This is a genomic window from Novosphingobium sp. BF6 (assembly GCF_058273105.1).
Genome location: NZ_CM177775.1, coordinates 2,794,314 through 3,022,158 on the forward strand (window position 1 = coordinate 2,794,314; position 227,845 = coordinate 3,022,158).

204 protein-coding genes and 2 tRNA genes (2 of these 206 only partly in view) are annotated in these 227,845 nt (G+C 65.8%); 78 read left to right on the plus strand and 128 right to left on the minus strand.

Features of this window, described 5'->3' with window-relative positions; translation table 11 throughout:
• Positions 1–1,444, plus strand: partial view of an alpha/beta hydrolase family protein gene (locus AC4D6D_RS13650; RefSeq protein WP_491325721.1) — the 3' portion only. It extends 506 nt beyond the left edge of the window; the window shows 1,444 of its 1,950 coding nt (coding positions 507–1,950); its start codon lies off the left edge, out of view; it ends in the stop codon at positions 1,442–1,444.
• Between the two features lie 48 nt (positions 1,445–1,492).
• Here the strand turns inward: AC4D6D_RS13650 and dapA are convergent, their stop codons facing one another.
• On the minus strand, positions 1,493–2,374 hold the full coding sequence (dapA, locus tag AC4D6D_RS13655) for a 4-hydroxy-tetrahydrodipicolinate synthase (protein WP_491325722.1): 882 nt from the start codon (positions 2,372–2,374) through the stop codon (positions 1,493–1,495).
• A gap of 80 nt (positions 2,375–2,454) precedes the next feature.
• Here dapA and AC4D6D_RS13660 point away from each other — a divergent pair, with 80 nt between their 5' ends.
• Positions 2,455–4,431 (plus strand): lytic transglycosylase domain-containing protein, encoded by a 1,977-nt coding sequence (locus tag AC4D6D_RS13660; RefSeq protein WP_491325723.1) that lies wholly within the window; start codon positions 2,455–2,457, stop codon positions 4,429–4,431.
• A gap of 194 nt (positions 4,432–4,625) precedes the next feature.
• Here AC4D6D_RS13660 and AC4D6D_RS13665 read toward each other — a convergent pair whose 3' ends face one another.
• Positions 4,626–5,999 (minus strand): glycoside hydrolase family 27 protein, encoded by a 1,374-nt coding sequence (locus AC4D6D_RS13665; RefSeq protein ID WP_491325724.1) that lies wholly within the window; start codon positions 5,997–5,999, stop codon positions 4,626–4,628.
• 122 nt (positions 6,000–6,121) lie between these two features.
• Between AC4D6D_RS13665 and greB the strand changes: the two genes are divergently transcribed.
• Both greB and AC4D6D_RS13675 read left to right on the plus strand, forming a co-directional pair.
• Entirely contained in the window at positions 6,122–6,607 is a 486-nt protein-coding gene (greB, locus tag AC4D6D_RS13670; protein WP_491325725.1) for a transcription elongation factor GreB, read from the plus strand.
• Positions 6,604–7,113: a hypothetical protein gene (locus tag AC4D6D_RS13675; RefSeq protein ID WP_491325726.1), complete on the plus strand. Its 510-nt coding sequence runs from the start codon at positions 6,604–6,606 to the stop codon at positions 7,111–7,113. The genes greB and AC4D6D_RS13675 overlap by 4 nt, the downstream gene beginning before the upstream one ends.
• Positions 7,114–7,326: 213 nt before the next feature.
• On the opposite strand, the gene AC4D6D_RS13680 is transcribed toward AC4D6D_RS13675, so the two are convergent.
• Positions 7,327–7,995 carry an outer membrane protein gene (locus tag AC4D6D_RS13680; protein WP_491325727.1) on the minus strand — a complete coding sequence of 223 codons (669 nt, stop codon included), beginning with the start codon at positions 7,993–7,995 and terminating at the stop codon, positions 7,327–7,329.
• A gap of 267 nt (positions 7,996–8,262) precedes the next feature.
• Between AC4D6D_RS13680 and rlmN the strand changes: the two genes are divergently transcribed.
• A complete protein-coding gene (gene rlmN / locus AC4D6D_RS13685) occupies positions 8,263–9,600 on the plus strand; it encodes a 23S rRNA (adenine(2503)-C(2))-methyltransferase RlmN (RefSeq protein ID WP_491325728.1) in 1,338 nt (445 codons plus the stop codon).
• A 147-nt stretch (positions 9,601–9,747) separates the two neighbouring features.
• Entirely contained in the window at positions 9,748–10,674 is a 927-nt protein-coding gene (locus AC4D6D_RS13690) for a formylglycine-generating enzyme family protein (RefSeq protein ID WP_491327251.1), read from the plus strand.
• Between the two features lie 64 nt (positions 10,675–10,738).
• On the opposite strand, the gene AC4D6D_RS13695 is transcribed toward AC4D6D_RS13690, so the two are convergent.
• The 4 genes from AC4D6D_RS13695 to AC4D6D_RS13710 form a co-directional block, all read right to left on the minus strand.
• Positions 10,739–11,479 carry a response regulator transcription factor gene (locus AC4D6D_RS13695; RefSeq protein ID WP_186829987.1) on the minus strand — a complete coding sequence of 247 codons (741 nt, stop codon included), beginning with the start codon at positions 11,477–11,479 and terminating at the stop codon, positions 10,739–10,741.
• A 973-nt stretch (positions 11,480–12,452) separates the two neighbouring features.
• Positions 12,453–13,136, minus strand: a complete 684-nt coding sequence (locus tag AC4D6D_RS13700; protein ID WP_491325729.1) for a PIG-L deacetylase family protein — start codon at positions 13,134–13,136, stop codon at positions 12,453–12,455.
• Positions 13,137–13,139: 3 nt separating this feature from the next.
• Positions 13,140–14,045, minus strand: a complete 906-nt coding sequence (locus AC4D6D_RS13705) for a methionyl-tRNA formyltransferase (RefSeq protein ID WP_491325730.1) — start codon at positions 14,043–14,045, stop codon at positions 13,140–13,142.
• Positions 14,046–14,061: 16 nt separating this feature from the next.
• Positions 14,062–15,297, minus strand: a complete 1,236-nt coding sequence (locus AC4D6D_RS13710; protein WP_491325731.1) for a glycosyltransferase family 4 protein — start codon at positions 15,295–15,297, stop codon at positions 14,062–14,064.
• 484 nt (positions 15,298–15,781) lie between these two features.
• On the opposite strand from AC4D6D_RS13710, the gene AC4D6D_RS13715 reads away from it, so the two are divergent.
• From AC4D6D_RS13715 to AC4D6D_RS13725, 3 genes are read left to right on the plus strand one after another with little or no spacing between them, the layout of a single operon-like run.
• The gene (locus AC4D6D_RS13715) at positions 15,782–17,881 is read left to right on the plus strand and encodes a polysaccharide biosynthesis protein (protein WP_491325732.1); all 2,100 of its coding nucleotides are present in this window, start codon (positions 15,782–15,784) and stop codon (positions 17,879–17,881) included.
• Between the two features lie 13 nt (positions 17,882–17,894).
• Positions 17,895–19,148: a DegT/DnrJ/EryC1/StrS family aminotransferase gene (locus AC4D6D_RS13720; protein WP_491325733.1), complete on the plus strand. Its 1,254-nt coding sequence runs from the start codon at positions 17,895–17,897 to the stop codon at positions 19,146–19,148.
• Positions 19,145–19,993 carry a sulfotransferase family protein gene (locus tag AC4D6D_RS13725; RefSeq protein WP_491325734.1) on the plus strand — a complete coding sequence of 283 codons (849 nt, stop codon included), beginning with the start codon at positions 19,145–19,147 and terminating at the stop codon, positions 19,991–19,993. Before AC4D6D_RS13720 ends, AC4D6D_RS13725 begins: the two co-directional genes overlap by 4 nt.
• A gap of 6 nt (positions 19,994–19,999) precedes the next feature.
• Here AC4D6D_RS13725 and AC4D6D_RS13730 read toward each other — a convergent pair whose 3' ends face one another.
• From AC4D6D_RS13730 to AC4D6D_RS13740, 3 genes are all read right to left on the minus strand, one after another.
• Complete coding sequence (locus AC4D6D_RS13730; protein WP_491327252.1) at positions 20,000–21,370, minus strand: aromatic ring-hydroxylating oxygenase subunit alpha; 1,371 nt, start codon at positions 21,368–21,370, stop codon at positions 20,000–20,002.
• A 191-nt stretch (positions 21,371–21,561) separates the two neighbouring features.
• Positions 21,562–24,030, minus strand: a complete 2,469-nt coding sequence (locus AC4D6D_RS13735) for a PhoX family protein (RefSeq protein ID WP_491325735.1) — start codon at positions 24,028–24,030, stop codon at positions 21,562–21,564.
• Positions 24,031–24,173: 143 nt separating this feature from the next.
• Positions 24,174–24,926 carry a Crp/Fnr family transcriptional regulator gene (locus AC4D6D_RS13740; RefSeq protein ID WP_491325736.1) on the minus strand — a complete coding sequence of 251 codons (753 nt, stop codon included), beginning with the start codon at positions 24,924–24,926 and terminating at the stop codon, positions 24,174–24,176.
• 324 nt (positions 24,927–25,250) lie between these two features.
• Here AC4D6D_RS13740 and AC4D6D_RS13745 point away from each other — a divergent pair, with 324 nt between their 5' ends.
• Positions 25,251–27,812 (plus strand): HWE histidine kinase domain-containing protein, encoded by a 2,562-nt coding sequence (locus tag AC4D6D_RS13745; RefSeq protein ID WP_491325737.1) that lies wholly within the window; start codon positions 25,251–25,253, stop codon positions 27,810–27,812.
• A 67-nt stretch (positions 27,813–27,879) separates the two neighbouring features.
• On the opposite strand, the gene AC4D6D_RS13750 is transcribed toward AC4D6D_RS13745, so the two are convergent.
• Positions 27,880–28,908 (minus strand): DNA topoisomerase IB, encoded by a 1,029-nt coding sequence (locus AC4D6D_RS13750; protein WP_491327253.1) that lies wholly within the window; start codon positions 28,906–28,908, stop codon positions 27,880–27,882.
• Between the two features lie 135 nt (positions 28,909–29,043).
• On the opposite strand from AC4D6D_RS13750, the gene AC4D6D_RS13755 reads away from it, so the two are divergent.
• The gene (locus tag AC4D6D_RS13755; protein ID WP_491325738.1) at positions 29,044–29,526 is read left to right on the plus strand and encodes a hemerythrin domain-containing protein; all 483 of its coding nucleotides are present in this window, start codon (positions 29,044–29,046) and stop codon (positions 29,524–29,526) included.
• A gap of 72 nt (positions 29,527–29,598) precedes the next feature.
• Entirely contained in the window at positions 29,599–30,063 is a 465-nt protein-coding gene (locus AC4D6D_RS13760; RefSeq protein ID WP_147218901.1) for a pyridoxamine 5'-phosphate oxidase family protein, read from the plus strand.
• Between the two features lie 131 nt (positions 30,064–30,194).
• Here AC4D6D_RS13760 and AC4D6D_RS13765 read toward each other — a convergent pair whose 3' ends face one another.
• Positions 30,195–30,620 (minus strand): response regulator, encoded by a 426-nt coding sequence (locus tag AC4D6D_RS13765; RefSeq protein WP_147218899.1) that lies wholly within the window; start codon positions 30,618–30,620, stop codon positions 30,195–30,197.
• Between the two features lie 61 nt (positions 30,621–30,681).
• Positions 30,682–31,329: a sigma-70 family RNA polymerase sigma factor gene (locus AC4D6D_RS13770; RefSeq protein WP_147219038.1), complete on the minus strand. Its 648-nt coding sequence runs from the start codon at positions 31,327–31,329 to the stop codon at positions 30,682–30,684.
• Between the two features lie 584 nt (positions 31,330–31,913).
• On the opposite strand from AC4D6D_RS13770, the gene AC4D6D_RS13775 reads away from it, so the two are divergent.
• The gene (locus AC4D6D_RS13775; protein ID WP_147218897.1) at positions 31,914–32,708 is read left to right on the plus strand and encodes a response regulator; all 795 of its coding nucleotides are present in this window, start codon (positions 31,914–31,916) and stop codon (positions 32,706–32,708) included.
• A gap of 200 nt (positions 32,709–32,908) precedes the next feature.
• Here AC4D6D_RS13775 and AC4D6D_RS13780 read toward each other — a convergent pair whose 3' ends face one another.
• Positions 32,909–33,277, minus strand: a complete 369-nt coding sequence (locus AC4D6D_RS13780) for a PilZ domain-containing protein (protein ID WP_147218896.1) — start codon at positions 33,275–33,277, stop codon at positions 32,909–32,911.
• Between the two features lie 61 nt (positions 33,278–33,338).
• A complete protein-coding gene (locus tag AC4D6D_RS13785) occupies positions 33,339–35,000 on the minus strand; it encodes a CHASE domain-containing protein (protein ID WP_147218894.1) in 1,662 nt (553 codons plus the stop codon).
• Between the two features lie 283 nt (positions 35,001–35,283).
• Between AC4D6D_RS13785 and AC4D6D_RS13790 the strand changes: the two genes are divergently transcribed.
• Both AC4D6D_RS13790 and AC4D6D_RS13795 read left to right on the plus strand, forming a co-directional pair.
• Entirely contained in the window at positions 35,284–35,496 is a 213-nt protein-coding gene (locus AC4D6D_RS13790; protein WP_147218892.1) for a NepR family anti-sigma factor, read from the plus strand.
• Positions 35,489–36,091 carry a sigma-70 family RNA polymerase sigma factor gene (locus tag AC4D6D_RS13795; protein WP_491325739.1) on the plus strand — a complete coding sequence of 201 codons (603 nt, stop codon included), beginning with the start codon at positions 35,489–35,491 and terminating at the stop codon, positions 36,089–36,091. The genes AC4D6D_RS13790 and AC4D6D_RS13795 overlap by 8 nt, the downstream gene beginning before the upstream one ends.
• Positions 36,092–36,158: 67 nt before the next feature.
• Here the strand turns inward: AC4D6D_RS13795 and AC4D6D_RS13800 are convergent, their stop codons facing one another.
• The 4 genes from AC4D6D_RS13800 to AC4D6D_RS13815 all read right to left on the minus strand — a co-directional run bounded on the left by AC4D6D_RS13800 (position 36,159) and on the right by AC4D6D_RS13815 (position 38,684).
• The gene (locus AC4D6D_RS13800; RefSeq protein WP_147218890.1) at positions 36,159–37,025 is read right to left on the minus strand and encodes an NAD(P)-dependent oxidoreductase; all 867 of its coding nucleotides are present in this window, start codon (positions 37,023–37,025) and stop codon (positions 36,159–36,161) included.
• A gap of 110 nt (positions 37,026–37,135) precedes the next feature.
• Positions 37,136–37,738: a superoxide dismutase gene (locus tag AC4D6D_RS13805; RefSeq protein WP_491325740.1), complete on the minus strand. Its 603-nt coding sequence runs from the start codon at positions 37,736–37,738 to the stop codon at positions 37,136–37,138.
• A gap of 292 nt (positions 37,739–38,030) precedes the next feature.
• Positions 38,031–38,318, minus strand: a complete 288-nt coding sequence (locus AC4D6D_RS13810; RefSeq protein ID WP_147218886.1) for a hypothetical protein — start codon at positions 38,316–38,318, stop codon at positions 38,031–38,033.
• Positions 38,319–38,414: 96 nt separating this feature from the next.
• Positions 38,415–38,684, minus strand: a complete 270-nt coding sequence (locus tag AC4D6D_RS13815; protein ID WP_147218884.1) for a GlsB/YeaQ/YmgE family stress response membrane protein — start codon at positions 38,682–38,684, stop codon at positions 38,415–38,417.
• A gap of 190 nt (positions 38,685–38,874) precedes the next feature.
• On the opposite strand from AC4D6D_RS13815, the gene AC4D6D_RS13820 reads away from it, so the two are divergent.
• Positions 38,875–39,606: an energy transducer TonB gene (locus AC4D6D_RS13820; RefSeq protein ID WP_491327254.1), complete on the plus strand. Its 732-nt coding sequence runs from the start codon at positions 38,875–38,877 to the stop codon at positions 39,604–39,606.
• Positions 39,607–39,677: 71 nt separating this feature from the next.
• Positions 39,678–40,994, plus strand: a complete 1,317-nt coding sequence (gene fahA / locus AC4D6D_RS13825; protein WP_491325741.1) for a fumarylacetoacetase — start codon at positions 39,678–39,680, stop codon at positions 40,992–40,994.
• Between the two features lie 340 nt (positions 40,995–41,334).
• Here fahA and AC4D6D_RS13830 read toward each other — a convergent pair whose 3' ends face one another.
• From AC4D6D_RS13830 to AC4D6D_RS13980, 31 genes are all read right to left on the minus strand, one after another.
• Entirely contained in the window at positions 41,335–42,258 is a 924-nt protein-coding gene (locus AC4D6D_RS13830; protein WP_491325742.1) for an NAD-dependent epimerase/dehydratase family protein, read from the minus strand.
• Positions 42,255–43,385 carry a glutamate 5-kinase gene (gene proB, locus AC4D6D_RS13835; protein ID WP_491325743.1) on the minus strand — a complete coding sequence of 377 codons (1,131 nt, stop codon included), beginning with the start codon at positions 43,383–43,385 and terminating at the stop codon, positions 42,255–42,257. Before proB ends, AC4D6D_RS13830 begins: the two co-directional genes overlap by 4 nt.
• 62 nt (positions 43,386–43,447) lie before the next feature.
• Positions 43,448–44,389 carry a DMT family transporter gene (locus tag AC4D6D_RS13840; protein WP_491325744.1) on the minus strand — a complete coding sequence of 314 codons (942 nt, stop codon included), beginning with the start codon at positions 44,387–44,389 and terminating at the stop codon, positions 43,448–43,450.
• Positions 44,390–44,441: 52 nt separating this feature from the next.
• The gene (locus AC4D6D_RS13845; protein WP_491325745.1) at positions 44,442–45,329 is read right to left on the minus strand and encodes an alpha/beta hydrolase; all 888 of its coding nucleotides are present in this window, start codon (positions 45,327–45,329) and stop codon (positions 44,442–44,444) included.
• A gap of 112 nt (positions 45,330–45,441) precedes the next feature.
• Positions 45,442–46,497, minus strand: coding sequence for a GTPase ObgE (obgE, locus tag AC4D6D_RS13850; RefSeq protein ID WP_147218872.1), 1,056 nt, complete (start codon positions 46,495–46,497; stop codon positions 45,442–45,444).
• A 212-nt stretch (positions 46,498–46,709) separates the two neighbouring features.
• Positions 46,710–46,785 (minus strand) — tRNA-Ala (locus AC4D6D_RS13855).
• Between the two features lie 147 nt (positions 46,786–46,932).
• Positions 46,933–47,673, minus strand: coding sequence for a hypothetical protein (locus AC4D6D_RS13860; protein WP_147218870.1), 741 nt, complete (start codon positions 47,671–47,673; stop codon positions 46,933–46,935).
• 141 nt (positions 47,674–47,814) lie between these two features.
• Entirely contained in the window at positions 47,815–48,555 is a 741-nt protein-coding gene (locus tag AC4D6D_RS13865; RefSeq protein WP_147218868.1) for a Bax inhibitor-1/YccA family protein, read from the minus strand.
• 142 nt (positions 48,556–48,697) lie between these two features.
• The gene (locus AC4D6D_RS13870; protein WP_491325746.1) at positions 48,698–49,507 is read right to left on the minus strand and encodes a pyrroline-5-carboxylate reductase family protein; all 810 of its coding nucleotides are present in this window, start codon (positions 49,505–49,507) and stop codon (positions 48,698–48,700) included.
• A 96-nt stretch (positions 49,508–49,603) separates the two neighbouring features.
• Positions 49,604–50,110 (minus strand): type III secretion system chaperone family protein, encoded by a 507-nt coding sequence (locus AC4D6D_RS13875; RefSeq protein WP_491325747.1) that lies wholly within the window; start codon positions 50,108–50,110, stop codon positions 49,604–49,606.
• Between the two features lie 165 nt (positions 50,111–50,275).
• Positions 50,276–52,372, minus strand: coding sequence for an SPOR domain-containing protein (locus AC4D6D_RS13880; protein ID WP_491325748.1), 2,097 nt, complete (start codon positions 52,370–52,372; stop codon positions 50,276–50,278).
• A 139-nt stretch (positions 52,373–52,511) separates the two neighbouring features.
• Complete coding sequence (gene ftsZ, locus AC4D6D_RS13885) at positions 52,512–54,044, minus strand: cell division protein FtsZ (RefSeq protein ID WP_491325749.1); 1,533 nt, start codon at positions 54,042–54,044, stop codon at positions 52,512–52,514.
• Positions 54,045–54,213: 169 nt separating this feature from the next.
• Positions 54,214–55,494 (minus strand): cell division protein FtsA, encoded by a 1,281-nt coding sequence (ftsA, locus tag AC4D6D_RS13890; protein ID WP_147218860.1) that lies wholly within the window; start codon positions 55,492–55,494, stop codon positions 54,214–54,216.
• Positions 55,494–56,471 carry a cell division protein FtsQ/DivIB gene (locus AC4D6D_RS13895; RefSeq protein WP_147218858.1) on the minus strand — a complete coding sequence of 326 codons (978 nt, stop codon included), beginning with the start codon at positions 56,469–56,471 and terminating at the stop codon, positions 55,494–55,496. The genes ftsA and AC4D6D_RS13895 overlap by 1 nt, the downstream gene beginning before the upstream one ends.
• Positions 56,468–57,424: a D-alanine--D-alanine ligase gene (locus AC4D6D_RS13900; protein ID WP_491325750.1), complete on the minus strand. Its 957-nt coding sequence runs from the start codon at positions 57,422–57,424 to the stop codon at positions 56,468–56,470. Before AC4D6D_RS13900 ends, AC4D6D_RS13895 begins: the two co-directional genes overlap by 4 nt.
• A 9-nt stretch (positions 57,425–57,433) precedes the next feature.
• The gene (gene murB, locus AC4D6D_RS13905; protein ID WP_491325751.1) at positions 57,434–58,345 is read right to left on the minus strand and encodes a UDP-N-acetylmuramate dehydrogenase; all 912 of its coding nucleotides are present in this window, start codon (positions 58,343–58,345) and stop codon (positions 57,434–57,436) included.
• 112 nt (positions 58,346–58,457) lie between these two features.
• The gene (murC, locus tag AC4D6D_RS13910; protein ID WP_491325752.1) at positions 58,458–59,879 is read right to left on the minus strand and encodes a UDP-N-acetylmuramate--L-alanine ligase; all 1,422 of its coding nucleotides are present in this window, start codon (positions 59,877–59,879) and stop codon (positions 58,458–58,460) included.
• Entirely contained in the window at positions 59,876–61,087 is a 1,212-nt protein-coding gene (gene murG / locus AC4D6D_RS13915) for an undecaprenyldiphospho-muramoylpentapeptide beta-N-acetylglucosaminyltransferase (RefSeq protein ID WP_491325753.1), read from the minus strand. Before murG ends, murC begins: the two co-directional genes overlap by 4 nt.
• Positions 61,084–62,313 (minus strand): FtsW/RodA/SpoVE family cell cycle protein, encoded by a 1,230-nt coding sequence (locus AC4D6D_RS13920; RefSeq protein ID WP_491325754.1) that lies wholly within the window; start codon positions 62,311–62,313, stop codon positions 61,084–61,086. The genes murG and AC4D6D_RS13920 overlap by 4 nt, the downstream gene beginning before the upstream one ends.
• Positions 62,313–63,674: a UDP-N-acetylmuramoyl-L-alanine--D-glutamate ligase gene (murD, locus tag AC4D6D_RS13925; RefSeq protein WP_491325755.1), complete on the minus strand. Its 1,362-nt coding sequence runs from the start codon at positions 63,672–63,674 to the stop codon at positions 62,313–62,315. Before murD ends, AC4D6D_RS13920 begins: the two co-directional genes overlap by 1 nt.
• A 13-nt stretch (positions 63,675–63,687) precedes the next feature.
• A complete protein-coding gene (gene mraY / locus AC4D6D_RS13930; RefSeq protein ID WP_491325756.1) occupies positions 63,688–64,758 on the minus strand; it encodes a phospho-N-acetylmuramoyl-pentapeptide-transferase in 1,071 nt (356 codons plus the stop codon).
• Between the two features lie 16 nt (positions 64,759–64,774).
• On the minus strand, positions 64,775–66,289 hold the full coding sequence (locus tag AC4D6D_RS13935; RefSeq protein WP_491325757.1) for a UDP-N-acetylmuramoyl-tripeptide--D-alanyl-D-alanine ligase: 1,515 nt from the start codon (positions 66,287–66,289) through the stop codon (positions 64,775–64,777).
• Positions 66,290–66,293: 4 nt separating this feature from the next.
• Positions 66,294–67,781, minus strand: coding sequence for a UDP-N-acetylmuramoyl-L-alanyl-D-glutamate--2,6-diaminopimelate ligase (locus AC4D6D_RS13940; RefSeq protein ID WP_491325758.1), 1,488 nt, complete (start codon positions 67,779–67,781; stop codon positions 66,294–66,296).
• Between the two features lie 10 nt (positions 67,782–67,791).
• The gene (locus AC4D6D_RS13945) at positions 67,792–69,567 is read right to left on the minus strand and encodes a peptidoglycan D,D-transpeptidase FtsI family protein (protein WP_491325759.1); all 1,776 of its coding nucleotides are present in this window, start codon (positions 69,565–69,567) and stop codon (positions 67,792–67,794) included.
• Positions 69,564–70,112 (minus strand): hypothetical protein, encoded by a 549-nt coding sequence (locus tag AC4D6D_RS13950; RefSeq protein ID WP_147218834.1) that lies wholly within the window; start codon positions 70,110–70,112, stop codon positions 69,564–69,566. The genes AC4D6D_RS13945 and AC4D6D_RS13950 overlap by 4 nt, the downstream gene beginning before the upstream one ends.
• A complete protein-coding gene (gene rsmH, locus AC4D6D_RS13955) occupies positions 70,109–71,134 on the minus strand; it encodes a 16S rRNA (cytosine(1402)-N(4))-methyltransferase RsmH (protein WP_491325760.1) in 1,026 nt (341 codons plus the stop codon). Before rsmH ends, AC4D6D_RS13950 begins: the two co-directional genes overlap by 4 nt.
• Entirely contained in the window at positions 71,131–71,628 is a 498-nt protein-coding gene (locus tag AC4D6D_RS13960; protein WP_147218828.1) for a division/cell wall cluster transcriptional repressor MraZ, read from the minus strand. Before AC4D6D_RS13960 ends, rsmH begins: the two co-directional genes overlap by 4 nt.
• Positions 71,629–71,946: 318 nt before the next feature.
• Entirely contained in the window at positions 71,947–72,810 is an 864-nt protein-coding gene (locus tag AC4D6D_RS13965; RefSeq protein WP_491325761.1) for a motility-associated ABC transporter substrate-binding family protein, read from the minus strand.
• The gene (locus tag AC4D6D_RS13970) at positions 72,779–73,132 is read right to left on the minus strand and encodes a hypothetical protein (RefSeq protein WP_491325762.1); all 354 of its coding nucleotides are present in this window, start codon (positions 73,130–73,132) and stop codon (positions 72,779–72,781) included. Before AC4D6D_RS13970 ends, AC4D6D_RS13965 begins: the two co-directional genes overlap by 32 nt.
• A gap of 16 nt (positions 73,133–73,148) precedes the next feature.
• Complete coding sequence (locus tag AC4D6D_RS13975; RefSeq protein WP_147218824.1) at positions 73,149–74,159, minus strand: cysteine synthase A; 1,011 nt, start codon at positions 74,157–74,159, stop codon at positions 73,149–73,151.
• A gap of 150 nt (positions 74,160–74,309) precedes the next feature.
• The gene (locus AC4D6D_RS13980; protein WP_147218822.1) at positions 74,310–74,627 is read right to left on the minus strand and encodes a 2Fe-2S iron-sulfur cluster-binding protein; all 318 of its coding nucleotides are present in this window, start codon (positions 74,625–74,627) and stop codon (positions 74,310–74,312) included.
• Positions 74,628–74,733: 106 nt separating this feature from the next.
• On the opposite strand from AC4D6D_RS13980, the gene AC4D6D_RS13985 reads away from it, so the two are divergent.
• Positions 74,734–75,351: a DNA-3-methyladenine glycosylase family protein gene (locus AC4D6D_RS13985; RefSeq protein ID WP_491325763.1), complete on the plus strand. Its 618-nt coding sequence runs from the start codon at positions 74,734–74,736 to the stop codon at positions 75,349–75,351.
• A gap of 12 nt (positions 75,352–75,363) precedes the next feature.
• On the opposite strand, the gene AC4D6D_RS13990 is transcribed toward AC4D6D_RS13985, so the two are convergent.
• Entirely contained in the window at positions 75,364–75,657 is a 294-nt protein-coding gene (locus AC4D6D_RS13990; protein ID WP_147218818.1) for a 4a-hydroxytetrahydrobiopterin dehydratase, read from the minus strand.
• A 65-nt stretch (positions 75,658–75,722) separates the two neighbouring features.
• On the opposite strand from AC4D6D_RS13990, the gene ccmA reads away from it, so the two are divergent.
• From ccmA to AC4D6D_RS14010, 4 genes are all read left to right on the plus strand, one after another.
• Positions 75,723–76,304, plus strand: a complete 582-nt coding sequence (ccmA, locus tag AC4D6D_RS13995; protein ID WP_491325764.1) for a heme ABC exporter ATP-binding protein CcmA — start codon at positions 75,723–75,725, stop codon at positions 76,302–76,304.
• Complete coding sequence (locus tag AC4D6D_RS14000) at positions 76,301–76,960, plus strand: heme exporter protein CcmB (RefSeq protein WP_491325765.1); 660 nt, start codon at positions 76,301–76,303, stop codon at positions 76,958–76,960. The genes ccmA and AC4D6D_RS14000 overlap by 4 nt, the downstream gene beginning before the upstream one ends.
• 105 nt (positions 76,961–77,065) lie before the next feature.
• Positions 77,066–77,689, plus strand: coding sequence for a carboxymuconolactone decarboxylase family protein (locus AC4D6D_RS14005; protein ID WP_147218812.1), 624 nt, complete (start codon positions 77,066–77,068; stop codon positions 77,687–77,689).
• Positions 77,690–78,108: 419 nt separating this feature from the next.
• Positions 78,109–78,555 (plus strand): hypothetical protein, encoded by a 447-nt coding sequence (locus AC4D6D_RS14010; RefSeq protein WP_491325766.1) that lies wholly within the window; start codon positions 78,109–78,111, stop codon positions 78,553–78,555.
• 198 nt (positions 78,556–78,753) lie between these two features.
• Here AC4D6D_RS14010 and AC4D6D_RS14015 read toward each other — a convergent pair whose 3' ends face one another.
• Positions 78,754–79,914 carry an isovaleryl-CoA dehydrogenase gene (locus AC4D6D_RS14015; protein ID WP_491325767.1) on the minus strand — a complete coding sequence of 387 codons (1,161 nt, stop codon included), beginning with the start codon at positions 79,912–79,914 and terminating at the stop codon, positions 78,754–78,756.
• 121 nt (positions 79,915–80,035) lie between these two features.
• Between AC4D6D_RS14015 and AC4D6D_RS14020 the strand changes: the two genes are divergently transcribed.
• From AC4D6D_RS14020 to AC4D6D_RS14030, 3 genes are all read left to right on the plus strand, one after another.
• A complete protein-coding gene (locus AC4D6D_RS14020) occupies positions 80,036–80,917 on the plus strand; it encodes a LysR family transcriptional regulator (RefSeq protein WP_491325768.1) in 882 nt (293 codons plus the stop codon).
• A 333-nt stretch (positions 80,918–81,250) separates the two neighbouring features.
• Positions 81,251–82,171 carry a LysR family transcriptional regulator gene (locus AC4D6D_RS14025; protein ID WP_491325769.1) on the plus strand — a complete coding sequence of 307 codons (921 nt, stop codon included), beginning with the start codon at positions 81,251–81,253 and terminating at the stop codon, positions 82,169–82,171.
• 115 nt (positions 82,172–82,286) lie between these two features.
• Complete coding sequence (locus AC4D6D_RS14030; protein WP_491325770.1) at positions 82,287–82,820, plus strand: phosphoribosyltransferase; 534 nt, start codon at positions 82,287–82,289, stop codon at positions 82,818–82,820.
• Positions 82,821–82,997: 177 nt separating this feature from the next.
• Here the strand turns inward: AC4D6D_RS14030 and AC4D6D_RS14035 are convergent, their stop codons facing one another.
• The 7 genes from AC4D6D_RS14035 to AC4D6D_RS14065 all read right to left on the minus strand — a co-directional run bounded on the left by AC4D6D_RS14035 (position 82,998) and on the right by AC4D6D_RS14065 (position 91,925).
• Positions 82,998–83,456 carry a DUF4269 domain-containing protein gene (locus AC4D6D_RS14035; protein WP_491325771.1) on the minus strand — a complete coding sequence of 153 codons (459 nt, stop codon included), beginning with the start codon at positions 83,454–83,456 and terminating at the stop codon, positions 82,998–83,000.
• Between the two features lie 65 nt (positions 83,457–83,521).
• The gene (locus AC4D6D_RS14040; RefSeq protein ID WP_491325772.1) at positions 83,522–84,538 is read right to left on the minus strand and encodes an adenosine deaminase; all 1,017 of its coding nucleotides are present in this window, start codon (positions 84,536–84,538) and stop codon (positions 83,522–83,524) included.
• A complete protein-coding gene (gene guaD, locus AC4D6D_RS14045; RefSeq protein WP_491325773.1) occupies positions 84,535–85,821 on the minus strand; it encodes a guanine deaminase in 1,287 nt (428 codons plus the stop codon). Before guaD ends, AC4D6D_RS14040 begins: the two co-directional genes overlap by 4 nt.
• 13 nt (positions 85,822–85,834) lie before the next feature.
• Positions 85,835–87,184 (minus strand): NCS2 family permease, encoded by a 1,350-nt coding sequence (locus AC4D6D_RS14050; RefSeq protein ID WP_491325774.1) that lies wholly within the window; start codon positions 87,182–87,184, stop codon positions 85,835–85,837.
• Positions 87,185–87,304: 120 nt separating this feature from the next.
• Positions 87,305–88,564 carry a spinster family MFS transporter gene (locus AC4D6D_RS14055; RefSeq protein WP_491325775.1) on the minus strand — a complete coding sequence of 420 codons (1,260 nt, stop codon included), beginning with the start codon at positions 88,562–88,564 and terminating at the stop codon, positions 87,305–87,307.
• 28 nt (positions 88,565–88,592) lie between these two features.
• Positions 88,593–89,474: an alpha/beta fold hydrolase gene (locus tag AC4D6D_RS14060; RefSeq protein ID WP_491325776.1), complete on the minus strand. Its 882-nt coding sequence runs from the start codon at positions 89,472–89,474 to the stop codon at positions 88,593–88,595.
• Between the two features lie 78 nt (positions 89,475–89,552).
• Positions 89,553–91,925, minus strand: a complete 2,373-nt coding sequence (locus tag AC4D6D_RS14065) for a TonB-dependent receptor (RefSeq protein ID WP_491325777.1) — start codon at positions 91,923–91,925, stop codon at positions 89,553–89,555.
• 113 nt (positions 91,926–92,038) lie between these two features.
• On the opposite strand from AC4D6D_RS14065, the gene AC4D6D_RS14070 reads away from it, so the two are divergent.
• From AC4D6D_RS14070 to AC4D6D_RS14090, 5 genes are all read left to right on the plus strand, one after another.
• On the plus strand, positions 92,039–92,695 hold the full coding sequence (locus AC4D6D_RS14070; RefSeq protein WP_491325778.1) for a TetR/AcrR family transcriptional regulator: 657 nt from the start codon (positions 92,039–92,041) through the stop codon (positions 92,693–92,695).
• A 283-nt stretch (positions 92,696–92,978) separates the two neighbouring features.
• Positions 92,979–93,608, plus strand: a complete 630-nt coding sequence (locus tag AC4D6D_RS14075) for a L,D-transpeptidase family protein (RefSeq protein ID WP_491325779.1) — start codon at positions 92,979–92,981, stop codon at positions 93,606–93,608.
• Between the two features lie 40 nt (positions 93,609–93,648).
• Complete coding sequence (locus AC4D6D_RS14080) at positions 93,649–94,089, plus strand: group II truncated hemoglobin (protein ID WP_491325780.1); 441 nt, start codon at positions 93,649–93,651, stop codon at positions 94,087–94,089.
• 89 nt (positions 94,090–94,178) lie between these two features.
• A complete protein-coding gene (gene ligK / locus AC4D6D_RS14085) occupies positions 94,179–94,853 on the plus strand; it encodes a 4-carboxy-4-hydroxy-2-oxoadipate aldolase/oxaloacetate decarboxylase (RefSeq protein WP_491325781.1) in 675 nt (224 codons plus the stop codon).
• Positions 94,846–95,721, plus strand: coding sequence for an amidohydrolase family protein (locus tag AC4D6D_RS14090; protein WP_491325782.1), 876 nt, complete (start codon positions 94,846–94,848; stop codon positions 95,719–95,721). The genes ligK and AC4D6D_RS14090 overlap by 8 nt, the downstream gene beginning before the upstream one ends.
• A gap of 200 nt (positions 95,722–95,921) precedes the next feature.
• Here the strand turns inward: AC4D6D_RS14090 and fghA are convergent, their stop codons facing one another.
• Complete coding sequence (gene fghA, locus AC4D6D_RS14095; protein ID WP_491325783.1) at positions 95,922–96,752, minus strand: S-formylglutathione hydrolase; 831 nt, start codon at positions 96,750–96,752, stop codon at positions 95,922–95,924.
• The gene (locus AC4D6D_RS14100) at positions 96,752–97,864 is read right to left on the minus strand and encodes an S-(hydroxymethyl)glutathione dehydrogenase/class III alcohol dehydrogenase (protein WP_491325784.1); all 1,113 of its coding nucleotides are present in this window, start codon (positions 97,862–97,864) and stop codon (positions 96,752–96,754) included. Before AC4D6D_RS14100 ends, fghA begins: the two co-directional genes overlap by 1 nt.
• 87 nt (positions 97,865–97,951) lie before the next feature.
• On the opposite strand from AC4D6D_RS14100, the gene AC4D6D_RS14105 reads away from it, so the two are divergent.
• Entirely contained in the window at positions 97,952–98,848 is an 897-nt protein-coding gene (locus AC4D6D_RS14105; RefSeq protein ID WP_491325785.1) for a LysR substrate-binding domain-containing protein, read from the plus strand.
• Position 98,849: 1 nt separating this feature from the next.
• On the opposite strand, the gene mdoH is transcribed toward AC4D6D_RS14105, so the two are convergent.
• From mdoH to pobA, 5 genes are all read right to left on the minus strand, one after another.
• Complete coding sequence (mdoH, locus tag AC4D6D_RS14110; protein WP_491325786.1) at positions 98,850–100,670, minus strand: glucans biosynthesis glucosyltransferase MdoH; 1,821 nt, start codon at positions 100,668–100,670, stop codon at positions 98,850–98,852.
• Positions 100,667–102,232, minus strand: coding sequence for an OpgD/OpgG family glucan biosynthesis protein (locus AC4D6D_RS14115; RefSeq protein ID WP_491325787.1), 1,566 nt, complete (start codon positions 102,230–102,232; stop codon positions 100,667–100,669). The genes mdoH and AC4D6D_RS14115 overlap by 4 nt, the downstream gene beginning before the upstream one ends.
• Positions 102,233–102,328: 96 nt before the next feature.
• Complete coding sequence (locus AC4D6D_RS14120) at positions 102,329–103,504, minus strand: efflux RND transporter periplasmic adaptor subunit (RefSeq protein WP_491325788.1); 1,176 nt, start codon at positions 103,502–103,504, stop codon at positions 102,329–102,331.
• Positions 103,497–104,681, minus strand: coding sequence for a TolC family protein (locus AC4D6D_RS14125; protein WP_491325789.1), 1,185 nt, complete (start codon positions 104,679–104,681; stop codon positions 103,497–103,499). The genes AC4D6D_RS14120 and AC4D6D_RS14125 overlap by 8 nt, the downstream gene beginning before the upstream one ends.
• 420 nt (positions 104,682–105,101) lie before the next feature.
• Positions 105,102–106,271 (minus strand): 4-hydroxybenzoate 3-monooxygenase, encoded by a 1,170-nt coding sequence (gene pobA / locus AC4D6D_RS14130; RefSeq protein ID WP_147218769.1) that lies wholly within the window; start codon positions 106,269–106,271, stop codon positions 105,102–105,104.
• Positions 106,272–106,423: 152 nt separating this feature from the next.
• On the opposite strand from pobA, the gene AC4D6D_RS14135 reads away from it, so the two are divergent.
• Positions 106,424–107,350 carry a helix-turn-helix domain-containing protein gene (locus AC4D6D_RS14135; protein ID WP_491325790.1) on the plus strand — a complete coding sequence of 309 codons (927 nt, stop codon included), beginning with the start codon at positions 106,424–106,426 and terminating at the stop codon, positions 107,348–107,350.
• 83 nt (positions 107,351–107,433) lie between these two features.
• On the opposite strand, the gene rhaI is transcribed toward AC4D6D_RS14135, so the two are convergent.
• Positions 107,434–108,726 carry an L-rhamnose catabolism isomerase gene (gene rhaI / locus AC4D6D_RS14140; RefSeq protein WP_491325791.1) on the minus strand — a complete coding sequence of 431 codons (1,293 nt, stop codon included), beginning with the start codon at positions 108,724–108,726 and terminating at the stop codon, positions 107,434–107,436.
• Between the two features lie 64 nt (positions 108,727–108,790).
• On the minus strand, positions 108,791–110,902 hold the full coding sequence (locus AC4D6D_RS14145; RefSeq protein WP_491325792.1) for a bifunctional rhamnulose-1-phosphate aldolase/short-chain dehydrogenase: 2,112 nt from the start codon (positions 110,900–110,902) through the stop codon (positions 108,791–108,793).
• 113 nt (positions 110,903–111,015) lie between these two features.
• Between AC4D6D_RS14145 and AC4D6D_RS14150 the strand changes: the two genes are divergently transcribed.
• From AC4D6D_RS14150 to AC4D6D_RS14165, 4 genes are read left to right on the plus strand one after another with little or no spacing between them, the layout of a single operon-like run.
• Complete coding sequence (locus AC4D6D_RS14150) at positions 111,016–112,431, plus strand: FGGY-family carbohydrate kinase (protein ID WP_491325793.1); 1,416 nt, start codon at positions 111,016–111,018, stop codon at positions 112,429–112,431.
• Positions 112,431–113,579 (plus strand): FMN-dependent L-lactate dehydrogenase LldD, encoded by a 1,149-nt coding sequence (lldD, locus tag AC4D6D_RS14155; protein WP_491325794.1) that lies wholly within the window; start codon positions 112,431–112,433, stop codon positions 113,577–113,579. The genes AC4D6D_RS14150 and lldD overlap by 1 nt, the downstream gene beginning before the upstream one ends.
• Positions 113,580–113,581: 2 nt before the next feature.
• A complete protein-coding gene (locus AC4D6D_RS14160) occupies positions 113,582–114,886 on the plus strand; it encodes an MFS transporter (protein ID WP_491325795.1) in 1,305 nt (434 codons plus the stop codon).
• Positions 114,859–115,635 carry a DeoR/GlpR family DNA-binding transcription regulator gene (locus tag AC4D6D_RS14165; RefSeq protein ID WP_491325796.1) on the plus strand — a complete coding sequence of 259 codons (777 nt, stop codon included), beginning with the start codon at positions 114,859–114,861 and terminating at the stop codon, positions 115,633–115,635. The genes AC4D6D_RS14160 and AC4D6D_RS14165 overlap by 28 nt, the downstream gene beginning before the upstream one ends.
• A gap of 72 nt (positions 115,636–115,707) precedes the next feature.
• Here the strand turns inward: AC4D6D_RS14165 and AC4D6D_RS14170 are convergent, their stop codons facing one another.
• From AC4D6D_RS14170 to cyoA, 7 genes are all read right to left on the minus strand, one after another.
• On the minus strand, positions 115,708–116,259 hold the full coding sequence (locus tag AC4D6D_RS14170) for a response regulator transcription factor (protein ID WP_147218757.1): 552 nt from the start codon (positions 116,257–116,259) through the stop codon (positions 115,708–115,710).
• Entirely contained in the window at positions 116,256–117,599 is a 1,344-nt protein-coding gene (locus AC4D6D_RS14175) for an ATP-binding protein (RefSeq protein ID WP_491325797.1), read from the minus strand. The genes AC4D6D_RS14170 and AC4D6D_RS14175 overlap by 4 nt, the downstream gene beginning before the upstream one ends.
• Positions 117,587–118,327: an SURF1 family protein gene (locus AC4D6D_RS14180; RefSeq protein ID WP_491325798.1), complete on the minus strand. Its 741-nt coding sequence runs from the start codon at positions 118,325–118,327 to the stop codon at positions 117,587–117,589. The genes AC4D6D_RS14175 and AC4D6D_RS14180 overlap by 13 nt, the downstream gene beginning before the upstream one ends.
• A 37-nt stretch (positions 118,328–118,364) precedes the next feature.
• Positions 118,365–118,742, minus strand: a complete 378-nt coding sequence (cyoD, locus tag AC4D6D_RS14185; protein WP_147218753.1) for a cytochrome o ubiquinol oxidase subunit IV — start codon at positions 118,740–118,742, stop codon at positions 118,365–118,367.
• A complete protein-coding gene (gene cyoC, locus AC4D6D_RS14190; protein ID WP_491327255.1) occupies positions 118,742–119,281 on the minus strand; it encodes a cytochrome o ubiquinol oxidase subunit III in 540 nt (179 codons plus the stop codon). The genes cyoD and cyoC overlap by 1 nt, the downstream gene beginning before the upstream one ends.
• Positions 119,282–119,386: 105 nt before the next feature.
• A complete protein-coding gene (cyoB, locus tag AC4D6D_RS14195; RefSeq protein ID WP_147218749.1) occupies positions 119,387–121,393 on the minus strand; it encodes a cytochrome o ubiquinol oxidase subunit I in 2,007 nt (668 codons plus the stop codon).
• Between the two features lie 7 nt (positions 121,394–121,400).
• A complete protein-coding gene (gene cyoA / locus AC4D6D_RS14200) occupies positions 121,401–122,678 on the minus strand; it encodes a ubiquinol oxidase subunit II (protein ID WP_147218747.1) in 1,278 nt (425 codons plus the stop codon).
• A 195-nt stretch (positions 122,679–122,873) separates the two neighbouring features.
• Between cyoA and AC4D6D_RS14205 the strand changes: the two genes are divergently transcribed.
• Both AC4D6D_RS14205 and AC4D6D_RS14210 read left to right on the plus strand, forming a co-directional pair.
• On the plus strand, positions 122,874–124,208 hold the full coding sequence (locus tag AC4D6D_RS14205; protein ID WP_147218745.1) for an MFS transporter: 1,335 nt from the start codon (positions 122,874–122,876) through the stop codon (positions 124,206–124,208).
• Positions 124,209–124,448: 240 nt separating this feature from the next.
• Positions 124,449–126,890, plus strand: a complete 2,442-nt coding sequence (locus AC4D6D_RS14210) for a TonB-dependent receptor (RefSeq protein ID WP_491325799.1) — start codon at positions 124,449–124,451, stop codon at positions 126,888–126,890.
• A 73-nt stretch (positions 126,891–126,963) separates the two neighbouring features.
• On the opposite strand, the gene AC4D6D_RS14215 is transcribed toward AC4D6D_RS14210, so the two are convergent.
• From AC4D6D_RS14215 to AC4D6D_RS14245, 7 genes are all read right to left on the minus strand, one after another.
• Positions 126,964–128,382, minus strand: coding sequence for an efflux transporter outer membrane subunit (locus AC4D6D_RS14215; protein ID WP_491325800.1), 1,419 nt, complete (start codon positions 128,380–128,382; stop codon positions 126,964–126,966).
• Positions 128,383–128,390: 8 nt separating this feature from the next.
• A complete protein-coding gene (locus AC4D6D_RS14220; protein WP_491325801.1) occupies positions 128,391–131,576 on the minus strand; it encodes an efflux RND transporter permease subunit in 3,186 nt (1,061 codons plus the stop codon).
• A 65-nt stretch (positions 131,577–131,641) separates the two neighbouring features.
• Positions 131,642–132,919, minus strand: coding sequence for an efflux RND transporter periplasmic adaptor subunit (locus AC4D6D_RS14225; RefSeq protein ID WP_491325802.1), 1,278 nt, complete (start codon positions 132,917–132,919; stop codon positions 131,642–131,644).
• A complete protein-coding gene (locus AC4D6D_RS14230) occupies positions 132,916–133,317 on the minus strand; it encodes a hypothetical protein (RefSeq protein WP_491325803.1) in 402 nt (133 codons plus the stop codon). Before AC4D6D_RS14230 ends, AC4D6D_RS14225 begins: the two co-directional genes overlap by 4 nt.
• Positions 133,318–133,905: 588 nt before the next feature.
• Complete coding sequence (locus AC4D6D_RS14235) at positions 133,906–134,517, minus strand: TetR/AcrR family transcriptional regulator (RefSeq protein WP_147218735.1); 612 nt, start codon at positions 134,515–134,517, stop codon at positions 133,906–133,908.
• A 93-nt stretch (positions 134,518–134,610) separates the two neighbouring features.
• Positions 134,611–135,423 (minus strand): ferredoxin--NADP reductase, encoded by an 813-nt coding sequence (locus AC4D6D_RS14240; RefSeq protein WP_334182125.1) that lies wholly within the window; start codon positions 135,421–135,423, stop codon positions 134,611–134,613.
• A 434-nt stretch (positions 135,424–135,857) separates the two neighbouring features.
• Complete coding sequence (locus AC4D6D_RS14245) at positions 135,858–136,316, minus strand: MarR family winged helix-turn-helix transcriptional regulator (protein ID WP_491325804.1); 459 nt, start codon at positions 136,314–136,316, stop codon at positions 135,858–135,860.
• Between the two features lie 112 nt (positions 136,317–136,428).
• Here AC4D6D_RS14245 and AC4D6D_RS14250 point away from each other — a divergent pair, with 112 nt between their 5' ends.
• The 7 genes from AC4D6D_RS14250 (at position 136,429) to AC4D6D_RS14280 (ending at position 143,343) form a co-directional block, all read left to right on the plus strand.
• Positions 136,429–136,857, plus strand: coding sequence for an organic hydroperoxide resistance protein (locus AC4D6D_RS14250; protein WP_491325805.1), 429 nt, complete (start codon positions 136,429–136,431; stop codon positions 136,855–136,857).
• Between the two features lie 170 nt (positions 136,858–137,027).
• Positions 137,028–137,201: a hypothetical protein gene (locus tag AC4D6D_RS14255; RefSeq protein ID WP_491325806.1), complete on the plus strand. Its 174-nt coding sequence runs from the start codon at positions 137,028–137,030 to the stop codon at positions 137,199–137,201.
• A gap of 87 nt (positions 137,202–137,288) precedes the next feature.
• Positions 137,289–137,825 (plus strand): RNA polymerase sigma factor, encoded by a 537-nt coding sequence (locus AC4D6D_RS14260; RefSeq protein ID WP_491325807.1) that lies wholly within the window; start codon positions 137,289–137,291, stop codon positions 137,823–137,825.
• A gap of 54 nt (positions 137,826–137,879) precedes the next feature.
• Entirely contained in the window at positions 137,880–138,821 is a 942-nt protein-coding gene (locus AC4D6D_RS14265) for a FecR family protein (RefSeq protein ID WP_491325808.1), read from the plus strand.
• A 41-nt stretch (positions 138,822–138,862) separates the two neighbouring features.
• Positions 138,863–141,259 carry a TonB-dependent receptor gene (locus tag AC4D6D_RS14270; protein ID WP_491325809.1) on the plus strand — a complete coding sequence of 799 codons (2,397 nt, stop codon included), beginning with the start codon at positions 138,863–138,865 and terminating at the stop codon, positions 141,257–141,259.
• Between the two features lie 355 nt (positions 141,260–141,614).
• Entirely contained in the window at positions 141,615–142,106 is a 492-nt protein-coding gene (locus tag AC4D6D_RS14275; RefSeq protein ID WP_186829983.1) for a polysaccharide biosynthesis/export family protein, read from the plus strand.
• 4 nt (positions 142,107–142,110) lie between these two features.
• Positions 142,111–143,343, plus strand: coding sequence for an outer membrane beta-barrel protein (locus AC4D6D_RS14280; protein WP_491325810.1), 1,233 nt, complete (start codon positions 142,111–142,113; stop codon positions 143,341–143,343).
• Positions 143,344–143,401: 58 nt separating this feature from the next.
• Here AC4D6D_RS14280 and AC4D6D_RS14285 read toward each other — a convergent pair whose 3' ends face one another.
• Together AC4D6D_RS14285 and AC4D6D_RS14290 are read right to left on the minus strand one after the other, a co-directional pair.
• A complete protein-coding gene (locus AC4D6D_RS14285; RefSeq protein WP_491325811.1) occupies positions 143,402–144,619 on the minus strand; it encodes a glycosyltransferase family 4 protein in 1,218 nt (405 codons plus the stop codon).
• Positions 144,616–146,001: a pectate lyase family protein gene (locus AC4D6D_RS14290; protein WP_491325812.1), complete on the minus strand. Its 1,386-nt coding sequence runs from the start codon at positions 145,999–146,001 to the stop codon at positions 144,616–144,618. Before AC4D6D_RS14290 ends, AC4D6D_RS14285 begins: the two co-directional genes overlap by 4 nt.
• 266 nt (positions 146,002–146,267) lie before the next feature.
• On the opposite strand from AC4D6D_RS14290, the gene AC4D6D_RS14295 reads away from it, so the two are divergent.
• From AC4D6D_RS14295 to AC4D6D_RS14315, 5 genes are all read left to right on the plus strand, one after another.
• Positions 146,268–147,629, plus strand: coding sequence for an O-antigen ligase family protein (locus AC4D6D_RS14295; RefSeq protein WP_491325813.1), 1,362 nt, complete (start codon positions 146,268–146,270; stop codon positions 147,627–147,629).
• Complete coding sequence (locus tag AC4D6D_RS14300; RefSeq protein ID WP_491325814.1) at positions 147,626–149,047, plus strand: lipopolysaccharide biosynthesis protein; 1,422 nt, start codon at positions 147,626–147,628, stop codon at positions 149,045–149,047. Before AC4D6D_RS14295 ends, AC4D6D_RS14300 begins: the two co-directional genes overlap by 4 nt.
• A complete protein-coding gene (locus AC4D6D_RS14305; RefSeq protein ID WP_491325815.1) occupies positions 149,044–150,225 on the plus strand; it encodes a glycosyltransferase in 1,182 nt (393 codons plus the stop codon). Before AC4D6D_RS14300 ends, AC4D6D_RS14305 begins: the two co-directional genes overlap by 4 nt.
• Before the next feature lie 183 nt (positions 150,226–150,408).
• On the plus strand, positions 150,409–152,748 hold the full coding sequence (locus AC4D6D_RS14310) for a GumC family protein (protein WP_491325816.1): 2,340 nt from the start codon (positions 150,409–150,411) through the stop codon (positions 152,746–152,748).
• 14 nt (positions 152,749–152,762) lie between these two features.
• Positions 152,763–153,332, plus strand: a complete 570-nt coding sequence (locus AC4D6D_RS14315; RefSeq protein WP_491325817.1) for a sugar transferase — start codon at positions 152,763–152,765, stop codon at positions 153,330–153,332.
• Positions 153,333–153,568: 236 nt separating this feature from the next.
• Here AC4D6D_RS14315 and AC4D6D_RS14320 read toward each other — a convergent pair whose 3' ends face one another.
• From AC4D6D_RS14320 to AC4D6D_RS14330, 3 genes are all read right to left on the minus strand, one after another.
• Positions 153,569–154,234: an HAD family hydrolase gene (locus AC4D6D_RS14320; RefSeq protein ID WP_491325818.1), complete on the minus strand. Its 666-nt coding sequence runs from the start codon at positions 154,232–154,234 to the stop codon at positions 153,569–153,571.
• Positions 154,227–155,186, minus strand: coding sequence for an ATP-grasp domain-containing protein (locus AC4D6D_RS14325; RefSeq protein WP_491325819.1), 960 nt, complete (start codon positions 155,184–155,186; stop codon positions 154,227–154,229). Before AC4D6D_RS14325 ends, AC4D6D_RS14320 begins: the two co-directional genes overlap by 8 nt.
• A gap of 136 nt (positions 155,187–155,322) precedes the next feature.
• Entirely contained in the window at positions 155,323–156,459 is a 1,137-nt protein-coding gene (locus tag AC4D6D_RS14330) for a glycosyltransferase family 4 protein (RefSeq protein ID WP_491325820.1), read from the minus strand.
• Positions 156,460–156,706: 247 nt separating this feature from the next.
• Here AC4D6D_RS14330 and AC4D6D_RS14335 point away from each other — a divergent pair, with 247 nt between their 5' ends.
• The 7 genes from AC4D6D_RS14335 (at position 156,707) to AC4D6D_RS14365 (ending at position 165,126) form a co-directional block, all read left to right on the plus strand.
• Positions 156,707–158,437, plus strand: a complete 1,731-nt coding sequence (locus AC4D6D_RS14335; RefSeq protein WP_491325821.1) for a glycosyltransferase family 39 protein — start codon at positions 156,707–156,709, stop codon at positions 158,435–158,437.
• A gap of 260 nt (positions 158,438–158,697) precedes the next feature.
• Positions 158,698–159,534 (plus strand): glucose-1-phosphate cytidylyltransferase, encoded by an 837-nt coding sequence (gene rfbF, locus AC4D6D_RS14340; protein ID WP_491325822.1) that lies wholly within the window; start codon positions 158,698–158,700, stop codon positions 159,532–159,534.
• Positions 159,527–160,663 (plus strand): CDP-glucose 4,6-dehydratase, encoded by a 1,137-nt coding sequence (gene rfbG, locus AC4D6D_RS14345; RefSeq protein ID WP_491325823.1) that lies wholly within the window; start codon positions 159,527–159,529, stop codon positions 160,661–160,663. Before rfbF ends, rfbG begins: the two co-directional genes overlap by 8 nt.
• Positions 160,654–161,874, plus strand: coding sequence for a DegT/DnrJ/EryC1/StrS family aminotransferase (locus AC4D6D_RS14350; RefSeq protein WP_491325824.1), 1,221 nt, complete (start codon positions 160,654–160,656; stop codon positions 161,872–161,874). The genes rfbG and AC4D6D_RS14350 overlap by 10 nt, the downstream gene beginning before the upstream one ends.
• Positions 161,867–163,126 (plus strand): methyltransferase domain-containing protein, encoded by a 1,260-nt coding sequence (locus AC4D6D_RS14355; protein ID WP_491325825.1) that lies wholly within the window; start codon positions 161,867–161,869, stop codon positions 163,124–163,126. The genes AC4D6D_RS14350 and AC4D6D_RS14355 overlap by 8 nt, the downstream gene beginning before the upstream one ends.
• Before the next feature lie 58 nt (positions 163,127–163,184).
• Positions 163,185–164,141 (plus strand): NAD-dependent epimerase/dehydratase family protein, encoded by a 957-nt coding sequence (locus AC4D6D_RS14360; RefSeq protein ID WP_491325826.1) that lies wholly within the window; start codon positions 163,185–163,187, stop codon positions 164,139–164,141.
• 4 nt (positions 164,142–164,145) lie between these two features.
• Positions 164,146–165,126, plus strand: coding sequence for a glycosyltransferase family 2 protein (locus AC4D6D_RS14365; protein ID WP_491325827.1), 981 nt, complete (start codon positions 164,146–164,148; stop codon positions 165,124–165,126).
• On the opposite strand, the gene AC4D6D_RS14370 is transcribed toward AC4D6D_RS14365, so the two are convergent.
• Positions 165,080–165,517 carry a GtrA family protein gene (locus AC4D6D_RS14370; RefSeq protein ID WP_491325828.1) on the minus strand — a complete coding sequence of 146 codons (438 nt, stop codon included), beginning with the start codon at positions 165,515–165,517 and terminating at the stop codon, positions 165,080–165,082. The genes AC4D6D_RS14365 and AC4D6D_RS14370 overlap by 47 nt on opposite strands.
• A gap of 502 nt (positions 165,518–166,019) precedes the next feature.
• On the opposite strand from AC4D6D_RS14370, the gene AC4D6D_RS14375 reads away from it, so the two are divergent.
• Positions 166,020–166,655, plus strand: a complete 636-nt coding sequence (locus AC4D6D_RS14375; protein WP_491325829.1) for a phage tail protein — start codon at positions 166,020–166,022, stop codon at positions 166,653–166,655.
• Between the two features lie 66 nt (positions 166,656–166,721).
• Here the strand turns inward: AC4D6D_RS14375 and AC4D6D_RS14380 are convergent, their stop codons facing one another.
• Entirely contained in the window at positions 166,722–167,012 is a 291-nt protein-coding gene (locus AC4D6D_RS14380; RefSeq protein ID WP_491325830.1) for a DUF6916 family protein, read from the minus strand.
• Between the two features lie 70 nt (positions 167,013–167,082).
• On the opposite strand from AC4D6D_RS14380, the gene AC4D6D_RS14385 reads away from it, so the two are divergent.
• Positions 167,083–167,718 (plus strand): GNAT family N-acetyltransferase, encoded by a 636-nt coding sequence (locus tag AC4D6D_RS14385; protein WP_491325831.1) that lies wholly within the window; start codon positions 167,083–167,085, stop codon positions 167,716–167,718.
• 106 nt (positions 167,719–167,824) lie between these two features.
• Here AC4D6D_RS14385 and AC4D6D_RS14390 read toward each other — a convergent pair whose 3' ends face one another.
• The 3 genes from AC4D6D_RS14390 to AC4D6D_RS14400 all read right to left on the minus strand — a co-directional run bounded on the left by AC4D6D_RS14390 (position 167,825) and on the right by AC4D6D_RS14400 (position 172,981).
• A complete protein-coding gene (locus AC4D6D_RS14390) occupies positions 167,825–170,947 on the minus strand; it encodes a TonB-dependent receptor plug domain-containing protein (protein WP_491325832.1) in 3,123 nt (1,040 codons plus the stop codon).
• Between the two features lie 683 nt (positions 170,948–171,630).
• Entirely contained in the window at positions 171,631–172,344 is a 714-nt protein-coding gene (locus tag AC4D6D_RS14395; protein ID WP_491325833.1) for a hypothetical protein, read from the minus strand.
• Positions 172,345–172,435: 91 nt separating this feature from the next.
• On the minus strand, positions 172,436–172,981 hold the full coding sequence (locus AC4D6D_RS14400; protein ID WP_491325834.1) for a recombinase family protein: 546 nt from the start codon (positions 172,979–172,981) through the stop codon (positions 172,436–172,438).
• Positions 172,982–173,158: 177 nt separating this feature from the next.
• Between AC4D6D_RS14400 and AC4D6D_RS14405 the strand changes: the two genes are divergently transcribed.
• A complete protein-coding gene (locus tag AC4D6D_RS14405) occupies positions 173,159–173,914 on the plus strand; it encodes a hypothetical protein (RefSeq protein WP_491325835.1) in 756 nt (251 codons plus the stop codon).
• A gap of 220 nt (positions 173,915–174,134) precedes the next feature.
• Here AC4D6D_RS14405 and AC4D6D_RS14410 read toward each other — a convergent pair whose 3' ends face one another.
• Entirely contained in the window at positions 174,135–176,402 is a 2,268-nt protein-coding gene (locus tag AC4D6D_RS14410) for a DNA-directed RNA polymerase (protein ID WP_491325836.1), read from the minus strand.
• Positions 176,403–176,807: 405 nt separating this feature from the next.
• Between AC4D6D_RS14410 and AC4D6D_RS14415 the strand changes: the two genes are divergently transcribed.
• Genes AC4D6D_RS14415 through AC4D6D_RS14430 form a run of 4 tightly spaced genes read left to right on the plus strand, consistent with a single transcriptional unit; the run spans position 176,808 to position 183,719 of the window.
• Positions 176,808–178,367: a type I restriction-modification system subunit M gene (locus tag AC4D6D_RS14415; RefSeq protein ID WP_491325837.1), complete on the plus strand. Its 1,560-nt coding sequence runs from the start codon at positions 176,808–176,810 to the stop codon at positions 178,365–178,367.
• Positions 178,364–179,563, plus strand: coding sequence for a restriction endonuclease subunit S (locus AC4D6D_RS14420; RefSeq protein WP_491325838.1), 1,200 nt, complete (start codon positions 178,364–178,366; stop codon positions 179,561–179,563). The genes AC4D6D_RS14415 and AC4D6D_RS14420 overlap by 4 nt, the downstream gene beginning before the upstream one ends.
• Positions 179,560–180,573, plus strand: coding sequence for a DUF4268 domain-containing protein (locus AC4D6D_RS14425; RefSeq protein WP_491325839.1), 1,014 nt, complete (start codon positions 179,560–179,562; stop codon positions 180,571–180,573). Before AC4D6D_RS14420 ends, AC4D6D_RS14425 begins: the two co-directional genes overlap by 4 nt.
• Positions 180,573–183,719 (plus strand): type I restriction endonuclease subunit R, encoded by a 3,147-nt coding sequence (locus AC4D6D_RS14430; RefSeq protein WP_491325840.1) that lies wholly within the window; start codon positions 180,573–180,575, stop codon positions 183,717–183,719. Before AC4D6D_RS14425 ends, AC4D6D_RS14430 begins: the two co-directional genes overlap by 1 nt.
• Before the next feature lie 16 nt (positions 183,720–183,735).
• Here AC4D6D_RS14430 and AC4D6D_RS14435 read toward each other — a convergent pair whose 3' ends face one another.
• Together AC4D6D_RS14435 and AC4D6D_RS14440 are read right to left on the minus strand one after the other, a co-directional pair.
• Positions 183,736–185,340, minus strand: coding sequence for a site-specific integrase (locus AC4D6D_RS14435; RefSeq protein ID WP_491325841.1), 1,605 nt, complete (start codon positions 185,338–185,340; stop codon positions 183,736–183,738).
• An 85-nt stretch (positions 185,341–185,425) separates the two neighbouring features.
• A tRNA-Ser gene (locus AC4D6D_RS14440) sits at positions 185,426–185,515 on the minus strand.
• 18 nt (positions 185,516–185,533) lie between these two features.
• Here AC4D6D_RS14440 and hspQ point away from each other — a divergent pair.
• Positions 185,534–186,049 carry a heat shock protein HspQ gene (gene hspQ, locus AC4D6D_RS14445; protein ID WP_491325842.1) on the plus strand — a complete coding sequence of 172 codons (516 nt, stop codon included), beginning with the start codon at positions 185,534–185,536 and terminating at the stop codon, positions 186,047–186,049.
• A gap of 79 nt (positions 186,050–186,128) precedes the next feature.
• Here the strand turns inward: hspQ and AC4D6D_RS14450 are convergent, their stop codons facing one another.
• The gene (locus AC4D6D_RS14450; protein ID WP_491325843.1) at positions 186,129–187,034 is read right to left on the minus strand and encodes an ABC transporter permease; all 906 of its coding nucleotides are present in this window, start codon (positions 187,032–187,034) and stop codon (positions 186,129–186,131) included.
• A gap of 95 nt (positions 187,035–187,129) precedes the next feature.
• On the opposite strand from AC4D6D_RS14450, the gene AC4D6D_RS14455 reads away from it, so the two are divergent.
• The 3 genes from AC4D6D_RS14455 (at position 187,130) to AC4D6D_RS14465 (ending at position 189,290) form a co-directional block, all read left to right on the plus strand.
• The gene (locus AC4D6D_RS14455; protein ID WP_491325844.1) at positions 187,130–187,825 is read left to right on the plus strand and encodes a GcrA family cell cycle regulator; all 696 of its coding nucleotides are present in this window, start codon (positions 187,130–187,132) and stop codon (positions 187,823–187,825) included.
• A gap of 85 nt (positions 187,826–187,910) precedes the next feature.
• Positions 187,911–188,582 (plus strand): peptidylprolyl isomerase, encoded by a 672-nt coding sequence (locus AC4D6D_RS14460; RefSeq protein ID WP_491325845.1) that lies wholly within the window; start codon positions 187,911–187,913, stop codon positions 188,580–188,582.
• A 510-nt stretch (positions 188,583–189,092) separates the two neighbouring features.
• The gene (locus tag AC4D6D_RS14465) at positions 189,093–189,290 is read left to right on the plus strand and encodes a hypothetical protein (protein WP_491325846.1); all 198 of its coding nucleotides are present in this window, start codon (positions 189,093–189,095) and stop codon (positions 189,288–189,290) included.
• Positions 189,291–189,384: 94 nt separating this feature from the next.
• Here the strand turns inward: AC4D6D_RS14465 and AC4D6D_RS14470 are convergent, their stop codons facing one another.
• From AC4D6D_RS14470 to fliG, 8 genes are all read right to left on the minus strand, one after another.
• Complete coding sequence (locus AC4D6D_RS14470) at positions 189,385–190,059, minus strand: flagellar hook capping FlgD N-terminal domain-containing protein (RefSeq protein WP_147219619.1); 675 nt, start codon at positions 190,057–190,059, stop codon at positions 189,385–189,387.
• A 12-nt stretch (positions 190,060–190,071) separates the two neighbouring features.
• The gene (locus tag AC4D6D_RS14475; RefSeq protein ID WP_491325847.1) at positions 190,072–191,508 is read right to left on the minus strand and encodes a flagellar hook-length control protein FliK; all 1,437 of its coding nucleotides are present in this window, start codon (positions 191,506–191,508) and stop codon (positions 190,072–190,074) included.
• Between the two features lie 83 nt (positions 191,509–191,591).
• Entirely contained in the window at positions 191,592–193,691 is a 2,100-nt protein-coding gene (gene flhA, locus AC4D6D_RS14480; protein ID WP_147219617.1) for a flagellar biosynthesis protein FlhA, read from the minus strand.
• 35 nt (positions 193,692–193,726) lie between these two features.
• The gene (locus AC4D6D_RS14485; protein WP_491325848.1) at positions 193,727–194,188 is read right to left on the minus strand and encodes a helix-turn-helix domain-containing protein; all 462 of its coding nucleotides are present in this window, start codon (positions 194,186–194,188) and stop codon (positions 193,727–193,729) included.
• Positions 194,185–194,544 (minus strand): flagellar motor switch protein FliN, encoded by a 360-nt coding sequence (fliN, locus tag AC4D6D_RS14490; protein ID WP_147219615.1) that lies wholly within the window; start codon positions 194,542–194,544, stop codon positions 194,185–194,187. The genes AC4D6D_RS14485 and fliN overlap by 4 nt, the downstream gene beginning before the upstream one ends.
• A gap of 11 nt (positions 194,545–194,555) precedes the next feature.
• The gene (gene fliF, locus AC4D6D_RS14495) at positions 194,556–196,166 is read right to left on the minus strand and encodes a flagellar basal-body MS-ring/collar protein FliF (protein WP_491325849.1); all 1,611 of its coding nucleotides are present in this window, start codon (positions 196,164–196,166) and stop codon (positions 194,556–194,558) included.
• Positions 196,167–196,262: 96 nt separating this feature from the next.
• Positions 196,263–196,937 (minus strand): FliH/SctL family protein, encoded by a 675-nt coding sequence (locus AC4D6D_RS14500; RefSeq protein ID WP_491325850.1) that lies wholly within the window; start codon positions 196,935–196,937, stop codon positions 196,263–196,265.
• 232 nt (positions 196,938–197,169) lie between these two features.
• Positions 197,170–198,198: a flagellar motor switch protein FliG gene (gene fliG, locus AC4D6D_RS14505; protein WP_491327256.1), complete on the minus strand. Its 1,029-nt coding sequence runs from the start codon at positions 198,196–198,198 to the stop codon at positions 197,170–197,172.
• Positions 198,199–198,345: 147 nt separating this feature from the next.
• Here fliG and AC4D6D_RS14510 point away from each other — a divergent pair, with 147 nt between their 5' ends.
• The 4 genes from AC4D6D_RS14510 to AC4D6D_RS14525 all read left to right on the plus strand — a co-directional run bounded on the left by AC4D6D_RS14510 (position 198,346) and on the right by AC4D6D_RS14525 (position 204,665).
• Positions 198,346–201,012 carry an NHL repeat-containing protein gene (locus AC4D6D_RS14510; RefSeq protein ID WP_491325851.1) on the plus strand — a complete coding sequence of 889 codons (2,667 nt, stop codon included), beginning with the start codon at positions 198,346–198,348 and terminating at the stop codon, positions 201,010–201,012.
• A gap of 11 nt (positions 201,013–201,023) precedes the next feature.
• Positions 201,024–201,449 (plus strand): flagellar biosynthesis protein FlgB, encoded by a 426-nt coding sequence (locus AC4D6D_RS14515; RefSeq protein WP_491325852.1) that lies wholly within the window; start codon positions 201,024–201,026, stop codon positions 201,447–201,449.
• 721 nt (positions 201,450–202,170) lie between these two features.
• Positions 202,171–203,217 carry an XRE family transcriptional regulator gene (locus tag AC4D6D_RS14520; protein ID WP_491325853.1) on the plus strand — a complete coding sequence of 349 codons (1,047 nt, stop codon included), beginning with the start codon at positions 202,171–202,173 and terminating at the stop codon, positions 203,215–203,217.
• Between the two features lie 161 nt (positions 203,218–203,378).
• The gene (locus tag AC4D6D_RS14525; RefSeq protein ID WP_491325854.1) at positions 203,379–204,665 is read left to right on the plus strand and encodes a putative bifunctional diguanylate cyclase/phosphodiesterase; all 1,287 of its coding nucleotides are present in this window, start codon (positions 203,379–203,381) and stop codon (positions 204,663–204,665) included.
• Positions 204,666–204,855: 190 nt separating this feature from the next.
• Here AC4D6D_RS14525 and AC4D6D_RS14530 read toward each other — a convergent pair whose 3' ends face one another.
• The 8 genes from AC4D6D_RS14530 to flgC all read right to left on the minus strand — a co-directional run bounded on the left by AC4D6D_RS14530 (position 204,856) and on the right by flgC (position 209,696).
• Complete coding sequence (locus AC4D6D_RS14530) at positions 204,856–205,278, minus strand: flagellar biosynthesis protein FlgN (RefSeq protein WP_147219610.1); 423 nt, start codon at positions 205,276–205,278, stop codon at positions 204,856–204,858.
• Positions 205,268–205,567, minus strand: coding sequence for a rod-binding protein (locus AC4D6D_RS14535; RefSeq protein WP_491325855.1), 300 nt, complete (start codon positions 205,565–205,567; stop codon positions 205,268–205,270). Before AC4D6D_RS14535 ends, AC4D6D_RS14530 begins: the two co-directional genes overlap by 11 nt.
• 2 nt (positions 205,568–205,569) lie before the next feature.
• Positions 205,570–206,682 (minus strand): flagellar basal body P-ring protein FlgI, encoded by a 1,113-nt coding sequence (locus AC4D6D_RS14540; protein WP_147219608.1) that lies wholly within the window; start codon positions 206,680–206,682, stop codon positions 205,570–205,572.
• Positions 206,683–206,764: 82 nt separating this feature from the next.
• Positions 206,765–207,835 (minus strand): flagellar biosynthesis protein FlhB, encoded by a 1,071-nt coding sequence (gene flhB / locus AC4D6D_RS14545; RefSeq protein ID WP_491325856.1) that lies wholly within the window; start codon positions 207,833–207,835, stop codon positions 206,765–206,767.
• A gap of 4 nt (positions 207,836–207,839) precedes the next feature.
• Entirely contained in the window at positions 207,840–208,625 is a 786-nt protein-coding gene (fliR, locus tag AC4D6D_RS14550; protein WP_147219606.1) for a flagellar biosynthetic protein FliR, read from the minus strand.
• Between the two features lie 4 nt (positions 208,626–208,629).
• Positions 208,630–208,893, minus strand: coding sequence for a flagellar biosynthetic protein FliQ (locus AC4D6D_RS14555; RefSeq protein ID WP_147219605.1), 264 nt, complete (start codon positions 208,891–208,893; stop codon positions 208,630–208,632).
• Between the two features lie 36 nt (positions 208,894–208,929).
• Positions 208,930–209,277 (minus strand): flagellar hook-basal body complex protein FliE, encoded by a 348-nt coding sequence (gene fliE, locus AC4D6D_RS14560; protein WP_147219604.1) that lies wholly within the window; start codon positions 209,275–209,277, stop codon positions 208,930–208,932.
• 11 nt (positions 209,278–209,288) lie between these two features.
• Positions 209,289–209,696 (minus strand): flagellar basal body rod protein FlgC, encoded by a 408-nt coding sequence (gene flgC / locus AC4D6D_RS14565; RefSeq protein WP_147219603.1) that lies wholly within the window; start codon positions 209,694–209,696, stop codon positions 209,289–209,291.
• 116 nt (positions 209,697–209,812) lie between these two features.
• Between flgC and AC4D6D_RS14570 the strand changes: the two genes are divergently transcribed.
• From AC4D6D_RS14570 to fliP, 3 genes are read left to right on the plus strand one after another with little or no spacing between them, the layout of a single operon-like run.
• Entirely contained in the window at positions 209,813–210,046 is a 234-nt protein-coding gene (locus AC4D6D_RS14570) for a FliM/FliN family flagellar motor switch protein (protein WP_132268634.1), read from the plus strand.
• Positions 210,047–210,050: 4 nt separating this feature from the next.
• On the plus strand, positions 210,051–210,380 hold the full coding sequence (locus AC4D6D_RS14575; RefSeq protein WP_491325857.1) for a flagellar biosynthetic protein FliO: 330 nt from the start codon (positions 210,051–210,053) through the stop codon (positions 210,378–210,380).
• Complete coding sequence (gene fliP / locus AC4D6D_RS14580; RefSeq protein WP_491325858.1) at positions 210,373–211,134, plus strand: flagellar type III secretion system pore protein FliP; 762 nt, start codon at positions 210,373–210,375, stop codon at positions 211,132–211,134. The genes AC4D6D_RS14575 and fliP overlap by 8 nt, the downstream gene beginning before the upstream one ends.
• Before the next feature lie 69 nt (positions 211,135–211,203).
• Here fliP and AC4D6D_RS14585 read toward each other — a convergent pair whose 3' ends face one another.
• From AC4D6D_RS14585 to motA, 13 genes are all read right to left on the minus strand, one after another.
• Positions 211,204–211,833 carry a PilZ domain-containing protein gene (locus AC4D6D_RS14585; protein ID WP_491325859.1) on the minus strand — a complete coding sequence of 210 codons (630 nt, stop codon included), beginning with the start codon at positions 211,831–211,833 and terminating at the stop codon, positions 211,204–211,206.
• Positions 211,834–211,901: 68 nt separating this feature from the next.
• Entirely contained in the window at positions 211,902–212,339 is a 438-nt protein-coding gene (locus AC4D6D_RS14590; protein WP_491325860.1) for a hypothetical protein, read from the minus strand.
• Positions 212,340–212,366: 27 nt separating this feature from the next.
• Positions 212,367–213,233, minus strand: a complete 867-nt coding sequence (locus tag AC4D6D_RS14595) for a flagellar motor protein MotB (protein WP_147219599.1) — start codon at positions 213,231–213,233, stop codon at positions 212,367–212,369.
• Between the two features lie 10 nt (positions 213,234–213,243).
• Positions 213,244–213,543 (minus strand): hypothetical protein, encoded by a 300-nt coding sequence (locus AC4D6D_RS14600; protein WP_147219598.1) that lies wholly within the window; start codon positions 213,541–213,543, stop codon positions 213,244–213,246.
• A gap of 47 nt (positions 213,544–213,590) precedes the next feature.
• Positions 213,591–214,121, minus strand: a complete 531-nt coding sequence (locus tag AC4D6D_RS14605) for a chemotaxis protein CheD (protein WP_147219597.1) — start codon at positions 214,119–214,121, stop codon at positions 213,591–213,593.
• A gap of 4 nt (positions 214,122–214,125) precedes the next feature.
• Positions 214,126–214,515 (minus strand): response regulator, encoded by a 390-nt coding sequence (locus AC4D6D_RS14610; protein WP_186830014.1) that lies wholly within the window; start codon positions 214,513–214,515, stop codon positions 214,126–214,128.
• Between the two features lie 12 nt (positions 214,516–214,527).
• Positions 214,528–215,559: a protein-glutamate methylesterase/protein-glutamine glutaminase gene (locus AC4D6D_RS14615; protein WP_491325861.1), complete on the minus strand. Its 1,032-nt coding sequence runs from the start codon at positions 215,557–215,559 to the stop codon at positions 214,528–214,530.
• Positions 215,556–216,440: a CheR family methyltransferase gene (locus tag AC4D6D_RS14620; RefSeq protein ID WP_491325862.1), complete on the minus strand. Its 885-nt coding sequence runs from the start codon at positions 216,438–216,440 to the stop codon at positions 215,556–215,558. The genes AC4D6D_RS14615 and AC4D6D_RS14620 overlap by 4 nt, the downstream gene beginning before the upstream one ends.
• A complete protein-coding gene (locus AC4D6D_RS14625; RefSeq protein WP_147219593.1) occupies positions 216,440–216,928 on the minus strand; it encodes a chemotaxis protein CheW in 489 nt (162 codons plus the stop codon). The genes AC4D6D_RS14620 and AC4D6D_RS14625 overlap by 1 nt, the downstream gene beginning before the upstream one ends.
• Positions 216,925–219,138, minus strand: coding sequence for a chemotaxis protein CheA (locus tag AC4D6D_RS14630; protein WP_491325863.1), 2,214 nt, complete (start codon positions 219,136–219,138; stop codon positions 216,925–216,927). The genes AC4D6D_RS14625 and AC4D6D_RS14630 overlap by 4 nt, the downstream gene beginning before the upstream one ends.
• Positions 219,135–219,500, minus strand: a complete 366-nt coding sequence (locus AC4D6D_RS14635) for a response regulator (RefSeq protein WP_147219591.1) — start codon at positions 219,498–219,500, stop codon at positions 219,135–219,137. Before AC4D6D_RS14635 ends, AC4D6D_RS14630 begins: the two co-directional genes overlap by 4 nt.
• Positions 219,497–219,847 carry an STAS domain-containing protein gene (locus AC4D6D_RS14640; protein ID WP_491325864.1) on the minus strand — a complete coding sequence of 117 codons (351 nt, stop codon included), beginning with the start codon at positions 219,845–219,847 and terminating at the stop codon, positions 219,497–219,499. Before AC4D6D_RS14640 ends, AC4D6D_RS14635 begins: the two co-directional genes overlap by 4 nt.
• Complete coding sequence (motA, locus tag AC4D6D_RS14645; protein ID WP_147219590.1) at positions 219,831–220,715, minus strand: flagellar motor stator protein MotA; 885 nt, start codon at positions 220,713–220,715, stop codon at positions 219,831–219,833. The genes AC4D6D_RS14640 and motA overlap by 17 nt, the downstream gene beginning before the upstream one ends.
• Before the next feature lie 202 nt (positions 220,716–220,917).
• On the opposite strand from motA, the gene flaF reads away from it, so the two are divergent.
• The 3 genes from flaF (at position 220,918) to AC4D6D_RS14660 (ending at position 224,791) form a co-directional block, all read left to right on the plus strand.
• Positions 220,918–221,280 (plus strand): flagellar biosynthesis regulator FlaF, encoded by a 363-nt coding sequence (gene flaF, locus AC4D6D_RS14650; protein ID WP_147219589.1) that lies wholly within the window; start codon positions 220,918–220,920, stop codon positions 221,278–221,280.
• Positions 221,281–221,627: 347 nt separating this feature from the next.
• Positions 221,628–224,174, plus strand: a complete 2,547-nt coding sequence (locus AC4D6D_RS14655; RefSeq protein ID WP_491325865.1) for a PAS domain S-box protein — start codon at positions 221,628–221,630, stop codon at positions 224,172–224,174.
• On the plus strand, positions 224,171–224,791 hold the full coding sequence (locus AC4D6D_RS14660) for a response regulator transcription factor (RefSeq protein WP_147219587.1): 621 nt from the start codon (positions 224,171–224,173) through the stop codon (positions 224,789–224,791). Before AC4D6D_RS14655 ends, AC4D6D_RS14660 begins: the two co-directional genes overlap by 4 nt.
• Positions 224,792–224,830: 39 nt before the next feature.
• Here the strand turns inward: AC4D6D_RS14660 and AC4D6D_RS14665 are convergent, their stop codons facing one another.
• From AC4D6D_RS14665 to AC4D6D_RS14675, 3 genes are all read right to left on the minus strand, one after another.
• Complete coding sequence (locus AC4D6D_RS14665) at positions 224,831–226,261, minus strand: alginate export family protein (RefSeq protein ID WP_491325866.1); 1,431 nt, start codon at positions 226,259–226,261, stop codon at positions 224,831–224,833.
• A 169-nt stretch (positions 226,262–226,430) separates the two neighbouring features.
• Entirely contained in the window at positions 226,431–227,309 is an 879-nt protein-coding gene (locus tag AC4D6D_RS14670; RefSeq protein ID WP_491325867.1) for a sigma-70 family RNA polymerase sigma factor, read from the minus strand.
• Between the two features lie 173 nt (positions 227,310–227,482).
• Positions 227,483–227,845, minus strand: partial view of a peptidoglycan-binding protein gene (locus tag AC4D6D_RS14675; protein ID WP_491325868.1) — the end only. Its footprint extends 693 nt past the window's final position; only the last 363 of its 1,056 coding nucleotides appear in the window; its start codon lies beyond the right edge, outside the window; it ends in the stop codon at positions 227,483–227,485.

Below are 227,845 nucleotides of genomic sequence, written 5' to 3' on the forward strand. Positions count from 1 at the left end.
AGGCAGCCAGCCCCGCTGGCGCCATGGCCGCTCCACGCTCTATGCGGTGGACCTCAAGACCAACCGCGCCCGCGTCCTCGCCCAGCCCCCTTCGGAAGACCATTACCGGGACTGGCTGATCGACCGCAGCGGCAACGTTGCGGTCATCCTCGACATCTCGGAGACGAGCGGCACCTGGAAGATCAATGTCCCGCGCGGGGCGGAACTTGCGCGCGGGGTCGATCCGACCGGCAATGTCAGCCTGATCGCGTTCGGCAAGGGCGGCGCCACCGCAGTCTACGCGATCGAGGATGAGGACGGCGCCTCGCGCTGGTTCGAAGTGCCGCTGGCCGGCGGGGAAGCCAAGGAAATCCTCTACGATACCGGCATCGAACGTCTCTTCGTCGACCGCAGCAGCGGCGACATGATCGGCTATCGCACGCAGGGCGAAACGCCGCAGACGGTCATGGACGACCCTGCCCATCAAAGCGCCATCACCCGCATCTTCAAGGCCTTTTCCGGCCGCGAGGCGCATCTGATCGACTGGACGCCGGACTTTACGAAGGTGGTGGTGCGCACCACCGGCAACAAGGACAGCGGCACCTGGTATCTCGTAGACGTGCGCGCCAAGCGGGCCGATCCGATCGGCTACGAGCGCGCCGATATTCCGCCGGAGCAGGTCGGCGCGATCTCGGTCGTCGGCTACAAGGCGCAGGACGGCCTCGACATGGACGGCATCCTGACGCTGCCGCCCGGCCGCGAGGCGAAGAACCTGCCGGTGATCCTGCTGCCTCACGGCGGCCCCGCCGCGCATGACAAGGCGGAGTTCGACTGGTGGGCGCAGGCCTTCGCCTCGCGCGGCTATGCGGTGTTCCAGCCGAACTTCCGCGGTTCGACCGGACGCACCGATGCCTTCCGCCATGCCGGGGACGGCCAATGGGGCCGCAAGATGCAAACCGACATTTCGGACGGTCTCGCCGAACTGGCCAGACAGGGCATCGTCGACCCGAAGCGCGCCTGCATCGTCGGCGCGAGCTATGGCGGCTATGCGGCGTTGGCGGGCGTCACCCTGCAACAGGGGCTCTACCGCTGCGCGGTCTCGGTGGCGGGCGTGGCCGATCTCAAGCTGATGTATTCCACCGACATCCGCGAAAGCGGCGATTCTAAGATGCTTACCAAGTCGCTGCGCGAGCAGCTTGGCGATCCCAAGCTCTACGACGACGTGTCACCGCGCCGCTTCGCCGCGCGCGCCGATGCGCCGGTGCTGCTGATCCACGGCAAGGACGATACCGTCGTCGGCTACAAGCAGAGCCAGGTCATGGCCGATGCCCTGAAGGACGCCCGCAAGCCCTACGAATTCGTCACTCTGGCAGGGGAGGACCACTGGCTCTCGCGCGAGGAAACCCGCAAGCGGATGCTGTCGGAGGCCGTGCGCTTCGTTCAGAAGAACAATCCGGCGGATTAAAAAAGAACGTCGTCCCGGATCGGGTCCGGGACGACGGCATATTCAAGCTCAGACCAGTCCGGCGTGGACCAGCGCTTCGTCCACGGCGGTGCGGGCCTTGTCGCTGCACGGGACCAGCGGCAGGCGCAGTTCGTTCTCGATCCAGTCGTGGACTTGCGCCAGCGCGTACTTGCACGGCCCCGGCGAGCTGTCCTCGAACATCGCGTAGTGCAGCGGATAGAGCAGGTCGTTGAGGCGGCGCGCTTCCTCCAGGTCGTTGGCGGCGCAGGCCGCCTGGAACTCGGCGCAGAGCTTCGGCGCGACGTTCGCCGTCACCGAGATGCAGCCGACGCCGCCCGCCGCGTTGAACGGCAGCGCCAGCTCGTCGTCGCCGCAGAGCTGCACGAAGTCCTTGCCGATGCCCATGCGGTGGTCGGTCACGCGGCTGAGATCGCCGCTGGCATCCTTGATGGCGATGAAGCGATCGGGGAAGCGACGCGCCAGCTCGCAGACGGTTTCCGGCAGCAGGTCGGTGACGGTGCGGCCGGGCACGTTGTAGAGCACGATCGGCAGGTCGTTGTTTTCCGCCAGATAGGTAAAGTGGGCGAGCAGCCCTTCCTGGCTCGGGCGGTTGTAGTAAGGCGCCACCAGCAGCGCCGCCGAGGCGCCGCACTTCTTGGAGAAGTTCATGTGCAGCAGCGCATTCATCGTATCGTTGCTGCCGCAGCCGGCGATCACCGGCACGCGTCCGGCCGCCTGCTCGACGCAGAGTTCGATGACGCGGTGGTGTTCGGCGTTCGAAAGCGTCGAATTTTCGCCGGTCGTGCCGCAGGGAACGAGCGCCGAGGAGCCCGATTCGATCTGCCAGTCCACGAGTCGCCGAAAGGCCTGTTCATCGAACGCTCCGTCGCGAAACGGTGTAACAAGCGCTGGAATGGAACCCGAGAACATGGACTTTACCTCACCGGATGTTCAATGATCGAGCCCGACGGACCCGATGTTCAGCGCCTGATAAGGAGCCTTTTCCCAAAATGTCCAGCATGCAGCGTGTCGCCCCCCTCGTCTTGCTTGCTTCGACCGCCGCATTCGGCATCGCTTTCGGGACCCCCGCAGCCGCACAGGACGGCCGCGAATGGGACCTCGCGAAGGCGCGTTCCATGCAGTCGCACGACATGGCCGTCCACCAGTCGATCGACCGCTGGCGCCAGCTCGTGGCGTCGGACGGGTTCGATTTCGGAAGCTATTCCAGCTTCCTGCTGACGTATCCCGGCTATCCGCAGGCCGACAAGATTCGCGGCTCCGCCGAACGCGCGCTGGTGAGCCAGTCGCCCGACGCCAATTCCGTGGTCGCGTTCTTCACCCGCTATCCGCCGCTCTCGAACCAGGCCGCGGGACGCTATGCCACGGCGCTAAGCACCTTGCGCCGTCCCGATGCCCAGCAGCGCGCGCTCGCCGCCTGGCGCGGCGGCACCCTGGCGCCGAGCGATGAGGCAGCCATCCTCGCGACCTGGCGCGGCGCCCTCACGACAGCCGACCACGATACCCGCATGGACCGCCTGCTCTGGCAGGGCGAGACCTCGCAGGCCGAGCGGCAGATCTCCTTCGTCTCCGCCGAACGCCGCGCGCTGTTCATGGAGCGGCTGACGATGCTGCAAGGCTCGCCTCCCGGCACCCTGGGCCTGACCTTGACGCCTCAGATGAACGCCGATGCGGGCTATATCTACGCCCGCGCCGTCCAGGCCCGCAAGACCGGCAACCTGCCCGCCGAAATCGCCCTGCTCGCGAATCGCCCCACCCTGACGACCCCGGTGCCCGAGCCGGAAAAGTGGGTGCGCGAACTGCTCACCGCCGCCAAGGGCGCGGGCGCGGATTCGGCAGTGCGGATCGCGGGCGGCATCGACGACGCCTTCGCCCCCGGCACCGACATCAGCCAGCTCTCGTTCCGCCTGCGCGACGACTACACCACGCTGGTCTGGCTGGGCGGCACCAAGGCGCTCTGGCAACTGGGCGACGCCCGCCGCGCCGCGCCGCTGTTCTACCGCTACGGCGCCGCCGCGCAGACGCCGGGCACGCGCTCCAAGGGCTTCTACTGGGCAGGCCGCGCGCTCGCCAAGGCCGGGGACACCGCAGGCGCCAACCGCTACTTCCAGATGGCCGCCGCCTATCCGCACTACTTCTACGGCCAGCTCGCGCTCGAACGGCTGGGTCGCCCGCTGCCCGACCTCGACACCCGCCCGCGCGCCGTGCCCACCCAGGCCGAACGCAGCGCCTTCTTCGCCAGGCCGCTGACCAATGCCGTGCGCGACGTCGCCCGCGACGGCGACTGGCGCACCACCGTCCAGTTCTTCCGCGAGATCTCCGACCAGGCCCAGAGCGAGAGCGACCACGTTCTCGTCGCCGAACTCGCCCGCGACATCGGCCGCCGCGACCTCGCTGTGATCCTCGGCCAGAGCGCCCACGGCGACGGCTACCAGGACTTCGGCCAGATCGCCTACCCGCTGATCCCGGTGCCGCCGGGCGCCGACTTCGCCATGGTCCACGCCCTCACCCGGCAGGAAAGCCAGTTCGCCCAGAACGCGCTCAGCCACGCCGGGGCGCGCGGCCTGATGCAGCTCATGCCCGCCACCGCGCGCGAACAGGCAGGCAAGCTCGGCCTCGCCTACGACCAGAACCAGCTGGTCAGCGACGCCACCTACAACATCCGCCTCGGCGACGCCTACTTCACCCGCATGCGCAACTACTTCGGCGGCTCGCTGCCGCTGGCAGTGGGCGCCTATAACGCAGGCGCAGGCAATGTGAACAAGTGGCTCGCGGCCAACGGCGATCCGCGCACCGGAGCGGTCGACTGGATCGACTGGCTGGAGCAGATCCCGATCTACGAGACCAAGAACTACATCCAGCGCGTGCTGGAGAACGCCGTGGTCTATGAGTCGATGTATCCGACCCAGTCGGGCTATCGCGGAAATACGCCGCTTACGCAGTTGATCGGGAAGCGGGCGCCGGGGTGAAGGTTTAAGGGAAGAAGCAGGGGTTAACACCCCTGCACCCCAATACCGTCCAAGTCACGCGGACCAACAGCCTCGTGCGCCCATGGTCTCGTCGGGAGACTTATTGGCTGCGCCGCAAGGAGCGCTCTACGGTTAGGTCGCGCGCGACGCTGACATTTTGAGGGTCTGGGGGATCATCCCCCAGGACTTCTTCCTTATTGCCCCTTAACCCTGAACAACCCCGCTCCATGCGAAGCAAGCCGCGCCGAAACGCGCCCTTCGACCTGGCCAAGGTCCTTGCCCTCCCACAGATCGCGCACCGTTGCCTTGCCACCGAGACCAAGCAGCGAGAGCGCCACACTTACCTCGCGCGGCTGGTCGGACAGGTTGAACAGCGCCACGTAGCGATCCGCGCTGCCCTCCGCGCGCGCGGTCCAAACCTTGGTGCCGTCGTCGAGGAACAGCGGAGCGTTGTCGGTGCTCGACTGGTTCACCGCCAGCACCTCGCGGTTGGTCAACAGCGCTAGTGTCGGTGCGTCGAGGTGGCGCAGGTCGCCGCCCATGATCAGCGGCGAGCGGGCGATCGACCAGAGCGTCATCAGCGTGCGCTGTTCGTCGGGGGTGAAGCGGGTGTCGCGGTCGCCTAGGGCGAGGCGGCCGAGGGGGAGCATGTCGGCGTCGGGCCAGGAGCCGGGGCCGCGGAACGGCGTCCAGTTTTCGAGGCGAGTGAACTGGGCGTGGAGCTGCGCCCATTCGTCCCAGAAGTCGTCGGAGATGCGCCACATCTGCGCGTGCTGGCGGACGTGGGCGCCGCGCAGGACGGGGGTTTCGCCGGGGGAGAGGCTGAGCACGATGGGGCGCCCGCAGCGGGCGATGGCCTTGGCGGCGGCCTCGATCTCCGGCGCGTGGGCGTCGTAGGGGCGGCTCATGTCGTCCATCTTGACGAAATCGACGCCCCACGAGGCGTAGAGTTTGAACACGCTGTCGTAGTATTCCTGGGCGCCGGGCTTGCTCATGTCGACGCCGTACATGTCGGGGTTCCATGAGCACACGCTGGAGATATCGGCGATGTCCTGCGCGCGCAGCTTGGTGCCGAGCACGGGGAGGTTGAGCTTCACCGCGTGGCGCGGGATGCCGCGCATGACGTGGATGCCGAACTTCATGCCCATGGCGTGGACTTTGGCGGAAAGCGGCGCGAAGCCCTTGCCGCCTTTGGACGAGGGGAAGCGGTTCGGGGCGGGGATCACCCGGCCATGGGCGTCGAGCGCCGGGACCGGGTTGGCGTTGTAGGTGTAGCTGCTCGCCTCCGGCTCGTACCACTGGATATCGACGGTGAAGACGTCGTAGCCGAAGGGCAGCAGTTTCTCGCGCATGATCGCGGCGGTTTCGAGGGCCTGTGCTTCGGTGATGGTTCCGGCGAAGCTGTTCCAGCTGTTCCAGCCCATTGGCGGGCGCGGCGCGAGCGCGGCACCGGGCGCGGGTTCGAGGGTCGTCGAAGGAGCAGTGGCCCCCGCACCGGCCTTGGCGGCAAGCCCGGCCAGCGGCGCGGAAGCGGCGGCGAGCAGCGCGGTGCGGCGTGAAAATTCCATGATCTGTCCTTGCTCCCAATTCTTGGACCGTTCTTTTGTCGGACTAATAGGGCCTGCGCAAGGTGGTGGAGGAGGCATCGTGGGACTTGGCCGCACCGGCAATGCTTTATAAGGATCAGGCCATGAAACCCGCCGGTCCTCCGATCTCGCCTTCAGGCATGGCCGCCCTGCGCGCCCGCTACGACCACTTGCTCGGCAAGGAACGCCCGGAGATCGTCGAGATCGTGTCCTGGGCGGCAGGGAACGGCGACCGCTCGGAGAACGGCGACTATCTCTACGGCCGCAAGCGCATGCGCGAGATCGACCGCGAACTGGGCTACCTCGCCCGCCGGATGAAAGCGCTGCGGGTGGTGAACCCGGCGGACCAGACCGAGCGCGGCAAAGTCTTCTTCGGCGCCACGGTGACGATCGCCGACGAGGACGACGTCCACAAGACCCTGACCATCGTCGGCGACGACGAGCAGGACGCGGCGAAAGGCCTGATCGGCTGGAGCGCCCCCCTCGCCCGCGCCCTGCGCGGCGCCGCCGTGGGCGACCTTAAGATGGTCCGCCTGCCCTCGGGCGAGAAGGAATGGGAAGTCATGGAGATCGAGTACCCGGTCCGGTGACTTTCCGCTTCCCTGCACTTGCTCTGACGATTGCGGGCTGCCTCATCGCGCTGCCCATCGCACCCGCGCTCGCCCGCGAGAGCCTTGGCATCTACGCAGGCTGGGGCGCGTTTCGCGATCCGGTGATCCCGCGCTGCTATGCCATCGCCATGGCCGAGCCGAACGCGGCGGCGCGCGAGTACCAGCCTTTCGCGGCGGTCGGCACCTGGCCCCGGCGCGGGGCGCGTGGGCAAGTGCATTTCCGGCTCTCGCGGCGGCTGGCTCAGGGTGCGCAAGTCACTCTGTCGCTGGGCGGGCAGCGCTTCGTTCTCGCGGCGGGCGAAGGCGATGCCTGGGGGCGGGACGAGAAGGACAATGCCGCCATCGTCGCCGCCATGCGCTCGGCGCCGCGCATGACCGTTACCGCGCGGGACCGGCAGGGGCGGCGCTTCGTCAATGCCTGGGCGCTCTCGGGCGCCGCTTCGGCGATGGATGCCGCGCTGATCGGCTGCGCCAAGCTGCAATAGCGCGCGGTTGGGATGTCCGCTTGCCCCTCTCCACCCGCTCAGGCTGAGCTTGTCGAAGCCCCCGGCGGCGGGGCGCTGTGGCTCCCATCCTTCGACAGGCTCAGGATGAGCGGAGTGGGTGAGGAGAGGTTTGGGGACAGGTAAGCCGCCCCCGCCTGCCCACGAAAAAGGGCGGGAACTTTCGTCCCCGCCCTCTTCCTCATCGTCGCTCGCTCAGAAGCGCACGCCGGCGCCGACCATGACCTGGTGACGGTCGGTGTCGAGATTGAAGCGGGTGCCGTCCGGAACGTCGCCGGTGTAGTCGATCTCGCCCTTGCTGTAGTTCGAGTAGCGGTATTCGAGCTTCACGAAGGCGTTGTTCGTCACCGCCTGCTCCACGCCCGCGCCGATGCGCCAGCCGTCGGCATCGATGTCGCGGTTGGTCTCGACCGTGCCGAAAGTGCTGCGCACGTCGAACTTGGCATTGGTGTAGCCGCCCTTTGCATAGACCATCGTGGTCGGCGTGACGACATAACCGAGGCGGGCGCCGACGTAGAGGTCGCGGTTGGTCTTGACGTTGCCGATGCCGAAGCCTTCGAAATCGCCGTCGTTGAACTTGGTCTTGGCGGTGGACCAGGTCACTTCGGCCTCGGGACCGAAGACCAGGTTGCCCGAGCGGAAGTCGTAGCCCGCGCCAACACCGTAGGCGAAGCCGTCGATCGATTGGTCGTTGTCGACATTGACGTCGTCATCGACGCTGCTGCCGGCCTTGGTCACGTCGTAACCGGCAAGCGCCTCGACGTGGAAGCCCGAGAAAGGCTGCGCGGGGCCGGTGTCCTGCGCCATGACGGGGACCGAGGCGAGTGCCGAACCGGCGGCGAGGCAGACGAGAATGTTCTTCATGTGATGCTCCATTCCTTGTTCTTTTCGGCGGGCATCCGTTTCGGCGACCGGCCCGTCCGGACTGGTCAAATGTTCGTCATAGGGGGCCGGTTTCCTGAACCTAACACAACGAAAATGCTGATGTTTTTCGGCCACACTTGATCGACGGAGCGCCTTCCGCGAGCGTCCGGCGGCGGGAACTCCAGAGGCTATTGCGGGGTTCGCGTGGGCTCGTCTGCGCGCGCATCTTCCGTTTTCGCCCCGGATGCACTATATGGCCGCCCAATCATGACAGACGCGACCCAGACCCTTCCCGGCGCCAACGGCGCTGCCCCGATGCCGATCCCGGGCCATATCGACCCCGTGCCGGTGCCCCGCCCGAACCTCGTGGACGGCGTGACCCCGCGCGAGGACGGCCGCCTGGACCTGATCGGCCTGCCCAAGAAGCGGATCGCGGAACTGTTCGAAGGCGCCGGTCTCGACGCCAAGGCCGCCAAGCTGCGCGCCAAGCAGGTCTACCACTGGCTCTACCACCGCGGCGTCACCGAGTTCGAGGCGATGACCGATATCGCCAAGACCATGCGCCCCTGGCTCGCCGAGCGCTTCGTGATCGGTCGTCCGGAAATCGTCGAGGCCCAGCATTCCAGCGACGGCACCCGCAAGTGGCTGCTGCGCACGGCGGACGCGCACGACTTCGAGATGGTGTTCATCCCCGACGCCGACCGCGGCACACTCTGCGTCTCCTCGCAAGTCGGCTGCACGCTCAACTGCCGCTTCTGCCACACCGGCACCATGCGCCTCGTGCGCAACCTGACGGTGGGCGAGATCGTCGGCCAGGTCATGCTGGCGCGCGATACGCTGGGCGAATGGCCCAAGGGCCGCATGGACTTCGCCTTCGCGGATGGCGTGGATGGTGCGGAAATCAGGGGGGCGGATGCCGCCGACGACGAGGAGGAAGGCAGCTACACCTCCGACGGCCGCCTGCTCACCAACATCGTGATGATGGGCATGGGCGAGCCGCTCTACAATTTCGACAATGTGCGCGATGCGCTCAAGCTGGTGATGGACGGTGACGGCCTTGCCCTGTCGAAGCGCCGCATCACCCTCTCGACCTCGGGCGTGATCCCGCAGATGGCCCGCTGCGGCGAGGAAATCGGCGTGAACCTGGCGGTCTCGCTCCACGCGGTGACCAAGGAAGTCCGCGACGAGATCGTGCCGGTCAACAAGAAGTACGGCATCGAGGACCTGCTCCAGGCCTGCGCCGACTATCCGGGCGCCTCGAACGCGCGCCGCATCACTTTCGAGTATGTGATGCTCAAGGACAAGAACGACAGCGACGCCGACGCGCACGAACTCGTCCGCCTGCTGAAGAAGTACAACCTTCCGGCCAAGGTCAACCTGATCCCGTTCAACCCCTGGCCCGGCGCGCAGTACGAATGCTCGACGCCGGAGCGGATCAGGACATTCTCGGACATCGTGTTCAAGGGCGGTATCTCCGCCCCGGTGCGCACCCCGCGCGGGCGCGACATCGATGCGGCCTGCGGCCAGCTCAAGACCGCCGCCGAGAAGAAAAGCCGCGCCGAACTGGAGCGTCTCTACGCCGAGAAGGAAAAGGAACTCGGGTAAGGTTCAGGCCGATCCCTCCGCTTTGAAATTACGCATTTGGCGCGGGATCGAAGCGACCCTAGAGAGGGCGGAGATCGACTGAGAGGACCTGGAATGACCGAAACCCTGCCCCCGACTTCGGCCGAAGGCAGCGAACGCCTGCGCGGCATGATCCGCGTGCCGGGCGGCACTTTTTCGATGGGATCGGAAAACTTCTACCCGGAGGAAGCGCCGCTGCGCAAAGTCGCCGTGGACGCTTTCTGGATCGACGAGGCTCCGGTCACCAACCGCGACTTCGCCCGCTTCGTCGCAGCGACCGGCTATACGACCGTGGCCGAGATCGCGCCCGATCCCAAGGACTATCCCGGCATGCCGCCCGAGATGGCGCAGGCCGGATCGCTGGTGTTCCGCAAGACCGCGACCCCGGTGGATACCACCAATCCCGCCAATTGGTGGAACTTCGAATTCGGTGCGGACTGGCGCCATCCGCTGGGTGCAGACAGCGATGTCGAGGCGCTCGATCTCTGGGATCATCCCGTGGTCCACGTCGCCTACGCCGATGCCGAGGCCTATGCGCGGTGGGCAGGCAAGGACCTCCCCACCGAAGCCGAGTTCGAATTCGCGGCCAAAGGCGGCCTCGATGACGCGGATTACGCATGGGGCGACGAACTCGCGCCCGAAGGCCGGATGATGGCGAACTACTGGCAGGGGCTGTTCCCCTTCGCCAACCAGTGCCTCGACGGCTGGGAACGCACTTCGCCGGTGCGCAGCTTCCCGGCCAACGGCTACGGCCTGTACGATATGATCGGCAATACCTGGGAATGGACGCGGGACTGGTGGTCCGAGCGGCCCGAGGCGCCGAAGAAGTCCGGCGGCTCCTGCTGCGCGATCAGCAATCCCAAGGGCGCGAAGCTGAAGGAAAGTTTCGACCCGGCCCAGCCGCTGGTGAAGATCGGCCGCAAGGTCATCAAGGGCGGTTCGCATCTCTGCGCGGCGAACTATTGCCAGCGCTATCGCCCCGCCGCGCGCCATCCCGAGATGATCGACACGGCAACCACGCATATCGGCTTCCGCTGCGTCGTTCGGGAAAAGTAGAACCCTGTTCCAGTGGCCGGCCGAGACTTCGGCCGGCCCCCTGTTCTTTGCCCCGCGGCCCGCCTTAGCGGGCGATAGCCAGCGCCACCGGCGCGCGGACGGTTTCCTCGACCGGCACGTAGTCGCCGGTTTCGCGGAAATCGCCGCCATGGGTGATGAGTCCCTGGTTGACCGCCCAGATCGCCGCCTGGGTGCGGTTCTGCACCATCAGCTTGCGCAGGATCGCCTTGACGTGGACCTTCACGGTCGCCTCGCTGATGTCGAGGCGATAGGCGATAACCTTGTTGGGATAGCCCATGACCAGGCAGCGCAGCGTGTCGATCTCGCGTTCGGAAAGCAGCTCGCTGAGCTGGACCTGCACTTCGGCCTTGCCCTCGGCGATGATCTGCTTCTGCGGCAGGTGCTGGAGCAGCGCGCTCGGCAATACCTTTTCACCTTGGTTAACCAATCGCAGCGACTCGATCAGCGGTTCGGAGCCGATTTCCTTCAGCAGGAAGGCATGGGCGCCGAGCTGGAAGGCCTCCACCATCTGGCCGAAGTCGAATTCGTCGGTCAGCAGCACCGCCCGCATCTGCGGATGGCGTTCCTTCATGGCGGGAAGGCATTCGAGCAGGTCGCCGCAGGTTCCCATGTCGAAAACCGTGAGGCCCACCGGCGGCATGTTACTGTCGCTGAGCACCGCGTCACAGTCCTTGAAGAACCGGGTGCACTTGAATTCGCACTTGTCGAGGATCTTGCAGATCCCCTCCCTTACGAGGGAGTTGAAACCGACAATGCTCACGGACACTTCATCAAAAGTCGACATCGTCTTTCTCTCCTGAATAACGGAAATACGGACGACCCATTGTCTTTTTTTCATTTTTTTGGGGCAGATACCGTCAAGCGGATGCGCAGGACGGATCGGCCAAGGATTTCACCTAAGGAAATCCCATATCAGAAAATCAACGACAATCGCCGGATGACCGTGCCAGAAATGGCGAGCCCCCTTTGTATGCCCCCTATTTCCACCCACTCCTTAGGTAGATCATCTTAGAACATATCCTCGTCTTCAAGTCGAGGGGGCGCCGTGGTGCAATTGAGACCCCTAACAGTCATTACGATATTTCCAAATTCCTCCTTTGATCAGTGGGATAACCACGCTTTCCAAAATTTCATTCTGGGCTTGCGGGAGTCGAACGTATAATTCTGGTACACTCTACCCCAAAAGAGGTAGGTAATGGATTAAGTTCTATTTTTTCAATCGGTTAACTTACAAGAGTTAGCTACCCCCTTGTGAAGCGCCGCCTGTCAAGGTGAATCGGCTTCAACTTTTCCCACCCATCGGCACCGTCCGATTCCCTGCCAAGCCAGCATTTCCGCGGCGCGACTCGCCGTTTCCTTGCAATCGACTGCGCCGCCCGCGACAAGCGGCGTGGCGTATGGAAATTCGCGCCTTCATTGCAGCAGATCGGAGCAGGTACGCAGCGGGCATCGGAATTCGATCGCGGGGTTATGCGGCACTGCGGTATGGGGCATACGCTCCGAACATCTCTGCTTATTCGGTAAACTAACCTGACTTCCGTTTGCGGCTTTCCATTCCCGTTTTACAGCGCAGCGGAGGACCGCCTGTGCGATCGCGCATGAGGCGCCCGCGACGGCTCAGGAAAAGTATTCATCTACTATACAGGGGAATACCCTCCGAATAATCCGGAGTTGTGCTTGCCAGACGCGGGAGAACAACCGTCCGTTATTTTGGCGAGATCGCGCTTTGGGCGGAAAATCGCTGCGCCGGGCAGACTTCAGCGCTCGATGGCGCGGACCAGCACGAAGCCCTCGGCGGCTTCGGCAAAGACCGTCGATCCGCGTAGACGGGCCAGCGCCTCGATGGTGATGAGCGATCGCTCGTCGGGAAAGTCGCGGAGCTGGCTTTCGAACATTGCGAAGGCATCCAGCTTGCGTTGCAGCGTGGCGGCGATGTCGATGTGGACGTTGGGCACGAAAGGCGGGGTCAGCGGCGCCGCGTACCAGTTGGTCTCGGACAGCGTCTCGTAGGCGAGCACCCGCGTCGGCACCGTGCGGTCGCGCGGGCGGGCCGCGACCATCGCGGCGAGGAACGCCAGCTGATGGTCCTGATGGATGTCCCCCAGGAACGGCACGAAGAGCGTGTCCGGCTGCACCGCGCGCACCACCCGGCCGAGCGCGGCATTGAGTTCGGCGGCAGGCACGATGTCGAGCGAGGCGGCCGGAAAATCCAGCATGTGCACTTCGCCGACGCCGATATGTTCGTGCGCCCGGCGCATCTCCGCCTGGACCTTTGCCACGCCCTCTTCCGAGAAGGCCGGAGGCCGTCCGCTGGTGACGACCACGACCTGCACGTCCATCCCCGCCGCCGCCATGCGCGCCATCGTGCCGCCGCAGCCGAGGATCTCGTCATCGGGATGCGGCGCGACGACCAGCACCTTTCCATAGTGATCGAGAGGCACCGGTTATCCTTTCAGCACGGCATGGAGGGCCGGAGGCTTGCCCTCGGCAAGCTCCCAGTCGGTCAGTTCGAGAAGGCCATCGCCGGTCTGCACGGTCAGGAGGCCGTCGCGGCTGGCCATGACCTGACCCGGAATGGCGTGGTGCCGCTCGCCGCCGCCGACCGGGCGGGTCGCCCAGACCGTCAGCTTGCGCCCGGAAACATGGGTGAAGGCGCCCGGATAGGGCCGCCCCACCGCGCGGACGAGGCGGTCGATGGCGACTGCCGGATCGCGCCAGTCGATCAGCCCGTCGGCGGGGGTGCGCCTGGTCGCCCAGGTGGCATAGCGCTCGTCCTGCACCTCGCGCGGCTGCTCGCCTGCCGCCAGCCGGGGCAGCGCCGTGCGCAGCATCGCGCGCAGGGCGTCCATGTGCTTGTCATAGAGGCTTTGGGCGGTCTCGTCGCGAGCCAAGTGGAAGTAATGCTGGTCGAGGATGTCGCCGTCGTCGGTGCCTTCCGCGATCCAGAACAGGCTGGAGGCGGAGATCGGCTCGTCCAGCAGGATCGTCCAGGGAATCGCCGCCCGCCCGCGCAGGCGCGGCAGCGGTGCCGGATGATAGCCGATCGCGCCTTTCGCAGCGATCGACAGGAACTCCGGCCCGACGATCTGCGACCAGCCGACCACGAAGACATAGTCCGGCCGCTCGGCGCGGACCTGTTCGAGAACCTCGGGATCGTTGGTGCGCGCGATCGGGAACAGCCGCGCCCCGGCCTGCTCGGCAAACGGCGCCATGTCCACGAGGTCGGAATGGCGCCCGTGGAGTTCGGGCGGCAGGGTTCCGACCATGGTCAGGTCCCAGTCCGCCGCAGCGGCGAGTTCTTCCACGAGGACCTGGGTACTTCCCACGGCCCCGATCACGACAGCCCGCATTTGCCCCCTCCCGATCTCAGCCCGCCACCGCCCGCGAAGGCCCGGCGCTGTGCACGGGGGCGGTTTCGGGCGGAAGGTCGTCACTGGGCGAAGGCTGCGTGCGGATCGTCGCCGGTTCGTTCCAGGGTTCGCGCAGGAGGTCCATCTCGTCGAGCAACTGGTGGTTCACCTTGCGCACGTCGTAGATCTTCTCGGCAAGGTCGCGCGAACGGGCGGCCATGCTCGTCACCAGCGACGGCGCCTCGATGAAGCGCTGCATCGCCGCCTTGAGCGCACCCACGTCGCGCGGCGCCACCAGGAAGCCGTTCTCCCCCTCGATCACCGGTTCGCGGCAGCCGGGCATGTCGGTGGTGATGATCGGACGCCCGGTCGCCATGGCTTCGAGGATCGTGCGCGGCAGGCCCTCGCGGTAGTAGGAGGGCAGCACGAAGACCGAGCTGCTGGCCAGATAGGGCCGCACGTCGCTGGTGCCGGGAATGAACTGGACCGGGAACTGGCGCGCCAGCCGGGCGCATTCCACTTCGTCGATCCCGGTGGGATTGGCCCGCTCGTAATGGCCGAGCACGCAGAACTCGACTTCCGGATGATCGAGCTTGAGCTGCCGCGCCGCCTCGACGAATTCGTAGATGCCCTTGTCGCGCATCAGGCGGCCGACCAAGAGGAAGCGCAGGCGTCCGCGCGGCAATGGTTCCAGGCGGAAGCGGTCGAGATCGACGCCCGAGCCGGGCACCTGGATCACGTTCTGGCGCGGGGAAACGATGCCGAGGTCGATCATGTCCTGCCGGTCGTCGGCATTGAATACGAAGACCCCGCGCGCCCGGCGCACCGACTCGCGATAGAGCCGCGTTACTGCCCAGCGCAGGCCCTTGCGTGCCTTGCTGTCCTCGCTAAAGACATAGCCGAGGCCCGACATCAGCGCGAAGAAGCGCGGCACGCAGAGCATCCGCGCGGCAATCCCGCCGTAGATTATCGGCTTCTGCGTATAGGCCAGCACGAGGTCCGGCTTTTCCGCCATCATCAGCTTCACATAAGCGGAGAGCAGCGCTGCGTCCTTCAGCGGATTGGTGCCGGTGCGCGCCATCGGCACGATCCGGAAGGCAACGCCCCAGGCGGACAGGTCCTGCTCCACGGCGGCATTCCGGTCGGGCGCCACGGCGACGACCTCGTGCCCGTTCGCTTTCAGCTCCCGCAGCAGCGCGCCCCGGAAATTGGTGAGCGAATAGGCCAGGCTGGAAAGGACGAGTATTTTCATGCGTGATCGAGCCCCAGGCTGACGGCCAGACTTACGGCCTGACTTGCGGATGGTGTGCCGTGAGGCAGCCACCACGCCCCCGCGTAAGTGCCCCCATCCCTTCGCCCTGAATGATGGCCCTCGGACCGCCGACCGCAAGCCGACTAATCGGCTGATAGCCCTTCGAGATGACCTGCGGCGATTAAGGGCGGGATAGCCGCCGCCCGGCCCGCTCCCTTTGGATCAGGTCCCTGTCCGACAGTCGAAATCGCGCCCCCTTCGCAAGGGGAGCGGCAATTACGGCTGATGGCTTCATGCACAAGTGCGTGCCCCGGAAATGGTCAATAGATCATGAATCCATGAGGCCGGGTGCGGCCCCGTGCTTGCTTTCCGGCCCTGACGACCAAGTCCCGCAAGGGCAGGTCCGAAAAACCGGAAGGAAAGAAAGCATGGCGGCGAAGCGCGATCCGGGACCTGACCAGACAAAGCCGAGAAGGTCGACGCAATGAGCCATGCCGCTACGCCAAGCAGTGCCGCGACGGTTGCCGCAGGGTCCGGAAGCCGCTTCCTGCGGGTGCGCAAGCTGGGTTCGGCGGGCGGACGGACGCGCAGCGGCTCCGCGCAGTTCAGCCTGCGCCGCACCTTCCGCAACACCGTGCTGATGACGATCGACTTCGTGGTGCTTTCGCTGACGCTGGCGCTGGCGTTCGAACTGATCGGCAAGACCGGCTTTCCCAAGTCGGACGGCCATCTCGGCGCGATCCTGTCCTTTGCGCTCGTTGTGATCGGGGTGTTCTACACAGCCGGGATCTATCGCCGATCCTGGCGCTTCTTCAGCTTTTCCCATGCGATCCAGCTGGCGATGCTGACGGTTCCGGCCTTCGCGCTCGCCTGGGTGGCGATCATGATCGTGCCGGGCGTCCGGGCCGAGCGCGGCCAGCTGGTGGACATCGCCCTGGCCCAGTGGCTCTTCGCGATGACCGCGCTGTTCTTCGTGCGCGGCGCCCGCCGCGCGCTCCGCGAGAAGCTGACCCATACCGCCAAGGTCCTGCCCGCCCATATCGACAGCAAGAACCTGCGCGGCGCGCTGCTGGTCGGCTCGCCGGACTGGGTGCTCTCGATCGTCGAGATGCTGAGGCGCGAGACCACGCCCAGCTTCTTCGTCACCGGCATCCTGCTGCCCGCCGACAACGATACCCTGCAACAGATCGCCAGCGTGCCGGTGCTCGGCAGCCACGACGACCTTGCCCATGCGGTCGAGACGCTGGAACTGCAAGGCCGCCGCCCCTCGCTGGTGATCGCCTGCGACGACGGCACCGACCTGTCCAACCGCGAGATGGCGCGGCTGACCTCGCGCGCGCGCAATCTCGGCCTCGAACTCTCGCGCATCCGCGATGGCTGGAGCCATATCCTCCAGCGCAACCACGGCGCCTCGCCCGACGAGCTTTCGGTGAAGGACCTGCTCGGCCGCAGCGAATTCACGCTGGAAGGCGAGCAGATCACCAGCCAGATCACCGGCAAGTGCGTGCTCGTCACCGGCGCGGGCGGCACGATCGGCGGCGAACTGTGCTGGCAGCTCGCCAGCTTCCGCCCCTCGCGGCTGGTGCTGGTCGAACACAGCGAATACCACCTCTACGCCATCGAGATGAAGCTGCGCGAGCAGTATCCCGATCTCGACGTCCAGCCCGAGCTTTGCAACATCCGCGAGCGCGACGACGTGCGCCGGGTCTTCGAGAAGCACCGTCCGGTGATCGTCTACCACGCCGCCGCGCTCAAGCATGTGCCGATCGTCGAGGCCAACCCTTGCGCCGGGGTCCATACCAATATCCTCGGCACCCGGATCGTTGCCGACGCGGTCTGCGAGTTCTCGGCCAAGGCCATGGTCCAGGTCTCCACCGACAAGGCGGTGAACCCGGTGGGCATGATGGGCGCGACCAAGCGCGTGGGCGAACTCTACAGCCAGGCGCTCGACATGTGCGGGGTGGACGATCCCGAGGCCCCCCGCTTCATGACCGTGCGCTTCGGCAACGTGCTGGGATCGAGCGGTTCGATCGTCCCGCTGTTCCACCGCCAGCTTCGCGAAGGCCGCGCGCTGACGGTGACGCACCCCGACATCGAACGCTTCTTCATGACCGTGCGCGAGGCGGTGCAGCTGATCCTCCAGAGCAGTTCGGCGGCGCTCAGCCAGAATTCCCAGCGCGGCACGATCTTCGTGCTCGACATGGGCAAGGCGGTGCGGATCGTCGACCTCGCCTACCGGATGATCCGGCTCTACGGCCTCCAGCCGGAGATCGACGTGCCGGTCGAATTCGTCGGCCTGCGCCCCGGCGAGAAGCTCTACGAGGAGCTGTTCGACATCTGCGAGGAGCAGCTGCCCTCCGGCATCAAGGGCATCTTCGAGGCCCAGTCCAAGCCGATCCCCCTGCCCTTCATCTCGCGCAGCATCGACCGGCTCGCCCGCGCGGTGGACCTTGGCGACCATGTCGAGGCGCGGCGGATCACCCATACCCTAGTCAAGGTGCCGAGCGGCAGCGCCGGTTTCGAAGTGGTCGAGAACTCCGGCCTGCACCGTCCGCAGGGCACCGGCGAACCCGTTAAGGCCTGAGGAGAAACCATCCGTGAATCTGGCAAGCCTCCCCGGAATCGAGGATTCGTCCCCGGCGCCGGAAACCTTCCGCAGCGAACCCGCTCCCCGCGCCGTGCGCTCGCTCTGGCCCCGGCACGAGCCGGACGAGATCGAGGCGGTCGCCCATGTCCTGCGTTCGGGCAAGGTCAATGCCCTCGTCCACGGTGAGCAGAACCGCGCCTTCGCGGCGGACTTCGCGCGCTTCGTCGGCATGCCCGAGGGACTCTGTCTCGCCAACGGCACGCTGACGCTGGAAGTGGCGCTGCGCGCGCTCGGGGTCGGGCCGGGGCATGAAGTGATCGTTCCCGCCCGCAGCTTCTTCGCCACGGCCAGCTGCGTGCTGGCGGTCGGCGCGCTGCCGGTCTTCGCCGATGTCGATCCGGTCAGCCAGAACATCGATCCCGCATCGGTCGCACGCATGGTGACGCCCGCCACCCGCGCGGTGATCTGCGTCCACCTCGGCGGCTGGCCCTGCGACATGGACGCGCTCGGCCGGATCTGCGACGACCACGGTCTCCACCTGATCGAGGACTGCGCGCAGGCCCACGGCGCTACCTGGCGCGGGCGGCAGGTCGGCTCGTTCGGGGCGGCCTCATCCTTCTCGTTCTGCACCGACAAGATCCTGTCCACCGGCGGCGAAGGCGGGTTGCTGCTCTTGCGCGACCACGAGGCCTGGCTGCGGGGCTGGTCGTTCAAGGACCACGGCAAGAGCTACCGCAAAGTCACCGACGGCGCCGGTACACCGGGCGCGTTCCGCTACATCCACGACACCCCCGGTTCGAACTACCGCATGACCGAGATGCAGGCCGCGCTCGGGCGCTGCCAGCTCGGCAAGCTGCCCCGCTGGCTGGAGGCACGCCGCCGCAATGCCGAGACGCTGCGTGAAGCCCTCGTCGGGGTGCCCGGCCTCCTGCTGCCCGAACCACCCGCCGAAATCGGCCATGCCTGGTACAAGTTCACCTTGCGCCTCGAAGGCCCCGCGGACCGGGTTGAGGAACGCCGCCGCACCGTGCTGGCGGGCCTGATCGCGCGCGGCATTCCGGCGGGCAGCGGCTCCTGCCCGGACATGAGCCGCGAGCATGCCCTGTCCGGCCTGCCGATCCGCCGCGACGGCATGCTGGCCCATGCCGTCGATCTCGGCCGCAGGACACTGCTGTTCCCGGTCGATCATACGCTGGACGAACAGGACATGCTGCGCATGGCCGCAGCCCTGAAAGAGACGATGATGGAGACGAGTGCGCTATGATGGCTCCCGACTGGCAACCCCGCTTCATCGTCATCGGCGCGGTCAAGGCCGCCACGACCTGGATTCAGGCGCGGCTTCAGGACAATCCGGCGATCTACATGCCCGATCCGGAGCCGCACTACTTCAGCTCGGAATTCGATCGCGGCGAGGACTGGTATCGCGGCTTCTTCGCGAACCGTCCGGACGGCGTGCAACTGATCGGGGAGAAGTCGGCGGACTATCTCGCCCACCCCCTCGCCGCCCAGCGCATTGCCCGCGTCCTGCCGCAGACCCGCCTCGTGCTGCAACTGCGCAACCCGGTGGAGCGCGCCTATTCCGACTACAAGATGCTCTACCGGCGCGGCACCGTGAAAGGGCCGCCCGAGGAATATCTGCGCTCGCTCGACAGTGCCTATCCGCGCTTCCTTCAGGATGGCCTCTACGCGCGCCATCTCGCCCGCTGGTACGACCTGTTCCCGCGCGAGCAGATCCTGATCTACCTCTACGAGGACGTTGCCGTGCAGCCGCAGCGGATCGTCGAGACGGTGTCGCGGCATATCGGCGTCGCGCCGGTGTTCCGCGCGGAAAATGCCGCCACCGCGGAAAACAGCAGCCGCTCCGCCATCCTGCCGCTGCCGCTGCGCAAGGCGCTGGCGCCACTCAAGGACACGGTACGCCCGCTGCGCGGTACCGCGATGTTCGAGAACGTCCGCTCGCTGCTCGCCCGCGAGATCGCTTATCCGCCGCTCGCGCCGGGCCTGCGCGAGCAGATCCAGGATTTCTACGCGCGCGACGTGGAAACGCTGGAGGCGATCTGCGGTCTCGACCTTGCCCGCTGGAAGAACTCGGCACGAACGGCGGCGTGAGTCCGCTCACTCCACCTCCAGCCGGGTCGGCGCGCCCATGCCGTCCATGAAATTCGCCAGGTTGCGGTGGAGGTTGATGACCTTCTGCTCCTGATGCGGATTGGGCAGCGGGCCGCGGAAGCCGCTGGACTTCATGCCCTTCTGCACGAACTGCATGTTCGAGAAGTCCTGCGCCAGCACCGAGCCCCAGTGCTCGCCGATGGGATCGGCATAGACCCACTCGGTCTGCGGCGCCGCCCCCTCGGGGAAGCGTTCGAGGGCGTAGCTTTCGAAGATGCACTTGTCCGGATCGTTGCCATAGGGCCGCACGCGGTAGCAGAGCGCGAAAGTCTCGCCGTGGAGGATGTTCTGGTTGGGGAACAGGCCCCAGGCGAGGCCGCCCTCCTTCTTGATCTCCGGCGGGACCTCCGGCCAGACCACCCCGCGCGCGGCATCGTCGGCTTTCGCGGACTTGAGCCAGTGAGCGATGATCTCGCCCGGCGTGGCGGTTTCGGGCAGTTCGTCCACCAGACGGCTGGCGGCGTTGACCAGCGTTTCGGTGGAGGCGGAGTAGTTCACCGTCTCGTAGTTCTCGCGGATCAGTTCGTAGGTGGAAACGCGGGCGTCGTCTCCCTTGCCGGCGCGGGTGGTGCCGGCGCTTTCGCTCATCTGGAACTTGCTCTCGCGGGTGTCGTAGCTGGAAACCGAGTGCAACCCGTACTGCTTGGACAGCGCATAGTAATCGCCATAGGCCAGGAGCTGTGTGTGGGTGCCGGCGACGTGATAGGGTTCGAGGAAGGCCTCGATCGCGGTCTTCCAGTTGCAATCGTAGATCGCCCACTGGCGCCACTTGTAGTGCATCCCGGCAAGATCGAAGTGCCCGAGGATTTCCCCCGCGCGGCCCATCCATTCCTTCAGCGGCACCGCATCGGGGTCCATCGAGATGTAGATGTAGCCGCCCCAGGTATCGACCTGCACCTCCGACAGGCAGGTCATCTCCGGCGTGAGCTTGCCCTTCCAGTCCTGCGGGTCGAGGATGTAGGTGTTGTTTCCGTCGAGGTCGAACGTCCAGCCGTGGAAGCCGCAGATGAAGCTCTTGCGGTGGTTGCCGCGCACGTCGTGCACTTTGCCCGGCAGCATGTCCGGCACCGAGACGAGCTGGCGGCCGCGATGCGGGCAGACGTTGTGGAAGGCTTTCAGCGCGCCGTCGTCCTTGCGCAGGACGATGACCGATTCGTCGGCGACGTCGTACGTCATCCAGTCGCCCGGATCGGGCAGGTCGCTTTCGCGCTCCACCATCTGCCAGACCTTGGGCCAGAGCAGCTTCTTTTCCGCCGCAAGGTAGTCCTTCGAGAGGAAGGCGGTGGTGGGGTAGGTGGCGAGGCGTTCCTCGTCCATGTGCTGCGCGGTCAAGCTTGCCTTGGTGCCCGTCTCTTTCACGTGGCCTCTCCTGTTATCAACAGGTCTGTTCATTAAGCCATCGTGGGGACCAGTTCCACCGCAGAACCGGGCCACCGCAACGCCCCTGCGATACAAATGGAAAAGGGCGCACCCGCAGGCGCGCCCTTCCCTTTCATCCGGTCTTGCGATCAGAGCGCGATGACACCCCCGTCATCCTTGGTGATCGCGATGACCGCCGAACGCGGGCGCACGGTCGCGGCGGGCGTGCCGGTCTGGCTGTCGGGCCAGTGGCTTGACGGGGCCGTCGGAGTACCGTCCTCGCCGGGATGCTGGATGCCGACGAAGAGCGTGCGACCGTCCGGGGTCGAGTCGATGCCGGTGATCTCGCACTGGACCGGGCCGACCAGGAAGCGCCGCAGGTTGGCCGCCGTCGCCGGAGCCCCGACCACGGTCGCCTGGGTGGCGGTGGCGCCGTTCAAGTCGGTGTTGGTGATCGTCTTCGCGCCGCCGTCGCCGACACGGCCGGGGATCGCCGCCAGCAGCATGCAGTTGGTACGATCGGTCAGGGCACTGTCGTCGGTCTCGATCCAGAGCACCGGATTGAACTGCCCCGCCGGATTGGTGGCGCGCGAGAAGTAGCAACCGTCCGGGCTGGAGAAGTCGTTGTCGGCGGTCAGGCCCGAGATGTTGACGTTCGCCCCGGCATCGGCGGCATCGGCGCCGAACAGGTAGATGTCCCACTTGAAGGTCGTGGCGGCGGTGGTGTCGCCGTCCTCGCGCAGGCGGACGATGTGGCCGTTCGGGTTGCCGTACTGCGCGGTTTTCGCAGCGCCCTTGGGGTCGTTGTAGTGGCGCGGGTTGGCGGCATCGGTGCCGGTGAGCGGACGCCCGGCGGCATTGTTGTTGGTGAGCGTGAGATAGATCTCGCCGGTCACCGGGTTGCCTGCCGTCCATTCCGGACGATCCATCGGCGTCGCGCCCAGGGCGTCTGCGGCCAGGCGGGTGTTGACGAGAATGTCGGCCTGGTCGGCGAAGACATATTCGGGCGTCGAGCCGCTTGCCGGACGGTTCGGCACCGAGCCGAACACCAGCGGCAGCCACTGGCCGCTGCCGTCGGCATTGAACTTCGCCACATAGAGCGTGCCGGTGTCGAGGTACTTGTCGCCCATGGCGAGGCGGCTGGTCGAAGCCGCGTCGGCGGCGGCATAAGTTGCCGAGGACACGAACTTGTAGAGATATTCGCGGCGCGAGTCGTCGCCCATGTAAACGCCCAGCTTCTGGCCGTTCACGGCGCGCACGAAGGCGCCCTCATGGCCCATGCGGCCCAGCGCGGTCCGCTTGCGCGGGGCCGAGGCGCGATCGTAGGGATCGATCTCGACCACCCAGCCGTACTGGTTCGGCTCGTTGCGATAGTCGTCCGCCGCCGTGGCGCCGGTGATCGTCGCGTTCCACTTGGTGTAGATCGAGTCGGTGGAATCCGCGAAGGACCAGGCGAAGTTGCCGGTACGGCTGGTCACGCCGAAACGCGCCAGCGCGGTCATCTCGCGGACGCTGCGCTTGGCATCGTCCGCAGTGTCGCGGCGGAAGTAACCGGCCCAGTTTTCCTCGCAGGTGAGGTTGGTGGCCCAGGGGGTCATGCCGTTGGCGCAGTTGTTGATCGTGCCGCGACCGGCGGTGCCGTTCGTCGAATAGGCGGTGACGAGCAGCGCCGAACCGGCGGCGGGGCCGTGGAAGGTCATCGGCGTGTTCGGGGTGATGCGGCGGTTGAGATTGCCGGTGGGAACGTAGGACCACTTGCGGTTGCCCGCATCGACATATTCCGACACCGAAACGCCGTGCGCCTCGATCTCCTTGATCGCCTCGGCCGCCGGACGCGGGCCGGTGGAGACGTTGGTCGGCCCATTCCGGTGGAGGTACTGGACGTTCAGGTTCTCGTGGTTCTGCACCATGAGGCCGCGCGTGGAGCTGTTGTCGTCACGGCCGCCCGCCGCCGAAAGGCCGAAGAAGTGCAGGCCGTCGCCGTGGTCGCCGATGCGCTGGGCGAAGTTCGTGTCCGAACCGTCGTTGGCATAGGCCGAAACCCCGGTGGCGAGAGGATCGCCGAGGCGGGTCATCACCGTCACCGAATAGCCGGTCGGCACCTTCACCACGTCCGCCAGGCTATGGGCGACGGCGGTGAAGCCCAGCACGCCCGGCGAGACGCGTATCGTCGTGGTGCCGGTGCGTGCCTTGCCGAGGCTGTCGGTGGCGGTGAACGTGAAGACCAGATCGGTCGCTGCGGCAACCGCAGGCGCGATGAACGTCACCTTCGAGCCGGAGCCGATCAGTTCGACGGTCGTGCCGGAGGTCTGCGCCCAACCGGTCCGGTAGCCGCCGTAGCCGTTCTCCGGGCTGCCGGTCAGCGTGACGACGCGGCCCGCGCTGGTCGCCGCATTGGCACCGGCGCTGACGGACACGCCTTCCTGATCGTCGTCGTCGCCGCAGGCTGCCAGCAGGGCCGTGCCCATGAAGGCCATGGTCGTGGCACCGGCGCCCCGGAACAGGGCCTTACGGCGCGAATAGCGCTCCGCTGCCATGCTTTCCAGCGAGCGTTCGGTGGTGGGATTGGTATCGACATCGCCATCGGTATAGCCGTTGGCGGGAAGCCCTTCAGTCATGGTGTGCCCCTGTTCTTTCGACATTCGCAGGGGCGTTGCTAAAAGCGCTTCATGGCAACTGAGCGCAATTTCCGCGTCAGTTCGATGGCGGTTTCACGACAGCCATGTCGCGAAAGATTCAGGAAGCGGCGGACACTCGCGGATCACGCCTCGGGATAGACCCCGGCCAGCACCTTTTCGAAATGCGCGGCGACATGATCGTTGCATGAACAGGCCCTGGCCTTGAGGCTCTCGCGATCCACCACGGCGATGCCGCCGCGCCGGGTGCGCACCAGTCCGTCGCGCTTGAAGCGCTGGAGCACGCGGCTGGCATAGCTGCGGCCGATGCCCATCATCGAGGCCAGTTGCTCCTGCGTCATCGTCACGTCATTGCGCCCGATCCGGTCGACCGCCGCGATCAGCCACTTGGCCGCGCGCTCTTCGATCGTGTGGACGGCGTTGCAGGCGATCGACTGGAACACCTGGGCCATCATGCAGTCGGCATAGCGCGAAAACAGCCCGGCGATCGTCGGCACCCCCTCCTTCACCTCATCCAGCTGGCGGGTGGGAATGCGCCAGAACAGGCCGCCGTGCAGCACATTGGCGCGGGCATAGGCGGGCAGGCTGCCCTGGCTGACCACGCCGCCCAACGCGCCCTCGCGCCCGACCAGGATCGTCTCCACCGAAATGCCGCTGTCGAGCTCGACGAAGAACGAGCAGATCGACGCACCGCGCGGCAGGTAGCAGTAGTCCACCTGGTCGCCCGGATGATAGATCACCTCGCCGGAACGCAATTGCACTTCGCTCAGATGGGGTTCGAGCAGGGCGAAGTCGCCCGGACGCAACACCGCGAGCAGATCGCTTTGCTCCTGGCTGGTCTGTGACGCCATCTTCACCGGCTCCCTGAAATTCCGCACCGAATTCTCCCGCGCCGGACCGGCGCCATTCTCCCACGCCGAAACGGCGCCGCAACGCCAACAATGCGGCAGACCGCTTGCGGTTCCCGTCGTCAGCGTACAGAAGTGAACAGACGCAAGGGCGCGAGGTTGCTAAAGCGTTCCTCAGGAACATTTCTCTGGCGCCGGAGTTGTGGTCCCTTGAGCGGGGGGCTTGCGCGTTACGGCGAGCGCGTCCAACCGCCTGTAGTTATTCCCAATTCTAGGCGAAACGAGCGATGCGGACCGAGGACCTGACTGCCCTGAAAGCCAACCCGGCCATGCTTCGGACGGAAAGCGCCCTGCGTGGCTGACGGCGTGCACCAGGTAGACCTCAGCACCTGCGATCTCGAGCCGATCCACATCATCGGCCGCATCCAGAGCTTCGGCTGGCTGCTCTCGTTTTCCAGCGACTGGATCATCAACCACGTCTCGCTCAATTGCGAGGAACTGTTCGGCGCCCCCGCACGCGACATGGTGGGCCTGCCTGCCATGCAGTTCCTCTCGCCCGACGCCATGCACGACGTGCGCACCCGCCTGCAGGTGCTGGGCGGCGCCAGCACGGTGGAGCGCGTGTTCGAAGTGGACCTGCGCGGCGACGGGCGCCTGTTCGACATGGCGATCCACGTCTCCGGCCGCTCCTACGTGCTGGAGATCGAACCGCACGAAGGCGGGCGTCGCCGCGATTTCGTCAGCTACGTGCGTCCGATGATCGACCGGCTGCGCCAGTCCACCTCGATCGAGCAGCTCTGCGCCAGCGCCGCCCGCCACTTGCGCGGGCTGACCGGGTTCGACCGGGTCATGGTCTACCGCTTCGAAGGCGACGGCGCCGGGGAAGTCGTGGCCGAGAGCCTCAACGGCATGGTGGACAGCTTCAAGGGGCTGCACTTCCCCGCCTCCGACATTCCCGCCCAGGCGCGGCGGCTCTACACCCGCAACATGCTGCGCATCATCAGCGACGTGAACGACCCGACGGTGCCGATCCATCCGGTCACCGATCCCAACGGCGATCCGCTGGACCTGTCTATGTCGGGCCTGCGCGCGGTTTCGCCGATCCACGTCGAATACTTGCGCAACATGGGCGTGAAGGCGTCGATGTCGGTCTCGATCATGCGGCGCGGCAAGCTCTGGGGGCTGATGGCCTGCCACCACTATTCGCCGCTGACGCTCTCCTATTCCGTGCGCACCGCCAGCGAGCTGTTCGGCGAGTTCTTCGCCTATCTGCTGGAGCAGAAGGAAACCGACTTCGCGCTGGAGCAGCGCTCGGCCTCGATGCGTCTTCACGACGAGATGATGTCGCGCGTTGCCGCCGGAGGTTCGCTGCTGGAGGCCTTCGAGGACTTCTCGGAATCGATCGGGCGCGTCATTCCCTTCGACGGGATCATCGGCTGGGTCGACGGGCGCTTCGTCAGCCACGGATCGACGCCCAGCGAGGCACAGTTCTCCGAGCTGGCCCGTTTCCTCAACACTGCGGGCGCCAGCACCGTCTGGTCCACCGACACGATCAATGCGGTCTACGCCCCGGCCGCCGAATGGGCGGATCGCGCCGCGGGCCTGCTGGCCCTGCCGGTCAGCCGCAGCCCGCGCGACTATATCGTGCTGTTCCGCCGCGAACAGCTGCGCGAGGTGAACTGGGCGGGCAATCCGGAAAAGGCCATCGAACTCGGCCCCAACGGCCCGCGCCTGACCCCGCGCAAGAGCTTCGAGATCTGGAAGGAAGAGCGGCGCGGCCAGTCCCGCCCCTGGACCGAGGAAGAGACGCTCGCCGCCGATGCCTTGCGCGTCACCCTGCTCGAAGTCGTCCTGCGCCTGGCCGATGCCGCCCATGTCGAGCGCGAGCAGGCGACGCGCCAGCAGGACATGCTGATCGCGGAACTCAACCACCGCGTGCGCAATATCCTCAACCTGATCCGCGGCCTCGTCACCCAGAGCAAGGAAGGCGCCAGCACGATCGACGAATTCGCCGAGATCGTCGGCAGCCGCATCCATGCCCTCGCCCGCGCTCACGACCAGGTGACGCAGAAGGACTGGACGCCGTCCTCGCTCTACGATCTGATCCGCACCGAGACCGCCGCCTATGTCAGCGACAGTGCCGAGCGGGTGGTGATCGACGGCCCCGACGCGCTCGTCGCCCCCAGCGCCTTCACCACGCTGGCGCTGGTGTTCCACGAGCTGATGACCAATTCCTGCAAGTACGGCGCGCTCTCGGATGCGCGCGGAACGGTGACGATCACGCTCAATCGCGGGGATGACGGCTCGCTGGAGATCGACTGGCGCGAGTCGGACGGTCCTCCGGTGACGACCCCGACCCGGCGCGGCTTCGGCTCGACCATCATCGAGCGCACGATCCCCCACGAACTCGGCGGCTCGGCCTCGGTGATCTATCCCGCGGAAGGCATGAAGGCGCTGTTCCTGATCCCGGCCGACCATATCGCCAGTTTCGAGACGCCCAGCCCCTCCGAAGACCGCCCCGCGCCCCCGGTGCCGGAAGCGGCGGATCTGGCCGGAACGCTCCAGGACGGGATCGCGCTGATCGTCGAGGACAACGTCATCATCGCCATGGAGGCCGAAGACGTGCTGCGCGGCCTCGGCTTCAACGACTGCCGGATCGAAGGCGCGGTCGCTTCCGCCATGACCCTCGTCGACAGCGGCGGGGTGTCCTTCGCGATGCTCGACGTCAATCTCGGCAAGGATACCAGCGAACCGGTGGCACAGGCCCTGCTGGCGCGCGGCGTGCCGTTCATCTTCGCCAGCGGCTATGGCGAACGCTCGCTGATGTCCGGCGCGTTCAAGGGCGTACCGGTCGTGACCAAGCCTTACGGCGAACGCGAGGTGCGCGCGGCGATCGGGCGGCTCAAGCGGGGTTGAGCGAAGCACGATGACAAATGGAAACGGCTCCTTGCGCGCCAACCAATAGCCCGTCGCCCCCGCCCTTTCACCCCCAACTCGCCGCAGGCGGCGCGGCTTCCAGAAAGGCGATCAGTCCCCGCTCCTCACCCGCCAGCCAACGGGTGCGGCGCGGCAGGCTTTCCGGCAGATCGGGCACCGGCTCGGTCCCTCGCACGAAGGCGATCAGCGCCGGGTGAACGTAAGACTTGCGCGCGATCGCCGGCGTATTGCCGAGATGCTCGGCGACATCCTCCAGCATCGCCTTCAGCGTCACCTCCGGCTCCCGCCATATCCGCGCAAAAGCCAGGGCGCTCGCGGCAAAAGTACGGAAATCCTTGGCCGAGAAATCCTCGCCCATCGTTTCGTGCAGGTAATCGTTCACCTCCTGCGAGCCGACCGGGCAGGCGCAGCCTTCCTCATCGAGATACTGGAACAGGTGCTGGCCCGGCAGGTCCTGCATCTTGCGCACGCAGGCGACGAGCGCGCGGTCGCTCGACAGGACCTCGCGCAGCTTGCCGTGCTTGGCGCGGAAACGCAGCTTCAGGGTGCGGCCCCTGAGCGTCGCATGACGTCCGCGCAGGGTGGTGGCGCCGAAGCTGCGGTTCTGCTGGGCATAACGCTCGTTGCCGATGCGCATCGCCGCGCTGTCCAGCAGGGCGACGACCGAGGCCACCGCCCGCTCGCGGCACAGGCGCGACAGCGCGAGATCCTCGGCCACGCGCTGTCGCAGGCCCGGCAGGGCATGGCCGAAGGCGGCGCAGCGGTCGAACTTGCGGGCATCGCGGTCGGCACGCCAGTCGGGGTGATAGCGGTACTGCTTGCGCCCGCGCGCATCGAAGCCGGTGGCGAGCAGGTGCGCCTCGGGATCGGGCGAGAACCAGCAGTCGACATAGGCAGGCGGCAGGGCGATGCGATTTAGCCGGTCGATCTCCTCGCGGTCCTTGATGCGGTCGCCGTCCGGATCGAAGTAGGCCCATTTCACGGGCGTCACTTTGCCTGGGCGTGCCTCGCCGCGCCGGATCGCCTTGCGGGTGATCCCCGGTTCGTTTGCTTCGGTGAAGGTGAGGCGCGGCATCATGGCTCCAAAACATCTGTCCGATGGAAACGCACGATCCGGCGCGAAGTTGTGGCGGGCGGGCGATCGAATGGAACCGGCACGCCGCAGCAGCCGTTGCTTCTGCATAGAACAGCCCCAGACAGGAGCGACACCATGGCAGATGCCCGTATCTTCAAGGACCTCAAGGCCGACCACGACCGCCACCGCGACATGCTTGCCCGGTTGGGCGAGACGCAGGGCGACAGTCCCGAACGCCGCGAACTGTTCGAGGCGCTGCGCCGCGAACTCCAGGCCCATGCGGCGGCGGAGGAAGAGGCGCTCTATGCGACGATGCTTGCCGATCCGGACCTGCGCGACGAGGCGCGTCATTCGGTCTCCGAACACAAGGAGATCGACGACTTCCTCGGCGAACTGCTCGACATCGACATGGGTTCGGGCGCCTGGCTGATGAAATTCAAGGACATGCGCCACCGCTACCTCCACCACATCGACGAGGAGGAAGAGGAAATGTTCCCTACCGCCGCGAAGTCGCTTTCGGCCGAGGCCGAGCGCGAGATCGCCAGGATTTTCGAGAAGCGCAAGCCGAAGGAACTGGCATTGGCGGCCGAGCAGAAGCCCGGCGACGAACGGGACTAACCGCTGATCGCATCCGGGAACATCCGCATGTCCGGCGGCGTTGCTTGGTTAACGATCAGGAGGAGACCTGCCATGGAAAGCCACGTACGCGATAGGTTCTGGAAGGCTTTCGCCGCCAGCCCGTTCATGATGATCAAGCTCGATGCCGCTCATGGCCATGCAGAGCCGATGACGGCCCTGCTCGACCGCGACGCGCACCATGCCGTGTGGTTCTTCTGCAAGCGGGACAACCGTATCGGCGGCGGCGGCCGGGCGATGGGCCAGGTCATGACCAAGGGTCACGACGTTTTCGCCTGCATCGCCGGAACGCTGGTGGAGGAAACCGACCTCGCCCTGCGCGAGAAGCACTGGAGCAACGCCGTCGAGGCGTGGTTCCCCAAGGGCAAGGCCGATCCCGCCATCGTCATGCTGCGCTTCGAGATCGACGATGCCGAAGTCTGGACTTCGGACGTCGGCATCACCGGCCTGTTCAAGCTGGCGACCGGTGGCACGATCGATCCGTCAAAAGCTGGCGAGCACGAACTGGGCGCGGTCTGAATCCCTCGTCGACCGCGCGAACCGTGCTCCCGGGAGGGGCGCGAAGGCCAGCCCCTTCGCGCCCCTTTTGAGTCGCGAACGAAAGCCGGAAAAGCAGAGGCAACCCCGATAATAGCTTTGAGAGAAAAAGGTCAGGCGCGGGAGACTGCTACCGGTTCCAGCTCAGCCGGGCGCGCGCTGTCCGGGCAACCCGCCAGCACATAGGCGATGGCCGAGAGAATCGCCTGGCGTGAGAACGGCTTCTGGACGATCCCCACGGCCGTCGCCGCGGGGCTGTCGATCTGTCCGGGATTGGCGGTGACGTAGATGACCCTCGCCCCGAACCGCCCCGCTAGATCGCGGGCAACGGCAGGGCCGGTCAATCCGTCCCGCAAGTTGAGATCGACGAGCGCGACATCCGGCGCTTCCCCCAAGGCGGCAACGGAAGCCGCATCGGGGAAAGTGCCGAGTACGGCGTGTCCGCCGTCGGAAAGAATGTCTTCGAGTTGCAGCGCCACCAGGAATTCGTCCTCGACGATGAGGACCTTGGCCGCACCACGAGAGGAATTTGCCGTCATCGCACCCAGACACACCCGTTCCTGTCATGCGCCACGCCTCAGGCAGGGGCGCGCCGTTACATCACGCCGCGACGGCATCGTCCTGCTCGTCGGTGACATTGGCGATCTTGACCAGTTCCGCGAAGAAGGCATCGATGGCGTCGCCGGTCAGCACGAAGTTGTGGCGGAAATCGGGAAGCTGGCCGGATTCGATGACCTTGGACAGCATCGCGCGGGCGCGGCAGATGCGGCTCTTTACCGTGCCCAGGGCAATGCCGCAGATCCGGGCGATCTCCTCGTAGGACAGGTTCCCCGCCGCCACCAGGATCAGCGCCTCGCGGTAGGTTTCGGGAATGGCGGTCAGCGCGCGGAGCACGTCGGCCAGCTCGATGGCGCTCTCCTGGCTCGCTTCGGCGCGCAGGATGCGCTCGGCGGCCAGTTCGTCGTACTCGCCGTGGAAGCGGGCGCGACGGGCCTCGCTGTAGAAGTGGTTGCGCAGGATCGTGAAAGTCCAGGCCTTGAAGTTGGTCCCGGCGGCATAGCGGCCGCGCGCGGCCCAGGCGCGGAGCATCGCTTCCTGCGCAAGGTCATCGGCACGGTCGCGGCAGCCGCAAAGTCCGCGCGCGAAGGCGCGAAGGTGCGGCGCCACATCGGCGAGCGCGCGCTTGAAATCCCGGTCGCTGAGAGTTGCCATTTCCCCGCCTGCTGCCTGGGCCGCACCCTGCTGCATTCCGGTTGCTGCGATGGCACCGGCGCTGGTTTCGGTTGCTGCGGTCATTGCGTTCCCTCCTTGGCTGATCCCGTTCCAGGACCCGTCGAATTGGCAAACGCGACTAATGCACACAAAGTTCCCCAAACCGCTCCGGCGCAGTGCCTTACCTGAAAATGTTCCAAACGGTTTACCGCAGTTTTCAGCGATTCCGTGCGTTCAATACAAGACAGAACGAGGCCTGCGCGCGATCATCCGGCGCATGAGCACTGTGCGGGTCAAAAAAGCGGAGAAACTTTTTTCCGTTCATCGCGGGAACAACCCCCGTCCGTAAACTTTGAGGCCTCCGTCCACTCTGCGGTGAACGGAGGCCTCCGGGATCGGGTCACCACCGGTTTGCGGGGGGTGGGGGAGCCAGTGGTGACATGGAGCAAACGTGGGCCTCCCGCGTTGGTTCCCGGAACAACCGGCGGCTGGCGAAAAATTTTGAGGTTGCCCTGCCCTTCCTGCGGCGTCAGAAATCGATGACCGGTCGGATGGGGGCGCGGGCCACCGATGCGATGAAAACACGGGAAGCCAGACTTCCCACGATCCAAGGAATTTCGATGTCCGTCTCCGACCAGATCGCCATCCAACTGCCCTACCTTCGCCGGTACGCGCGCGCGCTCACCGGCTCCCAGCAGTCCGGCGACACGTACGTGCGCGCCACGCTGGAAGCCGCCTTGGCCGACAAGGTGCTGCGCGACGATATCGCCCGCAGCCGCGCCGCCCTCTATGCCGCCTTCACCCGCATCTGGGCGACCGGCCATATCGAGGAACCGGGCCTGAACAACGAAGGTGGCCGCCACGAACAGGCGGCGCAGACCCGGCTCGCCACGATCGCCCCGACGCACCGCCAGGCACTGCTGCTGACCACCGTGGAGGAATTCTCGCGCGAGGATACCGCCCGCATTCTCGCCGTCTCGCCCGAGGACGTCGATGCCCTGGTGACGCAGGCCGTGCTCGAAATCGAAGGCGAGAGCACGACCGACGTGCTCATCATCGAGGACGAACCGCTGATCTCGATGCAGCTCGAAGGGCTCGTCAGCGACCTCGGCCACCGCGTCGTCGGCACGGCCGCCACCCACGCCCAGGCGCTCGACATCTTCGAACGCTCCCCCGCGGGGCTTGTCCTCGCCGACATCCAGCTGGCCGACGGCAGCTCGGGCATCGAAGCAGTGGAAGACCTGCTCAAGTTCGGCGACGTGCCCGTGATCTTCATCACCGCCTACCCCGAACGCCTGCTCACCGGCGAACGGCCCGAGCCGACCTATCTCGTCACCAAGCCGTTCCAGGAAGCCACCGTGCGGGCGGCGATCAGTCAGGCGTTGTTCTTCGGGTCAAGCAAGCCGCTCGGGTGAAGAGGAAGAAGTAGATTCCGGGGGATGATCCCCCGGACCCTCAGAATGTCTACCTCGCGCACGACCTATCCGGCGCGCGCTCCTTGCAGCCATTAAGTCTCCCGACGCAGCCATGGGTGCGCAACGGATAGGCGAGGTGTGACCTAGACGGTATTGAGGTGCAGGGGGTGTTGACCCCCTGCTTCACCTTCTTCTACCCTTCAATGCCGACGCCCAAACCGCCGCTCCCCGGCATCGATAGGCGGCAGCAGACGACCGAAGTGGTCGCGCGGCATTTCCTCTGACGGCGGCGGTTGGAAGCCCAGATAGCGCACCACGGCATCGTGGACCGGGGCGAGGAAGCGCACACCCGCGCAGCCCGCGGCCTGCCAGACCACTTCCCCCCTCGCCCGCTGTTCGCGGCAGAGTTCCAGTTCGATCTGTGCGCCGATGGCCGGGGCATCCCCGGCGAATTCGACCATGCAGCCTCCGGCCGACAGGTCGTAGAGGAAGACCGGGCCGTTAAGTCCCGCCTCCCGGCATTCGATCTTCTTGTCGACGATGCGCCGATCCCAGCCTCGTGTTTCCACTTACCCACCCCTCCCGGATGAACAATTGTTCATCCTTAAAGGCGAATCACCTAAGTTTTCGTTATCGGCGTTCGGTTCGCAGCGCGAATTCGCGACTGGCGCGTACCGGAACCTTGAGGCGGCATTCGACGCCTTCCGGCTTGAACCGGAGATCGACTTCGGACTTCAGCTCGTGCGCCACGATCTTCTCGATCAGGTCGCGGCCGAAGCCCCGCTTGGTGGGTTCGCGCACCGGCGGGCCGCCTTCCTCGCGCCAGTCGAGCTCGGCAAGGTCGGGACGGACCAGCGTCCAGTTGACGTGGATGCATCCGCCGCTGGCGCTCAGCGCGCCGTATTTCGCGGCATTGGTGGCCAGTTCGTGGATCGCGAGGCCCAGTGACATGGCATCGTTGGGCGCCAGCCGGATCTCCGGACCGGAGAGTTCCACGTGGCTCTCGTTGCCCTCCATGTAGGGCGCCAGTTCCGAGCGCACGACATCGCCGAGAATCGCGTGGGTCCAGTCCGACTGGGACAACAGGTCGTGGGTGGCGGAAAGCGCGCGGATGCGGGCGGTGAGGCTCTCGGTGAAATCGTCGATATCGGTGGCGCGGCGGCGGGTGAGCGCGGCGATCGACAGCACGTTGGCCAGGGTGTTCTTGACGCGGTGGTTCAGCTCGCGAGTGAGCGAGTTGCGGATCGCCGACTGGCTCTGGAGCCATTCCAGCACCATGCGGTCCTCGGCGGCGCGGCGGGTGATGAGCCGTCCGATCGCCATGACCATCAGCGAGGCGAGCGCGCCGAAGAACAGGGTGATGCGCGAGGCGGTAGAGAGCACCCCGCTCTTGCGGTCGCTGATGACGACGACCCAGGTATGGCTGCCGAGGTCGATTCGCCGCTCCATCTGCGGCCCGGCGGAGCCTTCGGCGCGGCGCTCGGCCAGAAGCCGGTCCGGCTCCACCGAACCGTCGTAGACCGCGACGTCGATATTGTTGTTGCGATAGAGTTCGCTGGCCGATTCCAGGAAGGTCTCTGCGCGGAACGGGCTGAACACGAAGCCCTTCACCTGCCCGCCCGAACGCGGCGCGATCACCGGCATGTAGATCAGGAAGCCCGGCGTCTGCTGCTTGTTGCCCACGTCCTGCACGAGATGGACCTTGCCCGAGGCGACCGGCTTGCCGACCTTCATCGCCCGCTCCATCGCGGCACGGCGGACATCTTCCGACAGCATGTCGTAGCCGATCGCCGCCCGGTTGGTGCCGTCGTCGGGTTCGAGGTAGACGATCGGCGCCAGATAGCGCCGGGAATAGTCGGGGCGCGGATAGATCAGGAAATCGGGGCGCTCGGTGCCCTGGATCGACAGTTCCAGACTGGTCACACGGTCGACCTGCACCAGCGGCGCCCAGCCCATGCCGAGCGAGCCGTAGAGATCACCCTTGCCCTGAAGATCCTCGGCAAAGGAGCGGAACTGTGCGGCGCTCACCTGCTCCTGCGTGGCGAAGAGCGCGGCGCCGGCGCGCAGCAACGCGATGTTCTCGGTTGCGCGGCGCTGCAATGCCGAAGAGATTTCCGTGAGATTGCGGTCCAGTTCGACCTGACGGGTCTGCCGGTCCGCCCGCTCGATCGCCATGACCGAGACGGCAGTGGTGATGGACGCGATGATGAACAGCAGGAATGGCCAGCCGCGCGGATACTTGTGGAACCACGCCTGCTTCTGCACCCTGTCGAGCAGAGCCTGGTCAATCACCGGAAATCCACGCCATTTCAGCCGAACCGCATCTTTTCTCAGGAGCATCGCCATGCTCCGAACCCTTCGCGAGGCAGATTGCGAGGCAGGCCGGGACAAGACTTTGTAGCTGAGGGAACCAAGACCGACCTCAATTGTTCCAACGAAAACGACGTTCGGTTGCCTAGCCGGCGATAGGACAGTGGATCGGTCTGCCTTCGACGGCGCTGCAACGCGGTTGCAGCATGACTCTTGACCCGCTCCCGGCCAGCAAGCAAGTGTCCAGGTTGCGATGGAGTCTAAGTTGAATCAATCCAAAGGACATGGCGGGGAACGCCTGAGCGCCCAGGGAGGGGGCGATTCGGCGAATCCAGGCCTGCCGCCCGAAGTGCGCAGGGACGGCGAACCGGGTTGGGCCGGGGGATTGAGGAAGCTCTACAACTCCGTGGTGGACGAACCGCTTCCGGACAGCTTCAGGGATCTTCTCAAGAAGCTGGACGGGGCGGACGATGCCTGACGCCAAGGCTTCCGCCCCCGGCACGGACCGGCCCTCCGCAGCCGACCGGCGCCCCGACCCCAGAATCCCGCGCCCCGAGGACGAATCGTTCCGCCGCGAATTGCTGACGGTGCTTCCCCATTTGCGAGCTTTCGCCCGCGGGCTTTCGGGCCGACCGGATTTCGCCGACGATCTCGTGCAGGAAGCCGCGATCAAGGCCTGGACCGCGCGGGACCGCTACACGGCGGGCACCAACATGCGCGCCTGGACTTTCGCGATTCTGCGCAATCATTACTTGTCCGAACTGCGCAAGAGCAGGCGCCAGACCGACCTCGACGAAGGGGCGGTGGAACGCATGCTGGTGATGGAGGCGGATCAGGAAGGCCCCCTGCACCTCGGCGACATGGAAACGGCCCTGCAGAAGCTGGCGCCCGAGCGGCGCGAGGCCGTTCTGCTCGTCGGCGCCTCGGGCTTCAGCTACGAGGAAGCGGCGGATATCGCCGGTTGTCCGATCGGGACGATGAAAAGCAGGGTCGCCCGCGCCCGCGCCGACCTGGCGCGCATGCTCAACGGCGAGGCGGAATTGCTGGAAGTGAGCGAACACCGTCCGGGCTGAGTGCCGGGGTTTCGTTTGGCCGCAAGAACAAGCGGGGCTTCGCCAAGGCGGAGGCCCCGCTTCCCACTCAGCCCCGCGCCGTGTCGATGGTATATTCCGCCATCACACCCCAATCGCGGTCGGCATGGCCTGCGGCGATCGCCTCGCCCATGCGGGCGTGGACTGCATCAAGCATCGGCAGGCTGCCTTGCGTGCCCGTCGCGGTCTCCGCCGCCAGTTCGCGCGCGAGGCGCAGGTCCTTGAGACCGAGCACGGCCTTGAAGCCCGGCTCGTACGTGCGTTCGGCAATGATGCCCGAATAGTTCTGATAGACGCGGCTGCCGAACAGGGTGCCCAGCATCAGCTCGAAGAACTTCTCGCGCGGGAGGCCCTTGCCCTCGGTCAGCACGACCGCCTCGGCCATGCCCTCGATAGCCATGGTGATCATCATGTTGCAGGCGATCTTGGCGGCATTGGCGACGGTAGCGTCCTCGCCCATGTCCCAGACCTTGCCGGCGATCGCGGCGAAGACCGGCTCCAGCCGCGCCGCATGTTCGGCCGGACCGCCGAGAATCACGTTGAGCTGGCCCGCCGCCGCCACGTCCGGACGACCCAGCACCGGGGTCGAGAGATAGCCTACGCCGGCGGCTTCGTGGCGCTCCACCAGTTCGCGGGCGAAGGCGACCGAGATCGTCGAGCAGACGAGATGAACCACGCCCTCCGGCGCCCCATCGAGCACGCCGCTGTCCAGCAGGACTTCGCGGATCGCGCCGTCTTCAGAAAGCATCGTCAACACCGCGTCGCCGGCGAAGGCCTCGGCGGGGGTGGCGACCATCTCGACGCCTTCCACCGCGCCGCCCGAGCGGTTCCATGCCCGTACCCGATGCCCCGCCGCCGCGAGATTGCGCGCCATGGCGCTGCCCATCGCGCCGAGACCGATGAAGCCGATATCCATAGTGAATGTCCTGAAAAAGAAGATGCCGGAAATGCCGAGGGCCGGATCGCGCCTTGCAGCGCGACCCGGCCCGTTCAGCGGGTCATGTCAGCCTTGCGGCGACTGAAGGATCAGGCCGGGTAGGTCCAGGCCGTGCCGCGCGCGAAGTTCTCCGAGGCGAAGTCCCAGTTGATGAGGTTTTCGAGAACCGTCTTCACATAGACCGGGCGCTTGTTCTGCTGGTCGATGTAGTAGGCGTGCTCCCAGACGTCGATGGTGATGAGCGGGTTGACGTCGGTGGTGATCGGGGTGCCCGCGTCGTGGGTCGAGATGACCTTGAGCTTGCCACCGTCGACGACGAGCCATGCCCAGCCCGAAGCGAAGTGGTTGACGGCTTCGGCCGAGAGCGCTTCGAGCAGCGCGTCGAGCGAACCGAAGTCGGCTTCGATCGCGGCCAGCAGCTCAGCGCTCGGCGCGGTCTTGGCCGGGTTCAGCGAGTGCCAGTAGAAACCGTGGTTCCAGGTCTGCGCGGCATTGTTGAACAGCGGACCCGAAGCGAGCTTGGTGATTTCCTCGACCGACTTGTCGGCATTGTCGCTGCCTTCGATGGCGGCGTTCAGCTTGTCGACGTAGGTCTTGTGGTGGGCACCGTGGTGGATTTCCAGGGTCTTGGACGAGATGTGCGGTTCGAGCGCGTCCAGCGCGTAGGGCAGCGGCATCAGCGAAATGGTCATGGCTGTCTTCCTGTTTCAGGTTATCGAAGGTTTGGACCACGCACCCCGCGGGAAGACGGGGGGCGCATCGAACTGGGGCATCTTGTTTCCGGGGCTATGTCTGCCCTCTTGCCCGACAATTCAAGCATCTATTGGCGGGATTTTGATTGTAAATGCGATAGCGCGGCTTGCCGGTCCCATCGGCCGGTGCGGTGAGCGGCCTCGTTGCCCCGAAGCCTGTCCACAACGCAAGAAGGATGGCGGAGACCGCCATCCTTCCGGGTTTCGCTGCAAGGGGATTGCAGGCGAACGATCAGTTCTGCTTCTTGATCTCGTCCGCCTTGTTTTCCAGGGCGTCCGACTTGGCCTTGCCCGCCGCCTCGACGGCATCGGCCTTCTCGTCCACGGCCTCGGAAGCCGCGCCGGTCATCATGTCCGCCTGGTCGCGCATGGCATCGGCAGCGGCATCGGACGATTGCTCGACGGCGTCCGCCTGCTTCTCGGTGGCGTCGTCGGCCTTGTTGTTGCAGGCCGCAAGGCCCAGCGAACCGGCGGCGACGACAGCGATCATGGCAAGACGCGAAGTGTTCATGGCTTTCATGTCAGGCTTCCTTATCCCTGTTTAAAAGGGCGCGTTCGGGTGTGGAGGACGCGCCAGCCTCCTTGGCGACCCCGACCGGAGCCGCGAGCCGTCCTTTTACCGGATCGAACCGCGACGGAACAGGTTGACGATCGCCAGCAGCACCACCGCGCCCAGGAACGAGGCGAACAGCGACATGATGTCGAAAGCGCCGCTGGTGATGGGTGCACCGCCGATCAGCGGGGTGATGAGCAGGCCCGCGATCAGTGCACCGACCACGCCGACAACCACGTTCAGGAAAATACCCTGCTGCGCATCGGTCCGCATCACGATCGAAGCGAGCCAGCCGATGACGCCGCCGACGAGGAGAATGAGAAGTAGAGTCATTGCCGTTTCTCCGCAAAATGTGTCGTTGGCAGAGTAACGACGTTGCGAACTCAAGGTTCCGCCGTGCGGCTAACCATTTATCGCAGTTTGCCGTAGCCGCCCGCCTTCGAACCGGCCGGGAGCCTTCGTGGTCTCCACTTGTTTTTTCCGAAGAGGGCCGGATACGGTACAGGAGAACACAGTCTTGCAAGTGCCCCGACGAGACCGTCTGCTGTCCGCCCTCGCTTCGGCGTTAATCGTCGGCGGCGGCTTGGTCGGGCTGGCATTGGGGCTGCGCGTGAACCTTCCGTTCCTTCCCGCCCGCGCGGTGCTGACCGCCGTCACGGCAGCGCCGGACCGGCCACCGCCCACTCCTCCCCAGCGGCCTCCTCCGGAAAAATCCGCATCTGCGCCCAAGGACCGTGCCGCGCCGGAAGGCCGCAAGGCCGAGGCCTCCCCCATCGTCGCGCCGCTGCCGCGCATTGTCCTTCCGGTCGCGCCCCCGATCCTCGCCGTGCCGCGCCCCGGCGAGGGCGCGCAATCGGCGCAAGGCGCAGGCGCGGCAGGGACCGGCAGCGGCGCGGGCGGCGACGGCGAGGGAAACGGCGGCGGAGGTTTGGGAGGCGACGGCGGTCGCAACGCCGGTGTCGCCACCTACCCGCGCCAGACCGCCGGACGCATCCGCTTCTCCGACCTTCCGGCAGACTTGCGCAAGACCCGCCGCGGCGCGCAGATCACCGTGCGCTACCGCATCGGCGTGGACGGCCGGGTCAGCGGCTGCACCGTCATCACCTCCAGCGGCAGGCCGGACGTAGACGGCGGGACCTGTCGGGCCATCACCGAACGCTTCCGTTTCCGCCCCGCCCGCGATGCGCGCGGCGATCCCGTGCCTTTCCTCATGACCGAAACGCAAGGCTGGGACGATGTGCAAGAGGAGCCGTGACGCCGCCATTTCAAGCGGCTAGAGATGCGCTCCAGACATAACGCCAAGCACGAATGGAAGAGGAGAACCCCATGGCCCTGATCGACGAAACCCATGACGCCGCGCTGCGATCCTGGGTGGAAAGTGCGAATGGCCACGGCGATTTCCCGATCCAGAACCTGCCGCTCGGCGTGTTCTCCCGCCCCGGCGAAACCGCGCGCGGCGGCGTGGCCATCGGGGACCATATCCTCGACCTCGCCGCGCTTGCCGCATCCGGGCTGCTCGAAGGCGATGCGCTGGATGCCGCCCGCGCCGGTTCGGGTGAGACCCTGAACCCGCTGCTTGCCCTCGGTTCCGGTCCGCGCCGCGCCCTGCGCCGCCGCCTCTCCGCGCTGCTGGCCGAAGGCGCCGCCGAGCGCGCGCAATTCGAAACGCTGCTCGTGCCGATGGCCGAGGCGACGCTCCACCTGCCCGCGCGGATCGCGGATTACACCGACTTCTACGTCGGCATCCACCACGCCACCAATATCGGCAAGCTGTTCCGCCCCGACAATCCGCTGCTGCCCAACTACAAGCACGTCCCCATCGGCTACCACGGCCGCGCCTCCACCGTGCGCCCGAGCGGCGCCCCGGTGATCCGCCCGAACGGCCAGACCAAGGCCCCCGATGCGGAAAACCCCTCGTTCGGCCCGATCCGACGGCTCGACTACGAACTCGAACTCGGCGTGTGGATGGCGCAGGGCAACGAAATCGGCCAGCCGATCCCCATCGACAAGGCCCTCGATCACGTCGCGGGCGTGACCCTCCTCAATGACTGGTCGGCGCGAGACGTGCAGGCCTGGGAGTATCAGCCGCTCGGGCCGTTCCTCGCCAAGAACTTCCTAACCACCGTCTCGCCCTGGATCGTGACGATGGAAGCACTCGCCCCGTTCCGCATCGCGCAGGCGCCGCGCCCCGCAGGCGATCCCCGCCCCCTGCCCTACCTCTGGGACGAGACCGACCAGTGCGAAGGCGCGCTTTCGCTCGACCTTGAAGTCAGCCTCAGCACCGAGAAGATGCGCGGCGAACGCCTGGCCGCCCAGCGCCTCAGCCATGGCCCGGCCGGCAACATGTACTGGACCATCGCCCAGATGGTGACGCACCACGCCTCCAACGGCTGCGAGATGAACCCCGGCGACCTGCTCGGCACCGGCACGATCTCAGGTCCCGAGGACGGCTCGCAAGGCAGCCTGATGGAGATCACCCGTTCCGGCCGCGAAAAGGTGACGCTGCCGACCGGCGAGACGCGCACGTTCCTTGAGGACGGCGACGAACTCACGCTGTCGGGCCGGTTCGTGGCGGAGGGCGCGGTCTCGATCGGGTTCGGGCCTTGTGCGGGGATCGTGCAGGAGGCGATTGCGCTGAAGTAAAGCCCCGTCAGCCTTCTCCGCAAACCACCTTTCCATCAAACACCTCGTCGCCCCCGCGAAGGCGGGGGTCCCGCTTGTTCTGGCTGGGCGCGAGGAAGGAAAAAGAAGCGGGGTCCCCGCCTTCGCGGGGGCGACGAGGTGGTTTAGCCACTAGAGAAGTGGTTTCGCCATTAGCAGCGTGATCGGGTGATGACGTTGAGATCGCGTGTGATCGTGCCGATGGCGCTCGGTTGGCGCCGGAAGACATCGAAACACCTCGCAAGGAGCGCACTAGGCATAGCCGCGCGCAACGATGACATTCCGAGGGTCCGGGGGATCATCCCCCGGGTCTCTTACTTCTTCAAAGCCACCCGCTGGCCCGATACCACTCTGCAGTCGCCCGCAGCCCATCGCGCGTATCGATGCGCGGTTCCCAGATCGAGGCGGGCACTGCCGCCTCCGCACCGACCACCCAGTCCGGATGGCTGAGATACCCGGCGCGGTCGGCGGTCATCTTCGCACCGTCGCCGCGCAGGAACCGGTCCACTTTCGCCGCCTTGTCCAGCGCCCCCGGCGAGAGGGTGAACACCCGCACCCGGCGGCCGACGGCGGTGCCGATAGCGCGCGCCATCTCGGCATTGTCCCAGCCGAGCGGCTTTCCGTCGTCGGGTTCGAAGAGCTTGCCGGTCACATCCTCGCCGCCCGGAATCAGCGCCACCAGCAGGCGCGCGAGGTCCTCTACGTGGATCATCGAGGCCGCACCCTTCGGCACCGGCACCAGGCCCCAGCGCGCGGCACGGAACAGTTCGAACATCTCCCGGTCGCGCGGGCCGTAGATCGCGGGCGGGCGCACGATGGTCCAGTCGAGCGGGCTGGCGCGCAGGAGTTTCTCGGCCTTGGCCTTGGAGGCGCCGTAAGCCGACAGCCCCGGCTCACGCGCGGAAAGCGAGGAGACGAAGACGAGGCGGCGGATGCCCTTGGCCACCGCCGTTTCGATCACGTTGAGGGTTCCGGCGACATTGCCCGCCTCGTACCCGGCAGCGTCGGGCGCGCTGACGACGCCCGCGACGTGCAGGATCGCCTCGGCCCCGCGCGTCAGTTCGGAAAGCGAGGCGGTGTCGCGCAGTTCGCCGCGGACCCAGGTGACGTTCTCGCGCGGCTCCTGCTCGCGGCGGGTGAGCGCGCGGACGTTGTATCCGGCGGCGACGGCTTCATCGAGCAGCGACTGGCCGACGAAGCCGGTGGCTCCAGTCAGCGCGATGGTGGGGTAATCGAATTCCATCATTTCAGAACAAGCTGATCGCGATGCACCACGGATGAACGGGGCGAATATCCGAGCACTTCAGCCTGCTCGCTGGAGTGCAGGCCCCGGATCGCGGCGCACTCGCCCGCGTGATATTCGGAAAGGCCGTGGGCGACGACGCGCGCTTCGGCATCGACGATGGCGACGGGATCGCCGCGCTCGAAATGGCCTTCCACCCCGGTCACGCCCTTGGCGAGCAGGCTCGATCCGCGCGTCAGGGCAGCGGCGGCCCCGGCGTCGACATGGATGCTGCCCTTGAGCCGCAGCCGTCCGCCGAGCCAGGCCTTGCGCGCACCCGCGCGGCGGCGCGGCAGGAACAGGGTGCCGATGCCGTCGCCGATGATTCGCGCCACCGGGCGCTCGTGCTGGCCGTTGCCGATGACGAGGCAGATGCCTGCCAGCTCGGCGATCTCGGCCGCCTGCAGTTTCGAGACCATGCCGCCCGAACCCATGCCGGAGTTCGATTCGGTGCTGGCCATGGCGTGGACTTCCGGGGTGACGCCCTCGACCACCGGGATCATCCGGGCGCCCGGCTCCTTCGGGTGGCGATCGTAGAGGCCGTCGATATCGGAAAGCAGCAGCACGGCGCTCGCCTGCGCGGCCTGGGCGACGCGGGCGGCGAGGCGGTCGTTGTCGCCGAAGCGGATTTCCTGCGTCGCGACCGAATCGTTCTCGTTGATGACCGGCACCGCGCCCGCATCGAGCAGGCGGGTCAACGTGGCGGTGACGTTGAGGTAGCGGCGGCGATCCTCGAGGTCGTCGAGCGTCAGCAGCATCTGCGCGGCGGTGAGCCCGTGGCTGCCGAGCAGTTCGGCCCAGAGCCCGGACAGCGCGATCTGGCCGACGGCAGCAGCGGCCTGCGCATCGGCCAGCGAGCCGCGCCCGCCCTTCTCCAGTCCCAGCGTCGCCGCGCCCAGCGCGATGGCGCCCGAGGAGACGACGATCACGTCCTGCCCGCGCGCGCGCGCTTCGGCGATCTCGGCGACCAGCGCGGTCAGCCAGGCGCGCCGCACGCCTTCCTTGCCGACGAGCAGCGCCGAGCCGACCTTGATGACGAGGCGGGGTGCGAGGACTCTGTCGGAGAGATCGGAAAGGCGCGATACAGGCATGGAAGCCGAGCCTCTAGGACAGTTGCCGATTCGGGGAAAGCATTCGCTTGCGAAAGCGTACCCTAGTCGGCCGAAGCGATGCCCCGCGCCTGCCGGGCGCGAAACATCTCGTGGCCGCTGACCAGCAGGATGCCCGCTATCACCATGATCGCGCCGCCGATGAAGGCCGGTTCGAGCCGCTCGCCCAGCAGCACCACGCCGAAGACCAGGCCGAACAGCGGCGTCATGAACGAGAGTACGCCGAGCCGAGAGGCAAGATAGGCCCGCAGCATGCCGAACCAGATCAGCAGGCTGATCAACGAGACGAAGACGACCTGGAACGTCATGCTCAGCCCCAGCAGCGGCGTTGCCGTCACCCAGGTCTGCCCGGTGGCGAGTGCGAGCGGGCCCAGCAGCACGAAGGCGCCGAGCAACTGGTAGAGCGTCGTTACGCTGCTCGGCGCCTGCGAAAGGCGGGAAAAGCGCAAGGTCAGCGTCGTCGCGCCCCAGGCCGCACCCGCGCCGACGCCCATGAGATCACCGATCCACGCCGTGCTGCGCGTGGGTCCGGTTCCCGCGCCGCCGAGGAACGAAACCGCCACCCCGCCGAACGCAGTGACGATGCCCAGCCATTGCAGCGGACTCAGGCGTTCTTCGGGGAGGTCGAAATGGAGGCCCAGCGCGGTGAAGATCGGCGCCGTATAAAGGAATATCCCCATGTGCGATGCATTGGTGAAGCGCAGCCCCTCGCCGATGAACAGGTTTTCGAGCGCGAAGAGCGCGCCGATCACCACACCCGGTTTCCAGGTGCCGCCGCGCAGCGCGTGGCTCTCGCCCCGCGCGAAAACCAGTACGGCGATGAACAGCGCCGCGATTCCGGAACGCAGGCATATCTGGAGGACCGGCGCCATGTCCGCGGCAACGGCCTTGATCGCGGTCTGCTGCATGCCCCAGATCGCGCAAAGCCCGAGCATGAGCAGAGCGGCCTTGCCGTCGACCGGTTTGCGGGGAGCGATAGTGTTCATGCGCCGCCCCATAGCTTCGCCGGCGTGGACGCGGCAGTAGTTTTTTGCGCGCCTATTTCTGTGGCGGCGCGGCGCCCTCGATCATGAACCACGGCGTGCCCTCGCCTTCGTAGGGCGGGGCCGGATAGAGCCAGCGCAGCGCGTCTTCCGCCGCGTGGTGATAGACGGTGGCGTGAGAGGCGCTCTTGCTGAAATCGTCGTAGCGCAAGCTGACGCGCTCGGGCGGCTGGACGGCGAGGAAGGTCCGGAGACGGTCGATCCCGTCCTGCATGGTGCCGCCCTCGTCGCCCACGGCAAGGTAGAGCCGCGCCTTGGTCATGTCCTTCACGTGGGCGGTGCGGGCCAGATCGGCGAGCGGGCGGCGGTCGTCCCACCAGAGGCTGGGACTGATCGCGATATAGTCGCCGAACAGCGTCGGCTCCTTGAGCAGGGTATCGACGACGAACAGCCCGGCCAGCGATTCGCCCATGATCGCGCGGCGATCTCCGGTGCGGAAGCGCGCTTCGACGAAAGGCACGACTTCCTGCCGCAGGAAACGGCGGAACTTGTCGGCACCGCCGCTCTCGGGGAAGGCGGAAAGATAGCGCGGATCGCTGGGCCGGGCGGTCAGTTCGGCGCGGCGGTTCTTCGTCTGCACGCCGACCACGATCATCGGGCCGTAAGTCCAGCTGAGCGAGGCGAGATTGCCGAGACCGGCAATATGAACGAAGTCCTGGTGCAGCCCGCCGTCCAGCAGGTAGACGACCGGGTAGCGATCAGTCGATTTCTCGTAGCCGGTCGGCAGCCAGACGTTCAATTCGCGGGTGTCGTCCAGAACGGCGGAATGCAGCTGGTAGCTGGTGCCGAGCGTGATGGGCTTGCTGGAAACCTCCTGCGGCGTCTCCTGCGCGAAAGCGGCGGTTGGCGACAGGAGCAGCGCGGCGGCAAGAAGCGTCTTCATGAGCGTCATCGCCATGGTCTAGCGAGGACCACCGGGCCTGCCAACATGGCTTTGAAACGCAACCGAAATAAAGGCGAGCGGCGGCTTGCGCCGCCCGCGCTTACGTATCAGCTCAGATCGGCGACCAGGGTTTGTCGTCGGCTTCCTCGCGCTCGCCTTCGGGACGCTCGGTCACGGTGGCGGCGGGGAGATAGTCGATCACCGCGTCGAGCAGTTTCGACATGCCCTTGCCGGTCGCGCCCGAGATCGGGAACACTTCGTCGGCACCGGCCTTGAGCAGTTCCTTCGCGTAGTCCGCCGCCAGGGCATCGTCCACGAGGTCGATCTTGTTGAGCGCGACGAGACGCGGCTTGTCCTCAAGCCCCTCGCCATAGGCCTCCAGCTCTTCCTCGACGATCTGCATCGCCTCGACCGGGTCGGTGCTGGAGATGTCGATGAGATGGACGAGCACGCGGCAGCGCTCGATATGGCCGAGGAAGCGGTCGCCGATGCCCGCGCCGTCGGCGGCGCCCGCGATCAGGCCGGGAATGTCGGCCAGCACGAATTCGCGGTTCTTGTGGGTGACGACGCCGAGCTGCGGGCGCAGCGTGGTGAAGGCGTAGTCGCCGACTTTGGCCTTGGTGTTCGACAGCTTGTTGATGAAGGTGGACTTGCCCGCGTTCGGCATGCCGACGAGGCCGACGTCGGCCAGCAGCTTGAGGCGCAGCCAGACCCACAGTTCCTGCGGCGAGATGCCCGGCTGGTGCTGGCGCGGCGCGCGGTTGGTGCTGGTCTTGTAGCTGGCATTGCCGCGTCCGCCCATGCCGCCTTCGAGCAGTACGACCTGCTGGCCCGCCTCGGTGAGGTCGGCCAGGACGGTCTCGCGGTCCTCGTCGTCGATGATCTGGGTGCCGACGGGAACCTTGATGACAAGATCCTTGCCCGCCGCGCCGTTGCGGTTCTTACCCATGCCGTGGCCGCCACGCGGGGCCTTGAAGTGCTGGGTGTAGCGGAAGTCGATCAGGGTGTTGAGACCGGCCACGGCCTCGAACACCACGTCACCGCCCTTGCCGCCGTTTCCGCCGTCGGGACCGCCGTACTCGACGTACTTCTCGCGCCGGAAGGAAACCGCCCCCGGACCGCCGCCGCCCGAACGGATGTAGATCTTGGCCTGGTCGAGAAAATGCATGAGTCTGGTTCCGGCAATCCTGAGAGCTGAAATGGGCTGGCGATGGCATCGCCGGGGCGGCACCGGCTCTCTTCCAGTGCCTTGCGCTGCGAACGCTCTCCGGTGCCTCTCGGCATGGACAAGGCCCGCATCGCAGATAAACAAAAAACCCGGCCATGTCTCGGGCCGGGTGATGCCCGGCGCGAGGCCGGACACGCATCAATCCTGAATACTGGTGGAGCCGAGGGGGATCGAACCCCTGACCTCGTCATTGCGAACGACGCGCTCTCCCATCTGAGCTACGGCCCCGTTCCAGTATTTTCGCAAGGCGCAAGGCGCTCTGCGAGGCGCTCCCTTAGCGAAGTGCTCTTCCCCATGAAAGAGCAAAAATGAAGCGCCCGAAAATTCGCAGGCATCGCGGAAACGCTCAAACCGAGCCTTCCCGCGAGCGACTGCTTAGCGCGAAGAGGCCTGCTGGCTGAGGCCCGGAGCAACGGCCACCGGAGTCGTCGTCGCCGGAGCGCCAGCCGTGGCACCGGCGCCGTAGCGGGATTCCCAGGCCGCGAGGTCGGCGCGGTACTGGTCGTAGCTGTTGAAGAACTCCTTGAACGGAGCCTCCGCCTTGGCAAGGCCGGTCACGGCGAAACCGTCGAGCTGGCCGGCAGGCACGGCCTGGAGATCGACCGAGAGGCCCATCGCCGCGTTGCAGAGCGCCGGAACCACCGGCGGCAGCGCGAAGAAGTTGTAGACCTGGGTCTGGTAGGATTCACGCTCGCGCACGGACTTGGCGCCGTAGCGGGTCTTGAATTCCTTATCCAAAGCCTTGTTCGCCGCCGTGAGCGACTTCAGGTGCTTCTTCAGGAAGTCCTTGTAGCCGGCCAGGATCGGCTCGTACTGCGGGCCGACGCAATTCAGCGCCGCCACATTGTAGGCCGACCGCAGGTTCCAGACCATCTGGGCATTGGAAACGCCGGTGTTGACCGTGCGGCGCGAACCGTCGACCGCCAGCGCAGGAACCACCATGTTGGGCGAGGCGCCGAGCGGCGGCATCGGCCGCGGCGGAATCACCACGACGGGCGGCGGCGGCGGCGGTGCCACTGCGACTTCCTTGGGACCACAGCCCGAGAGCAGTGCGACGAGCGAGCCCGTCATCAGCGAGAGACCGCGCAGCAGGCCTCTATTCTTCAGGTTTACCACCCCGGAAACTCCAGTGCTCAGGCCGATTTCAGCCCAGTTCTTACAATGGCCGGGATTCTATCGCGACTCGACTCCAATGAAAATGCCCGGTGCGACGAATCGCACCGGGCATATCCTGTTTCCCGATCAAAAAACCGTGGATTAACGGCGATCGCCCAGGAAGCTCAGCAGGAACTGGAACATGTTGATGAAGTCCAGGTAGAGGCTGAGCGCACCCATCACCACGGCCTTGCCGAGGAATTCGGTGCCGCGAAGCTGGAAGTACTGGTTCTTGAGCATCTGCGTGTCGTAGGCGGTAAGGCCCGCGAAGATCAGCACGCCGAGCACCGAGATCGCCAGCTGAAGCACCGTCGAACCGACGAAGATGTTGACGACCATCGCCACCAGGATGCCGACCAGGCCCATGATGAGGAACGTGCCGAAGCCAGACAGGTCCTTCTTCGTGGTGTAGCCGTAGAGGCTGAGGCCCGCGAAGGCGGCAGCGGTCGCGAAGAACGTCGTCGCGATCGACGTCGCGGTGAAGACCAGGAAGATCGCCGAGAGCGACAGGCCCATGACCACGCAGAAGCCCCAGTAGAGCATCTGGACGGTCGAGGTCTTCATCCGGTTCAGGCCGAAGTTCATCGCCAGCACGAAGCCGAGCGGCGCCAGCATGATCACCCAACGCAGCGGGGTGCTGAGCACCTGCACCGCCATGCCGGAATTCGCGAAGAGCACCGCCACGATGCCCGACAGCAGCACGCCCGAGGCCATGTAGTTGTAGATGGACAGCATGTAGCTGCGCAGACCCGCGTCATACGTGGCCCGGCCGGCTTCGCGTCCGTCAAGGCTCGGAGACGCACCGAAGCCCGTGCGGGGCTGGGGGTCGTTCCAATTCGCCATTTCAAACTCCTTTGGCGGGCACCAGCGAAATGCGGTGCCCGGACAGGAGGAATATCGTCTCGCAAGCCCGCGATTTCAAGAAAAACCGGAAGTTCGGCTTTGTGTCAAAATGTAAAAATGCCGAAAAACGCAGCGACCTGCTTCAGGCCTTGCGCGCTGCGGCCGCCATTTCGGCATTGCGATCACGCGAGGCGGCCATCGTCGCGGCGATCAGGCGGGCGAGCGCTTCGCCCGCATCGAGTACGTTCATGCCCGCGCGGGTCGAGCCGCCGGGGCTGGCGACCTTGTCGGCCAGTTCGCCCGGCGAGAACGGCGAGGCCGAGGCCAGCTGCGCCGCGCCTTCCACCATCGCCACGGCAAGGCGCTGCGACTGCCCTTCTTCCAGACCAAGCGCGACCCCGCCCGCTGCCAGCGCATCGATGAAGCGGTAGACGAACGCCGGGCCGCAGCCCGCAAGCGCAGTCACGGAATCGAACAGGTCCTCGCGCGCCAGCCACTCGGGCGTGCCGAGATGCGCCATCATCGCCGTGACCGCCGCGCGGCCGGTCTCGTCGAGCCCCCGCGCATCGAGCGCGATCGGCGACTTGCCGATGGCAGCGGCGAGATTGGGCATGATCCGCACGATGGCCCCAGCTTCGGGGAAGCGCGCGGCCAGGCTGTCGAACTCGACGCCTGCAAGGATCGAGAACAGCGCCGTGCCCGGGCCGACCAACGGGGCGATGGCGGGCGCCGCCTCGTCCAGACCCTGCGGCTTGATGCCAAGCATGACGGCATCGAAGCGCCCTTCCCGCGGCAGTTCACGCAGCAGGGTGACGCCTTCCGGCACGCTTTCGCGGCGGGGATCGACGACGGTGAATGCCGAAGGCGACATGCCGCCCTTCAGCCAGCCTTCGAGCATGGCACCGGCCATGTTGCCGCAACCGACCAGAAGGATGTTTCCAAAGCGGTTCATGTCATTCCCCTTGCGCGAATTCGTATGCAATCACGCGCTTAGGCGAGCGCCCGAAGGCTGCCAAGACCCAATGGGACCGGCCGTGAGGGGACCAGTTCAGGCCTCTCCGGCAGCGTCGATCATGGCGGCGGCCAGCGCTTCGGTCGGGGTCTTGTCGCCCCAGAGGATGAACTGGAACACCGGGTAGAAGCGGTCGCATTCCTCGATCGCGGCCTCGACCACGGTCTGCGCCTGGCCGGGGCCGAGCAGGCCGTCCTCGCCGAGCATCAGCCCATGGCGATAGAGCACCACGCCGCTGCTGGACCAGGTGTCGAAATGACCGACCCAGATCTGCTCGTTGATGAGCGCCAGCGCCTCGAACATCGCCTGCCGCTTGCTGTCGGCGATGCGAATGTCGGGCAGGCAGAGCAGTTGCAGGACCCGGTCCTCCACCCGCCAGATCGCCTGGATCTGGTAGGTCGCCCAGGCGCCCTTCACTTCGGCCGAGATTTCGTCCTCGCCCGCATATTCGAAGGCCCAGTCGCGCGCTTCGAACAGCGACGCCAGCATCTCGATCGGAGCGGATTCGTCCTCTCGGCCAATGTCGTCCTGTACCGTTCTCATGATTTCCGACATTTGCCCTCCGCGACGCGACGGGGCCATGGATGCTTTGCCAAGGGGGGCAAGCACAATCCGGGACACGCGATCGCCTGCGCAAAACTCCACTAGCCTGTTAACAGGATGTGGATAAGGCCGGACGACGGGCAGTCGGGGCGAACCGAGCGTGCCTTACTTTGCGGAAAGCGCGTCCACGACTTGCCCGGCGGGGCTGGTCCACGGCAGGGCATCGGAAAAGCCCTGCTTGCGGGCGTCGGCCATGAAGCCGCTCGCCGCCTTCTGCGTCGCGAAGGGACCGATCAGGATGCGGTTGGTCCGCCCCATCTCGCTGACGTAAGGCTCACGCCCCTTGAACAGGGCCGGAGCCTGCTTGTTGTAACGGCGCCAGTCGAAGGCGATCGCGGCCTTGTCGCGCCCGACGCCGATCTGCACCCAGATTCGGCTGGGGTGCGAGGGGGGCGCGGGCTTCTTGGCCTTGGCTGTCTTTGCCGCCTCTGCCTTGGCGGCTTCCGCCTTGGCCTTGGCGATTTCCGCCCTGGTCTTGGGAGCGGCCTTTCCGGTGGGCTTGCCCTCGTCGTCGGCCTCTACCTTGGCGCCAACCTTGGCCTTGGGGTCCGGCTTCGCCTTGGGATCGACCTTGGCGGGAGCCTTCTCGACCACCTTGGGCGCTTCCGGTTCCGGCTTGGGCGGCACGATCTTCGGCGGCGCGGGACGGGCCGGTTCGATCTGGCGAATATCGACCGCGCCGGAGGCAGGCGCGCTCTGCATCGTCGGCTTGCCGATATCGGCGAAGATCTGCGCCAGCGAGAGCTGCTGCGCGCCCGGCTCGGGCGGCGTTTCGACGGGCGCGGTCGGCTCCGGGACCGGCCTGGGCGCTGGTGTCGATGCCTGCGGAGCGGGCATCGCCGGAGTGCCTTGAGCCGGAACGGAACGGGCCAGATCGAAGCCCGGCGCTGCGCCATTGCTTATCGGCGACGCGGCAGCGGTGTGAACTGGAGCCGCACCGACGGCCCTCGGATCGAAGCCCGGCGGCAGCGACGAAGCGGCGGCAGGCGGAGTGGTCGCAGGCTTGGCCGCGACAGGCGCCGAAGTCGAGGCTGAAACCGGAGTCGAAACGGGAGAGGTGCCGGGAGTGGCGCTCGCGAGCGGCGGAAGTTCGCCGGTCGCGCCGTCGCGCTCGATCGTCGGCTTGGGTTCCGGCGGAGCGACGCGGGCCGGTTCCGGCGTCTTGACCGCGCTCGGCGTGGAACGTGTCGTGCGCGTACCGCCAAGCCGATAGGGATCGGCCACCGCAATCGAGGCGCCACCGAGCTTCGGACCTGCCTTGCTTCCGCTGCCGGTCCGCGTGGTGCGCGAAGGCCGATCGGGCGCCTTGCCGCCGCCCAGTGCTTCGCCGCGCGGGACGAGATTGGCGTCGGCACTCGCCACCTGCACCGGCTTGTAGGCGGCGATGCGGGCATCGTCGTGGCCGATTTCGGAGGCGCGCGGGAACTTGCCGAGATTCGCCGCCGCAGCCTGCTGTGCGCGGGTCAGACGCGGCATGTAGCGCAAGTAGGGGGCGATGTTCTGGGCGAGCTGCGGCGGCAGGATCGTGTTGGAGACCTCGACCGCCTGCTTGGTGTCGCCCGCGATCGCCAGCGCGAAGGCGCGCGTGCGCCAGCCCGGTTTGTCCTGCTTGCGCAGCAGCGGCATGATCGTTGTCTCGGAAGCCTGGGCATCCCCGGCAATCGCCTGGCTGATCGACAGACGCATGCGCACGTCCTCGTCGCTCGCACCGCCGAGCGCCATCGCATAGTAGCGCTGCGCCGTCGCATTATCCCCGACGAGGTCGTAGGCGAGGCCGCGATCGGCAGCCAGACTGGTGGGGCTGGCCCCGGCCCGCTCGGCCTCGGCGAAGAGCGGCAGCGCCGCCACCGGATCGCCGCTCTGCGCCAGCGAGGCCGCAAGACCAGCCTTCACGCGGGCATTTCCGGCGGAAATCTCGTCGGCGCGGCGGTAGAAGCCGATCGCGGCATCGAAATCGCCGAGCCTGCGCGCCGCATCACCGGCATCGATCAAGGCGGAAACGTCGCGCGGGTCGCGGCCGAGACGGGCCAGCGCCGCATTCAGCTTCGTCTGGTCCGCGCTGGGCAGCGCCTGAACCACGGGCGCGGCTGAGGCCGGTGTCGCCACGAAAGCGACCGCGAAACCTGCGGCAGGAACGGCGAGCGCAACATGGGCAGCTGCCGAAGCCAGCCACTTGCTCGAAACCCTCTGACGTAGCCGCACGAACCGAAAAACCTCTTCAAACAGACAAAGGCCCGAGTGGATCGGGCCTTTGCTGGAAATCGACCGGGCGCGCCTATGGCGCGACGATCCTGAACCTTGCGAAAACGGGCGGCAGTGCGCGCATCACCGCCCGCCTCACTTACTGATTGTTCTGTCGCCCCAGGAAGCGCGGGATGCTGATCGAGGCACCGTCGTCCTCGTCACCGGCAGGCTCTGCCGGAGCAGGCTTCGGACGCGAGAGGCTGGTCATGCGTTCGAACAGCGTGGAGCCACCGCCGACCGGACGAGCCGGAGCGGGGGCAGGCTGGCTGGGCGCAGGCGCGCGCACCGGCGCTTCCGGCTCGGCGTGCTGGTTGCCGTTCAGCAGCAGTTCGTCCTGCGGGCGTGCTGCCGATTGCTGGGGCGCACCCAGATCGAGGGGCTGGCTGCTGCGCAGACCGGCGTAGGCAACCGGCGCTTCCGGCTCGACTTCTTCGCTGGCGCCGAGTTCGAGTTCGAACGGCTGCTCGGCCGCCTCGGGAGCGGGGGTCGAGAGTTCGAACGGCTCGGAGGCCGAAGCGGAAGGCGTCTGCGGGATCGCCACGGCCGGAGCCGGGGTGACGAGCGGTGCAGGCGCGCTGGGCACCGGGCGCGAAACCATCGGGCGGACCGGGCCGCGCGAGGCGCTGAGGTTCAGCGGACGCGCCGCGATCTCGGCCATTTCGGTGGTCTGTTCGATGCCGGTGGCGACCACCGAGACGCGGATCTTGCCCTGAAGGTCGGGGTTGAACGCCGAACCCCAGATGATGTTCGCATCGGGATCGACCAGTTCGCGGATGTGGTTTGCGGCTTCGTCGACTTCGAGCAGCTTCATGTCGTCGCCGCCGATGATCGAGATGATGACGCCCTTGGCGCCCTGCATCGACACGCCGTCGAGCAGCGGGTTCGCTATGGCGCGTTCGGCCGCTTCCAGTGCGCGGTTCGGGCCTTCGCCCTCGCCCGTGCCCATCATCGCCTTGCCCATCTCGCCCATGACCGAGCGGACGTCCGCGAAGTCGAGGTTGATGAGGCCCGGCATGATCATCAGGTCGGTGATCGAGCGCACGCCCTGCTGGAGCACTTCGTCGGCGAGCGAGAAGGCTTCCTTGAAGGTGGTGTCCGCCTTGGCGACCAGGAACAGGTTCTGGTTCGGGATGACGATCAGCGTATCGACGTGCTTCTGCAGCTCCTCGATACCGGCGTCGGCCGAGCGCATGCGGCGCGTGCCTTCGAACATGAACGGCTTGGAGACCACGCCGACCGTCAGCACGCCCTTGGCGCGCGCGGCCTGGGCGATGATCGGCGCGGCGCCGGTGCCGGTGCCGCCGCCCATGCCGGCGGCGATGAAGACCATGTGGACGCCTTCGAGCAGACGCTCGATGTCCTCGATGGTTTCCTCGGCGGCGGCGCGGCCCACTTCCGGACGCGCACCGGCGCCGAGGCCCTGCGTGATTTCCGGACCGAGTTGGATGCGCGTTTCCGCGATCGAATTGTTGAGCGCCTGCGCGTCGGTATTGGCGACGACGAAGTCCACGCCCTCTATCTGGGCCTGGATCATGTTGGCGATGGCGTTGCCGCCCGCACCGCCTACGCCGATGACGACAATCCGCGGACGAAGTTCTTCGATCGCCGGCGGTCCGATGTTGATGCTCATTTCGTTCTCCTGGCAGGCACGTGCGCGAAGAAAATTATCTTGACTAGCCTGATTGCACGCCTGCCTCCATCAAGGCAAAGCGCGCGAGCTTGTTGTCCACAGGCGAAACCGCCAATTCCAGCCAATCCTGCCGCCCCTGTCGCAGGGATTGCACGACTGGCCAAAGTGCTCAAAAGTATTCCCTCAAGGCTCTATAGACGCGATTGACGACCCCGAGGCCGCTGTAACGTACTGTACCCTGACGGTTCTTGCCGAACGTGCGGATGTCGATGGGGTCGGCGGCGGCATAGAGGACAAGTCCCGCCAGCGTCGAGAAGCCCGGTTTCACGTGGGCTTCGGCCAGACCGGAGAGGTGCGGCACCCGGCCGATGCGCACCGGCTTGCCGAGCGCGGCCTGGGCATAATCCGCCAGTCCCACCAGTTCCGCGCCGCCGCCGGTGAAGACCACCTGCTTGCCGCGCTGGGCATTGAAGCGCATCAGCTTGAGCGCCTTGTTGATCTCTTCCATCAGGATGCCGAGCTGGCCGGTGATGACGCCGATCAGTTCGGCGCGGGGAATGCGGTTCTTGTCGTCGGCATGCCGTGCGATCGGGCCGGTGCCCTCTTCGCCCGGCGCGTTGACCGGGATCATCTCGCGGTGGTCGTGCGGGCTGGCGATGGCCGAGCCGTTCACGCACTTGAGTCGCTCGGCCTGGAAGCGGCGGATACCGAAGGCCGAAGCGACCGCATCGGTAATGTCCGCCGAACCCATCGGGATCGAGATCATGTCGATCAGCAGCCCATGCGAATAGACCGCCACGTTGGTGACTTCCGCGCCGAATTCGACGAGCGCCACGCCCAGATCGCGCTCCTCGGGCGAGAGACAGGCCTGCCCCGCCGCAATCGGCGAGCCGACCACCGCCTCGACTTCGAGGTGCGCGCATTGCACCGCCTCGGTCAGGTTGCGGATCGGGGCGCCGTCAGCCAGCACGATATGGATATCGACGCCGAGCCGCTCGGCATGGAGGCCGGTGGGATTGCCGACACCGTGGGCGCCGTCGAGGCGATATTGCGCGGGCTGGGCATGAAGCACCATGCGACCGTCCGGCTGGATCACCTCGCGCGCCGAGATCAGCAGCTGGTCGATGTCCTCCTGCTCGATGCGGCGACCGCCGATCTCGGCATCGAACTGGTCGATGCGGCTGGCCAGCCCTGCCCCCGAGCAGCCGATCCAGACTTTGGTGACGCTGGTGTCGGCCATCTTCTCGGCGCGGTCGATGGCGTCGCGCACGGCGTAGGTCGCCGCGGCCATGTCGGTGACGTAGCCGCGCTTGATGCCCTGGCTGGCGCGGTGGCCGGAGCCGAGCACGATCATGTCGCCCATCTCCGACATGCCCGCGACGATCGCGGAAATGCGGAAGGAGCCGATGTTGACCGCGCCGAATACGCGAGTGATGCGAGGCGGCGCCATTACTGTTCCTCCGCCGCCACGGCGGTCGTGGGCGCCGTGGCCCCGCTCGCTTCTGCACCCGTATGCGGCACTGCCCCCGCCTTCATCGCCAATTCCTGTCCTTCGCCGTCGGGCACTCGCAAATAGATGCGGTCCTTCGCGCGCATGTCGATCGCCGTCACTTTGCCGCCGATCAGCCGATTGGTGCCGTCTAGCCTTGCGAAAGTGACGAGCGCGCTCGCCGATTCGGTGTCGCCTTCCGGCAGGGCCAGCACTTGCCCGGTCTGAAACGTCAGATTCCAGCGGCGGTTGCCGATCCATTCGGCTTCCTGCACTTTCGGCTGGAGCGCCGGCGCGGCTTCCAGCAAGTGCCCGAGCTGCGTCACCTGCTGGCCCGCGCCGGGGCCGGAGACGATCAGCTTGCCCTTGGCGTCCTTGCGGGCGATCGCTTCCAGTTCCTGCCCGGTCTCGTCGATCAGCACGAAGCGGTCGGCCTTGCGCAGCACCGCATGCGGGGCGCGCTCGACGATGTCGATCACCAACGTGTCCGGAAGCTGGCGCGAGACGCGCGCGTCCTTGACCCACGACAGCCCCATCAATTCGCCGCGCAGCCCGTCGAGATCGACCTGGGTCATCGCCCGGTCGCGCTCGGCCAGCGCCTTTTCGTAGACTTTCAGCTCGTTGAGGTTCTTCACCCCGCGCACTTCCACGCGCTTCACCTCGAACCCGGCATCGGCAGCCACTTGCGCGAACTGCTTGCCTGCCAGCATCGGCACGCCCGCCGCATTGGCGACGACCCAGATGAGCAGCCCCGCACCGCCGAGAATGGCGACGAGGAAGATCTTGTGAAGCTGCTCCTCGGTGAAGGGCAGCCAGCTCATCACCGTGTCGACGGCCGTGCCGCTCGTCGCCTTGGCCTGGCGCACCTTGGCCTTGGTGTTCCGGGCCGCTGCGGCCTTTCGCGCTGTCTTCGGCTTGCGCCGGATCGTCTGGCTCATTTGCCCCCCTTGGCGACCTTTCCGGCATCCGCCAGCGCTTCAGCGATGATCGCCTCCACGAGATCGGGGTATTCCATACCGCAGGCGCGCGCCTGTTCGGGGACGAGGCTGAGCGGGGTCATGCCCGGCTGGGTGTTGACCTCCAGCAGGAACAGGCCCTCGATGCCCTGCGTGTCGTCCCAGCGGAAGTCCGCGCGGCTGGTGCCCTTGCAGCCGAGCAACTGGTGCGAGCGCAGCGCGAGATCCTTGCAGGCCGCCGTGATCTCGTCGGGGATTTCCGCCGGGCAGACGTGCTCGGTCATGCCGTCGGTGTACTTGGCGTCGAAGTCGTAGAAGCCGGACTTGGGCTTGAGTTCGGTGACGAGCAGGGCCCGGTCACCGATCACGGCGGTGGTCAGTTCGCGGCCGCGAATGAAGGGTTCGGCGAGCAGGCGGTCGAATTCCTGCCACGGCCCCTTGGCGTCCGGCGCGATCGGATTGCCGTAGTTGCCTTCCTGAGTGACGATGGCCACGCCGACCGAAGACCCTTCGTTGACGGGCTTCAACACATAGGGACGCGGCAGCGGATCGCGCTCGTGGATCGTGGCGCTCTCGACGATGCGGCCGCCCGGCATGGGAATGCCGTGGGGCACGAGCGCCTGCTTGGTCAGTTCCTTGTCGATGGCGATCACCGAGGTGGCGAGGCCCGAGTGGGTATAGGTGAGGCCCATCAGGTCCATCATGCCCTGCACCGTGCCGTCCTCGCCCGGCGCGCCGTGAAGCGCGTTGAACACCACGTCAGGCTTCGCCTCCGACAGGCGCAGCGCGACATCCCGGTCCATATCGATGCGGGTGACCTTGTGGCCCTTGGACTCGAGCGCCTTGGCCACGCCCTCGCCGCTCATCAGCGAGACCGGCCGTTCGTTCGACCAACCGCCCATCAGGACCGCGACGTGGAGTTTGGAGAGGGTCACTGGATCAACTCACTTCTTCTCGGCTTCGGCAAACATGCCTACGCGCTGGATTTCCCATTCGAGCGTGACGCCCGACTTTTCCTTGACCCGGCGGCGGACTTCTTCGCCCAGGGCCTCGATATCGCTGCTGGTGGCGTCGGCGACGTTGAGCAGGAAGTTGGTGTGCTTCTCGCTCACTTGCGCGCCACCGAGGGTCAGGCCGCGACAACCGGCTTCGTCCACGAGCTGCCAGGCCTTGTGGCCTTCGGGGTTCTTGAAGGTCGAGCCGCCGGTCTTGCTGCGCAGCGGCTGGCTGGCCTCGCGGCTGGCGGAAATGCGGTCCATCTCGGCCTGGATCGCTTCCGGTTCCCCGGTGCGGCCTTTGAAGCGCGCGGCGACGACCACGGCGCCTTCGGGCAGCTGCGAGTGGCGATAGGTATAGCCGAGATCGGCGTTGCCCAATGTCACCAGCGAGCCGTCGCGCAGGACCACGTCGCAGTCGATCAGGATGTCCTTGACCTCGCCGCCATAGGCGCCGCCGTTCATCCGCACGAAACCGCCGACGGTGCCGGGGATCGAGCGCAGGAATTCAACCCCGGCAATGCCATTGTCGCGCGCGGTGGAGGAGACGAGAATGCCGCTGGCTCCGCCGCCGCATTCCAGCGTGACCTCATCGACGCGGGAGACTTTGGCGAAAGCCTTGCCAAGGCGGATCACCACGCCGGGAACGCCTCCGTCGCGCACGATCATGTTCGAGCCGAGGCCCAGTGCCATGACCGGCACCGAGGGATCGAGATCGCGCAGGAAGCCTTGCAGGTCGGCCAGATCCTTCGGTTCGAACAGCCACTCGGCCGTCCCGCCCGACTTGAACCAGACGAGCGGCGCCAGCGGCGCGTCGGCATTCAGCTTGCCCTGCACGTCCGGGAGGTGAGGTTGCGCCACGTCCATCATCCTTCGACAGGCTCAGGATGAGCGGGGCTGGTAGGCGCAAAGCAATAGAAACCCGCTCGTGCTGAGCTTGTCGAAGCACATTGGCGAGGCGTGACGATGCCGCTCATCTTGCCCTCTTTGAACGGATCGCATCGGCAAGGCCCGCCGCCCACTTGGTGATATCGCCCGCGCCGAGACAGACGACCATGTCGCCCGGCTGGATCGAGGTCGCCAGCACATCGGCCAGCGCGTCCGGCCCGGCGACAACTTGCGCCGAGCGGTGGCCGCGCGCCTTCATGCCCGAGACCATGTGCTCGGAATCGACGCCTTCGATAGGCTGCTCGCCCGCCGCGTAGACCGGCGCGGCATAGACCACGTCGGCGTCGTTGAAGGCGCCTTCGAAGTCTTCCATGTGGTCGCGCAGGCGGGTGAAGCGATGCGGCTGGACCACGGCGATGACCCGGTTGCGCACGCCCTCACGCGCAGCGGCGAGCACGGCGCGGATTTCTACCGGATGGTGGCCGTAATCATCGATAACGGTCACGATACCGCCCTCGACTTCGACTTCGCCGACTTTGGTGAACCGGCGCTTCACGCCGCCGAACTTCGAGAAGCCGTTCTGGATGCAGTCGTCCGAGCAGCCCATCTCCACCGCGACACCGACGGCGGCGAGTGCGTTCTGGACGTTGTGACGGCCCGGCATCGGCAATTCGATGCCCTCGATCCGGCGGAACGAGCCGTCGCGCTGGCGCAGGGCCACGTCGAAACGGTTGCCGCCGGGAATCGGCGTGACGTTCTCGCCGCGAATGTCGGCCTGGGCGGAGAAGCCGTACGTCACCACGCGGCGGTCGCGCACCTTGGGGATGATCGCCTGCACTTCCGGGTGGTCGATGCAGAGCATCGCCGCGCCGTAGAAAGGCACGTTCTCGATGAATTCGACGAAGGAGTCCTTCACCTTGTCGAAAGAGCCGTAGTGGTCGAGGTGCTCGGGATCGATATTGGTGACGACGGCGATGGTACCATCGAGACGCAGGAACGAACCGTCGCTCTCGTCAGCTTCCACCACCATCCAGTCCGACGCACCGAGACGCGCATTCGAGCCGTAGGAGTTGATGATGCCGCCGTTGATGACGGTGGGATCGACCCCGCCCGCATCGAGCAGTGCCGCGACCATCGAGGTCGTGGTGGTCTTGCCGTGGGTGCCGGCCACGGCCACGGTGTTCTTGAGCCGCATCAGCTCGGCCAGCATCTCGGCGCGGCGAACCACGGGGATGCGGTTTTCCAGCGCGTAGACGACTTCGGGATTGTCGCGCTTCACGGCGGTCGAGGTGACGACCACGGCCACGCCTTCGACGTTCTCCGCCGACTGGCCGATCATGACCTTGATCCCGCGCCCGCGCAGGCCTTCGACCACATAGCCCTCGGCAATGTCGGAGCCTTGCACCGAATAGCCGAGGTTGTGCATCACTTCGGCAATGCCGGACATGCCGATGCCGCCGATGCCGACGAAGTGGATCGTGCCGATGTCGGTGCCGACGCCCCTCACTGAGCCGACTCCTTCGCCAGCTTGCTTTTCGCGAGGGCCTCACCGCTCTTGGCGGGCATGGCTTTCTCCATGCGGATCACGTCCATGATTGGCGCCGCGCCGAAGCTCTCGACGAGGTCGGCCAGATCGCTGGCGGCATTGGGATAACCGCAGTTCCACGAGGCGTGGGCGGCATTGGCAAGGGTTTCGGGATGCTGGGCCATGGCCTGTATCTGTTTCGCGAGCGTGGTCGCGGTGAAGTTTTCCTGACGGATCGCACGGGCGCCGCCTGCCGCGACGATCTCGCGGGTATTGGCGGCCTGGTGGTCGTCGGTGGCGATCGGCAGTGGGATCAGGATCGCGGGACGGCCGACGGCGGTGAGTTCCGCGATCGTCGAGGCGCCCGAGCGGCCGATGAACAAGTGCGCACCGGCAAGCCGCTCCGCCATGTCCTCGAAATAAGTCGCAAGTTCGGCGGGAATGCCGTGCCCGGCATAGCGGGCGCGGACAGCCTCGATATCCTCCGCGCGGCACTGCTGGATCACCTGTAGCCGCGAGCGCAGCGCCGGGGGCAGCATGGCGAGGCCATCCGGCACGATTTCCGACAGCACGCGCGCGCCCTGGCTGCCGCCGGTCACGAGGATGCGCAGCAGGCTGTCCTCGGCGAATTCGGGGAACGGCGCCTCGCGCAGGGCGAGGACTTCGTCGCGCACCGGATTGCCGACGAGCGTGACCTTGTCCGCCAACTTCGGGTCGAGCCGGTCCACTTGCGCGAAAGCCGTGGCGATGGCGTTGACCTTGCCCGCGAAGTAGCGGTTCACCCGGCCGAGCACCGAGTTCTGCTCATGCAGGATCGTCGGGATCTTCGCGGAATTGGCCGCCAGCATCGTCGGCAGCGCGGGATAGCCGCCGAAACCGATCACGGCGGTCGGCTGGAAGCTCTCGAACAGGCGCAGCGCCATGGCGCGGCCCGACAGGATGCCCTTGAGGCCCTTGAGCCAGTTCAGCGGGTTCTTCCCCGCGATGCGGCCCTGCGGCAGGATGTGGGCGGGCAGATAGTCGGGCTTGCCGGGAATCGCCGCGCCGCGCTCGTCGGTAATAAGCGCGACGTGATGGCCGCGCCGGTCCAGCTCGGCGGCGAGCGCGAAAGCGGGAATGAGGTGTCCGCCCGTCCCGCCCGCGGCGAGGACGTAATGGCGGCTTACCGAGCCTTTTACGGCCGAACTCATGAAGAAAAGTCTCCAACGGCGCGGAGCGAGAACTTCTCGCGCTTGATGAACGGGTTGCGGCGCGTGATCGCCAGCAGCAGGCCCACGGTCATGCACATGGCGACCGTGGAGGAACCGCCGTAGCTGATCAGCGGCAGGGTCATGCCCTTCGAGGGGAAGAGCTGGAGGTTGACCAGGATGTTGATGAAGGCCTGTCCGCCGAACTGCGAGGCGATGCCGGAGGCCGCGAGCACGGTGAAGAGGTCCTCCTCCTCGGTCAGGCGCAGCATCACCCGCGTCAGCAGCGCGAGGTAGATCATGACGATGATGACGCAGGCGATCAGCCCGAATTCCTCGCCGATGACCGAAAAGATGTAGTCGGTATGCGCCTCTGGCAGCGCCATCTTGCGCGCGCCCATCCAGAAGCCCTGCCCGAACCATCCGCCGTTGAGCAGGGTGCGCTGGGCAAGGTCCACCTGGTCGAAGGCGTTGCCGCCCGACAGGAACGAGTCGATGCGGTTCCGGCCGTTGTCATAGGTGAAATACATCAGGACGATGCCCGCGACGCCGAGCCCTGCGAACAGGCCGATGCGCTTCAGGGGAATGCCCGCAAGGAGGATCATCACGAAGAAAGTGCCGGAAAACAGCATCGTCGAGCCGAAGTCCGGCTGGGCCATCAGCAGCGCGCCGAGCAGGCCCATGAGACAGAAGCAGATCGCCACCACCGGAATATGCGGATCGCGCGCACGCCACGAGAGAATCCAGGCGAGCAGGATCGGGAAGCCCGAGCCGAGGAACTGCGAAGGCTGGATAGAGAAACCGAGCTTGAGCCAGCGCCGCGCACCGTTCACTTCGGAGCCGACCACCGGCACCAGCACCAGTCCCACCAGCATGACCGCCGCGATCAGGATGCCGACCCGGCGGGCGCTGTCCTTCGACAGGCTGGAAGCCCAGAACATCGCGCAGAGGCCGACGAACTGCCACCGCAGGTGCAGCCAGAAGAAGTGCAGCTGCGAGAGCTTCTCGTGCGCGGTCGACAGGCGCCGGGCGCTCGCCGGGGAACCGGCGGCAACGGCCACGGCGCCGATCCCCATGAGGATCAGGACGATGGCCAGCACGGTGCGGTCGATCTCCTGCCACCAGATCGCCAGCTGGCCGCGACGGTTGCGGTTGTAGCGGACATTGGCGGGAGACGCTCCGGTGCCGGACCCAGTGCCGGGCGCGTTGCCGGGCGCAATGGTGGCCATCAGTGCTTCATCCCTTCGGCATCCGTGCCCTGCGATTCCAGCAGCGCCTCGACGATCTGGCGGAAGGCCAGCCCGCGCGCCTCGTAGTCGCGGAACTGGTCGAAGCTGGCACAGGCGGGCGAAAGCATGATGACGTCGCCGGGGACGGCGCGGGTCATCGCCTCGCGGATGGCCTCGGCCATCATCTCGCTGCGGTGCACCTCGGTATAAGGCGCAAGGATCTCGGCGAAGCGCGCACCCGCATCGCCGATCGTATAGGCAGCGGCGACATTGCCGAAGAACGGCACGCATTCGTCGAGATTGTCGCCCTTGGGCAGGCCGCCGAGAATCCAGTGGATGCGCGGTGCCGGTGCGGGCGGATAGGCCGCCAGCGCGGGCGCGGTGGAGGCCGGGTTAGTCGCCTTGCTGTCGTTGATGTAGAGCACGCCGCCCGCCTCGGCCACGCGCTCCATGCGGTGGGGCAGGCCGCTGAACGTGCGCAGCGCCGGTTGCCATTGCTCGGCGGAAATCCCCAGCGCCTCGACGATGGCGACGGCCACGGCAGCGTTCTGGAGATTGTGCGGGCCTTGCAGCGAAGGCCAGTCCGGCTGGAGTGCGGCGAGATCGTGCCCGTCCACCCGGCGCACCGCACCCGGCGCGCGGCGCGCTTCCTCCGCCTCGGCGATGTCCAAAGTCTCGCGGTCGCCGGTGCCGAACACCGCCGGGCGGCCGGCAGCCTGCATTGCGAAAAGGCGCGCCTTGGAGGCGGCATAGGCCTCGAACCCGTCGTAGCGGTCGAGGTGGTCGGGGGTGATGTTGAGCAGCGCCGCCACGTCGCAGTCGAGACTGCGGGTGAGGTCGATCTGGTAGCTCGACAGTTCGAGCACATAGACGCCGCCTTCCGGCAGCGGATCCTCGCCCAGCACTGGCACGCCGATATTGCCACCGACGCGGGTGGGCACGCCTGCGCTTTCGAGCAGGTGGTGGACCAGCGAAGTCGTCGTCGACTTGCCGTTGGTGCCGGTTATGCCGACCACGCGGTGCGGGGGCAGGCTCTCACGGGCGAGCGCGAAGAGTTCGATATCGCCGATCACCGGCACGCCCTGACGGCGCGCGGCTTCGGCGATCGGGTGCGTGTTGAGCGGAACGCCGGGCGAGACGACGAGTCCGTCGTAACCGGTCAGGTCCGCCGTGACGGGATCGGCCAGCTCGACGCTTTCCTCATGGCTGCGGGCGCCGAGCGCCTGGCGTGGCTCCTCGCGCGCGTCCCAGGCCATGACATGGGCACCGCTGGCGAGCAGCGTCTCGACCGCGGTGAGGCCGGAGCGCGCAAGTCCGAGAACCGCGTAGCGCTTTGCGGCAAAGGCGGAGGAGACGATCACGGCCGAGCGCCCCTTATCGCAGCTTGAGGGTGGAGAGGCCGAGGACGGCGAGAACGATCGAGATGATCCAGAAGCGGATCACGACGGTCGATTCCTTCCAGCCCTTCTGCTCGAAGTGGTGATGGATCGGGGCCATCCGGAACACGCGGCGGCCGGTGCGCTTGAACCAGAACACCTGAATGATGACCGAGGCCGCTTCCAGCACGAAGAGGCCGCCGACGATGGCCAGCACGATCTCGTGATGCGCGGCCACGGCGATGGCGCCAAGCGCGCCGCCGAGCGCGAGACTGCCGGTGTCGCCCATGAACACGGCGGCGGGCGGCGCGTTGAACCACAGGAAGGCGAGGCAGGCACCGATGATCCCGGCGCAGAACACGGCGAGTTCACCCGCGCGCGGAACGTGCGGAATGCCGAGGTAGCTGGCGTAGTCGACGCGGCCTGCAAGGTAACAGATGATTGCGAACGTGCCCGCCGCGATGATGACCGGCATCGTCGCGAGGCCGTCCAGCCCGTCGGTCAGGTTCACCGCATTGCCCGCGCCCACGATCACCACGGCGGCGAAGACGTAGTAGAACGGACCCAGCGGAATATAGCGGCCCGAGAGGAACGGTACGTAGAGGTTGGTGTTGAGCTGGCTGACGATGATGTAGGAGGCGATCCCCGCCACCACGAATTCCAGCGCGAGGCGCAGCTTGCTTGAAAGCCCGGCGGTGCTGCGCTTGGCGACCTTGTCGTAGTCGTCGAGGAAACCGATGATCCCGAAGCCCACCGTCACGGCCACGCAGGCCCAGACGAAGGGATTGGTCACGTCCATGAACAGGATCATCGAACTGACCAGCGCGGTCAGGATCATCAGGCCGCCCATCGTCGGCGTGCCTCGCTTGGCGAGGTGGCTCTGCGGGCCGTCCTCGCGGATCGGCTGGCCCTTGCCCTGGCGCACGCGCAGCATGTTGATGAAGCGCGGCCCGATCAGCAGGCCGAGGCCGAGCGCGGTCATCAGCGCCGCGCCCGAACGGAACGACTGATAGCGGAAGAGGTTGGACAGTCCCTCGTAGTGGAACCATTCTGCGATAAGATACAGCATCTTGCGGGGTTTCCCCCTACCCTTCCTGTTTGTCGAGCGCGTTCACCAGGGAAGCCAGGCCCACCGAATTCGAACCCTTGACCAGGATGACGTCATCCTTTTCAAGGCCGAATTCCCGCAGTGCATCGACAGCTTCCCGCACAGTCAGGCAATGCGCGAAGGGCACGGCCTTGCCAAGCGGAAGACCGGCGGATTTCCCCAGTTCCCCTGAATTTCGGCCCGCTTCAAGCACCTGCGCGAGCGGCGCCATCTCCTCGCCGACCAGCACGGCGTAATCGACGCCCGCTTCGCCGATCGGACCGGCCAGTCCGGCGTGGTAATCGGGGCCGTGGCTGCCGAGTTCCTTCATCGCTCCGAGCACCGCGATCCGGCGGTGCGCGGGGGTGCGGCCCAGTTGCTCCAGCGTCGCGCGCATCGAGGCGGGATTGGCGTTGTAGCTCTCGTCAATCAGCAGCGCCTTGCCGTCGCCGGAGACGTCGATCTGGAGCCGCGCGCCCCGGCCCGGCAGCCCGCCCATTTCGGCGAGCGCCACGCCTGCGGCGCCGAGGTCGCCCTTGACCCCGCGCACTACGGCCATGACCGCGAGCGAATTGATGACATGGTGCTCGCCCGGCGCGGCGACGGTGTAGCAGACCCGGCGGTCGCCCATGTCGATCGTCACCAGCGAACCGCCGCCGATCGCCGGAACCGCGTCGAGCAGACGGACATCGGCATCGCGCGCCTTGCCGAACGAGACGACTTCGGCCCCGGAGGCCAGTGCGGCTTCCTTCAGCCGGTTGAAATAGGGGCTGTCGGCCGGAATCACGGCCACGCCGCCCTTTTCCAGCCCTTCGAAGATTTCCGCCTTGGCGTCGGCGATGGCCTCCATCGAACCCAGCATCTCGATGTGGGCAGGCGCGATCGTGGTGATGACGGCCACGTTCGGGCGCACCTGCCGGGTCAGCGCGGCGATCTCGCCCGCATGGTTCATGCCCATCTCGAAAATGCCGAAACGGGCGCGCGCGGGCATCCGCGCGAGGCTGAGCGGCACGCCGACATGGTTGTTGTAGCTCTTGACCGAGCGATGCGCGTCACCCCGGCTCGCGCGGTCGAGCGCGTCGAAGATCGCTTCCTTCACGCCGGTCTTGCCGACCGAGCCGGTCACGCCGATGATCGGCCCGCGCGACCGCTCGCGCGCGGCGGCACCGAGCAGTTCCAGCGCTTCGGTGGTGTTCTCGACCAGGATATGCGGGCCATCGACCGGACGGTCGACCACGACCGCCGCCGCGCCCTTGGCGAAAGCGCCCTCGACGAAGCGGTGGCCGTCCATCGCCTCGCCCTTGAGCGCGAAGAACAGGTCGCCGCCCTGCACGTCGCGGCTGTCGATCTCGACGCCGGAGACGGTGAATTCGCCGCTGGCCTCGCCCTTCATCACCCGCGCGAGCGTGGCGGAATCCCAGAGCGCGGGCCAGAGCGCGGAAGACCACGGGGCAAGCGGGTTCGCCTCAGCCGTATCGGTGGGCCATTCGAGGATCCGGGCTACAGCATTCATCGCACTACCTTCCCTGCGGACCGGACATTTCCCTGGCCACGGTGACGTCGTCGAATGGCAGGACGCGCACTGCGTCGCCGCTGCCGATGATCTGCCCCTGTTCATGCCCCTTTCCGGCGATGAGGACGATGTCCCCACGTCCGGCTTCCGCGATGGCGGCACCGATCGCTTCGCGCCGGTCGCCGATTTCCTTCGCGCCTTCACCCATCCCGGCAAGCACCATGGCGCGAATCGCCGCCGGGTCCTCGCCGCGCGGGTTGTCGTCGGTGACGATCGCCACGTCCGCGCCTTCGCTCGCCACCCGGCCCATTTCCGGCCGCTTGCCCTGGTCGCGGTCGCCGCCCGCGCCGAACACCACGATCAAGCGCCCTTCCACATGCGGGCGGAGCGCCGCGATCGCCGCTTCCAGCGCATCGGGCGTATGCGCATAGTCGACATAGACCGGCGCGCCTACCGAAGAAATTGCCGCGCGCTCCAGTCGCCCGCGCACCGTGACGAGCCGTTTCAGCGCATCGAAGGTCCGATGCGCGTCACCGCCGCTGGCCAGTACCAGCCCTGCCGCGACCAGCGAATTGGCCGCCTGATAGGCGCCGATCAGCGGAAGCTCGAGCACGTAGGCTTTGCCCTCGTGCTCGAGCTCCAGCTTCTGGCCGAGTCCGCCCGGCTTGCGACCCGAGAGGCGGATGCCGGTGCCCTTGGCACCTACGGTGAAAGTCTTCAGCCCGCGCTGTTCGGCATGGGCAATGGCCTTGTCGGACCACGGATCGTCGGCCCAGATCACGGCGGTGCCGCCGTCGACGACCACTTCGTCGAACAGGCGCATCTTCGCCGCGAAATAGTCGTCCATGTCGGCGTGGTAGTCGAGATGGTCGCGCGAGAGGTTGGTGAAGGCGCCCGCCGCGACGCGCGGCCCCTCGATGCGGAACTGCGAAAGACCGTGGCTCGACGCCTCGTAGGCGACATGGGTCACGCCCTCGCGGGCAAGGCCGGTGAGATTGGCGAGGAAGGTCACGATATCCGGCGTGGTGAGGCCGGTGGAAACGGTCTCGTCGCTGGTGGTCACGCCCAGAGTGCCGATCGAGGCAGCGCGCTGGCCCGCCATGCGCCAGATCTGGCGAGTCAGCTCGACGGTCGAAGTCTTGCCGTTCGTGCCGGTAACGGCCACCAGCGTCTCGGGCACCGGCTGGAAGAACGGCGCGGCAAGGCGCGCGAAGAGACGGCGCGGCTCGGCATCGGCGAAGTGGACCGCGCCTTCGACTTTGGCGTCCGGATGGGCGACGATGGCGACGGCACCAGCCTCAATGGCAGCGGCGATATAGTCCTCGCCGTTGAACTTGGCGCCGCGAAACGCGCCGAACACGGTGCCGGGCGCGACCTTGCGATGATCGATGGCAAAGCCGGTCACGTTGATATCCGCGCTGCCCGCGAGGGGGGCATCTGCGCTATCCGCGAAAGGAACATCGGCAGCGGCGCAGAGGGCAGTCAATTTCATTCTTCCAGGCTCACTCTTCAGCGGTTCCGGCCGGGATCAGCGGCTTGAGGTCGGAAATGTCGATATCGCGGGTCTCGTCGGGCATCACGCCGAGCAGCGGGCCGATGCGCGGGACCACGCGCTGGATCACCGGCGCCGAGTTCCACGCGGCGGTGCGCTGGAACGAGGTCGCCTCGGTGCCCTGCGGCTCGTCCATCATGGCGATGACGACATAGCGCGGGCGGTCCATCGGGAAGGCGGCGGCGAAAGTCGCCACCAGCGAGTGCTTGCGATAACCGCCGACGCCCGGCTTTTCGGCCGAGCCGGTCTTGCCGCCGACGCGGAAGCCCGGTGCATCGGCCTTGCGGCCGGTGCCGTAGGACACGATCATGCGCAGCAGCTGGCGCATGCGGGCGCTGGTCGCGGCGGTGAAGACACGGCGTCCGGCGGGGACCTCGGACGGCTCCAGCTTCTTCAGCGTCGCCGGGCGCCAGATGCCGCCGTTGACGAGCGAGGCATAGGCGGAAGCGAGGTGCAGCGGCGTCACCGCGATACCGTGACCATAGGCGACCGTCATCGTGCGCAGGCGCGGCCATTCGCCGCGCGGCCAGAGCGGGAAACCGCGCGCGGGCAGTTCGACATAGGGCCGCTGGTTCATCGCCAGCGATTCCATGGTCTTCTTGAGCCGCTCGCCGCCGAGTTCGTCGGCGATATGCGCGGTGACGGTGTTCGACGAATGGATCAGCGTTTCAAGCACGTTCAGCGAGGAGCCGTAGTTGTGCAGGTCGTGGATCGTGAACTTGCCGACATGGAGCGGGGTGGCGGGCCAACGGCGGCGGAGGTCGGTGATCGTCCCCGCATCGAGCGCGGCGGCGACGGTGATCGGCTTGAAGGTCGAGCCGAGTTCGTAGACCTGGTTGGTCACGCGGTTGAAGCCGCGCGGCACGTCGCCCGCCTTGGCCTGCTCCTCGGTGATCACGAGGTCACTGGGCTGGACGTGGTTGGGATCGAACGAGGGCAGCGAGGCCAGCGCGAGGATTTCGCCGGTATCGACGTCGAGGATGACGCCCGCCGCGCCCTTGGCCTTGCTCAGCGCCATGCCCTTGCCGAGTTCGTCCTCCAGCGCGCTCTGCACGCGGAAGTCGATCGAGAGCGTCGCGGGCTGCGCGCGGCCTTCGGGGCTGGTGAGCGGCTTGTCGAAGGCCTGCTCCATGCCGACCTGGCCCTTGCCGAAGGTATCGACATAGCCGAGCACCGAGGCCGCCATCGAACCCTGCGGATAGAAGCGCGTGGCTTCCTGCGGATATTCCAGCGCCGGTTCGCCCAGCGCGTGGACCTTGTTGGCGTCTTCGGGAAGGATCGACTTGCGCAGATAGCCGGGCTTGTCCGAGGAAAGCTTGGCGATCAGTTCGGCGCGGTCGAGATCGGGGAAGATGCGGATCAGGCCGTCGGCGACTTCGGCGGGCGTGTGGATCAGCGAAGAGCCTTCGCTCATCGCCTTGGGGTTGAACCACAGCGAATAGGTGCGGAACTCGCGGGCCAGCGGCACGCCGTTGCGATCGACGATCTCGCCGCGCTGGGGCACCAGCAGGTCCGACAGGTCGCCGCCGCGCACCGAAGGGCCGGTCACGCCGAGGTAGACGATGCGGAAGAACGCCAGCATCCCGATGAGCGTGAACACCCCCAGAATCCACAAGGTGCGCATCTTCGCCGTCAGCAGCGACTGCTGCCTGACGTTGAAAAGCTTGCGCCTGCCGGTCGAGACCGTGGTGGGGACCGCTCCGATCGGGAAGGCCGGAGCGTTCACTGCTGGGCGGCCTCCGCCACTTCGATCCGCGCCAGGCGGCTGCCGAGCGCCGCCGCGTCGCGGGCCATCTGGTCGCGCTCGGGATCGCGGTTCTTGCCGCCCGCGCCCTTGGCTTCAGGCTGCGCGGGAGCGGCAGCGCCGCTTACCGGCGAGACCATCGCGAGAAGCCCGCCGTTGTCGGCCGCGCCGTCCTCGCCGGTCTTGTCGGCATTGGCATAGCGGATCGGTGCCGGGGCGCCCGGCCCCACCGGCATGCCCAGCGCGGCAAGCTGGCGCTCGCCTTCGATATACTGGCCCGCAGTCGGCGCCTTGTAGCCGAACTCGACATCGTTGAGTTCCTTCAGCGCCTGCTGGTTCGAGCGGGTCTGGAATTCGGTTTCCAGGAAGTTGATGTCCTGCTGCACCCAGACGATCCGTTTCTCGGTATCGTGGACCTGGCTCTTCACCGCATTGACGCGCAAGGTGAGGCCGATCGTCAGCGCCCCGCAGACCAGCAGCACGGAAATCCATCCAATCGAATGGACGCGATCGCGAGTGAGGTTCATGGGGCACTCCTGGGGTCTTTACGGCCATCGTGGGCCGCTGTTCTTGGGGGGGCTTGCGTTCGCACGGCGGCGCGCAGGGTTGCGGATCGGGAGCGGGGATTGGCGGTGAGTTCCGCCTCCCCCGGCCGCACGGCCTTGGCCACCTGTTCGAACGTCGCCTGCGGACCCGAACCCACTTGCGGCAAGTGCCGCGAAGTGCTCTGGGCCTGCCCGGCGGCGTCGCGCAGGAAGCGCTTCACCTTGCGGTCCTCGAGACTATGGAAGGTCACCACCGCCAGCCGCCCCCCGGCGCGCAGCAGGATTTCGGCCCCTTCCATCCCGGCATCGAGTTCGTCCAGCTCTCCGTTCACATGGATACGGATCGCCTGGAAGCTGCGCGTCGCCGGATCCTTTGGCGCGGCAGCCCCCTTGTAATTGGGATTGTAACCCACGGCCTTGCGGACCACGCGGGCAAGTTCGCCGGTGGTCTCGATCGGACGCGCGGCGACGATCGCGCGGGCCACCCGGCGCGACTGGCGCTCCTCGCCATAGAGGTAGAGCACGTCGGCGATCTGGGCCTCGTCGGCCTCGTTCACGAAGTCGGCGGCGGACATGCCCGCCTGGCTCATGCGCATGTCGAGCGGGCCGTCGGCGCCGAAAGCGAAGCCGCGCTCCGCCTGGTCGAGTTGCATCGAGGAAACGCCGATATCCATGACGACGCCGTCGACCTCCGCGACACCGACTTCCTCCAGCCCCGCGACCATTTCCGAGAAACGGCGGGCGTGCAGCACGAGGCGCGGCGGAACCGTGTCCAGTTCCGGCCACTTGCCGCGATTCGCCTCGATCGCGGCGATGGCGTCGGGATCGCGGTCGAAGGCGTGCACGGTCGCGCCCGCATCGAGCAGGCGGCGGGTATAGCCGCCCGCGCCCAGCGTACCGTCGACGATGACGTCGCCGCCCTGGGGGTTCAGGGCGGCGACGACCTCCTCAAGGAGCACCGGAACGTGGGGAACGCCCTCGGGTATGGTGCGAGAGGCGCTCATTTCTTCGACGCTTTCTGAAGTTCCTTGGCCGCAAGACTGCGACAGGCGGTCTGCGCCGCTCTCCAGTCCTGGTCCATTTCGTTGAGGTTTTCCGGGCTCCACACCGTGAAGAAGCGGCCATTGCCGCGGAAGTAGAGCTGGTCGGTGACATTGGCGAGCGCGGCGAGGTCCTCGGGCAGGACGAAACGACCGCTGCCGTCGAACGGCACTTCGTAGGAGGCGTAGATGTCGCTCGCGCGCTTTTCCGCGTCGAAGTCCTTGCCCGCGCGGATCGCCATGTCCTGCTGTTCGCGGATTTCCTGCTCGAAGTCCTGGATGCGCGAGAGACCGAAGCCGACAAGGCAGGGCCAACGGTCATGGGTGGTCAGGCAGAGCAGGTCCTTGCCGCTCGATTCGCGCACGGTGCCGCGAAATGCATTGGGCAGCACGAAACGGTTCTTGTCGCGTAGCAGCGAGAAGCCCTGTCCGTTGTAGATGAATGGCTGCCCAGCCATGATATCCCTGTTTCGCCCCTAAGCTCGCCTCTCGGGCATGAGAGAACCCCGCCCCGCCGCGCAGCCGCGCGATGAGGTCCGCACCCCGCGAAGAGGGCACGACGAGACTCAGCCATTCCGATTGACATTGCTTTTATAACGGGAATTTTGGGGATTAAAGGGAAATGTGGGGATCGGCGGGAATAAATCGGCGGATTTCTTCGGATTTTCGACACGGGTCGTCCCGCAGGCGAGTGGGTTAATCGCCACTCAACTACAAAAACTTCTGATTTTTAACGGGTTTTCCCGTATTCGAAGCCCATCTCTGTACTTCCCCGCTCAATCCCCGTTTTCGGCCCAGCCTATCAGTGCCGAGAAGACTTTTCGCCGCTGATCAAGCGAAGCGGGATCGTCCGATTCATCGAGCACGGCAGCATCGGAAATCGCGAAAATCTGCCCTTTTTCAACGGCGCAACGGGCAAGAATCCCCTCCGCCTCCAGCCGACAGCGGCCAGGTCCATCCCCGCTCGTCCCCATGATCCCGGATTTTCCCGGATCGGCGCCGCGATCCCCATCCGTCCCGTGCTTCCCCGAAAATCCCGGTGACGATGCGCTCTCCCCGGAATTCCCCAGAAGGCGAAAGCGTCCGGCAAGGTTCACCGGAAGCGGGCCGAACGCGGTCTCGACCAGGTGTTCACCGGCGGGCTGGGCCTCGTCGAACTCCAGCCGCAAACCCCAGCGGGCGAGGATCGGCGAGAGCAGCACGGTGTCCTGCGGCCTGCGCGGATCGCCCAGGGCATAGCGGGTCGGCGCGGTCAGCAAGGGGTCGGCAAAGAGCAGGACCCTGCCCCCTTCCCGCACCCAGCGGTCCAGCGCGACGTTCTCCTGCAGCGAAAGCGGACGCGGCTGGGCAAGTACCAGTAAAGCATCACGGGGAAGCCGATCCGTCACGGTGTCGAGCGGATGCAGCGTACCGGCGGAAGACAGGACGGCCAGCGCCCAGTGACGGGGCCGTTCCTTTTCGAGCAGTTCGCGGATGTCGCCGCTCTCGCCCCAGACGATCGGCAGGCTGGTGTAGAGGCCGATTTCGCGGCCGGGCAACGGAGAAGGCTGCGAATCACCGCAACCGGCGAGCGCCAGAACGCTCGCCAGCAGCAGAGCGGCGCGCGGCTTACTGAACGGCAGCGCCGCTCGCTTCGGCATCAGTGGCCATCGTCGGCGCCGGAATCGGGCTGGGATCGGATGCGGGCACCACGCCGATATCCGCGAGCGGATCGCTGGCGGCTTTCTTCGGCTTTGCGTCCACCGCGACGACCTGCTGGATAGGATCGGCAGTATCGATCAACCGCGTACGATCGTTGATGATGTTCGCAAGGCCGACGATCAGGAGCATGGCGCAGAGGCCGAACAGCCCTACCTGCAACCTGTGCACGGCCTGAGACCGCAGCTCACGACCCGTCGGCGGCACGAAGTGCTGCGGAGCGGTGATCTGCTCGACCATTTTAGGCGGAATGTGTCCTGCCATCGACAGACCGTTTACCTCAGGATTGCAGCCAGGGGAAGACGGGCAGGTTCTTCGACTTCAACCATTCCGGATTGTACAGCGACGAGAGGTAGCGGAAACCGGTGTCGCACAGGATCGTCGCCACGCGCGCGTCGCTCTTGCCTTCGGCCACGAGCTTGCGGCCCAGCGCGACCGCACCTGCGACATTGATGCCCGAGGACAGGCCGAGGCAAAGCCCTTCTTCCGACAGCAGACGGCGCACCCACTCGAGGCCTTCCTCGTCCGAGATGCGGAACTGGGTATCGATCGGCGCGCCTTCGAGATTGGCGGTGATGCGGCCCTGCCCGATGCCCTCGGCGACCGAATTGCCCTCGGCCTTGAGTTCGCCGTGCGCATAATAGTTGTAGAGCGCGGCGCCGTGCGGATCGGTGAGCGCGATGGTCACGTTCTCGTCGAAGGCCTTGAGACCGAGGCCGATGCCCGCGATCGTGCCGCCGGTGCCCGCCGCGCAAGTGAAGCCGTCGATGCGGCCTTCCATCTGCTGCCAGATTTCCGGCGCGGTGCTTTCGATATGGGCCTTGCGATTGGCGATATTGTCGAACTGGTTGGCCCAGATCGCGCCCGGCGTCTCTTCGGCGAGGCGGCGCGACGTATGGACGAAGTGGCCCGGATTCGAGAACGGCGCGGCGGGAACCAGCACCAGTTCGGCGCCGAGCGCGCGCAGGGTGTCCATCTTCTCGCGCGACTGGGTCTCGGGCATGACGATGATGGTCTTGTAGCCCAGCGCATTGGCGACGAGCGCAATGCCGATGCCGGTATTGCCGGCCGTGCCCTCGACGATGGTGCCACCGGGCTGGAGCAGGCCTTTCGCCTCGGCATCGCGCACGATCCACAGGGCGGCACGGTCCTTTACCGAGGCGCCGGGATTGGCGAATTCGCACTTGCCCCAGATCTCGCAGCCCGCGGCCTCGCTCGGTCCCTTGAGCAGGACGAGCGGAGTGTTTCCGATGAGGTCGAGAGTGGCGCGCTGGGGAATGGGTGCAGTCATGGCCGCACAGGTAGGAAGTCCGGCGGAAAGGCGCAAATGATTTGCAGAGTTTTTTGAACGAGCCATTCGCCTGGCACGAATGGCTCGCTGCACCGGCCCCCGCAAAACGACCCAATGGCCGTTCGTGGGAGCCGTCAGGTCATCGAAAAATCAATCTTCAGCGGCGATCGTGACCTTGCAGCCTTCGAGCGCGGCCGTCACCGGCACCTGGCACGACAGGCGCGAGAATTCGTTGCGATGGTCGGAACTGTCGAGCAGATCGTTCTCGTCCTCGCTCATGGCCGGAAGCTTGTCGACGAAGGCCGGGTCGATGTGTACGTGGCAGGTGGCGCAGGAGCAGCAACCGCCGCAAAGGGCCAGAAGCTCGTCGAAACCGCCGTCGCGGATCGTTTCCATCAGGGTGCGGCCTTCGACGGCCTCTACAGTGGATTCTTCGCCCGATTGATTGATGACGATGATCTGCGGCATTCTCGTCGATCCCCTTGGTGATGGTGCATGCAGGACAACATGCTTGTCATGGCTTTTGACGGCGGCTGCTAATGGCTGGCACCTCCTTTTGCAAGGTAATCGACGTATGGGCTTGAGCGCTGACGCACTGAAACTGGGCCTCGACGCCATTGCCGCGAAGGAACCGGCGATCGCCCGGGCACTGGATGCCGCAGGCTATCCCGAACCCCGCATCCGGCCGACCGGCTATGCCACGCTGCTGCGCACGATCGTCGGCCAGCAGGTCTCGGTGGCGGCGGCCTCCGCCGTGTGGGCGCGGCTGGAAAACCTGCTCGGTCCGGGGATCGCACCCGAAGCCCTGCTGGCGGCGGATTTCGACGCCCTGCGCGCCTGCGGGCTGTCGCGCCAGAAACAGGGCTATGCCCGCAGCCTCTGCGAACTGGTGTCCGCCGGAACACTGGACCTGGAAAACCTCCCCGAAGACGACGAGGAGGCGATCGCCCAGCTCGTGCGGATCAAGGGAATCGGCCGGTGGTCGGCAGAGGTCTACCTGCTGTTCGCGGAAGGCCGGACGGACATCTGGCCCGCCGGAGATCTCGCGGTTCAGGCCGGGCTGCACAGGATTCTCGGACTGGAAGCACGGCCCGATGAGAAGGAAGCACGGGTTCTGGCAGAACGCTGGCGCCCGCACCGCGGCGCGGCGGCGATCTTCACCTGGCATTGCTACAACAACCCCGCGCTCTGACAGCGCGGGAAGTCAGGGCGCGACGGCGTCGATGAACCGGGCCATGTCCACGTCGCGGCGGCTGAGGCCGCCCGCGTCGTGGGTGGTCAGCGTGATCTCCACCCGGTTGTAGACGTTGAACCACTCGGGATGGTGATCGACCTTGTCGGCCTGGATCGCCACGCGGGTCATGAACCCGAAAGCCGCGTTGAAATCCGCAAATTTCAGCTTGCGCACCAGGGCGAGGCCGTCCTCGCGGAGGTCCCAGCCGGGCAGCACGGCAAGCGCTTCCTCGCGCTCGGCATCGGTAAGGCGGGCTATCGACATGGCGTAACTCCGTGAAGCGGCAGCCAACTTGGCACCTGCGCGGCTTTCCACTATCGCGTCACCTCATGCAAGGGGCCTCCATCGCCATCGACGATCTCGCCTGTCGGCGCGGCGACAGGCTGCTGTTTCGCGGCGTCTCGCTGCGGTTGGCGGCGGGACAGGCGCTGCAGATCACCGGCAGCAACGGGATCGGCAAATCAAGCCTGCTGCGGATCGTCGCCGGACTGGCCCCCCCCTTCGCCGGAACCGTGGCGAGCGAAGGCGCGATCGGCCTCGTCGACGAACGCCCGGCGCTCGATCCGGCGCTGACGCTGGGCAGCGCGCTGGCGTTCTGGCGGCAGATCGACGGGGGAGACGACGAACGCCATCTCGCCCGGCTCGGCCTCGAAAGCCTGCTCGACGTTCCGGTGCGCTATCTCTCGACCGGTCAGAAGAAACGCGCGGCCCTCGCCCGTCTGCTCGGTCAGAGGGCGGAAATCTGGCTGCTCGACGAACCGCTCAACGGCCTCGACGCCCATGCCGTCACCCTGACCGAAACGCTCGCCGCCGAGCACTGCGCAAGCGGCGGCATCGCCCTGATCGCCTCGCACCAGCCTTTCACGCTGCCCGACATGCAGACACTCCCACTCGCGGACTACGCGGCATGACCGGACGATTCCGCCCCCTGCTCAAGCGCGACCTTGCGCGACTGCTGCTTGGCGGGCGGGGCGGCGGTGCGCTGCTGCCGATCCTGTTCTTCCTCTGCGTCGCGATGCTCTACCCCTTCGCGGTCGGCCCCGACGCGCCGCTGCTCGCAAAGACAGGCGGCGGGGTGATCTGGGTGGCCGCGCTGCTCGCCGCGATCCTGCCGCTCGACCGGCTCGTCGAACCCGATATCGACCTCGGCCTGTTCGACCAGTGGGCCTTGCGCGGCATTTCCGAGGAGCTGGTGATCGCGGTGCGGGTGCTTGCCCACTGGCTGAGCTTCGGGCCGCCGCTGATGCTGGCGGCCTTGCCCGCCGCCGCCCTGCTCGGGCTGGACGGCGACAGCCTGCTCACCGTCGAGATCGGCCTCCTGGCGGGTACCCCCGGCCTCGCCGCGCTCGGCGTGACGGTGGCGGCGCTGACGGCGGGGCTGCGCGGCGGCGCGGCGCTGGGCGGGCTGCTCGTCATCCCGATGGCGGTTCCGGTGCTGATCTTCGGCGCCGGCAGCCTCGGCACCGGCGGCGAGAGCGGCCTCGCCCTGACCGCCGCCGCCAGCCTCGTCCTGCTTGCCATTGCGCCTTTCGCGGGCGGCGCGGCCGTGCGCGCAGCGAGAGGCTGAGCGGGAAGCGGTTTATCGCCGAGGCGGTTGGCCCCACCTCGCCGAGCCGCCCATAGTGCCCCAAATCGCAAAGCCGAACGACTATCGGGACGAGGGGTAATGACGATGCGCGAGGTAATCACAGGCCCGGTGCAGTTCGACGCCGCCGCGCGAGAGGCCCAGACGATCGCGGGCGGCCCGCGCTATGCGCCGCTGCGACTCGATGAAGTGAGTCCCGAAGGCCAGGAACAGGTCGATGCGATTCGCGCCGCCTTTCAGATTCCCGAAAGCCGCCCCTTCCCGGACGTCAGCCTCATCACCCTGCGCCATCCCGGCATGTTCAAGGGGCAGATGGTGCTCGGCATCGAACTCGCCGCCAAAGGCGCGATTCCCGGCCGCGACCGCGAGCTGATGATTCTGCGCCTCGCCCTGCTGGCCCGTGCGCCGTTCGAGTGGTGCGAACATGTCGATATCGGCAAGGCCTTCGGCATTACCGGCGAGGAGATCGAACGGGTGATCGCCGGTTCCACCGCGCCCGGCTGGAGCGAGCACGAATCGGCGATGCTGCGCGCCGTCGAGGAACTCGTGGCCGACCACTGCATGAGCGATTCGACCTGGGCTACGCTCGCCGAAAGCTGGAACGAGAAACAGATGCTCGAAGTGCCGATGCTGGTCGGAGCCTATCTGATGACGGCGATGCAGCAGAATTCCCTGAAAATTCAGCCCAAAGGCGGGTTCGACTACCGCTGATCCCGGCTCCGCGCGAGTCGTCAGATGGAAAAGCTTTCGATTCGTCGATTCGAATCGGCCTGATCCGCATCCGATTCGGATGGCCGCCATTCCATGGCCGGCGGTCTTTTCGCGGGAAAAATATCGCCCGTTTTTCTGCACGGTTCACCGGCTCATCGACCCAGGAGGGCTGTGGGTAAACCCGGCACAACACCGGTATATCGCCGGGAAAACCTCTGGATTTTCTGGGAAAAAGTGGGCCGGGGCGCTCTCTCGCACATAGCGTGAGATCGCCCCGGCCCAGTCGACAGGAAGGGCAGGACGGCGCCCCATGACAAGCGCCGGCCCTTGGTCCTTGGTGCAGGCTTGACGGGCAAGACAAGCTGCGTAGACATAGCTAATGATAATCATTCTCAAGTGCAAGCCCATGGAGAACAGGCATGTATCAATATGTCGATCGCCCGCTTAATTCGCTCGACGAGGGATGCCGTTTCCTGGTCTGGTCCATGCGGGCCTGGGTCACGACCCTGGCCCGGCGCCAATGCCCGGCACAGGCCTTGGCCCCCGCTTTCGCCAAGTGGCGGATGATCGGCGGACTCCAGCCCTTCCACCGCGCCATGCTGCTGTTCAACCGCGACGCGCTGGAGACTTTCGCCTTCTGCCCGCTGGCCTGCAGCCACGTTTCCGAGCACGAGGCGGTGATTCTCGAACTCATCACCTCCCTGCGCGACCGCGGCCCGCAACAGACTCGCGACACGCTGGAGATGGTCATCTCCGAAGACAGCGTCGGCGATATGCTGGAGACGCTCTCCAAGCTCGGCGCGGCGATGGCGATCGCGGGGATCTTTCCCGGAGAGCCGGTGGCGGCGAAGAATCTTCGGCATTGAAGGGTAAGGGAAGAAGCAGGGGTTAACACCCCTGCACCCCAATACCGTCTAGGTCACGCCCAGCCTATCCGTCTTGCGCCCATGGCGGCGTCGGGAGACTTAATGGCTGCGCCGCAGGGAGCGCGCAACGGCTAGGTAGCGCGCAAGGTCGACATTCCGAGGGTCCGGGGGATCATCCCCCGGGAATCTTCCTTTTCCTTAAACCCCAATCAACTCCCGCCCGATCAACATCCGCCGGATTTCATTGGTCCCCGCCCCGATATCGAGCAGCTTCGCATCGCGCAGATAGCGCTCGACCGGCCAGTCCTTGGTATAGCCCGCGCCGCCGAGCGCCTGCACCGCCTCGCCCGAGACGCGGAAGGCGTTCTCGCTGGCCAGCAGGATCGCGCCTGCTGCGTCGAAGCGCGTGGTCCGCCCGGCGTCGCAGGCGCGCGCGACCGCGTAGACGTAGGCCCGCGCCGATTGCAGCGCGACGTACATGTCCGCCACTTTCGCCTGCATGAGCTGGAACGTGCCGATGGCCGTGCCAAACTGACGGCGCTCGCGGACATAGGGGATCACGGTGTCGAGGCAGGCCTGCATGATGCCGATCTGAAGCCCAGCGAGCACCACGCGTTCGTAGTCGAGGCCGCTCATCAGCACTTTCACGCCGCCGCCTAGCGGGCCCATCACGTTCTCTTCCGGCACGAAGCAATCGTCGAACACCAGCTCACAGGTAGGAGAGCCGCGCATGCCCATCTTGTCGATCTTCTGGCCGATCGAGAAGCCGGGCATGTCCTTCTCGATCAGGAAGGCGGTGATGCCTTTCGATCCGGCTTCGGCATCGGTCTTGGCATAGACCACGAGCACTTCGGCGTAAGTGCCGTTGGTAATCCAGAACTTGGTGCCGTTGAGCCGGAAGCCCCCTTCCACGGCATCCGCGCGCAGCTTCATGCTGACAACGTCGGATCCTGCGCCGACTTCGGACATGGCGAGACTGCCGACGTGCTCGCCGGAGATCAGCTTCGGCAGATACTTCGCCTTTTGTGCGTCATTGCCCCAGCGGCGGATCTGGTTGACGCAGAGGTTGGAGTGCGCGCCGTAGGAAAGGCCTACCGAGGCCGAGGCACGGCTGACTTCTTCCACCGCGATCACATGCTCCAGATAGCCGAGGCCGGTGCCGCCCCACTCTTCCTCGACGGTCAGGCCATGCAGGCCGAGTTCGCCCATGGCGGGCCAGAGTTCGCGCGGGAACCAGTCCTCGGCGTCGACCTTGGCGGCAAGCGGGGCGATCTGTTCGTCGGCAAAGCGGGCGACGCTCTCGCGGATCATCTCGGCGCTTTCGCCCAGCGCGAAATCGAAGTCGGGGGTGGCTTTCATCTCATCTTCCCAATCTTTTTCCGGCCCACCGCAGCGGTGCCTGTTATCCGCGAGCGAAACTATCGGAAGGGTGTGACGCAAACAAATTGAAACTTACATGGTCTTTGAATAGATTTTCCCAATGATAAAGCGCGCGCATATCCGGCATTTCCTGGCGGTCGCCGATTCCGGCAGCTTCAAGCAGGCGGCGGCGCGGCTCCATGTGACCCAGCCGACGGTCTCGATGAGCATAGCGGAACTGGAAAAGCTGGTCGGCGCGCCGCTCTTCGTGCGAGACCGGCGCCATGTGCGCCTGACCGAGCCGGGAGGAGCCTTCCTGCCGATCGCCCGCGATCTCGAAGCCGGCTTCCGCCGCGCCGACCAGTTCGGGCGCCCGGTGCAGGAGCAGTGGCCGGGTCTCCGGCTGGGGGTGATCCCCACGATTTCGGGGCCGATGCTGGAATGCGTGGCCCGCGAACTTTCGCGCGATTTCGGGATCGAGCTGGTCGAAGGCGACGACCGGGACCTGCGCGGCCAGCTCGCCAGCGGCAAGATTCAGCTTGCGCTGACTTTGCTGGGAGAGAGCGATGAAAGCGCCGATCCCCTGCTGCAGGAACCTTACGTCCTCGTCATGCCCGCCACGCACCGCTTTGCCGGAATGCGGGAAGTCTCGCCGCAGGACCTCGCCGGAGACATCATGATCGCGCGGCGGTCCTGCGAAGTGCTGCAAAGGACCAGCCGGTTCTTCACCGACGCCGGGGTGCGCCCACGCTTTGCGCTGCGCAGCGAAAACGAAGACCGCTGCATGCGGATGGTCGCCGCGGGACTGGGCGTAACGGTAGCGCCGCGTTCTCTGGCGCCTGCGGGAACGGCAGTGGCCGAAATCGCCGGTTATGGATTGAAACGCAGGCTGGGTCTGGTGCGGGCTGCGGACTTCCCCGCAGGATTAGAGGAACGACTGACGGCGACGCTGGAGATCGTCACCGCCAGCCTTCCCTCCCTAGGCCCTGAACCTCAAGATTGAATTCAGCGGAGCGCCCTCTGTCGTGGCGATGCCGCAATCTTTTTTGTATGAAACCTGCCCTGAACCTTGCCCCAAATGCACCCTTGCATGCGCAAAGCCTGCAAGCGGGGGCGCCACTGCAAACGAGGTCCCTTTTTACACCCGTCGCAGAAATGCGCCCCCAGCCGCTATGCGGGCCTGTCGTCAGCTTCCTCGTTGGGAGAGAGAGTCACCGTCGATGCCGCCCGCACGTTTCGGCGTTGCCCAATGCGTAAAGTCCTGACACGATACGCGCAAACGCAATGAATTCGACGAAGCGTTGCAAAAATTAGAGCAGGTCAGAAACACCACCCCATGCCGGTCTTCTCACGCTTCCTGCGATATTTCCTTGCGGTGGGCCGGCTCGGCTCGATCCGCCGGGCGGCAGATGAACTCAACGTCTCAGCTTCCGCGATCGACCGGCAGATCCTCAATGCCGAGGCCGAACTCGGCCTGCCCCTGTTCGAGCGCCTGCCGACCGGGCTGCGCCTCACCGCCGCAGGGGAGATGATGATGGCCTCCGGCGTGCAATGGCAGCAGGATCTCGCCGGGCTGCGGGCAAGGGTGGAGGATTTGCGCGGCCTCAAGCGCGGCCATGTCGATATCGCGGTGATCGACTCCCTGGCGCGTGGGCACGTCCCGGCCACGATCCACGCGATCCAGCAGCGCTATCCGGGAATCACCATGGGGGTGCGGGTGATGGGCAACGACGCCGTGCGCCGCGCCGTGATCGACGGCAAGGTCGATTTCGGCATCCTGTTCGAGCCGCAGTCCTACCGCGAACTGACGGTCCGCGCCTTTACCGAAGTGGTGCTGGGCTTCGTCACCCCGCCCGATCACCGGCTGGCGAAGCTGCCCGCCGCGCGCTTCTCGACCTGCGCCGACGAGCCGATGATCGTGCCGACGCCCCCCCTCGCCGTCCACCAGCAGATCGCCGTGCTCGAAGCGGCCACCGGCATCGCCCTCGACCGCCGGGCAAGCTCGGACAATATCGAGACGATCACCGCCCTAGTCCTGCAAGGCGCAGGCATCGGCGTGCTGACCTCGCTCGACGTGCGGACCGAAGTGCAACGCGGCCTGCTGGCCTTCACCCGCATCTCCGATTCGCTGCTACGCCCCATGACGCTGGCACTCTGCACCGCCACGGCCCGAACACCCTCCTACGCCGCCGCCATGGTGCTGGGCGAATTCGAGACCGGCTTCCCCCAGCTCGGCCATTCCATTTCAGCGACTTAACCCCGCCCCGCGCCGAAACGCATCCGCTCCGGCGCTTCGCGCAATTGCGGATTTCGGGCAAAACCGATAAGCGGAGGCGCTTCCTCCCCACATTCCCGTTCAGGACGTGCCCGCTATGAGTGAAGCTTCCGAGCCGCAGCTCCATTTTCTCGAATACTACGAAGATTTCCTCGCCAAAGTCCGCCAGCTCTCGCGGCAGGTGCAGAAGAACGACTGGCAACCCGATTTCATCATCGGCCTGGGCCGCGGCGGATTGGTTCCGGCGGTCTATATCTCGCACCAGCTCTCACTGCCGATGCTGTCGATCGACCACTCCGCCAAGATCCCCGGCTTCGCCGACGAACTGCTGGCGAAAGTCGCCGCAATGAGCGCGGAAGGCACGCGCATGCTGTTCGTGGACGACATCAACGACACCGGCGGCACCATCGAATATATCCGCAGCCAACTGACCCAAGGCGGCGGCAACCACGACAACCTGCGCTTCGCAGTGGTCATCAACAACAAGAGCTCGAAAGTCGAAGTCGACATCTGGGCGGACGTGATCGACCGGGCCGACGACAAGCGCTGGTTCGTGTTCCCGTGGGAGTCGGTCGGCACGCGCGAGAGCATCGTCGAAGAGGCGCTTTCGGTGCCGGAGCGGTTGGCCTGAAGGTTTAAGGGAATAAGCAGGGGAGCATAGCCCCCCTGCACCCCCATTACTGTCCAGGTCACGCGGACCAACGCCGCCCTGCGCCCATGGCTGCGTCGGGAGACTTACTGGCTGCGCCGCAGGGAGCGCGCGACGGATAGGTGGCGCGCGACGTGGACATTCCGAGGGTCTGGGGGATCATCCCCCAGGACTTCCTCTGTTCTTCAAAATCCCCTTCAACTCGTCATCATCTCGACCCGCGAGCGCCAGCATCGCCTCGTAAGGATCACCCTCCAGCCTAAGCACCTCTGCGAAAGCAGGCTCCGTCTTCGCCCCTGCCCGCCGTGCCGCCATTACCGCCTCGCGCAGGCCCGCACCGCCCAGCCGCAGCAGGCGCGCTTCGACGGCGAAGTGTCGCCAGCCGTGTTGCTCCTCCACCGGCAGAGCCTGTCCGAAGACCTCGAACGGCACGCCCGCCACCGAAAACGCCGCGATCACCGGGCGATCCGCTTTCTGCCACTGCCACATCGCGAAATGCTCGAAGTCGCGGCAGGTCTCCCACAAGGCCTCGGCGAACACCTCGGCATCGGGGGCATGGCAGAGCACGTCGATATCGCTGCCCGAAACGGCGAGGCCGAGCGGGAAAGTTCCCGCCACATGCGGGTCGAAGCGGGCGAGCCGCGTCAGGATGCCGCTCGCCGCCAGTACCGCCTGCCAGTCGGTCAGCGGTGGGCCTCAAGGTAGGCGTCGAGACGGCCGAGGTGCTCCGCTACCGCTTCGGCGGGCAGGAACGAGCCGGTGAAGCTGTTGCGTGCGAGGGTGGCGAGGGCATCGCGGTCCAGCCCGCGCGCGGCTGCGATGGCGCGGTAGTTGTCGGCCACGTAGCCGCCGAAGTAGGCCGGATCGTCGGAGTTGACGGTGGCTTTCAACCCATGGGCGAGCATAGCGTCGATCGGGTGGTCGGCGAGGTCGTCCACCACGCAGAGCTTGTGGTTGGAGAGCGGGCAGACCGTGAGGGTCATTTCCTCGCGCACCAACCGCTCGATCAGGGCCGGGTCTTCGAGGGCGCGGTTGCCGTGGTCGATGCGGTGGACGCCGAGCAGGTCGAGCGCCTGGTGGACATATTCGGGCGGGCCTTCCTCGCCGGCGTGGGCAGTGATGCGCAGGCCCTTTTCGCGCGCGGCGGCGAAGACGCGGGCGAACTTTTCGGGCGGGTGGCCGACCTCGGAGGAGTCCAGCCCGACGGCCTCGATCCGGTCGAGCCAGGGTTCGGCTTCGGTAAGGGTGGCGAAGGCGGCTTCTTCGGAGAGGTGGCGCAGGAAGGAGAGGATCAGACTGCTCGACATGCCATGTGTGGTGCGGGCGGCGTCCATGGCGGAGAGCAGGCCCTCGATCACTTCGGAGAACGGCACGCCGCGGTCGGTGTGGGTCTGGGGATCGAACATGAGTTCTGCGTGAACCACCCCGTCCGCCGCGGCGCGCGCGAAGTAGGCCATGGCGAGGTCGTGGAAGTCCTGCCGGGTCAGCAGCACGTTGGCGCCGGCGTAGTAGATGTCGAGGAAGTCCTGGAGGTTCGAGAAATCATAGGCCGCGCGCACCTCTTCCACCGTGGCGAAAGGGATCGAGACGCCATTGCGCTCCGCCAGCGCGAACATCAGTTCGGGTTCGAGGCTGCCTTCGATGTGGAGGTGAAGCTCGGCTTTGGGCAGGCCGGCAATGAAGGTGTCGAGGTCGGTCATGTCGTGTTCCTGTTCCAGGCGCATTTGCCCAGCAGATAAGTGCGCATCACGGCGCGGTCGTCGCCCAGCACCTGCAACGCGAAGAGGCGCTGCGCAAGGTCGGTGTCGCGGGTGCGGCGCGCAAGCAGCGGCGTGGCGGCGGTATCGAGTACCACGAAATCGGCCTCCTGCCCCGGTTCGAGGCGGCCTACCCGGTCACCCATGTGGAGGAGGTCGGCACTGCCTGCGGTCGCCAGCCAGAGCGCGCGGAAGGGATCGAGGGCAAGTTCCTTCAGCTGCGCGGCCTGGTAGGCGAGGCCTTGGGTGTGCAGCAGCGAGAACGTCGTCCCGGCCCCGACATCGGTGCCGAGACCGAGGCGCAAGGCGTGGCGCTGGGCCTGCGCGAAATCGAAGCAGCCGGAGCCGAGGAAGAAGTTGGAACTCGGGCAGACCGCGATCCCGGCGCCGGTTTGGTGCAGGCGCTGGCAGGTGCGGTCGGACAGATGGATGCCGTGCGCGAAGACCGAGCGGGGGGTGACGAGGCCGAAGCGGTCGTAGACGTCGAGATAGTCCGCCGCCTCGGGGAAACGCTCTGCCACGGCGGCGCATTCGCGGCGGTTTTCGGCGAGGTGGGTGTGCATCAGCACGTCCGGATGCTCGGCCAGCAGCGCCCCGGCATCCGCCAGTTGCGCATCCGACGAGGCGAGCGCGAAACGCGGCGTCACCGCATAGCCGAGCCTGCCGCGACCGCGCCAGCGGCGGATCAGCGCCTCGCTTGCGGCGCGGCCCGAGGCCGGGGTGTCGTTCAGCCCTTCCGGGCCCAGGTCCATCAGCACTTTGCCGGAGATCACGCGCATGTCCCGCGAGAGCGCCGCTTCGAACAGGGCGTCCACCGATTGTTCGTGGACGGTCGGGAAGACGAGCGCGCTGGTGGTGCCGTTCCGCAGCAGTTCGTCGAGGAAGAAGGCGGCGACGGTATCGGCGTGGGCCTTGTCGGCGAAGGCTTTTTCGGCGGGGAAGATGTGCCGCTCCAGCCAGTCGAGCAATTGTTCGCCGTGAGCGGCGATGCGGTCGGTCTGGGGGTAGTGGACATGGGCATCGACGAAGCCGGGCACGACGAGGCCGGGCAGCACTTCCACCGGCACCTGCGGAAATCGTCCGGAGAGTTCGGCATAGGCCCCGCGCGCGATGACCACGCCGTCCTCGACCACAAGCAGCCCGTCCGGTTCGTGGCGAACGGCGCCGGGATCGTCCGTGGGATCGCGGGAAACGGAGAGCAATTCGGCGCGGAAGGCGTGGATCATGCGGGCCTGTCCCTCAACCGCCCGACAACCAGACGAAGCGCGCGACGAAGATCAGCGCGAGGACCAGCAGAAACCAGTCCTTCCGCTCGATCGTGCCGCGCACCAGCTTGAGCAGGGCATGGGCGGTGATGCCGAAAGCGAGGCCGTTGGCGATCGAGAAAGTGAAGGGGATCATCGCCACCGTCAGGAAGGCGGGGATCGCCGCCAGCGGGTCTTCCCACTGCACTTCGGTCAGCGGCAGCAGCATGAGGCCGCCGACGACGATCAGCGCCGGGGCCGTCGCCGCCAGCGGAATGATCTGGGCATAGGGCGCGACGAACAGGGTCGCGAGGAACAGCAGGCCGGTCACTACCGCGGTCAGGCCGGTGCGCCCGCCCGCCTGCACGCCCGCCGCGCTTTCGACATAGCTCGTCACCGTGCTGGTGCCCGCCATCGAGCCGACGATGGTGGCGGCAGCGTCGGTCACGAGAATGCGGTTGAGGCGCGGAATTTTCCCGTCACGGTCGATCAGCCCGGCCCGCTTGGTGACGGCGACGAGCGTACCGATATTGTCGAACAGGTCGACGAACAGGAACACGAAGAGAATCTCGAACAGGCCGAGACCGTGGCTGCCGGACAGCCCGAACACGCCTGCAAGGTCCAGCTTGAAGGCGGTGCCGGTCAGGGCCTCCAGCGAATAGGGCTCGGGATGGACCGAGACGAGACCGCAGAGCCAGCCCAGCGCAGTCGTGGCGAGGATGCCGATCAGCATCGCCCCGCGCACGTTCCACACGGAAAGCGCGCCGATCAGCACCAGCCCGAACAGCGCCAGCGCGGCGCCGGGGGCCTTCAAGTTGCCCAGCGCGACGAAAGTGGCAGGGTCGGCCACGACGATGCCCGCGCTCTTGAGACCCACGAAACCGATGAACAGGCCGATCCCGCCCGCCACCGCCGCGAAGAGATATTGCGGGATCGAGGAGACGATCAGCTGGCGCACGCCGGTAACGGTCAGCGCCAGGAAGGCCAGCCCCGAAAGGAACACGCAGCCCAGCGCCACCGGCCAGGGCACGCCCATCTGCTGGACGACGGTGAAGCTGAAATAGGCGTTCAGTCCCATGCCCGGCGCCAGCGCCAGCGGCGTATTGGCGACGAGGCCCATGAGGATCGAGGCAAAGGCCGCCGCGAAGCAGGTCGCCGCCGCCACCGAGGCCACCGGCATGCCCGCCGCGCCGAGGATCGCCGGGTTTACCAGCACGATATAGGCCATCGTCAGGAACGTCGTCGCGCCCGCGAGGACTTCGGTACGGACATCGGTGCCGCGCGCGCTCAGCGCGAAACGGCGTTCCAGCAGGCCTGTCGGCGGGATCTCGGTCTGGCTCGGCATTGCGTCCTGGAGGCCCCCGGAAGTGTCTGATGGTTCAAACACCTCCTATCGGCAATTGCCGGGGGCGGCGCAATGTCTCCCTGATACGCCCCCGTTCGTCATGAGGATTCGGCGCGATGACTAGGTACGCTCCGCAACCCATTCGCGGCGCAGAGCCGGACCGGCGAGGCTCATCAGGAGCGCCGCCAGCAGGTAGAGGACCAGTCCGAACAGCATGGAGTAGCGCAGCGATTCCGCTCCGTAGACCGGCGTCAGCCCCTTCGACAGCGCGCCGAGCGCATAGATGCCGCCGCCGAGGCCGATCAGGTTGTTGATGAGCAGGAACAGCGCCGAGGCCGTCGCCCGCGCGGGCGGTTCGACGAGGTGCTGGACCGCGCTCGTCACCGGCCCCAGCCAGACATAGGCCAGCGCTTGCGGCACCAGGAACAGCAGGAAGGCGAGCGGCACGCTGGAGGTCCAGATTCCGCCCGCGAAGAGCGGCACGGCGACGACATAGGCCATGGCCGGAACCCGGCCATACCAGGCGCGGTCGGCCTTGCCGAGGCGGTCGGCGAGCAGTCCGCCCATCAGCACGCCCACGGTCCCGCCGATCAGCAGGACCGCGCCGATGAACCACGACGTCTCGACCAGATCGAGCTTGAAGCTGCGCTGGAGCAGGCTCGGCAGCCAGAAGGCGAGGCCATAGCCCAGCATCGAACTGGAGGCGGCGCCGAAGCTCAGCAGCCAGAACGCGCGCTTGCGGGCGAGCAGCGCCGCGACTTCGCCGAAGCGGATCGTGGGTGCTGCCGTTACCGGGCGCGGCTTGTCCTTCACCACCAGCTTGAACAGCGGCGCGATCAGCAGTCCGGCGAGGCCCACGGCGACGAAGGCCGCGCGCCAGTCCACCCGCGCCGCGACATAGCCGCCCGCCAGCACGCCCGCCGCCGAGCCGAGCGGAATACCCAGCGAATAGACCGAAAGCGCGAAAGCCCGCCGCTCGCTGGGGAAATGGTCGCCGATCACCGCATAGGACGGGGCGACGCCGCCCGCCTCCCCCACGCCGACGCCGAGCCGCGCGAGGAAGATGTGCCAGAACCCGGTCGCCGCGCCGCAAAGCGCGGTGAACAGGCTCCAGACCACCAGCGAACCGGTGATGACCCAGGAGCGGCTGGTGCGGTCGGCCAGCCAAGCCAGCGGTACGCCGAGCGTCGAATAGAGCATCGCGAAGGCCAGTCCGCCCAGCATGCCCATCTGCGCATCGTCGAGGCTCAGTTCCTGCTGGATCGGCGCGGCCAGGATCGCGAGAATCTGGCGGTCCACGAAGTTGAAGATATAGACCAGCAGCAGCATCGCCAGCACCAGCCGGGGCGATCTCGATCCGGCCACTTTTTCGTCACGCATTCTGTTCGCCCCGTTGCGTCGTTCCGGATCAGGTCCGAGATAACGACATATGCTCTTTCAGGAAGGCGGAAATCGCCGCCACGGCGGGCAATTCGTCGAGGATCGGCGCATGGCCCACGCGGGGAACCTCCACGGCCGAGAAGAACCCGGCGTGGCGCCCCGCCATTTCCCGCACCGTCTCGGCGGAGAGGAGGTCGGACAGCGCCCCGCGCACGACCAGCACCGGCGCCGCGTCCAGGAGGTCCCACAAGGGCCAGAGATCGAGCGGCACCGTCTGCGGCGCATCGCCAGAAATGCTCTTCGCGATCGCCGGATCGTAGGCGAAGGAAAGGGTCCCGTCCGCGTTTTCCCGGCAGGTGCGCCGCGCGAAGGCCAGCCAGTCCGCTTCGCCGAAATCCGGAAAGGCCGCCGCGTTGACCGCCCGACACCGCGCCGCCGCCTCCCGCCACGAGGCCATGACCGCGCCCGGCCCGACATAGCCCTGGATACGCGCCAGACCGGCGGGATCGAGCACCGGGCCGATGTCGTTGAACACGAAGCCGCTGGCGAGGTCCGGCCGGAGCGCGTTCATCACCATGGCCATCAACCCGCCCATCGAGGTGCCGATCAGGCAGGCCCGGGCAATGCCGAGGCCGTCCAGCAGCACCAGCATGTCCTGCGCATAGACGTCAGGCCGATACTGCGCCGGGTCCGGGTCCCATTCTGACAGCCCCCGCCCGCGCTGGTCCGGCACGATCAACCGGTAGCGGCCCGCCAGATGCGCCGCGAGCGGCTCGAAATCTGCGGAATTGCGGGTGAGGCCGTGCATCATCAGCAGGACCGGCGCCCCAGCCTCTCCTGCCGGATATTCGCGCGCGGCGAGATCGAGCCTCCCGCAGGCGCTGCGGTAGCGATGGAGGCGATATTTCATGGCGAGCATTGTCCTTTCGGCCCGCAAGAGACCGGATGACGGGCCTCACCTTCCCCGGATGAGACCCGTCCGGCGTGATCAGAATTCCAGCGTCCCGGTGACGAAGACCTGGCGCGGATTGCCGTAGAACGCGGTCAGCGTGCCCTCGCGGCCGAGCGTCGGGATCAGGCCGCCACCGGCATTGCGCAGGATCGCTCCCGTCACCGGGTCGGCGCCGATGAAGGTATAGCCCGAAGTCTTGTATTCCTTGTCGAGGATGTTCTTGCCGTGGACGCCGAGACTCCAGCGCCCGCCCGGCGCGGTGTAGACGAGGCTGGCATCGAGCAGGGCATAGCCCTTCTGGTCGATATAGGGGTTCGGGACCTCGAACTGGTAGGTCTTGCCGCGGTAGGAGACCGTGGTGTTGAACGAGACGTCGCCCTCGCCGACCGGAGCGGTATAGGCCAGGGTCGCGCTGCCGTTCCACTTCGGGGTGTTCTGGACCTTGCGGAAATCGGCTACGTCCACCGGGCCCTGGCCCGGGACCTGGGTTATATATTCCTTGTAGCGCGCATTGATGTAGCCGAGCGAGCCGGAGAGGTTCAGGCGGTCTCCCGCAGCCGCGAGGTTCTGCGCAAGGCGGGCATTGGCCTCGAACTCGATGCCGTCGATCTTCACTTTGCCGGCATTGGTGATGACGCCGCAGAAGGTCGGCAGGCCGTTCACCGTGCAGCCCGCCGATCCGGGGATCTGCACGTCCTTGTAGTCCATGTGGAACGCGGCCAGCGCCACGTAGAGACCGCCGCCGAACAGGTTGCCCTTGTAGCCGACTTCGTAGCTGTCCACCGATTCCGGCTTGAAGCTCAGATAGTCGCTGACTTCGGCATCGGTCGGACGGCCGGGAGTCGCCGCCGGGGCGTTCACGCCGACGCCGCGCGGGTCGAAGCCGCCGCCCTTGAAGCCTTGCGAGAAGCTGGCGTAGAGATTGTGGTCCGGCGTCGGCTTGAAGCTGAGCGAGGCGCGCGGGGTGAACTTCTTGAACACCGCCTTGCCGGAGAAGTCCGTGCTCGGCGCCCCGAACGGCACGCCGAGGCCGCCGAAGACCGGGGACCCGCCGCCGAGATAGTTCTGGCGCAGGATCTCGGCCTTGCGCTCGTCCCAGGTATAGCGCCCGCCGACCGCAAGGCTGAGCTGGTCGGTAAAGTCGAAGGTGAAGTCGCCGAAGACCGCCCAGGTGCTGGTATCGACATCGGCCTGGGTATAGGCGGTAAGGCCATTGACGGTGGTGAAGAGGCGCACGTCGAAGGCGGTGTCCGCCTTGGCGCCGAGATAATAAGCGCCGATCATGCCCTGGAACCAGCTGCTATTGTCGTAGAGCAGCTGGAATTCCTGGCTGACCTGCTCGTTATTGTAGAATGCCGGAACGTCGACATCGACGGCGGGCAGCGCATCGAAGTCGATCGGCGAGGCGCTCTTGTCCTTGCGCCAGGCGCTGATCGAGCGGAACGTCAGGGCGTCGCTGAGTTCGGCGCTGGCATTGATCGCAAAGCCGTAGGCCTTCACGTCCTGTCGGGGATCGTCGAGGCCGCCCTGGCTGTCGAACACGTCGTCCAGCACCGGCGTGCCCGAGACCATGCCGGGGATCAGCCGGTGACCGCCGCGCGAATTCGACTTGTCCCGCGTATAGTCGCCGGAGATGCGGATCAGCACCGGCTGGCCCTTGCCGCCGATCTCCACGGTGCCGCGCCCGGCCCAGATATCCTTGTTGTAGTTGTCTTCGCCGGTCGTCAGGTTCTTGCCGAAGCCCCCGCGCGACAGCCGCGCTACCGAGCCGCCGACGCGCACGAGATCGCTGATCGGGGTCGAGACCGTCAGCACGCCGTCGGCCTGATCGTAAGTCCCGTAAGTGCCGCGCAGCTTGAGCGAGAAGTGGTCGGGCAATTCGCGCGTCACGTACTTCACCGCACCGCCGATGGTATTGCGGCCGTAAAGAGTGCCCTGCGGCCCGCGCAGCACTTCGATGCGCTCGACGTCGTAGATATCCAGCACGGCGGCCTGCGGGCGGTTGAGGTAGACATCGTCGAGATAGATGCCCACGCCCTGCTCGAAGCCCGAGACCGGGTCCTGTTGGCCGATGCCGCGAATGAAGGCGGAGAGCGTGGAGTTCGTCCCGCGCGAGACTTCCAGCGTCACGTTGGGGGTGGACTGGGCGATATCGGTGATGTCGAGCGCGCCGGACTTGGCGAGCTGCTCGCCGCTGAAGCTGGTAACGGCGATCGGCACGTCGACCAGTCGCTCCTCGCGGCGGCGGGCGGTGACGACGATCTCGCCGGTGCTCACGTCATTCGTGGCGGCTGGCTGATCGGCCTCCTGGGCCAGAGCCGGTGCGGTAAAGCCAAGGCTCATGGCCAGCGCGAGGCAGCTTGCCCCCCTGCCGCCGGTCCTCATGCTGCGAAAACGCCCCTTCTGCATCGCTGAAACTCCCATCACACTCTACTGGTGTTGCCCTCTCGATATCGAAACATGAACCACCTTTCAATATTGAAGGTTTGCCATGACAGCGATCCGGGTCTAGCTGTGACTTTGTGACCACAGATGAAGCGCCTCAGGATCGGGAAGACTCGCGGGAGCCCGCGATTTCGGCCAAAGTTCCGCGCACGGAACGCGGACGGCGCACCTTGCGCAAGCTGCTGGATGCCGCCGCCGTCGAATTCGGCGAGAACGGCTTTCACGAAGCCTCGATAACCGGGATCACCCGGCGCGCCGGCACCGCCCTCGGCAGTTTCTATACCTACTTCGATTCCAAGGACGAAATCTTCCGCGCGCTGGTGGACGACCTCTCCGGCAAAGTGAAACAGGCCGCGCGGGAAGCGCTGCGCGAGCCGCTGCCCGCGCTCGAAACCGAGCAGGCCGCCCTAACCGCCTTCCTGCGCTTCGCCCGCGAGCACAAGGAAATCTACCGCATCATCGACGAGAGCGAATTCGTCGATCCCGCCGCCTTTCGCATCCACTACGAATCGACCGCCCGCCGCATCCGCGAGCGCCTCGCCGAGGGCACTCGCAAGGGCGAGCTGCGCGAGGGTTTGGGCGAGGCCCATGCCTGGGCGATTATGGGCATGAACGTGTTCCTCGGCCTGCGCTATGCGGTCTGGTCGAATGAGGGCACGCCGGAGGGCCTGGCCGAGCTGGCGAATTCGATCCTGCGCGAGGGCATCGCCGCGCGGGATGGGGATGAGGATTAAAAGCCGCACCAACGACAAACTATACGTCGTCCCCGCGAAGGCGGGGACCCCGCTGCCTTTTTTCGGGCCTCTCGCCATGCTGCAAGATAAGCGGGATCCCCGCCTTCGCGGGGATGACGAAGTGTTTTGACTGAACGGTCAGGCGCGCCTCCCCACTCCACATTAACTTTTGCCACCGGCCAGTCCCCCTGCGGGACAGCGCTGGCGACGGACTGGCAATTCCATCAACCTTGCGCGATGATAGGCTGGTGAAATCCGCCGAACCGACAGGACACTTCTTCCCGTGACCCCCCGCCTCCTGCTCGCCTCCGGTGTGCTCGCGATTGCCGTGATCGTCGGCGTCTTCGCGCTGTCCTCCTCGAAACCCGCCGCGCCGGTCCCGCACCGGGTCGCCGCAGCAGCCCCCGTCAAGGCCACCCCCAAGCCTTCTGTGCCACCCAAGGACGAACCTTTCGTCATCAAGCGCATCCTGCCGATCGAGGGCGCGATCAAGTACGGTGACTGGCACTGGGACGACGCAAACGTCCCCGCCGGGCCGATCGTGATGACCGTCGATCTCGACGCGCGGGTGATCTCGGTATTCCGGGGCGGCTACGAGATCGGCACGAGCGCGGTGCTGCTCGGCACCGGGGACACCCCCACCCCGCTCGGCGTCTTCCCGATCACCGAGAAGGACAAGGACCACGTCTCCAACATCTACACCGGCGCGCCGATGCCCTACATGCAGCGCCTGACCAACGACGGCATCACCCTGCACGGCTCGGACGTCGCATTGGGCTATGCCAGCCACGGCTGCGTGGGCATGCCGGTGGACTTCGCCGCCAAGCTGTTCGGTACGACGAAGATCGGCGACAAGGTCTATATCACGCGCGGCAAGCAGGTGGGCCTGGGCGACGATCTCGCAGGCGGCTGACGGGGCTTGAACACCGATCGGACTTGAACCGGGGGCCGCTATGCCCGAAGACGCCGCCACGATGACCGAGACCAGCCTATACGACCGCATCGGCGGCGCCGCGACCATCGACGCCCTCGTCGATAGCTTCTACGCGCGCATGGACCAGTTGGACGAAGCCCGCACGATCCGCGCCATGCACCCGCAAGACCTCGCCCCGCTGGGACAGGTGCTGAAGGACTACCTCTCCGAATGGCTCGGCGGCCCGGCGCTGTTTTCGCCGGTGCGCGGCCATCCGCGCATGCGCCAGCGCCATATGCGGGTGCCGATCGACTCCGCCGCGCGCGACGCCTGGCTGCTCTGCATGCGCGGCGCCCTCGCTGAAACGGTGGCCGACGAAGCGGCCCGCGCCGCCATCGACGAGTCGATGGCCCGCCTCGCCGACTGGATGCGCAATGTCCCCGACAAGGCCCCCGCCGAGACCACGATTAGCCAGAACTAATACCCTTTCAGGCCAATCCCCTTCGCCTTTCCTGCGGTGTCGGGCCTAGAATGACAGCCTGAAATTCCGATAATGCAGGAGAGCACGTGATGAGTGGTATCGTCGTCCAGAACATCGAGCGGGCCGACCCCGCGGTGATCGACGGCCTCGCCAAGTGCGGCGTCGCAACCGTCCATGAAGCCCAGGGCCGCACCGGCCTTCTCGCCAGCTACATGACCCCGATCTATCGCGGTGCCCGCATCGCCGGCTCGGCCGTGACCATCAGCGCGCCTCCGGGCGACAACTGGATGGTCCATGTCGCCATCGAGCAGCTCAAGGAAGGCGATATCCTCCTCCTCGCCCCGACCAGCCCCTGTGAGGACGGCTATTTCGGCGACCTGCTCGCCACCAGCGCCATCGCCCGCGGCTGCCGCGGCCTGATCATCGACGCCGGTGTGCGCGACGTGCGCGACCTCACCGAGATGGAATTCCCGGTCTGGTCCAAGGCGGTCTACGCACAGGGCACCGTCAAGAACACGCTCGGCTCGGTCAACGTGCCGGTCGTCTGCGCCAATGCCGCCGTGACCCCCGGCGACGTGATCGTGGCCGACGATGACGGCGTGGTCGTGGTCCCCCGCGAAAAGGCCGCCGAAGTGCTCGCCGCCGCGCAGGCCCGCGAAGCCAACGAAGGCGAAAAGCGCGAGAAGCTGGCCGCCGGCGTGCTCGGCCTCGACATGTACAAGATGCGCGAGCGCCTTGAAAAGGAAGGCCTCAAGTATGTCTGAGCGGATCACCTCGTGGCACGCGGCCCCGAGCAAGCCGCTCTACACGCCGCCCGCTGGCGCCGTTGACGCGCATTGCCACGTCTTCGGCCCGATGGCCGAGTTCCCGTTCAGCGCCAAGGCCAAGTACCTCCCCGAGGACGCCGGGCCGGACAAGCTCTTCGCCCTGCGCGATCACCTCGGCTTCGCCCGCAACGTCATCGTGCAGGCAAGCTGCCACGGCACCGACAACGCCGCGACGCTCGACGCCATTGCCAAGTCCGAAGGAAAGGCGCGCGGCGTGGCCGTGGTCGATCCGGCAATCTCGGACGAGCACCTCGCGAAGCTGCATGAAGGCGGCATTCGCGGTATCCGCTTCAACTTCCTCAAGCGCCTCGTCGACGATGCACCGAAGGACAAGTTCCTCGAAGTCGCCGGCCGCCTGCCCGAAGGCTGGCACGTCGTGATCTACTTTGAGGCCGACATCCTCGAGGAAATGCGTGCCTTCATCGCCGCGATCCCCGTGCCGGTCGTGATCGACCACATGGGCCGCCCGGACGTGACCCAGGGGCCGGACGGCATGGACATGACGGCGTTCCGCTCCCTGCTCGATTCGCGCGAGGATATCTGGTTCAAGGCCACCTGCCCCGACCGTCTCGACCCGACGAATGACCCGTGGGACAAGTTCGCCGAAGCGGTCGCGCCGCTGGTGGCGGACTACCCGGACCGCGTGATCTGGGGCACCGACTGGCCGCACCCGAACATGCAGGACAACATTCCGGACGACGGCCACCTCGTGGACATGATCCCTCGTATCGCGCCCACGGCGGAGCTTCAGCAGAAGCTGCTGGTGACCAATCCGATGCGGCTTTACTGGCCGGAAGAGCTTTAAAGGTTAAAGGGAAAAGCAGGGGAGCATAGCCCCCCTGCACCCCCAATACCGTATAGGTCACGCGGACCAGCACCGTTCCGCGCTCATGGCAGCGCCGGGAGACTTATTGGCTGCGCCGCAAGGAGCGCACTACGGATAAGGTCGCGCGCAACGCAGACATTCCGAGGGTCCGGGGGATCATCCCCCGGGTCTTCCTCTTGTTACTTCAACCGCTCCGCATGCCAGCCGACATGCTCGGCCATGAACGTCGAGATGAAGTAGTACGAGTGATCGTACCCCTCCTGCATCCGGATCGTCGCAGGCTGTCCGGCCTTGGCGCAAGCCTCTTCCAGCAGATGCGTCTTGAGCTGCCCTTCGAGGAAGCCGTCGGCCGTGCCCTGATCGACCAGCAGGTCCGGCAGACGCGCGCCGTCCTCGATCAGCGCGCAGGCGTCGTATTCGCGCCATGCCGCACGGTCCGCGCCGATATAGCCCGTCAGTGCCTTCTCGCCCCAGGGGCAGTTCAGCGGCGAGACGATCGGCGCAAAGGCGCTGACCGAGCGGAACCGACTAGGATCGCGCAGCGCGATCGTCAGCGCGCCGTGGCCGCCCATCGAATGGCCGGTGATGCCCTGCCGCGCCATGTCGGCGGGGAAGTGCTCGCCGATCACGGCGGGAAGCTCGGTCTCGATGTAGGAGCGCATGCGGAAGTTGGCGCTCCACGGCGCCTCCGTCGCATCGACGTAGAAGCCCGCGCCCTTGCCGAAGTCGTAGCCTTCGTCGTCCGACACATCGTCGCCGCGCGGAGATGTATCCGGCGCGACGAAGATCACGCCATGCTCTGCGCAGGCGCGGCGGAACTCACCCTTTTCGGTGACGTTGGCATGGGTGCAGGTGAGGCCCGAGAGATACCACAGCACCGGCAGCTTCGTGCCCGGCGCATGATCCGGCACGAAGACCGAAAAGGTCATCGGCGTGCCGGTCTCGGCGGAGGCGTGGGTGTAGACACCCTGCACCCCGCCGAAAGCCCGGTTGGTAGAGACCGTCTCCATCAGTAGACGACGACCGAACGGATCGACTTGCCTTCGTGCATCAGATCGAAGGCGGTGTTGATCTCTTCGAGGCCCATGACGTGGGTGATCATCGGGTCGATCTCGATCTTGCCGGTCATGTACATGTCGACGATCTTGGGCACATCGGTACGGCCCTTGGCGCCGCCGAACGCGGTGCCGCGCCAGTTACGGCCGGTGACGAGCTGGAACGGGCGCGTCTCGATGGTCTTGCCCGCTTCGGCCACGCCGATCACGATCGAGGTGCCCCAGCCGCGATGGCAGGCTTCCAGCGCGGTGCGCATCACTTCGGTATTGCCGGTTGCGTCGAAGGTATAGTCCGCGCCGCCATCGGTCATCAGCACAATCTTGGCGACCACGTCCTCGCGGCTCATGCCCTTGGTGTTGAGGAAGTCGGTCATGCCGAAGCGGCGGCCCCATTCCTCGCGGTCCGGGTTGATGTCCACGCCGATGATCTTGTTGGCGCCGGCAAGGCGAGCACCCTGGATCACGTTGAGGCCGATGCCGCCAAGGCCGAAGACCACGACGTTGTCGCCCACCTGCACCTTGGCGGTGTTGATGACCGCGCCGACGCCGGTGGTGACACCGCAACCGATGTAGCAAGAGGACTGGAACGGCGCGTCTTCACGGATCTTGGCGACCGCGATCTCGGGCAGCACGGTGAAGTTCGAGAAGGTCGAGCAGCCCATGTAGTGGTAGATCGGCTGGCTCTTGTAGGAAAAGCGCGTGGTGCCGTCCGGCATCAGGCCCCGCCCTTGCGTGGCGCGGATCGCGGTGCAGAGGTTGGTCTTGCCCGAGAGGCACGACTTACACTGGCGGCATTCCGGGGTGTAGAGCGGGATCACGTGGTCGCCCGGCACCACCGAGGTGACGCCCGCGCCCACTTCGCGCACGATGCCCGCGCCTTCGTGGCCGAGCACGGAGGGGAAGATGCCTTCGCTGTCGAGACCGTCCAGCGTGTAGGCATCGGTGTGGCAGATGCCGGTGGCCATGATCTCGACAAGGACTTCGCCCGCCTTGGGGCCTTCAAGATCGAGTTCGACGATTTCGAGCGGCTTCTTCGCCTCGAAGGCAACGGCGGCGCGGGTCTTCATGGGGTATGCTCCTTGAACTGCTGGCGCGCTTTGTAGGACCGGCGAGTTCTGTGATAAAGCGACGTTTCTGAAAAGTATTATCACCATATGGGGAAAATCATGCTCGGCCAGTGGGACGGGATCGAGGAATTCGTGATGGTCGCTCGACACGGCAGCTTCACCTTGGCGGCGGAGGCCTATGGCGCCAGCGTCACGCATATGAGCCGAGCGCTGGCGCGGCTGGAAACGCGGCTGCAGGTCCAGCTGATGCTGCGCACGACGCGCACCCTGCGGCTGACGGAAACGGGCCAGATCTTCCTCGAAACCTGCCGCCGCCTGATCGAGGAGCGGGACGAGGCGATCGCCGCCATCACCTCGCAAGGCGAGCCGCGCGGGCATCTGCGCGTCACCTGTTCCTATGCGCTGGGCGAGAAGTTCGTGGCGCCGCTGGTGCGCGAACTGTCGCAGGCCTATCCGGCGATCTCGGTGACGCTGGACCTCGACAATGCACTCGTGGACCTCATCGCGGCGGGGTACGATCTGGCCATCCGCACCGGGCATCTCGACGATTCCCGACTGGTGGCGACGCGCGTGGCAAGCCGGGCGCTGGTGACGCTGGCCTCGCCCGCCTACCTCGATGCGCATGGACGGCCGCAGGACCTCGGGGACCTCAGGCATCACGAATGCCTCGTCGGTTCGGCGGCGCAGTGGCATTTCACCGGCGGCAAGACCTTCCGTCCGCAAGGCCGCTGGCGTTGCAACAGCGGCAATGCCCTGCTGGAAGCGGCGCTGGCGGGCATGGGGCTATGCCAGTTGCCCGCCTTCTACCTAGGCGATCACGTCGCGGCGGGGCGGCTGGAGCCGGTCTTGGCGGAACTGGCGCCGGAGGAGGAGCCGATCTGGGCAGTCTATCCGCAGCGGCGGCATCTCTCGCCCAAAGTCGGGGCGCTGGTGGCGCATTTGCGCGCCAACCTGCCCGCGCGGCTGGCGGAGGCGAGTGCCTAAATCAACCGATCACCAGCGGCGGCGTACCGCCCTCTTCCACATCGTCGTTGGCATGCTCGACCGGGTCGTCGATCGTCGGCGCAGGCACGCGGAAGTAGCCGTGTCGCTCGGCCCGCTCGCCGATCTGCTGGCTCGACGTCAGGCTGATCAGCCAGGGCGAGGCAAGCAGGCCCAGGGTCAGCGGCGAGAGCCACAGCGCCGTCACCGGATCGATGAACACCGTCGCCGCGAAGAGCAGGCCGAGCGCGATGTGCTCCTTGAGGTCGGGCAGCACCTCGCGCACCGAAATGCGGCGGGCGTCGCGGTCCTGGGTGTTCCAGTGCACAGGAATACCCAGCGCCAGGCCGACCAGCGCCTTGACCTGCATGACCATCGTCACCGGCGCCAACAGGATCGCCAGCGGTACTTCCAGCGCGACCGTGCGCAGCACGCCGCTGAAGCCCCCGAAGCTGCGACGCCGCGTCCTGTCGGCGAGGACCCAGATCGTGCCCATCGCTTTCGGCCCGAACAGCAGCAGCACGGTGAGCCAGAGCACGCTCGGCGGCGTCACCACGCCCAGAATCTGCCCGCCCTTGCTGGCGGCGGCCTGCGCGATCGAGGTGATGAGCAGCAGGAGCCAGCCCGGCGAGGTCAGATAGGCGGAGGCACCGATCAGCAGGTGCAGGCGGCTCGCCCAGTGCAGGCCCGAGGCGTCGAGCAGGCGCAGATGCTGGAGATTACCCTGCATCCAGCGCCGGTCGCGGATCGCGTGATCGACGATGGTGGGCGGGAATTCCTCGTAGCTGCCGTCGATCATCACCATGTGGACGGCCCAGCCGCGGCGGCGCAGCAGCGCGGATTCGAGCATGTCATGGCTGAGGATATGCCCGCCGAAAGGCGGTTTTCCGGGCAGTTCCGGCAGACCGCAGGCCTCGGCGAAGGCGCGGGTGCGGACGATGGCGTTATGGCCCCAGAAGTTCGATTCCGCGCCCGACCACCAGAGCAGCCCCGCCGAGGCGATCGGCCCGTAGGCCTCGCTGGCGAAGCGCATCCAGCGCTGGAACACCGTCTTGGCATTGATGATCATCGGCACGGTCTGGAGCAGGCCGATCGAGGGCCGCTCCTCCATGATCGCCGCCATGCCGACGATGGCGTCGCCACTCATTAGCGAGTCGGCGTCGAGGATCAGCATGTTCTCGTAAGCGCCGCCGAAGCGCTGGACCCATTCGGCGATATTGCCGGGCTTGCGCGCGATGTTCTTCTCGCGGCGGCGGTAATAGACGTTGATCGGCGCCTCGGCGGCGATCTCGCGCCAGGCGGCTTCCTCGCGCTTGCCGTGGAAGGCGTTGGAATCGCTGAGCACGAAGAAGTCGATCCACTCCGCCGCGCCGGAGGCCGCAATGGAATTGGTCATCGCCCGCACCCGGCCGAAGGTCGCCTCGACGCTCTCGTTGTAGACCGGCATGAGCACTGCGGTCCGGTGCCGCAGCGAGGAGGCCGGACTGGGAATCGCGGTGAAGCCGGGGTGCTTGCCGCTGATGAGCTGGAGGAAGCCGATCGTCGAAGTGACGAAGCCGAACGAAATCCAGCAGAACAGCGGCACGAAGAACAGCAGCAGGATCACATCGATCACGCCGAGACCGTCGCGCGACAGGGCAAAGCGCACCTCGCTCGACGCGGCAAGGCCGATCGTGGCAGTCAGCGCGATCAGCAGCAGGCGCTTCACCAGCATGCCGTGCGGGCTGGTGGCGACGGCGATCGTGCCCGGCGCGATACCGTCGAGGTCCTGGATCGGCATCGCCAGCGGCGCTTCCGCCGGAAGCGGGTTGAGGGCGCGGTTCATGGCTGAATTCCCTGGATCACCGTCTCGCTGAGCGCTTGGTCGCCCTCCGATTTACTGGCCCGCTTCATATATAACCTGAATTCGGGCGAAGGCACAGCCGAGGGCAACACGTCCAGCGTTACCCGCCAGCGGCCTTCCTGCCCGGCCACCGGATAGGCGGCGGAATGGAGCAGCGCGTTTGGCGGCAAGTTGGTCGCCGCAGTCACCCCGCTATCTCGTGTAAGGCCCTTCAGCGCCGGCCCTTCGAAATCGAACACGAACTTTCGCGCTTCCTGCGAAGTCGGCGTGTCGCCCGGTCGCCCGGCCCGGCCCTGCCAGCTGTCCACGCAGCGCGCCGCCGTACCGGCGCTGGGGTCCTGTGAAGCCCAGGTGAGGCGATAGGAAAACTCGCGGCTCTGCCCGGCCTTGGCGGGCTGGTCCGACACCCAGAAGGCGGCGATATTGTCCTGCGTCTCGGCATCGGTCGGCATGCGGTAGAGCATGACCGTGCCCGTGCCCCAGTCCCCCTGCGGCTCGACCCAGAGCGAAGGGCGGCGGTCGTAGAAGGCGCCGTCGTCCTGATAGTGGTCGAAAGTCTGGTCGCGCTGGAGCAGCCCGAAGGCCTTCACATGATCCGCGCGCAAGGCATTGGTGCGGTTCACGGGCGGGTTGGAAAGCGGCATCCAGATGCGCTCGCCGCTGCCCGGCCACAGGGCGAGACCGTCGGAATCGTGGATTTCCGGGCGCCAGTCGGTGCGCCTGGCGGGATCCGACTGGTCGTACCAGAACATGCTGGTGATCGGCGCGGCGCCGAGGCGCTCGATGTCGCGGCGGAAGAACAGCGCCGCGCGCACGTCCTGCGTCACGCCCGCTGCACCCTTACGGCAGTCGAAGGCATAGGCGCCGGTCAGGCTCGGCCCGTCCAGCAGCGCGTGGATGCGGACATGGTCGCCGCCGAGGTTCTCGATCCAGAACTCGGTGAAAGCGGGGAACTCCTCCGCCTTGGGCAGCGCGGTGTCGACGGCGATGCCGCGCGCAGAAAGGCCGTACTGGTCGCGTGAGCCGGAAGCGCGGAAATAGGAAGCGCCGAGATAGGCCATCCAGTCCGAATGCTGGTCGGCGGTCATGACCCGGAACCCCGCCGGATCGCCCTGCTTGCCGCCCACGAAGAGACCCCGCGCATCGACAAGCTCGCGCGCCGCGCCGTTCTCCACGAGGTGGAGCTTCACGGCATGGGGCGACGTGCCGCGCGTCGTCGGGAATAGGCGGACATTGCCGCCGAGCGCCTGCGCCTGCCCGTACGTCAGCCTGCCCGCCGCATCGAAATCGGCGGCGGCATGGGGCGAAATTGTCGGTTCGGCCCAGGGACGCCCGGCAAGCGCGCGCGCCTGCTGGACCAGCGTATCCCAGGAAAACGGCGTGGGCGCAGAGAATTTCGGCTGCACGGCGGCCTCGGCCATGCGCGGAAAAGCGGCAAGCCCGGCCATCAGGGCCAGAAGGCCCGAAAATTCGCGCCGGGCGAGCGCTCGCTGCGAGACGGGAAGATCGGCTTCGACAGCCGTATCCGGGCTCTCGCCCCTCATGTTCGTTCGGTTCATGCGGTCAATACGCATAGACGAAACCAAAGTTTCGTTGCGCCTGAAGGGTCCTTCTATTGTCGGGCGCGATCACCGCCCCTGTTACCGGGCAGGCGGATTGCGCCAGCCGATGATCACTTCGTCACCGGGCTTGAGGTCGTTGGCGAAGACTTCCGTGCGTTTGCCGTCGCCTGCGCCCGTCGAAACATAGACGCGGCGCGGCTCTCCGTCCGGCGAAACGAGATAAATGCGCGCCCGGCTGCGGTCGGCCGAGTTCTCCGGATCAAACGTGAGCGCGGAATCCGGCACCAGCATCACGCCCTTGCGCGCGGGCAAGGCGATCTCGACCGTGGCGGCCATGCCCGGACGGACCGTTTCCGCCGGATTTTCCAGCGCGAAAGCGGCGCGGCGCGATCCCGGCGCATCGGCGCGGTCCAGGAGCACACGGGCCAGCTTGGCCTGCTGCACGGCATCCGGCATGGCATCCAGCCTTACGCGGGCCACGGTGCCGGTGCCGATCTCGGCGTCGCCCGCCTTGGCCAGCGGAATCTCGATCTCCAGCGTTTCGTCGCTGGCGGCCAGCGTGAACAGCCGCATCCCGGCGCGCACGCGCTGTCCGGTGCTGATGTTGCGATCCACCACGAAGCCCGCGAAAGGCGCGCGCACGACGGCGGCAGCCAGCTTCTCGCTATCGGCCTTGAGACCGCTCTGCGCCGCCGCCAGCCGCGCCTGCGCCGCCGCGACCTCACGCGTCGCCCGATCGACGGCGCTGCGGGCGCTTTCCAATTCGTTGACCGCCGGGACTCGGTGCCCGGAACGCCGCCAGACATCCTCGAACCGGCCCAGCTTAGCCGCCGCCTCATCCCGCGACGCCCGCGCCGCGGCAAGCTCCGATTCCGCCGCCGAAACCAGCGAACGGTCTGCAGAAAGCGTGCTGCGCAGCGGCTCGGCATCGATGGTGGCGAGTATCTGCCCTTCCTCCACGCGCCCACCCGCCGGAACACCTTCCGCGGTGACGGTGCCGTCCAGCGTCGCCGTCAGCCCGACTTCGCCGCTGCCGTGGATCGTCCCCTGCTCCGATATCAGCGGCACCACATCGCCGCGCTCGACCAGAGCGGTGTAGTAAGGCGAATCCGTCCCGCTCAGGAACCGCACCAGCAACATCACCGAGGCGACCGCGGCCAGCGCCAGCAGCAGCCAGCTGAGCAAGTGCCCCCGGCCCCGTCGTTTTCCGAACCCCAGGAATGTATCGAGTGCCCCCGATTCGGCGTCAGTCACAGGTCGCTGCCCCCATCGGCGGATCGAGATCGGCGGCCGACCAACCGGCGCCTTCCTGCTTGTGCAGGCGAACGGTCATCGCCGCACGGTCGGCCTTCATGCCGACGCGCGCTTCCTCGGCCGCCAGCGCCGCCGCTTCGGCGACATAGAGCGTCGCGAAATCGCCGAAGCCCGCCCGATAGGCCGCGCGCGCGTCGGTCACGGCGCGCTTCGCCTGGGCGGCGGTATCCGCCAGCGCGGCCTCGCGCTTGTCGAACGCGGCAAGCGCCTCGCGGGTCGAGGCGACTTCGGCGCGCGCGCCTTCATCCGCCTTCGCCAGCTTCTGCAAGGCATCGCGCAGCGCCTGCGGCGGCGTCGGGTCTTCGGGTGCGGCCAGAGCGGCATCGAGCTGCGCCTGCGTCACTTTATCATGCGCGAGGCTGGATTCGAGACGGCTACGCAGCGCCAGAAGATCGGCGCGGTGCAATTGCGCAGGCCCATCGACGGCAAAAACGGGAATGTCCGCCTTCTCGCCCAGCGCAGTGAGCAGATCGGTGTCGCTCATCCCCGTCAGCGCCGAAAGTGCAGCCCGCGCGGCATCGTAACGCGCGCGGGTGGCGGCGACATCCGCATCGACCACGCCCGCCATGCTATTGCCAAGCCCTCCGTCGATCGCAGTGACGAGACCGGCCTGACGGCGGAACTCGGCAATCACCGCATTGTCGCGGAACTGGTCGAGCCGCTGGGTCCGCAGCCCCAAAATCTGCTGAAGACGGCGCACCTGCACATAGGCCAGCGCCACTTCGGCCGCCCGGTCGGCGCGCGCCTGCGCATAGGCATAGGCCCAGGCCATGCGCGCAGCATCGCGCTCCGGCGCCTCGTCCTTGCCGACCAGCGCGCGGACTTTGCCCGACAGACGTCGCGACGCCGCCGCGTCCGTCTCCTCCTGCTCGTGCAGACGGGCGGCGCGGCAGGCGAGATCGTTGTCCGCGGCAAGTCCGCGCTCGATGAGATTGGCCAGCAACGGATCGCCCGCCGCCTTCCACCAGTCGCCGTCCTGCGGCGCGGCTACCGGCGGGGCGATTGTCAGGCTGGCATGGGTTTCAGGCGCCTTGGTCGTGGCACACCCGGCCAACGCGCAGGCAAGCGCCAGCGCCAGGGGACCGCTTGCGCGGCGGATGACAACAAGATTTCGCACATCGGCTGCGATAGCAGCAAAGCGCGCAGAGGCAATCGTGCTGCGCATGCGAAGACCCCAAGTTCTTGCCGGGGTGACGAAAAACGTACCCACGGCCGCCTGCTGGCCACCGGCCGCTTCCCGATCCATGTTCCGTCATCCCCTCGCTGCATTCCGGTCGAACGGTGCCGAAACGCATGGGAGCGCCGAGGGTGTCGAAAAGAAAAAGAAAAAGCAGGGGATCATAGACCCCCTGCACCCCCGATACTGTCTAGGTCACGCGGACCAACGCCGTTGCGCGCCCATAACTGCGTCGGGAGACCTATTGGTTGGCTGCGCCGCAAGGAGCGCGCACCGGATAGGTCGCGCGCGACGCTGACATTCCGAGGGGCTGGGGGATCTCCTGAGCTTGTCGAAGGGCCCCAGGACTTCCTCTTGTTCTTAAACCGGCAACCCCACGTAATTCTCGGCAATAACCCGCCGCGCATGTTCGCTCGACGCAATGTAATCGAGTTCCGCCAGCTGCATCCGGCGCTCGAACGGGCCGTCTTCGGGGAAGCGGTGCATCAGCTTGGTCAGCGACCAACTGAAGCGCTCCGCCGCCCAGACCCGGCGCAGGGCCTTGGTCGAATAGGCCGGAATCGCGTCGTTGTCGGCGTTCTTGAAGAAGGCGGTCAGCGCTTCATGGGCGTAGTAGACGTCGCTCGCGGCGAGGTTCAGGCCCTTGGCGCCGGTCGGCGGAACGATGTGCGCGGCGTCGCCGCAGAGCAGCAGGCTGCCGTGGCGCATCGGTTCGAACACGAAGGAGCGCAGCGGGGCAATCGACTTCTCGATGGACGGGCCGCGCGTGATATGGGCGGCGGCGTCGGGGCCGAGGCGGATCGAGAGTTCGTCCCAGATGCGCTCGTCGCTCCAGTCTTCCAGCTTTTCGGTCAGCGGCACGTCGATGTAGTAGCGGCTACGGGTGTGGCTGCGCTGCGAGGCGAGCGCGAAGCCGCGTTCGTGGTGAGCGTAGATCAGTTCGTGGTTGCAGGGGGGCACGTCGGCGAGGATGCCGAGCCAGCCGAAGGGATAGACGCGCTCGAAGGTCTGGCCGACGCTGGCCGGGACCGCTGCACGCGAGGGGCCGTGGAAGCCGTCGCAGCCGACGATGAAGCGCGCGTCGATGCGGTGCTCGGCGCCGTCTTTCGTATAGGTGACGAAGGGCGCGTCGCTTTCGATGTCGTGGAGGGCGACATCCGCCGCTTGATAGATCACTTCGAGGCCGCGTTCCGCGCTCGCTTCCATCAGGTCGCGGGTGAGTTCGGTCTGGCCGTAGACCATGACCTGCTTGCCGGTCAGCGCCTTGATGTCGATACGGATCAGGCGCTCGCCGTCGGCGAGGTTAAAGCCGTCGTGTGGCAGGCCCTCTGCCTTCATGCGCGCGTCGAGGCCGAGGCGCTCCATCAGGGCGACGGTGCCCTGCTCCAGCACGCCCGCACGGATGCGGGAAAGGACGTATTCGCCGGTCTGACGCTCGACGACGACGCAATCGATGCCCTCGGCGCGGAGCATGTGCCCGAGAAGAAGACCGGCCGGACCGGCACCGATGATGGCTACTTGCGTGCGCATTTTCGCATTCTCCCAATTCCAAACCTGCGGGCTCGCTCTTCGACCTTATGGCCGACTTGCCGGGGAGCCTCGCTTCGCCCTTGGGATTGACACCGCGCGCGGTCTGGCGGAATGCACCGGACGGCCATTCTTCCGGTACTTTCGAGACACGCATGACACTTGCCCGGCCCGTCCCTTCCTATGTCCTCTATGGCGAGGATATTCCGGACAGCTCTCCGGAATTCGGCCATATAGAGACAATCGCCGCACGAAGTTCCTTGCATGACTGGGAAATCGCCCCGCATCGCCATGTTCGCGGCGTGCAGGTCATGCTGGTATCGAAGGGACAGGTAACACTCACCATCGACGATACGACCGAGACACTGGAGGCGCCCTGCCACATCGTGATTCCGGCGGGCAGCATCCACGGCTTCCGCTTCCGGCCGGAGACGCTGGGCTACGTGCTGATGCTCAGCAGCGGTTTCGCGGAGCGACGCAGCAGGTTGACTGAGCGCCGCCGCGGGCTGGGCGACCCCCTGCTCCACGCCGCCACCCATGGCCGCTTCGCGCCGACGCCGGTGGACATACTCAAGCGGATCGAATTCCTCTGCGCGGAGATGCTCGCCATTCCGCAGGACTGGCGGCGTCCGAACGCGCTGTTCCTGTCCATGGCGGAAGCACTGCTGCGCTCGCTGTTGCCCGAGGAGGAGGCTGCGGACGACGGCAGCGGCGACCAGCGCATCTCGCACCTCCGCCATCTTGTCGAACTGCACTTTCGCGACCAGTTGCCGGTGAACTGGTACGCCGAGCGGCTGGGCATGACAACGCGCACGCTGACCCGCCTGTGCCGCGCGAAGCTGGACTGCTCACCGCAGGAACTGCTCCACGCGCGGCTCGCGCTGGAGGCACAGCGACTGCTGTGCTTCGCCAATGCCAGCGTGGTGCAGGTCTCGAACGAACTCGGGTTTTCCGATCCCTCGTACTTCTCGCGGTTCTACCTGCGGATGACAGGCCATCGGCCGCATCTGGACAAGTCCACCCATGCGCACACGGCAGAAGTTTCCGATAACCCGCCCTTCCCGCCACGGGGAGGGCTGTAGCGGCAGAGGCCCGTGCCTGCTTCTGCGCGAGTGCCGGGAGGGCACTTGCCCTTCCCGGCGGTATTTTCAGGTATTGGGAAGCCTCAGACGATCCCGGCTCCGAGGCCCACGGCCTTGCGTTCCTGCGCCTTGCGGTCGCGCCAGCGGCTTTCGCGATAGACGCCCAGCACGTCCGCCGCGCCGCCCGCCTCGACGCGCGCCTTGGCCAGGATCGGCGTGACATCGACATTGTAGGCCCGGCGCAGCGCCTGGAAGGCCATCATCGTGTCGTTGGCTTCCTGCGAAAGATGCAGCGCCTCGCGGTCGACCAACAGGGCCTTGGCATAGCACGAACCGATCGCTTCGGCGGAGGACAGCATGGATTCGATCGGATCGGTCACGTTGTGCGACTGGTCGATCATGTAGCTGGGCTTGAACCCGTCACGCGGGGCCAGTTCCGCCTCGACCAGTTCGTTGAACACCAGGAACAGCTGGTGCGGGTTGATCGAGCCCGAATCGAGATCGTCGTCGCCGTACTTGCTGTCGTTGAAGTGGAAGCCGCCCAGCTTGCCGAAGCGGTGGAGGCGGGCGACGATCTGCTCGATGTTCACGTTCGGCGCGTGATGACCGAGATCGACGAGGCACTTGGCCTTGGGGCCGAGTTCCTGCGCGGCGAGGATCGAGGAACCCCAGTCGCTGATCACGGTGGAGTAGAACGCCGGTTCGAACATCTTGTGTTCCAGCAGCATCCGCCAGTCGTCGGGCAGCGCGGCATAGACCTGTGCAGCGGCATCCAGATAGCGGTCGAGGCTGCGGCCAAGGTCCTGCTGGCCGGGGAAGTTGGTGCCGTCCCCCACCCAGACGGTCAGGTCGGTGGAGCCGAGCTGCTGGCCAATCTCGATGCATTCGATGTTGTGCTCCACCGCCTGCTGGCGCGTGGCTTCGATGGTCGAAGAGAGCGAACCAGTGGAGTAAGAGTGGGCCTGATCCTTCTGGTCCTGGAAGGTGTTGGAGTTCACCGCATCGAAGCCGAGGCCAAGGCTGGCCGCTTCCTCGCGCAGCGCCTTGTAATCGCTCACCTTGTCCCACGGGAAATGCGGCGAGACGCGCGGGGTCAGGCGCGAAAGCTGGTTGATGACGGCGCAGTCTTCCAGCTTTTCATGGATGTTGGTCGGCTCGCCCGCGATCGGGAACTTGGCGAAGCGGGTGCCGCCGCGCCCCGCGCCCCACGAAGGCACGGCGACCGAGAAGGCCGCGACCTTGTCCTTGATCGCATCGATGGCGATGCCCGAACGCTCCAGCTTGCGGCCGAGCGAGGCGTATTCGTCCTCCAGCGCGTCCGCCGCGCGGGCGTTGGCTTCGGCGATCAGCTCGTCGGAAATCGGCAGTCTGCTCATTCTTCTATCCTCTTGCCCGTTCGGGGGACGCGCCGGTTCGCGCGTTCCCCGATAACATCCCTTATCAGCGCGTGAATGCCTGTGCGTTGCCCGCATCGACATTAATCATGTTGCCGGTGGATTTCGCCGACTGGTCGCCCGCGAGGAAATAGACCGCCTCGGCAATGTCCGAAGGTAGCACGTCGCGCTTCAGCATCGAGCGCTGGCGGTAGTGCTCTTCCAATTCCTTGCCGGTGTCGATGCCGTGGGCGCCCGCGCGTTCCTTGCGCCAGTCGCCGTCCCAGATCTTACTGCCCTTGATGACCGCATCGGGGTTGACGACGTTGACGCGGATACCGTGGGGCGCGCCTTCCAGCGCCAGACAGCGCGCAAGGTGGTTCGCCGCTGCCTTGGCCGAAGCATAGGCCGAGGCATTGGTGGCTGCGGCCACGCCGTTCTTCGAGCCGATGAAGACGACCGAAGTGCCGCCCTGCTCCTTCATGCCCTTCAACAGCGGCCACGCAGCGCGGCTGGTGAGGAAGTAGCCCTGCGCCAGCACGTCGTAATTGCGGCTCCACAGTTCGATCGTGGTCTCCTCGATCGGTGCCGAGGAGGCGATACCTGCATTGGCGACCAGAATATCGAGCCCGCCGAATTCGCGCGCGGCCACGGCGAAAGCTTCGGAGACTTGCGCTTCGTCGGTCACGTCGCAGACGGCGGCGCGGACCACGTCCTTGCCGAACTGCTTGGCGAACCCGGCGCGCACTTCTTCCACGGCATTGGCGTCACGATCCGCGAGCAACACGCAGGCGCCGTCCGCCATCAGGCGCGCGGCAGTGGCGGCACCGATGCCGCCCGCACCACCGGTGACGAGCGCCACGCGGCCGACGAGCGGCTTGGGTGCGGGCATGCGCTGGAGCTTGGCTTCCTCAAGCAGCCAGTATTCGATGTCGAACGCTTCCTGCTCGTCGAGCGCGATGTAGTCGCCGATGGCTTCGGCGCCGCGCATCACGTTGATGGCGTTGCCGTAGAATTCCCCGGCGAGACGGGCGGTGGTCTTGTCGGTGGCGAAGGTCATGCGGCCCACGCCCGGCACCAGCACGACCACCGGGTTGGCGTCGCGCATCGCAGGCGAGTTCGGACGCTTGCAGCGCTCGTAATAGGCTGCATACATGTCGCGATAATCGGCAATCTTCTGAGCCAGATAGTCCTGGTCCTGAAGACGCGAAGGGTCGAGGGTCAGGGGAGCGATCTTGGTGCGCAGGAAGTGATCGGGGCACGAAGTGCCGAGACCGGCGAGACGTTCGAACTCCACCGAGTTCACGAATTCCAGCGCCTCGGCGTCGTCCGAGAAGTGACCGACCTTGCGGCGCGCGCCAGTCATCAGCCCGCGCAGGCGCGGCATCAGGTCGGCGGCGATGGCGGCGCGGTCCTCGGAAGTGCCGTAAGCGGCGCCGCCGAACGCCGGCTTTTCACCCAGCTTTGCGTTGAGGTACTTCGCGGCATCGGCGATCAGCTCGACGGTGTGCTCGTAGCAGGACTTGGCGCTGTCGGCCCAGCAGATGATGCCGTGCCCTGCGAGCATGACGCCCTCGACGCCCGGATTGGCCGCGACGTAATCGCGAAGCTGGACGCCGAGCGTGTAGCCGGGACGCTTCCAGCCGAGCCAGCCGATCTTGCCGCCCCAGATTTCCTGCGTCGCCGCTTCGCCGCCCGAACTGGCCGCGAGCGCGATGATCGCGTCCGGATGGACGTGATCGACATGCGCGAAAGGCAGCAGCGAGTGCAGCGGCGTATCGATCGAGGCAGCCCGCGCGTTCAGGTTGAACGTGCAGTGCGGCAGGTAACCGACCATCTTGTCGTCGTCTTCCGGCCCGGCATAGTGCGCTTCGAGGCCGAGCAGCTTTTCCTGATAGAGCGTGGCGAAACCGTCGAGCTTCATCGAGCCGATGTCGCCGCCCGAACCCTTCACCCAGAGCACTTCCACTTCACCGCCGGTCAGCGGGTCCACTTCCGTCAGCTTGGCCGAAGTATTGCCGCCGCCGAAGTTGGTGACAGTCAGGTCCGATCCCAGCAGGTTCGAACGGTAGAGCAGCAGTTGTTCCGGGGAGAGCGTCGCGGCCAGCGAATCGTCCCAGCGACTGGAGGGAACGGCAAAAGGCAGCGCAGCCGTGCGGGAAGCGGTCATGGTATCCATAGTCATCCTCTACCAATTCGTGCTTGCATGAGCAATCTGTTTCGCTACAAAACGATCACGTTCGATCATCAAAGTCAATCATAATTGGTCAGAACGGTCAGATTGGAAGAGGCATGACGGGAACGGGTACTTTCATCGTCGTCGATATCGGCAAGACCCTCAGCAAGGTGACGCTGTGGACGCGCGGCGGGCGCATGATCGACCGTCAGGTGCGGCCTAACGCTGCCTGTGAGCGGGACGGCCTGCGGGTTCTCGATGTCGAGGGAATCGGCCAATGGCTGCGCGCCACCCTGCGCGGCTGGTCGGGCCATCCGGTGGAAGCGATCATCCCCGTGGCCCACGGCGCGGGCTTTGCCGCGCTGGACGAAACGGGCCTGCTGTTCCCGCCGCTCGACTACGAACAGGCCGTTCCCGAAGAGGTCATGGCGGACTATCGCCGCGAACGGGACGCCTTCCTGCTCACCGGCTCGCCCGCCCTGCCCGACGGCCTCAATCTCGGCACGCAGGTCTATTGGATGGCCCGCCTTCATCCCGAGAAGATGGCCCGCGCCACGCTGGTGCCCTGGGCGCAGTACTGGGCCTGGTTTCTCTCCGGCCAGGTCGCCAGCGAAGTGACCAGCCTCGGCTGCCATACCGACCTCTGGTGCCCCGCCGACGCCCGCTTCTCGCCGATGGCCGAGCGATTCGGCTGGGCCGAGCGATTCGCTCCCGTCGTCAGCGCCAGCGATGTCGTCGGCGCCCTGCGCGCCGAGATCGCCACCGAGACCGGCCTTCCCGCGACGGCGCGCGTGCTGGCAGGCCTGCACGATTCCAACGCGGCCCTCCTCGCCGCGCGCGGCTTTACGGAGATCGCCCGCAAGGAGGCAACGATTCTCTCCACCGGCACCTGGTTCATCGCCATGCGCCTTGCTGCAGAGACGTTCTCGATCGCCTCCCTGCCCGAGGCCCGCGACACGCTGGTCAATGTCGATGCTTATGGTTGGCCGGTGCCTTCCGCGCGCTTCATGGGCGGTCGCGAGATCGAATCGATCATCCAGATCGATACCCGCCGTGTCGACATCCGTCCCGACCAGCCGAAGCTGATGGAGGCCGTGCCCGGCCTGCTCGCGCGCGGCACGATGATGATGCCCACTCTGGCGCCGGGCTTCGGCCCTTTCCCCGAGGGCAAGGCGGACTGGATCGACAAGCCCGAGGAATGGGCGGGAACCTGGTATGCCCGGCGCGCCGCGATCTGCCTCTATGCGGCGATGGTGGCCGACACCTCGCTCGATCTGATCGGATCGAAGGAACGCCTGCTGATCGAGGGCCGCTTCGCCGACGCCGAAGTCTTCGTCCGCGCCCTCGCCGCGCTGCGGCCCGAAACCGAAGTCTACGTGGCGAACGCGCATAACGACGTCTCGTTCGGCGCGCTGCGGCTCATCAACCCGCTGCTTCAGGCGCAAGGCGGTCTGCGCCGGGTAGAGCCGCTCGAAGGCGATATCATGGCCTACCGCGAGAAATGGCGCGCGCACATGCGGGAGCTTGCCTGATGATAACCGCCTCGATCCCCGACTTCCGCGAAGCCGCCCGCCGCCGCCTGCCGCGCTTCCTGTTCGAGTATATCGACGGTGGCTCCTATGCCGAGGCGACGCTGCGGCGCAACGTCTCCGACCTTGCCGAACTCGCCCTGCGCCAGCGGGTGCTGCGCGACGTTTCGCAGCTCGACCTTTCGACCGAATTGTTCGGCCAGAAACTCGCCCTGCCCGTCGCCCTCGCCCCGATCGGCCTGGCCGGACTCAATGCCCGGCGCGGCGAGTGCCAGGCCGTGCGCGCGGCGGACAAGGCGGGGATTCCCTTCACGCTCTCCACCGTGGGCGCCTGCACCATCGGCGAAGTGGCCAAGGCGGCAGCCGCGCCGTTCTGGTTCCAGCTCTACATGATCCGCGACCGTGCGTTCATGAAGGACCTCTTGGCCAAGGCAGTCGAGGCGGGCTGTTCCACCCTCGTCTTCACCGTGGACATGCCGGTGCCCGGCAGCCGCTACCGCGACTATCACACCGGCCTTGCCGGAACCGGCGGGCTGAAGGGCGCGGCTTGGCGCGCGGCGCAGGCGATGATGCGCCCGGCATGGGCCTGGGACGTGGGCCTCAACGGACGGCCCCACACACTCGGCAATGTCGCCCCGGTGCTTCAGGGCCGCACCGGCATCGAGGACTTCTTCGCCTGGATGCGCAATAATTTCGACCCCTCGATCAACTGGCGCGATCTCGATTTCATCCGCTCGGAATGGCAGGGGCCGCTGGTCATCAAGGGTATCCTCGATCCCGAGGACGCCAGGGAAGCCGCCGAACTCGGCGCGGACGGGCTAGTCGTCTCCAACCACGGCGGCCGCCAGCTTGACGGCGTGCTTTCCAGCGCCCGTGCCCTGCCGCCCATCGCAGACGCCGTGGGAGACCGGATGACCGTGCTGGCCGACGGCGGCATCCGCTCCGGACTCGACGTGGTGCGCATGCTGGCGCTGGGAGCCAAGGGCGTGCTGTTCGGCCGCGCCTGGGCCTGGGCGCTCGGCGCCGCGGGCGAGGCGGGCGTGACCAAGATGCTCAAATTGATCGAGGCCGAGATGCGCGTCGCTATGGCGCTCACCGGCACCACGAAAATCGCAGAGATCGACAGAACGATCCTGGCGGGAGGGACATGACAATGACGCAAGTTCAAGGAGGGGAGGACAACTGGCGGAACACGATTCTGGCCGGCCTCGCCAATTACATCGACGCCGGCTCGATCGTCGCCGGTTCCGCCGCGCTGGCGCTGTGGCAGGAGAGCTATCACCTTTCCAACGACTTCGTCGGCCTGATCGCCGCCTTCGGCCCCAATGCCATCGGCGCGGGCGTGGGCGCACTGATCGGCGGCTGGCTCTGCGACAAGCTGGGCCGCAAGAAGATCTACCAGTGGGACATGCTGATCTACGCAGCAGGCATGGCGATGCTGGTCTTCGCGGTGGCGCCGTGGATGATCGTGGTCGGCTTCCTGATCGTCGGCCTCGCCGTGGGCGCGGACATTCCCGCAAGCTGGTCGCTGATCGCCGAGCAGGCGCCTGACAATAAACGCGGCAAGCATTCCGGCGTGGCGCAGGCGCTCTGGTATCTCGGCCCGGTCGTGGTGCTGCTGATGAGCCTCGCACTCACTTCGCTCGGCGTGCTCGGCGCGCGGATCGTCTTCGCGCACCTCGTGGTGATCGCGCTCGGCCTTACCCTGCTGCGCTCGAAGATGAAGGAATCGGAGCGCTGGGTGGAAGCCCAGAAATCCGAGGTAAAGCGCCCGCCGGTCTCCAGCCTGTTCAAGGGCAAGTACCTCGCCTCGATCCTCGGACTCGTGGGCATGTACGGGTTCTGGAACCTCTGGGCGGGCACCAACGGCTTCTTCTTCCCCTATATCCTGCGCACGATGGGCGCGGCGACACAGGCGCAGAGCGTCGCCATCCAGGCGGTCTCGTTCTTCGTCGCCATGATCTCGGTGACGTTCATCTTCATGCGCCTGTCGGACAAGGTGAACCAGCGCACGCTGTTCATCGTCTCGGCTGTGATCCAGGTCGCGGGCATGATGCTGCTGGCGGTGTTCCCGCTGACGATTCCGGTCGCCCTGCTCTACGTCTTCCTGCTCCAGTTCGGCGGCGGCTTCGGCGCGCAGAGCTTCTTCCAGCTCTGGAGTTCGGAGATGTTCCCGACGATGCTGCGCTCCACCGCGCAGGGCGTGTGCTTTGCCGTGGTGCGCATCTCGCTCGGCGTGTTCAGCTTCTTCGTGCCCATGCTCAACGCCACGGGCTTTACGAACCTGGCCTGGATTCTTACCGGGTTCCTTGTCATCAGCGGGATCATCGGCGCACTCTGGGCGCCGCGCAACGAGGGCAAGTCGCTCGAACAGCTCGAAGCGGAACAGGCCGGCTCGGGCAATAGCTCTCAGAAGGAAGCACAAGTCGCATGCACGCCGAGGAACGCGAACGCCTGATACTGGAGGCCGTCGCCGATACGGGCTTCGTGAGCTACCGCGCTCTCGAAGCCCGGCTCGACGCCTCGCCCGCCACGATCCGGCGCGACCTGACGCGGCTGGAGGAATCCGGCCGCATCCAGCGCGTCCACGGCGGCGCCAAGCTGCCCGAGGACGAGAAGCCCGACAGGCCGCAGGGCCTCGCAGGCACGCCCTTCGAGCAGTCGATCACCCAGAACCTGCCCGCCAAGCAGGCCATCGGCCGCGCCGCCGCCAAGCTCTGCCGGCCGAGCGAGGGGATCATGATCGACGGCGGCACCACTACGCTCCAGATGTGCCCCTATCTCGACGGGCTGGACATGCAGGTGCTGACCAACTCGCTGCACATCGTCCACGCCCTGCTTCCGCAGACGGGAACGCGGGTGCTGCTGCCCTCGGGCACGGTGTTTCGCGAACAGAATATCGTCCTAGCGCCCGCGGGCGAGGATTCGATGCCGCGCTTCCACGCGCCCAAGCTGTTCATGGGCGCGGCGGCGGTCGGCCCCCAGGGGGTGATGCAGCAGGACGTGATCCTCGTCGCCGCCGAGCGCCGCTTCATGGACCGGGCCGAGGAAGTCGTGCTGCTCGTCGACAGCTCGAAGTTCCGCTCCTCCTCGGGCGCGATCGTCTGCGGGCTGGACGAGGTGGACACCATCGTCACCGACGCCGGAATTCCACAGGACATGGCGGATCGGCTGCGGGATCTCGGGGTGAAGCTTGTCGTCGTCTGAGAGGCGGTCCGGACTTATCGCCGCAAGCGCCGTCAGAGCAATTTCCGACCCGACTGCATCGGATCAACTTCTCTAGATCTGGCGCTTCTCAAGCTTGCGCGCGAGAGTGCGGCGGTGAAGGCCGAGACGGCGGGCGGCCTCGGAAATGTTGAACTCGCACTCGACAAGCGTGCGGTGGATATATTCCCACTCCAGCGTCTTGATCGAACTCTTGCGTCCGTCAACCGGCACGCTGGCATCGCCCTCGCCGCTGGTGAAGGCCGCTTCGATATCGTCGGTGTTCGAGGGCTTGGCGAGGTAGTGCGAGGCGCCGAGCTTGATCGCCTCCACCGCCGTTGCGATCGACGCGTAGCCGGTCAGCACGACGATCCGCGTCTCCGGCGAGCGGGCGTGGAGCGACTGTACCACCGCAAGGCCCGATGACGCGGCGAGCTTGAGATCGACCACTGCATATTCGAAGGCTTCGCCCCGGCTGAGCGCTTCGGCCTCATCGGGGCTGGAGGCGGAACTGACGCGATAGCCGCGCCGCTCGAACGAGCGGCGCAATGTGCGCGCGAAAGTCGGGTCGTCCTCGACAATCAGCAGGCTGGCGCCGTCCGGGTCGATCACTGCTGCGTCTGTCATGGGGCTCCGCCTGCTATGCCACCGACTGTATCGTCGCCCTTTCTGGGCTCGTAGGCCAGAGTAGCAAGGGGAATCGCAAGTTGCACCCTCGCGCCGCCATCGGGCAAGTTGTCGACCGCGACTTTGCCGCCGAGCTTGCGGATCACGTTGACGACGAGAAACAGGCCGAGGCCCCCGCCGTCGCGCCCCTTGGTCGAGGCATAGGGCTGGCCGACGCGCGGCAGCATGTCCGCCGCGAAGCCGGGGCCGCGATCGCTGACGGTGAGGACGAGCCGGCCGTGCTCTTCCCACGCCTCGATGACGACGAGGTCGGGAGAGACTTCCACGGCATTGTCGATCACATTGCCGATCACCTGCCGCAGGCCCGGATCGGAGACGATCGAGCGGTCTTCGGCGATGCGGTCGATGAAGCGCAGCTCGCCGGGCATGCGGGCGCGCCACTCCTCCAGAATCTCGCCGAGGAAGCCGCGCAGGGTCGTCACCGCCGGATCGACGCCGCGCATCTCGCCTGCCGACATCAGGATGCCGCTGACGATGTTCTTGCAGCGCGCGAGTTCGCGTCGCACGTCGGCGAGGTCGGCTGCCATGTCGGGGTCGTCGGCAATGCCGGGCTGGCGCGCCCAGTCGCCGAGGATCACGGAGATCGACGACAGCGGCGTGCCCAGTTCATGCGCCGCGCCCGAGGCGAGCAGGCCCATGCGGATGATATGGTCTTCTTCCACCGCCTGCTGGCGCAGCGCCGCCAGCTTGGCGTCGCTCTCGCGCCGGGTAAAGTCGAGCCGGGCGACGAAGACGATCAGCAGCACCGCCGCCAGCACGAAGCAGAACAGGCTGCCGTAGATGTAGAGTTCGAAAGGATGCTGCGCATAACGCGCGGGCAGTTGCAGCGGCACGTAGAAATACGTCAGCAGCAACATGCAGAGGCAGGCGTTGATCGCGACCAGCGAACTCCAGCGCAGATCCAGGATCACCGCCGCGATCACGATCTGGAGCAGGAACAGGAAAGTGAAGGGATTGGTCGCCCCGCCGCTGTGGTAGAGCTGCCAGCACAGCGCGATCACGTCGACCATCAGCGCCGAGAACAGCTCGCCCTGCGTGAAGTCCCGCCGCCGCAGCACGACGCTGGCTGAGGCAAGGTTGACGACGATCAGCAGCAACGGCGCCAGCAGCAGCGGCGCCAGTTCCAGCTTCACGCCCAGCCCCTGCGAGACGATGACGATCGTCGCGAGCTGGCCGAACACCGCCGTCCAGCGCAGCTGGGTAAGCAGAATCACATTGGCGCGGCTCGCCGAGCCGCGCGGCAGGCCTTGCGGCGCGAACAGCTCGATCAGGCGTTCCATCGCCCCCGCCGCCAGACGAAGACCAGCGCCGCGCCCGACATCGCGGCCATCGCGAACCAGGTCAGCGCATAGCTGAGGTGGCTGTCGGGGAAATGGATCTGGGTGAGACCGGGGACCGGACGCAGGCCCTCCACGGGAGCCGCCTGCTCCACCTGGACATCGACGAAGGCCGGCGCGACCGCGCCGATGCCGCGCACCGTGGCCAGCGACCTGACGTCGCGCGAGTACCAGCGGTCGATGCCGGGCTGGTTCGACTGGAGAATACTGCCGCCCGGTTCGGTCGGGCGGAGCAGGCCGGTCACTTCGACGCGGCCCGGCGGGGTGGTGGCCGCGGCTTGCTCGCGCGTGGTTCCGGCGGGGACGAAGCCGCGGTTGATCCAGACCTGCCGTCCCTCGGCGGTCCGGATCGGCGTCATCGTCCAGTAGCCGGTGCCGAGTTCGGTCGCGGCGCGGACGAGCGCGGTCGCCCTGCCCTCGTAAGTCCCGGCGATCCTGACCCGCAGGTAGTCGAGTTCGCGCGCGCCTTCGCCGGTCAGCCGGGCATCCTCGGGCACCGCGACCGGCGCGGCATGGACACGCGCCTCGACGCGGGCGATCAGCGCGTGTTTCCAGTGCATCCGCTGCACCTGCCAGACGCCCAGCGCCACGAAAGCGATGAGCGCCACCAGCAGAAACGCGGCGAGCCCCCAGGGCCGCCGCGCTTCCGTTCGATCCGTTTCTGTCCGCATTTGCTCGGTCAGTTTCGTCTCTTTTTCTCGACCTTGGTCAGGGCAGCTGGCCCATGTCGTGGGTCGTCATCGGCATCATGTTGTGGTTCAGGTGGTACATCACCCAGAGCGAACCGGAAAGCGTGATGACGAGCACGACGATCGTGAAGATCAGCGCCATGACGGTCCAGCCGTTCTCCGACTTCGTGTTCATGTGCAGGAAGTAGATCATGTGGACCACGATCTGCACCGCCGCGAAGGCCATGATGACCAGAGCCGTCGTCGACTTGTCGGTGATCGCGCCGGTCATCACCAGCCAGAACGGAATCGCCGTGAGGATGACCGAGAGGATGAAGCCGATCACATAGTCGCGCAGCGAGCCGTGGCTGCCGTGATCGTCGTCGTGATGGTGGTTCGGGTGAACGTGCTCGCTCATCACAGCATTCCCATGAGATAGACGAAGGTGAAGACGCCGATCCAGATGACGTCGAGGAAGTGCCAGAACAGCGACAGGCACATCAGGCGACGCTTGTTCGCCGGGATCAGACCCTTCTTGCCGATCTGGACGACCAGCGTGAACAGCCAGATCAGGCCGAACGTGACGTGCAGACCGTGGGTGCCCACCAGCGAGAAGAACGCGGTGAGGAAGCCCGAGCGCATCGGCGTCGCGCCTTCGTGGATCAGGTGGCTGAACTCGTAGAGTTCGATGAAGAGGAAGGCGCCGCCGAACACGGCGGTGACCAGCAGCCAGAGCTGCGTGGCGCCCTTGCTGTTCTTCTCCATGGCCAGCATCGCGAAGCCGTAGGTGATCGACGAGAACAGCAGCATCGCCGTGTTCAGTGCGATCAGCTTGAGGTCGAAGAGATCCTTCGGCCCCGGCCCTGCCGCGAAGCTGCCGCCGAGCACCCCGTAGGCGGCGAACAGCATCGCGAAGATGAGGCAGTCGCTCATCAGGTACATCCAGAAGCCCAGCATGGTGCTGCCGCCTTCGGGATGGTCGTGCTCGTTGAGGTCGTAGAACGCAGCCTGAAGTTCAGGCTGGCTCAGGTTCTTGGACATTTCGGCAGTGGCAGTCATCGATCAGGCTCCTGCCGCTGCAAGCTGGCGCGTACGCTCGGCCTCGGTCGCTTCGACCGTCTCGACCGGGATGTGGTAGTCGCGCTTGTAGTTGAAGGTGTGGAAGATGGCATAGCCGAGGATTCCCGCGAACGAGACGGCTGCCAGCCACCAGATATACCAGATCATCGCGAAGCCGAGGGCCACCGACAGACCGGCCAGGATGATGCCCGTTCCGGTGCCCTTGGGCATGTGGATCGGACGGAACCCTTCGGTCGGACGTTCCACGCCGCAGCGCTTCATGTCGTCCCAGGCGTCGATGTCGTGGACGATCGGGGTGAAGGCGAAGTTGTACTCCGGCGGCGGCGACGAGGTCGACCATTCCAGGGTACGGCCGTTCCACGGATCGCCGGTCTCGTCCTTCAGTTCTTCGCGCTTCCAGATCGACACGGCGAACTGGACGAGCATGGCACCGATACCGCCCGCGATCATCAGCGCGCCGAAGGCGGCGACGATGAAGAAGGGCTGGAGCGACGGATCGTCGAACACGCGCATGCGGCGGGTCACGCCCATCAGGCCGAGGATGTAGAGCGGCATGAAGGCGAACCAGAAGCCCGGAACCCAGAGCCAGAAGCTGACCTTGCCCCAGAATTCGTTGAGCTTGAAGCCGAAGGCCTTGGGCCACCAGAAGTTGATCGCCGCGAAGATGCCGAACAGCACGCCGCCGATGATGACGTTGTGGAAGTGGGCGATCAGGAACAGCGAGTTATGCAGCACGAAGTCGGCAGGCGGCACCGCGAGCAGAACGCCGGTCATGCCGCCGATGGTGAAGGTCAGCATGAAGGCGACCGTCCACATCATCGGCAGTTCGAACCGGATGCGGCCACGATACATCGTGAACAGCCAGTTGAAGAGCTTCGCGCCGGTCGGGATCGAGATCACCATCGTGGTGATGCCGAAGAACGAGTTGACGCTCGCGCCCGAACCCATGGTGAAGAAGTGGTGCAGCCAGACGAGGTACGAGAGGATGGTGATGACCAGCGTCGCGTAGACCATCGACGAGTAGCCGAACAGGCGCTTGCCGCTGAAGGTCGAGGTGACTTCCGAGAAGACGCCGAACAGCGGCAGGATGAGGATGTAGACCTCGGGGTGACCCCAGATCCAGATCAGGTTCACGTACATCATCGGCGAGCCGCCGAAGTCGTTGGTGAAGAAGTTGAAGCCGAGATAGCGGTCCATCGTCAGCATCGTCATCACGGCGGTCAGCACCGGGAAGGCGGCGACGATCAGGATGTTGGTGCAGAGCGAGGTCCAGGTGAAGATCGGCATGCGCATCATGGTCATGCCCGGCGCGCGCATCTTGACGATGGTCGCGATCAGGTTGACGCCCGATAGCAATGTACCGACACCGGCGATCTGCAAGGCCCAGATATAGTAGTCGACGCCGACCCACGGGCTGTACGCGATGTTGGACAGCGGCGGATAGGCCAGCCAGCCGGTCTGCGCGAACTCACCGACGAACAGCGAGGCCATGACCAGCACCGCGCCCGCCGTCGTCATCCAGAAGCTGAAGTTGTTCAGGAACGGGAAGGAGACGTCGCGCGCGCCGATCTGCAGCGGCACGATGTAGTTCATCAGGCCGGTGACGAAAGGCATCGCCACGAAGAAGATCATGATCACGCCGTGGGCGGTGAAGATCTGGTCGTAGTGGTGGGCGTTGAGGTAGCCCTCGTTGCCGTTGAAGGCGATCGACTGCTGGATACGCATCATGACCGCGTCGGCAAAGCCGCGCAGGAACATGATCAGGCCCAGGATCATGTACATGATCCCGATCTTCTTGTGGTCCACGCTGGTGAACCACTCCTTCCAGAGATAGCCCCAGAGCTTGAAATAGGTCAGCCCGGCCACGACCGCCGCGCCGCCGAGGGCGACGACGACGAACGTGGCAAGCACGATCGGTTCCTGTGGCATGGCGTCCCACCACAGGCGGCCCAGTAACGGGCTCCAGTGAGAATGGTCTACAGCTTCCATTGTTCTGTCAGTTCCGGGAAATCTGGGAGGAGTGCGCGGCGTCGTTGGCGGCTACCGGCTCTGCCTTGGCGGCGGGAGCCAGCGCCTGCTCGTCCTTGCCGAACAGCGGCAGGGACTGCGGGGCCTTCATGCCGGCGCCGGTCAGGACGCGCAGGTTCTCGGGCGCCTTGACCGTGTGGTCGGGAGCGGCACCGGGCATCTGGCGGCAGAGGGCACGAACCCAGGCCAGCTCGCGCTGGACGGCGGCGTTCGGGTTGACGTTGGCGGAAGCGGCGGCTTCGCGGCCACGCTTGTCGTAGGTCAGCATCTCGACATTGCGGATACCCGCCTTGCCGAGACCGCCGCGCGCGTCGACCGCCATCATTTCGCTCATGCACATCTTGCCGGGCTCGACGCACATGTCGACGATGGCGCCGTAAAGGTCGGGCGAAACAGTGGCGTAGCGGATGACCGGAACCTTCTCGCTCGGCTTTTCGAGCTGGAGGTAGGCGGTGCGGTCAAGCGTGCCGCCGGCCTTGTCGGCCTTCACGTCGGCAGTCCACTTGGCGAAGTCCGCATCGGAAACCGCGCGCGTGGCGAAGCGCATGTTGGAGAAGCCCGCGCCCGAGTAGTTGGCCGAGAAGCCGATGGTGTCGATCGGCTTGTTGAACACGGCATGCAGGCGCGTTTCCATGCCCGGCATCGCGTAGATCTGGCCGGCCATGGCAGGCACGTAGAAGGAGTTCATCACGCTCGACGAGGTGATCTTGAACGAGAGCGGACGGCCGGTCGGCACGACCAGCTCGTTGACCGTGGCCACACCCTGTTCGGGATAGATGAAGAGCCACTTCCAGTCGAGCGCGACGACTTCGACTTCCAGCGGCTTGACGTTGGCGGCCACCGGCGTCTCGTGATCGATACGGCCGATCGTGCGGTAGGGATCGAGCAGGTGGGTGGTGACCCAGGTCAGCGCGCCGAGGCAGATGATGATCAGCAGCGGCGCGGTCCAGATCAGCAGTTCGAGCTGGGTCGAGTGATCCCAGTCCGGCTGATAGTTGGCCTCCTTGTTCGACGCGCGGTAACGCCACGCGAAAAGAACCGTGGCGGCCATGACCGGCACGATGATGAGGAGCATCAGCAGCGTGGAGATGACGACGAGGTCACCCTGCTGACGCGCGACATCCCCGGCGGGGTTGAGCACGACGGTGTTGCAAGCGGAAAGCGCGCCAGTCAGGGACAAGGCGGCAAGGACTTTGGCGAGCGCGGTCAACTGCCGCGGCTTCGGTCTGGACTCGGGTGGGCGCATGGGTGGAGCGCCTAAGCCCATGCCGCGAGTGCGAACATAGGACATTTTGTCCAATCCCCTTGAAGCCGGACAATGACGATACGCCCCCCAGTATGTAGCCGGGCGTTTCGCGCGCCCGCCTTGATTCGTCCGCGCACGGCAGGCCGTTATTGAGCCGTCCGCACGCGGACCCGAAACGAAGGCCGCAGAATCGAAATGACCAGCACTCCCCAATCCGGCGAAGCCAGGGGCCAGTCCCGCGAAGCCCTGGGACTGCCGACGTTCAAGGAGCACCATCAGCCCTCGCCCGGCGAGATCGCGATCGGTGTCATCATCGGGCGAACCTCGGAGTTCTTCGACTTCTTCGTCTACGCCATCGCCTCGGTGCTGGTGTTCCCGAAGCTGTTCTTCCCCTTCGTGGACGCTCTGACCGGCACGATCTATTCCTTCGCGGTCTTCGCGCTGGCCTTCGTGGCCCGCCCGATCGGCAGCCTCGTGTTCATGGCGCTCGACCGCGCCTATGGCCGCGGCACCAAGCTGACGATCGCGCTGTTCATGCTCGGCGGTTCGACCGCGGCGATCGCCTTCCTACCCTCCTACGCGACCGCAGGCAGCACCGCGATCACCCTGCTCTGCCTGTTCCGCCTCGGCCAGGGCTTCGCCCTCGGCGGCACCTGGGACGGCCTCGCCTCGCTGCTCGCACTCAATGCGCCGGAGCATAAGCGCGGCTGGTACGCGATGATCCCGCAGCTCGGCGCGCCGTTCGGCCTGATCGTGGCCTCGACGCTGTTCGCCTTCATGATCGCCGCCCTGCCCGCCCAGGACTTCCTCGACTGGGGCTGGCGCTATCCGTTCTTCGTGGCTTTCGCGATCAACGTCGTCGCGCTCTTCGCGCGCCTTCGCATCGTCGTCACCGAGGAGTTCGAGAATCTCTTCGCCAGCCGCGACCTTCAGGCCGTCAGCGTCGGCGCCACGCTGCGCACCGAGTGGAAGACCATCGTGCTGGGCGCCTTCGCCCCGCTCGCCAGCTTCGCGCTGTTCCACATGGTCACGGTGTTCCCGCTTTCGTGGGTCTTCCTCTTCACCCCCGACTCGCCGATCGGCTTCCTGCTGATCGAAGCGCTGGCCGCCGCCTTCGGCGTCGTCGCCGTGATCGCCTCGGGCCGCATCGCCGACAAGTTCGGACGCCGCAACCTGCTCGGCACGTGCGCCATCGCCATCGCCGTGTTCTCGGGCTTCGCCCCGCAGCTTCTCGATGCCGGTCCGGTGGGCGAGATCGCCTTCATGATCATCGGTTTCGTGCTGCTCGGCCTTGCCTTCGGCCAGTCCTCGGGCGTCGTCGCCTCGGAATTCTCCACCGAGCACCGCTACACCGGCTCGGCGCTCACCAGCGACCTTTCGTGGCTGGTCGGCGCGGCCTTCGCCCCGCTGGCGGCGCTGCTGCTGGCGACCAACGGCGGCCTGATCGCCTCGGGCGGCTATCTGCTCTCCGGTGCGATCGCCACGCTGGCTGCGCTCTGGCTGAACAAGGGCCTGGCCAGCAGGAATTGACGGCTGGACCGGATCGAAAATCAGAAAGGGGGCGCTGCGGCGCCCCTTTTTTTGTTCTGCGACAGTCTGGAAATTCTCCGCGAATCGCGCCTTTCCAGAACCTTGACCGGAATTTGGGCGATCGTTCAAATAACGCCGTGCCGTAGTTTGATTAAAATGAAGCCATTTCATTTGACAACCGACACCCTCCCCAAGCACCCCATTGCCCAACAAGAGCAAAGAAAATCGGAGGGAGAGTCTATGCGTGGGTTCAAGCAGCTGTTGCTGTGTTCCGCGGGCTTGTCGGGTATCTGCGGTCCGGGATCGGCCGCCCTGGCGCAGGAGCAGCCCGATGCCGTTTCGGTGAACGAGGCCAACGTCATCATCGTTCAGGCCCGCCGCCGCGACGAAGACGTGCAGGACGTTCCCGCCGTGATCGACACCGTGACCGCCGACGAGATCGGCAAGCTCAACTTGCGCGACTTCAAGGAAGTCTCGACGCTCGCACCGGGCCTCCAGCTCGACACCAATGCAAACGGTATCGGCGGCAATGCCCGAATGCGCGGCGTCAACTTCGACGTGAACGCCAGCGGCAACAATCCCACCGTCGAATTCTACATGAACGACGCCCCGATCACCGCGGGCATCGTGCTCCAGCAGATGTACGACATCGGCCAGATCGAAGTGCAGCGCGGTCCCCAGGGCACCCTGCGCGGCCGTGCTTCCCCTTCCGGCTCGATCACCGTCACCACCAAGAAGCCCGACCTCTATTCCTGGGGCGGCCTGGTCGACCTCACCGCCAACGACATCGGCACGCAGAACGTCAAGGGCGCGCTCAACGTGCCCGTCATCGAGGGCATCGCCGCCATCCGTGCGGCGGGAGTCTGGGACGAGAACGAAGTCGATCGCGTCCGCTCGATCTACAGGAACCGCGATCCGTGGTCGCGGACCAGGAGCGGCCGTATTTCCGCCCTCGTCACCCCGACCGACTGGCTGCGCTTCGAAGGCATGTACCAGCGCCTCGACCGCAACCAGCGCACGTACGACCAGATCGCCTCGTTTTCCGAAGTGAATCCCGGCGCCGCGCCGAGTCCGGTGTATATATCCTCGAAAGATCGCCTCTCCGATGCCGAAGGCCCCCGCCTCGTGAGCCAGGTCTTCGACGTCTACAACTGGCGCGCCGAAGCCAGCGGATGGGGCCAGCGCCTGATCTATCAGGGCCAGTATTATACCCAGAAGATCCATTCGACCGAGAACTTCGACAAGGGCAATGCCTTCGCGGGCGACGTCAACCAGATCACCGACACCCGCTCGACCTCGAAATCGCATGAAATCCGCTTGCAGAACGAGGAACGCCTGTTCGGGATGGTCGATTACGTCGTCGGCTTCTTCGACAGCCGGAACCGGCCGCATACCGACCTCACCAATCCGACCATCGTCGCCCTGCCTGCGGTCTTCGGCGGCGGCATGGCGCAGATCGTGCAGACGCCAATCACCAGCCAGGGCCGCACCCACGAGCAGTCGATCTTCGGCAACCTCACCGTCCATATCGGCGATGCCACCGAGATCTCGGGCGGCGCCCGCCACATCGACTACAAGGACCAGAGCCAGCTCATCGTCAACGGCGCGACGATCTCGAACAATGCCCAGACGGCGAAGAAGTGGATCTACAGCGGATCGATCAAGCACAATTTCACGCCGGACCTAATGATCTATGCCGCCACCGGCAGTTCCTGGCGTCCCGGCATCAATGTCGTGGGCGACTTCAACATCACGCCTTCGGCGCTGGAAAACGCGTTCCTGCACCTGCCTGCCGAAACCTCGAAGTCCTATGAGATCGGCCTCAAGTCCACGCTGATGGACGGCCGGATGCGCTTCAATCTCACCGGCTATCACCAGAAGTTCAAGAACTACCCCTATCGCGTGCCGGGTTCGGGCGTGTTCTACGTGAACACCGTCGCCCTGCGCAACGCCAGCGGCGCGGTGACGGGACTGGCGCAGCAGGTCAGCAACTTCAACTTCGCCGGTGCCGTCCCGGTCGAAGTCAACGGTGTGGAGGGCGACGTCTCCTTCGACATCACCCCGAACTGGAGCCTGAACGCCTCGGCGAGCTATTCGCTGGGCAAGATCAAGGGCGGCACCGTCCCCTGCAACGACCTCAACGGCGACGGCGTGCCCGATGCGACGACGACGGCCCCGTCGCTCGCCGAACTCCAGGCCGTCGTCGGCGCGAACAACATCGCCGCCTGCGACGTCACGCAGCGGGCCTCGTTCATGGCGCCCTTCTCGGCCACGGTGCAGAGCGAATACACGTTCCCGGTCTTCGACAAGACCAACGCCTATCTGCGCGGCCTGCTGACCTATACTGGCAAGTCCCAGGGCGACCCCGGCAATGCCTGGGACGATGTGAGCGGCTATGCGCTGGTCAACCTTTTCGCGGGTCTGCGTTCCGACGACGGCGCCTGGGAAGTCGGGCTCTATGCGAAGAACGTCTTCGAGACCACCAAGACCCTCACCCGCACCACTCCGCTGTTCACGGCCTATCAGCAGCTCGGTTTCGCCGGACAGTTCGATCCCGGCACCGGCCGCCCGGTCTTCACCGGACCGACCGCCGCCACCGCGACGAGCACTTATACCGGCGTGACCACGACAGCGCCGCGCGAGTTCGGCATCAACGTGCGCTACGCTTTCGGCTCGCGCTGAGCGCATTCGCCGGACACAGGAAAGGGGCGGCAAGGTATGACCTTGCCGCCCCTTCGTTTGCCGGTTCCCCCGGTCAGGTCTGCTGCCAGCTCCCGCCGAGCGCGCGGAACAGGTCCACTTGCGCGAAGGCCACGGCACGGGTCGCCGCCGCATAGTCGGCCTCGGACTGGGCCAGGGTGCGCTGGGCGTCGAGCACGTCGAGTGAATCGATCTGCCCCCTGCTCTCGCGCGCCAGGCTGACATTGGCCGCCCGCTCCGCCGCATCGCGCGCTGAGGCGAGACGCTCCTTGCGCAGCAGGGCGTTGCGATAGGCCGAGAGCGCGGTCTCGGTCTCTTCCAGCGCGCGCAGCACGGTGCCGTCGAAGGTCGCGAGGTCGGCCTTGGCATCGGCCTTGGCGCCGCCGATCCGCGCGCGGATCGCTTCCTGGTTGGGGAAGGCCCAGGAAATCAGCGGCCCGAGCACCCAGCGCAGCGGTCCGCCGCCGAGGATATCGGTGGCGCCGACCGCCGTGCTACCGATCGAGCCGCCCAGCGTGATCTTCGGATAGAGATCCGCCGTCGCGACGCCGACGCGCGCGGTGTCGGCGGCGAGACGGCGCTCGGCCGCCTTCACGTCGGGACGGCGCGCCAGCAGGGTGGCACCGTCGCCGACCGGGATCGGCTTGCTGACGTCGGGCGTCGTCGTGCGGGTCCGCGCCGCCTCGGGCAGGTCCTGTGGGGTACGCCCGGTCAGGGTGGCGAGCCGGAACAGCGCCGCATCGCGGGCGGCCTGAAGGCTCGGGATGGCCGCCGCCTGCTGCTCGCGCAGCTGGGTCACGCGGATCACGTCGAGCTTCTGGTTGAGGCCGCGTTCGAAGCGGGCATTGGTGATCCGCGCCGAACGGTCGAGCAGGTCCACCGTGCGCCGGGCGACGCCGAGCTGGTCGGCGGCGCTGGTAGCATCGACATAGGCGCGCACGGTGTCGGCCACGACCGTCACCCGCACCGCATCCGCATCCTCCTGCGCGGCGGCGAGATCGCCGCGCGACGCCTCGACCCCGCGCGAGACGCGGCCGAACAGGTCGAGCTCATAGCTCACCGCAAGCTGCCCGTCGGTGCGGCGCCCTTCCCGGTCGAAACCGGGAAGAACCTGCGCCTCGGAAACCCGGCCATACGTGCCGGTGGCGCTGATGTCGGTCTGCGGCAGACGGTCGGAGCGGGCACCGCGCAGGCCAGCGCGGGCCTTCTCGATCCGGGCCACCGCCACCCGCACGTCGGTATTGGCAGCCAGCGCATCGGCGACGAGGCCGTCGAGCACCGCGTCGTCATAGAGCCGCCACCAGCTGTCGTCGGGCGCGGCGGTGGTGACTTCGGCGCTCTGGACGCCCACGAAGGGCGCCCCCGCCGCAACCGGCGGCGTCGGCGCGACATAGTCGGGTCCGACGGCGCAGGCCGAGAGGGCGGTCGCGGTGAGAAGTCCCGCGACCATGTTCTTGATATTCAGGGACATCATCCGTCCTTTCATTCCGCCGGGACGACCGCGTGGCTGGCATGGTGCGGGTCCTTGGGCTTGCGCCGCAGGGCCGCTGCCAGCTTGCGGCAGACGACGTAGAAGGTGGGCGTGAACAGCAGGCCGAAGCCGGTAACGCCGGTCATGCCGAAGAACACCGCCGTACCCAGCGCCTGGCGAAGCTCGGCGCCTGCTCCCGTCGCCACCACCAGCGGCACGGCGCCGAGGATGAAGGCGAACGAGGTCATCAGGATCGGGCGCAGGCGGGTGCGGGCCGCATAGACGGCTGCTTCCACCGGCGAGTAGCCCCGCTCCTCTTCGGCCTGCTTGGCGAACTCGACCACGAGGATCGCGTTCTTGGCGGCCAGCGCGATCAGCACGACGAGACCGATCTGGGTGAGGATGTTGTTGTCCATCCCCCTCAGGTTCACGCCGAGCATGGCCGCGAAGAGGCACATCGGCACGATCAGGATGATCGACAGCGGCAGGGTCAGGCTCTCGTACTGCGCGGCGAGCACAAGGAAGACGAACAGCACCGCCATGCCGAACACGATTCCGGCGGTATTGCCCGCATGGGCCTGCTGGTAGGCGATGCCGGTCCACTCGGTGTCATAGCCGGTGGGCAGGGTTTCGCCCGCGAGCTTCTCCATCGTCGCCAGCGACTGGCCCGAGGAATAGCCCTTGCCGTAGCTGCCGTCGATTTCCACCGCCGGGTGCAGGTTGTAGCGCACCACGCGATAGGGTCCGGTCTCGTCCTTGAAAGTCGCGACCGAGCCGACCGGAACCATCGCGCCCGAATCCGAGCGGGTCTGGAGGTTGGCGATATCCGCCGTCGATCCGCGATGCTCGGCATCGGCCTGCGCGGTGACGCGGTAGGTGCGTCCCAGCAGGTTGAAGTCGTTGATGTAGGACGATCCGAGATAGACCTGCATCGCCTCGAACACCTTGGCGGGGGAGACGCCCAGCATGTCGGCCTTGCGGCGATCGACATCGGCATAGACACGCGGCGTGTTCATCGTGAACAGAGTATAGACCTGGCTCAGTTCCGGGGCCTGGTTGGCCTTGGCGATCAGCGCGCCGGCAGCCTTCTGAAGCTCGGCCAGACCGCGTCCTTCCTTGTCCTCCACGACCATGCGGTAGCCGCCCGGAGGGACGATGCCGTTGATGGTCGGCGGCGGGATCAGCAGGACCTGCGCCTTGTCGTAGCCCTGCATGGCGGCCTGGGCCTGGGCCATGATCCCTTCATAGGTCACGCCGAGTTGCTTGCGCTCCTCGAAGCTCTTGAAGGGGAAATAGATGGCGGCGGCGTCCGGCGCGGCGGTCTGCGAGGGACCGTGGAAACCGGCGAACATCACCGCACCGCGCAGGCCCTTGACCGGCAAGATGCGCCTGGCGACGTCCTGCGTCACTTCGTCCGTGCGGTTCAGCGAGGAACCCGGCGGCAGGAAGATCGCGGCGAGGAAGTAGCCCTGGTCCTGGTTCGGGATGAAGCCCGCAGGCGTCGCCCAGAACATGCCGACGGTGGCGGCGATGAGTCCGGCATAGGTTGCCATCATCTTCACCGGGCGCTTGACCAGCGTGAGCGTGAGGCGGGCATAGCCGTCGCTCATCCGGTCGAAGCCGTGGTTGAACTTGTCCGCCGCGCCTTGCAGCGCCCGCTTCCAGCGCGGGGCATTGGCGGGAAGGCCGTGCTTTTCCTTCAGCAGCATCGCCGCCAGCGCCGGGGACAGCGTGAGCGAGAGCAGCAGCGAGATCGCCGTGGCCGTGGTGATGGTCACCGCGAACTGTTTGTAGAACTGGCCAGACATGCCGGTGATGAACAGCGTCGGCACGAAGACCGCGCAGAGCACGAGGACGATGGCGATCAGCGCGCCGGTCACTTCGTCCATCGAGCGGCGGGCGGCCTCCAGCGGAGACATGCCCTCCTCGATATAGCGTTCCACGTTCTCGACCACGACGATGGCGTCGTCGACGACGATGCCGATGGCGAGCACCAGCCCGAACAGCGAGAGGTTGTTGAGCGAGTAGCCGACCGCCGCGAGCATGATCGCGGTGCCGACCAGCGACACGGGGATCGCGATGATCGGAATCACCGCCGCGCGCCAGTTCTGGAGGAAGACGAGAATGACGAGGACGACGAGGATCACTGCCTCGAACAGGGTGTGGTACACCGCGTCGATCGACTGGCCGATGAACTCGGTGGGGTTGTAGATGACCGAATATTCCAGGCCCTTGGGGAAGTGCGTGGCGATATCGTCCATCTCGGCGCGGACGGCCTTGGCGGCGTCGAGCGCGTTCGAACCGGGACGTTGCAGCACGGCGATCACGACCGTGGGCTTGCCCGAGAGGTAGGTGTTGGTGGTGTAGTCCTGCGCGCCCAGCTCGACCCGCGCAACGTCGCGCACGCGGACCTGGCGGCCTTCGGCATCGGTCCGCACGACGATGTCGCCGAACTGCTCGGGCGTGGTCAGGCGGCCCTGCATCTCGACGCCGACCTGGTACGCATTGCCCCGGTCATAAGGCGGCGCGCCGATCGCGCCCGAGGAAACCTGCACGTTCTGGGCCTTCAGCGCGGCGACGATCTCGCCCGCGGTCAGGTTCATGGCGGCAGCCTTGGTGGGATCGATCCAGATGCGCATGCCGTAGTCGCGCGAGCCGAACAGCTGCACGTCGCCCACGCCGTTCAGGCGCGAGAGGCGGTCCTTGACCTGTGTGAGCGCGTAGTTCGACAGGTAGTCGCGGTTGAACGTGCCGTCCGGGGACTGCAGGTTCACCACCATCAGGAACTCGGGCGAGGTCTTGCGCGTCACCACGCCCATCGCGCGCACCGCCTCGGGAAGACGCGGCTCGGCAATGGCGACGCGGTTCTGCACGAGAACCTGCGCGGCATCGAGGTCGGTGCCGATCTTGAAGGTGACGGTGATCGTCACCTTGCCGTCGCCGGTCGACTGCGAGGACATGTAGAGCATGTCGTCGACGCCGTTGATCTCCTGCTCGATCGGAGCAGCCACGGTATCGGCGACGGTTTCGGCGGAAGCGCCGGGATATTGGGCGGTCACCGTCACCGTCGGCGGGACGATGTCGGGATACTGGCTGACCGGCAGGCCGAAGAACGCAAGCGCGCCCACCACGGTGATGAGCACCGCGATGACGCCTGCGAAGATCGGCCGGTCGATGAAGAACCGGGAAAATCGCATGGGAATATGCCCCTCTGGGGGGAGCGGTCACTCAGATCGAGCGCCGCCCCCCGGTTGGGTGAATGTCAGTTGGCGAGCGTGGCCTGCGCGGCAACGGGCGCGCTGGGGCCGGAGGCCGCATGGGCGGCCTTGGGGTCCACCGCGATCTGGCCGCGACGGGTATTGACCTTGGCCCCGGCAATCGCGGCCTGGTAGTTGGAAATCACGACGCGGTCCGTGGGCGCAAGGCCCGAGCGGATGACGCGAAGACCGTCCACCAGCGGGCCGAGTTCGACCGGCTTGGCCGCGACCACGCCGTCCTGCCCAACCGTCAGCACGACCTTGCGCGCCTGGTCGGACTGGATCGCATCGTCGGGCACCAGCATGGCCTTGACCGTGCCGCCTTCCGCGAGGCGCATGTTGCCGAACATGCCCGGCGTCAGGAAGCCGTCGGCATTGTCGAGCACGGCGCGCACGCGGATCGTGCCGGAACGCGGGTCGAGGCCGTTGTCGGTGAAGTCCAGCTTGCCGTTCCAGCGGTACTGGGTCTCGTCCTGAAGGCGGACCTGGACGTTGGCGGCATCCTTGTGCTCGGCCTTTTCGCGCTGGGTCTTGAGGAACAGCGCTTCGGAGGCGTCGAAGGTGAAGTAGATCGGGCTGACCGCGTTGATCGTCGTCAGCAAGGTGGCGCCGGTGCCGTTTTCGCCCGAAACCAGGTTGCCCACGTCCACCCGGCGATCCGAGATACGGCCCGAGATCGGCGCGCGCACGGTGGCGAACTCGACGTCGAGCGCGCGCTGACGCACGCGGGCCTCGGCCCCTGCCAGCGCGGCGGTGGCGGCGCGGACCTTGGCGCGAAGCTGGTCGACTTCGCTGGCCGCCATGGCCTCGTCACCCTTGAGTCCGGCGACGCGGGCATAGTCCGATTTCGCAAGGACCAGCGCGCTCTGGGCGGAGGCCACTTCGGCCTGCGCCTCTGCCAGCGCCGCGCGGTAGGGGCGCGGATCGACGGTGAACAGCGGCTGCCCCTCGCGGACGAAATCGCCGTCCTTGAAGAACAGCTGGGTGATCGCGCCCGAGACGCGCGGGCGCACCTCCACCGACTTGCTGGGTGCGAAGCGGCCGACATAGTCGTCCCATTCGGTCACATCGCGGATCAGCGGATTGGCGGCCTGGACGACGGCAGGCGCCATCGGCGCCGCGTCGGCTTCGGCATGGTGGAAGGTCTTCCAGCCGATACCCGCCACCGCGATCAGCGCGATGGCGGCCACGGCGGCCTGACGCCCTCTTTTCGGCCGAGTGCGGGGCAGTTCAGCCTCCGCCTCGACTTTGGTGAGGGTTTCTGGAGATACGGGGAAATTCACGCGGCAAGCCTCCGGAACGGGGCGCGGGAGCGCCCGATAAAGTCGATGACGGCGCCGATCTTGGCCTCGCTGTGTCCGGCCACGCGGGCTTCCTTCATGACGGAAGCGGGCAGCGTGTAACCGTGGTGCCAGGCCTGCACGGCCAGACGGCGCAGCGCTTCGAGCTGCTCGTTCGCGAGCATCGGCGACGGCGGCTGCGGGCCGAAGACCAGGCGGGCGAACCAGCCGCGCTTGCGCTGCGGCTTCAGCGTGTCGAGGCCGTCGTCGCGCGCCAGTTCGACGATCCTGCGCTCGAAGCGCGAAAGCGGCTCGGTGGCGGCGGCGGGCGCCGTTTCGGTTACGGTACGGAACGCGGGCAGCGCCTGGAGCGCCGCATCGGTGAAATCGATGAAGGCCATGTTGTGTGCTCCCTGGAAAATTGCCCGGCGCACGCCCTCGGGACAGGAGGGGGAAGAAAGGGCGCGCGCCGGGGTGTTCCGGCGCAAGGGGCGTCGGAAAGTCTTGAGGCACAGAAGGACATCCCCCGGAATCGCACTTCCGGAAACGCCAACTGCACAGGTTCGTATGCTCAGGAGACGCCTGCGGGGGACAGGCGGCACCAAGGGAGGTCCGGTTGACCGGACCCTTGCGAACTCGGCCCCGTCACTCCCTCAAGCGGCGAGTCGGGCTACCTCGTTCTGTACCACTTGGTATATATTGCAGCGCGGTATCTCGTCAAGCGACTTTCTGTACCGCTTGGTAAGATTTGTTCGGAAGCGCCTTTTTCAAGGCCTTAACGCGGGTTGAACGGGTTTTTTTGAGTTCGGAAGAACAGGTTGCGAGACAGAGTGCCTCATAGAGCGCCCGGTCACCCCATCACCGACGTCATCCTGAACTTGTTTCAGGATCCATTTCGCCATTCAGGCCGATGGTTGAGGTTGAGGGATGGATCCTGAAACAAGTTCAGGATGACATAGTGGCAGGTTGGAAAACCCAGCCCTGCCCTCTCAGCGTCCCGGCCACATCGTCAGGTAGGTATCAACGACACCCTTCAGCTCCTGCGCGCAGGAGCCGCCCTGGGCCTTGACCGACATGCCCTGGAGCACCGTGGTCAGGCATTGCGCCAGACAGCGGGCATCGACGCTCTCGGGCAAGTCGCCCTCGTCCTTGCCACGCTCGAAGCGTTCGATGAGAGCATCTTCGGTGGCGATCCGGCGCTCGGTCACGAAATCGCGGATCGAGGGGTCTTCCATCGTGCAGGTGACGGTGGACATCACGCCGAGGCAACCGTGCGGATCGCTGCCGCCGCAATGGGTCGATATCGCGCCGGACAGCAGCCTCTCGGCCACGCCGCGGGCGGTGGGCGCTTCCAGCGCCTTGCCGACATAAGCCAGCTTGTCGCGCTCGTAGAGGTCGAGCGCCTTCTTGAAGAGCGCTTCCTTGTTACCGAAGCAGGCGTAAAGGCTCGGCTTGGTAATCCCCATCGCCTCGGTCAGCTCCGCCATCGAAGCGCCTTCGTAGCCGCGCTGCCAGAACACCCGAAGCGCGGCCGTCAGGGCCTCTTCAGGGTCGAACTCGCGCGGGCGACCCCGAGTCGATGTGGGTGCGGAACATTTCATACCGGTCGGTATATAGGTAGCGCACTCCTGTCCGTAAAGTGTCACGCTCGCTCACAGGGCGAGCGTGACATGCAACGGAAGAAGCGGCGCTGGTTATCCGACGAAGGCGCGTTCGATCACGAAATCGCCCGGCTTGGCGTTCGAACCCTCGGTGAAGCCCCAGGATTCGAGATCGTGCGAGAAGTCCTTGATCATGTCCATCGAGCCGCAGAGCATCACGCGGTCGGTCTCGGGATTGAAGCGCGCATCGCCCTTCAGGCCTTCGAACAGGCGGCCGTTCTCGACCAGCGCACCGATGCGGCCGGTCGTGTGGAACGGCTCGCGGGTGACGGTGGGCACGTAGTGGAGCTGCACCAGCGCCTGTTCGGCGACCAGCGGATCTTCGGCCAGCTGGCTTTCCAGTTCCTCGCGGTAGGCAAGATCGCTGACGCGGCGGACGCAGTGGACGACGATAATCTCGTCGTAGAGGTCATAGACGTCCGGATCGCGGATCAGCGACATAAACGGCGCGAGGCCGGTGCCGGTCGAGAGCATGAACAGGCGCTTGCCGGGCAGCAGCGCGTCGGTGACGAGCGTGCCGGTGGGCTTGCGGCCGAGATAGATCTGGTCGCCCGGCTGCACGAGCTGGAGGCGTGAGGTCAGCGGGCCGTCCGGCACCTTGATCGAGAGGAATTCGATTTCCTCGGCCCAGGAAGGGCTGGCGATCGAATAGGCGCGCAGCAGCGGGCGCTTCTCGCCCTGAAGGCCGAGCATGACGAATTCGCCCGAGCGGAAGCGGAACGAGGCCGGGCGCGACATCGTGAAGCTGAACAGGTGCTCGTTCCAGTGGCGGACGCTGAGAACTTCCTCGACCGAAAGGGCCGTCGTGGGTTCAAGAGTGGGCATCACGGCCTGACCGTCGCTCATCAATTCTTTCCTCGGGTGGTAGAGTGGCAAAACTCACGTATCGGGCCAGACAGCCTCGAAACCCGTGAGTCGATATTTTCATTTTCGGCGAGACCGGCGACGGTCCGCGCGAGATCGATGCACGCGGCGCGCATAGCAGAAGCAGTCGCAGGCGCAAGAGCGGTCGCAAGTGCGGTCTCTGGCGCCCGGTGCCCAGAGGCGCCAGAATGGTCCATGAACTTGAAGGGTCTGCCTGATAGCCGCGATCGCCCCGGATGCAACGCAATTGCATTTTCACTGCCGAAAGCCAGACTTCGGCACGGGGGCGAAAAACCGCGAGACGGAACGGCAAAGCCCCGAACGGGCGGCAAGGAGGCCAAAGCGGTCACACCCCGCGACTAGCTTTATTGCTATCGTATCGCAATAGCATATCTCACTTCGCCGGGAGCGCGCCCTCAGTCGCCGCGTAGCTGGCTTCGCAGGGCCTTCAGTTCCCGGTTCAGTTCGGCGATACGCTCGATCGACACACCGGTCGCCTCCACCAGTTCCCCCGGCACGCAGCGCGCTTCGGCGGCGGTTTCGCGGCCCTTGTCGGTCAGGGTGATCCGCACCACCCGCTCATCCTCAACCGAACGGCGCCGCTCGACCAGCCCGGCCGCTTCCAGCCGCTTGAGAAGCGGCGTCAGCGTATTCGATTCGAGGAACAGCTTCTCGCCCAGTTCGCTTACCGTCTGGCCGTCCTTCTGCGCCAGCCCGAGGATCGCAAGGTATTGCAGATACGTCAGGCCGAGCCGGTCGAGCAGTGGCTTGTAGATGCGGTTGAAGGCAAGGCCGGTGGAATAGACCGAGAAGCACAGGAAATCCTCGAAGGGATCGAGATCGGCTTCCGGCTGGGAATGAGGGGTCTGGGTCATGACCGCAATATAAATCGCGCGCGATTGAATCGCAACGCTTGACATCCAGCCACGACTCACGCATTTAGATCGCACACGATTTAATCACTAACGATCTAAATGGAGAACCACGATGTCGATCAATCCCCTCTACAAGACCAGCGCCACGGCAACCGGCGGCCGCGACGGCAAGGCCCGCACCGATGACGGCGCTTTCGAAGTGACCCTGGGCACCCCCAAGGAACTCGGCGGCAACGACCAGGGCAACAATCCGGAACAGCTCTTCGCCTCGGGCTATGCCGCCTGCTTCCTCGGCGCGATGAAGTTTGCCGCCAGCCAGGACAAGAACCTGCCCCGCGTGCCGGCCGACACCACGGTCAATGCCACCGTCGGCATCGGTCCGCGCAGCGACAAGGGTTTCGGCCTCACCGTCGAACTGCGCGTCATCCTGCCCGGCGTCGAGCGTGAAGCCGCCGAAGCGCTGGTCGCCGAAGCCGACACCATCTGCCCTTACAGCCACGCCGTGCGCGGCAATATCTCGGTGACGCTCGCCGTCGCCTGAGCGGTTTCAGGTCCCTTCGTGTCTGCCGGGGAGCACTGCTCCCCGGCATGACATTTCAACAATCTGGAACAATTCGGATCAACTTATCCCAATTCCCGGAAAGCCTCGAAAAGAGGAAGAAGAGGTCAGTCCAGACACAGCCAGCCATACCAGCACGAAAGTCCCCCGCCATGACCCGCTTCTTCAACCCCATCCACGATCGTGCCAGCCGCCTTGCCGACGCCGCCCAGCCGGTCATCATCGCCATGGGAACCGCGGGCCTGACCGGCGGCGCCATGGCTGCCCTGGCCCTCTTCACCGACCGCGCCATGCAGTCCCGCGCTGCCGCCCAAAGCGCGCGCTGACACGCCTTCCTTTTCCGTCGAAGGACATGAGGGCAAACACTTTCCCCGAGGCTGCGGACAGTCTATCTGTCCCCGCGAAACGCCACCATGCCTCCTTCCGCACCGCCTTCCCCCTCCCGATCGGGCCTTGAAGCGACTTTTCTCGAGAATCGGGACAAGCTGCTGCACTTCCTGCGCGCCCGCGGCGCCGGGGATGCCGCGGAAGACCTGGTCCAGGAAGTCTGGCTGAAGATCTCGCGCGCCGCGCCCGGCCCCGTCGCCGCGCCGCTGTCCTACCTGTTCCGCACCGCCGACCTGCTGATGATCGACCGTTTCCGCTCCACTCGCCAGTCCGGCACCCGCGAGCGCGACTGGACCGAGGCGCATGCGGACGAAGCCGGTGCCTCTCTCGAACCCTCCGCCGAACGCCGCCTTTCCGCCGCGCAGGAAGCCGGGCGCGTGCTTTCGCTGCTCGAAAGCCTCGGTCCTCGCGTCTCGGCGATCTTCCGCCGCCACCGGATCGACGGCATGGCGCAGAAGCAGGTCGCCGCCGAACTCGGCGTCAGTCTCAGCACGGTGGAAAGCGATCTGCGCGTGGCCTATCGGGCGCTCGCCCAATGGAAGGAACGCAGCGATGAGGCCTGATAACGATGAGGTCCGGGCCGATCGTCTCCGTCTTCGCCGCAGAAGGAGCGCGCGATGAGTGATGACGACAAGATCAGGGCCGAAGCGCTCGACTGGACGCTACGCGTCGGCGATCCGGCTTTCGACGACTGGGAAGGCTTCACCCATTGGCTCGACGCGAATCCCGCCCATGCCCGCGCCTATGACACCATAGCCGCCGCCGTGATGGACGGCGCCGAACTGATCGCCTCGGCAGCGCCCGCCAACGACGATGTGGAACCGGCAATCCTGCCTGCCGCACCCCGCCGCCCGCGCCGCGCATGGCTGGGCAGCGCCATTGCCGCATCGCTGGTTCTGGTCGGCGGCCTGTGGATTTGGCAGACGGGCAGCCGTGATCTCTACCGAATCGAGACCGCACCGGGTCAGGTCCGCACCGTCGCGCTCGACGCGCAGACGCGGGTGGATCTCGCGGGCGGCACCGCCATGGAGTTCGACCGCAAGGACCCCCGCTTCGCCCGGCTCGAAAGCGGACAGGCGCTCTTCACCGTCCGCCATGACGAAGCCCACCCCTTCCGCGTGACCGTGGGCGAGGACACTTTGGTCGATGTCGGCACCGTGTTCGACGTGCGCCACGACGGCGGGGACTTCAGCGTCGCGGTGTCGGAAGGCGCGGTGCAGTTCAATCCCAAGGCGCAGGACCTGCGGATCTCGCCGGGCGAAATGCTCCAGCGGCATGGCAAATCGGGCGACTACACGCTCGGCAAGATCGCGCCCGCGCAAGTAGGCGAATGGCGCGAGGGCCGGGTCACGTTCGAGGACACCGCGCTGGATTCCGTCGCCGCCGACCTCGCCCGCGCGACCGGCGTGACCTATGTCGTCGCGCCGGGCAGTGCCGACCGCAAGGTCTCCGGCTCGCTGCTGGTGGCGCCGTTGCGGGACGATCCGGCGGCACTCGGGCCGCTGCTCGGCGTCGGGGTTCGCGCAGACGGAAAACGCTGGGTGATCGGCGTGCCCTGACGATGAGAGGTGCGGCGTGGCTTCTGGCGGCCGTCGTGGCCATGCCTCTTCCCGTCCTCGCCCGCGAGGCGGAAGTGGCCACGCGCGCCGGTACCGCCAGCGAGGCCGTCGTTGATCTCGCCCGGCAGACCGGCACCAGCATCGTCATTGCCGACCCCGCGATCGCCCGCCGCGCGATTCCCGCCCTGCGTGGACGCATGGACGTGGCCGAGGCGTTGGGGCGCCTCGCCCGCGCGGCAGGGGCGCGTGCGGTGCCGGTAGGACGGTCGGCCTGGCGTATCGAAGCCGCGCGGCCCTCGGCACCGCTCGCCCGACCGGTGCGCGGAGCCCCCCGGCCCGCCGCGCCGCGTCCGCCGATCGAGACCCACAGCGAACCCATCGTCGTCCAGGCCACCAAGCGCGACCTGCGGGTGGAGGACGTACCCGGCCAGCTCGCGATCCTCGACGGCAAGGCGCTGGAATCGGGCGGCGTCGGCGGCACCGAGAAGATCACCCGCCAGCTCGCGACCGTTTCCTCCACCCATCTCGGCAGCGGCCGCAACAAGCTGTTCATTCGCGGCATCGCCGATTCCAGCTTCACCGGCCCGACCCAGGCCACGGTGGGCCAGTACCTCGGCGACATGCGGCTCACCTACAATGCGCCGGACCCGGACTTGCGGCTGTCCGACCTTGCCCGCGTCGAAGTGCTGGAAGGCCCGCAAGGCACGCTCTACGGCGCCGGATCGCTGGGCGGGATCATCCGCCTCGTGCCCAACGCCCCGGTCATGGGCGAGACCGGCGGCACGGTGATCCTCGGCGGCTCGCTGACGCAACACGGCGCCCCCGGCGCGGATGCCAGCGCCACCGTAAACCTGCCGGTGGCGGACGAAAGCGTGGCCCTGCGCGCCACGTTCGACAGCGCCACGTTCGGCGGCTACATCGACAAGCCCCTGCTCGGCCGCAGCAACGTCAACCGCTCGAACATGCTCGGCGGAAAGCTCGCCCTGCGCGCCCGGATCGCGCCGGACTGGACGATCGACGTGACCGCCCTCGCCCAGAGCACCGAGGCGGACGACAGCCAATACGCGGACCGCAACGGCAAGCCGCTGGAAAGCTCGGCGCGGGTGCCGGAAGGGTCGAAGGCGGACTATGCGCTCGGCCAGTTTGTGGTGTCCGGAAAGATCGGCGCGGTGAATCTGCGCTCGACCACCGGCGTGGTCGCACAGGACCTCCACGAGCACTACGACGCCAGCCAGACGGGCGACGAGCCGCGCCTGTTCACGCAGACCAACGAAACCCGCATGATCGTGCACGAGACGCGGCTCTGGCAGAGCGAACGCCATGGTTTCGGGTGGCTGCTCGGCGCCAGCTACACTCACAACCGCACGACGTTGAATCGCGATTTCTCCAGTCCGGCCTTCGATGTGCGCAAGGCCGCGACCGGCGTGCGCAACGCCATCGACGAGTTCACGCTCTACGGCGAGGCCAGCCTGCACCTCATGGGGCCGCTCACCGCAACCGGCGGCGGCCGCTTCACCCGCTCGCGCCTCGGCGGCGACGGCGAAGATATTGCGGCAGCCACGGCGGCCTTCCTCTCCACCTCCGGCGTGACCGCGCGGCGCACGATGAGCCGGTTCCTGCCTTCCTTCGCGCTGAACGCCCGGTTCTCGCCCGAGGATTCGCTCTACTTGCGCTACCAGCAGGGCTTCCGCCCCGGCGGCTTCGCGATCGAGAGCAACGTGGTGCGCCGCTTCCAGAGCGACCGCACCGGCACGTTCGAGATGGGCGCCCGCCACGGCCGCGCCGGGGCGACGCCCTTCGACCTCGCGCTGAGCCTGTCCTACACCCGCTGGCAGGATATCCAGGCCGACTTCATCGACGGTTCCGGCCTGCCCAGCACCGCCAATATCGGCGACGGCCGCGTCTGGTCGGCCAGCCTGTCCGGCGGCGTGCTGCTGGCGCCGGGCCTGCGCATCGAACTCGGCGCGACCTGGAACCGGAGCAAGGTGGACGAACCCTCCGCCGCGCTGGTGCAATACGTGCTGGCGCCAGTCGGCCTTACGGCGGCGACGCTCTCGCGCGCGGAGGTGCTGAGCTATGTTGCCACGCGCGGCATGCAGGTGCCGAACATCGCCCGTTTCGCCGGGCACTCGGCGCTGGCCTGGACCCATGAAGTCAGTGCGGACTGGGCGCTGAATGCCAATGCCTGGGCCAACTACATCGGCCGCTCGCGGCTTGGCATCGGGCCGGAACTGGGGGCGCCGCAGGGCAACTATTTCGACAGCGGTTTCGACATGCGCCTCGGCACCGCCGGCTACGGCATCACCCTCAGCGTGACCAACCTTGCCGACGTGCAGGGCAACCGCTTTTCGCTCGGCACCCCGTTCAGCACCGGGCGCGAGCAGGTTACTCCGTTGCGCCCGCGCACTGTTCGCGTGGGATTGGACGCGCGGTTCTGAGAGGACGATGGCCGCTCCTCACCCAAGTAGTACGCACCAGCTTGCAAAAATTTAATCCCCGACCCACGAGGATTAGCCGTTCTCGCCCGAGTAACCCCGCGAATAACACTTAATAACCAAGGCATTCCGGCGTATTTTAGGCCACCTTTTCTGCCGGTGGCTCGACGGGCGTCGCACCGCGCAAGGACAGACGCGGCGCCCGCGGCCCCGGTTCAGGGGTACGATACAAGGGAGGGCACCCGGAATGTCACACGGTCTTACGCGGCGATTGACGTCGCGGCTGTCTGCGGCTGCGCTGACAGCGGCACTGGTTTCGACATCGATGCTTGGCGGATGTTCGTCGCCCACCGCATCGATGCCCACGCTCGCATCCGCTCCGGCAGGCAACTACCGGGTGGGTGCGGGCGACAAGCTCCACATCGTGGTGCAGGATCTGCAAAGCGCCAACGGCGACTATATCGTCGAGGACAGCGGGGCGATCTCGCTCCCTTATATCAAGCAGGTCGACGTCGCCGGGATGACCTATCGCGAGATAGAGCAGGGCATCGCCGCCTCGCTCCTGCGACAGGGGATCATGACCGGCGATCCGGTGGTCAACGTCGGCCCGGTGGAGCTGCGGCCCTTCTACGTCGTCGGCGAAGTCAACAAGCCCGGCCAGTTCGAATATCGCCAGGGCATGACGGTGCTGGCGGCGATCTCGGCAGCGGGCGGCTATACCTACCGCGCCCAGACCGGCAAGGTCGCCGTGACCCGCGTGGTGAACGGCAAGGACGTGACCGCCAAGGCCGACGAGTTCGCCACGGTCCTGCCGGGCGACCGGATCCGCGTCTACGAGCGGTGGTTCTGAGGCCATGCGGGGTGCCATCGCACTGGCCGTGCCAGTTCCGTTCCTGCTCGCGGTCCCGCAGCAGGCCCTGGCGCAAGCGCGCGACATCGGATCGACCGCCTCGGCGGTCTATCCCAACGATCCGGAGTACAAGGACCTGCCGATGCATCTCGGCTCGCTGAATGTGAGTCTGGGGGGCGAGGCGCGGGTGGAATACGACACCAACGTCTATGCCACGCCAAGCAATGCGCGGGACGACGTGCACCTTGAACTGACGCCGGAAGTGCAGATCGCCACGGCGCCCGGCCCGCTGAGCGCCACGGCGCACGGTTCGGCGACGATCCGGCGCTTCGCCGACCTCAAGACCGAGAATACCGAGGCCTGGGTGCTGGACGGCTCGCTGCGCTGGGCCCCGCAAACGACGACTTCGGTGACCGGCCGTGCCTTCTACCAGCGCGCGGTCGAGGAACGCGGCAGCCCGGAATCGCGGCAGGACCCGAACGCCGGCCCGCGCGAGATCGACAGTCTGGGCGTGGACTTGCGGTTCCGCCACATGACCCGGCGCCTGCTGTTCGACCTCCAGGGCAATGCCACCAAGTACAATGCCCTCTCGGCCGCCGACGCCAACCGCGACTTTACCGGCCTGAACGGCGTGGCCACGGTCGGCTGGCGCGTCACCGGGATCACGTTCGTGACCGCCAGCGCCTTCGTGGCCAAGCGCGACTTCCGTCTCGAACGCACACCGGGCGGCAGCAAGCGCAACACCACGACCTGGGGCGGGCGCATCGGCGTGGAGTTCGAACCGGGCGGCGTGCTGGAAGGCAATCTTTCCGCCGGTATGTTCCGCTTCGTGCCGGAGGACAGCCTCGCGAAAAGCCGCACCGGCCTGTCGGTCTCGGGCAGCGTGACCTATCGCCCGCGCCAGCGCACGGCCTTCATGCTGGACGCCTTCAACGGCGATGTCGCGACCTTCCGCAGCGGCGCCCAGTCGCGTACCGACACCACCGTCAAGCTCTCGGTCCAGCAGGAGATCCGCCACAATCTCTACGCCACCGTAGGCGGCGGCTATCGCCGCAGCCGCTACAACGGCTCCGGCGTCAAGGAACAGACGCCGACAGTCTCGGGCGAGATCGAATATATCTTCTCGCGCAGAATGTCGGTCGCCGCTTATGCCAACTATGGCAAGCGCACCAGCGACGATCCGACGCTCGAATTCGATCGGGCCAAAGTCGGTGCCTCGTTCCGCATGCGCTTCTGACCGCGCTTTACAGTCCCCTGTGAAAAGCCCTCACGCCACACGCGGGAGGGCTTTTTCCTTATGCCAGGACGGGCGACTTCCCTGCCAGCTCCTCGTAGACGGCAGTGACCTGGCGGATGTGGTTCTCGCGCGAGAAGCGGCGACGGGCCTCGCTGCGCGCGCGGGTGCGGATGGCATCGAGCCGTTCGGGATCGGCAAGCAGGTCGGCGGCGGCACGGGCCATGGCGGCGGGATCGTCGAGCGGGCAGAGCACGCCGCAGCCGCCCTCCAGCGCTTCGGGATTGCCGCCGGAATCGGTAGCGACAACCGGGGTGCCGACCAGCATCGCCTCCACCAGCGTCCGCCCCAGCGGCTCGCGCGCGGCGGGGACGAGCAGCAGGTCGCAGCCCGCGAGCCATTCGTGCCCCGGCGCACGGTAGCCCATCATGACGACACGCGCGTTGCCCGAGACCCGTGCAATTCGCTCCGGCAGGGCGCCGCCCACTTCGGTATTGCGCGGATCGCCGAACATCAGGCCGACTACCGGTCTGTCCAGCAAGGCGCCCAGCCGCTCGACCGCCTCGACGAATTCGAGCGGGCGCTTGCGTTGCACGAAATTGCCGAACCAGCCGCAGATCACCGCATCGGGCGCGCAGCCGAGTTCTTCGATCAATGTGCGGCGCATCGTCGCCCAGTCGGCGGTGACACTGGTGTCGAAGGGGCTGTAGACCACTTGCGCCGCTCTCGCCGCACTGCTGCCGCCCTGGGGCAGGGAGAAGCGCGAGACGGTGAATATCCGGCTCGCCAGCAGCGGCGCCGCGTAACGCAGGCCCCGCGCATCGGGATCGCCGCGATGGTGCCAGACCAGTCTAGCCCCCGCCAGCCGCGCTGCCAGCGCCCAGCCCGCATGGCTGCGCCCGTCGTTGCTGTGCACCACGTCGATCGCGTTCTCGCGCAGGAAGCGCACGCGGCGCGGCACGCCTGCCAGCGCGCGCAGCGCCTTGCCGAGGCCGAACCGCGCGCCCGGTACGAAGGACCGTGCGGGCGGTGCCGGGTCGGGCACTTGCGCGAATTCCGAGAAGAACCCGGCGATCGTACCTTCCGGCACTTCGGGCACGACCAGCAACTGGTAACGCCCCGGATCGAGGCCTTCCATCAGCCCCCGCGCGGAAACGTGGCTGCCGCCCAGTTCGTCCCCCGCGAAAGGAAAGCAAATGCGCAAGGGGCGGCTTCGTGCGTCCACCCTTGCGGCCGGTGCCGTAACCTCCCGCTCAAGCGGGGCTGCAAGGCTGCTCAAAGGCCGAACCCTTTCTCGCGATAGCTGAGGAATTCCTCGAAGTTCTCGATGCCGTTGCCGTTGGCATCGCCCCAGGCATCGTTGCGGGTGGGATCGAGACCGTTGGCGCGTTCCCAGGCATCGTCCATGCCGTCCTTGTCGTTATCGACGTAGGGCGTGCCGGAAGTCGGCGTCGGGATCGCCGGGGCGGGCGAGCCGATGCGGCCGGTGCGGGCCTTGACGTCCGCCACTGCCGCCTTGTCGATGGCATCGCGCGGGAAGGCCCCGGCACGGGCGAGCACCGAAGTGTAGGCCGCCGAGGCGCTCATCGGCTGGACCGTCAGCGGGCATGGTGCCTGCTGGATCTGGGCAGGCACCACTTCGGGGCTGACATGCTTGAAATTGCCGTCGAAATCGTTGTCCCAGAGGTAGATCGAGGCGGTTCCGGTGGAGCCTTGCGTTTCGCGCGCAACGCCCCGGCTCATCGCGGTCGTGTTGGTCCCGGCGATGAAGCTGTTACCGACGATCGAGACCGGGCTGCCGCCATAGCTCTCCCAGACCTCGGCGAATTCCGAGGCGGCATTGTAGAGCACGTTGTTGATCACTTCCACGCAGGAACCCTTGGGGAAGTTGATGTCCGGGTTGCGATCGCCGTTATGAGCGCAGAGATTGCCGATGAAGCTCAGCTTCTGCTTGTCCACCGGATCGCTGGCCAGCAGCGCGCACTTGTCGTGCTTGGGAATGCCCCAGGCGAAGATCGAGTTGCTGATGGTGATCTCGTCGTTGTCGTCGTAGCCGTTGATCAGCTCGTCACGCGCCCAGGAGGCGCTCACGTGATCGATCACCACCCGGCTGCTCTTTTCGATGGTGATGCTGTCCTCCGCCTCGCGGTTGCCGCCGACGCGGTCGTTGCGCACGCGGATGCCGCGCACGACGACATCGTGGGTATCCTTGATGACCAGCGGGGTCAGGCCGTTCCTGCCGCCGCCATGGGCGAGCGTGATGCCGCTGCCCGGCGCGGTCTGCCCGGCGATCGTCAGGTAGGGTGACATGATCCACGGCGGGCGCTGGGTGAAGCGGATCACCCCGCTGACCCGGAACACGCAGACGCGCGGGCCGGTCGCGGTGACGCAGGCACGGTAGGAACCGGCGCCGGAGTCGGCCAGGGTGGTGACGTAGATGATCCGTCCGCCGCGCCCGCCCACGCTCGTCGCGCCGTAGCCGACGGCAGCGGGGAAGGACTTCTTGCCGCTCGGGACTTTCACCACCGGCGCCGCCGCCATGACTTCCTCGCTTGTCGTGCCCGCAATGCCGAGCGCAATGGCCGCGATGGCCACCCCCGCAGCCGCAAGGAACAGGATCGTGAGCAAAGGAGGCTTTTTCTTGAGTCTCACCGCCGTCATGCCGTTTCTCCTGCCCCTAGGGGACGAAACCGTCCGGCGCGGTTCTCGAAAACCCTGAAGACCGTGCGGAAACGACGATCTCGGGCCTGCCCCCGCGCAGAGCCATGCAAGGACGGCAGCGTGAGCCTCGGACCCGGCGCGCACAAGTTACCATTTGGACTTAACCCGGCAGGCCGCCTCCCTCTTTTGCGCTAACAACTATGCGCCCCCTTATTGTCCGGACTGGCCTTTGCCTTGGGGCAATTCACTGGCCCATGATCGCGGGCATGGCCGCTATCCTGACCCAGCTACCCGACGACGGGACGCAGCAGTCCGCATCCTGGCGGCTTGTCCCCCCATTGGCTCGCGAGTCGGCCTCGCCCTACGACCGCGCGATCGCCGTCCTGCTGCCCGCCGCGGCCTTTTTCCTCAGCTGGTGGCAGGTGGGGCGACTTCCCAATGCCAACCTGACGATGTCGGACATGATCCTGATCGTCTGCACCCTGCTCATGCTCGTCTCGCGCGGGCTGAATGCGCGGATGATGGGGCGGATGTCGGTGCTCTGGGTAGGCGGCATCGTCATGCTGCTGGGCGGCATGCTGGTCGGCTCCACGATGCATGGCGATTTCACCCGCTGGCCGGTGGTCGCAGGGCAATATGCCTTCGCGCTGCTGCTTATCCCGATGGTCCTCGCCAACTGCTCGCTACCAGCGCTGCGCAAGGCCGCGCTTGCCTATGTCTGGGGAGTCGCGGTGTCGCAGGCGGTGGGCATCGCGCTGGTCAACCTGTTCAGCCGCGACATGATCAACCAGTACGTCAACAAGTACGTGGTCACCGGAAATGGCCGCCTCGGCGCCTTTACCGGAGAGCCCAATTCGAACGGCGCGGTCTGCGTCTTCGCGCTGATCTTCCTGCTCCACGCCGTGATCGAGAAGCGCCTGCGTCCGGTGATCGCCGTACCGCTGGCGCTGGTGATCGTCGCCGGGCTGGTCTATTCCGCCAGCTTCACCGCCTTTGCTACCACGATCCTGTCGATCGGCTTCGTCCTCGCCCTCTCGCGCATCCGCACGGTGATCACCATCGCCCTGCCGGTGCTGCTGGTGGTCGGCGCCTATGTCGGCCTTGGCGGCCCGGTCCCGGCGGTGTTCGAGCAGCGGGTGGGCGACGCCGTGGTCTCCGGCGATCCGACCAAGGCCGGCACATTCGTCGGCCGCTCGGTGCTGATCGAGGAGGCTTGGCAGATGTCGGGCGACAACCTGCTGATCGGCCTCGGCAGCGACGGTTACCGCAAGGCCAGCGTCTACGGCATGCCGGTCCACCAGCTCTACCTGCTGGTGCTCAACGAAGGCGGCGTGGTCTCCTTCCTTGGCCTCTGCCTGATGTTCGCGGCGATGTTCGTGCACGGCATCTCCATCGCCGGGCGAAGTCGCACCGACGGGGTCTGCGCGCTGGCGCTGCTGGGCGTGTTCTTCCTTTACGCGATGTCGCTGCCGCACATGTTCGCGCGGATGTGGAACGGCCCGGCGATGCTGATGTTCGCGCTGGCCAGCGCCGGGGCCGGTGCCGCCACCCTTTCCATGACGCGGCGCCCGGCCTGGCGCAGCCATGCGCAGCCCTCGGAACCAGAACGGACTTCGGAAGCAGGATGACCCCCATCGAAAGCGCAAGCGAGGTCGCCGTGCACCGCGAGGCTTCCTTCCTGTCCCGGCAGTTCGCCCGCTGGCGCGGCAGCGAGATGCTGCGGCCGCATCTCGTCAGCATCGGCCACCTGCTCTCGGGCAATTTCGGCGGCGTGATGATCATGATGGCGAGCCTCGCCATCGCCACCCGCGCGCTCGGACAGGAACAGTTCGGCATCCTTGCCGTGGTGCTGGCGATCGGGCGCGTCTGCGAGCGGCTGATCCGCTTCGAATCGTGGCAGCCGCTGGTGCGCTTCGTCGCCGTGGAGGAAGAGAACGGCGATGTCGGCCGGATGTCCTCACTCTATGCCTATGGGCTGTTGCTCGATGTTGCCAGCGCCCTCGTCGCGGCGGTGATGAGCGTGCTGGTGGCCTGGCTGGCCGGAGACCTGATCGGCATCGGCCGGGGCAATGTCCATCTCGTCGCCATCTATGCCTGCGCGATCGCCTGCAACCCGCGCGGCATGGCCAGCGCCGCACTGCGCCTCGCGGGCAAGTTCCGCATTCTCGCCTATGTCCAGCTCGCCTCGTTCGTCGCCCGCTTCGCGCTTTCGGCGCTGCTCTATGCGCTGGGCGGCGGGCTGATCTGGTTCGTGCTGGTCTGGACCGTCAGCCAGATCTTCGATTCCGCCCTGTTCAACCTGCTGGGCTTCCGCGCCCTTGCCGAAAACGGCATTCCCAGCCCGCTCAAGGCCGACTGGCGCGATCTGCCGGGCCGGTTTCCGGGCTTCATGCGCTTTGCGATCTCGACCAACCTCTCCTCCACCCTGCGCACGATGACGCACGAGATGGACACCCTGCTGGTCAGCACGTTCGCAGGCGCGACCGCGGCGGGTCTCTACTACCTCTCCCGTCGCATCGCCAAAGTGGCGCAGACTGCCGGGGACATGATCCAGACGGTAATCTATCCCGACCTCGCCCGCCTCTGGAGCAAGGTCGGACCTGGTGCGATGGGCCAGCTGGTCTCGATCCTGCAACTCTCGCTCGCCGGTATCGCGCTCGCGGCGGTGGGTGCCTGCTGGCTGATCGGCAGGCCGGCGATCGAACTGGTGTTCGGCCCCGGCTTCGCGGACAGCTACCAGCTCCTGCTCGTCCAGCTCTTCGCGGTGCTGCTGACGCTCCACGCGACCCCGGCGCGCGCCGCGCTTCTGGCGATGAACCGGCCGACTTACGTGCTGGCCGCCAGTTTCACCGCGACCGCCGCCTTCTTCACGGCGGCCTTCCTGCTGATCCCGCGTTACGGCGCGCTCGGGGCCAACTATGCCCATATCGCTTTCGGGGTGGCAACGGTGATCCTGCTCGACCTGGCGTTCTGGCGCAACTTGCGCCGCGCCGGGCACGAACCGGCTCCCGCCAACGGCGCATACGCCATGGAGACCGAGTCATGACGGTCCACGCCCCGATCGGCGCCTTTCCCCGCGATGCCGAGTCGCCCCAATCCCAACTCCAGTCGCTCAAGGTCAGTTCGATCATCACCAGCCTGACTTCCGGCGGCGCGGAAGTCCTCGTCACCAACCTCAACACTGCCTTTGCCGCCAAGGGTGCGCGCGGAACCATCCTCGCTCTCTGCGATGCGCCGACGCTGGGCAATTCGCCGGAGATGGAAGCCGAGCTGATCGACCAGATCGCCCAGAGCGGCTGCCGTTTCGAATCGATGCGCCTCGGGCGCCGCCGCCGTCTGGTGCCGGGCGTGCTGGCCCTGCGCCGCCATCTGGCCGAGGCCCGGCCCGACGTCGTCCATGCCCATACCGTGCGCGCGGTGACCATGCTGGCCTTCAGCGGCTTTTCCGGGCCGATCGTCTTCACCTATCACAACAGCCGCCTGAGCTTCCCCCCGGCGCTGTTTTCCGCGCTGGACCGCGTGGTCCACCACTATGTCGCGATCAGCAACGACACCGCCGGGATCTACCGGCACTGGTCGAGGCGGCCCTTCACGCTGATCCAGAATGCGCCCTCCTCGCGCTACAAGGCCTCGTCCCCGCGCGTCGCGGCGCGGCGGCCCTGCAACGTGCTGACGGTCGGCGCCGTTTCCGACCAGAAGAACTACCCGCTGCTGATCGAGACCGCCCGCATCCTGAAAGACCGCGCGAGCGAAGCCACGCCGCCGCCCGTCCTGCGCGTGGCAGGCGGCGGTGACGGGCTTGAGGGCTTGCGCGCCCGCGTCCGCGAACTGGACCTGGGCGAGATGGTCGAATTCCTCGGCGAACGGCGCGACGTGCCCGACCTGCTGAAACACAGCGACCTCTACCTCAACACCTCGCATTACGAGGGCTTTTCGGTAGCGATCCTCGAAGCCATGGCCATGGGCCTGCCGGTCGTCGCCACCGACGTTTCCGGCAACCGGGGCCTCGTGCGGCAGGGCCAGAACGGGCTGCTCTGCCCGCTCGACAAGCCCCAGGCACTGGCCGCGGCCATCTTGCGGTTGACACAGGACAATTCGCTCTACCGGCAGTTTTCGGCCGGTGCGCTGGCGACCAGCCGCGAGTACACGATCGAAAACGCCGCCGCGCGCCACCTCGAACTCTACTCCGCCCTGCTGCGCCGCCGCGTCCCCCAAAAGGACTAGTCTCTATTGGGACCCGCGAGGCCCCTATGCCCTTTTTGCACGGCCCGCCTTTGACCGCATAGTTCACGATGAAGACCGTCCCGCGTGGACGACTCCGTACCGGAACCGTCCCGAGGGGGGGCGGCAAGGATCACGAAAAGCCGACCGCAAGGCGGCCAACATCACCTCGCTGGAGGGGCACACATGTCGACTGCAATCGCGCCCAGCCCGATCGGCGGCGCGCCGACGCATTACCGCGGACCGGCGCCCTCGCGGGATATCTCATCGTCCGATCAGCAAGTCGGTCCGCGAGACCTGCTTCGCGTGTTCTACCGACATCGCACGATGATGGCGCTGGTGGTCGGCACGATCACCCTGGCCGTGCTGGTGCAGCAATGGCTCTCGCCTACCCTCTACCGTGCCTCCTCCACCGTGCAGGTCGAACTGATCGACGAAGTCGGCACCAACCAGGCCGACGTCAACTCTCGCAATGCCGAGCGTGTCGCCAATGCCGTGCGCCTGCACCGCTCGCGTTCCGCCGCCGAGCAGGTCGTCGCCGATCTCCACCTGACCAAGGACAACGACTTCCTCAAGGAACTCGGCAAGATCCCCGAGGACAAGCGGGTGCTGCAACAGGCAGCGACCAGCAAGGTCCTGTCGATGGTCGCGATCAACTCCGAAGCCGGTTCCGACCTCGTCGAGATTTCGGTGACGGCCGGCTCGCCGGTACTGGCTGCCTCGATCGCCAACCAGATCCCGGTCTCGGTCCGCTCCCTGCGCACGATGAAGACCAACGAGCGCCGCGCCGAACTGCTCGCCTCGCTGGAACAGGAACAGCAGGCCCGCGCCACCGAGGCCGAGGAGACCGCCCAGCGCGTCGCCGACTTCCGCGCCCAGCATCAGATGCTGACCGGCGCCGGCGGGGCGGAAGACCTTGCCCAGCTCAACCGCATCGCCGTGCAGAGCGCCTCGGCCATCGCCGCGCGCGATGCCGCCATAGCCCGCAGCGCCGGGATCGCCCGCGCCAGCCGCATGCAAAGCACTGCACTCGCCAGTTCCGGCGTACTCGACCAGCTCGAACGCACGCGCGGCGAACTTGTGGCGGAAACCTCCAAGCTCTCCACCAGCCTCGGCCCGAACCATCCTGACGTGAAGCGCCTGAACTCCCAGCTCGCGACGGTCAACGAGGGCATCGTCAAGGAACAGGCCCGCGTCCAGGCCGCCGCCCAGGCCGATGTCTCGGCCAAGGCCGCGCAGATGACCGAACTCGCCCGCAGCCAGGCCGCCGGTGATAGCGCCCAAGCGAGCCGTCTCGAAGGCATCGTCGCCGGGCTCAGCTCGACCGCCTATCGCAACACCGCCAATTCCGTGCAGCTCGACAAGCTGGTGCGCGAATCGACCCTGGCGGACGATGCCTACAAGGCGATCGCCGGCCGCGTCGAACAGGTCCGCGCGCAGATGCAGATGGAAGGCGTGTCCTCCTCGGTCGTCTCCCCGGCGGTGCCGGACTTTGACCCCGTCGCCCCCGCGCCGATCAAGATGGCGATCACCGCCCTGCTCGGCTCCAGCGTGCTGGCCTTCCTGATCGCCTTCGCCCGCGACTTCCTCGACGACCGCCTGCGCACCACCGCGCAGATCCGCCGCCTCTTCGGGCTGCCGACCCTGGGAATGCTGCCGCTGCTCAACAGCAACCTCTCGGAGGACCCGAACGACAGCCCGGTCATCAAGGAGCCGCAGTCGCTCTTCGCCGAAGTCGCCCGCTCGACATATACCGAAGTGCGGGCGCTCGACCGGAAAGGCACCAACTCGCAGGTCGTGCTGGTCACCTCGCCGCTGCCGGGCGACGGCAAGTCCACGGTCTCGCTGACGCTCGCCGCCGCCGGGATCGCGATGGGCGACCGCACGGTGATCCTCGACCTCGACTTGCGCAAGCGCGGCGCGCTCCAGCGGCTCCAGAATGAAATGCAGGTGCCGGACCTCGTGGACATCGTCTGCGGCCGTGCCGACCTCGACAGCCTGGTCGGCCCGCGCTCGGCCCATCCCTACGACGGCAAGCTTATCGCTTCCGCCGACGGCACCCAGATCATCGAACCGGAAGGCGCCAACCAGATCGTCCTGCTCAGCGCCCGCGAACCGGTGGCCGAACCCGCGCTGCTGCTCTCCTCCAACCGGCTGAAGACCCTGCTCGACCAGCTCAAGGAGCGCTTCGAACTGGTCATCATCAATGCCCCCGCCGCCCTTGCGGTGCGCGATGCCCGCGCCATGTGCCACTTCGCCGACCAGACCGTGCTGGTCGCCCGCTGGGGTCACACGACCGGCGACCAGATGCGCGCCGCGCTGGAGATGCTGGACGACAGCGTCGGCGGGGTGATCTTCGACCAGGTCGACTACGCCGAACATGCCCGCCGCCGCTACGGCGATTCGGTGCAGTTCTACGCCGACTCGGCCAGCTACTACTCCTCGCCGGTTCCGGCCCGCGACGAGTGGGCGGCCAAAGTCCGCCGCTTCTTCCGGGGTCACTCCTGGCGCCCCGTGGAAGCGTGAGCAGGAGCGCGCGAGTGGCCTTCGCTTCCCTTCGATTGCTCGCCACGCTGCTCCTGCTCACCCTTCTGCCGCTGCTCCTGCTGCTGGGGCTCGGCACCCTGCTCTCGATGGGTCGCCCGGTGCTGTTCCGACAGCGCCGGGCGGGTCGCGAGGGGCAGGACTTCACCCTGCTCAAACTACGCTCGATGCGCGATGCCACCGGGGCGGACGGCAAGCCGCTGCCCGACGAGGCGCGCGTCACCGCCTTCGGGCGTTTCCTCCGCCGCAGCCGTCTCGACGAATTGCCGGGCCTGTGGAACGTTGCGGCCGGAGACATGACTTTCGTCGGCCCCCGCCCGCTGCTGCCCGAAACGATCGCCACCCTCGGCGCGCGGGGCACGGCGCGGGGGCGGGTGCGTCCGGGGCTGACCGGCTGGTCGCAGGTCAACGGCAATACCCTGCTGACGCTCGACGAGAAGATCGCGCTCGATCTCTGGTACGTGGAGAATCGCTCGCCCTTGCTCGATTTCAGGATCGTCCTGCTGACGCTTTGGGTCATGGTCGGCGGCGAACGCCGCTCGCGCGAGGTGGCCTTGGCGGATTGAGGGGAGCGACTGCCGGATTCACCCAACCCGCCCCAGCCCTCACCCCGCTCATGCTGCGCTTGTCGAAGCATGGATCGGCGCGCCACGCCTCGGGGGCCTTCGACAGGCTCAGGCTGAGCGGGGTTGAGATCTGGCGATGAGGTGAGACAGGTCCATTCTCCCGCCCCCCCTTTAGAACCCGCGTTTAGGAAGCGCTCATTCCAGAACCCGCTCAGCCTGAGCCTGTCGAAGGCCCCTCAGCCCAGCGCCAGCTCATCCAGCGACGCCACGACATGATGCGCCGCATGCTCGGGCGTCGGCGCCGTACAGGCATGGATGCGGCCCTCGCGCAGGATCTGCACGGTCGTCCAGCCGCGCGCACGGGGCGTGACGAAGTCCTTGGCGGCATTGTCGGCAATATAGACATGCGCCGCGCCCGGACGACCGGACCACTGCTCCACCATCTCGTAAGCCATGGCATGAGGCTTGCCGCAGCCCTCCGGCAGCAGGCCGGTGAGCACCACCTTGCCGATCCGCTCGTAAAGCCCGAGCGCCGAGACCTTGTTGCCCTGGGTCTGGGCCGGACCATCGGTAATGAGCGCACTCAGCCGCATGCCGAGCCGGGCAAGCAGCCGCGCCGCGTCTTCGGCCAGCGCGATCTCCGGCACATGGCTGCGATAGAGAGCCACCAGCGGCCCCACCTCGATCGCGGCAAGTCCGAGCGCGGCCAGTGCCGCATCGAACACCGTGCCGCGATGCCCTTCGTCAAGCAGACGCGCGCATTCGGCCGCATAGCCGGTGACGCCGCGGCTCTCCTCCAGATGCCGCCCCACCGCTGCAAACCCGCTCAGCGCGAAGTCCCGTTCGAGATAGAGCGTGTCGTCGAGATCGAGCACGACGACCTTATCGGCAATATCAACCACGGAACACGGCGCTGTCATAGCGCACCATGGTCACGCCTTCGCGCCAGAGGTCGCTCGCGCATTCGGCGCGGCCGACGACGCGGGCCAGCAGGCTTTCGGCGAAGCGGCCTCCGGCATGGTCGGCCAGCGGATAGCCGCCGCCGAAGCGGGCGTTGATCTCGAAGACGCGCGGACCGCGATCGGGATCGTCGATGAGCTGGAAGCAGAGCACCCCCTCGGCGCCTCTCAGAGCCGCGGCGATGTCGGCGGCGATCGCGATCATGCGCGGGTCGCGCACCGTCCGGCCCTTCTCCACTTCCCCCGCACGAGTCGAGATGCGCAGATGCGGGATCGCCGAAAGCATCCGCCCGCGCGCGTCGAGGTACATGTTGATGGTATATTCCGGCCCGCGCAGCAGTTCCTGCACCAACATAGGCTCGGGATAGTCATCGCGGATATCCGCCGCCGATTGCAGCACGCCGATGCCCCGGCTGGCGCTGCCGCCCACCGGCTTGACGAAGAGCGGGAAAGACCAGCCCGAGGGATCGGCGCGCAAATCCTCGATCCGTACGGTACGCGGCACCGGCACGCCCGCCTCGGCCAGAACCGAGACGGTGCGCTCCTTGTCGCGCACTACGTCGATCACCGGCGCCGCGCTGACGTGGACCAGCGTTCCCGCCTGTTCGAACTGCTCCCGCGCCCGCGAGAGCACATCGAGTTCGGTGTCGATCGTCGGCACCAGCAGGTCGATCTTCTCGCGCCGGCAATGGTCCAACAGGCGCGCAACATAGTCCGGCGCGGTGCAACGCGGCACCGCGAAAGCCACTTCGGCCTCCAGGCAGGCGGCGCTGAGTTCGGGTTCGAGTTCGCAGGCGTGGATTTCGGCACGCAGCCCCAGCTTCTCGGCCGCGCGGCGGAAGCAGCGCGTCAGTTCGACCCGGCGCCCGGCCGACGTGAAAAGTATCCGTACCACCCTGTTCCCCCCGGTCATCGCTTCAGCCCCACACCGCTATCACTTTTCCGACCTCCTCGCCCCTGGTTCCAATCCCCCTCTTCGTCATTGCGAGCGTAGCGAAGCAATCCGGAGCGTCTCTGGACTGCCGCGTCGGCTACGCCTCCTCGCAATGGCGAAACGGAAGAGAGGAGCGGGGGGCGGAACGGCGCGACAGGACTTGCGACAGCACCTGGTCCCACTGCTGGAGTATTCGCCCCGGCTGGAAACGGGCCATCCCTTCCTCCGCCGCCGCACCGATGCGGACGCGGGCGCTGGCATCGCCGATCAACCCGGCCATCGCCTCGCCCAGCGCCAGGGCATTCTCGCTTTCCACGAGCAGCCCACTGCGGCCGTGCTCCACCATGTCGGCGGGGCCGAAGTCGCAGTCGGTGGCGATCACCGGCAGGCCCGCCGCCATCGCCTCGCCCAGCACGTTCGGAAATCCCTCGTAGCGCGAGGACAGCACGAAGATTCCCGCCTCCGCCACCCAGGCGCGCGGCCGGGGACTGATCCCGCGCAGCACCACGCGCTCCTCCAGCGCGAGATCGCGGACCTGCCCCTCCAGCGCGGCGCGCTCCGGCCCCTCGCCCCAGATGTCGAGTCGCCAGTCGGGCCAGCGCGGCGCCACTTTGGCGAAGGCGGCGACAAGCAGATCGAAACCCTTCTGATGGGCCAGCCGTCCCACCGCGCAGAGACGCTTCACCTCGGCCGCCGGGCGTACCACGTCGGGCAGCGGAACGGGGTTGGGAATCGTCACCAGCTTGTCCTGCACGGCAGCGGGAAAACAGCGTCGCACCGCCGCCGTCTGGCAGACGATGGCGTCGGCGCGGCGATAGAGCAGGCGCAGCAGCAGGTTCCACAAGGGATGGGTATCCTGCCGCTCGGGATTGTTGCGTTCGGCACAGACGAGGCGGGTCTGCGTACCCACCGTGGCGAGCGCGGCGATCAGGTTGTTCTTGGTCAGGAACGAGACGATCACGTGCGGCCGCTGCCGTTGCAGGACCCGGCGCAAGGCAAGTACCCGGCCCGCCATGCCGACGAAGCCGCTGTGTCCGCCCAGCCGGTGCAGCGCAGCCTCTTCCGGCAGACGATGGAACACCGGGTCTTCCGGTCGGTCGAAGACGATCACGTCCACGCCCTGACCGGCTCCGCACCAGTGGCGCGCAAGCTGGGCGATCACCAGTTCCGCCCCGCCGGCACCAAGGCCGGAGGCGAGAATCGCGATGCGCATCGTGCCGGGTGTAAGTGCCAAGGCTACCCCTCGTTCGCCTGGAAAAAAGTCCGCTTGGGTGAAAACCTTTTCCTTCGATTGCCCCCGAACCTAATCGATGCCGAAGCGTCGGACAGGCGTTCATGCGGTCTAACCCTTAATTGGAGAGTTCGATTCGGAGGCAGGTCCGGGCCATCGTCATCCGGAGTGGGTACGCCCTAATCGCGCTCACGGTCGGCCCCGCCATCCGCCACACTTCCGCGCCAGGGGTGTGCAACAGGGGAGTCCGATGATGAAACGCGACATGTCGCAGGGCGCCGGGCCAAACCTGGCGCAGGACCCGGACTTTTCCGCGCCGCCGACCATGCCGGACGGCGGCACCGGGACCGAAGCAGCAGGACTGGCAGTCTCGATGTCCACGGGCCTGAGCGACGGACCGGGCGGCCTGTCCCGGCGCGCGACCCCGAACCTGGCGACGCTCGCCGCCTCGGGCCTGCTCGCGGTGCTCTATCTAGGCCTGGTCGGACGATTGCTGGCCTATCCGATCGGGCGAGACGAGAACCTCTTCATCGCCGTTTCGCGTCTCTGGGGCAGTGGCGATATCTATCGCGACTTCGGCTACAACCACCTGCCCTACCTGCCCTACATCCTCGGCGGGCTGTACTGGCTGACCGGCACGGGGCACCTGCTCCTTCTGGGGCGGCTGCTGGTTGCGGCTTCCTGGGCCATTGCGATCGCGGCGCTCTGGCTGATCGCACAGCGCCAGCGCGCCGGTTTTCCGGCCTTCTTCACAGGCGCCATGCTGCTGATGGGCAATGTGCTGCTGATCGGCGCGCCGGGCCTGATGGTGAGCAACAACTTCCTGCCGCTGCCTTTCGCGCTGATGGCGATCCACTTCCTGCTCTGCGGGCTGGACCGCGAGCGGCCTTCATGGATGTGCTGCTTCGTGGCGGGCGTGCTGATCTCGGTGGCGATCGGACTGAAGGCGAACTACATCTTCCTCGCGCCGTTCCTGGCCCTGACCACGGTGCTGGCACCGCTGGCCCACCCGCTACGCCAGCGACTCGTCTGCGGCACGGTGCCGCTGGCGCTGGGCGGCCTGACCGGCGGGGTTCCGGCGCTGATCGCCATCGCGTCCGACCCGGATGCCTTCTTCGCCCATACGATCCGCTACTTCACCCAGCTGCAACCGGCCTACTGGTCCCATTCCACCGATCCCAAGATCATGACGGCGGCGCAGAAGATCCTGCTGGCCGAGGAAATCTGGACCTCGAATGCGACCCTGCTGGCACTTGTCGGCGCGGTCGCGCTCGTCGCCTTGCCGCTATGGCGACGCGGCTGGAGGGACGGCGTGCTGGCGGTCTGGTCCTGGCCGGTGATCCTGGCCGCCGCGCTGGCGGTGATGGGCGTGGTCATCTCCTTCGTGCCGACCCCCTCGTTCCCGCAATACTTCGTGCCGCCGATCCCCTTCCTCGTGCTGCTGGTGGTGCTGCTGCGCGCCCGCACGCTGAGCGAGAATCGGACGGCGGCCGATGCGGTGCTGCTCTCGCTGGCTTTCGTGGCGCTGCTCTGCGCGGGGTCGCGGCTGGCACCGGGGCTGATCTCGCTGTCGCGCCCCGCCACCTGGGAAGGCGTGAAGATCCACCGCGAGATGCGCACCCTTGCCCGCAGCGCCGGGGCTTCCTCGGGCGATAGCGTGGCGACGCTCTCACCGGTGCTGGCGCTCGAAGGCGGCTTTGCGGTGCCGGGCGAATTCGCCGCCGGGCAGTTCGTCTACCGCGTGGCGGACTACCTGCCGCCGCAGGACCAGACTTACTGGACGACGACTTCGCCCACCCACCTTACGTCCTGGCTGGACGCCAACCGGCCCTCGGCCATCCTGGTGAGCGGCGAGGAGCCGCTGGAGCAGGCCTTCGCCGACTATGCCCGCAGCCACGGCTACACCGCGTTTACCGGAAAGCGCGGCGACGCCGGACCGGTACTCTACCGCCGCCCATCGGAGCCTGCGGAACTGGAGTGATGTCCCGCCATAACGGCCCACCATGACCGCCGCCCCGCCCCTGCCGCGCAAGCGAAGCGGCCGGGGCGGCGAAAGCGCATAGGGGCCTCCCCAAATGGCCTCCCCGCGCATTTGCAGATGAACGCTTAGCCCTTTGGCACCCCGGCTGGCTAAAGCTGCCTAACCCCGATGAACACTTCTCCACCGGCCCGAACTGCCCTTAACCTTGGCTTATCGACGGGAGCAATTCTCCAGAAAATTCCGACACCGGAGGTGCGGTCATGAAAGTCGTCCTGCTCGCCGGGGGCCTCGGCTCCCGCCTTGCCGAAGAAACGGTCCGGGTTCCCAAGCCCATGGTCGAAGTGGCCGGCCGTCCGATCATGCTCCATGTCATGGATATCTACGACCGCTGGGGACACAACGATTTCATCGTCGCCTGCGGTTACAAGGCCATGGCGATCAAGAGCTTTTTCCAGGACCTCCACCTCATGTCGAACGACTTCACGGTCGGCATCGGCAATGGCGAGATGGCCCTGCGCCCCACCTCCAAGATCGACTGGCGCGTCTCGGTGGTCGATACCGGCCTTGCGACGATGACCGGCGGGCGCCTGAAGCGCCTGCGCTCTTGGCTCGACGACGAGACCTTCATGGTCACCTATTCGGACGGCGTCGGCAATGTCGATCTCGACGCGCTGCTGGCGTTCCACCGTTCGCACGGCAAGCTTGCCACTGTCACCGCGGTCCAGCCTCCAGCCCGCTTCGGCAACCTGGAACTGGGCGATTGCGACGGCTCCGGCGGCCAGGTGGTGGAATTCACCGAGAAGGTCATCAAGTACGAGACCTGGATCAACGGCGGCTTCTTCGTCTTCGAACCGGGCGTGCTGGACTACCTGACGGGAGACGAGGAGCCACTGGAGCAGGCGCCGCTGACGCGCCTCGCCCACGACGGCCAGCTCATGGCCTACAAGCACAAGGGCTTCTGGCACCCGATGGACACCGTGCGCGACCGCGACACGCTGGACAAGCTGGGCACCCAGGCCCTGCCGCCATGGATGGATTTCGAGAACGGACAGCCGGTGCTCAGCACCGATGTCCCGACGAAGCTGCAACATGCCTGAAAAAGGCACACTGGATCAGGCGCTTGTTTCGGCATTTCGGGGCAAGCGGATTCTGGTGACCGGCCATACCGGCTTCAAGGGTGGCTGGTTATGCCTCTGGCTCAGGCAACTGGGCGCAGAGGTCATCGGGATCGCCTTGCACCGCCCCCCGCAAGGCCCTGATATGTTTCACACGGTCGACCTCGGGGGGCTGGTCGACCACCGCATCGCCGATATCCGCGATGCCCGCGCCTATGCCGAGGCCTGCGAAGGGCTGGAACCGGACCTCGTGTTCCACCTCGCCGCGCAGGCGCTGGTGCGCCCGTCCTACGACGATCCGGTGGAGACTTTCGCCACCAACGTCACCGGCACCGCCGTCGTTCTCGACGCGGTGCGGCGCATGCCCTCGGTGCGGGGTGTGGTCGTCGTCACCAGCGACAAGTGCTACGAGAACCGCGAGTGGGAATGGCCCTACCGCGAGAGCGACGCACTCGGCGGGGCAGACCCCTACAGCGCCTCGAAAGGCTGCACCGAACTGGTCGCCGCCGCATTCCGGCGCTCCTATTTCTCCGATCCCGCAGGCTGCCAGATCGCCACCGTGCGCGCGGGCAACGTGATCGGCGGGGGCGACAATTCGCTCGACCGGCTGCTGCCCGATGTAGTGCGCGCCACTCTGGCAGGCACTGCGGTAACGATCCGCAATCCGGCCAGCGTGCGCCCCTGGCAGCATGTGCTGGAGCCGCTGGCAGGCTACCTGATGCTGGGTGCGCGGTTGCTTGGGGAGCAGGCACCGCGCTTTGCCGAAGCCTGGAACTTCGGCCCCAGCGCCGATGGCTTCATCGACGTCGAGGACATCGCGCGCCACTTCCAGCGGGCCTGGGGGCCGGGCGTGGCGCAGATCGCCTTCGGGCGGCGCCCCGACGATCCGCACGAGGCCGGGATGCTGACGCTCGACAGTAGCAAGGCCCAGGCCCGGCTCGGCTGGCGCCCGCGTCTCTCGACCGAAGCGGCCGTGACGATGAGCGCCGAATGGTACCGCGCCTTCGCGGCCGGAGACGAAGACATGCGCGCCTTCAGCGAGGCGCAGATCGCCCGCTATTCCGGCGATTTTACCGAAACACTCGAGGGGGAAGCAGCACTATGCGCGTGAACTATGGCCAGACCGTCCACGGCGAAGAGGAAATCGCCGCCGTCCTGGAGGTCCTGCGGACGTCCACCCAGATGGGGCCGAAAGTGCGCGCCATGCAGGAGCAGGTCTCGGCGCTGTTCGCCAAGGACCACGGGATCATGGTCAATTCCGGCTCCTCGGCGAACTACCTTGCGATCGAGCTGTTGAACCTGCCCGAGGGCAGCGAGGTCATCACTCCGGCCCTGACGTTCGCCACCACCGTCGCCCCGATCGTCCGCTCGCGGCTGGTGCCCGCTTTCGTGGACTCGGCGGTCGGCACCTACAACATCGACGTCGAGAAGATCGAGGCGATGATCGGGCCGAACACTAGGGCGATGATGATCCCCTCGCTGATCGGCAACCTCCCCGACTGGGACCGCATCCGCGAGATCGCCGACAGGCACGGCCTGATGGTCGTGGAAGACAGCGCCGATACCCTCGGCGCCACCCTGCGGGGCACCAGCACCGGCACCCGCTCGCACATTTCCACCACCAGCTTCTACGGCTCGCACGTCATCAACGCGGCGGGCAACGGCGGCATGCTCTGCGTCTCGGACGAAGACCTCGCCCGCCGCGCGCTGCTGCTGCGCTCCTGGGGCCGCACCAGCTCGCTCTACGTCGATTCCGAAAGCATCGAGAAGCGCTTCAACGTCGCGCTCGACGGTATCGACTATGACGCCAAGTTCCTGTTCGACGAACTGGGCTTCAACGTCGAGCCTTCGGAAATGGGCGCCGCCTTCGGCCTCGTCCAGCTCAAGAAGCTGGACCACAACATCGCCGCGCGTGAACACAATTTCGCCCGGCAATATGCCTTCTTCAAGCAGTACGAGGACTGGTTCGTGCTGCCCGAACAGATGCCGGAATCGCGCACCGGCTGGCTCGCCTTCCCGCTGACGATCCGCGAGGACGCTCCCTTCACCCGCACCCAGATGCAGATCTGGCTGGAAGAGCGCGACGTGCAGACCCGCCCGGTCTTCACCGGCAATATCCTGCGCCAGCCGGCCATGCAGGGCGTGCCGCTCAAGGCCGCACCGGAAGGCTATCCGGTCGCCGACGCGGTGATGAAGGGCGGCATCCTGCTCGCCTGCCATCACGGCCTGACCGAGGCCCATCTCGATTTCATGCACGAGACTTTCGAAGGTTTCGTCCGCTCGCTCTCCACCACACTTTCGCGGGAGGCGGCCAATGCTTGAGATGCCGATCCCCGAGCAGCAAGCCACCGACATCCTTTCGGAATGCCGCGCGTGCAAGGCTCCCGCGCCTTACCTGTTCCTGCCGCTGGGCGACCATGCCCCCGGCCAGATGCTGATCCGCCCGGACGATCTCGGCCGTGAGCAGCCCGCCTTCCCGCTCAACACCCAGGTCTGCCTGGAATGCGGGCTGGTGGAGATTGCCGACCAGATCCCGGCGGACTTCTTCCGCCACTACCTCTACGTGCCCTCGGGCGCGGCGCGGATGCACAGCCACTTCGCGGACTTCGCCGAAGTGCTGGCGCAGCGCGCAGAGGGCGGGCTGATCGTCGACATCGGCAGCAACGACGGGCTGCTGCTCGCCGCCTGCAATGCACTGGGCTGCACGACGCTGGGCTTCGATCCGGCCGAGAACATCGCCGCCTTGGCCGCCGAGCGGGGCGTGGAAACCCACATCGACTACTTCACGCCCGCTTCCGCCGAACTGGTCCGTTCGCAGCGCGGCCCGGCGAAAGTGATCGTCACCACCAATACCTTCAACCACATCGGCGACCTCCATACTTTCATGGAGGCGATCTCGACCCTGCTGGCCGATGACGGAACTTTCGTGATCGAAGTGCCCCGCGCCAAGGAGTACATCGACCACACCGAATTCGACAATATCTACCACGAGCACGTCTCCGAGTTCAGCCTGCTCTCGATCGTAAAGCTCGCCGCCTTCTTCGACATCGAAGTGACCGACGCGCTCTCGCTGCCCGACATCCACGGCGGCTCGATGCGCGTGTTCCTGAACCGCAAGGCCGCCGGAATCGGTCCCTCGCAGTCGGTCGCCGACATGCTGCGCGACGAACTGGCGGGCGGCATGCTCGTGCCCGAGACTTACGACCTGCTGGCGCGCGAAGTGGACGACATGGGCCGCGACGTGCGCGCCATGCTCGACGATATGAAGGCCCACGGGTTGAAGATCGCGGGCTACGGCGCTTCTGCGCGCGGCAACACGCTCATCACCCATTACGGCATCGACACCAGGTATCTCGATTTCCTCGTGGACCGGAACCCGTTGAAACACGGGCTCTATTCCCCGAACACGCGCATTCAGATCCGCCCGGTCGAGGCCATCGAGGAAGAGAAGCCCGACGTGCTCTTCGTCCTTGCCTGGAACTTCTTCGACGAGATCTTCGAGCAACAGGCGGCGTTCCGCGCCCGTGGAGGCAGGTTCCTGGTGCCGCTGCCAGTGCCCAGGATCGTGTGCTGAACTGAACCGTCCGGAGCCGGAACCAATCCGGCCCGGACCCATTCGGAAGGGTTGCCCAGTGGCCGAAGGCGTAACGCTATTGACCGGTGCCGGCGGCTTCATCGGCGCACATCTCGTCCAACGCCTTCTGGAGGAAGGTGGGGAAGTCCACGCGATCGTGCGCCCCTCCACCGAACTGGGCCGCCTCTCGCCTTTCGCCGAGCGCCTGTCGATCCACCGCATCGACCTCTCCGACCGGCTGGCGATCCGGCAGTGCATCCGCGCCATGGCCCCGCGCCGCGTATTCCATCTCGCCGCCGAGACCCGCCTTCCGCCCCAGCCGGACTTCACCGCCGCGCGCGCCGCGGCCGCGATCTACCTCCAGCCCGCGCTCAACCTGCTGCAACCGCTGGCCGAACTGTCCCGCCCGCCCGAAGTGGTGGTGCGCGCCGGGACGATCGCCGAATACGGCCGCGCGGCGCTGCCCTACCGCGAGTACGCACGGGCGATTCCCTCGACCCCCTACGGCGCAGGGATGCTGGCCACGACCGAGGCCATCGCCATGCTGGCGCCGCGCCTGCCCTTCCCTGTCATCACCGCCCGCCTCGCGCTCTGCTACGGCCAGGGACAGGCGCCGAGCTTCCTCGTGCCCGCCATGATCGACGCCTGCCTTTCGCGCCGCCCGATGACGATCCGCCGCCCCCACGACCGGCGCGACCTGCTCCACGTCGACGACGCCGTGGACGCACTGCTGCACATCGCCCGCCGCGCGCCGGATAGCGCAGACTTCGACTGCGTGAACATCTGCACCGGCGAGGCCCCGACGATGGATGAGGTCGCCCGCCGGATCGAGACCATGACCGGCTGCGGCGAAGGTTTCCTCCCCCGGTCGGCCATCGCGGACGAGTCCGTGGAACTGCGCTCCAGCCCCGACCTCGCCGCCACGCGCCTCGGCTGGCATCCCCGCATCGCCCTCGACGAAGGCCTCGACCGCACCATTGCGGACGAACACGCCCTTTGCACGAAAGCAGGATAGATCCGTGAACGCCGAGCCGAAGACCCTGGTTTCGATCCTGGTTCCCGCCTTCAACGAGGAACTCAACGTCGTGCGCTGCTACGAGGCGATCGTGCGCGTCTTCGAGAAGCTGCCCGAATACAGCTACGAGATCATCGTCACCGACAACCATTCGACCGACCGCACGTTCGAACTGCTGGAAGACCTCGCCCGCAAGGACCCGGCGCTGAAGGTCATCCGCTTCTCGCGCAACTACGGCTACCAGCGCTCGCTGCTCTGCGCCTACAAGGCGGCGACCGGGGCCTGCTCGATCCAGCTCGACTGCGACCTCCAGGACCCGCCCGAACTGATCCCCGAGATGCTGGGACTCTGGCGGGTCGGCCATCAGGTGGTCTACGGTATCCGCCGCTCGCTGAAGGACGGCTTCTTCGTCGCCACGCTGCGCCGCGCCTTCTACCGCTTCATCACCTGGATCAGCGACGACGACCTGCCGGTCAATGCCGGGGAGTTCCGTCTCGTGGACCGCCGCATCCTTGTCGAACTGCACAAGGTGGAGGATGCCTCGCCCTATCTTCGCGGGCTGATCAGCGCGATGGGCTTCTCGCAGGTCGGCCTCGAATACGACCGGGGAGACCGTATCGCCGGGGAGAGCAAGTTCCCGCTCAAGTCGATGATCTCGCTGGCGGTGGACGGAGTGCTCAACCACTCGCTGATGCCGCTGCGGATCGCCTCGATCGCGGGCATCGTCATCGGCGTGCTGAGCATGGTGCTGACCTTCATCTATCTGGTCGGCCGGGTCCTGCTGGGTCAGGCCTGGCCGGCCGGTTTCGCGACGACGACGATCCTGCTGCTCATGTCGATCTCGATCAACGCGGTGTTCATGGGCATTCTCGGCGAATATGTCGGGCGGCTGTTCCTTCAGGCCAAGCCCGGCACCAAGCCGATCGTCGAGGAGAAGCTCAACTTTCCCGAAGTGATCTCGCTGGTTGCGCGCGAAAGACAGTGATGCGGGTGAGCACGAAGAGCACGCCCGCGTAAGTGCAGATCGCCAGCCCCTGCACGAGGGCGCTGCGCTCGAACCCGGCGCCCCGGCCCAGCGCCACCACGGCAAGGTTGGCGCCATAGGCGATCAGGAACGCCGCGCCGTAGCGCAGCGCCTCGCTCAGGGTAGCCCGGTGGCGGGCCCGGAAGGTCAGGTGGCGATGGAGGCCGTAGGAGATCGGCAGCCCCATCGCGAAACCCGCGAGATTGGCCGCATAGTCCCCGAGGCCCAGCCGCAGCCAGCCAAGGATCAGGCCATAGCCGATCGCGGTATTGGCCAGCCCCACCAGCACGAAACGCGCCAGCGTCGCCGCCTCGCGCCCGAGCAGCGCCGTCCTGTCCACGGGGCCGCTCATCCGGCCTCCTGCGGCTTGGGTTGTGCCAATTTGTAGAATTCGCTGCGGAGCGCACCGAGCATGCCCCCCACGATAAGGATGGGGCCGGTGGCGGCGACGGTATCGGTGCGGTTCAAAAGCGGCTTCCTGTTGCGACGGGTTCCGCCGCCAGGGTGCACCCCGCCCGGCGCTTCCGGCAATCCCCCGGAAGCATAGCACCTCCGGTCATTCGCGCCGCCTTTCGACCCAAGGGATTAGGTATGCGGAGCGGCATCGAGCACCCGAATACCGCACATCGAAACGCGTGTCCTTCTGTAATGAGAATGCAGGAAAAACACGACGACCTTTATTTGTTACGAGTTAATGAAATTTACATTCATATTGAACTTTAATCTTATGAAATTAAAATTCATACACCGCCACGAACAGCCCTGTTGGCAATCCATTTCATAAAAGGCATGAGTAATCGGAATCCGCGGGGCTGTAAAATCTCTGGATTCGATCATTGATTCAGGGAGGCAATATGAGCGAGCCGTTCGTCGGACAGATAATGCAGGTCGGATTCAACTTTGCCCCGTCGGGATGGGCATCCTGCAACGGACAAATTCTGAATATCGCCCAGAATACCTCGCTGTTTTCCCTGCTCGGCACCACATTCGGCGGAAACGGCACTACGACGTTCGCCTTGCCGAACGCCGCGGGACGGTCCTTCCTCGGGCTGGGCCCGAGCACTGCGGGCGGACAGAACTACGTCTGGGGCCAGAACGCGGGCAGCGAAACGAAGACAATGACAATTGCCGAAATGCCCGCCCACAACCACGTGGCGAACTTTGCAGGTACGACGGGAAATACTTCGGCGACGGGTTCGATCCAGGCCGTCACCGGCACCACGAACCAGACGAACACGCCTGCCGAAGGATCGCTGCTGACCAACTGCGCCAATGCCGGTCCGAACCAGGTGAAGATCTATGCGCCGACGGGAACCACCGGACCCATGGTGAATATCGGCGGCGTCTCCATCACCGGCGGCAGCTTCACACCGCAGGGAACCGTGGCGGTCGGCATTACCGGCGGAAACCTGCCGTTCTCGATCATGAACCCCTATCTCGCGGTACAGACCAACATATCGCTTTTCGGCATCTATCCGCAGCGTCCCTGACGCTTCTTTCCAGAACCGTGGCGCGGCGCCCATCCGTTTCGGATCGGCGCCGCACTGCCCATACCTTCAGGCGAAAACCGCCTCGTAGATCCGGCGATCCGGCCGGGGATGCAACTGCGTGACGCAGATAGCATGCGGCCCTCCCTTTCCGCAGTCGAACTCATAGGTCCCATCGATCAGGTAAGTATCTAAAGCGGATTCGAAGTAGAGAGAAAACGGCACGCGCACGTCGAAACCAGCCATGGCATTGCGCCGATGAATTTGCCCCAGCGTCACCTCGACCGGCTCCGGCACCGTCCCGACGCGGACCTTGCGGCCGACCCACGGCTCGAAATCTTCCGGCGTAAGCAATATCATGACTTGTCGTTCCCCCAAGACAGGGCGAATCTTCGCCCAAGTCCGGAACTTGCCACTACAAGGACCGATCGTGAAGCCGGATCACAGCCATGCCGACAATAACGGACACATGACTTGGCCAAGGGGCCCATCCGTCTTGAAACGCTTTCCTTCGCCTCGCCCGGTTCCCTCCCTTTCCGAAGAACTTCGCGCATCGGGTATCGAACTACTCCCGGCAACCGCCGCGGACATCCCCCGGCTTCGCGCGCTGTACCGGGCGTCGCGCCTTGCCGAACTGCTGACGGCACCATGGCCCGCCGACCGGAAACGGGCGTTTCTCGACGACCAGTTCGCCCTTCAACATGACCATTTTCTGAAGGTCTACCGCAAGGGCGACTATCGCCTGATCCGCCTGAACGACGGCCCGATCGGAAGGATCTACTTCGATCGCAGCGGCCGCGACTGGGCGCTGATCGACATCCTGCTGGCGGCGGACAGCCGAGGCAAGGGCATCGGCAGCGCACTGATCCGCTGGTTGCAGCAGTCCGCCGTGGCCACCGGCGCAGAGCGCTTGCGTCTTCACGTCGCCCGCGACAATCCCCGCGCCCGCAAGCTTTATGAATGTCTGGGTTTTCTCGAAATTCCGGTCGCAGGTGCCACTTCGGCGACCCACACGGCAATGGCCTGGAGCGGCAATCGCGCGCTCGCCGGAGCCCAGCTCCGATAGAGGTGCGAAACGGCGCCTGGGGCAAGGGACACGCCCCAGGCGCCGCTTCGCGTTCCCCCGCAGGGCCATCGGGAAACGATGGCTCCGCAGGGGAGTCACAGGGTTGTTAGAAGTCCACCTTGGCGCCGATACGCAGGTAACGGCCCATGAACAGGCGGTCCTGCCAGGCGGGGTTGAACTGGTACAGGCCGTAACCCGCATTCGGATCATACTTCGGCTTGCCGTCAAGTACGTTCAGAACGTCGAAGTAGAGCTTGAACTGGTCCGCGACCTTGACTTCGCCGTGGGCGTCGAGGTCGAAAGTGCTCGGGCCGTGGCACTGAACCGGATCGCCGTTGCCGTAGGTCAGGAGCTGACCGGCCTTACCACTCTTCGCGCAATCCTTGTAGGTGCCGCCGGCATCTGCCGAGGTCGACGAATAACCGCTGGTATAGTTCGCGGTCAGCGTCAGGCTGGCGCGATCGTTGAAGTCCAGCGTGTTCTGCCAGGTCAGGCGGAAACGCGGCGCGCCCGAGCACGAGGTCAGGCTGCAACCGCCCAGCGAGCCGTCGTAGCGCCATACTTCACCGGAATCGAGTTCCTGCTCCAGGCGGATCAGGTACGAAGCGTTGGCCTTGGTCTGCCACGAAATGGTGTTGGTCAGATTGAAACGGGCGTCGGCCGAGAAGTCGATACCCTTGCCGAGCATCGCGTTCTGGTTGTTGAACGTGCCCGCGATCTGGCCCAGCAGCGGCAGCGCGCTCGGATTCTGCGGATCGGGCTGGCCCGGTATGATGGTGACGCCCGGAACGTTCACTACGCCGTTGTTGCCGTAGTATTGCTCGTAGATTTCGGAGCTGATGTTCGGCGCCGTGATCAGATTCGTGATCTTCGTACGCCAGTAATCGAGCGTGACCGTGACGTTGCGGACCGGCTGGACGACCATGCCGAAGGTGTAGGAGGTCGAACGCTCCGCTTTCAGGTCCGGGTTGCCGCCGGAGGTCACGCCCGGCGAGTACGTACCCGCGTAATAGGCCGGATTGCTGCCATGGGCTGCGCAGAAGGCCTGGTAAATGTCCTCGCTGCAGTTGATCTGCGCGCTGTTGTAGCCGGTCGAGGGTGCCTGGAACGATTCGTTCAGGTTCGGCGCACGGAAACCGCGCGAGAAGGTGCCGCGCAGCTTGACCTGCTCGATCGGACGGAATTCGGCCTCGAACTTGGGCGAGAACGCCTTCTGGCCGGTCGAGTAGTGGTCGTAGGAACCATCCGCCTTGACGCGCAGCGAGTCGATGATCGGCACCGAGATTTCATATGAGGTCGACCAGACGTCGCGGTGGCCCACCACGCTCACGGCGTTGATGCCGTAATAGCGCGCGTAAGGGTTTTCTTCGTTGGGCGCGTTGGCGCTCGGGTTGTTGATCGACTCGTAGCGATACTGACCGGCGACGGCCACGTTCACCATGCCGCCCGGCAGCTCGAACACGTCCTTGCTGAGGGTGCCGATGACCTGCGCCAGCTTCGAGGTGGCACGGCGTTCCTGGTCGCGGAACACCTGCTGGTTGGCTTCCGCCGAGTTCTGCGAAGGATCGACGAAGTTGTAGGTGCCCTGCGCAATGGCATCGGCGAGGCCCTGAAGGTAGATGTAGCCGGTGTTCTTGACGTCCAGCGTGACCTTCGAGGCAGTGGCGCCGACCGAGTAGTCCCAACCTTCGCCGAAGCTGCCGTGGATTCCGGCGGCGACGCGGTAGGTCTTGGCGTCCGTGAACGTGCGGCGCGGCTGGTTGGGCATGCCCGACAGGCGCGCAAGCTGGCCCTGCGAGGCAAACGGGTTGTTGGGGTTGAGCGTGCCGTTCGCGGCGTTGCAGCCCGTCGCCAGCAGGTTGCCGTTGGCATCGACGCTCGAAGTGCCGTTCGCGCAGACATAGACCGGCAGGAAGACGTTGGTCGCAGTGATCTGCTCGCCGCCCGCCGCCGTCTGTCCGGCCCACGAGGAGTTCACGGTCTCATTCGCGGTCTTCACGTTATAGTAGTTGAGCGCGATGAACGCTTCGGCATTGTCGCCGACCTTCACCGTACCGCGCACCGCAGCGCCCTTGCGGGTCGTTTCGGCCGTGTACATACGGTAGTCGTTGACCAGATCCTGCTGGCAGACCACCGAGGGGGCGTTGTTGACATTGGTGCCGTTGGTGTACTGGGTCTGGCCGGTAGCCTGCTGTTCAGGCGACAGCGTCGCGGCATTCAGGCCGCCGCAGCCGGCGGCAGCGTTGAGCAACTGGTACGAACCAAGGAAGAGAGGAGCCCGTCCCGGTTCGGTGCTGTCAGGGGCCGGAAGGGTGCTGGCGTAAACCGGAACGTAGTTGCCGTTGGCGTCGATCGTCGTCGTGGTCGCCTGGCCGAAGTTGACGGTGGTCGACTGGAAGCCATTGTAGCTGCCGTCGGCCTGGATGCCGTTGCGGATGCTGTTGGTCAGGCAGCCCTGCGCGGCGGTGCCGCAGATCGAGCTCTGGTCGGCCGTGCTCCACGGGCCCTTGCGGTCGCGCAGGTAGAGCGAGTCGTTGTGCTGATACTCGGCGCTGGCGTAGATGTTGAAGCCCTGGTCGTTCAGGTCGCCGTAGCCGTAGCTGGCGTTCAGGCGCTGTTCGCCGCCGTCGCCGCGCTGCGAGATGCCCATCGAGCCGTCGAGGTGCAGGCCCTGGACTTCGCGCTTGGTGATGACGTTGACCACACCGGCGATCGCGTCCGAACCGTACGTCGCCGAAGCGCCGTCAAGCAGGGTGTCGATGCTCTGGACGGTCGAGCTGGGGATGCTGTTGATGTCGACGATGTTGCGCTGGGTATCGTCCGCCAGCGGGTAATAAGCGGTGCGCATGCCGTCGAACAGCGTGAGCGTGTAGGCATTGTTGAAACCGCGCAGCGAGGGTGCGGTCGCGCCGGTGGTGAAGCCCTGCGCCGACCAGCTCGCCGGGATGGTGCCGGCATTGTTGGCGGTCAGCGACTGGAGAGCGTCGGAAACGGTGGTGATACCGCGCTTTGTCAGATCGTCGGCGGTGATGGACACCACGGGAGACGCAGTGGCGGCGGCGGGATTGCGGGTGATCGAGCCGGTGACGACGATCGCGTTGTCGTCGGAAACGTCGGCGGTTTCAGACTGCGAAACGGCATCCTGCGCCTGGGCGCTACCGCAAAGCAGGACAAAAGCTGTGAGGCTCGTGGCGCTGCACAGCACAGCCTTCTGGAAGGGAGTCTTCAAATCTACGTTCCTTGTCCATTACTCAGGCGGGACATGCGACCAGACCCGCCAAAAGTGCGGCTGGCGCCGCCATTGGAGCGCTTCGATCACGCTCGACCGCAGCCCATCGCGCGTAGGACGTTAGGGTTCAAACGACTTTTGCGATGTTATTGCATAACATTGCCAATATGTATCCATTGTGCAACAGGTAGTCAATTGGACAGATTATGGTTCTATTAACAGCTGATGAATTCGCTGCACTCCAGCCCTCGGAATTGAAAATTCCGGTAAGGCATCTTTTGCGTCTGGCCTGAAGCTCGCCGACTGTTCTGCGCGAAGATATGGCCCTGCCTATCCAGGAACCGTTCGGAAATTAAAGCACCGATGTCACGAACAGCCGAGCGGCCACACCGAAACGCAAAGCGAAGGCGCTCCGCAAAACGCCACCCAGGCCCGCCGAACGATCGGAAGACCAACACCTGTGAGCAATCAAGAAACAATCGCCCGCGACCACAAGGTCCGCAAGACAAGCGCTCAAACTGAAATGTGAAGAGATGACATCGCGATAATCTTCATCATTCCCAGCTAATTTCCCGAGACTTCAATGAAGAAACTCTTGGCGGAGAGGGTGGGACTCCCGTTGCATTCCCAAAAAATGGCGGATTTCTGCGACTTCCAATGCTGCGATTGATGCTTCTTTGTACCTAGTCTGTGTACGCGTTCAATACACCATCGGCCGAAACAAAATCTGGTTTGGCGACCGACCTCGCCAGTCGTTCCGGGATCGCATACATCCAACCTTCTCGTCCCGCCCAATCTGGAAAAGGTACAACACCCAGCAGATGGGTATAGTGCCGCATCATGGCTGCCTGCCGGTGTTCAAAGGCCTGTCGGCCCTCTTTCATTTCATCGCCCTCATATTCCAGTGGGAACGCCTTCAAGACGAGTATGCTTCGGTCAGCAAACTCGCTGGCCAGAAGAGTGCTCATTGATGCGTTCAAGCGTCCGCAACCTGACAAGCGTGGAGACATCCAGAGACGACGTAACTCAACGACATCGCCATAAACGAACACGTCATCCGGCTCCCTCCAATGCTCCAATATCAGAGTACCGAGGCTAGCGGTCTCCTCTGACAGCTCATCCATCGCATCGAAGAACTCGTGCCTATCAACGAATAGGTCGGCACGAGTTTCGACGACGCTGAAGCTGCCTGCGTGTGATCCATCAACCACGATCAGGCCCGAGGTTTTCCGCTGCTGGACAATTCCGCTCTCGGAAATGTTGTTCCAGCGCGAGCGTCGATAGCGAAGTTCGATTGCCTCGCCGTTCAAAGTCAAGCTGAGCTTCCTTCGCAACACCTTCGGTGCGCCTTTTGGGAAGACGAAATCATGCTGAGTGCGCGCGGCACGGTTCACCATTATTGTTCCCTTGTTCGGCTACTCGCTGAAGAAACTCTGCCAATCATCGAAAAAAGCAGGGCATGGCGGGAGCGGAGCCAAATCATTTCGGTCAAGCAAGTGCTCTGTAGACGCTGCCTCGCCCAATCTTCAACTGCTTGGCAATGTCAGTCGGACTGACACCCTCACCTTTCAAGCGACGCACCTCATCAACGGGAACCGAGCGCTTGCGCCCCTTGTAGACTCCAGCGGCCTTGGCCTTGGCAATACCTTCCATCTGCCGCTCCCGACGAATGGCGGTCTCGAACTGTGCAAAGACCGCAAGCATCTGCAGGAAAGCGATGCCTGCAGGCGTAGAGGTATCGATGGGTTGCTCGGTTGCCCGCAGGAACGCCCCGCGCTCCTTCAGGGTAGCCACGATCTGCTCAAGATCGGCAACGGAACGGGCCAAACGGTCGATGCGGGTGACCATCAAAGTGTCACGTTCACGCAGGAAGTCGATCAACGTCTCAAGTTCAGTCCGGCCTGCGACAGTGGTGCCAGTCTTCTTTTCGCTGCGGACAATGTCGCAGCCCGCTTGGAGTAGGGCCGCTTCTTGAATCGAGCAGTCCTGATCGTCGGTACTGACACGGGCGTAGCCGTAGGTCTTCGCGGTCATGGGATTGTTCCAGTAGGATCTAGACCCCATTCAAATGAACGTCCCAAAATAGGATGTCAACGCTATTGGGACAGAAAATCCGTCTCATAGACCTGTTCGATAAAGGTGTACCCCAGTGGTACTGGTGCCATTGCAATCCGCTATTCCGCTGTTATCAAACATGAATAGGGGGCTCTTATGACGATAATGGCGATACCATTCACCAGCTTAAGCTTGGTGGCTCATGCTGCCGGTGGTGCAATCGTCCGGGGAACTGGAGGATATATCGCCGGAACCTATGTGGAGGCCAGCATAGTGGAGGCCTTCGCCTCGGCGGGCGCTGCTCTGCAAGCCATGGGCACTTCTGCAACCGCCCTGGCGACCAATCCTTACGTGCTGGGAACGGTGGTTATCGCGGCAGTCGCGGTGGGCAGCTATTGTTACTTCCACGGCATTCCGGCCCCCGTCGCAGAAACACTTGCCCACGCCGGTTTGGGAGTTCCGACCAAGAAAGGCTTCATGATCTCGGCACCCAAGCTGGCAACTGCACTGGTCATTCTGGGCGCCGCCAGCTATGTCGCCTATCGTTTCTATAACAACTTCAAGGACCTGATGGCGGATCGGGTGACGAGCGACACTTGGGATCGAGCCAACGAAGCTGCCGCTCGCACAGAGGTCGAGAGCAGCTTCGGCGCTGATGTCTGGGCCCGCTTGGGGGAGGCAGCTTGGGCGACAAAGAAGGATGTCGCAGAATCCCTGGCGACCATCGCACAGGAGGCCTTGGATCATGCTGCCCGTTTGGCTGGGACGGTATGCACGGGAGCGACCACAGCCTACGACACCACAGCCAAGCAATCAGGTCGATTGGTTCAAGGGGCAATCGCTGCCCTCAAACATCTTCTCACCCGTCTTCCTAGAAGCCTGCCGTCCCGACGATCCAACCGACCTCAATGACGCATATCTAGGACGATTAGACCACTTCACCCCCACGGGGGGATGCGGGTGAAGGTCAACGCTTGATATGGGCGTTCAAAAATCTGCAGCATAAGTGACCAACCCAAGTGATCGAAGGTCCCTGTGGAGCCCCCGTCGATCATCATTCCATGGTCGATCCAGCGTGGTGGTCTAGCGGCGAGATCATCGCTCTATATAAAGGGGTAATTGCCCTTCGATCTCACGCGAACATATACGCCGCCTCCAACACGGAATCTAAATCGAGATCGCCCTTTGTCGGCAGCGGTGGAACCTTGGCCATGAGCTTCTCATCGCCGACCTGACCAAGAAGCTCCACGCGGAATGCTGCCAAGGGGTCGCCTTCGTACATGGCAACGAAGGTCTCGCGAAGAAGCCGCGAAAGGCGGTCGGTGTCAGCGGCGTGTGTGCCGAAACTGTCGTGAATGACTGCAAGGTCCACGATGCCTGCGTCGTGCGCTGCAACGACAGTCAGCATCAGGTGCGCTGCGTCCAGCGAGTGGACGAAGTTCGGAGCGATCCCACTCATCGCCTGCGAACCATCCATGGCCTTCACAGAGCCTCGCTCCATCCAGGCTGACAACGTCGCTGGGCTGGCATCTTCATCAATCTGGAGCTGAACCCGCCTCCCTCGAAACGTCAGGTCTACTTTGCCCGCCTTTGTGTTTGCATAGCGCTGCATCACGGGCAGGCCCGCTGGCGTGGTCCACCATAACGGAAGATCGACTGCGTTCATCGCCTTGGCCGCCATCTTGAGCCAGTCCATCGCGCGCTTCGCTGCGGGCACAGTAGCCCCGATCAAGCTGTACAGCCTAGGCGCCAACCAGCGAGCTGCGGCAAAGTTGTCGGCACCCCCTAGATGAGGCTGCTCACCCTTACCTTGTAACGTCTGATCGAGACGCCGCAGTTCAGCATTTACCTGGTCCGTCATCCCGAACGCCGTCGCGGAATAAACGTATGTCATGCAGGGACGCTTCACGATGCTGCGCGTGATCCTACCGCCCTTCCACGGGATCGCCCCAGAATCATTGGAGGCATCGACCATGGCCTGAGCCTTGGCCGCGATTACCGCATATATGTCTCCTGGCCGGTCAGATGCGGTCAGGTTGACATGTGGCGCAGCCTCGGCATCCCGCAGGAGCGCAGTGAGATGCTGCAGGCCCGAGTTCGATCCGTCGATAGCTACCGGAAGATGCGAAACGAACGCCTCGCCTTGCTCAACATATCCTGCCCACTCGAAACAGGCCGCAAGCGCCGCCCACGGCTTGTCAGCCGTCGTCCAGAACCGATGGCCATCAAGTGGATCGCGAGCGCTTTCCAGGATCGCGGGCTGATTGCTCTCGACCCAGGCCACTCTTTCATCGAAGCTGACCTTGTCGACGCCGAACACATTGGCGACGTGGATTGCCAACCAGCGGGCACCGGACGCTCCCAAAGGTTTCCCGACGGAGAACTCAAGGAGCGCTCGGCCAATGTCGCCTGCCTGCGGATGCGGCCCGCCCTGCGGAACGGGATAGACCCGCCCCCGGAAATCAAGCTCATGGGGAAAGTAGATCGCCGGAAAATCGACCAGCTTCCGCGCGACCCAGAGCTGTTGCGCTATCGTCAGCCGCTTACTGCGTGCGACAGCATTCCGCTCATGAATCTTCGCGCTCTCCAGGTTCCACCGCGCCAGAGCTTCGGAGTTTTCCTCCACATCGACGGGACGGCTGGGCACGGTCTCACCTTCGCGAGGCGGCAACCCGGCTAGGCTCCCGCCATCAGCGTCCAGCTGTGTTAGAACATCGAGAACGGGCCGATTTATCCGCCACCGCGTCTCCTGAATCGCGTTCACCGCCCGATAGACATGCGGCATGTCGACGTTCGCAAGCTCTTCCCGATATTGCCTTGACCGTGAACGGACGAGGCGCGTTCCAATCGGAGGCTGAAGATAGCCGCCGTCGGATGGAGTGGTCCATGGGAGGGGTGAAACAACCATCGGCATCGGCAAGGGATCGAGCAACTCGCAACGCTCGTGCTGACGGTCGAGCCAGTCCAATGCCGCCTCGGTAACCCGGAAGGTCCTTTCGCGCCGAATGGCCTTGCCAACGTTCGTTTGCACCAACTTCAACTCGAATAGGCCCGTCGCTTCACTGGCCAACTCGATCAATTTCATGCCGAGATTGACCTGCTGCTTCGGCGACCAACCGAGAGCGACGCCCTCGGCTTCATGGATCGCGGCAATGGCTTGCTGACGTTTGGCGCTGACAACCTTTCGCCCCGCCAGGGTCCGCTGAAGACCCGCTGCGCCCTCAGGATTGGCCCGCTCGAACTCGACTGCCTGGATGTGATCCATGACAGCCCGCGCGACCATTTGGGCGGCCTTTTGAGCCCGGTGCTCCTGGATGCCCGCCTGCAACGCGCAGCGCAGTGTCAGAAACGCCAGAGCTCGGGCGTCGGGTTCGTAGGGTGCGAGAAGCTCAAACGCCACAAGTCGCCGCCCCGCTCGTCCAGCCTTTCCGTCCTCAAAGAACTCTGAAATCGCCTCTGCAGTGGGCTTTAGGGCGCGTCGCAACATTGCCCGCCCTGGCGGAAGGGAAGCCTCGTCAACGCCGGGCCCGAAAGCGTCGATCCACGGAGCATTACGCTTACCGCGATAGCTTGCCCGACCAATGGCCCGAGATTCAGCTTCGAGGCCCCGTTGGACCTCTACGAGATCAGCGTCTTGGTTCGTCATAATCCTGCAGGTTGCGTTGGCGCGGTATCGTCGCGCCTAGCGCAGCCCAGCCACGATAGGAACGTGTCGAAGCATCGTTAGATGTTGCTATCCACGCCCCACGACGCGAAAAGAGGTCCTTGAGCCTCCGGCCATCCTCCGCATTACATAGGGCATTCAGTGTCAGTCGACCTTCAAGAACTTACGCGCCGTCTTTTCCAGACGGCTAACCAGCTGTGGACGAACACCGATCTCCGCCCGGATCAGTATGCGCAGCCAGTCCTAGCGTTGATCGCCCTGCGGCAGATGGAGGCGAAGTTCGATCTGGTCCACGCTGACCTGGCAAAGACCTTTACTGGGCGCCTGAAGCCCACCCCAGGCGATTATCACGGGCACGGCGCGGTGTTCCTGCCTGATCATGCCCGGTTCTCTTATCTGCTCGCTCTGCCGGAGACCGAGAACCTGGCTGAGGCCCTGAATGAGGCCATGAAAGCCATTACGGAGCACAACCCAGACCTGGCTGGCGTGATGCCCCAGGGATACGGATCGCTGCCCAACGACGTCCTTAGGGAGCTTCTGCGCCTGCTCCAGCCGCTGAAGATCGACGGAGACGCCTACGGCCTGATCTTCGAGTACTTTATGGGAGCCTTCGCGTCCAACTTTATGCAGAAAGGGGGCGAGTACTTCACGCCCGCCTCTATCGTGAAACTGATTGTCGAGGTCCTGGAGCCCTACCACGGCAAGATTTTCGACCCAGCTTGTGGCTCAGGTGGCATGTTCGTCCACTGCGCCGAGTTCGTGAAGCGCCACCACAAGAACCCGACCCGCGAAATCGGCATCTACGGCGCCGAGAAGATGCAGGACAACCAGAAGCTCGCTCGCCTCAACCTCGCGGTCCATGGCCTCTCGGGCGACATCAAGATCGCCAACAGTTACTACGAAGACCCCCACGGCATGGTCGGCAAGTTCGACTTCGTGATGGCAAATCCGCCCTTCAACCAGTCGGAGGTCGACCGTAGCCGCTTGGTCACCGAAGCAGGCCATGTGGACGCCAGGTTCTCGCTTGGCGTGCCAACCACCAACAACGCTAACTACCTCTGGATCGGCTTATTCAACGCCGCACTGAACGACACCGGGCGGGCGGGTTTCGTCATGGCCAACTCGGCCTCGGACGCAGGCGGATCGGAACGCGAGATGCGCCGCAAGCTCGTCGAGAGCAAGGCGGTGGACGTGATCATTTCGACCTCCTCAAACATGTTCTTCACTGTGGCGCTACCGGTGACACTGTGGTTCCTCGATAAGGCCAAGCGCAAAGGCGCGCGGGCCGACGAGGTGCTCTTCATCGACGCACGCCATATCTTCCGCCAGGTCAGCCGCGCCCACCGCGACTTCACGCCCGACCATGTCGAGTTCCTCGGCAACATCGTGCGCCTTTGGCGTGGCGAGGAAGAAGAGCTGGAGGAAAACAGCGGCCCGCGCATGACTGACACCTTCGGCGATGATGGTTACAAAGATGTTCCCGGCCTGTGCAAAGTGGCCAGCCGCGCCGAGATTGCCGCGCAGGACTGGAGCCTCAACCCTGGCCGCTACGTGGGCATGGCGCCCGGCGAGCAGGTCGGCGATGTTGATTTCAAGGAGCGGTTGGAGGCCCTCCAGGAAGAGTTGGAAGGGCTAAACATCGAGGCGGCACGACTTCAGGCGCTGATCGCGGCGAACGTGGCCGAGGTGCTGACGATATGAGTGATTGGCCCACCACCACATTGGGAGAACTGGCGGATTTTCGCAACGGTTTGAACTACTCTTCTGCCGATAGCGGTAAGGGTTTGGCCGTCGTCGGCGTTTCGGACTTCCAGAACAACTCGTTCGTGGACTTTTCGGGCCTCGATGAGTTGAACCCTTCAGCGCTGTCTACCCCTGAGGCATTGTTACGAAAGCACGACATCCTTTTCGTCCGTTCGAACGGCAACCGCGACCTCATCGGACGATCGCTCTTGGTCCCCGATGACCCGCCGATGCCAACTTCTCATTCAGGGTTCACAATCCGGCTGCGCTTCACGGACGAACGTGCTGACCCGGGCTTCTTCGCTTACCTTTTGCGAAGCGGCAGCGTTCGCAGTCACCTCTCTAGCCAGGGCGGAGGGACGAGCATCAACAACTTGAACCAAGGCATTCTCGCACGCCTTGAGGTGGCGCTCCCCCCTCTCGACGCTCAACGGCGTGTCGCGGCGATCCTGGAGACCTATGACGAGCTGATCGCGGTCAACCGGCGCCAAGTGGCGGTGCTGGAAGAGATGGCGCGAGGGGTGTTCGAGGAGTGGTTCGTCCGCTTCCGCTTCCCCGGCCACAAGGGCGTGCCCATCGTCGACACCCCGGATGGTCCGTTGCCGAAAGGGTGGGTCTACGCTCCTCTCGAGGAGTTTCTAGTCCTGCAGCGTGGCTTCGACTTGCCGAAATCCAAGCGGGTGGAGGGTAGCGTCCCGGTCTTTTCTGCAAGCGGCTTCCACGGCGGCCACGCGGAAGCGAAGATAACAGCCCCCGGTATCGTGACAGGGCGCTCGGGGACCATCGGTCAGGTGCATCTGGTGATGGAGAACTTCTGGCCGCTAAACACGACGCTGTACGTCCGCGAGTTCCGGCGTGCCGGGCCCGCCTACGCGCTGCTCCTGCTGCGCCGAATGGACCTTGCGCAGCATAGTACAGGGGCGGCCGTGCCAACACTGAACCGTAACCACATCAACGGAATCAAGCTGCCCGCAGCCCCGCAAGCGCTGATCGACAAGTTCGAACGCATTGCGTTCACGAACTTTGAGAGCATCCGAGCTATCGAACATGCTAACGAGCGTCTCGCCTCATCCCGCGACCTTCTGCTTCCCCGGCTTATCTCGGGGCAGCTTTCGGTCCACACCGCCGAACGGGAGCTGGAGCTAGCCGCATGACTGTGAAACTGGGCAAGGTCATCCGCCTGGACGTACGCCAGGGGTGGTCGAACGAGACAACGCACTTTACACCTTGGTTGGCCTCCCCTGACGGGCTGGAACTGCTCCAGGATGCGCTGGGTATGGACTTGGAGGTTGAGGCTGTAGAGCAGTTTGTCGGCCCCTTTCGCGCGGATATCCTCGCCAAGCGAACGGACACTCCTGACGAGCACTGGGTTCTGATCGAAAACCAGTTGGAGAAGACCGACCACCGCCACCTGGGGCAACTACTGACCTACGCGGCGGGCCTGAAGGCAGCGACTATTGTCTGGGTCGCGCAGGACTTCGCCGAGGAACACAGGGCCGCGCTTGACTGGCTGAACGAAATCACGAGCGACGCCTACCAGTTCTTCGGTCTGCAGGTCGAGCTGTGGCAGATTGGAAACTCGGACCCAGCCCCCATGTTCAGCATCGCTGCGGAACCCAACGAATGGACGCGCGAGGTCCAGCAGTCAGCAGAGAGCGCGCCGTCCGATTTCAAGCAACAGCAGGCGAACTACTGGCAGGGCCTGCGCACCTTGATGTTGGACAAGAAGGGCAAAGTCAGGGCCCGAAAGGCCTTGCCGCAGTCGTGGACGACCTTCGCAATCGGGCGCGCCGACGTGTGGTTGGGCGCCTGCGTCAATTCTCAGAAAAAGCATATCTGGGCAGAGTTTTGTTTCAATGGGCCTCCGGGTAAAGTGTGGTTCGACCAACTTTTCGCCCAACGCGAGGCAATCGAGGCCGCAATCGGCAGCCAGCTTTCCTGGCAACGGCTGGACGGCAAAAAGCAAAGCCGCATCGCTCTCTATCGCGAGAATACGGACCCCACCAACGAAGCCGACTGGCCCTCTCAGCACGTTTGGTTAGTCGAGCAGTTGGAAAGGTTCTATTCGGTCTTTCGTCCGTATGCTCTTTCCCTGAGCAGCCAGAGCAGTGCCGCTGACTACCTTATCGAAGATGTAGGCTCTGAGGAGGCGGACGAAGCCTGATGGCACCTTCGCTGACCGCCACCATCGCCTCGGAGGACGGCATCGTCGAACGCCCCGCGCTTGCATTGCTGCGAGAGCTGGGCTGGGATCAAGTCAACCTGATGCGTGAGGCCCTCGGCCCAACGAACACGACAGGTCGCACTAGTTTCCGCCAGACCTACCTTCCGACTCAACTACGTAATGCTCTAGGCTCGCTCAATCCCGGTATGCCACCCGAAGCCCTTAAGCAGGCTGAGGAGGCACTGACCCGCGACCGTACGGCAATGCCCCCAATCAGCGCGAACAGAGAATTACACAGGCTCTTGGTCGACGGAGTACCCGTCCAAGTGCGGCGCGACGATGGCAAGCTCGACCACCTGCTCGTTCGCGTGATCGACTGGAAGGACCCGTACGCCAACGATTTCATTATCGCCAACCAGGTCTGGATCGAAGGTGTCCTCCATAAGCGCCGCCCGGACACCATCGGCTTCGTCAATGGCCTGCCACTACTCCTAGCCGAATGGAAGGCGCCCACCTGCCCGATTGCGGACGCGTACGAGAACAACCTGCGCGACTACAAGGACACCGTGCCGCGCTTGTTCGATGCCAACGGCTTCGTACTGCTGTCGAACGGCCTGGAGGCAGTCATGGGGGCCAGCCACGCGCCCTTCGAGTTCTACGCGCCGTGGAAGCGGCTGGAGGAGGGAGCGCCTGAAGACCCGAGCCTAGAGACGATCCTGCGGGCCACCTGCGAGCCTGCCCGCTTCCTGGACCTGATCGAGAACTTCTTGCTCTTCGACGAGGTTCCCGGAGGTCTTCGCAAGGTCGTTGCCAAGTATCACCAGGTCTTGGGTGTCAACCGCGCCATCCAGGCAGTGGAACACATCAGCGATAACCAGGGCAAGCTAGGCGTCTTCTGGCACACCCAAGGCTCCGGCAAGAGCCTGTCTATGGTGATGTTCGCCGAGAAGGTCCTTAGGCGGCTGGGCGGCAACTACACCTTCGTGATCGTCACCGACCGAACCGAACTGGACGACCAGATTGCCGGGCAGTTCGGCTCCGTAGGGGCTCTAACGAAGAACATCGACCAGACCCAGGCAGGAAGCCGAGAGCACCTCAAGACACTGCTGGCGGGCAACGAGCGCTATGTCTTCACGTTGATCCAGAAGTTCTCCACCGCAGATCAGGAGCCGATGCCGGTCCTCTCGGAGCGCTCAGACATCATCGTCATGACCGATGAGGCCCACCGCAGCCAGTATGATCAGCTTGCCGCGAACATGCGGGCTGCGTTGCCCAACGCCGCGTTCATCGGCTTCACCGGGACCCCTCTGATCAAGGGCGCCGACAGCAAGACCCGCGAGGTCTTCGGCGACTACGTTTCCATTTACGACTTCTCGCAGTCGGTGAAAGACGGCGCGACCGTGCCGCTCTACTATGAGGCCCGCAAACCCGAGCTGCAGATGGATGCCGACGCCCTACGCGAGGAACTGGACGCACTGCTGGACGACGCGGACCTAGACGAGGATCAGGAGAAGAAACTACAGCGCCAGTTCGCCCGCCAATACACGTTGATCACGGCGCCTGACCGATTGGACAAGGTAGCTGACGACGTCGCCCTCCACTTCGCCCAGCGGGGCTACAGGGGCAAAGCGATGTTCGTGGCAATCGACAAGGCCACCGCCGTCGCCATGCATGACCGGGTAAAGGCGTCAGTCGCCAAGCTGATCGCCGAGGCCGAGGCGAAGCTCAGAACCGCGCACGAGGCCGAGGGGGCTGCGATTGCCGAACGCCTCGTCTGGCTCCGAGAGCTGGATATGGCCGTGGTCGTTTCGCAGGGTCAAAACGAGATAGATGACCTCAGGAAGAAGGGGCTCGACATCCTGCCTCACCGCGAGCGGATGCAGCGGGAGGACCTGGAAGCGAAGTTCAAGGATAAAGACGACCCGCTGCGCCTTGTGTTCGTGTGCGCCATGTGGATCACCGGCTTCGACGTGCCCTCCATCGGCACCGTCTACCTCGACAAGCCGATGAAGAATCACACGCTCATGCAGACCATCGCCCGCGCCAACCGCCGCGCTGAAGGCAAGACGTCGGGCGTCATTGTCGATTACGTGGGCGTCTTCAACAACCTCCAGAAGGCCCTGGCGGTCTACGCGGGGGGAACTAGCGAGGGAGACAAAGGCGAGAGCCCCATCCAGAATAAAGAGGAGCTCGTGCGGGTCCTTGAGGACGCCTTGGCCACCGCTCGGGCCTTCGCTGGACCTTTGGGTGTCGACATGGACGCGATCATTGCCGTGACCGGCTTCGAACGGCTGAAGCTTATCGGAGCGGCAGTGGAGGCCTTGGTGGCGCCCGATGACCGTCGCCGCGAGTTCCTGCGTCTCACGGGCAACGTCACCAACGCCTACAAGGCGCTGCTGCCCGACGAGAGGGCGGCTCCCTTCCTCAAGCCCGTCGCTGTTGCCCACACGCTCTCAGACGCGGTCCGGGCCAAGTTGGGTCCGGTCGACATCTCGGCCATTTCCGACCGCATCGCACAGATCATCGACGAGAAACTGGAGGGGGTGGCGATACTAACGCCTATTGTCGAGGGCGACACTGCAGAGGGCCGCTTGGACCTCTCCGGCATCGACTTCGAGGCGTTGGCCAAACTGTTCGAGACCAACCCAAAGGTTGCCGCCGAGCGCCTTCGAGAGGAGGCCGAGGAACAAGCCGACAGGATGGCTCAGCAGAACCCGACACGGGTCGCACTGGTAGAGCGGCTTGAGAAGCTGGTCGCCGAATATAACGCCGGGTCAATTGACGCCGAACGCTTCTTCGATGCCCTCAAGGACTTTGTCGCCGGCCTGAGCCGGGAAGAACAACGGGCCGCCCGCGAAGGGCTATCCGAAGAGGAACTCGCGATCTTCGACCTGCTGACGACTCCTGAGCCGAAGCTGACCAAGGCCCAGGAGATCGAGGTCAAGACGGTCGCCCGACACCTTCTGGAAAAGCTCAATGAGCTTGTCGAGGCCGTCAACTGGATCGGCAACCAGCAAACTCGTGGCGCCGTGTGGACCACCATCAGGCAGCGTTTGAATGAACTTCCCGAAGCTCCCTACCCGCAAGACCTATGGGACATGAAGGTCCATCAGGTCTGGGACTTCGTTCTGCAACGATACGCCTGACGTGGCACCGTCGGCGTCATCCCAAATCAAACCTAGGAAGGCGTTCGATTTCCACCGCGAGTTGCTCCAGCGGCCACGTCCCGTAAGCTTCACCCTCAGTCTTCGGAGCATGTCCGGGGATCACTGCTCGCGCCTCGGGGTCCATGCGGGCACCACGGGCGACCGTCTTGAATCTATGCCGCCAGCCATGATTCGGCGCGACGTTCTCATCGGTCACGCCTAGCGAACGGACCCACGACGCCAGCCTCTCACCGACCTTCTTATACTGCGGATTGCCCTCAGTGCCGCCTCGGTGCCCTTTGGGGTCATAGAAGAGCGGGCCATCTGAAGCGCCATCCACGAACTTCAGGAAGCCCTGGTCGACAAGGTGGGAGTGCAGCGGGACCATGCGAGCTTCGTTGGTCTTCACGCCACCAGCTTCGGGCGTGATGTTCATGGCCCAGACGCCGTCCTGACGCATGATGTCCTGCTTCCGCAGTTGGGTGATCTCGTTCACGCGCGCACCGGAATAGGCGCACAGCCATGGCACCCATCGACGAGCAAGGGCGTGGTGGCGTGAGATATTACCCGTAACCGGCTTCAACGTGGCGCGCAGGATGATGAGCGCTTCATCGTTCGTGAAGCCTGCGTCCCTCAGCCGCTTGCGCTTCTTCTCACCGCGAACGGTGATGCCCGTCGCAGGGTTGTCCGCGATGCGGCGATTCTCTTTGCCCCAACCGAAAACCGTCTTCGCCGCAGCGAGGTAAGTTTCACGGACGGTCCGTGCCGAGCGAAGTTCGCCCTTCTTGTTCGGCTCGGTGAGCAGATGCTCCTTCCAACGAACTACATCGTCGGCAGTGATACGCGACGCATCGTCATGGCCGAGGAAATCAACCAGCATGGCAATGAAGCGCTTCCACGCTTTCACTGTGGCGGGCGATGGCTTGCGCTCGACAACGTAACCCTCGAACAAGCTTGTGATGGTCGGGCCTGCCGCTGAAACGACTGGCTGGATCGTCTTCGAAACAGGAGACTCCCAAGTGGGCAGTCTTGTTACGAGCGTATCGGCTCCATAGTCACCATTCGCGCGGCGCGTCATGAGACCGCAGAAAGCAGCGTACAGGCCAGCCATCTCCTGCTGCAAACGCTCGGTGGCCCGCGCGGTAATCTTCAGTTGTTCCTCGTCTAGAAGGCCGAGCAGTTCGGCTTCCAGAAAAGGGGTAATGCGCCACGGCCCCTCGAATGGCCGATCATCGCCCCTCACATAAGCCTGATAGGATTCCTCGGTTTCTTCGGGGCACAGGCTCTCAAGGGTCATATCCCAACCCTCTTCGTCGCCCGGATTGTCGCCGAAGCGTTCCTCAAGTTGGCGATACCACTTGCCTGCCAACGCAACCACCTGGCGCTCACTCAGATCGACGGAGGGCCCGTCACTGGAGGACCTCAAGAAGGCGATTCGGTCTTCGACACCGGCGAGCCAGACACCGAACTCCGCGCGGGCTTGGCCCTGCGTGAGCGAGGCGGGCCACGTCGGCTTTTCCTCGCGTTTCCCGTAGGCACCGCGAACGTCTGCCGGGATCACTTTGCGGGCCGTCCAGAGACCCGTGGGAGTTCGTGTGAGCTTAGCCATTCTGATGGCCATCTGTACCTGCCTTTTGTACCTGAGGCAGCATCAGAAGTGGCAGAAATCACCAGATTTTAGGGAACCTGCGGCTTGCAGGAGCTCTTGGCGGAGAGGGTGGGATTCGAACCCACGGTACGGTTGCCCGTACACTGCATTTCGAGTGCAGCGCATTCGACCACTCTGCCACCTCTCCGCTAGAGATGCGATAGCGATGGAAGGTCTCCATCGGGTCGGGAAGCGCGCCACTAGCGTGACCTTTCAGGCTTGCCAAGCCCCTCTTTTCAAAAATGGGGATTATCCACAAGCATTCCTTGTGAGCGAACCGCAGGAAACCTATATTTCCTGCATGAACAAGGCCTCATTTTTTTCTCCGACGGCCGGCCGCATCATCGATGCACCGCGTGAAACACGAGCGCGATTCGGGATCGGCGATGTCGTTCGCCACAAGAATCACGACTTTCGCGGCGTCATCTTCGATATCGATCCGGTCTTCGCGAACAGCGAGGAATGGTACGAATCCATCCCCCTCAACCTGCGCCCGCGGCGCGACCAGCCTTATTACCACCTCCTCGCCGAGAACGAGGAATCCAGTTATGTCGCCTATGTCAGCCAGCAGAACCTGATGTCCGACGCAGACGGCGGGCCGGTCGACCACCCCTCGCTTTCACAGATCTTCGAGGATTTCGACAACGGACGCTATCACTTGCGGCGCGGATTGACGCACTGAGCCACCGGCATACGAAAAACCCCCGACCGGGATATCCGGCCGGGGGTTTTTCGTATGCATCCGGTCTTCGGGCAGGCAGTCAGCCCTTGATCTTCCAGCCCGACCGCAGAACCATGTAGACGATCCCGGCGAGCACGGCGTCAAGCAGGCCCATGCCCAGTGCGCTGTGCAGCACCGCCATATTGGTGTCGCCGATGTCGCTGACGCCGAGGAAACCGAAACGGAAGCCCGAGATCACATAGAAGAACGGGTTCAGGCGGCTGATCACCTGGAATGTCGGCGCCAGGTTGTCGATCACGTAGAACGTGCCCGACAGCAGCGAGAGCGGCGCGATCACGAAATTGGTGACGGCAGCATTGTGATCGAATTTCTCGGCCCAGATCGACGAGAGCAGACCAAGGAGCGAGAGGAAGACCGCGCCGGTCAGGCCGAACCACACGACGGCCCAGGGATGCGCCATCGAAAGATCGACGCCGGGCCAGAGCAGCATGGCTCCCGTCAACGCCAGACCGACGAGCACGGCACGGGTCACCGAGGCGCCGATCATCGCCAGCATGAGCTCGCCCTCGCTGAGCGGCGGCATCAGGTAGTCGATGATCGTGCCCTGGATCTTGCCCGCCAGGAACGCAAAGGCGGCATTGGCAAAAGCGTTCTGCATCATGCCCATGACGATCAGGCCGGGCGCCACGAATGTCGCGAAGTTGACGCCGAGCACTTCGCGCCCGCCCCGGCCCATCGCCACGGTGAAGATCACCAGGAATAGCAGGGTCGTGATCGCCGGTGCCCAGATCGTCTGGGTCTGGACCTTGAAGAAGCGCCTGACCTCCTTCATATAAAGGGTCTTGAGCCCCTCCCAGTTCACCTGGTGGATCAGGGGTTCTCCCTTCGCCGGGAACTGGCGGGCCGGCACTGTCCGGGATGCGATGCTTTCGGGCACGATCCCTCCGGAGGTCGGCAGGTCGGTCGAATTCGTTTGATCGGGCATGGACCGGCGAGTATCGGCTGCGGCTTTCCAAGGCAAGCCGCGCCACGGAATTTTGGGGCGATTCTCACTTCGCCCGATGAAGAGATGGAACACGAATGAGCTGGACGGACGAGCGGATCGAGAAGCTGACCAAGATGTGGGAGGGCGGAGCCACCGCCAGCCAGATCGCGGACGAACTCGGCGGCGTAAGCCGCAATGCGGTGATCGGCAAGGCCCACCGCCTCGGCCTCAAGGCACGCCCCTCCCCGGTGAAGGCCAATGAGAAGCCCGCGCGCCCGGCGCCCGCGCCCAAGAAGCCGAAGCCGGTCGAGGCCGCGCCCGCTGCGCCCGAACCCAAGGTCGAGGCCCCGGTCGTGCGCGCCGCGCCGCCGCCTGCGGCACCTGCGCCGCGTGCGCCGCAACCCGCTGCTGCGCCGGTCGCAGCCGACGACGCCGCGCCGGTCGCGCCCAAGGGACCGCGCGTGGTCTCGGTCGGCCCCGGCGGCTTCCTGCGCCAGGGCCCCGGCGATCAGCAGCAGCCGATCCCGCCCGCACCGCCGCGCCGCCTCATCCCGGCCAAACCGAGCCCCGAGATCGCAGACAAGACCAGCCTGCTGGACCTCAACGACCGCGTCTGCCGCTGGCCGATGGGCCACCCCGGCGAGCCGGACTTCCACTTCTGCGGCGACAAGGTGAACCCCGGCTTCCCTTATTGCGTCGAGCATTGCGGCCGCGCCTATCAGGCCCAGCTTCCGCGCGGCGCCCGCCGTCCTCCCCCGCCGCTGCCTTTCGGCGGTCCGCGGGTTCGCTGATCCCATGAGAAAGACGCGGCAAGCGGTGTCGGCAATCCGGCTGCCTGCCGCGTCCTTTCTGTTCATAGCCGGTGCCGTTCTGGCCATGGCAGCTCCTGCGCAAGCCCAGGATGTTCCGGCGACGGCGGCATCCGCCGCACCTGTTCCGGCAACGCCCGTCGAGCATGTCTATGTAGCGCTGACCACCCATGCCGGGGTGATCGTGCTGGATCTCGACAAGACCCACGCGCCGCTCACCGTCGCCAATTTCCTCAAGTACGTCGACAGCAAGCGCTTCGACGGCGCGAACTTCTACCGCGCCATGCACCTCGACTGGGGCGAAGCGCCCAACGGCCTGCTCCAGGGCGGCCTTCAGGGTGTGAACGTCTTCCCTCCCGTGGCGCACGAGCCGACCAGCGCGACCGGCATCAGCCACAAGGCCGGAACGATCTCGATGGCGCGTTTCGCGCCCGGCAGTGCCACCGCCGACTTCACCATCATGCTCGGCGACATTCCCTCGCTCGACGCCCAGCCCGATTCCGACAATCCGGAAAGTCGCGCCGGTTTCGCGGCTTTCGGCCATGTCGTGTCCGGCATGGACGTGGTGCGCAGGATTTGGGACGAGCCACGCTCGGCCACCAAGGGCGAAGGCGTGATGAAAGGGCAGATGCTGGAGCCGCCGGTGAAGATCATCAGCGCCCGCCGGGTTGCCGCCCCGCCGTCGTCGACACCATCGCCGGAAACGCCGGAAGCAGCCCGCTCTTCCGCCACGCCCTGACCGGGCGCGGCGCTGCAAGGCGCCGTTGGCCGCTTGGGCGGCTCCGCGCCCCCCTGTTAACAAGATTTCATCCCCGCCTCGGCCTGCCCTTGCTATAGGCGGCGCGCCTCCATGTGACGTTTCTTTCACGGATAATCCCCTTTTTTCTCAACGCGTCACGATCCCGCAATTGATCCAGATCAATGTCCGAATTGGACCGGTAAGAAATGGTTTACCCCGTTTCTGATCGATTACGGGAAATCCCTTAGTTGGTCCTGTTGAGGCCCGCAGCCATTGCTCTGCTCAGGGGTTGTGGAATTACCTCTCAGGTCCGGGGGCACGGACTGCATCTATTCGGTCTGATGTACTGTTGAGAGTGCGATGATAGAAAATTTACCATTCAATTGTGCCGGCGATGCCGGTCCGACTGTTGTTTCGCACGAAGAGTTCTGGTTCTCGCTGAAATTGAGAGTTGATTCAACTTCTCAGCTTTGGCAGGCGGCTGCGCTTCGCTGCATGAGCCAATCGGAGATGTCGTATGAAGAAGTCGACGAACTGATCGGCCCGATCGACGACCCGTCGGTTGCGGACTGCCTGATGGTCCTGGCTCTGCCGGATCGCATACCGGGCTGCACGCGTCTCGACGTGGCGTTGCAGGCCTCGGAAAGTCCCGGCATGGTCACCGTCATCGACAGGGATCTCTGTCGCAGCACGGTAGGCCAGTCCTGAACGAAAAGCGCCCCCGAACCATGGTTCGGGGGCGCTTCGTCTTCCAGCGATGGTTGCCGGAAGATCCCCTTTCGGCGGACCTTCCGGTCTCCTCTCAACTGTCGATATTCGTGCCCGCCGCAGCGATGGCAACGAGGCCCGAAGCGGACATGCGGATACCGTTCACGCCCAGCATGATGTTGGTCCCGTCGGTCACGACATCGTTGACGACCGCCACCGAGTTGATCGTGGTGTCCAGCTTGTTTCCGGCACTATCCTTCGCCTCCACCGAGAGCGTATAGGCGCCCTTATCAGCCTTTGTGCCGTCGGCCTTGGTGCCGTCCCACTGGTAGGAGCCCTGCGTTTTGGCGTCGAGCGTCACCGTGTTGATGACCTTGCCTGCGGAATCCTTGATCGTCGCGGTGATCGCGGCAGGTGTTCCGTCGACGTAATAGGTCCAGTGCGCCGGAGCATCGCCAAGACCGGCCACCGGAGAATCGAAGCGCGCCTCGCGGCCGATGTAGTTCGAGGCCGCCGACATCTGCTGCGAGGCCAGCTGGCCGAGGATATCGCCGAGCTTGCCGGTCTGCTGGATCGACTGTTCGACCTGCGAATACTGCACCAGCTGCTGGGTATATTCGGAGGTGTCCATCGGGTCGAGCGGGTCCTGGTGCGTCATCTGCGTCGTCAGCAGCTTGAGGAACAGGTTGTAGTCGGCCAGCAGGCCGGACGACGGGGCCGCCGCGGCATTTTTCGCCGTGGTGGAAGACGTGTCTGAAATGGTGGTCATTGCTCTAGTGCCTTATGCCATGAGATCGACATGGCCGCTGCTGCGCAGCGACCGATAGATCGGGTCGTCGCTCCCGCCGAAGCCGTCCGGCAGGCCGCCACGGGACGAGAGGCCGGCCTGCTGCTGCCCCTGCTGATCGCCCTGCCAGCGCTGCCCGCTGCCCTGCCCGCCGGAGCGGCTGTCGAAGCGCAGGGACTGGCCGTCGCTGCGCACACCGGCATCGGCCAGGGCACGGTTCAGATCGGTGCTTTCCCGGCGCAGCATGTCCAGCGAGGAGGCGCTGTCGGCCGAGAGGACTGCGCGCAGGACACCGTCGTGGTCGAAAGAAAGCCGCACATCGATCCGGCCCATGTGGCGCGGATCGAGACGGATCAGCAGGTCGTCGCCGCCCTTGTCGAGCGCGCGGGCGATTTCCACGCCGATATCGTTGCCGAACTGGCCCTGCTGGACGGACACCGTGGCGCTCTGCGGCGCGGAATGCGCGGTCGGCGTGTATGGCAGCGCGCCGGGGCGGCTGGCCGTGCCCGCCAGCGTCTGGCTGAACAGCGGTGCGGAAAGGCTTGCGTCCGAAGAGCCGGAACCCTGATCGGGGGCAGCGTCGACCGTCGCGGCGGTCGAAGTCGTGCCTCCTTGACCGGCGCTTTGGCTGCGCGAACCGGCAGACTCCTGCGCTGCCCCCTCGAAGGGAGTGGATGCGACCGGGCCGCCCGCTTTACCGAGCTTGGAGGCGACTTTGCCGAAGCCTTCTGCCGATCCCTTCGCGGCATCGGCAGCGGCAACATCGTGCACGTCCTGCGGGGTGGCCGCGAGTTGCGGCTGGATCGAGGCCGCACCGGCCATGGCGGCGTTCGGAGAAGTGTGGGATGTCTGCGTCGGAACGGCGAGGACGAGGGCCGAAGCATCACCCTCCCCGTGCTTCGCCACCGGCGCCTCGGCATCGTCCTGCGCCGGGCTGGCATCCGCGTCCGACGTCTCCGTATCCGCAGTCGGCGCTGCGGGTTCAGACGAAGCGGCCTGCTTTACCAGTTGCGGAAGGATCGGTTCTCCGGTCGCCACCTGCGGCTTGATATGATCGGCCGCCACGGCATGGGCCGCTTCGGTCGGCTTGGCCGACGGGCCCTTGGTCTGGGCGGCAATAGCGTCCTGCACCGGCGTTTCGGCGGCGATCTGCGGCAAGGCGGTCGCCTCGCCGACAAGCGTATCGACCGGGGGAGGCGCAGCGGCGAGGAGATCGGCAGACTGCGCCGCACCGGGCGCCGCCGCTGCGCTCGAAGGCGAAGCCGTCGTGGTCGAAGCGGCCTGAGCAGCCCCCAGCAGAGACTGGAACGACCCCTTGGCCTGGCCTGCACTCGTGAAGCCGCCGGCAAGGCTGTCGGCCGCCGGGGCCGAAGAGACTGCGCCCCCGGCTCCAGCCGCCATCGGAAACAGGGAATTCACGGAAACCGGCATTACTGTGCGTCTCCCGGCCGACGAACTGCGGCCATCATGTCATCATAGAAGGATTGCGGCCCAGCCGGTCGCGCATCCCGTATTCAGCCAACCGCGCCCAGGCTGCGCAGCCGCGCGCGCGGATGGATCTCGTTCTGCGACAACACCACGGTTGCCGGGCGAACGCGCTCGATGATCGAGCGGACGAATGGCCGCAGCGGCGGGCTGGTCAGCAGGCAGGGAATCTCGCCCTGCCCGGCCAAACGGTCGTAAGTGTCGCGCACCGCGGCGATGAAGGCCTGGAGCTGCGAGGGCGCCATGGCCAGGTGACGATCGTCGCCCTGGCCGACGATGGCCTCGCCGAAGGCCTCGTCCCATTCGCCGCCGAGGGTGACGATCGGGATGGTTCCATCGAAGGTCTGCTGCGCCGAGATCTGGCGGGCCAGGCGGGCGCGGACATGCTCGGTCACTTGCGTGAGATTGCCGGTCATCGCCGTCGCTTCGGCCACGCCTTCGAGGATCGTCGGGATGTCGCGGATCGACACGCTTTCGGCCAGCAGGTTCTGGAGCACGCGCTGCACGCCGGAGATCGAAATCTTGCTCGGGATCAGGTCCGCGATCAGCTTCTCGGTGTCCTTGTGGACCTCGTTCAGCAGCTTCTGCGTCTCGGTATAGGAGAGCAGGTCGGCAATGTTGTCCTTGACGATCTCGGTCAGATGGGTGGTGACGACCGTGCCGCAATCGACGACGGTAAGACCGCGGAAGCCCGCTTCCTGGCGCATGTCGCGGTCGATCCAGAGGGCCGGAAGCTGGAACACCGGTTCCTTGGTCGGCTCGCCGCGAATGCCGATGTCCTGCTCGCCCGCGTTGATCAGCAAGAGCTTGCCGATGCGCAGTTCACCGCGCGCGATCTCGGTCTCCTTGACGTAGACGATGTACTCGTTCGGCTGGAGCGCCATATTGTCGAGGATGCGGACCGAAGGCAGCACGAAGCCGTAATCGATCGCCATCTGGCGGCGCAGCGCGCGGACCTGGTCGTCGAGGCGCGGCTCTGCCTGGGAATCGTTGATCAGCGGCAGCAGGCCGTAGCCCAGTTCGATGCGCAGCGCGTCGATCGCCAGCGTGCGCGCAATCGGTTCCTCGGCCTGGGCTTCCATCTGCTGCTGCTGGGCCATGGCCTCCTGCATGCGCTCCTGCGCCGCACTCGCCTGCGCCTTGCGCGACATCGACCAGGCCACCCATCCGCAGATGCCGCCCATCGCGGCGAAAGGAATGAAGGGCAGGCCGGGCATCAGCGCCAGCGTGCCCATCAGCACGCCGACGATGCCGAAGGCCTTGGGGTAGCGGCCGAGCTGGTCGCCCAGCGCGGCGCCGGTCTTGCCGACCACGCCGCCTTTCGAGACCAGCAGGCCCGCCGCGGTCGAGACGATCAGCGCCGGGATCTGGCTGACCAGGCCGTCGCCCACGGTAAGGATCGTGTAAGTAGTGAAGGCCTCTCCGAACGGCACGCCGTGGATGGCGACGCCGATGATGAGGCCGACGACGATATTGATCGCGGTGATGAGAAGCCCCGCGACGGCATCGCCCTTCACGAACTTCGAGGCACCGTCCATGGCACCGTAGAAGCCGCTTTCGGCCTCGATCTCGGCGCGGCGTTCACGGGCCTGCGCTTCGGTGATCGTTCCGGCATTGAGGTCGGCGTCGATCGCCATCTGCTTGCCGGGCATGGCATCGAGGCTGAAGCGCGCCGCCACTTCGGCGATGCGGCCCGCGCCCTTGGTGATGACCACGAAGTTGATGACGATCAGGATCGCGAAGATGGTGAGGCCGATGACGGTCTCGCCGCCCATCAGGAACTCGCCGAAGGCCGCGATCACGCCGCCCGCCGCGTGATGGCCCTCATGCCCATGGCCGAGGATCAGACGCGTCGAGGCGAGGTTGAGACCCAGCCGCAGCATCGTCACGATCAGCAGGATCGTCGGGAAGCTGGACAGTTGCAGCGGCTTCTCGATGAACAGCGCCGTCATCAGGATCAGCACCGAGGCGGTGATCGACAGGGCCAGGCCCATGTCGAGCATCCAGCCCGGCATCGGCAGGATCAGCATGCCGATGATCGCACTGACGCCCAGCGCCAGCGCGAGATCGCGGCTGGGGCCGAGGCGGGTCAGGAACTGGTCCAGCCTTTGAGAGACGATTGCGTTCATCGGATCACCGGGTGCCTAAAGTCTGAGGTCTGGATTCAGTGTCGGATCAGGCCGGGCGGCACGGCGACGCCGTCGGACAGGAACGTGCGCAGCTTGTTGCGCATGGTCCGGACCGAAATGCCCAGCATCGAGGCCGCATTGGTACGGTTGCCCCGGCAGTGCTCCAGCGTCTTGAGGATCAGCTCCCGCTCGACGTCGGCGATGTTCTGGCCCACCAGCTCGGAAACGGCGGTGCCGACGGAGGGATTCGCCCCTTCCGCCTCTCCCGCCACATTGCCGCGCAGCCGGGCCATCACGTCTTCCAGGTTCACCGCGATATCGACGACCACGAGGTCGTTGCGGGCACGCTGCCAGTCCTCGAACACGGTGGAATTCGCCGTGCCCACGGCAATGCTGGCGGGGGACCCGCGCACCATCTCCACCGCAAGGCCCATCGCGTTTCCGAGATCGCCCACCAGCATCAGCCGGGTCGGATCGTGTTCGGGCGTGGTCATCATGCTTCCTGCCGGACGATTTCGGTGAGCGTGATGCCCAGCGTACTGTCGATCAGCACGACTTCGCCGCGCGCGATCAGGCGGTTGTTGACGAAGATGTCCACCGGCTCGCCGACGCGGCGGTCGAGTTCCACGACCATGCCCGGCTTCAGGCGCAGCAGGTCGCCGATGTCCATCCGCGAGCGGCCGAGCACGGCCTGGACTTTCACCGGCACGTCGAACACGGCCTGGAGGTCGTCGGGCGTCGGCGGCGTGGTCGGGCGCGGCGGGATCGCCGTTTCCTCGACGTTCGCGTCGGCGGGAATTTCGTCGGTCAGGTGAGCAGGCGCGAGTTGGCGCGGCTCGAGCTCGTCGCTCATGGTCATACCTTTCAGCTGTTCATCCACTGACGGATTACGGATGCGGATTCTGCGGGACTGGCCGAGATGGCGTCACCGATGCGGCGCAGGGCGGAGAGCTTGATGCGCCCGTCCACTTGCGCCAGCGCGATTTCCTGGTCGAGCATCTCGCCCTCGGCCGCACGCTGTTCCTCAAGCTGGCGCAGGGCGTCCTCGTCGCCTTCGGCGGCGCGTTCCTTGAGCGCCATGAGTTCGGCGTCCTCGGCGGTCAGGCGCTGTTCGACAACGCCTTCCACCAGCGGCGGCGGGAGCAGCTTGGGCTTGAGCATCTTGATGGCGAAGAGGATGATGCCGCCCACGACGAGGATCTTCAGGACGTCGAAGATGCGATCCCAGGTGAGACCGAAGGGCAGGCCGTCCGCCGAACCATCGAGGTCGGTCGGTGCGTTGAAGGCCATGTTCTCGACCACGACGCTGTCGCCGCGCTCGGCATCGAAGCCCACCGCGTTCTCGACCAGCCGCTGGAGACGCTGCACTTGCGCGGCGGGCAGGCCCTGCGGACCGCCGTCGACCATGACCGCCACGGTCAGGCGCTTGACCTGTCCGGGGGTGCGAACGGCCGTCTTCTGGGTGCGGCTGTTCTGGTAAGTGGTGTCTTCCGAGGTTTCGTTCTGCGCGGAGCGGCGCGCGTCGCCGCCGCTGCCGTTGACGTTGCCCTGGTTGTCGGGAAGCTGCGAGCCGACGGTCACGCCCTGCGCACCCGCCGCGTTCTCGTCGCTCTGGTTGCTGGATTCGACCGTCGTCTGATGCGCGATGACCTGGGTATCGGGATCGAAAGTTTCCGATTCCTCGCGCACCTGGTCGCGTTCGAGCACGGCGGCCACTTCGGCCCGCACCTTGCCCTGACCGACGATCGGTTCGATCATCGATTCGATTTCGCTGCGCAGACGGGCCTCGACGGCGTTCTGCCGGTCTTCGAGATTGCCCGCGCCGGCATCGCCGCCTTCGCCCGCCCGCGCCAGCAGCGCGCCGGTCTGGTCGACGATCGAAACCGCCTCGGGATTGAGATCGGGAACGGCGGAAGAAACGAGGTAGCGGATCGCCTGGATCTGCTCGCCGGAAAGGCGGCCGTTGGTCTTCACCGTCACCGAGGCACTGGACTTGCGCGGTTCGGTTTCGAACATCGCGCGTTCCGGCATCACGACATGGACGCGGGCCTTGGTGACCTTTTCAAGGCTTTCAATCGAGCGGACCAGTTCGCCTTCGATGGCGCGGGTCTCGTTCATCTTGGCGCGCGACGAGGAAATGCCGAAAGGCTCTTCCGCGTCGAGCACTTCATAGCCGATCTTGCCGCCCAGCTGGTCGGAGGCCATCGACATGCGCAGCTCGGCCAGGCGGTCGACCGGGGCCATGACCCCGGTGCCGTCGGCGGAAAGCTGGAAGGGTACGTTCTGCCCCTTGAGCTTGTCGGTGATCGATTTCGCCGCCGAAGGATCGAGATCGGTATAGAGATAGCCCATCTCGGTCGCAGGACTGCGAAGAGCCATCCATCCGAGCCCGGCCAGCAGGGCAAGGGCCACGCCGCCCATCAGCAGGGCCCGGCGAGGACCGATCTGCTCGATAAAGTTCCGCAACGGGTTCAAAAGTCGCCTCTTACATCAGCGGCGTCACTCCCTTGGTGTCGCCTCTGACATTATAGGATAAACCGCTAGGCAACTCTTGCCGGGAACAGGAAAAGTTTACGCGCCCTCCGCCTGGTCGCCTTCACGGCCCAGAACACCGGCCAGTTCGGCCATGACCGCGGCGCGGCGCGCGCCCGCATCGACATTGAGACCGCCTTCGGCCCAACCGATATGGGCATCGCCCATGGGCAGGGTCTCGTCATCGACGACGACGATCGAGAGCGAACGGCGCTCGCGCGCACGGCGCTCCTCGACGAGACGCTCGATATCCTCGCGCATCGCCGGATTGGCGCGGATCGACAGCGCGGTATCGCGTGCGACCTGATCGAGCGCGCGGGTCAGCGCCTCGTCGATGGCCCGCGCGGGCTGCGCGGCGATGGCATGACCGGCAAGCAGTTCGGCAGCCTGAAGCGCGACCGATCCGGCTTCGGCGATCACCTGGTCCATCACCGCATCGAAGCGGCGCTCGACATCGTCGATCGAGGCATGAAGCGCATCGGTGGCGGCGAGCATGGCTTCCGCCCGCTCGCCCCGCGCCTGTTCCAGCCCGGCCTCGAAGCCGTCGGCCCGCGCCCGCGCGAGTTCGGCGACGTGATCCTCGTGCAGGCGCTCGATCCGCGCCTGGAGTTCCTCGACGTGCTCGCGCAGTTCGTCGTGCCGTCGCTCATCGACGACCGGCTCGTTGCCCGGAAACCGGAATATTCTGTCGAAACCGAATGGCTGAATGGTCATGGGATCCTCCATCATCGCCGCACCCTCGGAATTCGTGCGACCTTGCGGTCGCGCATCGCAGGCACCGGCCCGCGACGCATGGCAATCTCTGAAACCCTGCGGATCGGCCATTGGCCTCTCCAAATGGCAAGCTCGTGACGAATGCCACGAGCGCACCGGATACCGGACTCTTCGCTGCCCGCTCCAGACCCAAGGCTGGAGGAACAGCAATTTAAACAGGTCGTCACCGCGATCAATAGATCATCGCATCGTCGCTCTTGGGATCGACGAGCATGATCTCGCCGCGATCGCCCAGCGACTTGGCGAGGCGTACCAGCGACGTCTGCGCTTCCTCGCATTCGCGGGCGCGGACCGGACCCATCGCCGCCATGTCGTCGCGCATCAGCTTGGCCGCGCGTTCGGTCATGGCGTTGAAGAAGAGCTTCTTCATTTCTTCCGGCGAACCCTTGAGCGCCAGGGCCAGCTCGCGCTTGTTGCAGTTGCGGACGATCGTCTGGATCGCCGCCGGCAGCAGGTTGGCAAGGTCCTCGAAAGTGAACATGAGCGCGCGGATGCGTTCCGCCGATTCCGGCGCCTTCTCGTCGAGCGCGCCGAGCATGGCTTCTTCGGTCGAGCGGTCGAGCGCGTTGAACAGCTCGGCCATCGTCTCGTGCGGATCGCGGCGCTGGGCGCGCGACAGGTTAGTCATGAACTCGCTCTTGAGCGTCTGTTCGACCTGGACGATCACGTCCTTCTGCACCGTGTCCATCCGCAACATGCGCATGACGACATCGGTGGCGAAATCGCGCGGCAGTTCGGCCAGCACGCGCGCGGCGTGGTCCGGGCGCAGCTTGTGCAGGATCACCGCGACGGTCTGGGGATATTCGTTCTTGAGATAGCCCGCGAGCACCGCCTCGCTGACGTTGGACAGCTTGTCCCACATCGTCCGGCCGGAAGGACCGCGAATGTCCTCCATGATCTCTTTCACGCGGTCCGCCGAGAGGATGCCTTCCAGCAGCCTTTCGGTGGTCTCGTAGGAGCCGTGGAGCGTCGCCATGCTAGAGACTTCGCCCGAGAACTGCACGAGCAGATGCTCGACGACGACCGAAGGTACCCGGCCGAGCTGGGCGATCGTGGAGGACAGCTCCTTGATCTCGTCGGTATTCAGCTGCTCCCAGATCGGACCGCCATGGTCGCGACCAAGCGCGAGCATCAATGCGGCAGCGCGCTGCATTCCCGAGTATTTCTTGAGCTCCGGCGGCTCAACCACCGCGGCCATCATCGTCACTTCGATACCCCCGAAAAATTGCTCGATCCCGCACGGATTGGGCGCTGTTCCTTCTATTTATAGGAGGAAGACCAGCACAACTGCCCGATGGAGACAGAATTGGCGATAAATTTAAACAATGGGTTGATCGGTCTGTCCATTTTGGGCGGAACGAGCTCCTATTCCAGCCTGACCTCCTCGCTCGCGACCCTGGAAAGCGCAGCCGTGCTCAGGGCGAAAAAGGCCTTTACCACCGCCCTTCCCGACACGACACCGCCTTGGCAGCAGGAGGCCGACACCCGTCCGGTCAGTGCGCAGATCACCGCGATCAAGCGGATGCTGTCGATCGTCGATACCAAGAAGGACAGCTCGCTGGAGGACCTTCCCGACGTCCAGACCGCTTTCACCACCTACAAGGCACTGGACCGTCTTCGCATCCTGGCCGAAAGCGCCGCCAAGGCCACGACGTCCTCCTCGGAACGCGCTTCGCTTCAGAAAGCCTTTGCGCAGGGACTGCTCGATCTCCAGTCCTTCCTCGGATCGGCGGACAGCGATCTCGTCTCGCTGAACTTCGGTACGCAGACCAGCAATGCCACTTCGGTGGCCGTAAAGGGGGCGAACTCCAGCGGCACCGTCATCGGGAAAGGCGTATCCAAGACCCGCGATGCCGCCATTGCCGGCATGACCGGCAATGAAGTGCTGCAAATCAAGCTGACCAAGGGCAGCACCACCGAAACGGTGACCGTCGACCTGTCTCAGACGACGCAGCCGCCCACGCTGGATTCGGTCGCCGCGGCGCTGAACGCGGCAATTGCCGGCACCCAGGCGACAGATACAAGTGGCAACCCGGTGGTGGATGCCAACGGCAAGCCCGTCAGCAAGTGGAAATCAAACTTCACCGTCGAAAAGAACGACGGCAAGTGGGGTCTCGTCTTCAACCCGTCGGGCAGCGAAAAGGTCGCGATCGATCAGGTCGGCGGCAGCGATGCCCTGATGATCGCCAGCGGCGAGACCGCCAAAGATGCCGCGACCGCTGCACGCATCTATCGCGTGGAGGATCTCGAAGATTCGCTGTCCTGGCAGCGCCTGAGCAAGATCAACGGGGTCGATGGCGCCGCCACGGCGGAAGCCAAGGCAGCGGCGACCTCCACCGATGCCAAGGACAAGGACTATACGGTCGCGGCCCCCACCAAGGCCAAGGCGATCGCCACGGATGCGGAAGGCTTCAGCTATATCGTCGGTACGACCGACGGCGATGTCGGCACGCGCATTTCGGACGGCTCGGACGATCTGTTCCTCACGAAAGTGGACAGCGAAGGGAAAGTCGTCTGGCAGCGCAGCCTCGGCGCCGCCGGCAGCGCAGAAGGTGCGGCGGTCACGATCTCGGCGAACGGCGACATCGTGGTGGCAGGCACTGTCAGCGGTGCCTACAACGGCGGCGACGACAGCCAGACCGACATGCTAGTCGCGCGGTACAACATCAAGGGCGAACAGCTTTCCTCGACGGTCATCCGCCAGGTCGGCAACGAGACCGCCAGCGCGGTCACCGTGGGTGACGACGGCAGCATCTATGTCGCCGGCAAGGCCTCGACCGGGGGCGGCGACGCTTTCATCGCCAAGCTCGATGCCGCCGGAAAGCTCCAGGAACGCCGCACGATCGACAGCGGCGGCCTCGATTCGGTCACCTCGCTCGCCATCGACAACGACGGCAACCTGCTGGCACTCACCAGCGAGAAAGGCATCGCCACGATCCGCCGGATCGATTCCGCATCCCTTGCCAACGACCTCGGCTCGATCGCCCTCGGCAACGTGACGGCGCGGGCCATCGCTGTGTCCGACACCGGCGAGATCGCCGTCGTCGGGACGACCAGCAGTGCCGTCAGCGGCGCACAGGTCAACGCCATCAACGGCGGACAGGATGCGTTCGTCACCCGCATCGATGCCGCCATGTCCTCGGCCAGCACGACTTACATCGGCACTTCGGCGACCGACCAGGCCGACAGCGTGACCTACCTGAACGGCACCCTCTACGTCGGCGGTCGCACCGCAGGCGACCTGTCGGGAGCCAAGAGCGGCAGCGTCGACGGGTTCGTCGCGCGCATCGACGCTAACACGGGCGCTATCGAGAAGATTTCGCAGTGGGGCATGTACTCCTCGACCACCGAGCCGGTAAAGGTCTCGGCGGTGGCCGGCGGATCCACGGTGCTGGGCGCCCTGGGCCTCAACCGCGGTACGCTCAACGACCAGGAATCGACCACCCTCTTCTCCCAGACCAGCTTGCAGCCGGGAGACCAGTTCACGCTGCGCGTCGACGGCGGCGCCACCCGCACCATCACGATCGCCAAGGACGAGACGATGGGCACGCTGGCGCAGAAGATCCAGAAGATCACCGGCACCAAGGCCACGATCACCACGCCCCGCGTGAATGGCCAGCAGACTCTCAAGATCCAGGTCAAGTCCGGCTCCAAGATCGAGCTCGGCTCCGGTGCGAGCGAGGACAAGGACGCGCTTTCCAAGCTGGGCATCGATCCGGTGCGCCTGGTCTCCTCCAAGGCGCCCGATCCGGATGCGCCGAAAGTCACGCCCGGCGGCAACTACAGCCTCGGCCTTGCCAATACGCTTACGCTGGCCGACGCCAAGACAGCCGCCGTGGCGCTGTCGCAAATCAAATCCGCCCTGTCCATGACGCAGTCCGCCTATCGCTCGCTTTACTGGGATTCGACCAAGGCGACGCTGGTAGACGGCGCAATCACGGGCGGCGGCACCGCCTACCAACAGAAACAGCTCGCCAACTATCAGGCCGCCCTGTCGCGGCTCACCGGCTCCTGAGGTAATCGTTCATGTCTGCTCTCCCTCCTATCTTCGACGGCATGGCCCAGTCGATGAAGTTCATGTCCGAACACCAGCGCGTGATCGCCGAGAACATCGCCAACAACGAAACTCCCGGCTTCAAGGCCCGCACCGTCGAGACGCCGGACTTCTCCTCGCTCGTCTCGCAATACGGCGGAGCCGCGGGGACACCGCGGGTCTCGCGGCCGAAAGTGGAACTGTCGGGCGGGATGACCGCCCTCGGCGCGCGCCCACCCCAGGCGGGTAGCCATATCGTTCTCGACAGCGACACCACCGAAACCAAGCCCGACGGCAACAACGTCACGCTGGAAGACCAATTGCTCAACCTCGGCCAGGTCCAGGCCGACTTCGCGGCGATGACCAATCTTTATCGCAAGCAGATCGGCCTGATGAAGACCGCCCTCGGCCGCGGCTGACCGGTGCGCCGGGCTTCGCCGCGCGGCGAAGCCCGGATCTTCGGAAGGCGTTCAGGTGGCGCGGCCCAAGGAAGACCGGGCCTTCTGCGTCATTCCCCTCTCGCAGGAACCCTGAGACGATCGCGAGATCGACCCATCGCAAATATCCGCAGACTTGCCGGAAATTCCGCCACAAAAGATACTTTCGTTCAGATAGCCTTAAAAACCCAAGGGTTTATCCGGGAAATCTCCGGATTTATCCCGATAGGAGGGAACAGGAGTAATGGCGGAGCGTTTAGAGGGAATATATCTATTTCAGTTCTTTAACCGCCGTCTCCGCGCGAGTTATCCGTAATCCGGAGGCAGTGCGCCACCGTGCGACTAGGCAACTTTTTCCTGCAAAGAAGCTGAAATCCAACGGAAACACGACAAGAATAACCATTATGGAGCAAAGCCGATGGATTATAGGTGGAACTTCTTGCCGAGCACATCAATCCGACCCACTTTGGCACGACATATATAATGGATTATTGACCCTTCCGGGTTTCCGTGGAACAAATTCACCATTCATAGCCAGACAAGAGCTTCAATGACCCAAAAACCGCTTGGATCCCAGAAGCGGAATTGGAAGGCGCTTGCAACCGCGCCGACCGCAATCGAGATCGATGCTTACCGCACGCTCGTCTTTCCGAACCGGATCAGGAAATTTCGCAAGCAGCTGAATATTGGATCGCTGCTGGAATTGTCGGACAAGCTTCCGACGATAACCTATATCCGCCTCTCGAAGATCGAGAGGGGTGAGATCTTCGCGCGTGCCGGCGAGCTGCGGGACATCGCGACGGCCCTGGGAATAGATGCGGCGGAACTCCTGATCGACATCGACGATCCCGAATTCGACATCGCCGCCTGGGCCGATCCGCTCCACGGCAACGACCGCGCCGATCCCGAGGCGGAGCGCTTTGCGGTCATGCTGGCGGCAGCGCTGCGGAACCGCCGCGCTGCGGACGATGCCCTGACGATCGCCGTGCTCGAGCAGGAATATGGAATTGCGCCCGTCATCCTCTCCCGGATCGAGAACGCGCTGAAGCCCTACGAGCGCTGGAACGAGGAGGTGCGCGCCGCATTGCGCCGCCTGCTCGATGCGCGCGACGATGCCGAACTGACGGCCATCGTGAACGAAGCCCATCTCCGCGGCGATCTCGATGCGGTACTGCCGCTCGTGGCCAATCCGCAGTTGCGGATCGCCAAGTCCCGTGCCCGCATCGCCGCGCTGCATGACGAGTTGCAGGGCGTATCGCCGCAGGCAAGGGCCAGCGCACGGGCCGCTCCCCATCCGCTGCTCGAACGCGTGGCAAACAAGGACACCGGTCGACTGCCGACCAGGGCGGTCGACATCGCCGAAGCGCATCCCCCGGAGACCCAGATCGTGCGCCTCGTGCCGGTTTTCGGCAGCCCCCTGCCCGACGGCCTGATCGCGCGCACACCCGGCGGCACCCACGTCGAAGCACCGCGCAGCTCCGGTCCTCGCACCTATGGGCTGCGACTGGGACGCCCCACGCTGGGCGCGGGCCTGCCCGGTCGCTCGACGCTGATCGTCGATCCCGATCGCTTCCCTTCGGCAGGCGGGCTTGCCGTGGTCTCGTCAGCGGAAGGACTGCGCGTGCTCTCGGTGGCGCTCGACAGGCATGGTCACATGCTCGGTTACAGCGAGAATCCGGATATCGAAGTGGCCCTCGACCGGATCGATCCGGCCGACCTTGCAACGGTCGTGGCGGCCGTCTTCGAGTAAGTAACGGTATTTGACATGTCGCGCCTGCCGCCACGCGTGGCGACCGCGATATAAGTATGTGTAGGATACCGGAAGGCGGAATGCGCATACTTGGCCTGTTGAAGTCGATCGGGAAGCGGTCCCAATCCCTGCCCCTGCATTTGCCGCCGCATCACCTCGCCGTGCGTGCATCGCCGCTGCGGATCATCGAGCGGGCCCTGACGCGCCATCGCGCACGCGCCGCACCAAATGCGGCTGCTGTAGGCCTGCTGCTGCTCGATCTCGACCGGTTCAGGCTGGTTAACGATCTCTGCGGCCATGCTGCGGGAGACAGCCTCATCGATACCGTCCGCGATCGCTGCGCCCGTTCCCTGCGCGCCCACGCCATGCAGGGCGGCGAGATCGTCCACATCGGTGCCGATGAATTCGCCTGCCTGCTTCCGCTCCACGGCGACAGTGAGGATCAGGCCCGCCTCGACCGCCTGGCCGAGACTCTGCTGGATGCGATCGGCACGCCGGTCAGCCTGGGCCGCCATATCGTCCACCTGACCGCCTCGATCGGCATGGCGGTGGACCGCCAGGGCGCGCTTTCCGCAGAAGAACTCCTGCGCGGCGCCTCGATAGCCCTTTCTCATGCCAAGGACGCGGGCGGCGGGGGAATCCGCCGTTTCTCTCCCGAGATGTTCGCCTCCCTGAGCGACCGGGCCGCACTCGAAGAGGACTTGCGCGGTGGACTGGTGCGCGGGGAACTCGTTCCCTACTACCAGCCTATCGTCGCCCTCCCCTCGCGCGGGATCGCCCGTTTCGAGGCGCTGGTGCGCTGGCATCATCCCCAGCGCGGCGTGCTGGGTCCGGACCGCTTCCTGCCGATGGCCGAGGATGTGGGCCTCAACGACGACCTGCTCTACGCGATGCTGCGGCAATCCTGCCGTGACGCGCAGGACTGGGGCGCTTGCCTCGGCCTCTCGCTCAACATGTCGCCCAGACAGGTCTGCGATCCGGACATCGCCTTCCGGCTACTCCGCATAGTCTTCGCCAGCGGCATCCGGCCCGACCGGCTGACGGTGGAGATCACCGAGAACGCCGTGATGCACAACGTAGTGGCCGCGCAGGCGACCGTGGCCAGCTTGCGCGAGGCCGGAATCAAGGTGGCACTGGACGATTTCGGCACCGGCTACGCCAGCCTCAGCCGCATCTGCAAGCTGCCGCTCGACATGATCAAGATCGACCGCACGCTTGTCGACACCCTGGGTAGCGATGCCGGGCGCAAACTGGTGAAAGTCGTCGTCGATCTGGGCCAGAGCCTTTCGATGCCGGTAACCGCCGAGGGGATCGAGACCGAGCAGCAGGCGCAGACGCTTTCCGAACTGGGATGTGCTTTCGGGCAGGGCTACCTGTTCGGCCGCGCCGCTCCGGCTTGCGAAACCGCCGCGCGGGTGCGCCAGGGCATGGAAGCACTGGCTTCCTGACGCACGAGGCGAGCCGACGGCACAACGCCTTGCACACCCCCTCGTCCCAGCGAAGACGGGGACACCGCTTCTCTCGTGCAAGGCGAGAGGTCGCAGAAAGCAGTGCCCCGCCGCTTTCACAGAGGCGACGATGGACAGGGCGGCATAGGGCCGCCCACCGTCCCCTTCTTCGTGCCGGACTACCCTGCGATCAGTATTCGGTGTTGAACGAGATCGGCGTGGTCAGGTCCAGACGCGCGATGTCGCCCTTCGGGCTGTAGGTGTAAGTCCGGTTGCCGGAGAGCCGCTTGGCCTCGTTGGCGATGGCCCCCATCATCTCCATCGAAAGCTCGATCTGCCGTTCCAGCAGCGCCGAATTGACCATCGAAGCCGCCCGCAACTCGCCGAGAGCGGCAGCCAGAGCCTCGCGCGTCTCGTCGTCCATCTGCTCGGTCCATTCGGGATCGAGGCGGTTGCGCCGCGCCAGCACTTCCTCCAGCGAACCGACCAGCCGGGTCTTCGCCGCCGCCAGTTCGGCAAGGTCGAGCGCACGCTCGCGGCCTTCGAGCCGTTCGGTTTCCTCGCGCATGACCAGCGACAGCGAGGTCATGATCTCGATCAGTTCATTCGGCACGGCTGCTGCCTCCCTGCAGGCGGATGATCTGCGCCTCGACGGCGGATGCGATGCCGAGGCCCTTACCTCTGGCGATCTGGTTGCCGATCTGCTCGGCCAGTACGCCGCGGAACATTTCCTCGCCGTGGCCGCCGTTGAAATCCTCGCCCTGCTCGACGGTCTCCAGCATGATCTTGGTGATCTGCCCGGCGAAGACGCCCTCGAACTCGCGCGCCACCTTGGCGGGGCTGCGGTCCGGCGTCTGGATCGCGGGACGGGAAGGAAGCGAGGGAAGAACCGGATCTGCCATCTTTACTGTACCGCTATTTCGGCCTGAAGCGCGCCCGCCGTGCGTAGCGCCTGCAGGATGGTGATGAGATCGCGCGGGCTGACGCCCAGCGAATTGAGTCCCGCAACCAGCGTCTGGAGCGAAGTGCCGCTGTTCAGCACCGCCAGGTGGGCGCCGCTGCCGTCGTCCGCTTCCACGCGGGTGCGCGGCACCACGGTCGTCTCGCCATTGGAAAACGGCGCGGGCTGCGAAACCACCGGCGTCTCGGTGACGCTGATGGTGAGGCCGCCCTGGGCGATGGCCACCGGGCTGACCCGCACGTCCGCGCCCATGACCACGGTGCCCGCCGCCTCGTTGATGACGATGCGCGCGACCTGATCGACCTGCACCGGCAGGTTCTCGACGCGGGTGATGAGGTCGATCACCGAGCCGCCCGCCGGATCGAGTTCGACGGTGCCGGGGTCGAGCACTTGCGCGGATCCGGGTGCCTCGCGGTTGATCGTCGCGGCGATCTGGCGCGCGGTGGTGAAATCGGGGTTCTTGAGCGCCAGCTTCAGCGTCTGGGCGGAGCGCAGGTCGTAAGGCACTTCGCGTTCGACGATGGCACCGCCTGCGATGCGCGCGGTGGTCATGACGCCGCGGCTGAGCTTGGCCGCCGCGCCCTGTGCCTTGAAGCCGGAAACCGCAACCGGGCCTTGCGCCACGGCATAGATCTCGCCGTCCAGCGCGCGCAGCGAGGAGACCAGCAGGATGCCGCCTTGCAGGCTGGTGGAATCGCCCAGCGCCGAGACCTGCACGTCGATCGCCGAACCGGCGCGGGCATAGGGCGGCATCGTCGCCGTCACCGTCACCGCCGCGACGTTCTGCGTCAGCATCTGCGTGCCGCGGATGTTTACGCCCATGCGTTCGAGCATGGCTTGCAGGGTCTCTTCGGTGAAGGGAATGTTGCGGATACGGTCGCCGGTGCCCTGGAGGCCGACCACGAGGCCGTAGCCGACCAACTGGTTCGAGCGCACGTTCTCGACATCGACGATGTCCTTGATGCGCGGCTGGGAGCCGGCGAAGGCCACACCCGGCGCCAGCAGGACCGCGAGCAGGGCGCTGCTGGCCGCCATGGCCAGCAGGGAACCGTGCATCCTCGATTTCAAAGGCTTGAACATCACTGACCTTATAGGATGATTGAAGCGGCGGAGGGCGGGCAGGTTCGGCATTTTCACCTCACTTCTTCCCTGTTCTGGCAAGCCGCATGACATAGCCGATGATCTCGGCGACGGCGGCGTAGTGTTCGATCGGAATCGGGCGGTCGATATCGACGGCGGCATAGAGCGCACGGGCAAGCGGCGGGCTCTCGACGATCGGCACCTTGGATTCGGTGGCGATCTCGCGGATGCGCAGGGCGATGGCGTCCACGCCCTTGGCCACCACCACCGGCGCCGCCATGGCGCCGTGGTCGTATTTCAGCGCAATGGCGTAGTGCGTCGGGTTGGTGATGATGACGCTGGCCTCGGGCACGGCCGCCATCATCCGCTTGCGCGAGCGCTGCATCTGGATCTGGCGGATCTTGGCCTTGATCTTGGGGTCGCCGTCGCTCTGCTTGTGCTCGTCCTTCACTTCCTGGAGCGTCATCATCATGCGCTTCATGAAGGCCCGGCGCTGGTAGATGAAGTCGAACAGCGCCAGCGCCATGACCAGCAGCAGCACCGCGCGGATCGCCTCGTAGCCCAGTTCGCCGGCCGCCGCGCCGACCGCGCCCGGCGCGAAGCCGACGAGCTGGTCGAAACCGGTCATGCGCGGCTTCAGCACCATGAAGACGACGAGGCCGATGGCGCTGAACTTGGCCAGGGTCTTGGCGAATTCCACCAGCGCGCGCATCCCGAAGATGCGCTTGAAACCGCTGGCCGGATTGAGCTTGGACCACTTGGGCGCAAGGCGCGACCAGCTCAGAACGAACCGGCCCTGAAGAAAGATCGTCGCCACCGCACAGGCGAAGAGCACGCCGAACACCGGCATCAGCGAGAACGCGAAATGGCGCGCCACGCCGGTCATCAGGTTCTGCGCACCGCCTGAATCAAGCGGATAGTCCTCGGCGCTGCCCCAGAGGCGAGTCATCATCATGCCGAGGTGACGGATCGCGGAAATGCCGACCCAACCGGTGACGATCAGCGCGCCGGTCATCATCGTGGCGTGGCGCACTTCCGGCGACATCGCCACTTCGCCGCGCTTGCGGGCATCGTCGAGCTTCTTCTGGGTCGGCTCGTGCGTGCGCTGGTCCTTGTCGCTCTCTGCCATGGCTCTAGAGGCTCCATCCGTTCTGCATGAAGCTGCCCATGGCGGTCGCGAAAGCGGTCAGCATCGTGCCGAGCGTCATCGCCAGCACCGAGATACCGAGCAGCAGGTTGAGCGGCTGGGTGATGAAGAAGACCTGGATCGACGGCGCGACGCGGGCGGCCAGGCCGAGACCGACGTTGAACAGCGCGCCGTAGAGGATGAGCGGCGCGGAGAGACTGACGCCCAGCGCCATCGCCTGTCCCGTCACCTTGACCGCCAGATCGGCGAACTGCGCCGAGGGCGGCAAGCCGCCGACCGGAAACACGGAGTAAGACTGGAAGATCGAGGCGATCCACAAGTGATGGACGCCGAGGCTCATGCAGACGATGATCGCGGCGATCCCGAACAGGCGCGACAGCAGCGGCGCCTGCCCGCCCATCGACGGGTCGTTGACCAGCGCCGAGGCGAGGCCGACCTGCTGGCTGGCGATCGAACCGGCGATCGCGGCGGCGCTGAACAGGATCTTCACGATCATGCCCATGGCGATGCCGACCAGCATCTCGCCGATCACCAGCATCGGCAGCGAGGCGTCGGACTTCACCGCCGGGGCGACGTGGCCCTGAAGCATGCCGTAGAGGCCGAGCGTGAAGCCCAGCGCCATGACCAGCCGGATCTGCGGCGGAATGGTGTCCTCGGAAAAGGCCGGGAGCAGCATGACGACCGCGCCGACCCGGCAGAACAGGATCAGGAACGTCGCCGCGTCGACCGGCAGGGCGGCCAGGGTCGCGATGTCGAGAGAAGCCCCGCCCATCGTGTCAGCCGGTGACGATGGCGTCGGCGATGCGGTCCATGAAGGCGCCGAGGGCATGGCCGATCATGGGCAGCGACAGCAGCATGACCACGCCCAGCACCAGAATCTTGGGCACGAACGTCAGCGTCATTTCCTGCACCTGGGTAAGCGCCTGGAGCAGGCCGATGACAACGCCGACGATCAGCGCGGCGATCAGCATCGGCCCGGCGATGGTCAGCACCAGCACCAGCGCGGCGCGCGCGATCTCGATGGCTTCGGGTGAGGTCATGACGCCGAGCTTTCCTAAAAGTCAGGCTTTTGAGGCCTAGATCTGCATCCGCATGATGTCGGAGTACGCGCTGACCACGCGGTCGCGCACGGCGACGACGGTATCGAGCGCGGTTTCCGCCGCACCAATCGCGGTGACGACATCGATCAGGTCGCCCTTGCCCGCCACCTGCTTGGCGCTTTCCGCTTCGGCGGTGCGCAGCGAGGTCGAGGCATCGGTCACCATGGATTCCACCATGCTGCCGAAATTGCCGCCGGTATTGCCGGCTGCGCCGGCGATGCCGCCGGCCATGTCGCCGAGGCCGGTGAGACCGCCAGCGGAAGGCGCAGCCGCCTTCATCGCGCGGCCATAGGCGGCCGCGGCGTCGAGTGCTCCGATTGCCATGGAGTGTTTCCTTACTTGAGCAGGTCGATCGTGCGCATGGTCATGCCGCGCGCGGATTCGATCGCATTGAGATTGGCTTCGTAGGACCGCTGGGCCGCCTTCATGTCGGCAGCCTCGATCAGCGGATTGACGTTGGGCTGGTCGACATAGCCCTGCGCGTCGGCGGCCGGGCTGCCCGGCTGGTAGACGCGCGGGAACTGGCTCTTGTCGCCCTCGATCGACTTGACGGCGACCTGGGTGGCACCGCTGGCACGGTCGACTTCGGCGGTGAAAGTGGCGACCCGGCGGCGATAGGGATCGGCATCCGGGGTCTTCGCCACGGAGTCCGAGTTCGCCAGGTTTTCCGCGATCACGCGCATCCGCAGCGACTGGGCGCGAAGGCCCGATGCCGAGACGCCGATCGAGTTGTTCAGTTCCATCAACACAGCTCCTGCCCTGCCCTCGCGGCAGACAGCCTCCTTATAGGCATTTTTTGCCTAGCACCGCGCACTCCTATAAAATAATTCCTATAAGCAGGCTTGAAAGGAGACGCGTCATGTCCGTCCTCGAAGGCATTCCCATCGACATGTCGATCGTACTCGGATCGACCAGCATCCCCATCCGGCAGGTTCTCAAGATGAGCCGCGGCGCGATGATTCCGCTCGACTGCGGCCATAACGATCCCACCCGCGTCTATGTGAACGACCAGCTGGTGGCAGAAGGCAAGATCCTGGTGAACGGCGAAGTCATGTCGCTGGAGATCACCAAGGTCGTCGAACGCGAGCGCTGAGAGCATGGATTTTCTCTCTCTGCTGCGCACCATCGGCGCGCTGGGCGTGGTGCTCGGCATGCTGGTCGGGGCGCTTTGGGTGGTGCGCCGTTACGACCTGAAGCTGCCGCAGAAGTGGCTGAACGGCCAGCTTTTCGCAGGTCTCGGGCCGGATCGCAGCGAACGGCGGCTCGAACTGATCGAGCGTCTTGCCATTGATCCGCGCCGTTCGGTCGTCCTCATCCGCCGCGACTACCGCGAAATCAGCCTGCTGATCTCGCCCGAAGGCGTCGTCATGCTCGATTCCGCGCCGTGCATCGGTCCGGTCACTCCGAAAGCTCCTGCTGATGCATAAGCGTTATGCCGTCGCCGCCGCACTTTGCGGGGCGGCAATTCTTGCCGTATTGCCCGAAGCCGCCCTCGCCCAGAAAGCCGCCGCCGCTGCGGCGGGTGCGGGTCCGCTCGGCGAAGGCGCGATGTCGGGCCGGGTGATCCAGCTCGTCCTGCTGATGACGGTGCTGAGCCTTGCGCCCGGCATCCTGATGACGATCACCTCGTTCACCCGCATCATCGTCGCGCTGTCGCTGCTGCGTTCGGGCCTCGGCGTGCAGGGCGTGCCGCCGAACCCGGTGGTCATCAGCCTGGCGCTGTTCCTCTCGTTCTTCGTCATGGCGCCGACCTTCGACGCCGCCTGGAAGGACGGCATGGTTCCCTACAACCAGGGCCGCATCAACGAGACCCAGGCGCTGGAACGCGCAAGCAAGCCGTTCCACACGTTCATGCTCAAGCAGGTCCGCGACGACGACGTGAAGCTGTTCGTCCAACTCTCCGGCAAAGTCCCCGCCTCGCGCGCGGAACTGCCGATGACGACGCTGATGCCCGCCTTCATGATCTCCGAACTGCGCCGCGCCTTCGAGATCGGCTTCCTGTTGCTGCTGCCGTTCCTGGTGATCGACCTGGCCGTGGCCGCCGTGCTAATGGCGATGGGCATGATGATGCTGCCGCCCGCGACGATCTCGCTACCGATGAAGATAATCTTCTTCGTGCTGGTGGACGGCTGGGCACTGATCGCCGGATCGCTGGTGAAGAGTTTCGGCGGGCCGGGTTAACCACACCGCCCCCTCGATCGATCCGAAAAGGGCGCGGCGGTCTTCCGACCTTCCGCGCCCTTTTTCCATTCACGCGCCGTAGCGCAGCGATCGCTCGATGAGCCAGGGGCCGAAGTCCGCGAAAGCCAGCGGCTCCAGGAACGAGAGGCCATAGGCGCCCTCGCCCAACCAGCGCACCGCCGCTTCGCGCTCGCCCAGTCCGGGGATCGTGATCCGGACGATGCTGTCGCGCATCAGGCGCACCTCCGCAACGAGCCGCGCGCCGCCTTGCGAGAGATCGATCAGGCGAACCTCGTGGCGCTGATGGGCGGCGAGCAGGTCGGCACGGCAATCGACATCGAAGCGCGGACCGCGGGCGATCCCCTCGGGACCGATGCGGTTGGCGACATGGCCGAGCAGGTCGGCGACATGGACCGGCGCATCGAACGCCACGCCGATCCGGCCGTTCAGCGACCAGCGGACATGGCCGCGCAGCACGTCGCCGGCTTTCAGCGTCACGGCGATGGGATCGTCCACTGCGAAGGCGCCGTGGACTTCGGCCATGAGACCGTCGTCGGAAATGTTGCGGATGCGGCAGATCGTCTCGCCGAACCGGCTGGCGAGCTTGCCGATCAGCAGGATCGTGGTGACGCGCGGCCCGCGCGGAACAAGCGGCAGCGGCACTTCGCCGTGCGACAGGGCTGACGATGATACAGGCATCGCGGCCTCCTCCTTGCGGTTTGGGCTCAGACCGGCCCCAAACATGGTTAGACCGGCCCCAAAAATACTTAAACCGGCGAAGCCTGGGTGACCACCACCCGGCGCACGAGGTCCTTGCCGTAGACTTCCACGGCGGCGTCCATCACCACCCGGCGGAAGGCGTCGATGCCGGGGATCATGCCGTCCGGCCCGCTGGCCAGCGGCGTGCGATAGGTCCGCATGTTCACCGCGTTGAGCAGCAACGGAAGCTGGCCCGTCACGTCCGCAGCCTTGCCCTTGGCGACTTCGACCTGGCACTCGAACGAGACATAGCCCGCGAGCCGCCCGTCCGGGAAGGTCAGCGGCGCGAGCATGGTACCCGTCGGTACGAATTCGGTCTCGACCTTCACGGGGCCGAGGTCGGGCATGACCTGCGGCAGGAACTGCCGGGCCGCATAGGCACCGCCGATGCCGACACCCGTGCCGGCGATCAGCGCGGCCAGGCCGATCACGATGCGCTTTATCACGATAGTCTCCAGTCTTTGTCCATCGCGTCAGAACTTGAAGCTGGCGTCGCGCGGCAGCGCGGAAGCTTCGGCCTTGACGACGATGGTGATACGGCGGTTCTCCGGGCGGTCCGGGCGGTCGGGATAGACCGGCTCGGTCCCGGCCTTGGCCACCACTTCGGAAAAGCGGTCGGCGGGCAGGCCCGAGGCGATCATCGCCGCGCGGGCCGAAAGCGCCCGCTGCGCCGAGAGGTTCCAGTTGGCCTCGCTCTGACCACCGCTCGAATCGGTATGGCCCTCGATCGCGACTTGCGCGCCGGTGCCGGAGAGCTTGCGCGCGATCCGGCCGAGCATGCCGCGGGCATAGTCGTTGAGTTCGGCCGTCGGTCCCTTGAACATCGAGCGATGGTCGCTGTCCATCAGATGGATGCGGAAGCCGTCGCGATCCGGCTGCACGTCGATATTGCGCTTGCCCTGGCTCGGGTCGACCGGCTGGTCGAGCGAGAGCTGCATTTCCTGCGCCATGACCCGCAGCGAGGCTTCCGGCACGTCGGCCGTGCCGCCGCGCGCCGCGCCCTTGGTGCCGGCTTCGGCCGAAGGCTCGCCCACGGCCTCGCTGTCTGCGGACTGGTTGCGGCGGCTGTGCCCGCCGAGGCCCGGCTGCGAACCGGGCTTGGTGGTCAGCGTGGTGGCCGGCGAAGACCTGTCGGCATTGGGCGAGAAGTATTCCGCCAATCCCTTGAGCTGGTCCTTGTCCGGATTGGCCAGAAGCCAGAGCAACATGAAGAAGGCCATCATCGCGGTCACGAAGTCGGCATAGGCGACCTTCCAGGCGCCGCCGTGATGACCGGCGTGCGCATGCTTCTTGACCTTGCGGATGACGATCGTAGGATGTTCGTCGTTACCCCGTGCCACGGTTCAATCCTCAGTCCAGCGCGGCGCGAAGCCGGTCCTGCATCACGGTCAGGCGCACCTGGCCGACCGCCTCGCCGGGGCTTTGCCCACCGGCCACGCGGTCGAGCAGTGCGGCGCTCTCATCCACATGCTGGGCGATCAGGTCGAAAGCCTGAAGCTGGTCGATATAGTCGAGGACGAAGCGCTCGTCGGTCACGAGCACCCCGGCCAGCTGTTCCAGCAACCCGCGAGCCACGCGCATCTCGTGCGCCAGGGCCTGCCAGAGCGGGGCCGCTGCACCTTCCGGGGTTCCTTCTGTTACGATAGCCATGGATTCCCCCTGAATTTCCGTATGTGTTTCCGCCTGCCGTGCCATGGTCAGAACAGCTCCAGCTCGCCGGTCGGCTGGGCCACCGGCACGGGCCTCGGACGAACGACGGGCGGCAGCGGCTGGTCCTTCACCAGCGTCGCGCGCACCCTGCTTTCGTAGGGCATGAATTCCACCTTGCGCGCCTGCGTCCCGCCAAGGTCGCTGTGATCGAGCGCAATGCCCTCGGTCTGCATGAACTTGCGCGCGAACTCTCCGTTCTTGGTGCCGATCCCGCCCAGCCCGGCGACGATGTTGGCACCGCCGTAGAGATGGCCGCGCAGCCGCGAACGCTGGGCGCCGCGCTGCATCAGGGCGTTGATCAGCAGTTCCATCGCATGGACGCCGTAGCGCTGCATGTCCGCCGGGTTCACCGGCGCGTCGGCGCCCGGCTCTCCCAGCAGGAAATGGTTCATGCCGCCCACCCGCGCGACGGGGTCCTGCAGGCAGGCCGCGACGCACGAGCCCAGCAGCGTCGAGATGACGACGCCGGGCTGGTGGACCACATGGTATTCACCCTGAACGATGGCGACGCGGCGCATGTCCTCAGACCAGCTCCCCGAAGACGCGCTCGATCTTTTCCTTGAGCGCGGCGGGAGCGAAAGGCTTCACGACATAGTTGTTCACGCCGAGCGCGGCGGCCTTCTGGACGATTTCCTTGTCGGCCGAACCGGTGAGCATGATGAACACGGTCTTGCCGATCACCGGGTCCTGACGCACCGCCTCCAGAAACTGGAGGCCGTCCATGTCGGGCATGTTGTAGTCGGAGATGATGAGGTGAACGCGGTCGGACTTGATCGCGGCAAGCGCCTCGACCGGACCGGCCTTGTCCCGAATGTCCTTGAAACCCAGATCCTGTAGGGCGCGACGGATCATCGCGCGCATGGACGTCTGATCGTCGACCACCATTACTTTTATTGCAGACGCTGCCGGCATGAACCGCTCCATTTACCGCCGACACGCGCCGAGGATGGCCTCGGGCATGGCGGACAAACTGAATTCCTTTTCGACCGCGCCCGCCTCGAAGGCGGCGCGCGGCATTCCGTAGACCACGCAGGTCTCGCGCGACTGGCCGAGCGTGCGGGCTCCGGCATCGCGCATGGCCTTGAGGCCGATCGCCCCGTCCGAACCCATCCCGGTAAGGATGACGCCGACGGCACGCGAGCCGAGCCGCGCAACCGAGCGGAACAGCACGTCGACCGAGGGACGGTGCCCGCTGACGGTATCGCCCTCCAGCAGCCTGACCTGGCCGCTGGTGCCGCCGAGCAGCTCCATGTGCTGGCCGCCGCCGGGCGCGAGATAGACCGTGCCCCGGCGCAGGGTCATGCCGTTCTGGGCTTCCACCACCTGCACCCGCGCGGCCTTGTCGAGCCGCGTGGCGAAGCTGCCGGTGAAGGCGGCCGGCATGTGCTGCACCACCATGACCGGCGGACAGTCCGGCGGCAGGGCGCCGATGATCGAGAACAGGGCTTCCACCCCGCCGGTCGAGGCGCCGACCGCGATCACCACGTCGCGCAAGGACCCCTGCGCGGCATTGACGGGCGTCGGCGGGCTGGCGGTGCGGCGCACCGAAGAGCGCGCCGCCGCCTTGACGATCTTGCGCAGCAACGCACCGTCCTGAGCGATCTCCAGCGGATTGCCGGAGGGCTTGGCGATGCAGTCCACGGCGCCGAGGCGCATGGCCTCGATGGTCGCCTCGGTCCCGCGCGCGGTCAGCGTCGAGCACATGACCACCGGCATGGGCCGCAGGCGCATGATGCGTTCGAGGAAGGACAACCCGTCCATCCCCGGCATTTCGATATCGAGCGTGACCACGTCGGGATTGAGCGACTTGATCATCTCGCGCGCGGCATGCGGCTCGGGCGCCATGCCGACGACCTCGATGGCGGGGTCGTGGCTCAGCAGCTTGTTCAGCAGCGCGCGCATCGCCGCGCTGTCGTCGACGATCAGGACGCGGGTCTTCTCGGGTGCGACCGTCATGCGGCGCCTCCGTCGTTGCGGGCGTAGATGGTCTGGCCGACCGGCTTCATCAGTCGCGCGGCGGGGCCGATCAGGCGTTCGGAATGGCCGATGTAGAGCGTGCCGCCGGGCGCCAGCATCTCGACGAAGCGCGCCTCCAGCTCGGCCTTGGCGGTGTCGTCGAAATAGATCATCACGTTGCGGCAGAAGATCACGTCGTACTTGCGGCGCATCGGCCAGGGCTCGAACAGGTTGAGCACCCGCGCCGCGACGAGTTCGCGCAGCGGATCGACGATGACATGATCGCCGTTGGTCTCGGCGCGCATCCAGCGCCTGCGGTAGCTTTCCGGGATCGGCTCGACCGTGGCGGCGGAATAGCGCGCGTCGCGCACGGCCTGGACGACCGGCGGCGAGATGTCGGTGGCGAGCAGGCGCACGTCGCCCTGCTGGAGCCAGGCCGCGCTCGTCGGCCCGTCGCCTGCCAGGCACATGGCGATCGAGTAGACTTCCTCGCCGCTCGAACAGCCCGCCGACCAGATGCGCACCTTCTCGCCCCGGCGCGCGCGATCCTGCAACTTGGGCAGGACCTCGCGGCGCAAGTGGTCGAAGTGGTGGTTCTCGCGGAAGAAATGCGTGTGGTTGGTGGTCAGGGCGACCACCATGGCATGACGTTCCTCGGCATCGCGCTGGACCAGCGCGACGTAGTCGACGAAGCTGGACAGCCCATGCTCGCGCAGGCGGCGGCTCAGACGCGAGTGGACAAGCGTCATCTTGGCCTCGACCAGATGGATGCGCGCCTCCCGCTGCATGATCGCGGCAATGTCGCGGAACTGGGCGGAGCGCAGTTCGGCCGTGCCGCCCAGCGCTCCGCTCGTTCCTTCAGAGGAAGCCAACACGCTCATTACGCGAAGTCCGGCACCTGGCGGGTCAGGCTCAGCGCGTCGAGGTCGAGCAGCAGGCACATGGCCTCGGCATTGGCCGCGTCATGGGTGCGGCGCTCGATCTTGACGAGACCGGCGATGGCGCCCTGCTCGTTGATCTCGACGTCCGGCGCAGGCTGGATCTCGCCCGCCTGGATCACGACGATGTCCTGCACTTCGTCCACCAGGAAACCGGCATGGCGACCATTGATGGTGACGACGAGGATGCACGAGCGCGAATGCAGTTCGCTCGGCGCCCAGCCGAGACGCTCGGACAGGCCGACGACGGGAACCACCGAACCGCGCAAGTTGGTCACGCCCTTCACATAAGGCGGCACGCTGGGCAGCGGGGTGGGCTCTTCCCACTCGCGGATCTCGATCAGCGAGCGCATGTCGATGCCGAACAGGCGGCTGCCCAGCGTGAAAGTGACGATCTTGCGTTCGTCGAGTTCGGTGTCTTCGGTGCTCATGCTGCCATTCCTTTCAGCGCATACTTGGACGAGCCGCCGGTCGCGACCAGGGCGTCGATATCGAGGATCAGCGCGATCGAGCCGTCGCCGAGGATGGTTGCGCCGCCGAGGCCGCGGATCGGGTGGAGGTTGTCCTCCAGGCTCTTGATCACGACTTCGCGGCGGTTATCGATGGTATCGACCATCAGGCCGACATGGCCCGCCGTCTCGCTCTCGACGATGATGACCAGCGAGTCCTCGGGCGCCCGCTGCGAGCGCATGCCGAACAGTTCGCCGACCCGGCGCACCGAGAGGTACTGCCCGCGCAGTTCGATCACTTCGGACGTCGGCGAAGTCTCCTTCACCTGGCCCGGCTCGGGCTGGACGGTCTCGATCACGTTGGCGAGCGGCAGCACGAAGCGCTGGTCGCCGAGGCGCACGATCATGCCGTCGAGGATCGCCAGCGTCAGCGGCAGGGCCATCGTGAAAGTCGTGCCCTCGCCGGGGATCGAATTGATTTCCAGGCGGCCGCCCAGCGCCTCGACGTTGGAACGCACCACGTCCATGCCGACACCGCGCCCGGATATGTTCGAGATCGTCTCGGCGGTCGAGAAGCCAGGCGCACAGATCAGGCCGTCGATTTCCTCGTCGGAAATCGCGGCATCGGCGGAAATGATCCCGCGCTCGATGGCCTTGGCGCGCACGCGTTCGCGGTTGATGCCCCGGCCGTCGTCACGCACGCGCACGATGATACGCGCGCCCTTCTGCTCGGCGGAAAGATGGATCGTACCCTCGGCGGGCTTGCCGGCGGCGAGGCGCTCTTCCGCGCTCTCGATGCCGTGGTCCACCGCGTTGCGGATCATGTGGGTCAGCGGGTCGCCGATCTTCTCGATCACGCCCTTGTCCACTTCGGTCATCTCGCCGATGGTTTCGAGGATCACCTTCTTGCCGGTTTCGGCAGAGAGATCGCGCAGCATGCGGGGCACGCGCGAGAAGGCCTGCTTGATCGGCTGCGCGCGCAGCGACATCACGTTGTCCTGGATCTGGCGCGTCAGGCGCGACAGTTCGGGAAGCTCGACGCGCTCCTGGTCGGCGGGCGAAAGCCGGTCGGACAGGATCGAGCCACGGATCACCAGTTCGCCCACGAGATTGAGCAGCTGGTCGAGCTTCGACAGGTCGACGCGGATGGTCTGCGCCACTTCGACGCTGGCCGGGCGCGCTTCGGCTTTCGGCTTTTCCGGTGCAGCGGCAGGCGCCGCAGCGGGAGCGGCAACCACGGGCGCCGGTTCGACCGGCACGAGCGTCAACAGGTCTTCCGGCGCCGCCAGCGGCTCGAACACGCCAAAACCATCGTCGTCAACGGCAGCAGGCGCGGCAGGCGCTGCGGGCACTTCCGGCACGATCGCGACGAGCACTTCCTCGCGATCGATCTCGATCAGCGAATCCGGCGCCACGAAGTCGAAGCAGTCGCGGATGTCCTGCTCACCGACGGTGCCGGGCACGCGCAGGGTCCAGACGAAATAACTGTCCTCGGGGTCGAGGTCGCGCAGGCCCGGAAGCGAGTCGATGTCGACGCCGGTGACGACCGCGCCCATGTCCTCCAGTTCGCGGATCACCAGCATCGGCTCGCCGCCGTTGCCGAGCGCCCCGCGCGAAGGACCGAAGCGGACCGTCCATCCGGCAGGCTCCGCCGGTTCGACCGGAGCGAAGTCCTCAAGCTGGACCGCGACCGGCTCGAAACCGAAGGGATCGAAGTCCTCGACCACGGCAGCGACTGGCGTGAAGCCGAATTCGTCCGCTTCCGCGACAGGTTCGGGAGCGGGCGCCGGAGCGGCTGCCGCCGCGCCCTTGCTCTCCAGAACCGCGTCGAGCTGCGCCAGCATCGCCGCGTCGGCAGGCGGCTCGGTGCCGCCCTGGGCCGCCGCGACATGGTCGGACAGGATATCGAAGGCGCCCAGCAGGGTCTTGGTCACCTCGGCGCTGGCCGGGATGCGGCCGCCGCGCACTTCGTCGAGCACGTTCTCGAAGCGGTGCGAGAAGGCCAGCAGCGCAGCGTGGCCGAAAGCGCCGGAGCCGCCCTTGATCGAGTGGACTGCGCGGAACACCCCGGCGATCGTCTCGGAAGAGGCGTCGCCTTCGGCCATGGCCGAAAGGCCGGCCTCGGCGACGGCCAGACCTTCGGTGCACTCTTCGAAGAAGATGCCCTGGATTTCGTCGAGTTCGTCGCTCACGGGCAGACGCGGCGGACGGCCGCTCCCAGCTTGGCCGCTTCGAAGGGCTTGGTGATCCAGCCGGTGGCACCCGCCTCACGGGCGCGGGTCTTCTTCTCGTCCGAGAATTCGGTCGAGAGCACCAGGATCGGCGTGCCGCGGAACTCGGGCACCGCGCGCACCGCCTCGATCAGTTCGAAGCCGTCCATCTTGGGCATGTTGATGTCGGTGATGAGCAGGTCCGGCTTCACTTCGTGCATGCGCTCGAGGCCGTGCTCGCCGTCATCGGCGGCTTCGACGCGGAAGCCCTGCGCGGCCAGCGAGGCCTTCAGCAGCATCCGCATCGAGGCGGAATCGTCGACGGTCAGGATGAGTTTGCTCACGACGGGAATTCCTCTTCAGAAAGGCCGACGGCTTCCGCCAGCCCGCAGGCCTGCACGCGCTCGACGAAGGCGGTGCTGGGATTGACGATTTCGTACTCGTGGTCGGCCTCGCGCGCTTCGGTGCGGGCGGCGACGAGCAGTTGCAGCACGGCCTGGCCGACCGTCTCGACCTGGCTGGCGTCGATCTGCATCGCTCCGTCGAAGTCGCAGGCCAGGACCATGCGGACGCGCAAGTCCTCGGCGGTCAAGGTAGTCCCGTGGACCGGCAGGTGCAGCGAACGGTCTTCGGGAAGAGCGATTTCCGGCGCCATCTCTTCGGGCTGCACGGATTCAGGCAGGTTTGGCATTGAGCTGATCCTTCACTTCGTCGAGCGCGGTCTCGAGCTGCGTGAACGAGGGGGCATAGGGCGACGGCGTCATGCGGCGCGCCAGTTCGATGGCCACTTCGGTCGGCTGCCCCTGCGCGTGACCGACGATCGCGGTCTTGACGATGAGGTAGGGCTTGAAGTCGGAGTCGATGATCTGCTGGAGTTTCTGCGCGATCGGGCCGACCAGGCAGTAGGCCAGAAGCACGCCCAGGAACGTTCCGACCAGAGCGCCGCCGATCATCGCACCGAGGATCTCGGTGGGCTGGTCGATCGAGCTCATGGTCTTGATGACGCCGAGAACGGCGGCGACGATGCCCAGCGCGGGCAGGCCGTCGGCCATCATCTGGAGCGCGTGCTGCGGCGCCATTTCCTCGGCATGGTGGCGCTCGATATCGCCTTCCATGGCCTCGGCCAGCTGGTGCGGGTCCTCAAAGTTGACCGTCATCATGCGCAAGTAGTCGCACGTGAACTCGACCAGGCCCTGGTCTTCCAGCAGACGCGGGTAGCGCGTGAAGATGGGGCTTTCTTCGGGGGCGTCGAGGTGCTTTTCAATCGAGTTCGCGCCTTCCTTGCGGAACGTGGCGAGCAGCGTGAAGAGCAGCGCCAGCAGGTCGCGAAAATCGACCTCGGTCCAGCGACCGCCCTTGAAGACGCGCTGGATCCCGCCCCAGGTCTTCTTGACCGTGGTCATCGAGTTGCCGAGGATGAAGGCACCCACCGCCGCGCCGGCGATCGCCAGCATTTCGTGCGGCAGGGCATGGGCGATGACCATTATGTTACCGCCCGACATCAGGAAGCTGCCGAAGACGCACAGCAGGATGACGACGAGGCCGATGGCGTTGAGCATGAAGAAGATCCGCGATTGATGGCCGCAAAAGGTTAGCAGGCCGAAGCCCTGCGTTAGTTATAGGATGCTCGGGGCGGGGCTGGTGCCGGGCGACGGTTTTTCCGTGACAATGCCACTCCTCATCGCAAAACGCGCGCCCTTGCGACCGATCCGCGCGCTTCCATCCTATATGAGGGAGGCGGACGTCCTTGCTGGAGCCATCATGTCACTCAATGCCTATCAACGCGTGCAACAGATCGCCGCGACTCCCCGCCGGAACGAATACCGGCTGATGAGCCAGATCACCGGCGAAATGATCGCCGCGCGCGATGCCGGTCTGCGCGGCGCGCAACTGGCCCCGGCGCTCCATCGCAACCGCCTGGCCTGGTCCACGTTTTCCTCGATGTGCGCGGCGCAGGGCAATCAGTTGCCCGACGACTTGCGCGCCCGGATCATTTCGATCGGAATGTGGGTGGATAAGTATACGTCCGAGGTCATTACCGGACATGATACGATCGATGACTTGATAGTCGTAAATCGCGCTATTATCGAAGGGCTTGCAAACGAGAACGCAGCCAGCAACTAAGGAAAACCCCTTAGACTGCGATAATGACTTTTTTATAAGCCATTATCAGCCGCTTATCACTTTTGCCACGGAATGCGCAGGCCGCCGCCCGGTGCGTCTATTTACAATCATACACAAAGGTCTAATGGCCCCCACGCCTTGAAACTATAACAGCAAGGCGCAAGAAGCGGGTCGGAATGCAGGAACTGAATCCACCGCCGCAGCGCTTGGGCGGGCCGCTTCCCGACAGGATGGAACCGGCCGTTCCCGCCCTCGTCGCCGCAGCGTATCTTGTCTGCGCTATCGTACTGTGCGGATGGATTCTGGACATGCCCCGGCTTGCCGGCGGCGGCAGTATCAGGTTGTTGATGCAACCGCTCACGGCCCTGTGCTGCGCCTTCATCGGCGCGGGCGTGCTTCTGGCCGGATCGCCGGGATGGCCGACCTACCGCGCCGCGCGCTGGATGCTTGCAATCCCCTTGCTGATCGGGCTCAGCGGCCTGACCGAAGAGGTCTTTGGCCGCTCGCTCGGGATCGACATGCTTCTCTGGCCGCGCAGCATCCTTGAGCTACCACGCCCGGACCCCGCCCGCCCCAGCCTGCTACCGGCTGCCGGGCTCGTGCTCCTCTCCATTTCGGTATTCGCCGTTGGCTCGGGTCGTCGCCTGCTCCGGCGCCTCACGGTTCCCTGCGCCTGCGTGGCTTTCGCGACCGCGGCCATATCCGGAACGCTCGCTCCGCTCGGGATCAGCACGCCCGGTCCGCAGACGCACCATGCGCTGATGTCCATACCCTCGGCGCTCGTCATCTGCCTCCTGGCACTGGCCATCATCGCCCTGCGGCGTCAATATGCCTGGCCGCGCAAGGCGGAATCGGGCTTCGGCTCCGGAACGATCCAGACCTGTCTCACCGTCTGCGTGAGCGTCCCGGTCGTGTCCGCGCTCGCGCATTTCAAGGCCGCCCGTGCGGGCATCGCCTCGCCGGAAATGATCGAGATCGTCCAGGCGGCGGCAGAAGTCGCACTGTCCTGCGGACTGATCGCCTGGGCCTGGATGCGCATTGCGAAAGAAAGCAGCGCTCGCCGCGCCGTCGATGTCGCGCTGGATGCCGCGCCCGTCTCCATTACCGATGCGCAAGGCCGTATCTTGCGCTGGTCGGCCGGTTGCGAACGTCTCTACGGCTGGTCGGCGCAACAGGCGCTTGGCCGCTTCCAGCAGTCGCTGATCGGCACGCCGCCGCTGCCCGGAAACGGGATCGAAGCCCTTCTCGACGGCACCCGGCGCGAGAACGAAGTGACTTCCCGTCACCGGAACGGCGCCGAAATGCGCGTGCTCCACAGCTGCCAGGCGGTTCAACCCCGCCCCGACATTGCCCCGATGGTGGTTCATTCGATGACCGACATCACCGCGCGCAAGCGGGCCGAGCAGGCCCTGCTTGCCAGCGATGCCCGCCTCTCGCTGGCGATAGACCTGCACGAACTGGGCATCTTCGAATGGTCGTCCGCTTCCGACCGATTCGTTTTCCATGGCCATGCCGAACGCCTGTTCCGTGTCGAGCCGGGCAGCTTCCAGGGCGGCATCAAGGACTGGTTCCAACACTTGCGCGACACGTTCGGCACGACCTTCGAAGTGCCCGAGGCCCCGGAAACCTGGCATGCCGAACGCCAGACGTTCCGGCTCATACCGCTCCAGTCCGCGACGCGATCCGTCGTCGAGGGCACCGCCCATATCCACCGCGTCCCCGGCACCGACGACGTCTCGGTCATCGGCATCGTCATGGACGCGACCCAGCGCGAGCAGCATGCGGAGCTGCTCAAGTCCCGCGATTCCGAGCTGCGCTCGATTCTGGAGACCGTCCCCGAGGCGATGATCACCATCGACCAGCGCTGCCACATCCGTTCGTTCTCGGCGACGGCGGAGACTCTCTTCGGCTACGCCGCGGAGGAAGTGCTGGGCAAGGATGTGCGGATGCTCCTGCCGCGCTACCTCCGCCCCCACCCGGACCAGAAGGCGCCCGACAGCGGTCCCTCCACCGATACCCACATGACCGCCGGCCTCGACCGCAACGGCAACGAGCTGCCGGTGGAAATCGCCATAGGCGCCGCCAACATCGGAAACGAGCGTATCGCCATCGCCTTCGTGCGCAACATGCGCGAGCAGCTCGCCACCCAGGCGCGAATGGGCGAACTGCGCGAACAGTTTCTCCACGCTTCCCGCGTCAGCGCCATGGGCGAGATGGGTGCCGGTCTCGCGCATGAACTCAACCAGCCGCTGACCGCCACCGCCAACCTCCTCGGCGCCATGGACCTCGTCATGGCGCGAGAGAACGGATCGGAACAGCAGCGCCGGATGCTCGATCTCGCCCGACAGGAAGTCCTGCGCGCCGGGGCAATCATCCGCCGCATGCGCGCGTTCGTTTCCAAGGGTGAACTCGAGATCAGGGTAGAGCCGCTGGACGACGTCATCGCCGAAACGCTGCAACTGGCCCGTTCGCGCAGCCGGGCGCCGGGAGTATGCCTGCGGTATTGTCCGGGGGTCGCGTCACCTTCGGTCCTTGCCGATCGCATTCAAATACAGCAGGTGTTGGTTAACATCATCAACAACGCCTTCGACGCGCTCGCGGGCCTCAACGACAGGCAGCCGGAAATCGTTATCTCGACTCGCCAGACGAACGACGATCAGGTCCTGATCCGGGTGCTCGACAATGGTCCGGGCCTGCCCGAAGCCATTCTTTGCAAACATTTTGAGGCCTTTACCTCGACAAAGCCGAATGGCATGGGGCTCGGGCTGTCGATCAGCCGTCGTATCGTGGAAGCGCATGGCGGGCGCTTTTCGATGCACAATCCTTCCGAAGGAGGCGCGGCTGTCGAATTCACGCTTCCCGCTTACCCCGACCTGGAGCTGAAGGCCGGATGACTTCCCGACGCATCTATATTGTCGACGACGACCTGGCCGTTCGCACTTCGCTCGAATACCTGTTGGCGATGATCGGAGACAGCAGAATCACCTGCTTCGATTCCGGCGACACCTTCCTGGAAGCGGCCTCCCTGCTGGAGCCGGGTTGCCTGCTGCTGGACCTGCACATGCCGGGCACTTCGGGCCTCCAGGTGCTGAGCACGGTAGGCGGGCGGCCGACGCGCTTCGTGCCGATCGTGCTGACCGGCGAAGGCGACGTTTCCGTGGCGGTCCAGGCGATGAAGCTGGGCGCGGTCGATTTCATCGAGAAGCCCTGCGACCATCACAAGCTGATGAGCGCGGTGGAATCCGCCTTCCTGCAGCAGGCCGTCTCGACGGCGGAGGAGCGCCGCAAGGAGAAGGCCGTCTCGCTGCTCGAACAGCTCTCCCCGCGCGAGCTGGACGTGCTCAAGGGACTGATCGACGGGCAATCGAACAAGATCATCGCCCATGCCCTCGACATCAGCCCGCGCACAGTGGAAATCTACCGCGCCAAGCTGATGGAGAAGCTCCAGGTCCGCAGTCTGTCCGAAGTGCTGCGCATCGCCTTCGCGGCGGGCCTGGTGCCGATGGACTGACCCGCCCGGCCGCTGGGAAACGGACGGGCAGGATCTGCGCTAGAAATCGAAGTAGAGGTCGACGTACCCGTACTTCGTGTCGCCCGTCCGGGGCGCGTTGGGCGCATCCTTGAGGAAGTGTCCCTTGGCCAGGTAGGCCACGCCGGTATCCACCCGCAAGACTTCGGGAATCAGGGTGCGACGGTAGCGCGCCTCGAACTGGTTCCCGGCGAAGCTGCCGCTGCGCCCGGAAGCATCCCTCACGCCGGTGCTGGAAAAGCTGTCCGTCTTCGAATCCAGCCAGAGCGCCCGGTACATCACCATCACGTCCGACTTCCGGCTGGGCTTGACCTCAAGCCGCGCGCCCCCCGAAATCGTGTTGAAACGCCCGACCGCGCCGTAGAGACCGGTGGGGCCGAAGTCGAAGCGGCGAGCACCGAACAGGGTGTCGAAGCGGTTATAGGTCCCGGCCTTGGCGCGGTCGCCGCTGGCCATGTCGAAGTCCAGCGAGAGGCGGGGCTGCCAACCGCCAGCGAACGTGCGACCGGCTTCGGCATGGATCAGGTAGGCCGACACGTCGAGGTCGGTCCTGTCCGACGGCGCCGTGGTCGCCCGCGTGCGCCCGAACTGGTAGGCCCCTTCCAGATCGTAATCCAGTTGCCCGGCCTTCGGCGCGCGGAACAGGCGCAGACCCGGTGTGAACAAGTGCCGGTTGCGGGTGGGCCGGTTCGCACTGTCGCGCTCGGCAAGACCATAGCCATAGAGTTCCAGCGAACCGCCGAACACGCGGGCCTTGGTCAGCGAGGCCCCGAAGAACTGGAGATCGGTGGTCTCGGTGTCCCATCGCACGGTGTTGTCGTGAATGCCTTCAACATCGTCGGGAAGGCGGATATGCGGCATCGCCCAGAGCACGGTCAGCTGGTCGCCCGCCCGGCTCTTCCACTGTGCATTGATGCCGGTAAAGGCATTGGTCGAATTGCGGAAAGCCTGGCGCGCGACCAGACGGCGCGACCCCAGATTCATCGTGAAGCGCCCGGCCGTCAGCCGCGCTTTCGTGCCGCCGGACACGGGAATATCGACGCCGACATAGGCCTGGACCATTTCCAGGGCATCGACTTCGCCGGTCCCGGCCGAAGAGTTCGATTTCTCCCCATAGGCGCGGGCGTCCCAGAGTTCGCCTCCGACCCGCCAGGGACCGCCGTCGTATTCCACCTGCAAAGTCGTCTTCAGCGAGAACATCGCGTCGTCCTCGGCCACCCGCGGCCGGAACTGTCCGTCGATCCCCTCGACGCGGCTGCGAACTTCGCCCTTGATCGTAAGCCCTTCGGGCGCGCCGAGCGCCGTTTCGAGCATACCCGCCGCATGCGCCTCGCCGCCATGTCCCGCCGCCAACAGGCTGCCGCCGAGCATACCCATGAGCGCCCGGAGCCGCGCGGATCGTATATAGAAAATCCGGCCCTGACGGACCGGATCGACGAGGCTGGAATGCATCGAAATCTCCCTTGGTTGCGGCTCATTATAGGATAACATTGGAGCCGCTAACCGTCCGGGAGCGAGTTATATCATCAGGTCCGTCGAATTTTCATCACCCTTCCGAAGGACTCCGAAGAAAGAGGCCGGGCAACGTTCCGGCACATATCGGATCGTTGCCGCAAATCCCTCAATGCGCCGCGACCGGTGCCAGCATCGCCTGGCGATACTCAGCCATCATCGTGAAGCGCGGATCGGCACCGGCAAGGTCGCTCATGGTCTTGGCGGCGCGCTTGGCGATCTGGCGGACACGCTCCTTGGCGACGCTGCTTTCATCTTCGGACACGTCGAGCGCCGCGATCTCGAACAGACGCCCTTCCACGACCTTGCGATTGTGTTCGAGACGCTCTTCCAGCTCCGCCAGTTCGACCGGATCGAGCGCGGCCTTGCCGCTGCGCCAGACCGAACGATGGGCACCGGCCTCGGCGCGCGGCGCCTTCTTCGGCTGGGCCTTGCGGCGGATACGCTCGACGCCGATATTGCGCAGATGCTCTACGTAGCTGTCGGTCAGCGAGGCCATGGCCTGACGTGCGAGATAGTCCGACGCTGCGGATTCCGTGCGTTCCAGTGCATCCTCATCCTCGATCGAGGCGACGATCGACTGGCCTTCCCCATCCTCGCCGACGCCGATGGCATCGAGCGACACAGTGACCGCCTCGACCTTCTTGGCGGAAGGACGCTGGTCGGTCATGAGGCGGAAGCGCAAGCTCTGGAGCTCGCCGCGGATCTGCCAGTTCACGAAAGTGGTGAACTGCGCCTTTTCCGGATCGTAGGCCTGGATCGCGCGGTGGACGGCGATCGCGCAGACCTGCTCGGCATCGTCCCAATGCGCGACGAGGCCGTACTGGCGAATGAAGTGACGGATACGCGGCGCGATCAGCTTGATGATCTGCGCGAAGGCGCGATCCACGATCGCGCGCTGGCGTGCAGACTGCGCCTGGCCCTCGGCCGGCATGTTCGCGCTGACGGTCGCTACCGCCGATTCCAGAGCGATGGTGATCTTCGACATTGTGAACCCCCGGTCAGAGTGGAGCCGCAGGGCGCCCATCGCCGCTGCTCCGCTTCAACGAGACCCGTTGTCTCGCGAATTTCTGAATGGAAGGTTAATCCTATAAGACAGTTTCCTATATTTCCTATAATAATTTTCGTTTTATCGGAAAATGGGGGCATTCCGCCTGAGTTTTACCCTGCGAAACGGTCCGGCCGGATGTTCCGGCCGACATAGTCGAGCAGCCAGGAACGGTGTGCGGCGACCGCGCTTCCCGCCATTTCGATGCGGCGATTCGCACTTGCCGAGCCGACTTGCGCGTTGAGCAACGTGCGCGCGCGCTCGGGCGAGAGACCGCCCTTCAGGAAACGCGTTGCATCGCCAAGCCCAAGGTGATGACCGAGGTAAGCCGCCTGCGCGAGTTCGACGACACCGCCGCCGATCCGCACGCCCGAACCGCGCAAGGAATCGAGATTGGTTCGCGCATAGTCGGCGATCGTTTCGATCGACGCCTGTGGATCGTAGCGCAGCGCCAGCAAAGCGCCGCGACTCTCGCC

Excerpts from the sequence above, each read along its gene's own strand:
- dapA (WP_491325722.1), bottom strand. The coding sequence starts at position 2,374 with ATGTTCTCGGGTTCCATTCCAGCGCTTGTTACACCGTTTCGCGACGGA.
- AC4D6D_RS13660 (WP_491325723.1), top strand. The coding sequence starts at position 2,455 with ATGTCCAGCATGCAGCGTGTCGCCCCCCTCGTCTTGCTTGCTTCGACC.
- AC4D6D_RS13665 (WP_491325724.1), bottom strand. The coding sequence starts at position 5,999 with ATGGAATTTTCACGCCGCACCGCGCTGCTCGCCGCCGCTTCCGCGCCG.
- greB (WP_491325725.1), top strand. The coding sequence starts at position 6,122 with ATGAAACCCGCCGGTCCTCCGATCTCGCCTTCAGGCATGGCCGCCCTG.
- AC4D6D_RS13680 (WP_491325727.1), bottom strand. The coding sequence starts at position 7,995 with ATGAAGAACATTCTCGTCTGCCTCGCCGCCGGTTCGGCACTCGCCTCG.
- rlmN (WP_491325728.1), top strand. The coding sequence starts at position 8,263 with ATGACAGACGCGACCCAGACCCTTCCCGGCGCCAACGGCGCTGCCCCG.
- AC4D6D_RS13690 (WP_491327251.1), top strand. The coding sequence starts at position 9,748 with ATGATCCGCGTGCCGGGCGGCACTTTTTCGATGGGATCGGAAAACTTC.
- AC4D6D_RS13695 (WP_186829987.1), bottom strand. The coding sequence starts at position 11,479 with ATGTCGACTTTTGATGAAGTGTCCGTGAGCATTGTCGGTTTCAACTCC.
- AC4D6D_RS13705 (WP_491325730.1), bottom strand. The coding sequence starts at position 14,045 with ATGCGGGCTGTCGTGATCGGGGCCGTGGGAAGTACCCAGGTCCTCGTG.
- AC4D6D_RS13710 (WP_491325731.1), bottom strand. The coding sequence starts at position 15,297 with ATGAAAATACTCGTCCTTTCCAGCCTGGCCTATTCGCTCACCAATTTC.
- AC4D6D_RS13715 (WP_491325732.1), top strand. The coding sequence starts at position 15,782 with ATGAGCCATGCCGCTACGCCAAGCAGTGCCGCGACGGTTGCCGCAGGG.
- AC4D6D_RS13725 (WP_491325734.1), top strand. The coding sequence starts at position 19,145 with ATGATGGCTCCCGACTGGCAACCCCGCTTCATCGTCATCGGCGCGGTC.
- AC4D6D_RS13730 (WP_491327252.1), bottom strand. The coding sequence starts at position 21,370 with ATGGACGAGGAACGCCTCGCCACCTACCCCACCACCGCCTTCCTCTCG.
- AC4D6D_RS13735 (WP_491325735.1), bottom strand. The coding sequence starts at position 24,030 with ATGACTGAAGGGCTTCCCGCCAACGGCTATACCGATGGCGATGTCGAT.
- AC4D6D_RS13750 (WP_491327253.1), bottom strand. The coding sequence starts at position 28,908 with ATGCCGCGCCTCACCTTCACCGAAGCAAACGAACCGGGGATCACCCGC.
- AC4D6D_RS13755 (WP_491325738.1), top strand. The coding sequence starts at position 29,044 with ATGGCAGATGCCCGTATCTTCAAGGACCTCAAGGCCGACCACGACCGC.
- AC4D6D_RS13760 (WP_147218901.1), top strand. The coding sequence starts at position 29,599 with ATGGAAAGCCACGTACGCGATAGGTTCTGGAAGGCTTTCGCCGCCAGC.
- AC4D6D_RS13765 (WP_147218899.1), bottom strand. The coding sequence starts at position 30,620 with ATGACGGCAAATTCCTCTCGTGGTGCGGCCAAGGTCCTCATCGTCGAG.
- AC4D6D_RS13770 (WP_147219038.1), bottom strand. The coding sequence starts at position 31,329 with ATGCAGCAGGGTGCGGCCCAGGCAGCAGGCGGGGAAATGGCAACTCTC.
- AC4D6D_RS13775 (WP_147218897.1), top strand. The coding sequence starts at position 31,914 with ATGTCCGTCTCCGACCAGATCGCCATCCAACTGCCCTACCTTCGCCGG.
- AC4D6D_RS13795 (WP_491325739.1), top strand. The coding sequence starts at position 35,489 with ATGCCTGACGCCAAGGCTTCCGCCCCCGGCACGGACCGGCCCTCCGCA.
- AC4D6D_RS13800 (WP_147218890.1), bottom strand. The coding sequence starts at position 37,025 with ATGGATATCGGCTTCATCGGTCTCGGCGCGATGGGCAGCGCCATGGCG.
- AC4D6D_RS13805 (WP_491325740.1), bottom strand. The coding sequence starts at position 37,738 with ATGACCATTTCGCTGATGCCGCTGCCCTACGCGCTGGACGCGCTCGAA.
- AC4D6D_RS13810 (WP_147218886.1), bottom strand. The coding sequence starts at position 38,318 with ATGAAAGCCATGAACACTTCGCGTCTTGCCATGATCGCTGTCGTCGCC.
- AC4D6D_RS13815 (WP_147218884.1), bottom strand. The coding sequence starts at position 38,684 with ATGACTCTACTTCTCATTCTCCTCGTCGGCGGCGTCATCGGCTGGCTC.
- fahA (WP_491325741.1), top strand. The coding sequence starts at position 39,678 with ATGGCCCTGATCGACGAAACCCATGACGCCGCGCTGCGATCCTGGGTG.
- AC4D6D_RS13830 (WP_491325742.1), bottom strand. The coding sequence starts at position 42,258 with ATGATGGAATTCGATTACCCCACCATCGCGCTGACTGGAGCCACCGGC.
- proB (WP_491325743.1), bottom strand. The coding sequence starts at position 43,385 with ATGCCTGTATCGCGCCTTTCCGATCTCTCCGACAGAGTCCTCGCACCC.
- AC4D6D_RS13840 (WP_491325744.1), bottom strand. The coding sequence starts at position 44,389 with ATGAACACTATCGCTCCCCGCAAACCGGTCGACGGCAAGGCCGCTCTG.
- AC4D6D_RS13845 (WP_491325745.1), bottom strand. The coding sequence starts at position 45,329 with ATGAAGACGCTTCTTGCCGCCGCGCTGCTCCTGTCGCCAACCGCCGCT.
- obgE (WP_147218872.1), bottom strand. The coding sequence starts at position 46,497 with ATGCATTTTCTCGACCAGGCCAAGATCTACATCCGTTCGGGCGGCGGC.
- AC4D6D_RS13865 (WP_147218868.1), bottom strand. The coding sequence starts at position 48,555 with ATGGCGAATTGGAACGACCCCCAGCCCCGCACGGGCTTCGGTGCGTCT.
- AC4D6D_RS13870 (WP_491325746.1), bottom strand. The coding sequence starts at position 49,507 with ATGAACCGCTTTGGAAACATCCTTCTGGTCGGTTGCGGCAACATGGCC.
- AC4D6D_RS13875 (WP_491325747.1), bottom strand. The coding sequence starts at position 50,110 with ATGAGAACGGTACAGGACGACATTGGCCGAGAGGACGAATCCGCTCCG.
- ftsZ (WP_491325749.1), bottom strand. The coding sequence starts at position 54,044 with ATGAGCATCAACATCGGACCGCCGGCGATCGAAGAACTTCGTCCGCGG.
- ftsA (WP_147218860.1), bottom strand. The coding sequence starts at position 55,494 with ATGGCGCCGCCTCGCATCACTCGCGTATTCGGCGCGGTCAACATCGGC.
- AC4D6D_RS13895 (WP_147218858.1), bottom strand. The coding sequence starts at position 56,471 with ATGAGCCAGACGATCCGGCGCAAGCCGAAGACAGCGCGAAAGGCCGCA.
- murG (WP_491325753.1), bottom strand. The coding sequence starts at position 61,087 with ATGAGTTCGGCCGTAAAAGGCTCGGTAAGCCGCCATTACGTCCTCGCC.
- AC4D6D_RS13920 (WP_491325754.1), bottom strand. The coding sequence starts at position 62,313 with ATGGCCACCATTGCGCCCGGCAACGCGCCCGGCACTGGGTCCGGCACC.
- mraY (WP_491325756.1), bottom strand. The coding sequence starts at position 64,758 with ATGCTGTATCTTATCGCAGAATGGTTCCACTACGAGGGACTGTCCAAC.
- AC4D6D_RS13935 (WP_491325757.1), bottom strand. The coding sequence starts at position 66,289 with ATGAATGCTGTAGCCCGGATCCTCGAATGGCCCACCGATACGGCTGAG.
- AC4D6D_RS13940 (WP_491325758.1), bottom strand. The coding sequence starts at position 67,781 with ATGAAATTGACTGCCCTCTGCGCCGCTGCCGATGTTCCTTTCGCGGAT.
- AC4D6D_RS13950 (WP_147218834.1), bottom strand. The coding sequence starts at position 70,112 with ATGAACCTCACTCGCGATCGCGTCCATTCGATTGGATGGATTTCCGTG.
- rsmH (WP_491325760.1), bottom strand. The coding sequence starts at position 71,134 with ATGAGCGCCTCTCGCACCATACCCGAGGGCGTTCCCCACGTTCCGGTG.
- AC4D6D_RS13960 (WP_147218828.1), bottom strand. The coding sequence starts at position 71,628 with ATGGCTGGGCAGCCATTCATCTACAACGGACAGGGCTTCTCGCTGCTA.
- AC4D6D_RS13965 (WP_491325761.1), bottom strand. The coding sequence starts at position 72,810 with ATGCCGAAGCGAGCGGCGCTGCCGTTCAGTAAGCCGCGCGCCGCTCTG.
- AC4D6D_RS13970 (WP_491325762.1), bottom strand. The coding sequence starts at position 73,132 with ATGGCAGGACACATTCCGCCTAAAATGGTCGAGCAGATCACCGCTCCG.
- AC4D6D_RS13975 (WP_147218824.1), bottom strand. The coding sequence starts at position 74,159 with ATGACTGCACCCATTCCCCAGCGCGCCACTCTCGACCTCATCGGAAAC.
- AC4D6D_RS13980 (WP_147218822.1), bottom strand. The coding sequence starts at position 74,627 with ATGCCGCAGATCATCGTCATCAATCAATCGGGCGAAGAATCCACTGTA.
- AC4D6D_RS13985 (WP_491325763.1), top strand. The coding sequence starts at position 74,734 with ATGGGCTTGAGCGCTGACGCACTGAAACTGGGCCTCGACGCCATTGCC.
- AC4D6D_RS13990 (WP_147218818.1), bottom strand. The coding sequence starts at position 75,657 with ATGTCGATAGCCCGCCTTACCGATGCCGAGCGCGAGGAAGCGCTTGCC.
- ccmA (WP_491325764.1), top strand. The coding sequence starts at position 75,723 with ATGCAAGGGGCCTCCATCGCCATCGACGATCTCGCCTGTCGGCGCGGC.
- AC4D6D_RS14000 (WP_491325765.1), top strand. The coding sequence starts at position 76,301 with ATGACCGGACGATTCCGCCCCCTGCTCAAGCGCGACCTTGCGCGACTG.
- AC4D6D_RS14005 (WP_147218812.1), top strand. The coding sequence starts at position 77,066 with ATGCGCGAGGTAATCACAGGCCCGGTGCAGTTCGACGCCGCCGCGCGA.
- AC4D6D_RS14010 (WP_491325766.1), top strand. The coding sequence starts at position 78,109 with ATGTATCAATATGTCGATCGCCCGCTTAATTCGCTCGACGAGGGATGC.
- AC4D6D_RS14015 (WP_491325767.1), bottom strand. The coding sequence starts at position 79,914 with ATGAAAGCCACCCCCGACTTCGATTTCGCGCTGGGCGAAAGCGCCGAG.
- AC4D6D_RS14020 (WP_491325768.1), top strand. The coding sequence starts at position 80,036 with ATGATAAAGCGCGCGCATATCCGGCATTTCCTGGCGGTCGCCGATTCC.
- AC4D6D_RS14025 (WP_491325769.1), top strand. The coding sequence starts at position 81,251 with ATGCCGGTCTTCTCACGCTTCCTGCGATATTTCCTTGCGGTGGGCCGG.
- AC4D6D_RS14030 (WP_491325770.1), top strand. The coding sequence starts at position 82,287 with ATGAGTGAAGCTTCCGAGCCGCAGCTCCATTTTCTCGAATACTACGAA.
- AC4D6D_RS14040 (WP_491325772.1), bottom strand. The coding sequence starts at position 84,538 with ATGACCGACCTCGACACCTTCATTGCCGGCCTGCCCAAAGCCGAGCTT.
- guaD (WP_491325773.1), bottom strand. The coding sequence starts at position 85,821 with ATGATCCACGCCTTCCGCGCCGAATTGCTCTCCGTTTCCCGCGATCCC.
- AC4D6D_RS14050 (WP_491325774.1), bottom strand. The coding sequence starts at position 87,184 with ATGCCGAGCCAGACCGAGATCCCGCCGACAGGCCTGCTGGAACGCCGT.
- AC4D6D_RS14055 (WP_491325775.1), bottom strand. The coding sequence starts at position 88,564 with ATGCGTGACGAAAAAGTGGCCGGATCGAGATCGCCCCGGCTGGTGCTG.
- AC4D6D_RS14060 (WP_491325776.1), bottom strand. The coding sequence starts at position 89,474 with ATGAAATATCGCCTCCATCGCTACCGCAGCGCCTGCGGGAGGCTCGAT.
- AC4D6D_RS14065 (WP_491325777.1), bottom strand. The coding sequence starts at position 91,925 with ATGCAGAAGGGGCGTTTTCGCAGCATGAGGACCGGCGGCAGGGGGGCA.
- AC4D6D_RS14080 (WP_491325780.1), top strand. The coding sequence starts at position 93,649 with ATGCCCGAAGACGCCGCCACGATGACCGAGACCAGCCTATACGACCGC.
- ligK (WP_491325781.1), top strand. The coding sequence starts at position 94,179 with ATGAGTGGTATCGTCGTCCAGAACATCGAGCGGGCCGACCCCGCGGTG.
- AC4D6D_RS14090 (WP_491325782.1), top strand. The coding sequence starts at position 94,846 with ATGTCTGAGCGGATCACCTCGTGGCACGCGGCCCCGAGCAAGCCGCTC.
- fghA (WP_491325783.1), bottom strand. The coding sequence starts at position 96,752 with ATGGAGACGGTCTCTACCAACCGGGCTTTCGGCGGGGTGCAGGGTGTC.
- AC4D6D_RS14100 (WP_491325784.1), bottom strand. The coding sequence starts at position 97,864 with ATGAAGACCCGCGCCGCCGTTGCCTTCGAGGCGAAGAAGCCGCTCGAA.
- AC4D6D_RS14105 (WP_491325785.1), top strand. The coding sequence starts at position 97,952 with ATGGGGAAAATCATGCTCGGCCAGTGGGACGGGATCGAGGAATTCGTG.
- mdoH (WP_491325786.1), bottom strand. The coding sequence starts at position 100,670 with ATGAACCGCGCCCTCAACCCGCTTCCGGCGGAAGCGCCGCTGGCGATG.
- AC4D6D_RS14115 (WP_491325787.1), bottom strand. The coding sequence starts at position 102,232 with ATGAGGGGCGAGAGCCCGGATACGGCTGTCGAAGCCGATCTTCCCGTC.
- pobA (WP_147218769.1), bottom strand. The coding sequence starts at position 106,271 with ATGCGCACGCAAGTAGCCATCATCGGTGCCGGTCCGGCCGGTCTTCTT.
- AC4D6D_RS14135 (WP_491325790.1), top strand. The coding sequence starts at position 106,424 with ATGACACTTGCCCGGCCCGTCCCTTCCTATGTCCTCTATGGCGAGGAT.
- rhaI (WP_491325791.1), bottom strand. The coding sequence starts at position 108,726 with ATGAGCAGACTGCCGATTTCCGACGAGCTGATCGCCGAAGCCAACGCC.
- AC4D6D_RS14145 (WP_491325792.1), bottom strand. The coding sequence starts at position 110,902 with ATGGATACCATGACCGCTTCCCGCACGGCTGCGCTGCCTTTTGCCGTT.
- AC4D6D_RS14150 (WP_491325793.1), top strand. The coding sequence starts at position 111,016 with ATGACGGGAACGGGTACTTTCATCGTCGTCGATATCGGCAAGACCCTC.
- lldD (WP_491325794.1), top strand. The coding sequence starts at position 112,431 with ATGATAACCGCCTCGATCCCCGACTTCCGCGAAGCCGCCCGCCGCCGC.
- AC4D6D_RS14160 (WP_491325795.1), top strand. The coding sequence starts at position 113,582 with ATGACGCAAGTTCAAGGAGGGGAGGACAACTGGCGGAACACGATTCTG.
- AC4D6D_RS14165 (WP_491325796.1), top strand. The coding sequence starts at position 114,859 with ATGCACGCCGAGGAACGCGAACGCCTGATACTGGAGGCCGTCGCCGAT.
- AC4D6D_RS14170 (WP_147218757.1), bottom strand. The coding sequence starts at position 116,259 with ATGACAGACGCAGCAGTGATCGACCCGGACGGCGCCAGCCTGCTGATT.
- AC4D6D_RS14175 (WP_491325797.1), bottom strand. The coding sequence starts at position 117,599 with ATGGAACGCCTGATCGAGCTGTTCGCGCCGCAAGGCCTGCCGCGCGGC.
- AC4D6D_RS14180 (WP_491325798.1), bottom strand. The coding sequence starts at position 118,327 with ATGCGGACAGAAACGGATCGAACGGAAGCGCGGCGGCCCTGGGGGCTC.
- cyoD (WP_147218753.1), bottom strand. The coding sequence starts at position 118,742 with ATGAGCGAGCACGTTCACCCGAACCACCATCACGACGACGATCACGGC.
- cyoC (WP_491327255.1), bottom strand. The coding sequence starts at position 119,281 with ATGCTGGGCTTCTGGATGTACCTGATGAGCGACTGCCTCATCTTCGCG.
- cyoB (WP_147218749.1), bottom strand. The coding sequence starts at position 121,393 with ATGGAAGCTGTAGACCATTCTCACTGGAGCCCGTTACTGGGCCGCCTG.
- cyoA (WP_147218747.1), bottom strand. The coding sequence starts at position 122,678 with ATGCGCCCACCCGAGTCCAGACCGAAGCCGCGGCAGTTGACCGCGCTC.
- AC4D6D_RS14205 (WP_147218745.1), top strand. The coding sequence starts at position 122,874 with ATGACCAGCACTCCCCAATCCGGCGAAGCCAGGGGCCAGTCCCGCGAA.
- AC4D6D_RS14210 (WP_491325799.1), top strand. The coding sequence starts at position 124,449 with ATGCGTGGGTTCAAGCAGCTGTTGCTGTGTTCCGCGGGCTTGTCGGGT.
- AC4D6D_RS14215 (WP_491325800.1), bottom strand. The coding sequence starts at position 128,382 with ATGATGTCCCTGAATATCAAGAACATGGTCGCGGGACTTCTCACCGCG.
- AC4D6D_RS14220 (WP_491325801.1), bottom strand. The coding sequence starts at position 131,576 with ATGCGATTTTCCCGGTTCTTCATCGACCGGCCGATCTTCGCAGGCGTC.
- AC4D6D_RS14230 (WP_491325803.1), bottom strand. The coding sequence starts at position 133,317 with ATGGCCTTCATCGATTTCACCGATGCGGCGCTCCAGGCGCTGCCCGCG.
- AC4D6D_RS14235 (WP_147218735.1), bottom strand. The coding sequence starts at position 134,517 with ATGAAATGTTCCGCACCCACATCGACTCGGGGTCGCCCGCGCGAGTTC.
- AC4D6D_RS14240 (WP_334182125.1), bottom strand. The coding sequence starts at position 135,423 with ATGAGCGACGGTCAGGCCGTGATGCCCACTCTTGAACCCACGACGGCC.
- AC4D6D_RS14245 (WP_491325804.1), bottom strand. The coding sequence starts at position 136,316 with ATGACCCAGACCCCTCATTCCCAGCCGGAAGCCGATCTCGATCCCTTC.
- AC4D6D_RS14250 (WP_491325805.1), top strand. The coding sequence starts at position 136,429 with ATGTCGATCAATCCCCTCTACAAGACCAGCGCCACGGCAACCGGCGGC.
- AC4D6D_RS14255 (WP_491325806.1), top strand. The coding sequence starts at position 137,028 with ATGACCCGCTTCTTCAACCCCATCCACGATCGTGCCAGCCGCCTTGCC.
- AC4D6D_RS14260 (WP_491325807.1), top strand. The coding sequence starts at position 137,289 with ATGCCTCCTTCCGCACCGCCTTCCCCCTCCCGATCGGGCCTTGAAGCG.
- AC4D6D_RS14265 (WP_491325808.1), top strand. The coding sequence starts at position 137,880 with ATGAGTGATGACGACAAGATCAGGGCCGAAGCGCTCGACTGGACGCTA.
- AC4D6D_RS14270 (WP_491325809.1), top strand. The coding sequence starts at position 138,863 with ATGCCTCTTCCCGTCCTCGCCCGCGAGGCGGAAGTGGCCACGCGCGCC.
- AC4D6D_RS14275 (WP_186829983.1), top strand. The coding sequence starts at position 141,615 with ATGCCCACGCTCGCATCCGCTCCGGCAGGCAACTACCGGGTGGGTGCG.
- AC4D6D_RS14280 (WP_491325810.1), top strand. The coding sequence starts at position 142,111 with ATGCGGGGTGCCATCGCACTGGCCGTGCCAGTTCCGTTCCTGCTCGCG.
- AC4D6D_RS14290 (WP_491325812.1), bottom strand. The coding sequence starts at position 146,001 with ATGACGGCGGTGAGACTCAAGAAAAAGCCTCCTTTGCTCACGATCCTG.
- AC4D6D_RS14295 (WP_491325813.1), top strand. The coding sequence starts at position 146,268 with ATGGCCGCTATCCTGACCCAGCTACCCGACGACGGGACGCAGCAGTCC.
- AC4D6D_RS14300 (WP_491325814.1), top strand. The coding sequence starts at position 147,626 with ATGACCCCCATCGAAAGCGCAAGCGAGGTCGCCGTGCACCGCGAGGCT.
- AC4D6D_RS14305 (WP_491325815.1), top strand. The coding sequence starts at position 149,044 with ATGACGGTCCACGCCCCGATCGGCGCCTTTCCCCGCGATGCCGAGTCG.
- AC4D6D_RS14310 (WP_491325816.1), top strand. The coding sequence starts at position 150,409 with ATGTCGACTGCAATCGCGCCCAGCCCGATCGGCGGCGCGCCGACGCAT.
- AC4D6D_RS14335 (WP_491325821.1), top strand. The coding sequence starts at position 156,707 with ATGATGAAACGCGACATGTCGCAGGGCGCCGGGCCAAACCTGGCGCAG.
- rfbF (WP_491325822.1), top strand. The coding sequence starts at position 158,698 with ATGAAAGTCGTCCTGCTCGCCGGGGGCCTCGGCTCCCGCCTTGCCGAA.
- rfbG (WP_491325823.1), top strand. The coding sequence starts at position 159,527 with ATGCCTGAAAAAGGCACACTGGATCAGGCGCTTGTTTCGGCATTTCGG.
- AC4D6D_RS14350 (WP_491325824.1), top strand. The coding sequence starts at position 160,654 with ATGCGCGTGAACTATGGCCAGACCGTCCACGGCGAAGAGGAAATCGCC.
- AC4D6D_RS14355 (WP_491325825.1), top strand. The coding sequence starts at position 161,867 with ATGCTTGAGATGCCGATCCCCGAGCAGCAAGCCACCGACATCCTTTCG.
- AC4D6D_RS14370 (WP_491325828.1), bottom strand. The coding sequence starts at position 165,517 with ATGAGCGGCCCCGTGGACAGGACGGCGCTGCTCGGGCGCGAGGCGGCG.
- AC4D6D_RS14375 (WP_491325829.1), top strand. The coding sequence starts at position 166,020 with ATGAGCGAGCCGTTCGTCGGACAGATAATGCAGGTCGGATTCAACTTT.
- AC4D6D_RS14380 (WP_491325830.1), bottom strand. The coding sequence starts at position 167,012 with ATGATATTGCTTACGCCGGAAGATTTCGAGCCGTGGGTCGGCCGCAAG.
- AC4D6D_RS14395 (WP_491325833.1), bottom strand. The coding sequence starts at position 172,344 with ATGGTGAACCGTGCCGCGCGCACTCAGCATGATTTCGTCTTCCCAAAA.
- AC4D6D_RS14400 (WP_491325834.1), bottom strand. The coding sequence starts at position 172,981 with ATGACCGCGAAGACCTACGGCTACGCCCGTGTCAGTACCGACGATCAG.
- AC4D6D_RS14405 (WP_491325835.1), top strand. The coding sequence starts at position 173,159 with ATGACGATAATGGCGATACCATTCACCAGCTTAAGCTTGGTGGCTCAT.
- AC4D6D_RS14420 (WP_491325838.1), top strand. The coding sequence starts at position 178,364 with ATGAGTGATTGGCCCACCACCACATTGGGAGAACTGGCGGATTTTCGC.
- AC4D6D_RS14425 (WP_491325839.1), top strand. The coding sequence starts at position 179,560 with ATGACTGTGAAACTGGGCAAGGTCATCCGCCTGGACGTACGCCAGGGG.
- AC4D6D_RS14430 (WP_491325840.1), top strand. The coding sequence starts at position 180,573 with ATGGCACCTTCGCTGACCGCCACCATCGCCTCGGAGGACGGCATCGTC.
- AC4D6D_RS14435 (WP_491325841.1), bottom strand. The coding sequence starts at position 185,340 with ATGGCCATCAGAATGGCTAAGCTCACACGAACTCCCACGGGTCTCTGG.
- hspQ (WP_491325842.1), top strand. The coding sequence starts at position 185,534 with ATGGAAGGTCTCCATCGGGTCGGGAAGCGCGCCACTAGCGTGACCTTT.
- AC4D6D_RS14450 (WP_491325843.1), bottom strand. The coding sequence starts at position 187,034 with ATGCCCGATCAAACGAATTCGACCGACCTGCCGACCTCCGGAGGGATC.
- AC4D6D_RS14455 (WP_491325844.1), top strand. The coding sequence starts at position 187,130 with ATGAGCTGGACGGACGAGCGGATCGAGAAGCTGACCAAGATGTGGGAG.
- AC4D6D_RS14460 (WP_491325845.1), top strand. The coding sequence starts at position 187,911 with ATGGCAGCTCCTGCGCAAGCCCAGGATGTTCCGGCGACGGCGGCATCC.
- AC4D6D_RS14465 (WP_491325846.1), top strand. The coding sequence starts at position 189,093 with ATGTCGTATGAAGAAGTCGACGAACTGATCGGCCCGATCGACGACCCG.
- AC4D6D_RS14470 (WP_147219619.1), bottom strand. The coding sequence starts at position 190,059 with ATGACCACCATTTCAGACACGTCTTCCACCACGGCGAAAAATGCCGCG.
- AC4D6D_RS14475 (WP_491325847.1), bottom strand. The coding sequence starts at position 191,508 with ATGCCGGTTTCCGTGAATTCCCTGTTTCCGATGGCGGCTGGAGCCGGG.
- flhA (WP_147219617.1), bottom strand. The coding sequence starts at position 193,691 with ATGAACGCAATCGTCTCTCAAAGGCTGGACCAGTTCCTGACCCGCCTC.
- AC4D6D_RS14485 (WP_491325848.1), bottom strand. The coding sequence starts at position 194,188 with ATGATGACCACGCCCGAACACGATCCGACCCGGCTGATGCTGGTGGGC.
- fliN (WP_147219615.1), bottom strand. The coding sequence starts at position 194,544 with ATGAGCGACGAGCTCGAGCCGCGCCAACTCGCGCCTGCTCACCTGACC.
- AC4D6D_RS14500 (WP_491325850.1), bottom strand. The coding sequence starts at position 196,937 with ATGACCATTCAGCCATTCGGTTTCGACAGAATATTCCGGTTTCCGGGC.
- fliG (WP_491327256.1), bottom strand. The coding sequence starts at position 198,198 with ATGATGGCCGCGGTGGTTGAGCCGCCGGAGCTCAAGAAATACTCGGGA.
- AC4D6D_RS14515 (WP_491325852.1), top strand. The coding sequence starts at position 201,024 with ATGTCTGCTCTCCCTCCTATCTTCGACGGCATGGCCCAGTCGATGAAG.
- AC4D6D_RS14535 (WP_491325855.1), bottom strand. The coding sequence starts at position 205,567 with ATGGCAGATCCGGTTCTTCCCTCGCTTCCTTCCCGTCCCGCGATCCAG.
- AC4D6D_RS14540 (WP_147219608.1), bottom strand. The coding sequence starts at position 206,682 with ATGCACGGTTCCCTGCTGGCCATGGCGGCCAGCAGCGCCCTGCTCGCG.
- flhB (WP_491325856.1), bottom strand. The coding sequence starts at position 207,835 with ATGGCAGAGAGCGACAAGGACCAGCGCACGCACGAGCCGACCCAGAAG.
- fliR (WP_147219606.1), bottom strand. The coding sequence starts at position 208,625 with ATGGGCGGGGCTTCTCTCGACATCGCGACCCTGGCCGCCCTGCCGGTC.
- AC4D6D_RS14555 (WP_147219605.1), bottom strand. The coding sequence starts at position 208,893 with ATGACCTCACCCGAAGCCATCGAGATCGCGCGCGCCGCGCTGGTGCTG.
- fliE (WP_147219604.1), bottom strand. The coding sequence starts at position 209,277 with ATGGCAATCGGAGCACTCGACGCCGCGGCCGCCTATGGCCGCGCGATG.
- flgC (WP_147219603.1), bottom strand. The coding sequence starts at position 209,696 with ATGGAACTGAACAACTCGATCGGCGTCTCGGCATCGGGCCTTCGCGCC.
- AC4D6D_RS14570 (WP_132268634.1), top strand. The coding sequence starts at position 209,813 with ATGTCCGTCCTCGAAGGCATTCCCATCGACATGTCGATCGTACTCGGA.
- AC4D6D_RS14575 (WP_491325857.1), top strand. The coding sequence starts at position 210,051 with ATGGATTTTCTCTCTCTGCTGCGCACCATCGGCGCGCTGGGCGTGGTG.
- fliP (WP_491325858.1), top strand. The coding sequence starts at position 210,373 with ATGCATAAGCGTTATGCCGTCGCCGCCGCACTTTGCGGGGCGGCAATT.
- AC4D6D_RS14585 (WP_491325859.1), bottom strand. The coding sequence starts at position 211,833 with ATGCCTGTATCATCGTCAGCCCTGTCGCACGGCGAAGTGCCGCTGCCG.
- AC4D6D_RS14600 (WP_147219598.1), bottom strand. The coding sequence starts at position 213,543 with ATGGCTATCGTAACAGAAGGAACCCCGGAAGGTGCAGCGGCCCCGCTC.
- AC4D6D_RS14605 (WP_147219597.1), bottom strand. The coding sequence starts at position 214,121 with ATGCGCCGCGTCGCCATCGTTCAGGGTGAATACCATGTGGTCCACCAG.
- AC4D6D_RS14610 (WP_186830014.1), bottom strand. The coding sequence starts at position 214,515 with ATGCCGGCAGCGTCTGCAATAAAAGTAATGGTGGTCGACGATCAGACG.
- AC4D6D_RS14615 (WP_491325861.1), bottom strand. The coding sequence starts at position 215,559 with ATGACGGTCGCACCCGAGAAGACCCGCGTCCTGATCGTCGACGACAGC.
- AC4D6D_RS14620 (WP_491325862.1), bottom strand. The coding sequence starts at position 216,440 with ATGAGCGTGTTGGCTTCCTCTGAAGGAACGAGCGGAGCGCTGGGCGGC.
- AC4D6D_RS14625 (WP_147219593.1), bottom strand. The coding sequence starts at position 216,928 with ATGAGCACCGAAGACACCGAACTCGACGAACGCAAGATCGTCACTTTC.
- AC4D6D_RS14640 (WP_491325864.1), bottom strand. The coding sequence starts at position 219,847 with ATGCCAAACCTGCCTGAATCCGTGCAGCCCGAAGAGATGGCGCCGGAA.
- motA (WP_147219590.1), bottom strand. The coding sequence starts at position 220,715 with ATGCTCAACGCCATCGGCCTCGTCGTCATCCTGCTGTGCGTCTTCGGC.
- flaF (WP_147219589.1), top strand. The coding sequence starts at position 220,918 with ATGTCACTCAATGCCTATCAACGCGTGCAACAGATCGCCGCGACTCCC.
- AC4D6D_RS14655 (WP_491325865.1), top strand. The coding sequence starts at position 221,628 with ATGCAACCGCTCACGGCCCTGTGCTGCGCCTTCATCGGCGCGGGCGTG.
- AC4D6D_RS14660 (WP_147219587.1), top strand. The coding sequence starts at position 224,171 with ATGACTTCCCGACGCATCTATATTGTCGACGACGACCTGGCCGTTCGC.
- AC4D6D_RS14665 (WP_491325866.1), bottom strand. The coding sequence starts at position 226,261 with ATGCATTCCAGCCTCGTCGATCCGGTCCGTCAGGGCCGGATTTTCTAT.
- AC4D6D_RS14670 (WP_491325867.1), bottom strand. The coding sequence starts at position 227,309 with ATGTCGAAGATCACCATCGCTCTGGAATCGGCGGTAGCGACCGTCAGC.